213 protein-coding genes, 1 tRNA gene, 2 pseudogenes and 1 riboswitch (1 of these 217 cut by a window edge) are annotated in these 226,227 nt (G+C 70.8%); of the genes and pseudogenes, 138 read left to right on the top strand and 78 right to left on the bottom strand.

The window, feature by feature from the left end:
• Positions 1-4: the start of a hypothetical protein gene (locus ACGFJ7_RS10405; protein ID WP_360245548.1), read on the bottom strand. 389 nt of this gene lie to the left of the window's left edge; the window shows 4 of its 393 coding nt (coding positions 1-4); the start codon lies at positions 2-4; the stop codon falls past the left edge of the window.
• 484 nt (positions 5-488) lie between these two features.
• Here ACGFJ7_RS10405 and secY point away from each other — a divergent pair, with 484 nt between their 5' ends.
• The 12 genes from secY to truA all read left to right on the top strand — a co-directional run bounded on the left by secY (position 489) and on the right by truA (position 8,788).
• The gene (gene secY, locus ACGFJ7_RS10400) at positions 489-1,832 is read left to right on the top strand and encodes a preprotein translocase subunit SecY (RefSeq protein WP_360245545.1); all 1,344 of its coding nucleotides are present in this window, start codon (positions 489-491) and stop codon (positions 1,830-1,832) included.
• 68 nt (positions 1,833-1,900) lie between these two features.
• Positions 1,901-2,554 carry an adenylate kinase gene (locus ACGFJ7_RS10395; RefSeq protein ID WP_360245542.1) on the top strand — a complete coding sequence of 218 codons (654 nt, stop codon included), beginning with the start codon at positions 1,901-1,903 and terminating at the stop codon, positions 2,552-2,554.
• A 1-nt stretch (position 2,555) separates the two neighbouring features.
• Positions 2,556-3,389, top strand: coding sequence for a type I methionyl aminopeptidase (gene map, locus ACGFJ7_RS10390; protein ID WP_360245539.1), 834 nt, complete (start codon positions 2,556-2,558; stop codon positions 3,387-3,389).
• Positions 3,390-3,448: 59 nt separating this feature from the next.
• Positions 3,449-4,006, top strand: coding sequence for a DUF1707 domain-containing protein (locus ACGFJ7_RS10385; RefSeq protein WP_392641996.1), 558 nt, complete (start codon positions 3,449-3,451; stop codon positions 4,004-4,006).
• 189 nt (positions 4,007-4,195) lie between these two features.
• Positions 4,196-4,417, top strand: a complete 222-nt coding sequence (infA, locus tag ACGFJ7_RS10380; protein ID WP_007073013.1) for a translation initiation factor IF-1 — start codon at positions 4,196-4,198, stop codon at positions 4,415-4,417.
• A gap of 49 nt (positions 4,418-4,466) precedes the next feature.
• Positions 4,467-4,583, top strand: a complete 117-nt coding sequence (gene rpmJ, locus ACGFJ7_RS10375) for a 50S ribosomal protein L36 (RefSeq protein ID WP_015619018.1) — start codon at positions 4,467-4,469, stop codon at positions 4,581-4,583.
• Between the two features lie 147 nt (positions 4,584-4,730).
• Entirely contained in the window at positions 4,731-5,111 is a 381-nt protein-coding gene (gene rpsM / locus ACGFJ7_RS10370) for a 30S ribosomal protein S13 (protein WP_097322757.1), read from the top strand.
• Between the two features lie 17 nt (positions 5,112-5,128).
• The gene (rpsK, locus tag ACGFJ7_RS10365; protein ID WP_014440747.1) at positions 5,129-5,536 is read left to right on the top strand and encodes a 30S ribosomal protein S11; all 408 of its coding nucleotides are present in this window, start codon (positions 5,129-5,131) and stop codon (positions 5,534-5,536) included.
• A gap of 17 nt (positions 5,537-5,553) precedes the next feature.
• Positions 5,554-6,180 (top strand): 30S ribosomal protein S4, encoded by a 627-nt coding sequence (gene rpsD / locus ACGFJ7_RS10360; RefSeq protein WP_097322756.1) that lies wholly within the window; start codon positions 5,554-5,556, stop codon positions 6,178-6,180.
• A gap of 87 nt (positions 6,181-6,267) precedes the next feature.
• On the top strand, positions 6,268-7,290 hold the full coding sequence (locus tag ACGFJ7_RS10355; protein WP_097322755.1) for a DNA-directed RNA polymerase subunit alpha: 1,023 nt from the start codon (positions 6,268-6,270) through the stop codon (positions 7,288-7,290).
• 36 nt (positions 7,291-7,326) lie between these two features.
• A complete protein-coding gene (rplQ, locus tag ACGFJ7_RS10350) occupies positions 7,327-7,911 on the top strand; it encodes a 50S ribosomal protein L17 (RefSeq protein ID WP_360245530.1) in 585 nt (194 codons plus the stop codon).
• A 67-nt stretch (positions 7,912-7,978) separates the two neighbouring features.
• Positions 7,979-8,788, top strand: a complete 810-nt coding sequence (truA, locus tag ACGFJ7_RS10345; RefSeq protein WP_360245527.1) for a tRNA pseudouridine(38-40) synthase TruA — start codon at positions 7,979-7,981, stop codon at positions 8,786-8,788.
• On the opposite strand, the gene ACGFJ7_RS10340 is transcribed toward truA, so the two are convergent.
• Complete coding sequence (locus ACGFJ7_RS10340) at positions 8,766-9,554, bottom strand: hypothetical protein (RefSeq protein ID WP_392641920.1); 789 nt, start codon at positions 9,552-9,554, stop codon at positions 8,766-8,768. The two genes, truA and ACGFJ7_RS10340, sit on opposite strands and share 23 nt — an antisense overlap.
• A 95-nt stretch (positions 9,555-9,649) precedes the next feature.
• On the opposite strand from ACGFJ7_RS10340, the gene ACGFJ7_RS10335 reads away from it, so the two are divergent.
• On the top strand, positions 9,650-10,258 hold the full coding sequence (locus ACGFJ7_RS10335; protein WP_392641918.1) for a class I SAM-dependent methyltransferase: 609 nt from the start codon (positions 9,650-9,652) through the stop codon (positions 10,256-10,258).
• A 23-nt stretch (positions 10,259-10,281) separates the two neighbouring features.
• On the top strand, positions 10,282-11,937 hold the full coding sequence (locus ACGFJ7_RS10330; RefSeq protein WP_392641916.1) for an ABC-F family ATP-binding cassette domain-containing protein: 1,656 nt from the start codon (positions 10,282-10,284) through the stop codon (positions 11,935-11,937).
• Here ACGFJ7_RS10330 and thiC read toward each other — a convergent pair.
• From thiC to ACGFJ7_RS10295, 7 genes are all read right to left on the bottom strand, one after another.
• Positions 11,934-13,457: a phosphomethylpyrimidine synthase ThiC gene (gene thiC / locus ACGFJ7_RS10325; protein ID WP_360245515.1), complete on the bottom strand. Its 1,524-nt coding sequence runs from the start codon at positions 13,455-13,457 to the stop codon at positions 11,934-11,936. The two genes, ACGFJ7_RS10330 and thiC, sit on opposite strands and share 4 nt — an antisense overlap.
• Positions 13,458-13,533: 76 nt before the next feature.
• Positions 13,534-14,292, bottom strand: coding sequence for a bifunctional hydroxymethylpyrimidine kinase/phosphomethylpyrimidine kinase (gene thiD / locus ACGFJ7_RS10320; protein WP_392641914.1), 759 nt, complete (start codon positions 14,290-14,292; stop codon positions 13,534-13,536).
• Positions 14,289-14,873, bottom strand: a complete 585-nt coding sequence (locus ACGFJ7_RS10315) for a thiamine phosphate synthase (RefSeq protein ID WP_392641912.1) — start codon at positions 14,871-14,873, stop codon at positions 14,289-14,291. Before ACGFJ7_RS10315 ends, thiD begins: the two co-directional genes overlap by 4 nt.
• Positions 14,867-15,613 (bottom strand): thiazole synthase, encoded by a 747-nt coding sequence (locus ACGFJ7_RS10310; protein WP_392641910.1) that lies wholly within the window; start codon positions 15,611-15,613, stop codon positions 14,867-14,869. Before ACGFJ7_RS10310 ends, ACGFJ7_RS10315 begins: the two co-directional genes overlap by 7 nt.
• Positions 15,610-15,810 carry a sulfur carrier protein ThiS gene (gene thiS / locus ACGFJ7_RS10305; protein WP_360245503.1) on the bottom strand — a complete coding sequence of 67 codons (201 nt, stop codon included), beginning with the start codon at positions 15,808-15,810 and terminating at the stop codon, positions 15,610-15,612. The genes ACGFJ7_RS10310 and thiS overlap by 4 nt, the downstream gene beginning before the upstream one ends.
• Complete coding sequence (gene thiO, locus ACGFJ7_RS10300) at positions 15,810-16,805, bottom strand: glycine oxidase ThiO (protein WP_392641908.1); 996 nt, start codon at positions 16,803-16,805, stop codon at positions 15,810-15,812. Before thiO ends, thiS begins: the two co-directional genes overlap by 1 nt.
• Positions 16,802-17,389, bottom strand: a complete 588-nt coding sequence (locus tag ACGFJ7_RS10295; RefSeq protein ID WP_360245497.1) for a thiamine phosphate synthase — start codon at positions 17,387-17,389, stop codon at positions 16,802-16,804. Before ACGFJ7_RS10295 ends, thiO begins: the two co-directional genes overlap by 4 nt.
• A riboswitch (TPP riboswitch) is annotated at positions 17,383-17,494 on the bottom strand. It overlaps the preceding gene by 7 nt.
• Before the next feature lie 350 nt (positions 17,495-17,844).
• Here ACGFJ7_RS10295 and ACGFJ7_RS10290 point away from each other — a divergent pair.
• Positions 17,845-17,982, top strand: coding sequence for a transposase (locus ACGFJ7_RS10290; protein WP_360245494.1), 138 nt, complete (start codon positions 17,845-17,847; stop codon positions 17,980-17,982).
• A 108-nt stretch (positions 17,983-18,090) separates the two neighbouring features.
• Here ACGFJ7_RS10290 and ACGFJ7_RS10285 read toward each other — a convergent pair whose 3' ends face one another.
• The 4 genes from ACGFJ7_RS10285 to ACGFJ7_RS10270 form a co-directional block, all read right to left on the bottom strand.
• The gene (locus ACGFJ7_RS10285; RefSeq protein WP_392641905.1) at positions 18,091-18,516 is read right to left on the bottom strand and encodes a ribonuclease domain-containing protein; all 426 of its coding nucleotides are present in this window, start codon (positions 18,514-18,516) and stop codon (positions 18,091-18,093) included.
• A gap of 74 nt (positions 18,517-18,590) precedes the next feature.
• Positions 18,591-19,841, bottom strand: coding sequence for a hypothetical protein (locus ACGFJ7_RS10280; RefSeq protein WP_360245488.1), 1,251 nt, complete (start codon positions 19,839-19,841; stop codon positions 18,591-18,593).
• Positions 19,842-19,963: 122 nt separating this feature from the next.
• Positions 19,964-20,713, bottom strand: coding sequence for an ABC transporter ATP-binding protein (locus ACGFJ7_RS10275; RefSeq protein ID WP_360245485.1), 750 nt, complete (start codon positions 20,711-20,713; stop codon positions 19,964-19,966).
• On the bottom strand, positions 20,710-21,831 hold the full coding sequence (locus ACGFJ7_RS10270) for an ABC transporter substrate-binding protein (protein WP_360245482.1): 1,122 nt from the start codon (positions 21,829-21,831) through the stop codon (positions 20,710-20,712). The genes ACGFJ7_RS10275 and ACGFJ7_RS10270 overlap by 4 nt, the downstream gene beginning before the upstream one ends.
• A 409-nt stretch (positions 21,832-22,240) precedes the next feature.
• Here ACGFJ7_RS10270 and ACGFJ7_RS10265 point away from each other — a divergent pair, with 409 nt between their 5' ends.
• From ACGFJ7_RS10265 to ACGFJ7_RS10250, 4 genes are read left to right on the top strand one after another with little or no spacing between them, the layout of a single operon-like run.
• Complete coding sequence (locus ACGFJ7_RS10265) at positions 22,241-25,183, top strand: nitrate- and nitrite sensing domain-containing protein (RefSeq protein WP_360245479.1); 2,943 nt, start codon at positions 22,241-22,243, stop codon at positions 25,181-25,183.
• The gene (locus tag ACGFJ7_RS10260) at positions 25,180-25,587 is read left to right on the top strand and encodes a roadblock/LC7 domain-containing protein (protein ID WP_097322740.1); all 408 of its coding nucleotides are present in this window, start codon (positions 25,180-25,182) and stop codon (positions 25,585-25,587) included. Before ACGFJ7_RS10265 ends, ACGFJ7_RS10260 begins: the two co-directional genes overlap by 4 nt.
• A gap of 32 nt (positions 25,588-25,619) precedes the next feature.
• Positions 25,620-25,982, top strand: a complete 363-nt coding sequence (locus ACGFJ7_RS10255; RefSeq protein ID WP_097322739.1) for a DUF742 domain-containing protein — start codon at positions 25,620-25,622, stop codon at positions 25,980-25,982.
• A complete protein-coding gene (locus ACGFJ7_RS10250) occupies positions 25,963-26,583 on the top strand; it encodes an ATP/GTP-binding protein (protein WP_097322738.1) in 621 nt (206 codons plus the stop codon). The genes ACGFJ7_RS10255 and ACGFJ7_RS10250 overlap by 20 nt, the downstream gene beginning before the upstream one ends.
• Before the next feature lie 138 nt (positions 26,584-26,721).
• Here ACGFJ7_RS10250 and ACGFJ7_RS10245 read toward each other — a convergent pair whose 3' ends face one another.
• The gene (locus ACGFJ7_RS10245; protein WP_360245474.1) at positions 26,722-27,825 is read right to left on the bottom strand and encodes a uroporphyrinogen-III synthase; all 1,104 of its coding nucleotides are present in this window, start codon (positions 27,823-27,825) and stop codon (positions 26,722-26,724) included.
• Between the two features lie 637 nt (positions 27,826-28,462).
• Here ACGFJ7_RS10245 and rplM point away from each other — a divergent pair.
• The 3 genes from rplM to glmM all read left to right on the top strand — a co-directional run bounded on the left by rplM (position 28,463) and on the right by glmM (position 30,913).
• Positions 28,463-28,906 (top strand): 50S ribosomal protein L13, encoded by a 444-nt coding sequence (rplM, locus tag ACGFJ7_RS10240; protein ID WP_360245471.1) that lies wholly within the window; start codon positions 28,463-28,465, stop codon positions 28,904-28,906.
• 20 nt (positions 28,907-28,926) lie between these two features.
• Positions 28,927-29,424: a 30S ribosomal protein S9 gene (gene rpsI, locus ACGFJ7_RS10235; RefSeq protein ID WP_360245468.1), complete on the top strand. Its 498-nt coding sequence runs from the start codon at positions 28,927-28,929 to the stop codon at positions 29,422-29,424.
• Between the two features lie 139 nt (positions 29,425-29,563).
• Positions 29,564-30,913: a phosphoglucosamine mutase gene (glmM, locus tag ACGFJ7_RS10230; protein ID WP_360245465.1), complete on the top strand. Its 1,350-nt coding sequence runs from the start codon at positions 29,564-29,566 to the stop codon at positions 30,911-30,913.
• A gap of 4 nt (positions 30,914-30,917) precedes the next feature.
• Here glmM and ACGFJ7_RS10225 read toward each other — a convergent pair whose 3' ends face one another.
• Both ACGFJ7_RS10225 and ACGFJ7_RS10220 read right to left on the bottom strand, forming a co-directional pair.
• Positions 30,918-32,093, bottom strand: coding sequence for a pyridoxal phosphate-dependent aminotransferase (locus ACGFJ7_RS10225; RefSeq protein ID WP_392641900.1), 1,176 nt, complete (start codon positions 32,091-32,093; stop codon positions 30,918-30,920).
• A gap of 5 nt (positions 32,094-32,098) precedes the next feature.
• Positions 32,099-32,542 (bottom strand): MmpS family transport accessory protein, encoded by a 444-nt coding sequence (locus ACGFJ7_RS10220; protein ID WP_392641898.1) that lies wholly within the window; start codon positions 32,540-32,542, stop codon positions 32,099-32,101.
• 681 nt (positions 32,543-33,223) lie between these two features.
• Here ACGFJ7_RS10220 and glmS point away from each other — a divergent pair.
• Complete coding sequence (gene glmS, locus ACGFJ7_RS10215) at positions 33,224-35,107, top strand: glutamine--fructose-6-phosphate transaminase (isomerizing) (RefSeq protein ID WP_360245456.1); 1,884 nt, start codon at positions 33,224-33,226, stop codon at positions 35,105-35,107.
• A gap of 62 nt (positions 35,108-35,169) precedes the next feature.
• Here glmS and ACGFJ7_RS10210 read toward each other — a convergent pair whose 3' ends face one another.
• Together ACGFJ7_RS10210 and ACGFJ7_RS10205 are read right to left on the bottom strand one after the other, a co-directional pair.
• Positions 35,170-36,633, bottom strand: a complete 1,464-nt coding sequence (locus ACGFJ7_RS10210; protein WP_392641896.1) for an alpha/beta hydrolase — start codon at positions 36,631-36,633, stop codon at positions 35,170-35,172.
• A complete protein-coding gene (locus tag ACGFJ7_RS10205; RefSeq protein WP_392641894.1) occupies positions 36,630-36,917 on the bottom strand; it encodes a hypothetical protein in 288 nt (95 codons plus the stop codon). Before ACGFJ7_RS10205 ends, ACGFJ7_RS10210 begins: the two co-directional genes overlap by 4 nt.
• Positions 36,918-37,077: 160 nt before the next feature.
• Here ACGFJ7_RS10205 and ACGFJ7_RS10200 point away from each other — a divergent pair, with 160 nt between their 5' ends.
• The 12 genes from ACGFJ7_RS10200 (at position 37,078) to ACGFJ7_RS10145 (ending at position 48,558) form a co-directional block, all read left to right on the top strand.
• A complete protein-coding gene (locus ACGFJ7_RS10200) occupies positions 37,078-37,446 on the top strand; it encodes a holo-ACP synthase (RefSeq protein ID WP_360245447.1) in 369 nt (122 codons plus the stop codon).
• Between the two features lie 72 nt (positions 37,447-37,518).
• Positions 37,519-38,979, top strand: coding sequence for an NAD(P)H-hydrate dehydratase (locus tag ACGFJ7_RS10195; RefSeq protein WP_392641892.1), 1,461 nt, complete (start codon positions 37,519-37,521; stop codon positions 38,977-38,979).
• Positions 38,980-39,015: 36 nt separating this feature from the next.
• A complete protein-coding gene (gene alr, locus ACGFJ7_RS10190) occupies positions 39,016-40,134 on the top strand; it encodes an alanine racemase (protein ID WP_392641890.1) in 1,119 nt (372 codons plus the stop codon).
• A complete protein-coding gene (locus tag ACGFJ7_RS10185) occupies positions 40,131-41,213 on the top strand; it encodes an alpha/beta fold hydrolase (RefSeq protein WP_392641888.1) in 1,083 nt (360 codons plus the stop codon). Before alr ends, ACGFJ7_RS10185 begins: the two co-directional genes overlap by 4 nt.
• Complete coding sequence (gene tsaE / locus ACGFJ7_RS10180) at positions 41,213-41,668, top strand: tRNA (adenosine(37)-N6)-threonylcarbamoyltransferase complex ATPase subunit type 1 TsaE (protein WP_392641994.1); 456 nt, start codon at positions 41,213-41,215, stop codon at positions 41,666-41,668. The genes ACGFJ7_RS10185 and tsaE overlap by 1 nt, the downstream gene beginning before the upstream one ends.
• A 14-nt stretch (positions 41,669-41,682) precedes the next feature.
• Positions 41,683-42,375 carry a uracil-DNA glycosylase gene (gene ung, locus ACGFJ7_RS10175; RefSeq protein ID WP_360245435.1) on the top strand — a complete coding sequence of 231 codons (693 nt, stop codon included), beginning with the start codon at positions 41,683-41,685 and terminating at the stop codon, positions 42,373-42,375.
• A 30-nt stretch (positions 42,376-42,405) separates the two neighbouring features.
• Complete coding sequence (gene tsaB, locus ACGFJ7_RS10170; protein ID WP_360245432.1) at positions 42,406-43,263, top strand: tRNA (adenosine(37)-N6)-threonylcarbamoyltransferase complex dimerization subunit type 1 TsaB; 858 nt, start codon at positions 42,406-42,408, stop codon at positions 43,261-43,263.
• Positions 43,263-43,700 carry a ribosomal protein S18-alanine N-acetyltransferase gene (gene rimI / locus ACGFJ7_RS10165; protein WP_360245429.1) on the top strand — a complete coding sequence of 146 codons (438 nt, stop codon included), beginning with the start codon at positions 43,263-43,265 and terminating at the stop codon, positions 43,698-43,700. Before tsaB ends, rimI begins: the two co-directional genes overlap by 1 nt.
• Positions 43,693-44,742 carry a tRNA (adenosine(37)-N6)-threonylcarbamoyltransferase complex transferase subunit TsaD gene (gene tsaD / locus ACGFJ7_RS10160; protein WP_360245426.1) on the top strand — a complete coding sequence of 350 codons (1,050 nt, stop codon included), beginning with the start codon at positions 43,693-43,695 and terminating at the stop codon, positions 44,740-44,742. The genes rimI and tsaD overlap by 8 nt, the downstream gene beginning before the upstream one ends.
• A gap of 9 nt (positions 44,743-44,751) precedes the next feature.
• Positions 44,752-45,006 (top strand): hypothetical protein, encoded by a 255-nt coding sequence (locus ACGFJ7_RS10155; RefSeq protein WP_360245423.1) that lies wholly within the window; start codon positions 44,752-44,754, stop codon positions 45,004-45,006.
• Between the two features lie 52 nt (positions 45,007-45,058).
• A complete protein-coding gene (locus ACGFJ7_RS10150) occupies positions 45,059-46,750 on the top strand; it encodes an ABC transporter transmembrane domain-containing protein (RefSeq protein WP_392641884.1) in 1,692 nt (563 codons plus the stop codon).
• Complete coding sequence (locus ACGFJ7_RS10145) at positions 46,747-48,558, top strand: ABC transporter ATP-binding protein (protein WP_360245417.1); 1,812 nt, start codon at positions 46,747-46,749, stop codon at positions 48,556-48,558. The genes ACGFJ7_RS10150 and ACGFJ7_RS10145 overlap by 4 nt, the downstream gene beginning before the upstream one ends.
• Before the next feature lie 10 nt (positions 48,559-48,568).
• Here ACGFJ7_RS10145 and groL read toward each other — a convergent pair whose 3' ends face one another.
• Positions 48,569-50,218, bottom strand: a complete 1,650-nt coding sequence (gene groL, locus ACGFJ7_RS10140) for a chaperonin GroEL (RefSeq protein WP_360245414.1) — start codon at positions 50,216-50,218, stop codon at positions 48,569-48,571.
• 72 nt (positions 50,219-50,290) lie between these two features.
• Entirely contained in the window at positions 50,291-50,605 is a 315-nt protein-coding gene (gene groES, locus ACGFJ7_RS10135) for a co-chaperone GroES (RefSeq protein WP_082771855.1), read from the bottom strand.
• Positions 50,606-50,832: 227 nt separating this feature from the next.
• Between groES and ACGFJ7_RS10130 the strand changes: the two genes are divergently transcribed.
• The 9 genes from ACGFJ7_RS10130 to ACGFJ7_RS10090 all read left to right on the top strand — a co-directional run bounded on the left by ACGFJ7_RS10130 (position 50,833) and on the right by ACGFJ7_RS10090 (position 61,263).
• Positions 50,833-52,002, top strand: a complete 1,170-nt coding sequence (locus ACGFJ7_RS10130; RefSeq protein WP_392641881.1) for a methyltransferase domain-containing protein — start codon at positions 50,833-50,835, stop codon at positions 52,000-52,002.
• Between the two features lie 73 nt (positions 52,003-52,075).
• Positions 52,076-52,561 (top strand): Cys-tRNA(Pro) deacylase, encoded by a 486-nt coding sequence (gene ybaK / locus ACGFJ7_RS10125; protein ID WP_392641879.1) that lies wholly within the window; start codon positions 52,076-52,078, stop codon positions 52,559-52,561.
• A gap of 368 nt (positions 52,562-52,929) precedes the next feature.
• Positions 52,930-54,030 (top strand): substrate-binding domain-containing protein, encoded by a 1,101-nt coding sequence (locus ACGFJ7_RS10120; protein WP_360245403.1) that lies wholly within the window; start codon positions 52,930-52,932, stop codon positions 54,028-54,030.
• Between the two features lie 161 nt (positions 54,031-54,191).
• Complete coding sequence (locus ACGFJ7_RS10115) at positions 54,192-55,007, top strand: ATP-binding cassette domain-containing protein (protein WP_360245400.1); 816 nt, start codon at positions 54,192-54,194, stop codon at positions 55,005-55,007.
• Positions 55,004-56,260 (top strand): ABC transporter permease, encoded by a 1,257-nt coding sequence (locus ACGFJ7_RS10110; RefSeq protein WP_360245397.1) that lies wholly within the window; start codon positions 55,004-55,006, stop codon positions 56,258-56,260. Before ACGFJ7_RS10115 ends, ACGFJ7_RS10110 begins: the two co-directional genes overlap by 4 nt.
• A gap of 34 nt (positions 56,261-56,294) precedes the next feature.
• Positions 56,295-57,470, top strand: a complete 1,176-nt coding sequence (locus tag ACGFJ7_RS10105; protein ID WP_360245394.1) for an ROK family transcriptional regulator — start codon at positions 56,295-56,297, stop codon at positions 57,468-57,470.
• A gap of 45 nt (positions 57,471-57,515) precedes the next feature.
• Positions 57,516-57,659 carry a hypothetical protein gene (locus ACGFJ7_RS10100; protein WP_360245391.1) on the top strand — a complete coding sequence of 48 codons (144 nt, stop codon included), beginning with the start codon at positions 57,516-57,518 and terminating at the stop codon, positions 57,657-57,659.
• Positions 57,660-57,669: 10 nt separating this feature from the next.
• Positions 57,670-59,358: a M16 family metallopeptidase gene (locus tag ACGFJ7_RS10095; RefSeq protein ID WP_392641876.1), complete on the top strand. Its 1,689-nt coding sequence runs from the start codon at positions 57,670-57,672 to the stop codon at positions 59,356-59,358.
• 297 nt (positions 59,359-59,655) lie between these two features.
• On the top strand, positions 59,656-61,263 hold the full coding sequence (locus tag ACGFJ7_RS10090; RefSeq protein WP_392641992.1) for a molybdopterin-dependent oxidoreductase: 1,608 nt from the start codon (positions 59,656-59,658) through the stop codon (positions 61,261-61,263).
• Positions 61,264-61,443: 180 nt separating this feature from the next.
• Here the strand turns inward: ACGFJ7_RS10090 and ACGFJ7_RS10085 are convergent, their stop codons facing one another.
• The gene (locus tag ACGFJ7_RS10085) at positions 61,444-61,833 is read right to left on the bottom strand and encodes a WhiB family transcriptional regulator (RefSeq protein ID WP_097322711.1); all 390 of its coding nucleotides are present in this window, start codon (positions 61,831-61,833) and stop codon (positions 61,444-61,446) included.
• Positions 61,834-62,064: 231 nt separating this feature from the next.
• Between ACGFJ7_RS10085 and ACGFJ7_RS10080 the strand changes: the two genes are divergently transcribed.
• Entirely contained in the window at positions 62,065-62,913 is an 849-nt protein-coding gene (locus ACGFJ7_RS10080) for a response regulator transcription factor (protein WP_360245385.1), read from the top strand.
• 220 nt (positions 62,914-63,133) lie between these two features.
• Here the strand turns inward: ACGFJ7_RS10080 and ACGFJ7_RS10075 are convergent, their stop codons facing one another.
• On the bottom strand, positions 63,134-63,541 hold the full coding sequence (locus ACGFJ7_RS10075) for a DUF5319 domain-containing protein (RefSeq protein WP_360246528.1): 408 nt from the start codon (positions 63,539-63,541) through the stop codon (positions 63,134-63,136).
• A gap of 122 nt (positions 63,542-63,663) precedes the next feature.
• Between ACGFJ7_RS10075 and guaB the strand changes: the two genes are divergently transcribed.
• Genes guaB through ACGFJ7_RS10060 form a run of 3 tightly spaced genes read left to right on the top strand, consistent with a single transcriptional unit; the run spans position 63,664 to position 67,703 of the window.
• Positions 63,664-65,151: an IMP dehydrogenase gene (guaB, locus tag ACGFJ7_RS10070; protein ID WP_360245382.1), complete on the top strand. Its 1,488-nt coding sequence runs from the start codon at positions 63,664-63,666 to the stop codon at positions 65,149-65,151.
• An 8-nt stretch (positions 65,152-65,159) separates the two neighbouring features.
• Complete coding sequence (locus tag ACGFJ7_RS10065) at positions 65,160-66,278, top strand: GuaB3 family IMP dehydrogenase-related protein (protein WP_360245379.1); 1,119 nt, start codon at positions 65,160-65,162, stop codon at positions 66,276-66,278.
• Between the two features lie 9 nt (positions 66,279-66,287).
• Positions 66,288-67,703: a M1 family metallopeptidase gene (locus ACGFJ7_RS10060; RefSeq protein ID WP_392641873.1), complete on the top strand. Its 1,416-nt coding sequence runs from the start codon at positions 66,288-66,290 to the stop codon at positions 67,701-67,703.
• Positions 67,704-67,706: 3 nt separating this feature from the next.
• On the opposite strand, the gene ACGFJ7_RS10055 is transcribed toward ACGFJ7_RS10060, so the two are convergent.
• Positions 67,707-68,774, bottom strand: coding sequence for an LCP family protein (locus ACGFJ7_RS10055; protein ID WP_360245374.1), 1,068 nt, complete (start codon positions 68,772-68,774; stop codon positions 67,707-67,709).
• Between the two features lie 129 nt (positions 68,775-68,903).
• Here ACGFJ7_RS10055 and ACGFJ7_RS10050 point away from each other — a divergent pair, with 129 nt between their 5' ends.
• The 3 genes from ACGFJ7_RS10050 to guaA all read left to right on the top strand — a co-directional run bounded on the left by ACGFJ7_RS10050 (position 68,904) and on the right by guaA (position 73,276).
• Positions 68,904-70,691 carry a S8 family serine peptidase gene (locus tag ACGFJ7_RS10050; RefSeq protein WP_360245371.1) on the top strand — a complete coding sequence of 596 codons (1,788 nt, stop codon included), beginning with the start codon at positions 68,904-68,906 and terminating at the stop codon, positions 70,689-70,691.
• Positions 70,692-70,795: 104 nt separating this feature from the next.
• The gene (locus ACGFJ7_RS10045; protein WP_392641871.1) at positions 70,796-71,719 is read left to right on the top strand and encodes a S8 family serine peptidase; all 924 of its coding nucleotides are present in this window, start codon (positions 70,796-70,798) and stop codon (positions 71,717-71,719) included.
• 9 nt (positions 71,720-71,728) lie between these two features.
• Positions 71,729-73,276: a glutamine-hydrolyzing GMP synthase gene (guaA, locus tag ACGFJ7_RS10040; protein WP_360245365.1), complete on the top strand. Its 1,548-nt coding sequence runs from the start codon at positions 71,729-71,731 to the stop codon at positions 73,274-73,276.
• Positions 73,277-73,280: 4 nt separating this feature from the next.
• On the opposite strand, the gene ACGFJ7_RS10035 is transcribed toward guaA, so the two are convergent.
• Positions 73,281-73,481 carry a PspC domain-containing protein gene (locus ACGFJ7_RS10035; protein ID WP_392641869.1) on the bottom strand — a complete coding sequence of 67 codons (201 nt, stop codon included), beginning with the start codon at positions 73,479-73,481 and terminating at the stop codon, positions 73,281-73,283.
• Between the two features lie 204 nt (positions 73,482-73,685).
• On the opposite strand from ACGFJ7_RS10035, the gene ACGFJ7_RS10030 reads away from it, so the two are divergent.
• From ACGFJ7_RS10030 to ACGFJ7_RS10020, 3 genes are all read left to right on the top strand, one after another.
• Entirely contained in the window at positions 73,686-74,636 is a 951-nt protein-coding gene (locus tag ACGFJ7_RS10030; protein WP_360245362.1) for an NUDIX domain-containing protein, read from the top strand.
• Positions 74,637-74,640: 4 nt separating this feature from the next.
• Entirely contained in the window at positions 74,641-75,717 is a 1,077-nt protein-coding gene (locus tag ACGFJ7_RS10025) for an NUDIX hydrolase (RefSeq protein WP_360245359.1), read from the top strand.
• 302 nt (positions 75,718-76,019) lie between these two features.
• A complete protein-coding gene (locus ACGFJ7_RS10020) occupies positions 76,020-76,898 on the top strand; it encodes a CDP-alcohol phosphatidyltransferase family protein (protein ID WP_360246526.1) in 879 nt (292 codons plus the stop codon).
• A gap of 33 nt (positions 76,899-76,931) precedes the next feature.
• On the opposite strand, the gene ACGFJ7_RS10015 is transcribed toward ACGFJ7_RS10020, so the two are convergent.
• The 3 genes from ACGFJ7_RS10015 to ACGFJ7_RS10005 are packed head-to-tail and all read right to left on the bottom strand — an operon-like array spanning position 76,932 to position 79,960.
• A complete protein-coding gene (locus ACGFJ7_RS10015; RefSeq protein WP_392641866.1) occupies positions 76,932-78,173 on the bottom strand; it encodes a phosphatidylserine decarboxylase in 1,242 nt (413 codons plus the stop codon).
• A gap of 18 nt (positions 78,174-78,191) precedes the next feature.
• Positions 78,192-78,554 (bottom strand): hypothetical protein, encoded by a 363-nt coding sequence (locus ACGFJ7_RS10010; protein WP_392641864.1) that lies wholly within the window; start codon positions 78,552-78,554, stop codon positions 78,192-78,194.
• Entirely contained in the window at positions 78,551-79,960 is a 1,410-nt protein-coding gene (locus ACGFJ7_RS10005; protein WP_392641862.1) for a PspC domain-containing protein, read from the bottom strand. The genes ACGFJ7_RS10010 and ACGFJ7_RS10005 overlap by 4 nt, the downstream gene beginning before the upstream one ends.
• A 125-nt stretch (positions 79,961-80,085) precedes the next feature.
• Here ACGFJ7_RS10005 and ACGFJ7_RS10000 point away from each other — a divergent pair, with 125 nt between their 5' ends.
• The 7 genes from ACGFJ7_RS10000 (at position 80,086) to ACGFJ7_RS09970 (ending at position 87,843) form a co-directional block, all read left to right on the top strand.
• Entirely contained in the window at positions 80,086-81,372 is a 1,287-nt protein-coding gene (locus tag ACGFJ7_RS10000; protein WP_392641990.1) for a PspC domain-containing protein, read from the top strand.
• Positions 81,369-82,025, top strand: coding sequence for a response regulator transcription factor (locus ACGFJ7_RS09995; protein WP_360245347.1), 657 nt, complete (start codon positions 81,369-81,371; stop codon positions 82,023-82,025). The genes ACGFJ7_RS10000 and ACGFJ7_RS09995 overlap by 4 nt, the downstream gene beginning before the upstream one ends.
• Before the next feature lie 226 nt (positions 82,026-82,251).
• Entirely contained in the window at positions 82,252-83,889 is a 1,638-nt protein-coding gene (locus tag ACGFJ7_RS09990) for an ABC transporter substrate-binding protein (protein ID WP_392641860.1), read from the top strand.
• Positions 83,890-83,984: 95 nt separating this feature from the next.
• Entirely contained in the window at positions 83,985-84,914 is a 930-nt protein-coding gene (locus ACGFJ7_RS09985; RefSeq protein WP_360245341.1) for an ABC transporter permease, read from the top strand.
• Positions 84,907-85,839 (top strand): ABC transporter permease, encoded by a 933-nt coding sequence (locus ACGFJ7_RS09980; protein WP_392641857.1) that lies wholly within the window; start codon positions 84,907-84,909, stop codon positions 85,837-85,839. The genes ACGFJ7_RS09985 and ACGFJ7_RS09980 overlap by 8 nt, the downstream gene beginning before the upstream one ends.
• 5 nt (positions 85,840-85,844) lie before the next feature.
• The gene (locus tag ACGFJ7_RS09975; protein WP_360245335.1) at positions 85,845-86,843 is read left to right on the top strand and encodes an ABC transporter ATP-binding protein; all 999 of its coding nucleotides are present in this window, start codon (positions 85,845-85,847) and stop codon (positions 86,841-86,843) included.
• On the top strand, positions 86,836-87,843 hold the full coding sequence (locus ACGFJ7_RS09970; RefSeq protein WP_360245332.1) for a dipeptide ABC transporter ATP-binding protein: 1,008 nt from the start codon (positions 86,836-86,838) through the stop codon (positions 87,841-87,843). Before ACGFJ7_RS09975 ends, ACGFJ7_RS09970 begins: the two co-directional genes overlap by 8 nt.
• A gap of 42 nt (positions 87,844-87,885) precedes the next feature.
• Here the strand turns inward: ACGFJ7_RS09970 and ACGFJ7_RS09965 are convergent, their stop codons facing one another.
• A complete protein-coding gene (locus ACGFJ7_RS09965) occupies positions 87,886-88,215 on the bottom strand; it encodes a chorismate mutase (RefSeq protein WP_360245329.1) in 330 nt (109 codons plus the stop codon).
• A gap of 256 nt (positions 88,216-88,471) precedes the next feature.
• On the opposite strand from ACGFJ7_RS09965, the gene ACGFJ7_RS09960 reads away from it, so the two are divergent.
• The gene (locus ACGFJ7_RS09960; RefSeq protein WP_392641855.1) at positions 88,472-89,989 is read left to right on the top strand and encodes a methyl-accepting chemotaxis protein; all 1,518 of its coding nucleotides are present in this window, start codon (positions 88,472-88,474) and stop codon (positions 89,987-89,989) included.
• Between the two features lie 133 nt (positions 89,990-90,122).
• Here the strand turns inward: ACGFJ7_RS09960 and ACGFJ7_RS09955 are convergent, their stop codons facing one another.
• Complete coding sequence (locus ACGFJ7_RS09955; RefSeq protein ID WP_392641853.1) at positions 90,123-91,946, bottom strand: bifunctional metallophosphatase/5'-nucleotidase; 1,824 nt, start codon at positions 91,944-91,946, stop codon at positions 90,123-90,125.
• A 200-nt stretch (positions 91,947-92,146) separates the two neighbouring features.
• On the opposite strand from ACGFJ7_RS09955, the gene pcrA reads away from it, so the two are divergent.
• Positions 92,147-94,537: a DNA helicase PcrA gene (gene pcrA / locus ACGFJ7_RS09950; RefSeq protein ID WP_392641988.1), complete on the top strand. Its 2,391-nt coding sequence runs from the start codon at positions 92,147-92,149 to the stop codon at positions 94,535-94,537.
• Here pcrA and ACGFJ7_RS09945 read toward each other — a convergent pair.
• Positions 94,534-95,328: a M23 family metallopeptidase gene (locus ACGFJ7_RS09945; protein WP_360245320.1), complete on the bottom strand. Its 795-nt coding sequence runs from the start codon at positions 95,326-95,328 to the stop codon at positions 94,534-94,536. The genes pcrA and ACGFJ7_RS09945 overlap by 4 nt on opposite strands.
• A 132-nt stretch (positions 95,329-95,460) precedes the next feature.
• Positions 95,461-96,198, bottom strand: coding sequence for a M23 family metallopeptidase (locus ACGFJ7_RS09940; RefSeq protein ID WP_360245317.1), 738 nt, complete (start codon positions 96,196-96,198; stop codon positions 95,461-95,463).
• A 390-nt stretch (positions 96,199-96,588) separates the two neighbouring features.
• Here ACGFJ7_RS09940 and ACGFJ7_RS09935 point away from each other — a divergent pair, with 390 nt between their 5' ends.
• From ACGFJ7_RS09935 to ACGFJ7_RS09920, 4 genes are all read left to right on the top strand, one after another.
• Complete coding sequence (locus ACGFJ7_RS09935) at positions 96,589-96,993, top strand: cobalamin B12-binding domain-containing protein (RefSeq protein WP_360245314.1); 405 nt, start codon at positions 96,589-96,591, stop codon at positions 96,991-96,993.
• Positions 96,994-97,426: 433 nt separating this feature from the next.
• Entirely contained in the window at positions 97,427-98,605 is a 1,179-nt protein-coding gene (gene sucC, locus ACGFJ7_RS09930; RefSeq protein WP_392641850.1) for an ADP-forming succinate--CoA ligase subunit beta, read from the top strand.
• A 4-nt stretch (positions 98,606-98,609) separates the two neighbouring features.
• Positions 98,610-99,491, top strand: a complete 882-nt coding sequence (gene sucD / locus ACGFJ7_RS09925) for a succinate--CoA ligase subunit alpha (RefSeq protein ID WP_360245308.1) — start codon at positions 98,610-98,612, stop codon at positions 99,489-99,491.
• 98 nt (positions 99,492-99,589) lie between these two features.
• Positions 99,590-101,050 (top strand): DUF6350 family protein, encoded by a 1,461-nt coding sequence (locus ACGFJ7_RS09920; protein ID WP_392641848.1) that lies wholly within the window; start codon positions 99,590-99,592, stop codon positions 101,048-101,050.
• Positions 101,051-101,090: 40 nt separating this feature from the next.
• Here the strand turns inward: ACGFJ7_RS09920 and ACGFJ7_RS09915 are convergent, their stop codons facing one another.
• Positions 101,091-101,435 (bottom strand): DUF4190 domain-containing protein, encoded by a 345-nt coding sequence (locus tag ACGFJ7_RS09915; RefSeq protein WP_360245302.1) that lies wholly within the window; start codon positions 101,433-101,435, stop codon positions 101,091-101,093.
• 145 nt (positions 101,436-101,580) lie between these two features.
• Between ACGFJ7_RS09915 and purN the strand changes: the two genes are divergently transcribed.
• From purN to mdh, 4 genes are all read left to right on the top strand, one after another.
• Positions 101,581-102,198 (top strand): phosphoribosylglycinamide formyltransferase, encoded by a 618-nt coding sequence (purN, locus tag ACGFJ7_RS09910; RefSeq protein WP_360245299.1) that lies wholly within the window; start codon positions 101,581-101,583, stop codon positions 102,196-102,198.
• Positions 102,195-103,763, top strand: coding sequence for a bifunctional phosphoribosylaminoimidazolecarboxamide formyltransferase/IMP cyclohydrolase (gene purH / locus ACGFJ7_RS09905; protein ID WP_360245296.1), 1,569 nt, complete (start codon positions 102,195-102,197; stop codon positions 103,761-103,763). The genes purN and purH overlap by 4 nt, the downstream gene beginning before the upstream one ends.
• 6 nt (positions 103,764-103,769) lie before the next feature.
• Positions 103,770-104,366: a pentapeptide repeat-containing protein gene (locus ACGFJ7_RS09900; RefSeq protein ID WP_360245293.1), complete on the top strand. Its 597-nt coding sequence runs from the start codon at positions 103,770-103,772 to the stop codon at positions 104,364-104,366.
• 104 nt (positions 104,367-104,470) lie between these two features.
• Complete coding sequence (gene mdh / locus ACGFJ7_RS09895) at positions 104,471-105,421, top strand: malate dehydrogenase (RefSeq protein ID WP_360245290.1); 951 nt, start codon at positions 104,471-104,473, stop codon at positions 105,419-105,421.
• Positions 105,422-105,510: 89 nt separating this feature from the next.
• On the opposite strand, the gene ACGFJ7_RS09890 is transcribed toward mdh, so the two are convergent.
• Positions 105,511-106,305, bottom strand: a complete 795-nt coding sequence (locus ACGFJ7_RS09890; protein ID WP_392641845.1) for an MBL fold metallo-hydrolase — start codon at positions 106,303-106,305, stop codon at positions 105,511-105,513.
• Between the two features lie 80 nt (positions 106,306-106,385).
• On the bottom strand, positions 106,386-106,637 hold the full coding sequence (locus tag ACGFJ7_RS09885) for an alkaline phosphatase D family protein (protein ID WP_360246518.1): 252 nt from the start codon (positions 106,635-106,637) through the stop codon (positions 106,386-106,388).
• 324 nt (positions 106,638-106,961) lie between these two features.
• Between ACGFJ7_RS09885 and ACGFJ7_RS09880 the strand changes: the two genes are divergently transcribed.
• Complete coding sequence (locus ACGFJ7_RS09880) at positions 106,962-108,176, top strand: NADP-dependent isocitrate dehydrogenase (RefSeq protein ID WP_360245284.1); 1,215 nt, start codon at positions 106,962-106,964, stop codon at positions 108,174-108,176.
• A gap of 330 nt (positions 108,177-108,506) precedes the next feature.
• On the opposite strand, the gene galT is transcribed toward ACGFJ7_RS09880, so the two are convergent.
• From galT to ACGFJ7_RS09860, 4 genes are all read right to left on the bottom strand, one after another.
• Positions 108,507-109,598: a galactose-1-phosphate uridylyltransferase gene (gene galT / locus ACGFJ7_RS09875; protein ID WP_360245281.1), complete on the bottom strand. Its 1,092-nt coding sequence runs from the start codon at positions 109,596-109,598 to the stop codon at positions 108,507-108,509.
• The gene (locus ACGFJ7_RS09870; protein WP_360245278.1) at positions 109,595-110,371 is read right to left on the bottom strand and encodes a DeoR/GlpR family DNA-binding transcription regulator; all 777 of its coding nucleotides are present in this window, start codon (positions 110,369-110,371) and stop codon (positions 109,595-109,597) included. The genes galT and ACGFJ7_RS09870 overlap by 4 nt, the downstream gene beginning before the upstream one ends.
• Before the next feature lie 77 nt (positions 110,372-110,448).
• Positions 110,449-111,363: a glycosyltransferase family 2 protein gene (locus ACGFJ7_RS09865; protein ID WP_360245275.1), complete on the bottom strand. Its 915-nt coding sequence runs from the start codon at positions 111,361-111,363 to the stop codon at positions 110,449-110,451.
• A complete protein-coding gene (locus tag ACGFJ7_RS09860; protein ID WP_360245272.1) occupies positions 111,360-112,292 on the bottom strand; it encodes a sulfotransferase in 933 nt (310 codons plus the stop codon). Before ACGFJ7_RS09860 ends, ACGFJ7_RS09865 begins: the two co-directional genes overlap by 4 nt.
• A 62-nt stretch (positions 112,293-112,354) precedes the next feature.
• Here ACGFJ7_RS09860 and ACGFJ7_RS09855 point away from each other — a divergent pair, with 62 nt between their 5' ends.
• Positions 112,355-113,149: a WecB/TagA/CpsF family glycosyltransferase gene (locus tag ACGFJ7_RS09855; protein ID WP_392641841.1), complete on the top strand. Its 795-nt coding sequence runs from the start codon at positions 112,355-112,357 to the stop codon at positions 113,147-113,149.
• A gap of 66 nt (positions 113,150-113,215) precedes the next feature.
• On the opposite strand, the gene ACGFJ7_RS09850 is transcribed toward ACGFJ7_RS09855, so the two are convergent.
• Positions 113,216-113,374, bottom strand: coding sequence for a hypothetical protein (locus tag ACGFJ7_RS09850; RefSeq protein ID WP_392641840.1), 159 nt, complete (start codon positions 113,372-113,374; stop codon positions 113,216-113,218).
• An 824-nt stretch (positions 113,375-114,198) separates the two neighbouring features.
• On the opposite strand from ACGFJ7_RS09850, the gene ACGFJ7_RS09845 reads away from it, so the two are divergent.
• Together ACGFJ7_RS09845 and ACGFJ7_RS09840 are read left to right on the top strand one after the other, a co-directional pair.
• The gene (locus ACGFJ7_RS09845) at positions 114,199-114,390 is read left to right on the top strand and encodes a hypothetical protein (RefSeq protein ID WP_392641838.1); all 192 of its coding nucleotides are present in this window, start codon (positions 114,199-114,201) and stop codon (positions 114,388-114,390) included.
• A 488-nt stretch (positions 114,391-114,878) separates the two neighbouring features.
• The gene (locus ACGFJ7_RS09840; protein ID WP_392641837.1) at positions 114,879-115,253 is read left to right on the top strand and encodes a glyoxalase; all 375 of its coding nucleotides are present in this window, start codon (positions 114,879-114,881) and stop codon (positions 115,251-115,253) included.
• Here the strand turns inward: ACGFJ7_RS09840 and ACGFJ7_RS09835 are convergent.
• The 8 genes from ACGFJ7_RS09835 to cysC form a co-directional block, all read right to left on the bottom strand.
• Complete coding sequence (locus ACGFJ7_RS09835) at positions 115,243-116,151, bottom strand: glycosyl hydrolase (RefSeq protein WP_360245260.1); 909 nt, start codon at positions 116,149-116,151, stop codon at positions 115,243-115,245. The genes ACGFJ7_RS09840 and ACGFJ7_RS09835 overlap by 11 nt on opposite strands.
• Before the next feature lie 82 nt (positions 116,152-116,233).
• Entirely contained in the window at positions 116,234-116,968 is a 735-nt protein-coding gene (locus tag ACGFJ7_RS09830; RefSeq protein ID WP_360245257.1) for a methyltransferase domain-containing protein, read from the bottom strand.
• Positions 116,965-118,500 carry an MATE family efflux transporter gene (locus ACGFJ7_RS09825; RefSeq protein WP_392641834.1) on the bottom strand — a complete coding sequence of 512 codons (1,536 nt, stop codon included), beginning with the start codon at positions 118,498-118,500 and terminating at the stop codon, positions 116,965-116,967. The genes ACGFJ7_RS09830 and ACGFJ7_RS09825 overlap by 4 nt, the downstream gene beginning before the upstream one ends.
• Positions 118,497-119,375, bottom strand: coding sequence for a sulfotransferase (locus tag ACGFJ7_RS09820; protein ID WP_360245251.1), 879 nt, complete (start codon positions 119,373-119,375; stop codon positions 118,497-118,499). Before ACGFJ7_RS09820 ends, ACGFJ7_RS09825 begins: the two co-directional genes overlap by 4 nt.
• Positions 119,376-119,377: 2 nt before the next feature.
• Positions 119,378-120,607, bottom strand: coding sequence for a hypothetical protein (locus ACGFJ7_RS09815; RefSeq protein WP_360245248.1), 1,230 nt, complete (start codon positions 120,605-120,607; stop codon positions 119,378-119,380).
• Positions 120,604-121,971 carry a hypothetical protein gene (locus ACGFJ7_RS09810; protein WP_392641832.1) on the bottom strand — a complete coding sequence of 456 codons (1,368 nt, stop codon included), beginning with the start codon at positions 121,969-121,971 and terminating at the stop codon, positions 120,604-120,606. Before ACGFJ7_RS09810 ends, ACGFJ7_RS09815 begins: the two co-directional genes overlap by 4 nt.
• Positions 121,968-123,713: a Wzz/FepE/Etk N-terminal domain-containing protein gene (locus tag ACGFJ7_RS09805; protein ID WP_360245242.1), complete on the bottom strand. Its 1,746-nt coding sequence runs from the start codon at positions 123,711-123,713 to the stop codon at positions 121,968-121,970. Before ACGFJ7_RS09805 ends, ACGFJ7_RS09810 begins: the two co-directional genes overlap by 4 nt.
• Before the next feature lie 94 nt (positions 123,714-123,807).
• A complete protein-coding gene (cysC, locus tag ACGFJ7_RS09800; RefSeq protein ID WP_392641830.1) occupies positions 123,808-125,313 on the bottom strand; it encodes an adenylyl-sulfate kinase in 1,506 nt (501 codons plus the stop codon).
• A gap of 146 nt (positions 125,314-125,459) precedes the next feature.
• Here cysC and ACGFJ7_RS09795 point away from each other — a divergent pair, with 146 nt between their 5' ends.
• Genes ACGFJ7_RS09795 through ACGFJ7_RS09785 form a run of 3 tightly spaced genes read left to right on the top strand, consistent with a single transcriptional unit; the run spans position 125,460 to position 128,136 of the window.
• Positions 125,460-126,779, top strand: coding sequence for a glycosyl hydrolase (locus tag ACGFJ7_RS09795; protein WP_392641828.1), 1,320 nt, complete (start codon positions 125,460-125,462; stop codon positions 126,777-126,779).
• Positions 126,780-126,788: 9 nt separating this feature from the next.
• On the top strand, positions 126,789-127,616 hold the full coding sequence (locus tag ACGFJ7_RS09790; RefSeq protein ID WP_392641826.1) for a hypothetical protein: 828 nt from the start codon (positions 126,789-126,791) through the stop codon (positions 127,614-127,616).
• A 13-nt stretch (positions 127,617-127,629) separates the two neighbouring features.
• On the top strand, positions 127,630-128,136 hold the full coding sequence (locus ACGFJ7_RS09785) for a hypothetical protein (protein ID WP_360245230.1): 507 nt from the start codon (positions 127,630-127,632) through the stop codon (positions 128,134-128,136).
• Positions 128,137-128,212: 76 nt separating this feature from the next.
• On the opposite strand, the gene ACGFJ7_RS09780 is transcribed toward ACGFJ7_RS09785, so the two are convergent.
• The gene (locus ACGFJ7_RS09780) at positions 128,213-128,386 is read right to left on the bottom strand and encodes a hypothetical protein (RefSeq protein WP_392641824.1); all 174 of its coding nucleotides are present in this window, start codon (positions 128,384-128,386) and stop codon (positions 128,213-128,215) included.
• A 330-nt stretch (positions 128,387-128,716) separates the two neighbouring features.
• On the opposite strand from ACGFJ7_RS09780, the gene ACGFJ7_RS09775 reads away from it, so the two are divergent.
• From ACGFJ7_RS09775 to ACGFJ7_RS09765, 3 genes are read left to right on the top strand one after another with little or no spacing between them, the layout of a single operon-like run.
• Entirely contained in the window at positions 128,717-128,923 is a 207-nt protein-coding gene (locus tag ACGFJ7_RS09775) for a hypothetical protein (protein ID WP_392641822.1), read from the top strand.
• On the top strand, positions 128,920-130,137 hold the full coding sequence (locus ACGFJ7_RS09770) for an MFS transporter (protein ID WP_360245221.1): 1,218 nt from the start codon (positions 128,920-128,922) through the stop codon (positions 130,135-130,137). Before ACGFJ7_RS09775 ends, ACGFJ7_RS09770 begins: the two co-directional genes overlap by 4 nt.
• Before the next feature lie 60 nt (positions 130,138-130,197).
• The gene (locus ACGFJ7_RS09765; RefSeq protein ID WP_392641820.1) at positions 130,198-131,910 is read left to right on the top strand and encodes an MOSC domain-containing protein; all 1,713 of its coding nucleotides are present in this window, start codon (positions 130,198-130,200) and stop codon (positions 131,908-131,910) included.
• Here ACGFJ7_RS09765 and ACGFJ7_RS09760 read toward each other — a convergent pair.
• Complete coding sequence (locus ACGFJ7_RS09760; protein WP_392641818.1) at positions 131,907-132,584, bottom strand: response regulator; 678 nt, start codon at positions 132,582-132,584, stop codon at positions 131,907-131,909. The two genes, ACGFJ7_RS09765 and ACGFJ7_RS09760, sit on opposite strands and share 4 nt — an antisense overlap.
• Positions 132,559-133,716, bottom strand: a complete 1,158-nt coding sequence (locus ACGFJ7_RS09755) for a sensor histidine kinase (RefSeq protein WP_392641816.1) — start codon at positions 133,714-133,716, stop codon at positions 132,559-132,561. The genes ACGFJ7_RS09760 and ACGFJ7_RS09755 overlap by 26 nt, the downstream gene beginning before the upstream one ends.
• A gap of 176 nt (positions 133,717-133,892) precedes the next feature.
• Between ACGFJ7_RS09755 and ACGFJ7_RS09750 the strand changes: the two are divergent.
• Positions 133,893-136,030, top strand: a pseudogene (locus ACGFJ7_RS09750) (MMPL family transporter).
• Here ACGFJ7_RS09750 and ACGFJ7_RS09745 read toward each other — a convergent pair.
• The 5 genes from ACGFJ7_RS09745 to ACGFJ7_RS09725 form a co-directional block, all read right to left on the bottom strand.
• Entirely contained in the window at positions 136,023-136,565 is a 543-nt protein-coding gene (locus tag ACGFJ7_RS09745) for a DUF4352 domain-containing protein (protein WP_392641814.1), read from the bottom strand. The pseudogene ACGFJ7_RS09750 and the gene ACGFJ7_RS09745 overlap by 8 nt on opposite strands.
• Before the next feature lie 70 nt (positions 136,566-136,635).
• The gene (locus tag ACGFJ7_RS09740; protein WP_360245203.1) at positions 136,636-137,346 is read right to left on the bottom strand and encodes an ABC transporter permease; all 711 of its coding nucleotides are present in this window, start codon (positions 137,344-137,346) and stop codon (positions 136,636-136,638) included.
• Positions 137,346-138,257, bottom strand: a complete 912-nt coding sequence (locus tag ACGFJ7_RS09735) for an ABC transporter ATP-binding protein (RefSeq protein WP_360245200.1) — start codon at positions 138,255-138,257, stop codon at positions 137,346-137,348. The genes ACGFJ7_RS09740 and ACGFJ7_RS09735 overlap by 1 nt, the downstream gene beginning before the upstream one ends.
• Positions 138,254-139,120: an ABC transporter permease gene (locus tag ACGFJ7_RS09730; RefSeq protein WP_360245197.1), complete on the bottom strand. Its 867-nt coding sequence runs from the start codon at positions 139,118-139,120 to the stop codon at positions 138,254-138,256. Before ACGFJ7_RS09730 ends, ACGFJ7_RS09735 begins: the two co-directional genes overlap by 4 nt.
• Positions 139,113-140,027, bottom strand: coding sequence for an ABC transporter ATP-binding protein (locus tag ACGFJ7_RS09725; RefSeq protein ID WP_360245194.1), 915 nt, complete (start codon positions 140,025-140,027; stop codon positions 139,113-139,115). Before ACGFJ7_RS09725 ends, ACGFJ7_RS09730 begins: the two co-directional genes overlap by 8 nt.
• 104 nt (positions 140,028-140,131) lie before the next feature.
• Here ACGFJ7_RS09725 and ACGFJ7_RS09720 point away from each other — a divergent pair, with 104 nt between their 5' ends.
• Positions 140,132-140,779: a GNAT family N-acetyltransferase gene (locus ACGFJ7_RS09720; RefSeq protein ID WP_392641811.1), complete on the top strand. Its 648-nt coding sequence runs from the start codon at positions 140,132-140,134 to the stop codon at positions 140,777-140,779.
• Positions 140,780-141,009: 230 nt separating this feature from the next.
• On the opposite strand, the gene ACGFJ7_RS09715 is transcribed toward ACGFJ7_RS09720, so the two are convergent.
• From ACGFJ7_RS09715 to ACGFJ7_RS09690, 6 genes are all read right to left on the bottom strand, one after another.
• A complete protein-coding gene (locus ACGFJ7_RS09715; protein ID WP_392641809.1) occupies positions 141,010-141,372 on the bottom strand; it encodes a hypothetical protein in 363 nt (120 codons plus the stop codon).
• A 21-nt stretch (positions 141,373-141,393) separates the two neighbouring features.
• Positions 141,394-142,131, bottom strand: coding sequence for a GntR family transcriptional regulator (locus ACGFJ7_RS09710; protein WP_360245185.1), 738 nt, complete (start codon positions 142,129-142,131; stop codon positions 141,394-141,396).
• Positions 142,132-142,133: 2 nt separating this feature from the next.
• Positions 142,134-143,312 (bottom strand): MFS transporter, encoded by a 1,179-nt coding sequence (locus ACGFJ7_RS09705; RefSeq protein ID WP_360245182.1) that lies wholly within the window; start codon positions 143,310-143,312, stop codon positions 142,134-142,136.
• Positions 143,313-143,409: 97 nt separating this feature from the next.
• Entirely contained in the window at positions 143,410-144,735 is a 1,326-nt protein-coding gene (locus ACGFJ7_RS09700; protein WP_392641807.1) for a cellulase family glycosylhydrolase, read from the bottom strand.
• A gap of 116 nt (positions 144,736-144,851) precedes the next feature.
• Complete coding sequence (ppc, locus tag ACGFJ7_RS09695) at positions 144,852-147,647, bottom strand: phosphoenolpyruvate carboxylase (RefSeq protein WP_360245176.1); 2,796 nt, start codon at positions 147,645-147,647, stop codon at positions 144,852-144,854.
• A 131-nt stretch (positions 147,648-147,778) separates the two neighbouring features.
• Positions 147,779-149,509, bottom strand: a complete 1,731-nt coding sequence (locus ACGFJ7_RS09690) for an enoyl-CoA hydratase-related protein (RefSeq protein WP_392641804.1) — start codon at positions 149,507-149,509, stop codon at positions 147,779-147,781.
• A 162-nt stretch (positions 149,510-149,671) separates the two neighbouring features.
• Between ACGFJ7_RS09690 and mfd the strand changes: the two genes are divergently transcribed.
• The 7 genes and pseudogenes from mfd (at position 149,672) to ACGFJ7_RS09655 (ending at position 160,445) form a co-directional block, all read left to right on the top strand.
• The gene (gene mfd, locus ACGFJ7_RS09685) at positions 149,672-153,271 is read left to right on the top strand and encodes a transcription-repair coupling factor (protein ID WP_360246516.1); all 3,600 of its coding nucleotides are present in this window, start codon (positions 149,672-149,674) and stop codon (positions 153,269-153,271) included.
• A gap of 81 nt (positions 153,272-153,352) precedes the next feature.
• Positions 153,353-154,051, top strand: coding sequence for a hypothetical protein (locus tag ACGFJ7_RS09680; RefSeq protein WP_360245170.1), 699 nt, complete (start codon positions 153,353-153,355; stop codon positions 154,049-154,051).
• Between the two features lie 972 nt (positions 154,052-155,023).
• Positions 155,024-155,770 (top strand): annotated as a pseudogene (locus tag ACGFJ7_RS09675) (MazG family protein); the annotation flags it as partial.
• Positions 155,771-155,780: 10 nt separating this feature from the next.
• Positions 155,781-157,397 carry a DUF885 domain-containing protein gene (locus ACGFJ7_RS09670; protein ID WP_360245167.1) on the top strand — a complete coding sequence of 539 codons (1,617 nt, stop codon included), beginning with the start codon at positions 155,781-155,783 and terminating at the stop codon, positions 157,395-157,397.
• 143 nt (positions 157,398-157,540) lie between these two features.
• On the top strand, positions 157,541-157,882 hold the full coding sequence (locus ACGFJ7_RS09665; RefSeq protein WP_392641803.1) for a hypothetical protein: 342 nt from the start codon (positions 157,541-157,543) through the stop codon (positions 157,880-157,882).
• Positions 157,883-157,984: 102 nt separating this feature from the next.
• A complete protein-coding gene (locus tag ACGFJ7_RS09660) occupies positions 157,985-159,247 on the top strand; it encodes an RICIN domain-containing protein (RefSeq protein ID WP_392641801.1) in 1,263 nt (420 codons plus the stop codon).
• 70 nt (positions 159,248-159,317) lie between these two features.
• On the top strand, positions 159,318-160,445 hold the full coding sequence (locus ACGFJ7_RS09655; protein ID WP_392641799.1) for a serine hydrolase domain-containing protein: 1,128 nt from the start codon (positions 159,318-159,320) through the stop codon (positions 160,443-160,445).
• A gap of 16 nt (positions 160,446-160,461) precedes the next feature.
• Here ACGFJ7_RS09655 and ACGFJ7_RS09650 read toward each other — a convergent pair whose 3' ends face one another.
• Together ACGFJ7_RS09650 and ACGFJ7_RS09645 are read right to left on the bottom strand one after the other, a co-directional pair.
• On the bottom strand, positions 160,462-161,118 hold the full coding sequence (locus tag ACGFJ7_RS09650) for a hypothetical protein (protein ID WP_360245158.1): 657 nt from the start codon (positions 161,116-161,118) through the stop codon (positions 160,462-160,464).
• Between the two features lie 38 nt (positions 161,119-161,156).
• Entirely contained in the window at positions 161,157-161,777 is a 621-nt protein-coding gene (locus tag ACGFJ7_RS09645) for a PilZ domain-containing protein (protein ID WP_360245155.1), read from the bottom strand.
• 155 nt (positions 161,778-161,932) lie between these two features.
• Here ACGFJ7_RS09645 and eno point away from each other — a divergent pair, with 155 nt between their 5' ends.
• The 27 genes from eno to ACGFJ7_RS09510 all read left to right on the top strand — a co-directional run bounded on the left by eno (position 161,933) and on the right by ACGFJ7_RS09510 (position 185,415).
• On the top strand, positions 161,933-163,216 hold the full coding sequence (gene eno / locus ACGFJ7_RS09640; protein WP_360245152.1) for a phosphopyruvate hydratase: 1,284 nt from the start codon (positions 161,933-161,935) through the stop codon (positions 163,214-163,216).
• A 98-nt stretch (positions 163,217-163,314) separates the two neighbouring features.
• Entirely contained in the window at positions 163,315-163,863 is a 549-nt protein-coding gene (locus ACGFJ7_RS09635; protein ID WP_392641796.1) for a septum formation initiator family protein, read from the top strand.
• Between the two features lies 1 nt (position 163,864).
• Positions 163,865-164,392 carry a DUF501 domain-containing protein gene (locus ACGFJ7_RS09630; RefSeq protein ID WP_392641794.1) on the top strand — a complete coding sequence of 176 codons (528 nt, stop codon included), beginning with the start codon at positions 163,865-163,867 and terminating at the stop codon, positions 164,390-164,392.
• Between the two features lies 1 nt (position 164,393).
• Positions 164,394-164,888, top strand: a complete 495-nt coding sequence (locus ACGFJ7_RS09625; protein WP_360245143.1) for an amino-acid N-acetyltransferase — start codon at positions 164,394-164,396, stop codon at positions 164,886-164,888.
• A complete protein-coding gene (locus ACGFJ7_RS09620; RefSeq protein ID WP_360245140.1) occupies positions 164,885-165,793 on the top strand; it encodes a Ppx/GppA phosphatase family protein in 909 nt (302 codons plus the stop codon). The genes ACGFJ7_RS09625 and ACGFJ7_RS09620 overlap by 4 nt, the downstream gene beginning before the upstream one ends.
• Complete coding sequence (gene nadE, locus ACGFJ7_RS09615) at positions 165,790-166,614, top strand: ammonia-dependent NAD(+) synthetase (protein WP_360245137.1); 825 nt, start codon at positions 165,790-165,792, stop codon at positions 166,612-166,614. The genes ACGFJ7_RS09620 and nadE overlap by 4 nt, the downstream gene beginning before the upstream one ends.
• A gap of 33 nt (positions 166,615-166,647) precedes the next feature.
• Positions 166,648-166,977 (top strand): PadR family transcriptional regulator, encoded by a 330-nt coding sequence (locus ACGFJ7_RS09610; protein ID WP_360245134.1) that lies wholly within the window; start codon positions 166,648-166,650, stop codon positions 166,975-166,977.
• Positions 166,974-168,026: an HAAS signaling domain-containing protein gene (locus tag ACGFJ7_RS09605; RefSeq protein WP_392641791.1), complete on the top strand. Its 1,053-nt coding sequence runs from the start codon at positions 166,974-166,976 to the stop codon at positions 168,024-168,026. Before ACGFJ7_RS09610 ends, ACGFJ7_RS09605 begins: the two co-directional genes overlap by 4 nt.
• Before the next feature lie 99 nt (positions 168,027-168,125).
• Positions 168,126-169,028, top strand: coding sequence for a hypothetical protein (locus tag ACGFJ7_RS09600; protein ID WP_392641789.1), 903 nt, complete (start codon positions 168,126-168,128; stop codon positions 169,026-169,028).
• A 57-nt stretch (positions 169,029-169,085) separates the two neighbouring features.
• Positions 169,086-169,823, top strand: a complete 738-nt coding sequence (locus ACGFJ7_RS09595) for a uracil-DNA glycosylase (RefSeq protein ID WP_392641787.1) — start codon at positions 169,086-169,088, stop codon at positions 169,821-169,823.
• 12 nt (positions 169,824-169,835) lie between these two features.
• A complete protein-coding gene (locus ACGFJ7_RS09590; protein WP_360245122.1) occupies positions 169,836-170,537 on the top strand; it encodes a DUF4129 domain-containing protein in 702 nt (233 codons plus the stop codon).
• Positions 170,534-171,118: a hypothetical protein gene (locus ACGFJ7_RS09585; RefSeq protein WP_360245119.1), complete on the top strand. Its 585-nt coding sequence runs from the start codon at positions 170,534-170,536 to the stop codon at positions 171,116-171,118. The genes ACGFJ7_RS09590 and ACGFJ7_RS09585 overlap by 4 nt, the downstream gene beginning before the upstream one ends.
• 14 nt (positions 171,119-171,132) lie before the next feature.
• On the top strand, positions 171,133-172,131 hold the full coding sequence (locus ACGFJ7_RS09580) for a MoxR family ATPase (RefSeq protein WP_360245116.1): 999 nt from the start codon (positions 171,133-171,135) through the stop codon (positions 172,129-172,131).
• 11 nt (positions 172,132-172,142) lie between these two features.
• A complete protein-coding gene (locus ACGFJ7_RS09575) occupies positions 172,143-173,474 on the top strand; it encodes a DUF58 domain-containing protein (protein ID WP_392641986.1) in 1,332 nt (443 codons plus the stop codon).
• 1 nt (position 173,475) lies between these two features.
• Positions 173,476-174,039 carry a hypothetical protein gene (locus tag ACGFJ7_RS09570; RefSeq protein ID WP_392641784.1) on the top strand — a complete coding sequence of 188 codons (564 nt, stop codon included), beginning with the start codon at positions 173,476-173,478 and terminating at the stop codon, positions 174,037-174,039.
• Between the two features lie 98 nt (positions 174,040-174,137).
• Positions 174,138-175,496: an NAD(P)/FAD-dependent oxidoreductase gene (locus ACGFJ7_RS09565; RefSeq protein ID WP_360245107.1), complete on the top strand. Its 1,359-nt coding sequence runs from the start codon at positions 174,138-174,140 to the stop codon at positions 175,494-175,496.
• A gap of 54 nt (positions 175,497-175,550) precedes the next feature.
• Positions 175,551-175,634 (top strand) — tRNA-Leu (locus tag ACGFJ7_RS09560).
• A 228-nt stretch (positions 175,635-175,862) separates the two neighbouring features.
• Positions 175,863-176,372, top strand: coding sequence for a DUF1778 domain-containing protein (locus ACGFJ7_RS09555; RefSeq protein ID WP_360245104.1), 510 nt, complete (start codon positions 175,863-175,865; stop codon positions 176,370-176,372).
• Positions 176,373-176,421: 49 nt separating this feature from the next.
• Positions 176,422-177,261 carry a DUF4097 domain-containing protein gene (locus ACGFJ7_RS09550; RefSeq protein ID WP_392641782.1) on the top strand — a complete coding sequence of 280 codons (840 nt, stop codon included), beginning with the start codon at positions 176,422-176,424 and terminating at the stop codon, positions 177,259-177,261.
• A 15-nt stretch (positions 177,262-177,276) separates the two neighbouring features.
• Entirely contained in the window at positions 177,277-178,044 is a 768-nt protein-coding gene (locus ACGFJ7_RS09545) for an ABC transporter ATP-binding protein (RefSeq protein WP_392641780.1), read from the top strand.
• Positions 178,041-178,802, top strand: coding sequence for an ABC transporter permease (locus ACGFJ7_RS09540; protein WP_360245095.1), 762 nt, complete (start codon positions 178,041-178,043; stop codon positions 178,800-178,802). Before ACGFJ7_RS09545 ends, ACGFJ7_RS09540 begins: the two co-directional genes overlap by 4 nt.
• A gap of 103 nt (positions 178,803-178,905) precedes the next feature.
• A complete protein-coding gene (locus tag ACGFJ7_RS09535; protein WP_392641778.1) occupies positions 178,906-179,985 on the top strand; it encodes a S1C family serine protease in 1,080 nt (359 codons plus the stop codon).
• A 22-nt stretch (positions 179,986-180,007) separates the two neighbouring features.
• The gene (locus ACGFJ7_RS09530; RefSeq protein WP_360245089.1) at positions 180,008-181,456 is read left to right on the top strand and encodes a basic amino acid/polyamine antiporter; all 1,449 of its coding nucleotides are present in this window, start codon (positions 180,008-180,010) and stop codon (positions 181,454-181,456) included.
• Between the two features lie 17 nt (positions 181,457-181,473).
• Positions 181,474-182,706: an arginine deiminase gene (locus tag ACGFJ7_RS09525; RefSeq protein ID WP_360245086.1), complete on the top strand. Its 1,233-nt coding sequence runs from the start codon at positions 181,474-181,476 to the stop codon at positions 182,704-182,706.
• Between the two features lies 1 nt (position 182,707).
• Positions 182,708-183,568, top strand: a complete 861-nt coding sequence (locus tag ACGFJ7_RS09520; protein ID WP_392641776.1) for a MarC family protein — start codon at positions 182,708-182,710, stop codon at positions 183,566-183,568.
• A gap of 129 nt (positions 183,569-183,697) precedes the next feature.
• A complete protein-coding gene (locus ACGFJ7_RS09515) occupies positions 183,698-184,519 on the top strand; it encodes a Bax inhibitor-1/YccA family protein (RefSeq protein ID WP_360245080.1) in 822 nt (273 codons plus the stop codon).
• Between the two features lie 611 nt (positions 184,520-185,130).
• Complete coding sequence (locus ACGFJ7_RS09510) at positions 185,131-185,415, top strand: hypothetical protein (protein WP_360245077.1); 285 nt, start codon at positions 185,131-185,133, stop codon at positions 185,413-185,415.
• 313 nt (positions 185,416-185,728) lie between these two features.
• Here ACGFJ7_RS09510 and ACGFJ7_RS09505 read toward each other — a convergent pair whose 3' ends face one another.
• From ACGFJ7_RS09505 to ACGFJ7_RS09495, 3 genes are read right to left on the bottom strand one after another with little or no spacing between them, the layout of a single operon-like run.
• The gene (locus tag ACGFJ7_RS09505) at positions 185,729-186,973 is read right to left on the bottom strand and encodes an acetyl-CoA C-acetyltransferase (RefSeq protein WP_360245074.1); all 1,245 of its coding nucleotides are present in this window, start codon (positions 186,971-186,973) and stop codon (positions 185,729-185,731) included.
• A 53-nt stretch (positions 186,974-187,026) separates the two neighbouring features.
• On the bottom strand, positions 187,027-187,818 hold the full coding sequence (locus ACGFJ7_RS09500; RefSeq protein ID WP_360245071.1) for an SGNH/GDSL hydrolase family protein: 792 nt from the start codon (positions 187,816-187,818) through the stop codon (positions 187,027-187,029).
• A gap of 14 nt (positions 187,819-187,832) precedes the next feature.
• Positions 187,833-188,834, bottom strand: a complete 1,002-nt coding sequence (locus ACGFJ7_RS09495) for an SGNH/GDSL hydrolase family protein (protein WP_392641984.1) — start codon at positions 188,832-188,834, stop codon at positions 187,833-187,835.
• Positions 188,835-188,962: 128 nt separating this feature from the next.
• Between ACGFJ7_RS09495 and ACGFJ7_RS09490 the strand changes: the two genes are divergently transcribed.
• On the top strand, positions 188,963-189,307 hold the full coding sequence (locus ACGFJ7_RS09490) for a YkvA family protein (protein ID WP_392641773.1): 345 nt from the start codon (positions 188,963-188,965) through the stop codon (positions 189,305-189,307).
• Positions 189,308-189,310: 3 nt separating this feature from the next.
• Positions 189,311-190,669, top strand: coding sequence for a cystathionine beta-synthase (locus tag ACGFJ7_RS09485; RefSeq protein WP_392641771.1), 1,359 nt, complete (start codon positions 189,311-189,313; stop codon positions 190,667-190,669).
• Between the two features lie 25 nt (positions 190,670-190,694).
• Here the strand turns inward: ACGFJ7_RS09485 and ACGFJ7_RS09480 are convergent, their stop codons facing one another.
• Positions 190,695-191,639, bottom strand: a complete 945-nt coding sequence (locus ACGFJ7_RS09480) for a trypsin-like peptidase domain-containing protein (protein WP_360245065.1) — start codon at positions 191,637-191,639, stop codon at positions 190,695-190,697.
• Positions 191,640-191,808: 169 nt separating this feature from the next.
• Here ACGFJ7_RS09480 and ACGFJ7_RS09475 point away from each other — a divergent pair, with 169 nt between their 5' ends.
• Positions 191,809-192,090 (top strand): hypothetical protein, encoded by a 282-nt coding sequence (locus ACGFJ7_RS09475; protein WP_360245062.1) that lies wholly within the window; start codon positions 191,809-191,811, stop codon positions 192,088-192,090.
• A 264-nt stretch (positions 192,091-192,354) separates the two neighbouring features.
• Here the strand turns inward: ACGFJ7_RS09475 and ACGFJ7_RS09470 are convergent, their stop codons facing one another.
• Positions 192,355-192,681, bottom strand: a complete 327-nt coding sequence (locus tag ACGFJ7_RS09470; RefSeq protein ID WP_392641769.1) for a hypothetical protein — start codon at positions 192,679-192,681, stop codon at positions 192,355-192,357.
• 842 nt (positions 192,682-193,523) lie between these two features.
• Between ACGFJ7_RS09470 and ACGFJ7_RS09465 the strand changes: the two genes are divergently transcribed.
• Together ACGFJ7_RS09465 and ACGFJ7_RS09460 are read left to right on the top strand one after the other, a co-directional pair.
• Positions 193,524-193,997: a hypothetical protein gene (locus ACGFJ7_RS09465; protein WP_360245053.1), complete on the top strand. Its 474-nt coding sequence runs from the start codon at positions 193,524-193,526 to the stop codon at positions 193,995-193,997.
• Between the two features lie 110 nt (positions 193,998-194,107).
• The gene (locus tag ACGFJ7_RS09460; protein WP_360245050.1) at positions 194,108-194,431 is read left to right on the top strand and encodes a hypothetical protein; all 324 of its coding nucleotides are present in this window, start codon (positions 194,108-194,110) and stop codon (positions 194,429-194,431) included.
• On the opposite strand, the gene ACGFJ7_RS09455 is transcribed toward ACGFJ7_RS09460, so the two are convergent.
• Positions 194,428-194,646: a hypothetical protein gene (locus ACGFJ7_RS09455; protein WP_392641767.1), complete on the bottom strand. Its 219-nt coding sequence runs from the start codon at positions 194,644-194,646 to the stop codon at positions 194,428-194,430. The two genes, ACGFJ7_RS09460 and ACGFJ7_RS09455, sit on opposite strands and share 4 nt — an antisense overlap.
• Before the next feature lie 118 nt (positions 194,647-194,764).
• Here ACGFJ7_RS09455 and ACGFJ7_RS09450 point away from each other — a divergent pair, with 118 nt between their 5' ends.
• The 4 genes from ACGFJ7_RS09450 to ACGFJ7_RS09435 all read left to right on the top strand — a co-directional run bounded on the left by ACGFJ7_RS09450 (position 194,765) and on the right by ACGFJ7_RS09435 (position 198,897).
• Complete coding sequence (locus tag ACGFJ7_RS09450; RefSeq protein WP_392641766.1) at positions 194,765-196,192, top strand: CHAD domain-containing protein; 1,428 nt, start codon at positions 194,765-194,767, stop codon at positions 196,190-196,192.
• A 22-nt stretch (positions 196,193-196,214) separates the two neighbouring features.
• Positions 196,215-197,180: a polyphosphate kinase 2 gene (gene ppk2, locus ACGFJ7_RS09445; protein WP_360245041.1), complete on the top strand. Its 966-nt coding sequence runs from the start codon at positions 196,215-196,217 to the stop codon at positions 197,178-197,180.
• A gap of 278 nt (positions 197,181-197,458) precedes the next feature.
• Entirely contained in the window at positions 197,459-198,373 is a 915-nt protein-coding gene (locus ACGFJ7_RS09440; RefSeq protein WP_392641764.1) for a ribonuclease Z, read from the top strand.
• Positions 198,370-198,897, top strand: a complete 528-nt coding sequence (locus tag ACGFJ7_RS09435) for a GNAT family N-acetyltransferase (protein ID WP_392641762.1) — start codon at positions 198,370-198,372, stop codon at positions 198,895-198,897. Before ACGFJ7_RS09440 ends, ACGFJ7_RS09435 begins: the two co-directional genes overlap by 4 nt.
• Before the next feature lie 436 nt (positions 198,898-199,333).
• On the opposite strand, the gene ACGFJ7_RS09430 is transcribed toward ACGFJ7_RS09435, so the two are convergent.
• The 3 genes from ACGFJ7_RS09430 to ACGFJ7_RS09420 all read right to left on the bottom strand — a co-directional run bounded on the left by ACGFJ7_RS09430 (position 199,334) and on the right by ACGFJ7_RS09420 (position 202,677).
• On the bottom strand, positions 199,334-201,460 hold the full coding sequence (locus tag ACGFJ7_RS09430) for a restriction endonuclease (RefSeq protein ID WP_392641760.1): 2,127 nt from the start codon (positions 201,458-201,460) through the stop codon (positions 199,334-199,336).
• A gap of 107 nt (positions 201,461-201,567) precedes the next feature.
• Positions 201,568-202,227 (bottom strand): peptide-methionine (S)-S-oxide reductase MsrA, encoded by a 660-nt coding sequence (gene msrA / locus ACGFJ7_RS09425; protein WP_360245029.1) that lies wholly within the window; start codon positions 202,225-202,227, stop codon positions 201,568-201,570.
• A 36-nt stretch (positions 202,228-202,263) separates the two neighbouring features.
• On the bottom strand, positions 202,264-202,677 hold the full coding sequence (locus ACGFJ7_RS09420; RefSeq protein ID WP_360245026.1) for an HIT family protein: 414 nt from the start codon (positions 202,675-202,677) through the stop codon (positions 202,264-202,266).
• A gap of 24 nt (positions 202,678-202,701) precedes the next feature.
• Here ACGFJ7_RS09420 and ACGFJ7_RS09415 point away from each other — a divergent pair, with 24 nt between their 5' ends.
• From ACGFJ7_RS09415 to ilvA, 3 genes are read left to right on the top strand one after another with little or no spacing between them, the layout of a single operon-like run.
• Positions 202,702-203,853, top strand: a complete 1,152-nt coding sequence (locus ACGFJ7_RS09415) for a cystathionine gamma-synthase (protein WP_360245023.1) — start codon at positions 202,702-202,704, stop codon at positions 203,851-203,853.
• Positions 203,854-203,878: 25 nt separating this feature from the next.
• Entirely contained in the window at positions 203,879-205,237 is a 1,359-nt protein-coding gene (locus tag ACGFJ7_RS09410) for an amidase family protein (protein WP_360245020.1), read from the top strand.
• Between the two features lie 20 nt (positions 205,238-205,257).
• Entirely contained in the window at positions 205,258-206,508 is a 1,251-nt protein-coding gene (ilvA, locus tag ACGFJ7_RS09405; RefSeq protein ID WP_360245017.1) for a threonine ammonia-lyase, read from the top strand.
• Between the two features lie 43 nt (positions 206,509-206,551).
• Here the strand turns inward: ilvA and greA are convergent, their stop codons facing one another.
• Positions 206,552-207,046 (bottom strand): transcription elongation factor GreA, encoded by a 495-nt coding sequence (gene greA / locus ACGFJ7_RS09400; protein WP_360245014.1) that lies wholly within the window; start codon positions 207,044-207,046, stop codon positions 206,552-206,554.
• A 127-nt stretch (positions 207,047-207,173) separates the two neighbouring features.
• On the bottom strand, positions 207,174-207,590 hold the full coding sequence (locus ACGFJ7_RS09395; protein ID WP_360245011.1) for a DUF4307 domain-containing protein: 417 nt from the start codon (positions 207,588-207,590) through the stop codon (positions 207,174-207,176).
• 110 nt (positions 207,591-207,700) lie between these two features.
• Here ACGFJ7_RS09395 and mca point away from each other — a divergent pair, with 110 nt between their 5' ends.
• The 8 genes from mca (at position 207,701) to ACGFJ7_RS09355 (ending at position 216,521) form a co-directional block, all read left to right on the top strand.
• The gene (mca, locus tag ACGFJ7_RS09390; RefSeq protein ID WP_360245008.1) at positions 207,701-208,582 is read left to right on the top strand and encodes a mycothiol conjugate amidase Mca; all 882 of its coding nucleotides are present in this window, start codon (positions 207,701-207,703) and stop codon (positions 208,580-208,582) included.
• Positions 208,583-208,594: 12 nt separating this feature from the next.
• The gene (locus tag ACGFJ7_RS09385; RefSeq protein ID WP_392641755.1) at positions 208,595-208,948 is read left to right on the top strand and encodes a hypothetical protein; all 354 of its coding nucleotides are present in this window, start codon (positions 208,595-208,597) and stop codon (positions 208,946-208,948) included.
• 249 nt (positions 208,949-209,197) lie between these two features.
• Complete coding sequence (locus ACGFJ7_RS09380) at positions 209,198-211,732, top strand: putative bifunctional diguanylate cyclase/phosphodiesterase (protein ID WP_392641753.1); 2,535 nt, start codon at positions 209,198-209,200, stop codon at positions 211,730-211,732.
• A 46-nt stretch (positions 211,733-211,778) separates the two neighbouring features.
• A complete protein-coding gene (locus ACGFJ7_RS09375) occupies positions 211,779-213,773 on the top strand; it encodes a thioredoxin domain-containing protein (protein ID WP_392641751.1) in 1,995 nt (664 codons plus the stop codon).
• Positions 213,774-213,801: 28 nt separating this feature from the next.
• Positions 213,802-214,941, top strand: coding sequence for a 5-(carboxyamino)imidazole ribonucleotide synthase (locus ACGFJ7_RS09370; RefSeq protein ID WP_392641749.1), 1,140 nt, complete (start codon positions 213,802-213,804; stop codon positions 214,939-214,941).
• Positions 214,941-215,438, top strand: a complete 498-nt coding sequence (gene purE / locus ACGFJ7_RS09365; protein ID WP_360244993.1) for a 5-(carboxyamino)imidazole ribonucleotide mutase — start codon at positions 214,941-214,943, stop codon at positions 215,436-215,438. Before ACGFJ7_RS09370 ends, purE begins: the two co-directional genes overlap by 1 nt.
• Positions 215,439-215,481: 43 nt before the next feature.
• Complete coding sequence (locus tag ACGFJ7_RS09360) at positions 215,482-215,910, top strand: glutaredoxin domain-containing protein (RefSeq protein ID WP_360244990.1); 429 nt, start codon at positions 215,482-215,484, stop codon at positions 215,908-215,910.
• A 191-nt stretch (positions 215,911-216,101) separates the two neighbouring features.
• Positions 216,102-216,521: a nitroreductase family deazaflavin-dependent oxidoreductase gene (locus ACGFJ7_RS09355; RefSeq protein WP_392641747.1), complete on the top strand. Its 420-nt coding sequence runs from the start codon at positions 216,102-216,104 to the stop codon at positions 216,519-216,521.
• Between the two features lie 81 nt (positions 216,522-216,602).
• Here ACGFJ7_RS09355 and ACGFJ7_RS09350 read toward each other — a convergent pair whose 3' ends face one another.
• From ACGFJ7_RS09350 to ACGFJ7_RS09340, 3 genes are all read right to left on the bottom strand, one after another.
• Positions 216,603-217,154 carry a thymidine kinase gene (locus ACGFJ7_RS09350; protein ID WP_360244984.1) on the bottom strand — a complete coding sequence of 184 codons (552 nt, stop codon included), beginning with the start codon at positions 217,152-217,154 and terminating at the stop codon, positions 216,603-216,605.
• 607 nt (positions 217,155-217,761) lie between these two features.
• Positions 217,762-223,020 carry an SCO7613 C-terminal domain-containing membrane protein gene (locus ACGFJ7_RS09345; RefSeq protein ID WP_360244981.1) on the bottom strand — a complete coding sequence of 1,753 codons (5,259 nt, stop codon included), beginning with the start codon at positions 223,018-223,020 and terminating at the stop codon, positions 217,762-217,764.
• 120 nt (positions 223,021-223,140) lie between these two features.
• The gene (locus ACGFJ7_RS09340) at positions 223,141-224,511 is read right to left on the bottom strand and encodes a UDP-glucose dehydrogenase family protein (RefSeq protein WP_392641744.1); all 1,371 of its coding nucleotides are present in this window, start codon (positions 224,509-224,511) and stop codon (positions 223,141-223,143) included.
• A 79-nt stretch (positions 224,512-224,590) separates the two neighbouring features.
• On the opposite strand from ACGFJ7_RS09340, the gene ACGFJ7_RS09335 reads away from it, so the two are divergent.
• On the top strand, positions 224,591-225,745 hold the full coding sequence (locus ACGFJ7_RS09335) for an acyl-CoA dehydrogenase family protein (RefSeq protein WP_360244975.1): 1,155 nt from the start codon (positions 224,591-224,593) through the stop codon (positions 225,743-225,745).
• Positions 225,746-225,807: 62 nt separating this feature from the next.
• Here the strand turns inward: ACGFJ7_RS09335 and ACGFJ7_RS09330 are convergent.
• On the bottom strand, positions 225,808-226,227 hold a 420-nt coding region (locus ACGFJ7_RS09330; RefSeq protein ID WP_392641742.1), incomplete at its 5' end, for a tetratricopeptide repeat protein.

Raw genomic sequence — 226,227 nt, 5'->3', positions numbered from 1 at the left:
TCATGGGTTCCTCCCGTGTGGTTGTCGTGGCCTGCGCGGCAGGCCGGTGAACATCCGAGCACGGGTTGTGACATCGGTCAACGCCGATATTTTGTGAAGTTGGCACGTGGGAGCGTGTGCGCCGGCGGTTGGCCGAGGTCACCCGGCGCCGCCCGGGGCCCGAAAAAGCCGGGAAGTCGTCTGCTTTCGGCGGGTTCGTGAATCGCGGGGTCGCGTCGTGACGAGGTACGTGCTAATTCCGGCAGCCCTCGGCGCGGACTGCGCCGTGGCGGTGTACCGGTGACCCGCCGATCAGCGGGTACGATGCAACCGACAAGTCGTTCTGGGGCCCTGGTGCGACAACGGGGTGCCGGGCTCAGTGGTGGTTTCTGCGCGGGTGCTGATACAGTCCTCCGCTGGCGGCCTATCTGGGCTGCTTGATGGGTGATGCCCGACTTGCGGGAGCGCAACACGCTTCCATCACATGGCAACCTACGCAGGAGGATCAGTTGTTGTCCGCCTTCACCAGTGCGTTCCGGACGCCTGATCTGCGCAAAAAGTTGCTCTTCACGGTCGCTATCATCGCGCTCTACCGGTTGGGTGCCACCTTGCCCAGCCCTGGTGTGTCCTACACCAACATCCAGACCTGCATCAAACTGAGCCAGGAGAGCGGCACGTCCGGCGTGCTGAACCTGCTCAACCTGTTCTCCGGCGGCGCGCTACTGCAGTTGTCGGTCTTCGCGCTGGGCATCATGCCCTACATCACCGCCTCCATCATCCTGCAGCTGCTCACCGTGGTGATTCCCCGCCTGGAGCAGCTTCGCAAGGAGGGCCAGTCCGGCCAGGCGAAGATCACGCAGTACACCCGTTACCTGACGCTCGGCCTCGCGGTCCTGCAGTCCTCGGCCTTCGTCGCCCTGGCGCGGACCGGCCAGCTGTTCGGTAACGCCTGTGACCAGAGTGTCCCGTCGCAGCAGATCATCCCGGAGAACACCGGCCTGCCGATGTGGCTCACGCTCTCGGTCCTGGTGCTGACGATGACCGCCGGCACCGGCATGGTCATGTGGCTCGGCGAGCTCATCACCGACCGCGGCGTCGGCAACGGCATGTCCGTCCTGATCTTCACCTCGATCGCCGCCCGCCTCCCCGGCGAGGGCTGGACGATCAAGGAGTCGAGCGGTGTCGCCAAGTTCTTCCTGGTGATCGTGCTGGTTCTGGTCATCATCGCCCTGGTCGTCTTCATCGAGCAGGCCCAGCGCCGCATCCCGGTGCAGTACGCCAAGCGCATGATCGGCCGCCGGATGTACGGCGGCACGTCGACCTACATCCCGCTCAAGGTCAACCAGGCCGGTGTCGTCCCGGTCATCTTCGCGTCGTCGCTGCTGTACCTGCCGCAGCTGTACCTGCAGTTCTTCGACCCGAACAACCTCAAGGGCTACCAGATCTGGATCCAGAAGTGGCTGGCCGACCCGACGAGTGAGCTCTACATCGGCGTCTACTTCCTGCTGATCATCTTCTTCACCTACTTCTACGTCTCGATCACGTTCAACCCGACCGAGGTCGCTGACAACATGAAGAAGTACGGTGGGTTCGTGCCGGGCATCCGCCCGGGGAAGCCGACCGCCGACTACCTGGACTTCATCCTCAGCCGGATCACCCTGCCGGGCGCGCTCTACCTGGGCCTGATCTCGGTTCTGCCGAACTTCTTCTTCATCTGGCTCGACCAGCAGCAGTACCAGAACTTCCCGTTCGGTGGTACGGCCGTGCTGATCATGGTGGGTGTGGGTCTGGAGACGGTGAAGCAGATCGAGAGCCAGCTGATGCAGCGCAACTACGAAGGATTCCTCCGGTAGTGGCGGCGCGGAGCCGGGGGGCTCTGGCGTCGAGGATCTCAACGACTCACCTAAGCGAGGCGATGTAGGTGCGGCTGGTGCTGGTGGGCCCTCCGGGGGCCGGCAAGGGGACCCAGGCTGAGTTCATTGCCGCCCATCTCGCCGTACCGAAGATCTCTACGGGCGACATCTTCCGGGCGAACGTGTCGCAGGGCACGCCGCTCGGTGTCGAGGCGAAGCGGTACATGGACGCGGGACAGCTCGTTCCGGACGAGGTGACCATCAACATGGTCCGGGACAGGCTGGCCGAGCCGGACGCCGGCGACGGCTTCCTGCTCGACGGGTTCCCGCGCACGGTTCCGCAGGCGTCGGCGCTCGACAAGCTCCTGGCAGACCTGGGCACCGCGCTCGACCTCGTGATGGAGCTCGTGGTCGACGACGACGAGGTCATCCGGCGGCTCTCCGGCCGCCGGACCTGCCGCGGCTGCGGCAAGATCTGGCACGTCGAGTTCGACCCGACCACCAAGGAGAACATCTGCGACCGCTGTGGGTCGGAGCTGTTCCAGCGGGACGACGACAAGGCCGAGACGATCGCCAACCGCCTGGTCGAGTACGCGGAGAAGACCGCTCCTCTGGTCGACTTCTACGGCGCTCAGGGCAAGCTGGTGGGCATCGACGCCACCGGGCCGGTCGAGGACGTCACGGTGCGCGCCATCGACGCCCTGCGGTCCTACGGGGGCTGACGTGCGCCGCCCCCAACTCGACATCCAACTGAAGACGCCCGAGCAGATCGAGAAGATGCGCGGCGCCGGCCTCGTCGTCTTCGCCGCGCTCGAGGCCATGCGTGAGGCCGTGGCGCCCGGGGTCTCCACCGGCGACCTCGACGCCATCGCCGAAAAGGTCATCCGCGACTCGGGCGCGATCCCGTCGTTCAAGGGCTACCACGGCTTCCCGGCCTCGATCTGCGCCTCGGTGAACGACCAGGTCGTCCACGGCATCCCGAGCAACGAGCAGATCCTCAAGGAGGGCGACCTCATCTCGCTCGACTGCGGGGCCATCCTCGACGGCTGGCACGGCGACTCGGCCATCACGGTCGGGGTCGGCGAGACCGACCCGGCGCTGCTGCGCATGGCCGAGGTCGCCGAGGACGCCATGTGGGCCGGCATCGCGGCCGCCGCCCGCGGCGCGGCCAACGGCCGGGGCAAGCTCACCGACATCTCCTTCAACGTGGAGAAAGTCGTGCGCAAGGGCGGGCGGTACGGGATCGTGGACGGCTACGGCGGTCACGGCATCGGCACCGAGATGCACCAGGACCCGCACGTGCTCAACCACGGTAAGCCCGGCAAGGGCCCGCGGCTGGTGCCCGGCCTGTGCCTGGCCATCGAGCCGATGATCACGATGGGCTCGCCGCGCACGGCGGAACTCGACGACGGCTGGACCGTGGTGACCCGGGACGGCTCGTACGCCGCCCACGTGGAGCACACCATGGCGCTGCTGGAGGACGGCGTGTGGGTCACCACGGCGCCCGACGGTGGCCGGGCCCGTCTCGGCGATCTGGTGACGTCCCGACAGCCCTGAGGCCGGCCTTCCGGTTCTGGTGCCGGACTGGCACTCTGGGTGGTATGAGCCGTGACCAGATGCGCGCCGCCGACGACGATCGACGGCAGATCGCCGACACGCTCAAGACCGCGCTGGACGAGGGCCGGCTCGACCTCTCCGAGTACGACGAGCGCCTCCAGCAGGCGTACGCCGCGAAGACGTACGCCGAATTGGATCTTCTGATCGCCGATCTTCCGGGCAGCCGGCCGGCCCAGCCGGCGCCGGTGGCGAATCCGGTGAAGGCGGCCGGTCGCGGGGCGACCGCCGAGTGGATCGGCCAGGTGTGGGGCTCGTGGTTGTTCGTCACGCTGCTCACGACCGCCATCTGGTTCATCACCAGCCTCGCCGGTGACGAGTGGCAATACTTCTGGCCGATCTGGGTCGCCGGCCCCTGGGGCGTCCTCCAGCTGTTCGCGACGATCGGCGGCCTGAGCGGCGGCGCCCCGCGCAAGATGGTCGAGGAGCGGGAGCGCAAACGCGAGCGTAAGCAGCGCAAACGTGAGCGCCGGGCGATGCGGGCCGCATTGCCGCCCTCGGCAGGGGAAAAATGGAATATGTCCGATTCCAAGGTTGCCGACACACCCGACCACGGGTAGCGGCGACCTCGGTTTGGTGTCCCTGCTGAGCGGGCGTACACTGGCTAGCTGGCGCGCCTGCGTCCACTCCCGCATGTCCTCAGCGCTTCGAGGACTGCCGGGAGCCGCGGCTGGCATAGGTCACTGTGTGACCTGTGTGAGACGTCAGGTCGCGTTAGCCCCGATTCCCAGTGTCAGGTAGCGGAGGACATGCCCAAGAAAGACGGAGCCATCGAGATCGAGGGCCGCGTGATCGAGCCCCTGCCGAACGCCATGTTCCGCGTTGAGCTCGCAAATGGTCACAAGGTTCTTGCACACATCTCCGGCAAGATGCGGCAGCACTACATCCGTATCCTTCCCGAGGACCGAGTCGTCGTCGAACTGTCGCCGTACGACCTCACCCGTGGGCGAATCGTCTACCGCTACAAGTGACTGGGCGCGGGGACCTCGTATCCCGTCCCGCTGAGAGTTAAGGCAAACCGTGAAGGTCAAGCCGAGCGTCAAGCGGATCTGCAACAACTGCCGGGTCATCCGGCGGCACGGTCGCGTCATGGTCATCTGCAAGACCGACGCGCGCCACAAGCAGCGCCAGGGCTGAGCCCCGGTACTGCCAGATCCGGTACATGCAAGAGCCTTTCCCAGTCACTTCGGTGACTACACCCCCGGCGCGGAGGCCGGGGCCCGTCCGGGCAGACGGGGTGGGAAGGCCCAGACCTCCGAACGATTCTGAGGAGTTCGCCCGCTTATGGCACGACTCGTCGGCGTCGATCTTCCCCGCGAGAAGCGGATGGAGATCGCGCTCACCTACATCTACGGGATCGGTCGCACCCGTGCCGTCGAGGCACTGACCGCCACCGCGATTGACCTGAACAAGCGCGCCAAGGACCTCACGGACGAGGAGCTGGTCCAGCTCCGCGACTACATCGAGGGCAATTTCAAGGTTGAGGGTGACCTGCGCCGCGAGGTCGCCGCGGACATCCGCCGCAAGGTCGAGATCGGCTCTTACGCCGGCATCCGCCACCGCCGGGGCCTGCCCGTGCGCGGTCAGCGGACCCGGACCAACGCTCGTACCCGCAAGGGCCCGAAGCGCACGGTCGCCGGTAAGAAGAAGCCCGGTCGGAAGTAATAGGAGCGCACTGACTTATGCCACCGAAGGCACGCGCTGGGGCCGCTGTAAAGAAGGTCCGGCGCAAGGAACGCAAGAACGTCGCCCACGGGCAGGCGCACATCAAGAGCACCTTCAACAACACCATCGTGTCGATCACCGACCCGACCGGTGCTGTCATCTCCTGGGCCTCGTCCGGCCAGGTGGGCTTCAAGGGCTCCCGCAAGTCGACCCCGTTCGCCGCGCAGCTGGCCGCCGAGGCCGCCGCTCGCCGTGCCATGGAGCACGGCATGCGCAAGGTGGACGTGTTCGTCAAGGGTCCGGGCTCCGGCCGTGAGACCGCCATCCGTTCGCTGCAGGCCGCCGGCCTCGAGGTCGGGCAGATCTCCGACGTCACGCCGCAGCCGCACAACGGTTGCCGTCCGCCGAAGCGCCGCCGGGTCTAAGGGAGAGACAAGAAGCAATGGCTCGTTACACAGGTGCGGACTGCAAGCGCTGCCGCCGCGAGAAGATGAAGCTGTTCCTCAAGGGCAGCAAGTGCGACGGGCCGAAGTGCCCGTTCGAGTCGCGTCCCTTCCCGCCCGGCCAGCACGGCCGTGGCCGGACCAAGGAGACCGAGTACCTGCTGCAGCACCGCGAGAAGCAGAAGGCCCGCCGCGTCTACGGCGTGCTCGAGAAGCAGTTCCGCGGTTACTACGAGGAAGCCGTCAACAAGCAGGGCAAGACCGGTGAGGTCCTCCTGCAGATCCTCGAGTCCCGTCTCGACAACGTCGTCTACCGGGCCGGCCTCGCCCAGTCCCGCGACATGGCCCGGCAGCTGGTCAAGCACGGCCACTTCCTGGTCAACGGCGTGAAGGTCGACATCCCGTCGTACCGCGTCAAGGAGAAGGACATCATCACGACCCGGGAGAAGTCGAAGGAGATGACTCCTTTCGTCGTCGCCCAGGCTCAGGCCGGTTCGCGTCCGGTTCCGGCGTGGCTGGAGCCGATCCCGAGCGAGATGAAGGTCCTCGTGCACTCGCTCCCGGCCCGCGCTGTCATCGACACGCAGGTCCAGGAGCAGCTGATCGTCGAGCTCTACTCCAAGTAGTGCTCTACCGGGGGCGCCACTCGGCGCCCCCGGTGCATCACCGACGGCCATCAAATAGTGGGTGGCCCGACAGAAAGAAGAAGTAGCGTGCTCATCAGCCAGCGGCCGACCCTCTCCGAGGAGTCGATCAGCGAGACCCGCTCCCGGTTCACCATCGAGCCCCTGGAGCCCGGTTTCGGGTACACCCTCGGCAACTCGCTGCGGCGTACTCTGCTGTCCTCCATCCCCGGTGCTGCTGTCACCAGCATCAAGATCGACGGCGTTCTGCACGAGTTCACCACCATCCCCGGTGTCAAGGAGGATGTGGTCGAGCTGGTCATGAACGTCAAGGAGCTCACCGTCAGCTCCGAGCACGACGAGCCGGTCAGCATGTACCTGCGCAAGCAGGGCCCGGGCGACGTCACCGCCGGTGACATCCAGCCCCCGGCCGGCGTGTCCGTGCACAACCCCGACCTGAAGCTGGCCACGCTCAACAGCAAGGGCCGGCTCGACATGGAGCTCACCGTCGAGCGGGGCCGTGGCTACGTCACGGCGGCGCAGAACAAGAGCGCCGGCGCCGAGATCGGCCGTATCCCGGTCGACTCGATCTACTCGCCGGTCATGAAGGTGACCTACCGCGTCGAGGCGACCCGTGTCGAGCAGCGCACCGACTTCGACCGCCTCATCATCGACGTCGAGTCGAAGGCGTCCATCTCGCCCCGCACCGCGCTGGCCTCGGCCGGCTCGACCCTGGTCGAGCTGTTCGGGCTCTGCCGTGAGCTGGACGAGACCGCCGAGGGCATCGACATCGGTCCGTCGCCGCAGGACGCGCAGCTCGCTGCCGACCTGGCCCTGCCGATCGAGGAGCTGGACCTCACCGTCCGGTCGTACAACTGCCTCAAGCGCGAGGGCATCAACTCCGTCGGTGAGCTCATCGGGCGGACGGAGGCCGACCTTCTGGATATAAGGAATTTCGGTCAGAAGAGCATCGACGAGGTCAAGATGAAGCTCGCCGGAATGGGGCTGGGCCTCAAGGACAGCGCGCCGTCCTTCGACCCCGCTCACGTCGTGGACTCGTTCGGCGACGTGGACTACGACACCGACGATTACCGCGAGACCGAGCAGCTCTGAGTTTTTTAAGCTCGGCCATCTAAAGGAGCATTGGAAATGCCCACGCCCACCAAGGGAGCCCGCCTCGGCGGCAGCCCGTCGCACGAGAAGCTCATCCTGGCCAACCTGGCCACCGAGCTTTTCCGGCACGGGAAGATCAAGACCACTGAGGCCAAGGCCCGCCGGCTGCGCCCCCTGGCTGAGCAGCTCATCACCAAGGCCAAGCGCGGCGACCTGCACAACCGTCGCCGGGTGCTGGCCACGGTGAAGGACAAGGACGTCGTGTACGCCCTGTTCGAGCAGATCGCGCCGCGCTACGGCAACCGCCCCGGCGGCTACACCCGGATCACCAAGACCGGCCCGCGCAAGGGTGACGCCGCTCCCATGGCCGTCATCGAGCTGGTCGAGGAGCTCCAGGTCGCGGCGACCACCGCGCCGGCCAAGAAGGCGGCCCGCAAGGCCACCGCGCAGCAGGACAAGGTCGAGGCCCTGGCCCGCGAGGACGAGGCTCCGGCCACCGCGCCGGCCGCCAAGGCCGACACCGACGGTGACCAGGACGCCGAGGCTCCGGTCAACGCGTCCGGTGACAAGGGCGCCGAGGGCCCGGGCGACCAGGCCGAGGGCGACGACACCAAGGCGTGACGTAACGCGAAAGACCCGGTGCTCCCATCTGTGGGAGCACCGGGTCTTTTCTTTGTGTGGGGGAGAGATGGAATCGATCCGGCTGCGGCTGGACGTGTCGTACGACGGGGCCGACTTCTCCGGGTGGGCGGCGCAGCCCGGCCGGCGGACGGTCGCCGGGGTGCTCGTCGAAGCGCTCGGGCGGCTGGTCGACGCCTCTTCGCTGGGGCTGACGGTCGCGGGACGTACCGATGCGGGCGTGCACGCGAGTGGGCAGGTCTGCCATGTGGATCTGCCCGCCGAAGCGTGGGAGCGGCTGGAGGCGTCGCTGCTGCGGCGGCTGGCCGCACTGATGCCGCCGGACGCGCGGGTCCGGGCGGTGCGGCCGGTGCCGCCGACCTTCGACGCGCGCTTCTCGGCCACCTTCCGCCGGTACGAGTACCGGGTCGCCGACACCGTTTGGGGGCCGGAGCCGCTGCGCCGGCACGACACCATCAACTGGGTGCGGCCGCTCGACCTGGACCGGCTGAACGCGGCCTCGCAATGGCTCACCGGCGAACACGACTACGCCGCGTACTGCAAACGCAAGGAGCACGCCACCACGATCCGGGCCATCAACCGGCTCGACTGGCGGCGTGACCCGGACGGCGTCTGCGTGGCCACCGTGCAGGCCGACGCGTTCTGCCAGTCGATGGTCCGCAGCCTGGTCGGCGCGCTGCTGGCGGTCGGTGACGGCCGCCGCGACCCGGGCTGGCCGGCCACCCTGCTGAGCCGCACGGAACGCTCCAGCGAGGTCACGGTGGCCCCCGCCCATGGGCTGACCCTGGTCGAGGTGGGCTATCCGGCCGAGACCGAATACGCCGTACGGGCCGAAGCTACCCGGCGGCTACGGGCCTGAGCAGCGACTCGGCCAGATGGGTGTCGATGATCTCGGCGGTGATCCGGGTCGCCACCTCATCGTCCGGCAAACCGTCGGCCCGGGTGATCACGCAGTAGAGCAGATAGTGACCCCGGGCGTGCCAGCCCACCTGCGGCGGGGTCGTACCGGCCTCGGACGCGGGCAGCGTCGCGAAACCGCCGTCACCGCCCTCGACCAGACCGCGCAGCAGGTCCTCGACCTCGGCCGCGCCGGCCGGATCGGCCAGGTTGAAGGCGCCGGCCGTGACCCGGTAACCCGGGTAGGGCGCGATCAGGCCGGCCCGGACCACCTCGGTACAGCCGTAACGCTCGAGCAAGGCGCCGATCTCACCCGTCGTCGCCTCGGCGCAGTCGGCGCTCATGTGCCGCAGATCGACGGCGTACGGCCCGGCCGCCCCGGCCGGGCGTATCCCGTCGTCGGCCGGGAAGACCTCGCCGAGCGAGAGCGTCCGCGGCTGGGAGACGCCGGCCGGCGCCAGAGTGGTGGCCGGTGCCCGGTCGCGGAACCGGTCGGCGAAGACCAGGAAACCGAACATGCCGAGCAGGGCCACCAGGATCAGCGCGGCCAGGCCGCGGGTGAGCAGTTGGAAAGGGCGCAACGGCTCCACTCGGGCGCGGCGCCGAACCCGGGGCGGGGAAGGGGCCGGACGATGCTGTCCGGCGGGGGCGACGCCGCGGGCGAGCAGAACCAGGCCGCCGTCGGCGGTCGCGCGGTGGGCCGGTCGGGAAGGGGTGCCGTACCGCATGCGGCCACGCTAGGAGCGCATGGTGATCAATGAACGCACAGTTTGTGCGGCACCCCGGAGGTTGGTGCCGCGTTGAAAACCGGCAGACTTGACGGGTGACCGCCGACCATTACTTCAGCGCCGAGCCGACGGGGCCCGAGCAGCGCCGTGAGATCCAGTTCAGCGTCTCGGGCCAGGACTACAAGCTCGCCACCGCGTCCGGCGTGTTCTCGTCGGGACGGCTCGACCCCGGCACGACCGTACTGCTGGAAAAGGGTGACCTGCCGACCGGCGGGACGCTGCTCGACCTCGGGTGCGGCTATGGGCCGATCGCGTGCGTGCTGGCCCGGACGGCGCCCGGCGCGGTCGTGCACGCCGTCGACGTCAACGCGCGGGCCCGGCAGCTGACGATGGAGAACGCGGCCTCGCTCGGGCTGACCATCCACGTCGCCGCGCCGGACGAGGTGCCGGCCGACGTCACGTTCGACGAGATCTGGAGCAACCCGCCCACCCACGTCGGCAAGGCCGAACTGCACGCGATCATGGAGCGCTGGCTGCCCCGGCTCGCTCCCGGCGGCGTGGCCTGGCTGGTCATCAACCGCAACCTCGGCGGTGACTCGCTGCACACCTGGCTGGTCGGGAAGGGCTGGGCGGTGACGCGGGTGGCCAGCAAGAAGGGCTTCCGGGTGCTGCGTGTGACGTCCGCGCCCGAGAAAACCGCCTGACTTCCGGCCAGTCGCCAGGAAGGATGTCGGCCATGGGGTACGTGGATGTCGCCGGCGCCGGATTCGTGCTGCCCGACGGGCGGCGGCTGTTCGCCGATGTGTCGTTCCGGGTCGGCGAAGGGGCCAAGGTTGCCCTGGTCGGGCCGAACGGCGCGGGCAAGACCACGCTGATGCGGCTGGTCGCCGGCGATCTGTCCACCCCGGAGGGCAGCATCGCGCGCTCCGGCGGGCTCGGCGTGATGCGCCAGTTCATCGGCATGATCGGCGACGACCGTACGCTGGCCGACCTGGCCCTGTCGCTGGTGAAACCGGCGCTGTCGCAGGCGGGGGAGCGGCTCGAACGGGCCGCGGCGGCGCTCGACGACTCCGAGCGCAGCCAACTGGCGTACGCCAACGCCCTCGCCCATTGGGGCGAGGTCGGTGGATACGACGCCGAGGTGCTGTTCGACACCGTGGCCGTGGCGATCCTCGGCAAGCCGTGGGAGGACGTGCGGCATCGTCCGGTCCGGACCCTCAGCGGCGGGCAGCAGAAAAGGTTCGCGCTCGACCTGCTGCTACGCGGCGACGACGAGGTGCTGCTGCTCGACGAGCCCGACAACTTCCTCGACGTGCCGGGCAAGCGCTGGCTCGAGTCCCGGCTGCGCGAGTCGTCGAAATCGGTCCTGTACGTCTCGCACGACCGGGAACTGCTGGCGCAGACCGCCGACCGCGTGGTGGCGGTCGAGGGCGGCAGCGCGTGGACCCACCCCGGCGGCTTCGCGTCCTGGCACGAGGCTCGCGTGCATCGCCACTCCAAGCTGGAGGAGAACCGCCGCCGCTGGGAGGAGGAACATCAGAAGCTGCGCGAACTGATGTTCATGTACAAGCAGAAGGCGGCCTACAACTCCGACATGGCGTCGCGCTACCAGTCGGCGCAGACCCGGCTGCGCAAGTTCGAGGAGATCGGCCCGCCGCCGCTGCCGCCGAAAGACCAGTCGCTGCGCATGAACCTGCGCGGCGGCCGTACGGCGAAAAGAGCGGTGATCCTCGAACAGCTGGAACTCGAGGACCTGACGTTCCCGTTCGACCTGGAGATCTGGTACGGCGACCGGGTGGCCGTGCTCGGCGCGAACGGCACCGGCAAGTCCCACTTCCTGCGCCTGCTGGCGGCCGGCGGCAGCGACCCGGAAGCGGAGAACAAGCCGGTCGACGGGGCGCCGCTGGCCCACGTGGCCCACAACGGCGTGGCCCGGCTCGGCGCCCGGGTGCGGCCCGGCCACTTCTCACAGACCCACGACCGGCCCGAACTGCTCGAACGCACCCTGGTCGAGATCCTGTGGCGGGGCGACGACCACCGCTCCGGCATGGACCGGGCCGGCGCGATGAAGGCCCTGAACCGCTACGAGCTGGCCGGACAGGGCGATCAGCGCTTCGGCACCCTGTCCGGCGGTCAGCAGGCCCGCTTCCTGGTGTTGCTGCTGGAACTCTCCGGCGCCACGGTCCTGCTGCTCGACGAGCCGACCGACAACCTCGACCTGGCCTCGGCCGAGGCCCTGGAGGAGGGCTTGCGCCAGTTCGAGGGCACGGTGATCGCGGTGACCCACGACCGCTGGTTCACCCGCTCCTTCGACCGCTTCATCCTCTTCCAGGGCGACGGCGAGGTCGTCGAAACCCCCGAGCCGGTCTGGGACGTCCGCTAGGACTGCGTGGTGAGCGGAACGTAGACCTTTCCGCCGCTTGCGGTGAACTCCTCCGACTTCTGCTGCATGCCCTTGGCCTTCAGTTCGTGGCTGATCTTCATGGAGCAGAACTTGGGGCCGCACATGGAGCAGAAGTGGGCGGTCTTGGCGGCGGGGGCGGGCAGGGTCTCGTCGTGGTAGGCGCGGGCCGTCTCGGGGTCCAGGGCCAGCTCGAACTGGTCCTCCCAGCGGAACTCGAAGCGGGCCTTGGACAGGGCGTCGTCCCAGGCCTGGGCGCCGGGGTGGCCCTTGGCCAGGTCGGCCGCGTGTGCGGCGATCTTGTAGGCGATCATGCCGGCCTTCACGTCGTCCTTGTCGGGCAGGCCCAGGTGCTCCTTGGGGGTGACGTAGCAGAGCATCGCCGTGCCGTACATGCCGATCATCGCGGCGCCGATGGCCGAGGTGATGTGGTCGTAGGCGGGGGCGATGTCGGTGGCGAGCGGGCCCAGCGTGTAGAAGGGTGCGCCGCCGCAGAGCTCGACCTGCAGGTCGACGTTCTCCTTGATTTTGTGCATGGGCACGTGGCCGGGACCCTCGACCATGACCTGGACGTCGTACTCCCAGGCCCGGTGGGTCAGCTCGCCCAGGGTGCGCAGTTCGGCGAACTGGGCCGCGTCGTTGGCGTCGGCGATCGAACCGGGGCGCAGGCCGTCGCCCAGGGAGAACGTGATGTCGTACCGGGCGAAGATCTCGCACAGCTCGTCGTAGTGGGTGTAGAGGAAGTTCTCCTCATGGTGGGCGAGACACCAGGCCGCCATGATGGAGCCGCCGCGGGAGACGATGCCGGTGACCCGGTCGGCGGCCAGCGGCACGTGCGGCAGGAGCACGCCGGCGTGGATCGTCATGTAGTCGACGCCCTGCTCGGCCTGCTCGATGATGGTGTCGCGGAACAGGTCCCAGGTCAGCTTGACCGGGTCGCCCTTGACCTTCTCGAGCGCCTGGTAGATCGGCACGGTCCCGATCGGCACCGGCGAGTTCCGGATGATCGCCTCGCGGGTCTCGTGGATGCGCGGGCCGGTCGACAGGTCCATCACCGTGTCCGCGCCCCAGCGGGTCGCCCAGGTCATCTTCTCGACCTCCTCGGCGACCGACGAGGTCACCGCGGAGGTGCCGATGTTGGCGTTGACCTTCACCAGGAAGCGGGAGCCGATCACCATCGGCTCCGACTCGGGGTGGTTGACGTTCACCGGCAGCACGGCCCGGCCGGCCGCGATCTCGTCGCGGACCAGTTCCACCGGAACGTTCTCACGGATGGCGACGAACTCCATCTCGGGCGTCGTCTCGCCGGCCCGGGCGGCGGCGAGCTGCGTCCGGCCGCCGGCCCACGGTTTCCGCAACGGGGGCAGGCCCACCGCCGGATCGCTGCCCGGGCCGGAGGTGTCGTAGAGCCGTACGGGGTCGTTCCCGTCGCTCAGCACGACCTCCGAGAACGGCACCTTCAGGTCGGGGCGCGATCCCTCGACGTACACCTTGCGCCTCATGCTTTTCCTCCCCAATCGTGACAAAACCGGCGGCGAGTGGCAGCACGGATTCCCGTACCGCAGCCGTCGGAGCCTTTTAGATGAAGTGGTTCAGCGGACCGGGCCCGGCACCCAGCCGCCAGTCGCTCCCGCCGGACAGCGCGGCGGTCACGTAACGCTTGGCCGCGCGGACGGCCACCGGCACGGAGTCCCCGGCCGCGAGACGCACGGCCACGGCCGAGGAGAAGGTGCAGCCCGAGCCGTGGTTGTTCGCGGTCGGCACGGACTCGCCGCGCAACGTCTCGGCGGCGCCGTCGTGCCACAGGACATCGGCGGCGGTCTCACTGCCGGTCACCACCACAGCGCGTGCGCCCCGCTTGGCCAGCAGCTCGGCCGCCGCGACCATCTCCTCGGGCGTCTCGACCGGGCTTCCGGTCAGGGCGCCGGCCTCCTGGCGGTTCGGGGTCAGGACACAGTGGTGCGAGACCAGGGGCGCGACGGCCGCGGTGTCGGCCAGGCGGGCGCCGGAAGTGGCGACCAGCACCGGGTCGACGACGAGGTTGGGCAGGCGGTCGGCGCGGTCGGCGATCAGGGCGGCCACGGCGGGGTCGCCGATCATGCCGACCTTGACGGCGGCGACCGGGAAATCGGCCAGGACGGCGTCGAGCTGCGCGGCGACGATGTCGACGGGGATGGGGTGGATGGCGGTGACGCCGAGCGTGTTCTGGGCGGTCACGGCGGTGATGACCGAGGTGCCGTAGGCGCCCAGGGCGGCGAAGGTCTTGAGGTCGGCTTGAATGCCGGCGCCGCCGCCGGAGTCGGAGCCGGCGATGGTGAGCACGACCGGCGGCGTCATCGCGCGGCCGCCGGGCTCGCCGACAGGGCTTCCGCCAGTTCCCCGGCGGCTCGTTCCGGATCGGGAGCCCGCATGACGGCCCCGAGGACGGCGACCCCGCGTGCCCCGGCCGCGACGCAAGCCGCCGCCCGCGATGGTGTGTCGATCCCGCCCAGCGCCAGCCACGGCACCTTCCCGGCGAGCGCCGCCGCCCCCTCCGGGCTCAGCGCCGGCCCGTACCCCGGCTTGGTTTTCGTCAGGAACACCGGCGACAACGTCACGTAGTCCTCAGTGGACAGGCGCGGTACTCCGTGCGCCGAGCGCCCGACCAGCTCGACACCACTGACCGGCAGCGGGTCCGCCTCGGCCAGGTGCACCGCGTTCCCGCCCAGCGGATCAGGGCCCGCCACGATCAGCCGTCCGGGCGGCAGCAGCGAGCGCAACTGCTCGGCGAGCGCGGCCCGTTCGGCGTACGGCAGATCTCTCTCGCGCAGCACGACCCACTCGGCGCCGCCGCGGATCGCGGCCCGGACCACCGAGACCAGCGGGCCCGTGGCGATCCGCCGATCGGTGAGGACGACGAGCCCGCCCGGCGTCACCATTGGGCCAGCCCCTCATCCGATGTGGACGCCAGAGCGTGGAAGCGCCGTGGGATGCGCCCCGCCGTGTAGGCCAGCCTTCCGGCCAGGACCGCGTGGCGCATGGCCGACGCCATCGCCGCCGGGTCGTCGGCCCGGGTGATGGCGCTGGCGATCAGCACCGCGTCGCAGCCCAGCTCCATCGCCAGGGTCGCGTCCGAGGCCGTGCCGATGCCCGCGTCGAGCACGACCGGGATGTCGACGCTCTGCCGGATCAGCCGGATGTGGTGCGGGTTGGAAATGCCCAGGCCGGAGCCGATCGGCGAACCCGCCGGCATCACCGCCGCGCAGCCCACGTCGGCCAGGCGCCGGGCCAGGATCGGGTCGTCGCTCGTGTACGGCAGCACCGTGAACCCGTCGCCGACCAGCGTCTCGGCCGCGCGCAGCAGCTCCACACCGTCGGGCAGCAGGGTCCGGTCGTCGCCGATCACCTCGAGCTTGATCAGGTCGGTTTCGAAGGCCTCGCGGGCCAGGTGGGCGGTTTTCACCGCGTCGCCCGCCGTGTAGCAGCCGGCCGTGTTCGGCAGCACCCGCACGCCGAGCCGGTCGAGCATCGGCAGCAGGCCCGGCCCGGCCGCGTCGACCCGGCGCAGGGCGACCGTGACCAGGTCGGTTTCGGAGGCGACGATCGCCTGTTCGAGGGCGGCCAGGCTGTTGGCGCCGCCCGTGCCCAGGATGAGCCGCGACTTGTCGAACACCGTCAACCTCCCTGCGCGGCGGTCAGCACCTCGACCGCGTCGCCCTCGGTCAGCGGCACCGCGCCCCACGTGGACCGGGGCACCACCTCGCCGTTCACCGCGACCGCGACGCCGCGCCGGGCCTCGGTGAGCGTTTCGACCAGGGCCAGCACGGACATTTCCGTCTCGGAGTCGAAGCTGCGCCCGTTGACTGTCAACCGCATCAGAACCTCCTCGGGTCGAAGTCGGGGATTTCCTTGCCGTCCAGCACCAGATCGGCCACGAGTTCGGCGGTCACCGGGGCGAGCAGGATCCCGTTGCGGTGATGGCCGGCGGCGACGATGTGCCCGTCCGCGAAGAAGCCGATCAGCGGCGCGTTGTCGGGTGTTCCGGGGCGATGGCCCACGGTCGTCTCGGCCAGTTCCAGCTCGGCCAGGCCCGGTACCAGATCGATCGCGGCCCGCAGCAGGTCGTGGACGCCGCCGGCGGTGACCAGGCTGTCGGTGCGCTCCTCCTGGGTGGCGCCGATGACGATCTCGCCGTCCCGGCGGGGCACGATGTAGACCGGCCGGCCGTCGACCGTCGCGTCGAGCACGTGCCGCAGCAGCCCCGGCTCGCCTCGCAACCGCAGGACCTGGCCTTTGACCGGCCGTACGGGCAGTCCGGTGAGCCGGGCGGTGCCGCAACCGGCCGCCACCACGACCGTCGTCGCGTCCACATCGGACAGCGACTCGATCCGCTTCGGCACGACCCGGTCGCCGAGTTTCGCCCGCAGCGCGGCGACCACGCGCCGCGGGTCGACCTGACGTTCGCGCGGCGAGTGGACGCCGGCGCGTACCCGCGGCGACAGCGCCGGCTCCAGTTCCCGCAGCTTCGAGTGGCGCAGCAGCGGCAACTGCTGCCTGGTCCACTGGCGGGCCGCCTCGGCCACGTCGTCGGCGGTCATGGCCAGGCTCAAGGTACCGGTGTCGTCGTAGCCGACGTCGACGCCGAGCTCGGCCGCGAAACCCGGCCACAGCTCGGCCGACCGCTCCATCAGCCGCACCAGAGCCGGCTCCTCGAACGCCGACTCGCCGCCGGGCGCCAGCATGCCCGCCGCGACATGCCAGGCGCCCTCGTCACCGCCGTCGAAGACGGTGACGTCCAGCCCGCGCTCGACGAGCCGGAAGGCGACCGCCAGGCCGATGATCCCGCCACCCACCACCGCGACGTCGCTCATGCCCGGCCGTCCAGGGCCTGGAGGAACTCGATGGTGGCCCGGGCCGGGTCGGACGCGATCGCCGAGATCGCCGCCACGCCGTACGCGTCAAGCACCGCGACCCGGTCGGCGGTGACCCCGCCGATCGCGATGACCGGCGTGCCCGGCACCGCCGCGACCACGTCTTTCACTCCCGCCGGCCCGATCGGCTCGGGCAGCCCGACCTTGCTGGCGGTCGCGAAGGCGGGGCCCACGCCGAGGTAGGACGCTCCGTCCCGCACGGCGTCGAGGGCGGCTTCAGGGGTACGGCACGTGGCCCCCACGACCGCATCGGGCCCGAGCACCCGGCGCACCGCGGCGACGGGCAGATCTTCGGCCCCGACGTGTACGCCGTCGGCGCCGGCGGCCAGAGCCACACCGACCCGGTCGTCGACCAGGCAGAGCGCGTCACCAGCGCGCCGGCACACGTCGAGGGCGGCGACGGTCAGCTCGTAGGCCGCCCGGTCGGACGATTTGACCCGCACCTGGATCGCGACCGGCCCATGGCCGACCGCCCCGCGCACCACATCGAGCGAGTCGGTGATGACATGCAATCGAGGAAACAACGAACGCTCCTCCCTGCGCCGGCATGACCCGGATCAGGTTCGACGGTCGGGGGCTGCGACGGCCCCCCTCTCAGCCCGGTGCACCGGACTCCCGTGGGGTTGTGTTCGGACCATAACCGGTCCGCGACGAGAAAAGCTAGAGCGAGCGCTGTGCCCGACGTCTCCCGAAATCACCCACCGGTGGCCCAGGGCCTGTCTGGTGGGTCACGCGGGGCTGCGGCGTGGCCCAGGTGGTGGCTGGCGGCGGCCGCAGAACGACCACACACAACACCGGTATGCGACCTTCCCGCAGCCGACGCCAGCCACCACCTAGACCTCGCCTCGCTCAGTCGATGGCCGCGAGGTTGCATGGGCCGCCTGAGCAGGCGCTGAACGACGTCGGTAGGCGCACGCCGAGATGGCGGCTTGCCCTGGACATGATCGACGAGCTACTCGGCTCGGGCTGAAGCCCGAGCGTGCTGGTCGCTGACGCCGGCTACGGCGACGCCGGACAGTTCCGGCAAGCCCTCGCTGAGCGCGGCATCGACTACGCGGTCCAAGTCGCGCGCATCGAACACGACTACCGCGAAGTCAAAACCCATGCGCCGGAATGACTCTCTACGCCGTACTTCGACGCCCGCCTCATCGGCACCTGCCCACCTGCCGCGCCCACTTCCCGCAACGCAATCGCCGCGCGGGAAGAGGACCAGGACAAAGCCCTACTAGAGCTTGTAGAAGGTGACGTAGTGGTCCGGAGTGAACCAGGTCTCCCTTGTGGAGCGGTTGACCACGATGCGGTACGCGTCCCGGGCCGCGCCGCGGGTGCGGGAGTAGACGTCGTATTCGCTGTAGGTGGCGTTCGTGGGGAGCTGCTTCTCGCGGTTCTGGAACGTGCCGCCGGTGTAGTTGTACTGGCCGTACGGCCACGCGTACCAGCCGCTGCTCGTCGGCCAGCCGAGTGTGGACCAGCCCGTGCGGGCGGTGCGGGCGGCCGAGCAGCGGGAGATCGTGCAACTCGAGTGGACGGCGGCCTGGGCCGCGTCGGGGGCCACCACGGCCGGCGCCACCAGGGCGGGGCCGGTGAGGGCGAAGACCAGGGCGAGGCCGGTGAGGAACCGGCGGAGGCGGGGGTGCCGGTCAGTGGTCATGACGACATCGTGCGCGGCCGGGAGGCCACGCGGTACCTCCCGGCCGGATCATTCCATTGATGTTTACCTATGCCTTACCGGCCCAGGCCGCTCACCCAGTCGCTCAGTTCGCCCTCTTTGCCCTGGTGGCGGGGCTGCGGTGGGGTGAAGCCGTCGAACGACGGTGTCGGCAGGACGCCGGTGTCGGACGGGCGCAGCTCATGGTCGGGGCGCTGGGCGGCAGCCGACGCGCGGGCGGCCACTGTGGCCCGGGCCGCGGCGACGTTCGCCCGGCCGGTGATCGCCTGGGCGGCGCCGGCGCCCGGCAGCGGGCCGGTCGGGGCGGCGCCGGGCAGCGCGCCCGTGGGGGCAGCGCCGGGCAGCGAGCCGGTGGGAGCGCCGGCCGAGGGGCCGGCGGCGGCCTGGGCGATCGCCGAGTGGGGCTGGGCGTCGCGCTGGGGCAGCGGCGGGCGGTCGGCAGTCGGCGGGGCCTCTCCGGTGGCGCCGACCGGGCCGCGCCGGAGGACCGCGGCCAGCACCGAGCCGAAGACGCCGGCGCCGGCGGCGGTCATCGCCGCCCAGTAGGGGACTTCCTGGTAGCGGTCGGCGCCCGCACCCGGTCCGGCGATCAGGTAAGCCACCGTCAGCAGGGCGGGGCCGGGCAGACCGGCCAGCGCGACGGCGACCAGCGAATGCCGGCCGCGGCGGGCGATGAGGCCGATCACCAGGCCGCAGATCAGCGCGAGCGCCGGCATCGTGAAGAGCGCGGCCTGGTCGACGACCTTGTCGGGCAGGATGCTCAGGTCGAGCACGCCGAGGCGTACGGAAACCGGGTCTTGACCTGGCCGCAGTGACGGCGCCACCGAGACCAGCGCGATGACCCACGTCGCGACCGTCAGCGTGAGGACGCTCCAGCGAGCGACCGCGCTGCGCAGGACCGCGTACGCCGCGAAGATGCCCACGGCCGCGCCGAGCGCCGCGCACGCGCCCACCACGAAGACCGGGTCGACGCCGGTGACCTGGGCCGCCCGGGCCGGCTGCATGGTGAGCGGCAGGATCGCGGCGGCGCCGAAGCCGGCCACGACCGCGGGGACGAAACGGGAGCCGGCGGGAGCCTGGTGGGGGATCAGGGTACGGGCGGCGACGGCACCGATCGCGGCGGCGGTCATGGCGAACCACGCCACCCAGGCCAGCTGGGCGATCCACTCGTCACGCGCGGTGACCTCGACGACGCGGGTGAAGCGCAGGACGCCCAACCCGTAGGCCAGGCCCAGCTGAGAAGCCCCGCCCAGCGCGGCAACGCCGAACGAGGCACCCAACAACTTCGCCCAGGTGCGGAAAGTCATGCCCGGCACGTTACGGAATCCTCTCCCGTGAACGCCACTGGGACGTCCGATTCTTAAGGCAGTCCAAAATCCCGCTTAGAAATCCCTTGTACGCAGCGTGATCTCGCTGTGCCATGAAGAGATCACGCCATCAAGAGATCATGGAGCTGGGCGCTGCAGCGGGCGACCTCGTCCAGGTTGGCCGTGCGGCCCAGCGTGCGGGGGCGCGGGATGCGCACCTCGAGGATCTCGCGGACCCGGCCCGGCCGCGGGCTCAGCACCACCACGCGGTCGGCCAGCAGCACCGCCTCGTCGATCGAATGGGTGACGAAGACCGTGGTGGGCGCCTGCTCCATGTGGATGCGCTGGAGCTCGACCGACAGCTCCTCCCGGATCAGCGGGTCGAGCGCCGAGAACGGCTCGTCCATCAGCATCACGCGGGGGCGGCCGATCAGCGCGCGGCACAGCGCCACCCGCTGCTGCATGCCGCCCGAGAGCTCGTGCGGCAGCCGCTTCTCGAACCCGGTCAGGCCGGTCAGCGCCAGCAGGTCGTGCGCGCGGGACACGTACTCCGCCTTGCGCCAGCCGAAGATCTGCACCGGCAGCAGCACGTTGTCGAGCACCGACCGCCACGGCAGCAGGGCCGGGCGCTGGAACATCATCGCCACGTCGCGGCGCGGCTTGACCACCCGCTCGCCGGCGACGTCGATGTGGCCGCCGGTCGGCGGGAGCAGGCCGGCGATCATCCGCAGCAGCGTCGACTTGCCGCAGCCGGAACGGCCGACCACGGCCACGAACTCACCGTCGGCCACCTCGAGGCTGACGTCGCGCAGCGCCTCGACCGTGCCGGAGCGGCCGGTGAAGGTGCGTGACAGGTTCTCGACACGGATCATGAGGCGAGCCGCCAGCGGCCGGCCCGGGCCACCAGCACGGTGAGCGCCTGCGGCATCAGGCCGGAGTGGTTGTCCGGCGTGAGGCGCAGCGGGCCGGAGAGGCCGTCGACCTGTGAGGTCTCCAGGATGTCGCGGATGCGCTCGCGGTCGGCGCCGACCCGGGCCACCGCGTCGGCGACCAGGTCGACCGCGTCCGCGGCGAACGCGGCGACGCCCGAGTAGCTGCCGTAGCGCGAGGTGTAGTCGCGGAACCACTGCTTGCGGGAGGATTTCGCCGGCGTGGTGGCGATGACGTCGTCGATCGCCAGGATCTGGGTGAAGACCATCCGGACGTTGTTCGTGGCCGCGGTCGCGGCGGCCGGGATGAACAGGTCACTGGCGGCCGCGGCGTCGAAGTAGACCCGGCCCTTGTATCCGACCTGCTTCATGCCGATCGCGGCGAGCTGGGCCAGATCGGGCGCGGTCAGCACGACGATGGCGCTGGGGTTGCCGTCGGCCAGCGTGCCGATGGCCTGGGTGATGTCGGTGGCGGTCGGCTTGACCGAGCGGGAGAGCTGGGCGGCGATCCCGGTCCCGGGCAGCTTGGCCAGCAGCGCCTTGCGCGCCCCACGCCCGTACAGGTCGTCGGAGTAGAGGATCGAGATGTTCTTGGTCTTCGCCTGGCTCAGCTCGGACACCATCGCCGACGCGCTGTCGGCCGAGTTCGGGCCGATCTTGAAAATGTACCGCCGGCTGGAAACCGGGTTGACTACTTCCTCGGAAGCGCCTAACGAGATGGTCGGCGCCTTCTTGTCGTTGATCGTCTTGGCCGCGCCGACCACGCACTGGTCGCAGGCGCCGGTGATGATGGCGGCGACCGACGGGTCGTCGGCGAACGCGCCGATGTTGCGCAGCGAGGACGTGGGGTCGTTCCGATTGTCCTGTGTGGTCAGCTTCAGCTGCCGGTCGCCGAGCTGGCCCGAGGCGTTCACCTGTTCGATGCGCAGCTGAAGGGCGCGCGCGTAGGCGATGTCGACGGCCGACGAATTGTCGAGGTCGGCGGCGATCGTGATCACCTCGGACGCTGCCGGTTTGCCGTCGTCCGAGGAGCAGCCGGCCGCACCGGTGACAAGGAGCATCGATGCCACGGCGGATGCCGCGGTGATGCGGGAGAGCCGCACTGCGGTGCCTCCTAGAAAGGCGATACGGACAAGATGTCCGTTCGAACGCGCCAAACCTTGCCAACGTGAGGGCCCCTGGTCAAGCAGAGGTCCATCGATGGAGCGAGACGCTTGTCTCACATATTGGTTGGAATCTTGCGGTTTGATCGTGAGCGGGTCATCACGGATTGTCGTGGTCGGCATATTCGTGCACGTCAAAGAGGTGTGAATGTCGATTGTGGAACTGGCAATGCATCCAACAGTCGGACGGGGAGTTCGTTTCGGGTTGTTTCCGGACTTCCCAAACCAATGTCCGTTCTGATGAAATTCCCGGGCCGCAGCGCTCAGGCGGGCACGGAGACACGGGAATGACCACGGAGGAGAAGTCGTGAGCACCGGATCTTCGACCCAGGTGGCACGCCGTGGTGTCTTTCCCCGGCTTCGGGACGCGCGTATCCGTTCGAAGCTGGCTCTGATCCTGCTCGTGCCCCTGGCCGCAGTAATCGTCCTCGCCACCACGCGACTCGTCGACATCGGACAGCGCGCCTCGGCGGCCGGTCAGGTGCAGGAGCTCACCAAGCTCGACACCGACATCTCGGCGCTGACGCAGCTGCTGCACACCGAGCGGATGGCCGCCGCCGCCTACCTGGCCGCACCGGCCGGCGCGAAGCCCGACGCCTACGACGCCGCCGTGCGCAACAGCGACGCGCAGATCGCCGTCTACCGCTCGCACCGGGCCGACGTCGACGACTCGCCCGGCGCCGTGGGTGATCGTCTCGCCCGCATCGACGACCACCTCAACACGATGGACGCCACCCGGACGGCGGTCAGCAAGCGCGAGGGCATCGCCGTCGCCGAGGCCGTCTCCCGCTACGGCGTCGTCATCACCGACCTGGTCGCCTACGGCGAGTCGGTCAGCCAGCTGGCCGGTGACGGCGACATCGCCGACAGCCTGCGGGCGCTCTCCGCGTTCTCCCGCGCCAAGGCGGGCACGGCCGAGCAGGAGGCCGTCTCGTACGCGGCCCGGGTCGCCGACGACCTCAGCGAGGAACAGCGCGTCACCTTCATCGCCACCCAGACCAGCCAGCAGGAGGCGCTGACCACCTTCTCGCTGGTCGCCAGCGGAGAGCAGCGGGCCCTGGCCGACAAGGTGGTCAGCGGCGACGCGGTCAACCTGGTCGACGGCGTCGCCACCCGGCTCGGCCGCGGCGAGGCGGTGCCGGCGGACGACATCACCGAGGCGTTCGGCGCGGTGGTCGACCTGATGCGCTGGGCCGAGCAGCAGCTCGAGTCGAAGATCGTGAAGGCGACCGGCGACGACCGCGACTCCGTCGTCCGGCAGGCCGCCATCGAGTCGGCGCTGGTCGTGCTCGTGCTGATCATCGCCATCGCGCTCGCCGTGATCCTGGCCCGCTCGCTCAACATGTCGCTGCGCCGGCTGCGCGAGGGCGCGCTCGCGGTGGCCAACCGCGACCTGCCCGACGCCGTGGCCAAGCTGCGCGACGCCAAGAACCTCGGCGACGGCGGCGCCGACGACATCGTCCGCCAGGTCCGCGACCCGATCCAGCTGTCCAACCGTGACGAGATCGGCCAGGTCGCCCAGGCGTTCAACGTGGTGCACCGCGAGGCGGTCCGCATCGCGGCCGAGCAGGCGGCCCTGCGCACCAGCGTCTCGACGATGTTCCTCAACCTGGCCCGCCGCTCGCAGTCGCTGGTCGACCGGATGATCGGCGAGCTCGACATGATCGAGCGCACCGAGGAGGACCCGAAGCGGCTGGCCCAGCTCTTCGAGCTCGACCACCTGGCCACCCGGATGCGCCGCAACGACGAGAACCTGCTGGTGCTGGCCGGCGCCGACTCGAGCCCGCCCCGGCGCGAGGACGCGCTGGTGGTCGACGCGCTGCGCGCCGCGCAGTCCGAGGTCGAGCTCTACAACCGCATCGAGTTCGGCACCGTCGACACCGACGTCTCGATCGCCGCGCTCGCCGTCAACGACGTGGTCCGCCTCGTCGCTGAGCTGCTCGACAACGCCACCCGCTTCTCGCCGCCGACCACAGTGGTGGTCGCCGACGGCCGCCGGATCCGCGACTACGTGGTGATCCAGGTGGAGGACCGCGGGCTCGGCATGTCCGAGGAGCAGATGGACCAGCTCAACCGCCGGCTCTCCGAACCGCCCAGTGTGGACGTCGCCGCGTTCCGCCTGATGGGCCTGGCCGTGGTGTCCCGGCTCGCCTCCCGGTACGGCATCAAGGTCGAGCTGCGGGCCAACCTCGAGGGCGGCACGGTCGCCCAGGTCACGCTGCCGAGCAGCATCGTCGTGACGCCGCGCCGCTACGACACGTTCGGTGGCGGCCCTCGCCCGGAGCTGGGCGCGGCCCCGTCCGGCGGCTGGGACGCCCGGGCCTCGCGGGCCGCCACGGCCACGCTGCCGACCATCGAGCCCCCGGCGCCCGCTCCCGAGCCGGTGCAGCAGCTTCCGGCCCACCCGTCGCTGCCGGTCTTCCCGTCGCAGCGGCCGCCGAGCGACCCGGCCGAGGTGCGCCCGACGCCGAACCGGCCGCCGCTGCCGACCCGGGTGTCGAAGACGATCGCGCAGGCGCAGGACGCGCCGACGATGAACGGCTTCACCCCCACCGTGCAGACGCCGATCGTGACGCCCTCGGTCTCCGCTCCGCCGGTCTCGTCCCCGCCGGCCCCGACCGGCGGGTGGGGTGCCGCGCTGGCCGCGATGCCGCCCGTGCCGGCGCAGCCGGTGGCGCCACCGGCCGAGGACCGCACCGAGGCCCCCATCTTCGTGCAGATGCAGCAGAGCTGGTTCCGTAACCACGACGGGGCGAGCCAGGAGCAGTTCGGCATGCCGACGGCGGGCTACGCGCCTCCGCCGAACGCGGTGCCGGCCGTGACTCCCGCGCCCGCCCCCGTCCAGGAGGCCGTGGCTCCCGCGCCGGCCCCCGTCCAGGAGGCCCCCAAGCCCCCACCGGCTCCCGCACGCGAAGAGCCGACGGACACCGGGCACAATGGACCGTCGGTTCCGAGACAGCGTTCCGCTGAGGAGGACCGGTGGAAGACAGCGGCGGACGATGGATGGAAGCGGGCCATGGCGGCGGCTGAGCCGGTCGACGCCGGGACCACGAGATCCGGCCTCCCCAAGCGCGTACCGCAGGCACAGCTCGTGCCGGGCGGCGTGCAGCCGGGACCGAAGGCACAGAACCGCCGCAGCCCCGACGAGGTCCGCGGGTTGCTGTCCGCGTACCACCGGGGAGTGCAACGCGGGCGGACGGACGGCACCGCCGAGTCCGCCGCCTCCCAGGCTAAGGAGACCGAACAGTGACCAGGCCCCCCACCATGCAGGACATGGGCTGGCTGCTCAACAACTTCGCCAACAGCGTGGCCGGCATCGCCCACGTCGTGGCCGTGTCCGCCGACGGGCTGCTGCTGGCGGCCTCACGCGACCTGCCCGCCGACCGGGCCGACCAGCTGGCCGCCATCACCTCCGGCGTGGTCAGCCTGACCGACGGCGCCTCACGCATGTTCAACGCGGGCACCGTCCAGCAGACGATCATCGAGATGGAGAGCGGATACCTCTTCCTCATGTCGATCAGCGACGGCTCCGCGATGGCCGTCCTGGCCGCCCGCAGCTGCGACGTCGGCCAGGTCGGATACGAGATGGCGTTGCTGGTCGAGCGGGTCGGCGCGGCCCTCTCGCCGGTCGCGCGTGAAGCAGTCAGTCATTAGAGGCCGGACCGCCGGAACGGGGTGAGGAGCGGATGGGACAGCCACAGGACCCGAGAGGCAACCTTGTGCGCCCGTACGCGGTCACCCGCGGACGGACGGAACCACGCCGGGACATCCCGATCGAAGCGGTCCTGGTCGCCAGCCAGGCCGGCCTGCAAGAGGCCCGGTTCGCCGGGCATGACAAATACCGCATCGCTGTTCTGTGCGAGGCGAAAGCGCAGTCCCTCGCCGAGCTTTCCGCGCTCTCCCGGTTGCCGCTGGGTGTCGCTCGGGTGCTCGTCGCGGACATGGTGGCCGACGGGCTGCTGTCGTTGCACAGCGCCGCTCCCAAGACTGGGTTCACGGAGCGGATGGACCTGCTGGAAAGGGTGTTAGGTGGACTTCGCAAGCTCTGAGCGGGCGGGGGCGCAGCCCAAGGAGATCACCTCCGCGAAGATCGTCGTCGCCGGGGGATTCGGCGTCGGCAAGACGACGCTGGTCGGTGCGGTCTCCGAGATCGAGCCGCTGACGACCGAGGCCGTGATGACCTCGGCCGGCCAGGGGATCGACGACGCGTCCAAGGTGCCCGGCAAGGGGACCACGACCGTCGCCATGGACTTCGGCCGCATCACCATGGCCGACGACTTGATCCTCTACCTCTTCGGCACGCCCGGGCAGACCCGTTTCTGGTTCATGTGGGACGAGCTGATCCGCGGTGCCGTCGGCGCGGCGGTGCTGGTCGACACCCGGCGGATAGCCGACGCGTTCGCGCCGCTCGACTACTTCGAGAACCGTCACCTGCCGTACCTGGTCGCGCTGAACTGCTTCGACGGCGCTCCGCGCTACGAGCCCGACGAGGTCCGCGAGGCGCTGGCGATTCCGCCGCACGTCCCGCTGATCATGTGCGACGCCCGTCATCGCGAGTCGGTCAAGCAGGTGCTGGTCGGCGTCGTCGAACACGCGATGGCGACGCTGGTGGCCGAGCAGTCGGGCGGCTATCCGGCTCCGGTCGGATAAAGAACACAAAGACGATGTCGTAGGCGGGTGGGGCGTACAGACCGTCGCTCCCGCCGAGGGCCGCGGCGAGCCGAGCTGGGCGCTGGCGCGCCCAGAACGCTCGGCCCACCACGGCGACGTGAGTGAGTGGTCGCGCTGTCAACCGGCCAACCGGTAACCGCGCTTGACCACCGTCTGCACCACCCCGGGAGCGGAGAGGCCGGCCCTCAGCCGGGCCACGGCCATCTCGACGGCGTGCTCGTCGGCGCCCCGGGGGAGGGCGTGCAGCAGGGCCGCGCGGGAGAGGACCCGGCCCGGCGCCGACGCGAGCGCGCGCAGGACGGCCATCGGGCCGGGCGCCAGGGACCGCAGCTCCCCGTCCACGATCGCTGCGTGGCCACGCAAGGTGATGGAGTGGCCGGCCACGTCCAGAGACACGGCCCGCTGGGGCAGCTCGTCGGCGATCGTGCGGACCAGCGCGCTGAGCCGGGCCCGCGCGGGCGTGACGACCGGGATCCCGTGCCGGCGCAGGGGAGCGGCCGTGACCGGACCGGCGCAGGCGACCAGGACGTCGGTGCGCAGCGCTTCGAGCACGGCCTCACTGTGCGGCCCGGCCGCGTGGAGCAGGGCCGCGACGGCCGGCGCGGCGGTGAAGGTCACGGCGTCGACCAGGCGGCCGGTGACCAGGTCGACCAGGCGGTCCAGCGGGGCCGGGTCGGCCGGCGGCGCCCATCGGTAGACCGGCACCTCGATCACCCGGGCCCCGGCCTCGCGCAGCGCCTCGGTGTATTCGGGCTGGCTCTCCCCGTGCAGCTGCATGGCCACGGTCAGGCCGCCCAGGCCCCGGGCCGCGAGGTGGCTGACAACCTCCTCGTAGCTCTCGCCCTCGGGGGACCACTGATCGTGCAGGCCGGCCGCGCGGACCGCGGACCGGGCCTTAGGGCCCCGTGCGATGAGATAGGCCCTCGCCAGCGCCGCGCGCAGCGGGTCGGCCAGGCCCCAGCCCTCGGCCGCCTCCAGCCAGCCGCGCAGGCCGAGGCCGGTGGTGACCAGCACGACATCCGGCGGGTTCTCCAGGCAGGCCCGGGTCGCGGCCTTGAGCTCGGCGTCGTCGGCGATCGGGACGATGCGCAGCGCGGGCGCGAGCACCACCCGGGCGCCGCGGCTCTCCAGCAGGCTCGCGAGCTCGTCGCGGCGACGGTCGGAGGTGACCCCCACCGTGTAGCCGGAGAGTTCGGACCAGCTCGCCACTCGGCCGGTCATGGTGTCCGAAGAAGTCGCGACGCGGCCGGCCGGTCCACCGAAGGGCACGCTCGGAGCCCGCCGTCCTCAGCGTCGACCCGCTCCCATGTCACGCCTGCGTTCTCCGCCGTACCTCCGGCCGGCGCGCGCCGCGACTCCTCCTCGCCGAGCCGGTGAACCGGCTCGGCGGACACCGTCAGGTCCGTCCTCAACCCTGACGGTGGCTCTTCCATAGTGCGCCGGGCCCCGGCGTGCCGGCGATGACCGGCCCGCTTCGTCGAGGTCTCCGCACCGATGGCCATGACGGAAGCGTGCCTTCCGGGAATTTCGCCCTCGGGTCCCGTTTGTTTCGAGCCTGCTAACCGTCGCCGGGTTGTGACCTCGGTGACCTTGGATCCCGGTGTCGGGCGTGTTCGGAAGGGCGGGTATGCTTGACACGCATATGTTTGGAGGTCACGTCGGCCTGGGCTTTGATGCGGGCGACGGCGGGGCCGCCGATCGCTGTGACCCTGCACGTTTTGACCACGCGCCGCGCCACCGGGTATTGTTGCCTGCTGTTGTGCGACAGCTGCGAGCGTGCCCCCCGGGGTAGGCTTGATGTTCGCGTTCGCCGCGACCAGCGCGCGACCCCAGACCGACGACAAGACAAGGTAATTCTGTGCGTACGTACAGCCCGAAGCCGGGTGAGATCGAGCGTCAGTGGCACATTATCGACGCTTCTGACGTCGTCCTGGGCCGCCTGGCCACCCACACCGCGACCCTTCTGCGCGGCAAGCACAAGCCGACCTTCGCGCCGCATGTCGACACCGGCGACTACGTCGTGATCATCAACGCCGGCAAGGTGGCCCTGACCGGCAACAAGCGGCAGACCAAGGTCGCCTACCGCCACTCGGGCTACCCGGGCGGCCTCAAGCAGGTCGGCTACGAGGAGCTGCTCACCAAGCGCCCCGAGAAGGCGGTCGAGCTGGCCGTCAAGGGCATGCTCCCGCACAACAAGCTCGCGCGGCAGATCATCAAGAAGCTGAAGGTCTACCCGGGCGCCGAGCACCCGCACGCCGCTCAGCAGCCCCAGCCGTTCGAAATCAAGCAGATCGCGCAGTGAGCGCGGGAGAAGGCAGCAGCATGTCCGACATCATCGAGCCCGAGGTCGTCGAGACCGTCGAGGAGCCCGCTGAGACGGTCGTCGTGGTCGAGACGCCCGCGCCGGCCCCGGTCCGCGCCCCGCGTCCCGGTGACCGTCCGATCCAGACCGTCGGCCGCCGCAAGGAGGCCATCGTCCGGGTGCGCCTCGTGCCCGGCAGCGGCAAGATCACCTGCAACGGCCGCGACCTCGAGGCCTACTTCCCCAGCAAGGTGCACCAGCAGCTCATCCGTGAGCCGCTCGTCACCGCTGAGAAGGAAGAGCAGTTCGACGTGATCGCCAACCTGCGCGGTGGCGGCATCACCGGCCAGGCCGGCGCGCTGCGCCTCGGCATCGCCCGGGCGCTCATCACGAACGAGCCCGACGACCGTCCGGCTCTCAAGAAGGCCGGCTTCCTCACCCGTGACGCCCGCGTCAAGGAGAGCAAGAAGTACGGTCTCAAGAAGGCCCGTAAGGCTCCGCAGTACTCGAAGCGCTGATTTTGCGCCGAGTCTGACACGGCCGGGTTGCGCCCCTCGCGGGGCCGCGGCCCGGCCGTTTGCGTTCCCTCCCCTCCACCGACGCACGCACCCCGGATGGCCCCTCCTCTCCCTGGGCCGCCGGCGAAAGGAAACCGCCATGGGGCGACTCTTCGGCACCGACGGCGTACGCGGGCTCGCGAATGGCGACCTCACCCCCGAACTGGCCCTGTCCGTCGCGGTCGCGGCCGCCCGCGTGCTGGTCGAGAGCGACGGCAGCCACCCTCCGCTGGCGATCGTCGGCCGTGACCCGCGGGCCAGCGGCGAAATGCTCGAGGCGGCCGTCGTGGCCGGCCTGACCAGCGCCGGCGCCAACGTGGTGCGGGTCGGCGTGCTGCCCACCCCGGCCGTGGCCTACCTGGTGGCCCAGACCGGCGCCGACCTCGGCGTCATGCTCTCGGCCTCGCACAACCCGATGCCCGACAACGGGATCAAGCTCTTCGCCGCGGGTGGCACCAAGCTCCCCGACGAGCTGGAGGAGCGCATCGAGAAGGCCATCGAGGACGGGCACGGGCTGATCGGCCGGCCCACCGGTGCCGGCATCGGCCGGGTCAACGACCTGCTCGACGGGGCCGAGCACTACATCAAGCACCTGGTCGGCTCGACGCCGCACTCGCTGGCCGGCATCAAGGTCGTGGTCGACTGCGCCAACGGCGCGGCCAGCGAGGTCGCCCCGGTGGCCTACGAGGAGGCGGGCGCCGAGGTCATCGCGATCCACGCCGACCCGGACGGCCTCAACATCAACGACGACTGTGGCTCCACTCACCTCGAGAAGGTGCAGGCGGCGGTCCTCGAGCACGGTGCCGACCTGGGTCTCGCGCACGACGGCGACGCCGACCGCTGCCTGGCCGTGACGGCCTCGGGCGAGGTCGTCGACGGCGACCAGATCATGGCGATCCTGGCCCTGGCCATGCGCGACGCGGGCACGCTGACCGACGACACGCTGGTCGCGACCGTGATGAGCAACCTGGGCCTGCGCATCGCCATGAAGCAGAACGGCATCAAGCTTCTCGAGACCAAGGTCGGCGACCGGTACGTGCTGGAGGCGCTGGCCGCGGACGGTCTGGCCCTGGGCGGCGAGCAGAGCGGGCACATCGTGATGCCGGCGTTCGCGACCACCGGCGACGGCGTGCTGACCGGCCTGCACCTGATGGCCCAGCTGGCGGCGAGCGGCAAGTCGCTGGCCGACCTGGCCTCGGTGGTGCACACGCTGCCCCAGGTCCTGATCAACGTGAAGGTCGGCGACCGGGAGGCCGGCGCGGCCGCCCCGACGGTGCAGGCGGCCGTGGCGCTGGCCGAGGACGAGCTGGGCGAGACCGGCCGGGTGCTGCTGCGCCCGTCGGGCACCGAGCCGCTCGTCCGGGTGATGGTCGAGGCCGCCACCGAGGAGCAGGCCCGCGCCGTGGCGTCGCGGATCGCCGACGAGGTGCGGGCGGCCAGCCCGGCCTGAGCCGTTACCTGAGCTTCGCCAGGCGGCGGGCTGCCTCCTCGATGACCTCTTCGCGCTTGCAGAAGGCGAAGCGGATCAGGTGGCGGCCCGCCGCCTTGTCGTCGTAGAAGACCTGAGTGGGCACGGCCACGACACCGCACCGCTCGGGCAGCGCCCGGCAGAACTCGATGCCGTCGGTCCCACCCGATCGGGTGATATCCGCCGTGACGAAGTAAGTACCCTCGGACGGCAGGACGTCGAACCCGGCCTCGGTCAGTCCGGTCACGAGCCGGTCGCGGCGGGCCTGAAGACCGGCCCGGAAACCGGTGAAATAGTCGTCGGGCAGCCCGAGTGCGACGGCGACGGCCGGTTGCAGCGGCCCGGCGTTCACGAAGGTCAGGAACTGCTTGACCCGCATGAGGGCCGAGACCAGCGGGGCCGGCCCGGTGGCCCAGCCGACCTTCCAGCCGGTGCACGAGAAGGTCTTGCCGGCCGAGGAGATCCGCAGGGTCCGCTCGCGCATGCCGGGCAGGCTGGCCAGCGGCACGTGCGGCTCGGCGGCGTCGGTGAAGACCAGGTGTTCGTACACCTCGTCGGTGACGGCGTACGTGCCGTACTCCTGGCAGAGGCCGGCGATCAGCGTGAGCTCGCCGCGGGTGAAGACCTTGCCGGTGGGGTTGTGCGGCGAGTTGAGCAGCACGAGGCGGGTGCGGGGACCGAAGGCGGCCCGCAGCTGCTCCTCGTCGAAGCCGTACCGGCCGTCGGCCCCCGGGCGCAGGGTGACCGGGCGGCGGACGGCGCCGGCCAGGGCGATCGAGGCGGCGTACGAGTCGTAGTAGGGCTCGAAGCAGACAACCTCGTCACCGGGCTCGCAGAGGGCCAGGATCGCGGCCGCGACGGCCTCGGTGGCGCCGGCGGTGACCACGATCTCGGTCTCCGGGTCGCGCGACAGGCCCCAGAATCGCCGCTCGTGGGCGGCGACGGCCTGGCGCAGGGCGGGAATGCCGGGCAGCGGCGGATATTGGTTGGCGCCCTCACGCAGCGCCCGCGCGGCGGCCTCGAGCATCTCGGCCGGGCCGTCGGTGTCCGGGAAGCCCTGCCCGAGATTGATCGCGCCGGTGCGCGCGGCCAGCGCCGACATCTCGGTGAAGATCGTGGTGCCGAACGGGCGCATCCGTTCGACCAGCGGGTCGCTCGTCATCGTCCCTATTCAAACGCGAAGTGGTTACAGGTGGCCGTGCCGAACGTACCGGGCTCGGAGGTACGGTGCGCGACCTCCTGGCCGTCGACAAGCACGCGGCAGCTGATCGTGCCCTCGGTGCCGCTCAGCCGGATCGCGGTGACGGTGAGCACGGTGGGGGTGTCGATCTCCCCGGTGAACGTCCAGGGCAGCTTCACGTTCTCCAGCCGCTGCGGCGACTCACTGAGCGATTCCGCGTAGACCAGCTGCGAGGCGGGGCCGTCACCGGTCACCTCGTACGTCACGCTGACCTTCCCGCCGATCTCCGGCGCCTCGGTAGGCGCCGCCGGCAGCTCGGGAATCTGCGGCACGGCGTCTTTCGCCGTTTGTGTGACGTTGCGCGCGATGAGCACACCGGCGGTCCCGACGCCCCCACAGAGCAACAGCGTGACCGCAATGATCACCGCCACGATGGGCACACTGCTCTTCCGCGGCGGCCGCCCAGCGGGCCCAGGCGGCGGATACCCGCCCGCGCCGCCCCCGCCACCCGGATAGCCCGCGCCTCCCGGGTAGCCTGCGCCGCCTCCGCCGCCCGGATAGCCCGCGCCGCCCGGGTAGCCCGCGCCGTTGGGGTAGCCCCCGCCTCCCCAGCCGCCCGCCTGGTTTCCGGCGCCCGGGCCATATCCGCCGCCGTACGCCCCTTCGCCTCCGCCGTCATAGGGAGTGCCGTAACCAGGCGGTGGATAGCCCGGCGGGACGTTGTCGGAGGCGGTGGCCGGGAACTCCGACGTCGGCGGGTAGTCGGGGTCCGGCGGCTGGGGGAGCGACGCGTATCCCGGACTGAAGGTCGGCGACGGCCGGTAGGGGTCCGGGGAGAGCGGGTCACCCGACGGGGTGGACCAGGGCTGTCCCGACACCGGCGAGGGCGTCGTCCGGTCGGGGTCCCGCTGCGGCTGGTCGGGCTGAGAATTGCTGCTCAACGTCTCTCCCGGGGCGAGCGCTGGTCAGATGTCCGTCAGCCGACGGTACGCCGGTGACGCCAGCCGATCGGCGGCGCCACCCGCCGTTCGGACCGTTTTGCGCATACCGCATGCTCGAAAGGGTGCTTCTCGAGCATGACGGATGAGCGGACGTCGGCTACAGTGCCCGTCATGTGTGGCATCGTGGGGTACGTCGGCGGTCGTCCGGCGCTCAGCATCGTTCTCGACGGCCTGCGCCGGCTGGAGTACCGCGGATATGACTCCGCCGGCGTCGCGGTCATCGACAGCGACACCGTTCTGACCGAGAAGAAGGCCGGCAAGCTCGCCAACCTGGAGAAGGCCCTGGCCGACCGGCCGTCCGACGAGATCGCCACCGGGCGTACGGCGATCGGGCACACCCGCTGGGCGACGCACGGCGGCCCGACCGACCGCAACGCGCACCCGCACCTGTCGGCCGACGGCCGGGTCGCCGTCATCCACAACGGCATCATCGAGAACTTCGGCCGCCTGCGCGCTTCGCTGGAGGCCGAGGGCATCGAGTTCACCAGCGACACCGACACCGAGTGCGCGGCCCACCTGCTCGCCGCCGAGGTGCGCAAGCTGCGCGAGTCCGGCGCCGTGGACGGCCCGCAGCTGCTGGCCGAGGCCATGCGCCGCACGGTCAGCCGCTTGGAGGGCGCGTTCACGCTGCTCGCCGTCGACGTCGAGGTGCCGAACGCGGTAGTCGCCGCCCGCCGCAACTCGCCGCTGGTCGTCGGCCGCGGCAAGGGCGAGAACTTCCTGGCCAGCGACGTGTCGGCCTTCATCGAGCACACCCGCGAGGCGATCGAGCTCGGCCAGGACCAGGTCGTCCTGATCACCCCGGACGCCATCGAGATCACCGGCTTCGACGGCTCGCCCGCCATCGGCCAGGAGTTCCACATCGACTGGGACGCCTCGGCCGCGGAGAAGGGCGGCTACGACTACTTCATGCTCAAGGAGATCGCCGAGCAGCCGCAGGCCATCGCCGACACCCTGCTGGGCCGCCTCTCCGACCGCGGCGAGATCGTGCTCGACGAGGTGCGCCTGACCGACCAGGACCTGCGCGACATCGACAAGGTCTTCATCGTCGCCTGCGGCACGGCCTACCACGCCGGCATGGTCGCCAAGTACGCGATCGAGCACTGGGTGCGCATCCCGTGCGAGGTCGAGCTGGCCAGCGAGTTCCGCTACCGCGACCCGATCCTGGACCGCTCGACCCTGGTGATCGCGATCAGCCAGTCCGGCGAGACCATGGACACCCTGATGGCGCTGCGCCACGCCAAGGAGCAGAAGGCCCGCGTCCTGGCCATCTGCAACACCAACGGCTCGACGATCCCCCGCGAGTCCGACGCCGTGCTCTACACCCACGGCGGCCCGGAGATCGCCGTCGCCTCGACGAAGGCGTTCCTGACCCAGCTCGTCGCCACCTACCTGATCGGCCTGCACCTGGCCCAGATCCGCGGCGTCATGTACGCCGACGAGGTCGCCGCCGTGGTCGAGAGGCTGCGCAGCACCCCCGACGCGCTGCGCGAGCTGCTCAACTCCATGGAGGACGTCCGCGCCCTGGCCCGCGACCTGAAGACCGCCTCGACGGTGCTCTTCATCGGCCGCCACGTCGGCTTCCCGGTGGCCCTGGAGGGCGCCCTGAAGCTCAAGGAGCTCGCCTACATGCACGCCGAGGGCTTCGCCGCCGGCGAGCTCAAGCACGGCCCGATCGCCCTGATCGACCAGGGCACCCCGGTCGTCTGCGTGGTGCCGTCCCCGGCCGGCCGCGGCGTCATGCGCGACAAGGTCGTCTCCAACATCCAGGAGGTACGGGCCCGCGGCGCCCGCACCATCGTGATCGCCGAGGAGGGCGACGACGACGTCCGCGCCTACGCCGACCACCTCATCACGGTCCCGCACACCCCCACGCTGCTCGCCCCGCTGATGACCACGGTCCCGCTGCAGATCCTGGCCTGCGAGATCGCCGCCGCCCGCGGCCACGACGTCGACCAGCCCCGCAACCTGGCCAAGTCCGTCACCGTCGAGTAACCACCGCGGCGGCACGCTCCCGAGGCCGCCCCGGCGCACACAGCGCCTGGGCGGCCTTCGCGTCATCGGGCGGTCCCCAGGGTGATGGCGGCCATCGTGTCCAGGGCGGGGTTTCCGGGGTTCCAGTAGCCGACATGGCCCTTCGGGTCGCTCGCGAAGACCCGGGCACCGAAGCCGGGATCGCTCGGGTTGCGGCCGAACCACAGGTCCTCCTCCGGGCGGCCGAAGGCGAGCCACGGGCCCACGAAGGGGACCGTGGCGGCCACGGCGAGGTCGCGGGCCAGGCCGGCCGGGGCGACCGGGACCCACTGGATCACGTCGTTGCGGGCGGTGGAGGACCAGACCTCGCCGGACCGCAGGCGCAGGTCGCTCGCGGAGTCGACGCCGACGCCGGGCGAGCCCACGAAGACGACGCTGTCGGCGTCGAGCCCCGGTCCGGACGCCGCCCGGCCCACCACGAGCGAGCCGTAGCTGTGGCCGAGCACCGTCTGCCGCGCCGCTGGCCCCTCGTGGCCGGCCCGGAGCCCGTCCTGGAACCGCCGCAGAACAGGCGCGGCCGCCTCGGCCTGGCGTGAGCGGGCGGCCTCGTCGACGAAGTCGGGGGCGTCGTAGTCGAGCCACAGCACGGCGCTCGACGCGACCCGCGGGCCGAGCTCGGCGGCCCGCGTGACGACCCGCTCGGCCCGGGTCAGCTCGCCGCCGAAGGACGCCAGGTCGGCCGTCATCCCCGGCACCTGGGTGAGGACGTTCCCAGCCCGGTCCGGGTCGCCGAGAGCCACCACCGCCCGGCCCTCCCCGGCCAGGTCGAGCCGCAGCAGGTAGGCCCGCGGCCCGTCGCCGTCGGCCAGCCGGTCGCTCAGGGCGGTCAGCCCGTCGCGTACCGACCGCAGCCGGTCCCGATCGTCGCCGCGAGCGTAGGTGATGGCCCGGTCGAGCTCGGCGCGCCGATTGTCGAGCAGCAGACGGTTGGCGATGTCGCGGTCGGCCGCCGGAACGCCGTCGAGCCCGGCCGGCACACCAGGCTCGGTGGCCAGCAACCACTGCCGCTGCGCCGGCGGCAGACCAGCCCACCATTCGTGGACCTCGGCGGGCGACGCCGTACAGTCCGGCCGCGCGCCGTCCGGCGGCTCGGCCGAGGCGTGAAAGGCATCGGTCAGCCGGCTGAAGTCCTCGGACGCCCGCAGGTCAGCGCGTGTGGCGACCGAGATCGCCGCGGCAAGCTGCCCGGTCACAAGACGCCGGGCGCGTTCCAGGGAGGCGGCGAACTCGCTCGCGAACTGGTCGGCCCGCCAGCAGTGGAGGCGGAACAGGACGAGCCGCCGGTGCAGGCCGCCGAGCCGGCTCGTGGCGGCGGTGGCCGCCGCGCCCGTCCAGGAGCGGCCCAGCGCCACCAGACGGGCGGCGAGCTCGGCCGCCAGCCGGCCGGCCAGGTCGGCCCAGCGGCGCCAGGACAGGGCGAGCGCCCGCCACCGGCCCGGATCGGTGACCCGGAGGCGGGCGTGGACCGTACCCGGATCGCTGGTCATCGGCTCAGCCTCAGGCGGGTGACGGCGCGGGCGTCGGCCAGTTCGTAATCGGCCGCGGCTGTCGCGATGTTCCGGGCGGTCTCGGCCACCTCGGCCCCGAGCAGGCTCAGGTGGTGGCGGGCCGTCTCGGCGGCCAGGGTGGCCGCGTCGGCCGCGGCCCACCTCGGGGTGACGTCGGGAGCCGGGGCCCGGGCTGCTCCGGAGGTGATGCGGGACGCTGTGCCGGCCACGGCCGAGGCGTCGTGGCGCAGCTGATCGGTGTCGACTTCGAGATCGGGTTGCATCGGCGGCCTCCAGGCGGTGCGAAGGGATGCGCCGACGTTAGGGGCCGCCAGGCCTCCGTGGGCGGCCCTGTGGATATCCGCCGCGATCACGCAGCGGCGTTGTCCACAGGGCTTGAGAGCGGGCCTGCCTGGTGCTAAGCCCGCCCGTTAGGGTGGGCGAGTGATCGTGTCTGTCGGCATCGACGTGGTTCTGGTGGAGCGCTTCGCGCGCGCCCTCGACCGGACACCGCTGCTGGGGGTTCGGCTCTTCACCGAGGACGAGCGGCTGACCGGCTCGGGGAGCCCTCGCTCGGCCGAGTCGCTCGCGGCCCGCTTCGCGGCCAAGGAGGCGGTGGCCAAGGCCCTGGGTGCTCCGGCCGGGCTGCGGTGGCACGACTGCGAGATCGTCTCCGATCCCGACGGCCGCCCGTGGTTGACGGTTTCCGGTACGGTCGCCGCGGCCGCCACCGAGCGAGGGATCAACCGGTGGCACCTCTCCCTGTCGCACGACGGGGGAATCGCCTCGGCGATGGTGGTCGCCGAGTCCTGACCAGCGCCGACGTAAAAGTGTCGTACCCACGGCATAGAACTCTCGGCACACACCGAGCGGCTGGAGGACGAGATGCGGCAGGCATGGCGGGTCGCCGACGTGCGGGCGGCCGAGAAGGCCCTGATGGCCACGCTGCCCGAGGGCACGCTCATGCGGCGGGCGGCCGCCGGGCTGGCCCGGCGCTGCGCGCTGCTGCTCGAGGAGAGCGGCGGCGTCTACGGCTCCCGGGTGCTGCTGCTGGTCGGCAGCGGCGACAACGGGGGTGACACGCTGTACGCCGGGGCCGCCCTGGCCCGGCGGGGCGCTCAGGTGCGCGCGCTGCTGCTGCGCCCCGAGCGGGTCCATCTGGCCGGCCTGGGCGCGCTGCGGAGTGCCGGCGGCTTCACCGTCCGCGACCTGCCCGACGGCGCCGATCTGGTGCTCGACGGCATCGTCGGGATCGGGGCGAGCGGTGGTCTGCGCCCGCCGGCCACGGTGATCGTCGACGCCCTGGTCGGGCTGCGCGGGCGTACGGGCAAGCGGGCTCCGATCGTCGCCGTCGACGTGCCGAGCGGGGTCGCGGTCGACACCGGTGACGTTCCCGGCGAGGCCGTGACCGCTGATGTCACAGTCACCTTCGGCTGCTACAAACCGGCTCATTTCGTCGGTGCCGCGGCGCCGCGGTGCGGTCAGGTGGAGCTGGTCGACATCGGGCTCGGCCCGGTGCTGCGCGCCGATCCGGCCCTGCGGGTCCCCGACGCGGACGACATCGCGGGTTGGTGGCCTCAGCCGGGGCCGGCCTCCGACAAGTACACCCGTGGAGTGGTGGGGGTGGCGACCGGCTCGGCGACCTATCCGGGCGCCGCGATCCTCTCGACGACCGGCGCGCTGGCCGGCCCGACCGGCATGGTGCGTTATGCGGGCAGCGGTCATCGGGAGGTGGTCCGCGCCCATCCGTCGGTCGTGGCGGTGCCCAAGGTGAACGATGCCGGCCGGGTGCAGGCGTGGGTGTGCGGCTCCGGTCTGGGCACCGACGAGGAAGCGCGCGTCGCGCTGCGCAGCGTGCTCGCCACCTCGGTGCCGGTGGTGCTCGACGCCGACGCGCTGACCCTGCTGGTCGACGGCAAGCACGCCAAGGACCTGCGGCGCAACGCGCCCCTGGTGATCACGCCGCACGACGGGGAGTTCAAGCGGCTGGCCGGGGAGGCGCCCGGCGCCGACCGCGCGGGCAGCGCCCTGCGGCTGGCCTCGTGGATGAACGCGGTGGTGCTGCTCAAGGGTGACCGCACGATCGTGGCCACACCGGCGGGCGAGGTCTGGGTCAACCCGACCGGCTCCTCGGCGCTGGCCACCGCCGGCAGCGGCGACGTGCTGGGCGGGCTGCTCGGCTCGCTGCTGGCCGGCGGACTTCAGCCCGAGCGGGCCGCGGTGGCCGCCGCCTACGCGCACGGGCTGGCCGGCCGCCGGGCCGCCGCCGACGGCCCGGTGACGGCGCCCGACGTGGCCGCCGCCCTCCGGCCAGTCGTCGGCGACCTCCTGAGGGGTAAGCCGTAACGGGAATCGTCATACCGAATAAGTAGGCTGGGAATCATGTGGCAGGCCGAAGTCCGGGTCGATCTGGACGCAATCCGGGACAACGTCGCGTTGCTGCGCGCCCGCACCACCGCCGAGGTCATGGCGGTCGTCAAGGCCGACGGCTACGGGCACGGCATGGTGCCGGCGGCCCGGGCCGCGCTGGCCGGTGGGGCGACCTGGCTGGGCGTCGTGACCCTCGAGGAGGCGCTGGAGCTGCGGCGAGCCGGTATCGACGCGCCCGTGCTGTCCTGGCTGCATGTTCCCGGCCGCCCGCTGCACGAGGCGGTGGCGGCCGACATCGATCTGAGCGCGGCGAGCCTGGACCTGCTCGCCGAGGTGGTCGCGGCCGCTCGCCGGGCGGAGCGGACCGCCCGCGTACATCTGAAGATCGACACGGGTCTGGCCCGCGGTGGCGCGACGCCCGCCGAGTGGCCGGCGTTGCTCGAGGCGGCGGCGAAAGCGCAGGCCGACGGCGACATCGACGTGGTCGGCGTGTGGAGCCACTTCGTCTACGCCGACGCTCCCGGCCACGAGACCATCGACCACCAGCTCGCCGTGTTCGCCGAGGGGCTGGCCACCGCCGAGCGGTTCGGCATCACCCCGCGGTACCGGCACATCGCCAACTCGGCCGCCACCCTCACCCGGCCCGACACCCACTTCGACCTGGTCCGCCCCGGCATCGCGGTCTACGGGCTGTCGCCGATCGCGGGGGAGACCTTCGGGTTGCGTCCCGCCATGACCGCGCGGGCCCGGGTCGCGCTCGTCAAGCGGGTCCCGGCGGGTCAGGGTGTGTCGTACGGGCACACGTATTTCACCGAGCGTGAGACGAGCCTCGCTCTGGTGCCGCTGGGGTACGCCGACGGCGTGCCGCGCCACGCCTCCAACTCGGGGCCGGTGCAGCTCGGCGGCAAGCGGCGGACGATCGCCGGCCGGGTCTGCATGGACCAGATCGTTCTCGACATCGGCGACGACCCCGTCGAGCCGGGCGAGGTGGCCACCCTGTTCGGGCCCGGCGACGACGGCGAGCCGACCGCCGACGACTGGGCCGCGGTGGTCGACACGATCAACTACGAGATCGTGACGCGCTTCGGCAGCGCGCGGGTGCCGCGGGTCTACGACGGGGATCAGGCATGAGCCCGGCGAAGGGATCGCGGCGGGCCAAACAGGTCGGCATCGCGGGCGCCGCGGTCGGTGTCGTCGCGGCCGGGCTGGCCACCGCGTTCGCCGTCGAGCGGGCCCTGGTGCGCCGCTCGGTAAACGCCCCCGGCGATCCCCACATCGACGAGCCCTTCGGCGACCAGCCGTTCGACCGCGAGCTGACGGTGACCGCGGCCGACGGCACCGACCTGCACGTGGAGATCGTCGAGCCGAAAAAGGGAAAGCCGGGAGCCAAGCCCACTGTCGTCTTCGTGCACGGCTTCGCGCTCGACATGGGCACCTTCTATTTCCAGCGCAAGGCGCTGACCGAGCGCGGCGATCAGCGCCTGGTCTTCTACGACCAGCCGGGTCACGGCAAGTCCAGCCGGCTCCAGTCGGGCGACTACGACATCGCCGCGCTGGGCAAGTCGCTGGCCGCGGTGCTCGACGCGACAGTGCCGGACGGGCACATCGTCCTGGTCGGCCACTCGATGGGCGGCATGACCATCATGGCGTTCGCGGAGCAGTATCCGGAGTGGTTCGGCGAACGGGTCACCGGCGTGGTGCTGATGTCCACCTCGGCCGGGCTGATCGACAAAGCCAAGATCGGCATTCCGTCCCTGGTCGCCCGGGCCAGCGCGCCGTTCTTCCCGCTCTGGGGCAAGGCGGCCCATCTCGGCGGCAGCCACATCGACCGGGCCCGGATGGTCTCGTCCGACCTCTCCTGGCTGCTGACCCGCCGGTACGGCTTCGGCGAGCCCAAGCCCAGCCCCTCCCTGGTCACGTTCGTGGAAAGCATGAACTCGAAGACCTCGGTCGAGACGCTGACGAAATATCTCCAGACGCTCTACACCCACAACCGCTTCCCGGCGCTGTCCGCCCTGCGGGGCGTGCCGGTGCTGGTCATCGTCGGCACGAAGGACTACCTGACGCCGGTCACCCACTCCGAGCAGATCTTGAAATACCTGCCCGAGGCGGAGCTGGTCAAGATCGAGAACAGCGGTCACGTGGTGATGCTGGAGAAGGCGGACGAGGTCAACGCCGTACTGCTGCGCTTCCTGGAGAAGGTCTCGTGATCAAGCTGCCGACGGTCGAGGACACGCACGCGTTCGGGCGGCGGCTCGCGGGAATCCTGCGCGCGGGTGACCTGGTGCTGCTCACCGGGCCGCTCGGGGCCGGCAAGACGGCCCTGGTGCAGGGCATCGCGGCCGGCCTCGGCGTGTCCGACGCGATCACCTCGCCGACCTTCGTGATCGCCCGGGTCCATCGCGGGCGTACGCCGTTGGTGCACGCGGACGCGTACCGGCTGGGTGACAGTCCCGATCCCCGGGCCGAGATCGACGACCTCGACCTGGACGCCTCGGCCGACGACGCCGTCACCGTCGTCGAGTGGGGTGCCGGGATGGTCGAGCAACTGAACGACGAATACCTTCGGGTCCGCATCGACCGGCTGGACGACGACACGCGGGTGATCGAGTTGATCCCGCACGGCGGCGACTGGGCCGACCGCGTACAAACCTTGTCCCCCTAAAAGAAGGGAACACCGTGAATCTGGCGGAACTGCTGCCGGCCGACTGGCGAGCCGAGCTTGCCGGCTTTCTCGACGAGAAGGAGACGGCCGCGCTGGGTGAGTTCGTGGCGGCGGAGTACGCGGCGCACACGATCTATCCGCCGATCGAGGACCTGTTCGCGGCGTACCGGCTCTGCCCTCCGGAGCAGACCCGCGTGCTGATCCTGGGCCAGGACCCGTACCACGGCGCCGGCCAGGCGCACGGCCTGAGCTTCAGCGTGCGCGACGGGGTGCGGATCCCGCCGTCGCTGCGCAACGTGTTCAAGGAGCTGGCCGAGGACGTCGGCGTGGCGCCGCCGGCCAGCGGCGACCTGACCGGCTGGGCCCGGCAGGGTGTTCTGCTGCTCAACGCGGTTCTGACCGTCCGGGCGGGTGCCGCGGCGTCGCACGGCGGCAAGGGCTGGGAGGCGTTCACCGACGCGACGATCAAGGCGCTGAACGCGCGCGACGAGCGGGTCGTCTTCCTGCTCTGGGGTGGTTACGCGCGCAAGAAGGCCGCGCTGATCACCAATCCGGTGCACGCGGTGCTCGAGGCGGGCCACCCCAGCCCGCTCAACCCGAAGGGCTTCCGCGGTGCGCGCCCGTTCAGCGCGGCCAACAAGGCGCTGGCCGACGGCGGCCGTCCCCTGATCGACTGGGATCCGCGAGCCGAGCCGGTCGCCGGATAACGGATACCGCGGCGCGTTAGGGTCGGGGACGTGCTCGTACTGGCTCTGGACACCGCGACCCCCGCGTCGACGGCCGCCCTGGTGGAGGTCACCGCCGACCGCCTCACCGGGGTGGCCGAGCGGCGCACCGTCGACCCCCGCGCGCATGGGGAGAAGCTCGCGCCCGAGATCTCCGCCGTGCTCGATGAGGCGGAGATCCGGCCGGGTGATCTCGGCGCGATAGTCGCCGGGCTCGGGCCGGGGCCGTTCACCGGCCTGCGGGTCGGCCTGGCCACCGCCGCCAGCATGGGACAGACCTTGGGCATTCCCACGTACGGGGTGTGTTCGCTCGACGGGATCGGCCGCGCCGCCGGGCCGGGGCGGGTGCTGGTCGCCACCGACGCGCGGCGCCGCGAGGTCTACTTCGCGACCTATGTGGACGGTGTGCGGCTGTTCGGTCCCGAGGTGGCCAAGCCGGCCGACGTGGCCGAGGTGCTGGGTCAGGCGTACCGGAAAAGGACCAGTGAGGCGGCCGAGTCGGCCGCCCTGTCCGAGTCCGAGATCATCGAGTCGGCCACGGCGCTGGCCGGCGTCGAGGCCGCCCGGCTCGCGGCCGTCCTGGCCCGGGCCGAGATCGACGCGGTGGTCGACGACCCCGACGAGGACCGTGGCTACTGGGCCAAGAAGCTGCGGGCGTTCGACCGGGCGGCCGGTGAGGGCGCGCTCAAGTACGGGGATATTTTCGGCGTACCGGTGGAAGAGCATCTCCTCTACCCGCCCGGCGCGGCCCTCGTGGCCCTGGCCGCCGAGCGCATCCGCTCGGCCGCGCCCAGCGAGCAGCTGACGCCGCTCTATCTCCGCCGGCCGGACGCTGTCGAACCGGCCGGGCGCAAGCCGGTGCTCACCTGATGCGCATCGAGCGTTTCCGCTGGTGGCACATCGCCGACGTGCTGCCCATCGAGGCCGATCTGTTCGGCGACGAGAAATGGTCGCCGGCGATGTTCTGGAACGAGCTCGCCCAGCGCAACTTCTATCTGGTGGCGCTGGCCGGTGCGGACGAGGTGGCCGGCTACGCCGGTCTGTCCACCACGCCGGACGAAGCCTGGGTGCAGAACATCGCGGTCAAGCGCGACGGCCAGCGGCGCGGCACCGGCCGGGCCCTGCTCGAGGCGCTGCTGGCCGAGGCCGCCCGGCTCGGCATCAAGCAGACGCTGCTGGAAGTCGCGGTCGACAACGCGCCCGCCCAGCGGCTCTACGCCACGTACGACTTCGAGCCCGTCGGCATCCGGCGCGGCTACTACCAACCCAGCAACACGGACGCACTGGTGATGATGCGCAATGCCTGACGAACCCCTGGTCCTCGGGATCGAAACCTCCTGCGACGAGACCGGGATCGGCATCGTCCGCGGGCACACCCTGCTCGCCGACGCCCTGGCGTCCAGTGTGGACCAGCACGCCCGGTTCGGCGGTGTCGTGCCCGAGGTGGCCAGCCGCGCCCACCTCGAGGCCCTCGTGCCGACCATGCAGCGCGCGCTGGACGAGGCGAAGGTCACCCTGGCCGACATCGACGCGATCGCGGTGACCAGCGGGCCCGGTCTCGCGGGGGCGCTGCTCGTCGGGGTGGCGGCGGCCAAGGGGTACGCGGTGGCGGCCGACAAGCCGTTGTACGGGGTCAACCATCTCGCCGCGCACGTGGCCGTCGACACCCTGGAGCACGGCCCGTTGCCCGAGCCCGCCATCGCCATGCTGGTTTCCGGCGGGCACTCCTCGCTGCTGCTCGTCGACGACCTCACCAACGGCGTCAAGCCGCTGGGCGCCACCATCGACGACGCGGCGGGCGAGGCCTTCGACAAGGTGGCCCGCCTGCTCGGGCTGGGCTTTCCCGGCGGGCCCGTCATCGACCGTACGGCGAGGGACGGCTCCGCCTCGATCGCGTTCCCGCGCGGGCTGACCGCGGCCAAGGACCTCGCGGCGCACCGTTTCGACTTCTCCTTCTCCGGGCTCAAGACGGCCGTCGCCCGCTGGGTCGAGGCCCGGCAACGCGACGGCGATCCGGTACCGATCGCCGACGTGTCCGCCTCCTTCCAGGAGGCCGTGTGTGACGTCCTGACCGCCAAGGCGATCGACGCCTGCCTGACCCACGGCGTCCGCACGCTGGTGATCGGTGGGGGAGTGGCGGCCAACTCGCGCCTGCGGGTACTGGCCGAGGAGCGGGCCGCCAAGCACGGCATCGAGGTCCGCGTGCCCCGGCCGCAGCTCTGCACGGACAACGGGGCGATGGTGGCGGCCCTCGGCTCGCGGCTGGTCGCCGCCGGTGTGGCGCCCAGCCGTCTCGATCTGCCCGCCGATTCCGCGATGCCATTGACCTCGGTCAGCGTGGCGGGGTAGGAAGCGAACATGATCGCGCGGATGTGGGAGATACGGGCTTCCAAGAGCGGCTTCGACGAGCTGCTGACGTGGGTCTGTGACGTGGCCGTGCCGCGGATCGAGGTGCTTCCGCAGCACGTGTCGAGCGACGTCTACTCGTCCACCGACAACCGGATCGTCGTCATCTCGAAGTGGCGGAACACCCCCGAGAACCTGCCGGCGCCCCCGCCGAATCTCATCGCCCGGGCGCCGCACGTGTGGGATTTCAGCCCGGTCGACCGCTGAGGGGAAAACGCGTCGCGTTTTGTCGTACCCCCGCCGTAACGTCGGGGCCCTGATGCGACGACTACCCGATGCCGATCCCGGCACCCCCGACGGCCGGTCCCCGGTCCGCTATCTGCGATGGCTGATCCGGCGTGACCGGTTCGCCGTCTACACGGCGATCGTCATGGCCGTGCTCTGGATGCTCTGCCAGGCCGCCGTGCCCGCCGTGGTCGGCAAGGCGATCGACGCCGCCACCGACCACGACCGGCACGACCTTCTGATCTGGTCGCTGGCGCTGCTCGGGGCCGGTCTCGGTCAGGCGTTCTTCGGTGTGGTGCGCCATCGGTTCGCGGTCATCAACTTCCTCGGCGCGATGTTCCGGACCGTTCAGGTCACGGTCCGCCAGGCCGGGCGGCTCGGGTCGGCGCTCCCGCGCCGGCTCGACACCGGCGAGGTGGTCGCGATCGGCACCTCCGACATCCGCCAGATCGGCTCCGCCGTCGACATCACCGCCCGGGGCACCGGCTCGCTCATCGCCGTCGTCGCGGTGACGGTCATCCTGCTCACCACGTTGGTGCCGCTCGGCCTCGTGGTGGTGCTGGGCGTGCCGCTGCTGATGGCCATCGTGGGCCTGCTCATCCGCCCGCTGCACCGGCTCCAGCAGGCCTCCCGCGACCAGCAGGGCCTGCTCACCGGCCGCGCCGCCGATCTGGTGGGCGGCCTGCGGGTGCTGCGCGGCATCGGCGGCGAGGCGGTGATGGGCGAGCGCTACCGCGCCGAGTCGCAGCGGCTGCGGGCGGCCGGGGTGCGCACGGCCCGGGTCGAGTCGCTGCTCGAGGCCGCGCAGGTGCTGCTGCCCGGCATCTTCCTGGTGCTGGTCACGTGGCTCGGCGCGCGCTTCGCGCTCACCGGCCACATCACGGTGGGCCAGCTGGTCTCCTTCTACGCGTACGCCGCGTTCCTCGTCACGCCGCTGCGGCAGCTCACCGAGGCGATCGACAAGCTCACCCGCGGCCACGTCTCGGCGCGTCGCGTCGTCTCGATGCTGGCCGCGGAAACCGACCTGCCCGACCCGGCCGGGCCGCTTCCGGCGAGCCTGCTCGCCGGTGACCTGGCCGACCCGGAGTCCGGCGTGACGGTCCGGCCGGGCGAGGTCACCGCGATCGTCGCGGCGGTGCCGGCCGACGCTGCCGCCATCGCCGACCGCCTGGGGCGGTACGCCGAGGGCGCCACCGTCGGCGGGCACGCGCTGTCGTCGTTCGAGCTGGCCGCGGTCCGCGAGCGGATCCTGGTCGGCGACAACGACGCGCGGCTGTTCACCGGTCCGCTACGGTCCGATCTCGACCCGGCCGGCGACGACCGGCTCCCGGCCGCGCTGCACGCGGCGGCCGCCACCGACATCGTCGAGGCGCTGCCCGGCGGGCTCGACAGCGAGGTCGCCGAGCGGGGGCGTTCCTTCTCGGGCGGCCAGCAGCAACGGCTGCGGCTGGTCCGGGCCCTGGTCGCCGACCCCGACACGCTCGTGCTGGTCGAGCCGACCAGCGCGGTCGACGCGCACACCGAGGCGCGGATAGCCGACCGGCTCGCCGTGGCCCGGGCCGGGCGGACGACGGTGATCTGCACGTCCAGCCCGCTGGTGCTCGACCGCACCGACCGGGTGCTCTATGTGGAAGGGGGCCGGGTGGTCGCCACCGGCACCCACCGGGGGCTGTTGGAAAGCGAACCGGGCTACGCCCGGACGGTGCTGCGAGAGGACGCCGCGTGAGCAACCTGTTGCCGGTGGCCGACACGGCCCAGGTGCGGCGCTACGCCCGTGATCTCTTCCGGCGCTACCCGCGTGCCCTGACCATCGCGGTCGGGCTGCACGTGCTGGGTGCGCTGGCCGGGCTGGCCGGTCCGCCCCTGCTCGGCGACCTGGTCGAGGCGATCCGGCAGGGCAAGGGTGTCGGGGTGGTCGACAAACTGGCCGCGTTGATCGCCGGATTCGTCGTGCTGCAAGCGATTCTGGTGCGCTTCGCGCATCTGGCCTCGGCCCGGCTCGGTGAGCGGGTGCTCGCCCGGCTGCGCGAGGAGTTCGTCGACCGGGTGCTCGCCCTGCCGCTCTCCACAGTGGAACGGGCGGGCTCCGGTGACCTGCTGACCCGGACGACGCGTGACGTCGACGCCCTGTCGCGGTGTGTGCGGCTGGCCGTGCCCGAGACGATGATCGCGCTGATCACCGTCGTGCTCGTGGTGGGCGCGCTCATCGTGGTCACGCCCGTGCTGGCGCTCTCGCTGCTGGTCGCGGTGCCGATCCTGGTCGTCGGCACGAGGTGGTACCTGCGGCGCGCGCCGGCCGGCTATCTGCGACAGAACGCGGCCTATTCGACGGTCACCGACGGGCTGGCCGAGACGGTCGAGGGCGCGCGGACGGTCGACGCGCTGCGCCGTCAGCGGCAGCGGATCGAGCGCTCCGACGCCGACCTGGGCCAGAGCTGGGTGGCCGAGCGGTACACGCTGTTCCTGCGGATGGTGTGGTTCCCGGTGGTCGAGGCGGCGTACGTGCTGCCGGTGGTGGCGACGCTGGTCCTGGGCGGCTGGCTCTACCTGCGCGGCTCGATCTCGCTGGGGCAGCTCACGGCCGCGGTCATCTACGCGCAGATGCTGATCGACCCGCTCGACCGGCTGCTGAGCTGGCTCGACGAGTTGCAGATCGGCGGCGCGTCCCTGGCCCGCCTGCTCGGAGTCGAGGACGAGGCGCGGGAGAGCGTCCAGCTGCGGGCGGCGAAGGAGCCGGTGGGGACGCGTATCGAGGTCTCCGGCGTGCGGTTCTCCTATGTGGCCGGTCGCGAAGTGCTGCACGGCATCGATCTCACGCTCGAACCGGGGGAGCGGCTGGCCATCGTCGGGCCTTCCGGCGCCGGCAAGTCGACGCTGGGCCGGTTGCTGGCCGGGGTGCACGCACCGACCGGCGGCACCATCACGGTGGGCGGGGTGCCGCTGGGTGAGCTGCCGCTCGACCGGCTGCGCACCGAGGTGGCGCTGGTCAGCCAGGAACACCACGTGTTCATCGGCACGGTCCGCGACAACGTGGCCATGGTGCGGCCGGGCGCGGCGGACGACGAGGTGCGCGGGGCGCTTCAGGCGGTGCGCGCGCTGGAATGGGCCGAGGCCCTGCCGGACGGGCTCGAGACCGTGGTCGGCTCGGGCGGGCAGGCGCTGACGGCCGCGCAGGCGCAGCAGCTCGCGCTGGCCCGGCTCGTGCTGGCCGATCCGCACACGCTCGTCCTCGACGAGGCGACGTCACTGCTCGACCCGCGGGCGGCCCGCGATCTGGAGCGGTCGCTGGCGGCGGTGCTCCACGGCCGTACGGTCGTGGCCATCGCCCACCGGCTCTTCTCGGCGCACGACGCCGACCGGGTCGCCGTGGTCGAGGACGGCCGCATCACCGAGCTCGGCTCCCACGACGAGCTCGTGGCCGCCGGCGGCCCCTACGCGGCCCTGTGGCGCTCCTGGCACGGCGAGCGCGTCCCCGACCTGCTGGACGACGAGACCGAAAAGGGGCGCGCCCCGCAGGACGCGCCCCTTCGGTGATGCTGTCCGGTCAGAAGCCCGGGCCGTGCTGGTGGCCGTGGCCACCGTGGCTGTGGCCGTGACCGCCGGCGGCGGCGGGCTCCGGCTCGGCCGGCTTGTCCACCACGAGGCTTTCCGTGGTCAGCAGCAGGCCGGCGATCGAGACGGCGTTGGAGACCGCGTTGCGGGTCACCTTCACCGGGTCGAGGATGCCGGCCGCGGCCAGGTCCACGTACTCGTCGGTGGCCGCGTTGAGGCCGTGGCCCCAGCCCAGCTCGGCGACCTTGCCCACCACGACGTAACCGTCGTGGCCGGCGTTCTGCGCGATCCAGCGCAGCGGCTCCACCAGCGCCTTGCGGACGATCGAAACGCCGATCGCCTCCTCGCCGGTCAGGCCGAGGCCACCGTCGAGCTCCTTCGCCACCTGGGCGAGGGCGGCGCCACCGCCGGGCACGGTGCCCTCCTCGACGGCCGCCTTCGTCGCTGCGATGGCGTCCTCGATGCGGTGCTTGCGCTCCTTCATCTCGACCTCGGTCACGGCGCCGACCTTGATCACCGCGATGCCGCCGGAGAGCTTGGCCAGCCGCTCCTGAAGCTTCTCGCGGTCCCAGTCGGAGTCCGACGCCTCGATCTCCTTGCGGATCTGCGAGACCCGGTCGGTGACGTCGGACTTCTTGCCGCCACCGTCGACGATGGTGGTGTTCTCCTTGTCGACGACGATGCGCCGGGCGGTGCCCAGCGACTCGAGGCCGACCTGGTCGAGCTTGTAGCCGAGCTCGGGGGCGATGAGCTCGCCACCGGTGGCGATCGCCAGGTCCTGCAGGATCGCCTTGCGGCGGTCACCGAAACCGGGCGCCTTCACCGCGGCGACCTTGATGGTCTTGCGCAGCGCGTTCACCACCAGGGTGGAGAGCGCCTGACCCTCGACGTCCTCGGCCACGATCAGCAGCGGCTTGCTGTTCTGGAGCACCTTCTCCAGCAGCGGGAGGAGCTCCTCGATGCTGGAGATCTTCTGGGTGGTGAGGAGGATGTACGCGTCCTCCAGCACCGCCTCCTGCGACTCGGCGTCGGTCACGAAGTTCGGCGAGATGAAGCCCTTGTCGAACTGCAGACCCTCGGTGACCTCGAGCTCGGTCGCCATGGCCGAGCCCTCCTCGACGGTGATGACACCGTCGCGGCCGACCCGGTCCATCGCCTCGGCGATCAGCTCGCCGATGGTGGCGTCCTGGGCCGAGATGGTGGCCACGTTCGCGATCGCCTTGTGGTCGGCGACCTCGACGGCCTTGCCGAGCAGCGCCTCCGAGACGACCTCGGCGGCCTTGTCCATGCCCCGCTTGAGCGAGATGGGGCTGGCACCCGCGGTGACGTTGCGCAGGCCCTCGCGCACCAGCGCCTGGGCGAGCACCGTCGCCGTGGTGGTCCCGTCGCCGGCGACGTCGTTGGTCTTCGTCGCCACCTCCTTGACCAGCTGGGCACCGAGGTTCTGGTACGGGTCGGTGAGCTCGATCTCCTTGGCGATGGTGACACCGTCGTTGGTGATCGTGGGAGCGCCGAACTTCTTGTCGAGGACGACGTTGCGGCCGCGCGGGCCGAGGGTGACCTTGACCGTGTCGGCGAGCGAGTTGACCCCGTGCTCGAGCAGGTGACGGGCGTCGTCCGAGAAGCTGAGAATCTTCGCCATGTTTAAGGTCCCTTCACGCACCACCGCCCTGACCCGTGATCACGGGCCAGGGCGGTCAGCACTGTCAGTAGGTCACTTCTCGATGACCGCGAGGACGTCGCGGGCGGAGAGCACCAGGTACTCCTCGCCGGCGTACTTGACCTCGGTGCCGCCGTACTTCGAGTAGAGGACCGTCTCGCCGACCTTGACGTCAACCGGGATGCGGTTGCCCTTGTCGTCGATGCGGCCGGGGCCCACAGCGAGGACGGTGCCCTCCTGCGGCTTCTCCTTGGCGGTGTCGGGGATCACGATGCCCGACGCCGTGGTCGTCTCAGCCTCGTTCGCCTGGACCACGATGCGGTCCTCGAGCGGCTTGATCGCAACCTTGGTCGCGGTAGTCACGGGCATACCCTCCTGGGTACAGGTTTCGCCGGCCACGGTGATGGCCGGTCTGATGCCTCATGCCACCGGGCGGGGCCGTCGTCGCGGGTGCCGGTCCGCCTGGTGCCTCACCGCGCGCCCGGATGGCCGCGCGGTTGGCACCCTCAGGATGAGAGTGCTAATCGGAGGTTAGGCCGGAACTAGCACTCCGTCAACCAGAGTGCCAATGAAGTCGCACGGGGGAGAATGCCTGCGTGACTGCGGAATCGACGGCCCTGCTGCGTACCCCCGAAGGGGTGAAGGCGCTGGACAGCGCGATGGAGGTCGCCGGAAGTGATCCGCTCGCGGCCGCTTCGGCACTGCGGTCCCGCGGCGTCCCGCCGGACCTGGCCTCGGCCGCGCTGACCCAGGTCGAGCTGCGCCGTCGCGCGGTGGGGAAGTTCGGCGCCGACGCGGCGTCGATGTTCTTCACCCGGGCCGGCCTGGAACAGGCGACGCGGGCCGTCGTCGCCGAGAGGCGGGCGAGGCGCCTCGCGGCGGCCGGGGTCCGGACCTTGGCCGATCTGGGCTGCGGGCTGGGCTCGGACGCGCTGGCGGCGGCGAGGTTCGGGATTTCGGTGTACGCCGTGGAAGCCGATCCGGAGACAGCGGCGATGGCCGCCGCCAACGCGGAGGCGCTGGGCCTGGACGTACGGGTGGAATGCGCCGACGCGACGTCGGTGCCGGTCGAGCGGTACGACGCGGTCTTCGCCGACCCGGCCCGCCGGAAGGCCGGCCGCGGCCGGGTGTTCGATCCCCGGTCGTACTCACCGCCCTGGGATTTCATCGCCTCTCTGCCCGAGCGCGTGCCGCGCACCGTCCTGAAGCTGGCGCCCGGCATCGACCACGACCTCTTGCCGCCCGGCGCCGAGGGCGAGTGGACCAGCGTCGACGGCGATCTGGTCGAGGCCGCCTTCTGGTGCGGCCCGCTGGCCGAGGTCCCGCGCCGAGCGGTGTTGCTGCGCGAGCGGGCGTCCGAACTGACGGGTACCGGAGCTGAGAAGGCTCCGGTGGGCCCGGTCGGTGCCTTCCTGTACGACCCGGACCCCGCTGTCGTCCGGTCGCACCTCGTGGCCGAGCTCGCCGACGGGCTCGGCGCCCGGCTGGGGGACCCGGAGATCGCGTATCTCTACACCGATGGCCCGGTGGAGACCCCCTTCGCCCGGCGGCTCGAGATCACCGATGTGCTGCCGTTCTCGCTCAAGCGGCTGCGGGCGCTGCTGCGCGAGCGCGGCGTCGGGCGGCTGGAGATCCGCAAGCGCGGCTCGGCCCTGGAGCCCGAGCAGCTGCGCCGAGACCTGCGGCTGGCCGGGCCGAACGGCGCGTCGCTGGTGCTGACCCGCGTCGCGGGGGCGCCGACTGCCCTCCTGTGCCGGGCGATCTGACCCCTACGGGCACGAAATCTCATGTGATCAACGAGTCACGCAGGGAGATTCGTCACGGTAGTACGGTTCCGGCATGGCGAAGAAGGCCGCTGCCGGAACCCCGGCCACCGCGTTGCTGACCTCTCGGAAGGTCGAGCACACGCTGCATCCGTACGACGTGTCCCCGGACGCGCCGAACTATGGCGCGCTCGTCGCGGAAGCGCTCGGTGTCGAGCCGCGGAAGGTCTTCAAAACTCTGGTCGCGGACGTCGACGGGGCGCTGGTCGTGGGGGTCGTGCCGGTCACCGGGGACCTCGACCTCAAGGCGCTGGCGCACGCCGCCGGCGGCAAGCGGGCCACCCTCGCCGACCGGGCCGCGGCCGAGCGCAGCAGCGGCTACGTGCGCGGCGGCATCAGCCCGCTCGGGCAGCGCAAGAAGCTGCCGACGGTGGTGGACGACTCGGCGCTCGCGCTTGATCTGATGTTCATCTCGGCGGGCCGGCGCGGGCTTCAGGTGAGCCTGGCGCCGGGGGATCTCATTCGCCTCAGCGACGCGGTAACCGCTCAGATCCGGACATAATGTCCGGCGAGCGCGCGCCGTTACGACAACGTTACGCGCCGGGTGGATCTTTCTCCTGAGAACGGTCCAGATCGGGCGCCGGGCTGACTTAGCGTCACGGAGTGAGCGTCGTTAGCGATCTTGCTCAGCTGGTCTCTTGGCCCTCACCAGGGCCGAAGTCCCTGTATCACCGCCGTGTTGCCGGATTGTTATCCCCGGTTACGAGATCGGCTGGCGTCACCGCTTGTGCTACCGGTCGCAACGGGAATACGTTGCCGGACACAACAAACTAGATCCTGATCACACGGCGTCTCGGGGAGCGACACTCCCGACAACGCAGAACATCGAATCCGATCGAAGGCCCGGATTTACCCGAAAGGACACAAGGAATGCGTAAGGGACTGTTCGCCCTTGCCGCGGTTGGCCTGCTGGCCACCGGCAGCGTCGCCGCCTGTGGCGACGACAAAGGCAGCGACTCCGGTAGCGGCAACTCGAGCTCGGCCGGCAAGGTCGGCGTGATCCTGCCCGACACCAAGAGCTCGCAGCGGTGGGGCACCGACGACCCGAAGTTCCTCAAGGCGGCGTTCGAGGCGGCCGGGGTACAGGTCGACATCCAGAACGCGCAGGGTGACAAGACCGCGTTCCAGACCATCGCCGACGGCATGATCTCCAGCGGCGTCAAGGTTCTGATGATCGTCAACCTCGACTCCGGCACCGGTAAGGCCGTCCTCGAGAAGGCCAAGAAGGCCGGCATCGCGACGATCGACTACGACCGTCTCACGCTGAGCGGCGGCGCGGACTACTACGTGTCGTTCGACAACGTGAAGGTCGGCGAGCTCCAGGGCCAGGGCCTGGTCGACTGCCTGACCGAGAAGAAGGCCGTCAAGCCGGTCGTCGCCGAGCTCAACGGCTCCCCGACCGACAACAACGCGACCCTCTTCGCGCAGGGCTACAACTCGGTCCTCGACCCGAAGTACGCGGACGGCACCTTCACCAAGGGCCCGAACCAGGACGTTCCGGACTGGGACAACGCGCAGGCCGGCACCATCTTCGAGCAGATGCTGACCTCGAACAAGAACATCAAGGGCGTTCTGGCGGCGAACGACGGTCTCGGTAACGCGGCCATCTCGGTGCTGAAGAAGAACAAGCTCAACGGTCAGGTCCCGGTCACCGGCCAGGACGCGACCGTTCAGGGTCTGCAGAACATCCTCGCCGGCGACCAGTGCATGACGGTCTACAAGGCGATCAAGAAGGAGGCCGACGCGGCCGCCGAGCTGGCGATCGCGCTCTCCAAGGGCCAGAAGCCGACCTCGGCCACCGGCACCACCAAGGACCCGGAGTCGGGCGCCTCGGTTCCGTCCGTGCTGCTGACCCCGCAGTCGATCACCAAGGCGAACGTCAAGGACGTCATCACCGACGGCTTCGTCACCAAGGACGCGGTCTGCACCGCCGACTTCGCGAAGGCCTGCACTGAAGCGGGTATCAGCTGACCCCAGCTGATATCGGGCTAGTCCCGAAATCCTGACGACGGCGCCGCTTGCTTCCGATAGAGGAAGCGGGCGGCGCCAGAGTCAGGTGCCCCCCACCCTGCCGCCCCGGGCGACCCCCGCCGTGGGCGGCAAAACCGGTCACTCAGCGAAGGAGAAACACCGTGGCCGCGACACCCCTCCTGGAGCTCAGCGGGATCAATAAAGGCTTTGGTCCCGTTCAGGTCCTGCACGACGTCGGCTTGAGCGTCTACCCCGGCGAGGTCACCGCTCTCGTCGGCGACAACGGCGCCGGCAAGTCGACGCTGGTCAAGTGCATCAGTGGCATCTACCAGATCGACTCCGGCACGGTGACCTTCGAAGGTAACCCGGTCTCGATCAGTGGCCCGAGCGACGCCTCGGGTCTCGGGATCGAAGTCGTCTACCAGGACCTCGCGCTCTGCGACAACCTGGACGTGGTCCAGAACATGTTCCTGGGCCGGGAGAAGAAGCGGGGCATCGTCCTCGACGAGCCCACCATGGAGCAGATGGCCGGCGACGCGCTCGCCAGTCTGTCGGTGCGCACCCTGAAGTCGCTGCGGCAGCTGGTCGCCAGCCTCTCCGGTGGGCAGCGGCAGACCGTGGCGATCGCCAAGGCCGTGCTCTGGAACTCCAAGGTCGTCATCCTGGACGAGCCGACCGCCGCCCTCGGCGTGGCGCAGACCGCCCAGGTGCTCGAGCTGGTGCGCCGCCTGGCCGACAACGGCCTCGGCGTCGTGCTGATCTCGCACAACATGAACGACGTGTTCGCGGTCTCGGACCGGATCGCGGCGCTCTACCTCGGCCGCATGGCGGCCCAGGTCAAGACGACCGATGTGACCCACTCGCAGGTCGTCGAGCTGATCACTGCCGGCCGCAGTGGCAACATCGGCCTGCCTCCCGAGAAGCCCGCGGACTTCAACGGCGACGCCGTCGACATCACGCCGGGAGGCGACAAGTGAGCACCACCACGACCACTACGGCCGGCGGCGTCAAGGTCGTCAAGCCGACCGTCAACAGCTACATCCGCGACTACTGGGGCCGGATCCGCGGCGGTGACCTGGGCACCCTGCCGGCCATCCTCGGCCTGGTCGTCCTGAGCCTGATCTTCGGTGTCTCGACCGACACCTTCTTCAGCGAGCTCAACTTCGCGAACCTGTTCAACCAGAGCGCCCAGGTCGTCTTCATCGCCATGGGCCTGGTCTTCGTCCTGCTGCTGGGCGAGATCGACCTGTCCGCCGGTTTCACCAGCGGTCTCTGTGGCGCCGTCGCGGCCGTCCTGCTGACCAACCACGGCTGGGACTGGTACACCGCGATCCCGGCCGCGCTGGTCACCGGTCTCGTGATCGGTTTCGTGCTCGGCTTCCTGGTCGCGAAGATCGGCATCCCGTCGTTCGTCGTCACCCTGGCCGCCTTCCTCGGCTTCCAGGGCCTGCTGCTCGTGCTGCTCGGTGGCGGCACGAACGTCTCGACGCGCAACGAGTTCTTCAACTCGCTCAACAACGACAACCTGTCGGTTGCCTGGAGCTGGATCCTCTGCCTCGTCGCGGTCATCGGCTACGCCGCGGTCCAGCTGCTCAACCTGCGCAGCCGGGCCAAGCGCGGCCTGGTCACCGACCCGATCGGCGTCGTCGCGGCCCGCATCGGCGGCCTCGCGGTCCTGCTGATCGCGGCCACCGCGATCCTCAGCCAGGAGCGCGCGATCAACCCGGCGATCAACTCGCTCAAGGGCGTGCCGATCGTCGTCCCGATCATGGGTGTCTTCCTGGTCCTGTGGACGTTCGTCCTGGGCCGTACGGCCTACGGCCGGCACGTCTACGCGGTCGGCGGCAACACCGAGGCGGCCCGCCGGGCCGGCATCAAGGTCGACCGGATCCGCATCTCGGTCTTCGTGATCGGCTCGTTCATGGCCGCGATCGGCGGCATCATGGCCGTCAGCCGGGCCAGCTCGGTCGACCCGAACACCGGTGGCAGCAACATCCTGCTCTACTCGGTGGGCGCGGCCGTCATCGGCGGTACCAGCCTCTTCGGCGGTAAGGGCAAGATCATCAACGCCGTCATCGGTGGCGCGGTGATCGCCGTGATCGACAACGGCATGGGCCTGCTGGGCTTCAGCGCCGGCACCAAGTACATCGTGACCGGCCTGATCCTGCTCGTCGCCGCCAGCGTCGACGCCCTCGCCCGGCGCAGAGCGGCCGCTACCGGCAACCGATGAGCCGGACCATCCTGGGTACGGGGACGGCGCGCTGATGCGGGCCGGCCCCAGCCAGGAGGAGGTGCGGCGGCACAACCTCGGGACCCTGTTGCGTTACGTGCACGTGCACGGCGCCACGTCCCGGGCGGAGCTGACGAGCCTGCTCGGTCTCAACCGCAGCACCATCGGGGCCCTGACCGCCGAGCTGACCACCGCAGGGCTGGTCAGCGAGGCGGCACCACGTGAGACCGGCCGGGCCGGGCGACCGTCGCTGGTCGTCCGGCCCGAGTCGTCGAAGGTCTACGCGTACGCCCTCAGCATCGAGGTGGACCGCCTGCGCGCGGCCCGGGTCGGCCTCGGCGGCCGCATCCTGGACCGCCGCGAGGCGCATCGGCCGCGCGGCATGCAGGTGCTCGACGCGGTGCAGCCGCTGGCCGGCTTCGTCCACGACATGCGCGAGGACGTCCCCGACGACGCGCGCTACGTGGGCACCGGGGTCGCGGTGGCCGGCATGGTCCGCCGCGCCGACGGCGTGGTGCGGCTGGCCCCGACGATCGGCTGGGTCGAGGAGCCGGTCGGTGAGGCGCTCGGCGCCGAGCTCGGCGACGCCGGCAAGCTCACCGTCGGCAACCACGCGGACGTCTCGGCCCTGGTCGAGCACAGCCGCGGCGCCGCCGTCGGCTGCGACAACGTCATCTACCTCTACGGCGACGTCGGTGTCGGCGCCGGCATCATCGCCGACGGTCACCGGGTCGCCGGTCACGGCGGCTACGGCGGCGAGGTCGGCCACATGGTGGTCAACCCGTACGGCCGCGAGTGCAGTTGCGGCTCGCGCGGCTGCTGGGAGACCGAGATCGGCGAGTACGCGCTGCTCAAGCACGCGGGACGCGGCGATCGGAGCGGTCGCGAGGCCGTGCTGGGCGTGGTCGACGCGGCCATGCGCGGCGACAGCCAGGCCCAGTTCGCCGTCCGGCAGGTCGGCGACTGGATCGGCTTCGGCGTCGGCAACCTGGTCAACATCTTCAACCCGGAAGCCGTGATCTTCGGCGGCACGCTGCGCGACGTCTACCTGGTCGCCGCCGCGCAGATCCGCAGCCGGCTCACCTCGATCGCGCTGCCCGCCTGCCGGGAGCACATCCGCCTGCGTACCCCCGAACTGGGCGACGACGCGGCCCTCATCGGCGCCGCCGAGCTCGCTTTCGAACATCTCCTCAGGGACCCGGTCGGCTGAGACCGGGGCCCCTGAGGCCCTTCAAGATCGTCTAAGCTGCGCGCCATGCCCGCAGAGGTGCTGTTCGATCCGGCCGCCGCCTACCCCGAGGCCGGGATCGCGCGGACGGCGATGGCCGCGCGCGACTGGGAAAAGCCCGCTCCACGGTCGACGAGCTGCCGGCCGCCGGCACGGCCTTCGCGGCGTTGAAGGGCTCCCGATGATCAAAGAGCTCGACGTCGACGGCGTACCCACCCTTCTCGCCCCCACCACCGGCCCGTCCCACGCCGGCCTCGCCTTCCGCGTCGGCTTCGCCGACGAGCCGCTGCACCGGCGCGGCATCACCCACCTGGTCGAACACCTGGCCCTGTACTCGACGGGAGTCGCCGACTACCACTACAACGGCGCCACCGGGGTCGAGTACACGTACTTCCACATGCAGGGCTCGGACGACGACTTGGCCGGCTTCCTCACCGGTGTCTGCTCCTCGCTGCGCGACCTGCCGATGGGCCGCCTGGCCGTGGAGAAAGACCTGCTCCAGGCCGAGGCGAACGGCCGTAATCAGGGGGCGGCCGACAGCATGCCGCTCTGGCGGCACGGCGCCCGCGACTACGGGATGCCGAGCTACCCCGAATGGGGCCTGCCCGGCATCACCGAGGACGACCTGCGGGCCTGGGTGAGCCGCTACTTCACCCGGGAGAACGCCGTGCTGTGGGTGGCCGGCGACGGCGTACCGGAAGGACTGAAGCTGGACCTTCCCAGCGGTACGCGTCAGCCGGCGCCCGCGCCGTCCATGGCGCTGCCGGTCACGCCGGCCTACTTCACGGCTCACTCCGGGGTGCTGGTCTGGGACGCCGAGGTGGCCCGGGCCGCGCGGAGTTCGGTCTTCGCCGGAGTCCTGGAGCGCGAGATGCGGCGCGAGCTGCGCCAGGAGGCCGGGTTGTCGTACACGGCCCAGGCGAGCTACGAGCCCCTCGGCGCCGACCGGGCGCTGGTGACGGCGGTGGCGGACTCGCTGCCGGACAAACAGGACGCGGTCCTGGGCGGTTTCGTCGACGTGCTGGCCGCCTTGCGCGCGGGCCGGATCGACGAGGCGGACGTGGCGGCGGTGGTGAAGCAGCGGGCCGAGGCGCTGCACCACGCCGAGGAGCAGGGCGCCCGGCTCCCCGGCCAGGCGCTGAACCTGCTCGCCGGGCGGCCGGTGCAGAGCGCGGACGAGGCGATCGCGGAGACGCGCGCGGTCGGGCCGGCCGAGGTGGCCGAGGTGGCCGGCGCGGCCTGCGCCAACGGTCTGCTGATGGCCCCGCGCACGCGAGCCGACTGGGCGGGCTTCACGGCCGCGCCCAGCCACTCGGAGTCGGCGGTGCCGGGCACGGAGTACGCGTCGTGGGAAGCGCCGGACGAAACCCTGATCATCGGGCCGGAGGGCGTCAGCATCGTGCGTGCGGGCGAGGCGGCGACGGTACGGTTCGACGCCTGCGCCATCGTCCGGGCCTGGCCGGACGGAGCGCGGTACTTCGTCGGGCACGACGGCATCGTGGTGGGAATCGAGCCGACGCTGTGGTCGGGGGTGGCGGCGGCGCTGCCCTGGCTCGACGCCCACTCGCCGGCTGCGGTCCGGGTCGACCAGCCACCGCGCGACCCGGCCCAGATCCCCCAGCCGGAGCACCGCGCGGCGGCGACCGCGAACCGGCGCGAGGGCCCGGCGATCTCCCCGCTCGGCACGCGGATCATCGGCATCGTGGCGCTGGTGCTGGCCGCCCCGATCATCGCCGTCGTCAACGGCGACGGCCCCCGCGACGCCTTCGGCATAGCGGCGACGATCGGCATCCTGGCCGTCGTGGTCGCCGCCGGCCTCGCGGGCGGCCTCGGCGTCCGCCGCTTGCTGGCCCGCCTGCGCCGCCGCTGATCCTGAGTGGGCTGATTCCTGAGGTGCCGCTGGTCCGGTGCGGAGGCCGTCGCCGCTGTCGCTGAGCTTGTCGCTGTGGGCGCGGTTCGCCGCTGCCGGCTGCTGGCTGTCGGTGTGCCGGTGGCGGCGTGAGGTTGGGATGGTCACTTCGTCCTGAGGCCGGTGGGAGAGCAGGATGGGGGTGTGAATCTTTCGGTGCGCTGTGGGCTGTCCGGGGTGGCGGCGGCCGCGGTGGCGGTGGGTGCCGCCGAGGTGGTCGCGGTTCTGACCGGGCCGCTGTCGGCTCCGCTGCTCGCGGTGGGTGGCGTGGTGGTCGACAACGTTCCGGGGCCGGTCAAGGACTTCGGGGTCCGGGTGTTCGGCGTGCACGACAAGACGGCGCTGATCGTGGGGACGGCCGTTCTGCTGGCGATTTACGCGTACGGGGCCGGGTTGCTGGCGGCCCGTCGCTGGTGGGCCGGGGTGGCGGGGGTCGGGCTGTTCGCGGCGATCGGGGTGGCGGCCGCCATGACGCGTCATGACGCGGGGGTGTTCGCCTGGCTGCCCACGGTGGCGGGGGCGGCGCTCGCCGTGTGGGTGCTGCGCAAGCTGCTTCAGCTGGCCGGAGCCCCGTCGGTCGCCACCGTCGGCAGCGCGTGGACGCCCGCCGCGACGCCGGCCGGACCGCGCGCGGCGAATGTCCGGGCGGGCGTCGCCGGCGTGAGCGCGGCGGGCGATGAAGGTTTGAGCGTCAGCGGGCAGGACAGCCCGCAGCGGGCGGACGGCCCGGACCACGACGGACCCGGGTCTGAGTGGCCGGGGGCCGGCCAGGACTCGTACGGGAAAGGGTCCGAAAGGCTCACCGAGAGTGAGCGTCGGCGGTTTTTCAAGACTCTGGGGCTGGCGGCCGGATCGGCGGTCGTGGCTGGGGTGGTGGGGCGGCTGCTGACCGGGCGGCAGGCGGTTCAGCGGGCGCGCAGCGAAGTGGTGTTGCCGCCGCCGCGGCAGGCGCCGCCCACTGTGCCGGCGGGTGTTCAAGTGCCGGGGGCGACGCCCTATGTGTCGAAGAATGCGAACTTCTATCGGATCGATACGGCGCTGTATCCGCCGCAGGTCGATCCGGCGACGTGGGAGTTGCGGATTCACGGGATGGTGCGGAATCCGATCACGCTGACCTGGGAGCAGCTGCTTCAGCGGCCGATGATCGAGCGCTATGTGACGCTCGCGTGCGTGTCGAACGAGGTCGGCGGGGATCTGATCGGTAACGCGTTGTGGCTGGGTACGCCGATCAAGGAGCTGCTGGACGAGGCGGATCCGCTGCCGGGGGCCGATCAGGTCGTTCAGCGGTCGGTGGACGGGTGGACCTGCGGTACGCCGACGGCCGTGCTCCGGGACGGGCGGGACGCGCTGCTGACGATCGGGATGAACGGGGAGCCGCTGCCGGTCGACCATGGGTTCCCGGTGCGGATGGTGGTGCCGGGTCTGTACGGGTATGTCAGCGCCTGTAAGTGGATCACCGAGATCGAGCTGAGCCGGTTCGAGGACTTCGACGCCTACTGGGTGCCGCGCGGGTGGTCGGCTCAGGGGCCGATCAAGACGGAGTCGCGGATCGACACGCCGCGGGACGGGGCCAAGCGCGACGCCGGGCCGGTGGTGATCGGCGGGGTGGCGTGGGCGCAGCACACCGGGATCGCGAAGGTGGAGGTTCAGGTCGACGACGAGCCATGGGCGGAGGCGACTCTCGCGGCGACCGTCTCGGTGGACACGTGGCGGCAGTGGAGCTACACGTGGCAGGCGACCGCGGGGGAGCACCGGCTGCGCGTGCGGGCCACCGACCGGAACGGGCAGACCCAGACGAGCACCCCGGCGCCGCCGGCGCCCGACGGGGCCACGGGCTGGCACGCCGTCAAGGTGACTATCGCCTGACCAGAACGCGCGCGTGCCACTTCGTTGAAGGCCGCACTACCGGTCCGTCTCGAAAGCGCAAGTCGCTCATACGGTGGCTTGCATGTCCACCGATGCGGTTGTTGAAGAACCGTCTGACAACCCGACCCGGCCCCCGGAGGGGGACCGGATCGTCATGATCATGCCGGGCGTGGGCCGGCGTCAGGCCGCCGGCGCCTGCCGCTGCGCCGGCACCGCCGACTTGTGGGGCCGGCCGAGGCGGGCCTCGAGACGAGCAAGGTCGACACGTCCGTGATGACGGTCGGCGAGGTCCTCCCAGCCGACAGCGAGCAGCCGCAGCCGCTCCGCTTCGCTGAAGCCTCCCCAGACCCCGTACGGCTCACGGACCGCGAGGGCGTGGGCGGCGCACTCGGCCCGAACCGGGCACGCGCCGCACATGGCCTTGGCTTTGGCCTCCCGGCGGTTGCGGGACGAACCGCGCTCACCGTCGGGGTGGAAGAACTGCGCACTGTCCCGGCCACGGCACAGTCCCAGTCTCTGCCAATCCCAGAGATCGGCGATGGGCCCGGGCAGTCTGCGAACGTTCGACATGAAAAACCCTCCTCCCGCGTGGCCACGCGGAGTGTGGTCATGAGGGCCCTTGCTCAGGCCTGCCGCCGTGGTACCCCGGTGATCCCTGAATCACACGCACCACGTCGATGTCTTCTGAAGCCGCATGACATCGGTCGAGCAACTGATACCGATCTTTCCCATTTTTTCCATCTAAAGCGCGTAATGCTGCGGCCCTCGCGTGATCTCCTCTGAGAGAGAAGGAGGATCACTGTGCGTACCGTCCTCGTGTGCGTCCGTACCCCGCTGGCGGCCCAGACCGTCGCGTCCACCGCGGCCCGGCTCGGCATGACCGGCGTCGTCCGGACCGCGGTCAGCGAGACCGAGGCCATGATCCGCCTGGCTGAACGGCCGGCTGAAGTGGTCCTGGCTGACACCGCCGTGACTCGTCCCGACAGCGTCGGCTTCACCCGGCGCGTCCTCGCCCGTGCCCCGCAGGCACAGGTCGTCCTCTTCGGTGCCGAGGACCCGCGCGTCGCCGCGGCGGCCGTGGCCGCCGGCGCCCGCGGAGTCATCCGTGGCGTGGAGCACGACCTGGTCAGTGTGGTCGCCAAGGCGCTGCTGCTGCTCCTGCTCCCGGTACGCCCGCAGGGCATGCCGATGAACGGGGCCAACGCCCAGCCGGCCACCGTGGCCGGGGGCGCCCGCAACAGCAATTCGACGGCGGCCCGGGCCGCCTATCAGAACGGTCTCAGCGTGGGTTCGCCCAACGCGGCGGCCGTGCCGGCCATGCTGCCCAACTCGCCGATGGTGCCGGCGCAGCGTGGTGATGCCCCGATCGATCCCGCCACCGGCCGGCCGATGGTGGCCTGGCCGGGCAACGAGACCCAGGTCGGCGTGGCCGATCCGGCGCCGGCCGGACGGCGGCTCACGCTCACCGAGCGCGAGTTGCAGGTCCTGCGGGGGATGGCCGACGGCAAGAGCAACGCCGAGATCGGCCGGGAGCTCTTCGTCTCGGAAGACACCGTCAAGACCCACGCGCGGCGGCTCTTCCGCAAGCTGGGGGCCCGAGACAGAGCCCATGCGGTGGCCGCCGGCTTCCGAGCCGGGCTGGTCGCTTAGCTAACTGCTCACCACGCAATCGCCGCCGGCGAGGAGGCGTGTGATTTTTCGACGCCCGCGGGGTTTGCGGGTGGCGGAAATTGTCCGCCTCCTCACCGGTTACAAGGCGATTGCCCGCGGAGCGAAGCGGAGCCAGCCAGCTCAGTGTTTGCGGGTGGCGGAAATTGCCCGCCTCCTCACCGGTTACAAGGCGATTGCCCGCGGAGCGCAGCGGAGCCAGCTAGCGCTGCGATTCCCCCTCGTCTGTTCCTTCGGTCAGGGTGTCGTGTACGCCGTCGGCGTAACCGCGGGCGTACTCCCATGTGACGTAGTGATCGGGGTCCGGGTCGTAGGCCGGCTCGTGCACGCGCGGGCGCCCGTTGGTCAGCAGATGGCGCAGGTTGCCGCGCAGCAGATCCCAGTCGAAGTAGTGCGGCTCGTGGCAGTCCTCACACTCGATGACGAGGCCGCGGATGCCGGTCGGGCTCAACAGCGCCTGGTAGATCTCCAGGTCGGAGAGATCCTCGAGGACGTCCTGACGTTCGGCCTCGGACAGCGGCTCGGGCTCGGCGTCCTCGCTGAGGTCGTCGAGCTCGGCGGCCGGGTCGGTGGGGTCGCCGTTGAACGGGTCGATCGGCTCTTCTTGCACCCCCATACCGTACTCACCTCCGGTAGATGTGTGCTGGCCCGCACGGCCGGTCCGTCCGCCCGGGTGTCCCGAGGTGGATAGGTACGATGAACCATCCGTCCTCTTGCAGTTAGGGATGCTCCGTGGAGACAGATTCCGCTCGTACGGTTCCGCTAGGTCTGACTTTCGACGACGTGCTGCTCCAGCCCGGCGAGTCGGACATCGTGCCCAGCCGGGTCAACACCAGGACTCGCCTGACCCGGAACATCGAGTTGACCATCCCGCTGCTGTCGGCCGCGATGGACACGGTCACCGAGGCGCGCATGGCCATCGCGATGGCCCGTCAGGGCGGCATCGGCGTGCTGCACCGCAACCTCTCGCCCGAGGACCAGGCGGCCCAGGTCGACCTGGTGAAGCGCTCCGAGTCCGGCATGATCACCAACCCGGTCACCTGCAGCCCGGACGACACGCTGCGCGAGGTCGACCAGCTGTGCGGGCGCTACCGCATCTCCGGTGTGCCGGTGACCGACGCCGACGGCGTGCTGGTCGGCATCGTGACCAACCGCGACATGCGCTTCGTCACCGACGAGAACGCCAAGGTCCGCGACGTCATGACCAAGATGCCGCTGATCACCGCGCCGGTCGGGGTGAGCAAGGACGAGGCCCTGGGCCTGCTGCAGAAGCACAAGATCGAGAAGCTTCCGCTGGTCGACGAGAGCGGCCGCCTGCGCGGGCTGATCACGGTGAAGGACTTCACCAAGAGCGAGCAGTTCCCCGACGCGACCAAGGACGCTCAGGGCCGGCTGCGGGTCGCCGCGGCGGTCGGCGTCGGCGACGAGTCGTACAAGCGGGCGCGCGGCCTGATCGACGCCGGTGTCGACGTCATCATCGTGGACACCTCGCACGGTCACCAGCGCCAGGTGCTCGACATGATCGCCCGCCTCAAGCGGGACACCGCGACCGACATCATCGGCGGCAACGTGGCTACCTTCGCCGGCGCCAAGGCCATGGCCGAGGCCGGCGCCGACGCGGTCAAGGTGGGCGTGGGCCCGGGCGCGATCTGCACGACGCGCATCGTGGCGGGCGTCGGCGTCCCGCAGATCACCGCCATCATGGAGGCGGCGCGGGCCTGCGGCCCGGCCGGCGTCCCGGTGATCGCCGACGGCGGCATCCAGTACAGCGGCGACATCGCCAAGGCGCTCGTGGCCGGGGCCGAGACGGTCATGCTGGGCGGCCTGCTGGCCGGCTCCGAGGAGAGCCCCGGCGACCTGATCTTCGTGAACGGCAAGCAGTACAAGTCGTACCGGGGAATGGGCTCGCTCGGCGCCATGCAGTCGCGGGGGCAGGCCAAGTCGTACTCCAAGGACCGCTACTTCCAGCACGATGTGCCGGAGGAGAAGCTGGTTCCCGAGGGCGTCGAGGGCCAGGTGCCGTATCGTGGGCCGCTGTCGCGGGTGGTCAGCCAGCTCGTCGGCGGGGTTCGCCTGGCCATGGGCTACGCGGGCGCCGAGACGATCCCTGACCTGCAGGAGCGCGGCCAGCTCATCCGGATCACCGCGGCCGGCCTCAAGGAGAGCCACCCGCACGACATCCAGATGACGGTAGAGGCCCCTAATTACCACTCCCGTTAGGAACTGAGATGCGCGACGTAGTGGAGATCGGTCTCGGCAAGACCGCCCAGCGGGGGTACCACCTGGACGACATCGCCATCGTCCCGAGCCGGCGCACGCGCGACGTGGACGACGTGTCCACCGAGTGGCGCCTCGACGCGTACCCCTTCAAGATCCCCTGCGTCGCGCATCCGTCCGACGCCACCATGAGCCCGGAGTCCGCGGTCGCCCTGGGCCGCCTCGGCGGCCTGGGCGTGCTCAACGCCGAGGGCCTGTGGACCAGGTACGAGGACCCGACCAAGATCCTCGAGGAGCTGGCGTCGCTCGACGAGGACGCCGACGCCACCAAGCGCCTCCAGGAGGTCTACTCCGAGCCGATCAAGCCGGAGCTGATCGCCGAGCGGGTGCGGACCATGCGCGAGGGCGGTGTCACCGTCGCCGTGCGGGTCTCGCCGCAGCACACGCTGGCCCTGGCCCCGGTGGTCCTCGACGCCGGCGTCGACCTGCTCGTCATCCAGGGCACCCTGGTCAGCGCCGAGCACGTGTCCACCACGGACGAGCCGCTGAACCTCAAGGAGTTCATCGCCGACCTCGACCTGCCGGTCATCGTCGGCGGCTGCACGGACTACAAGACCGCCCTGCACCTGATGCGCACCGGCGCCGCCGGCGTGATCGTCGGGGTGGGCGCCGACGAGTGGTCCACCACCGACACCGTCCTGGGCATCCGGGTGCCGATGGCCTCCGCGATCGCCGACGCCGCGGCCGCCCGCCGCGACTACCTGGACGAGACCGGTGGCCGTTACGTTCACCTGATCGCGGACGGTGGCATCTCCACTTCGGGTGATATCGCTAAGGCGATCGGGTGCGGCGCGGACGCCGTGATGCTCGGTGAACCGCTCTCGCTGGCCGAGGGAGCGCCCGCCGGAGGGGCCTGGTGGCACTCCTCGGCGAGCCACCCGCAGCTGCCCCGGGGTGGCTTCTGCATCGCCGGTGAGCCCGACGGCACCCTCGATGAGCTGCTGTTCGGCCCGGCCGACCGGCCCGACGGCCAGCTCAACCTGTTCGGCGGACTCCGGCGCGCGATGGCCAAGTGTGGCTACAGCGACGTCAAGGAGTTCCAGAAAGTCGCGCTGGTCCTCGACCGCTAACCTCGCGCCATGAGGCGTGCAGCGATGGTGCTCGCGGTCACTCTGGTGGCCGCGAGCGGGTGCTCGGGAGACGACGGCGGCAAGCCCGCGCCGGCGGTCAGTTCGTCGTTCAGCGCCGGCTCCGACGGGGCCGGCGACCCGTACTTCCCCAAGTACGGCAACGGCGGGTACGACGTCGCCGCGTACGACCTGAAGGTGAAGTTCGACCCGAAGACGGATCAGCTCACCGGCACGGCCACGATCACCGCGACCGCCACGCAGGATCTGTCGTCGTTCAACCTCGACCTGTCCAAGCTGGCGGTCAGCGCCGTGACGGTCGACGGCGCCAAGGCCACCTCGGCGGCCTCCGGGGCCGAGCTGACGATCACCCCGTCCGGCGGCATCGGCCGGGGGCGTGAGTTCACCACGGTCGTCGAGTACGGCGGTAAGCCGTCCCGCCTGGCGAACTCCACACTGGGCGACGGCGGCTGGCTCGAGACGGCGACCGGGGCGATCGCGCTGGGCCAGCCCGAGTCGGCCAGTACGTGGTATCCGGTGAACGACCACCCGTCCGACAAGGCGATCTGGCGGCTGGAGATGACAGTGCCGTCCGGGCTCGAGGCGATCAGCAACGGCGTCCAGGGTCCCACCCGGGACGCCGGCGGCTGGACGACGTGGACCTGGACCGAGAGTTCGCCGATGGCCAGCTACCTGTCCTACGTGGTGATCGGGCAGTACCGGATCACCACCGGCACCCACGGCGGCAAGCCGATGATCACCGCCGTCGCCGACTCGCTGCCGGCCGGCGGCCCGGCCGCGGCGTCGATCGCCAGGACCGGCGAGATCACCGACTTCCTGGCCACCAAGTTCGGGCCGTACCCGTTCGACGCCAACGGCGGCGTGGTCGTCGACGAGCAGCGGATCGGCTACGCGCTGGAGACGCAGAGCCGGCCGGTGTACGGGCCGTCGTTCTTCGCCGGCGGCGAGAACGAGACCGTGGTCGCCCACGAGCTGGCTCACCAGTGGTTCGGCGACAGCGTGGCGCTTCAGCGGTGGCAGGACATCTGGCTCAACGAGGGCTTCGCGACGTACGCCGAATGGCTGTGGGACGAGCACGAGAAGGTGCAGACCGTCGAGCAGGCCTTCGACGACACGTACGAGAACTACGGCTGGCTCCAGACGCCGGAGACGACCGGCGACCCGGGCGCCGGGCGGATCTTCGGCGACGCCGTCTACCAGCGCGGCGGCATGACCGTCTACGCGCTGCGCAAGACCATCGGCGACGCGGCCTTCGACAAGCTGCTCAAGCAGTGGACGGCTCAGCACCGCGACGGCAACGCCACCACCGACGAGCTGATCGCCCTGGCCGAGCAGGTCTCCGGCAAGCAGCTCGACGCCTTCTTCCAGAAGTGGCTCTTCGAGAAGGCCAAGCCGCCGAAGCCGTAGCTCCTATTTGTCGACGAGCTTGGGGTGGCTCGCCAGGTAGGCGGCGGCCTTGCCCTGGGCGACGGCGGTGACGAAGCCCTTGCCCTCGGCGGTCAGCCGCTCGCCGAGGTAGCCGCTGCCACCGCCGACCCCTTCGCCGGGCAGCGTGACCCGGGTGATGTCCTTCGCGGTCAAATTCCGCAGTGCGTACGCGTACTCGACCGGCCGCCGCCCGCCCAGGTAGACCAGCGTGTCGCCGAGCGCGGAGACCAGAGACTCGAGCGCGGCCGGATCGTCGGCCAGGTCGCGGCTCAGCGCCTTGTCGAACAGCGCCGAGACCAGCTGGCGCTGGTGGCGCTGCCGGTCGTAGTCGCCGTTGGGCAGGCCGTAGCGCTGGCGCGCGTAGTCGATCGCCTGCCAGCCGTTCAGGTGCCGCCGGCCGGCCTGGTAGACGGCCTGCGGTCCGATGTAGTCACCGCCGGAGAGCGGCCGCAGCGTGCCGTCCGGTTTGCGGTGCCGCGACTTGACCGTCTGGTCGATCACCAGGTCGACCCCGCCGAGCTGGGCGGTGAGCCGTTCCAGGCCGCCGAAGTTGAGGACCGCGCCGGCCTGGAACTTCTTGATGCCGGTGTACTGGCTGATCGTCCGCGAGAGCAGTTCGTAGCCCTTCTTGACGTCCCGCTTGTCGCCGGCGCCCCGGCTCATCGCCTCGGTGAGCTTGTGGTTGCCGCCGCTGTAGCTGACCCGCAGGTCGCGCGGCAGCGAGTAGAGGTAGGCCTTCCGCAGCCCGGGCTCGACGTGCAGCAGCATGACGGCGTCCGCGTGCGGCTGCCAGTCGGGGATGCTGACCCGGGTGTCCACACCGATCAGCAGCAGGTCGAGCGGGCCGGTGATGTCGGCCCCGGGCGAGGGCGGCGCCGTGGTGGGCGCGGCGCTGGGCGGCGCGGCCGTAGGATCCACCGAAGTCGACGGAGCGGGAGCGGCTTCGGGCTTGTCCGAGCCGGACCGGACCGCCCAGGCGATGCCCGCGCCGACGAGCAGCACCAGGACGACCGCCGCGCCGATCCATAGACCAAGCCTGCTGTTCCGCATGGCGGAACAGTAATTCAGGATGATCACCAGCTCAATGGTGGCCCTTTCCCGCACTGTGAAACCGGTCATTGTGTTTCACCCGATCGGCCGTACGCTGGCCGCCGCCATAAACGGGGGAGGCAGGCTTCGATGAAGCTCACCAAACGACGGATCACCGTCGGCGCGATCTCCACGACCGTCGTCCTGGCGATGACGAGCGTGACCACCTGGGCCATGGCCGACACCAAGGCGGCGGCCCCGCAGTCAAGCTCGCCGGTACGCCTGGTCGTCGGTTACAAGGACGGCGCCAACCGCGCCGCGGCCACCAATACTCTTTCCGCCGCGGGCGCGCACAAGCTCAACGCCTCCGCCGGCGGCCTCGGTCTGGACCAGATCGGCGCGTCGACCGTGCAGGTGCCGGCCGCGCGCAGCGCCGCGACGATCGCCGCCCTGCGCAGCGACCCGAACGTGGCCTACGTCGAGGTCGACCGGCAGCGCACGGCGTCGCTGGTCCCCAACGACGAGACCTACCGCGAGGGCGAGCAGCCCGAGATCGACGAGGTCCGCGCGCCGCTGGCCTGGGACACGACGACCGGCGGGGCCTCACCCGTCAAGATCGCGGTCATCGACACCGGCGTGAACGCGGTCGGCGACCTGGCCGGCGCCGTGCTGCCCGGCTACGACTTCGTCAACAAGGACGCGTCCCCGGCCGACGACAACAACCACGGCACCGAGGTCGCCTCGCTGATCGCGGGTCGCGGCAACAACACCAAGGGCATGGCCGGCATCTGCTGGACCTGCAAGATCATTCCGGTCAAGGTGCTCGACCGCCGCGGCAGCGGCTGGGACAGCGACGTGGCGGCCGGCATCACCTGGGCCGTCCGGAACGGCGCCAAAATCATCAACCTGTCGCTCGGCGGCCCCGGCTCCTCCAAGGTGCTGGCCGACGCGGTGGCCTACGCCAACACGAACGCCGTCCTGGTCGTGGCCGCCGCCGGCAACCAGGAGGACAACGAGCCGCTGACCACCCGCTCGTACCCGGCGGCCTACTACGACGTGGTCTCCGTCGCCGCCACCGCCCGCCGGTCGAACGCGCTGGCCTGGTACTCGTACCGCAACAAGGCGGGTGACAACTGGGTCGACCTCGCGGCGCCCGGCACCGTGACGGCCATGGACCGGTACGGCAACTACAACAACACGGTCGAGGGCACGTCGTTCGCGTCGCCGATCGTGGCCGGCATCGCCGGTCTGATCAAGGCGAAAAACCCGACCTTCACCGGCTGGTCGCTGATGAACGCGCTGTACAACTCGGCCGCCCAGCACAAGATCAGCGGTACCGGCGTGCTCTTCGGCAAGATCGACGCCAAGGACGCGCTGACCTACAACACCGACAAGGTGGCGCCGCGGCTGAAGACCATCAGCCCGCCGCAGAACGCGCTGGTCCGCGGCACGGCCACCATCACGCCGGCCGGCATCTCGGACAACAAGTCGGGCATCCGGATGGTCCAGCTCTTCGTGAACGGCGTGAACAAGGGCTACGCGGCCAAGGCGCCGTGGGGCGTCGCGTTCAAGACGAACGCCTACAACGGCGCGACCCGGGTCAACTTCCGCATCTTCGACAAGGCCGGCAACGTCACCACGACGCCCGTCCGCACGGTGATCGTGGACAACATCGCCCCGGCCGTGAAGATCACCTCGGCCCCGAAGAGCGGTTCGAAGATCAAGGGCACCGTGACCATCAAGTTCACCCGGTCGGACGCGCGGGGCATCAAGACGGTCCAGCTGCTGATCAACGGCAAGGTGTCGCAGGTGCGCTCGACGACCACCCCGTTCACCTTCAAGGCGAGCGCGGTGCCGAAGAAGACCACGGTGCAGCTGCGGGCGTACGACAAGGCCGGCAACGCGGGCCTCTCGGCCAAGTACACGTACAAGAAGTGAACAACCTGACCGCACCCGGGCGAGACCCGGACGGTCAGTGAGCGAACCGAAGTGAAGGGAGCCGGCCACTCTGGCCGGCTCCTTTTCGCTTTGGGGGTTCTCGCGTGCTCGGTCGGGTCGGAAAGCTGTTCGTGGGTCTGCTGGCCGGTGCCGCGATGTTCGTGGCGCCCACCGGGGACGCCGCGACGGCCTCGGCCGACGGCTGGTCGAAGCCGAACGACCCGGGCTTCTCGACCCAGTGGGGCCTCAAGCAGACGCGCGTCGACCAGGTGTGGAACACCGTCCGCGGCACCACGCGGGTGGTCGTGGCCGTGCTCGACACCGGCGTGAACCCGCTGCCCGACCTGCGCACCCGCATGCTGCCCGGCTACGACTTCGTCAACGGCGACAGCAACCCGGCCGACGACAACGGCCACGGCACGATGGCCGCCGGCGTGGTCGCGGCCGGCGGCGCCAACCGCACCGGCATCGCCGGCATCTGCTGGAACTGCCGCATCCTGCCGGTCAAGGTGCTCAACGCCAAGGGCAGCGGCAGCTACACCGCCATCGCCCAGGGCATCCGGTTCGCGGCCGACCGCGGCGCGACCGTCATCAGCCTGTCGCTGGGCGGCAACACCGACAGCGACCTCCTGCGCGACGCCCTGACCTACGCCGAGGCCAAGGGCGCCCTGATCGTCGCCGCGGCCGGCAACAAGGGCGTCTCCGCCCCGCACTACCCCGCGGCCATTCCGTCGGTCCTGGCGGTCGGCGGCGTCACCGCGACCGGCACTCGCTACAGCTGGTCCAACTACGGCTCGTGGGTCGACGTGACCGCGCCCGGCTGCAACCCGGCCCAGGGCCCGTCCGGCGCGATCGGCCAGTACTGCGGCACCTCGTCGGCGGCTCCGTTCATCGCCGGCGTCGCGGGCCTGCTCGCCTCGTCGCCGTCGCAGCCGACCGCCGCCCAGATCCGCTCGGCCATCGTCGCCTCCAGGACCATGCCGTCGGGCCGGGTCGACGCTCTGAAGGCCCTCCAGGCCCTCCGGTAAACTTCCCCGGTGAGCACTCCCCGACCCGTTCTCGTCGTCGATTTCGGCGCCCAGTACGCCCAGCTGATCGCCCGCCGCGTCCGCGAGGCGCGGGTCTACTCGGAGATCGTCCCGCATTCGATGCCGGTCGCCGAGATGCTGGCCAAGAACCCGGCCGCGATCATCCTGTCCGGCGGCCCGTCCAGCGTCTACGAGCCGGGCGCGCCCGTGCTCGACCCGAGCCTGTTCGACAACGACGTGCCCGTCTTCGGCATCTGCTACGGCTTCCAGGCCATGGCCCAGGCGCTGGGCGGCACGGTCGCGCACACCGGTTCCCGGGAGTACGGGCGGACCCTGCTCAGCGCGCAGGGCGGCACCCTGCTGCGCGAGCTCCCCGACGACCTGCCGGTCTGGATGAGCCACGGCGACAGCGTGGCGGTGGCGCCGCAGGGGTTCGCGGTGACCGCGTCGACGCCGGGCGCCCCGGTGGCCGCGTTCGAAGACCTCACGGCCAAGCGGGCCGGTGTGCAGTTCCACCCCGAGGTGGCGCACACCGAGCAGGGGCAGGAGATGCTCAAGCGCTTCCTGTACGACATCGCGGGCCTCGAGCCGACCTGGACGTCGACGAACATCATCGATGAGCAGGTGGCCGCCATCCGCGAGCAGGTCGGCGACAAGCAGGTGATCTGCGGCCTGTCCGGCGGTGTCGACTCGGCGGTCGCCGCCGCGCTCGTGCACAAGGCCATCGGCGACCAGCTGACCTGCATCTTCGTCGACCACGGCCTGCTGCGGGCGGGCGAGGCGGAGCAGGTCGAGAAGGACTACGTGGCCGCGACCGGCATCCGGCTCAAGGTGGTCGACGCCGCCGACACGTTCCTGGGCCACCTGGCCGGGGTCACCGACCCCGAGCAGAAGCGCAAGATCATCGGCCGCGAGTTCATCCGCACGTTCGAGGCGGCGGCCCGCGAGCTCGACGCCGAGCGGCACATCGAGTTCCTCGTGCAGGGCACGCTCTACCCCGACGTGGTGGAGTCCGGCGGCGGCACCGGCACGGCCAACATCAAGTCCCACCACAACGTGGGCGGCCTGCCCGACGACCTCCAGTTCGCGCTCATCGAGCCGCTCCGCACGCTGTTCAAGGACGAGGTTCGGGCCTTGGGTACGGAGCTGGGCCTGCCCGACGAGATGGTGCAGCGCCACCCGTTCCCCGGGCCCGGTCTGGCCATCCGCATCATCGGCGCGGTCGACCGGGAGCGGCTCGACCTGCTGCGCGCGGCCGACCTGATCGCCCGCGAGGAGCTGACCGCGGCCGGCCTCGACCGCGACGTCTGGCAGTTCCCGGTGGTGCTGCTGGCCGACGTGCGCAGCGTCGGCGTGCAGGGCGACGGCCGCACGTACGGTCACCCGGTCGTGCTGCGCCCGGTCTCCAGCGAGGACGCCATGACGGCCGACTGGTCGCGGCTGCCCTACGACGTGATCGCCAAGATCTCGACCCGGATCACCAACGAGGTGCGCGAGGTCAACCGGGTCGTGCTCGACGTGACGAGCAAGCCGCCGGGCACCATCGAGTGGGAGTGACCGCTCACCACTCCTCCGGCATCAGGAACCACATCACGGGGTAGGCGAGCAGGGCCGCGCCCCAGGTGGCGGCGGCCAGCACGACGAAGGCGACCCGGACCAGCACCGGGTCGATGCCGAAGTAGCGGCCGATGCCGCTGCAGACGCCGGCCCCGACACGGTCGTCCTTGGGGCGGCGCAGGAGTTTGTAGGGTGCCTCGTTCATGCCCCAATGGTGGGACTGAACGGGGCCCTACGACCTCAGGTGAGGCCCGGATACGTACCCTGAAATGATGGTTACGGGCCGTGGTCGATCTAGTGCACGTTGTCCCTGGCAACGCTCTGATCAGGGATTACGCAGCGCGAGCACCCTGTCAGGAATCCGACAGATGTTTTCTGCAGTTAACATATTTCGGGCAGAATGCCGCCCGTGACCCCCGCACTCGAACCGCTCCGCCGGATCGCCGCCTACGCCGTCGCCCGCGACGACGAGGGCCGCGTGCTGCTGGTCCGGGCCTCCACCAGCTCCGGCACGCCGGGCGTCTGGTCCCTGCCCGGTGGCGCCGTCGACCACGGCGAAGACCCCAACCACACCGTCGTCCGCGAGACGGCCGCCGAGACCGGCCTGTCCGTGGCCGTCACCGGCCTGCAGGACGTCCTGGCCGACATGCGCTCCCTGCCGCACCGAGGCGTCACCATCCACACCGACCGCCTCATCTACGAGGTGTCGATCCGGGGTGGCACGCTGGTGGACCGCATCGGCCACCCCACCGACCTCGCCCGCTGGCACACGCTGGAGGAGGCCGAACACCTCAAACTCCGGCAGTTCACCGCCGACGCCCTCGGCCTGGGCGGCGCCTCGGCCGACCTGCGGCCCGAGCCGGCGCCGACCTTCCCGTCGTTCTACGCCTACCCCGGCCCGGACGGGCTGCACCGGGCGCAGCGCTTCGCGGCGTACGCGATCGCCACCGACCCGCGGGACGCCAGCCTGCTGCTGACCCGCATCGCCCCCGGCTATCCGGGGGAGGGGCGCTGGCACCTGCCCGGCGGCGGCACCGACTACGGCGAGCAGCCCGGCACGGCGCTGATCCGCGAACTCGTCGAGGAGACCGGCCAGGAGGGCCGGCTGGTCGAACTGCTCGGCGTGGCCAGTCACCGTGACGCGGCGTCACTGGGCCCCGAGGGCTACCCGATCGACTGGCACGGCGTACGGGCCTTCTACCGGGTGATCGTCGACCGGCCGACCGAGGTCATTGTCAAAGACGTGGGCGGCTCCACCTCCGAGGCGCGCTGGATGCCGGTCAAGGAGGTCGCCGACCTGGCCGAGGACGAGCTGACCGAAGTGACGGCCGAGGCGCTGCGGAAGGCGCGGCTAATCTGATCTGGTGAAGATCAGACGGGTCGGGGCCTACGGAATCTGTCGCGACTCCTCCGGGCGGGTGCTGCTCGCCCGGAACTCGCCCCGCAGCGAGTTCCCCGGCCTGTGGACCCTGCCCGGCGGAGGCGTCGAGCAGGGCGAACACCCGAACGACGCGGTGGTCCGCGAGTTCGCCGAGGAAACCGGTCTTGAGGTACGCCTCGACGGCCTCCACACGGTCACCGCCGACGTCTTCCCCCTGTCGAACGGCGCCCTCGAACACACCGACCGAATCATCTACGACGTCACAGCCGTCAGCGGCACCCTACGCAACGAAGCCGAAGGCACCACCGAACTCGTCGAGTGGGTAGCCGACCCGGCCACCCTCCCGCTGATGCCTTTCACCGCCGCCGCACTGAACCTCACGCCCGACGCCCCCACCCCCTCGCCCGGCGCCGGTTCCGATCCGCATTCCTCGACCGGCATCTCCTCCCGACCTCACTTTCCGTCCGACATTTCCGAAAAGTCGGGCGAAGGGGATGGCGATTCGGTGAACGCCAGTTCGAGGCGACCAGAGGCAGGGCCGCGCGGTGAGGGCGGAAAGGCGACACGGCCGGAGGCGGGGTCGAGCGGGGTGGGTGTTGAAGCCGCGCCCCTGGGGCCGGTACAGCGATTTGGGGCCTATGCGGCGGCGTCGGATGTGGCGGGGCGGATTCTGCTTACGCGGATCGCGCCGGGGTATCCAGGAGCTGGGCGCTGGCATGTGCCCGGTGGTGGGACCGACCACGGGGAGACGCCGGAGGCGGCGCTCGCCCGGGAGGTGTTCGAGGAGACCGGGCAACACGGTCGGGTGACCGGTCTGGTGGAGATCTCGCATCGTTACGACCCGGCGGCCGTGGGGCCGGAGGGGGTGCCGGTCGACTGGCACGTCATCCGGGTTCTGTTCCGGGTGGAGGTCGACACGCCGACCGAACCGGTGGTCAAGGAGGTGGACGGCTCGACCGCCGAGGCGCGCTGGTTCACGCTGGCCGAGGCCGGGCGGCTCGCCCTCACCGAGCCGGCAGCCGTCGCCGTAGCCCGAATCGGGGCGGAACGGGCGAGTTAGAATCGTTATCCGGGAGGGGCGCTCTCGTGGCCCGTCCCGTACCCACCCGGCCAAGGAAAGACCCGGAGGAGCACCTGCCAACGACTGTCGATCGACTTCTCGCCAAGGTCGTCCGGCTGTGCGATGGTGTACACCGCGAATTTCCCCGGTCCGCGTGTGCGGCGGGCTACCGGGAACCAACCCACCGCAAACGTGCAGGTGGGCCACCTATCCCATGGAGGAAGCACGTGCCGAGATCCCCTTGGCGCCGGCGTCGATCGACGGATAGCCCCCGTCCCGCCGGTCGTCGTTGGGCAGGCCGTCTGCGCCGCGGAGGAACCATCGCGCGGCAGGCCCTGTTGGTGCGGGTCGGCCGCCGGAACGCTGAGTCCGGCCGGGCCGCCACCGCGACCAGGGCAGAAGTCATCTACACCGGTGCCGAGCACACCCGGGCCCTCGGCCCGGCCGCTCCGCACCTGGCCATCCCGGCGGTCGTCGAGCCGGCCGTCCCGGCCTCCCTGCTGCCCGGTGAGCACACCGCGGCCCGCAAGGTGCGCTTCGCGATCGTGAACGGCTGCACGATCGCCAGCCTCGCCCTCGGCCTCATGGCCATCTTCCTGGCGATGCACGGCGACGTCCGCCTGGCCGCCGCCTGCCTGGTTGCTTGCGTCGCTTTCGACGGCCTCGACGGCGCGCTCGCCCGCAAGCTGGGCGTCTCGAGCCCGTTCGGCGCTCAGATGGACTCGCTGGCCGACATGTGCTCGTTCGGCCTGGCCGCGCCGGTCGTGGTCTACGCCTCGCTGGTCCACTCGGTGCCGACCCCGGCCGCCGCCGTGGCCTGCGTGCTCGTCGCGGCCTGCGCCGCGATCCGCCTGGCCCGCTTCAACGTCTCGCCCAAGGACGGCAAGTTCTTCTGCGGCGTGCCGACCACGATGGTGGCCGCGGTCCTCGCGGTGTCCGTGCTGATCGGCCTGCCGCTGCCCGGTCTGGTGCTGCTCGGCGGGGTGGCGCTGCTGGCCTTCGCGATGGTGTCCAGTTTCCCGTACGCGAAGCTGGCCCGCCTCCTGCGGCTTCCGGCCTGGCTCTGGCTGCTGCCGATCGTCGGCGCCCTGGTCGACGCCCGTCTGACCTTTGTCATGGTCGTGGCGGCGTACCTGATCAGTGGCCCGGTCCTCTGGATGCGCCAAAGAACAACCGCGTGAAAAATGGCCGCCCCGAGGGGCGGCCATTTTTCTTCAGATCCAGCGGGCGATGACCGAGGAACCGCCGATGACCTTGTCGTTCACCGCGACCAGCGGCTCGGCCGCGCCGGCCGGCAGGTAGACGTCGGTGCGCGAGCCGAACCGGATCAGGCCCATCCGCTCACCCTTGGCGACCAGCGTGCCGACCGGCGTGCGCTGCACGATGCGGCGCGCGATCAGGCCGGTCCGCTGGGCCACCACGACCGTGCCGTGCTCGGTGTCGAGCACCGTGTAGGCGGCCACGTTGTGTTCGGCCGCGGCCGTCATCGCGTTCGCGTAGCCGCCCTCCTCGACGAAGTGGTCGGCCACCCGGCCCGCCACCGGCACCCGGTTGACGTGCACGTCGAGGACCGACAGGAAGACCGCGATCCGCAGGAACTCGCCGGCGCCGAAGCGCTCGTCGGTCATCCGCTCGACCGACAGCACCCGGCCGTCGGACGCCGCCACCACGGCCGACGCGTCGTCGGGCACGTCGCGCTCGGGGTCGCGGAAGAACGCCGCCACCGGCGCCGCGGCCAGGGCCGGCAGCAGCCACAGCTTCGACCCGGGCCGGGCCCGGCGGGCCAGCGCGGCCAGCCCGAGCGCGATGCCGGCGGCGGCCACGCCGTTCGAGTCGATGTGCATCGAGCGGGTCACCGGAACGCTGGACGGCCGGTACGCCGGGGCGAGCGTCGCCGCCACCCGCGGGTCGGCCGCGGTGAACCGCAGCTTGTGCACCCGCAGCGGCGGCTGGTTGCGCAGCACCAGGTCGGAGCCGACGCCGAACAGCGCGCCCTGCCGGAACAGCTCGGCCGCCGCGCCGCCGGTGCGGCCCGGCGTGGCCGGGGTCGCCACGGTGAGCACGGCACCCTCGTTCAGATACTTACCGAGGCTGTCGAGGAGGACCCGGACCTCGTCGGCCGTGCCGGTCAGCGGCTCGCCCACGATCACCACGTCGGCCGGCTCGGCCTCGGAGAGGGCGTCGACCACCCGCACCCGGTCGGCGATCCAGCTGCCCAGCCCGGTGATGTGGTCGCGCAGCAGGTCGGCCGTGCTGCGCTCGCCCGCCACCAGGGTGAGCTTGTCGGCCGGCAGCAGGGCCTCGACGGCGGCCGCCACCACCTCGGTGGCGTGGTCGGCGGCGAACACCAGGGCGGTGGTGGGCGCGTTGTGCCGGGCGAACTCGGCGGTCAGGGCCCGGGCGGCGACGGGGCCGACCCCGGCGATCGGAGCGTTGGACACCACGGGGTACGTCATGGCAACGAGCATATGGGGCTACTTCTCGGGTGACGCGGGGTGCTCCTTGGTGAACCGCTCGGACGGCTCCTCGAGGAGTTCCCGGACGATCGACGCGTGCATCTCGGGCGGGAGGTCACCCGGGATCTCGGGGCCGGGGGCCGCGGCCGGGACGGCCGGCGCCATGGCCGGCTCCATCACCGCCTCGGGCGGGCCGCCCCGGGCCGACCGGAGCGCGCCGAGCAGGCCGATCACGCCGAAGACGATCAGGCCGCCGGCCACCAGCCAGCCCACCGCGGGCAGGTGGACGTTGACCACCGCCGAGACCGCCCACCAGGCGACCACCAGCAGGAACAGGACGCCGAAGCTGAGCGAGACGCCGTCGGTGCGGTGCGGTTTCATCGGTACACCTCCAGGTTGCCGGCGTTCAGCCGCAGGTCGAGCTTGAGCGTGCCGCCACCGGCGCCGTCCGGGCCGAGGTCGGTCAGGTCCTCGTGGCCGAGCGATTCGCCCTCGAAGGTCTTGCCGAAGATCTCGGCGCGGCCGTTGGCGACCTCGAGCGTCGCGGTCGTGTCGACGGTCGGCGGCAGGAGCACCCGTACCTGGCCGAACTTCATGTTCACGGCGATCGTCTGCTGCTGGCCGGCGAAGTCGATCTGGCGGAGATCGATCGTGGCGTCGCCGAGGTTGAAGTCGTACCGGTCGGCGACCTGGGTCAGGGTGGTCGGCCGGTAGACGCTGTTGCCCACGTCGTCGCCCCAGCGCTCGGAGCCGGTGGCGGCGAACAGGCCGAGGGTGGCGATCAGGCCGAGCGCGATCAGCCCGCGGGCCCGGCCGAGCCAGGCGCCGACGATCAGGCCGGCCGCGATGGTGGCCAGCGCCGCCGCGAAGTAGGCGGACACGGTGATGCTGGCACCGGCCGTGTCGGCGGCGGCCATCACGCCCATCACGACGATCAGCGCGAAGAAGGTGAGGCGGCCCAGCTTGGAGCGCTCCTTCGGCTTCTTCGGCGGCTTCGCCGCCGGCGGGGCGGGCGGGGCCGGCGGGTACGTCGCCGGCGTGGGCCGGGCGAACGGGCCGTGCGGCGCGAACGGTGGCCGGTAGGCACCGGGCGGCGGCCCGAACGGCGGTGGCGGAGGAGGCGGAGCCGCCGGGGCCGCGGCCGCGTCAAAAGCCGGGGCCGGGGCCGTGGCCGCCTCGAAAGGCGTGGCCGCCCCGAAAGGTGTGGCCGGGGCCGGCTCGAAGGGCGGAGGTGAGGCCGGCTCGGACGGCGCCGGGTGGGGCGCGGTGGCGAACTCGGCCGTCGGGAACGGGTCCTCCGGCGCCGGCGGCGGGGGAGTCGCGTGGGAACCCGACCGCTTGATCAGGATGATCGCGCCGAAGATGACCGCGCAGGCCAGCAGGCTGGCCCGTACCCCGTCCCGCACGATGAAGGCGAACGAGAGAACCGCGGCGCCGCCGAGGAAGACCACCGAGAGCGGGGTCATGCCCGCCCGGCCCTTGCCGAGCAGCGACTCGATGGGCGAGGCGGTGTCCCCCTCAGCCGGGATGATCAGCCAGCCGATGAGGTAGAGCAGCAGGCCGACACCACTGATCACACCGAGCACGGCGAACAGCACCCGCCACAGCACCGGGTCGGTGTTGGTGGCGCGGGCCAGGGCGCCGGAGACGCCGGCCAGGTAGCGGCCCTGGCGCGGGCGGACCAGCTTGTCGCGGGAGAAGGGCGGCCCGCCGGCCCACGGCGGAGCGTTCCGGTCCGCTCCGGGAGGGGCTTGGGTGCCCTGCGGTTCGGCAGCTTCCTCGTTCATGGCATCGATCCTCGCTCCCCGGGCACCCGAGACGCTTCCGGCGGCGACCCTGAGGCCACCCTGAGATCCGGGCCGCGGATACCGGGGGAAGTTCCCCGTGGTCCGCGCGGCCGGAACGTGTGACGATCGGAGGACACAACCGAGGAGGAGCCATCAGCACCGCCACCGCACCGCCCACTCGCCGCCTGTTCCGGCCGCGCGATCACCGCATCATCGCGGGTGTCGCCTCCGGGCTCGCGCAGCACCTCGGCGTGCCCGTGCTGGCCGTGCGTATCTCCCTGGTCGTGCTGCTCGGCTTCAACGGCCTCGGCCTGCTGCTCTACGCGGCCTTCTGGGCCGTGCTGCCGCAGCAGGTCCCGGCCGCCGGCGAGCCGGCCAAGCGCCGCGACCTGGCCATGCTGCTTCCGTTCGGCGCGATCGGCCTCGGTGTGATCGTGCTTCAGGCCCTGGTCTTCGAGGACAACGTCGCCGGCACGGTGGGCTGGCTGATCGCCGTGGTCGCGGTCGGCGCCGGCATCATCTGGCACCAGGCCGACCCCACGCGCCGGCAGTGGGGCGCCAACATGCCGCAGACCCCCTGGCTGGCCGCCGTGGTGGCCGAGAGCGACCGGCGGTTCTTCCTGCTGCGCTTCATCGGCGGCGGCGTGCTGGTCGCGACCGGCGTCATCGGCGTGGTCGCGGTCTACGCGCCGGCCGGCAGCCTCACCTCGGTCATCAACGGCGTGATCTTCGCGCTGGTCGGCCTGCTCGGCGTCGGCGTGGTGGCCGCGCCGCTGCTCTGGCGCATGTTCAACCAGCTCCGGGCCGAGCGCGAGGGGCGCATCCGGGAGCAGGAGCGGGCCGAGGTGGCCGCCATGATCCACGATCAGGTGCTGCACACGCTGGCCTTGATCCAGCGCAACTCGGCCGACATCAAAGAGGTGCAGCGGTTGGCCCGGGGTCAGGAGCGCAGCCTGCGTAACTGGCTCTACAAGCCGACCGCGTCGCCCACCGAGCGGTTCGCGGCGGCGCTCGAGCAGGCCGCGGCCGAGGTCGAGGACACGTACGCGATCAGCGTCGAGACCGTCGTGGTGGGCGACACCGAGTGCGACGAGCGGGTCGCGGCCCTGGTCGCGGCGGCGCGTGAGGCGCTGGTGAACGCGGCCCGCCACGCCGGGGTGCAGACGGTCTCGCTGTACGCCGAGGTCGAGCCGGACGAGCTCAGCGTCTTCGTCCGCGACCGCGGCGCCGGTTTCGACCTGAAGGGTGTGCAGGAGTCGCGGCACGGCGTGCGAGGCTCGATCATCGGACGGATGCAGCGTCACGGCGGCAAGGCGGAGATCCGCAGCGCCGTCGGCGACGGCACAGAGGTCCGGCTGACGCTTCCCGTGTCGCGGGACAGCGTGACGGCCGGTAAGGAGGCAACACGATGACCGAGCCCGAGAGCCGGCGGCTCACCGTCTTCCTGGTGGACGACCACGCGATGTTCCGCGCGGGCGTGCGCGCCGAGCTGGGGGCGCACGTCGACGTCATCGGAGAGGCCAGCACGGTCGCCGAGGCGGTCTCCCGGATCGCGGCCGCCGAGCCCGACGTGGTGCTGCTCGACGTGCACATGCCCGACGGCGGCGGCCGCGCGGTGCTCGACGCGATGCGCCGCACCCATCCGCACGTGCGTTTCCTGGCCCTGTCCGTCTCCGACGCGGCCGAGGACGTGATCGGCCTGATCCGGGCCGGCGCCCGGGGCTACGTGACCAAGACGATCTCGCCGGACGAGCTGGCGGCGGCGATCCGCCGGGTGGCCGACGGCGACGCCGTCTTCAGCCCGCGGCTGGCCGGCTTCGTGCTGGACGCCTTCGCCTCCCGGCCCGACGTGCCGGTCGCCGACCCGGAGCTCGACCAGCTCACCAACCGCGAGCGCGAGGTCCTGCGCCTGCTCGCGCGCGGGTACGCGTACAAGGAGATCGCGAAGGAATTGTTCATCTCGATCAAGACCGTCGAGACGCATGTCTCGAACGTCCTGCGCAAGCTCCAAATGAGCAACCGTTACGAATTGTCACGTTGGGCGGCCGACCGCCGGCTCGTCTGACCGATCTCCACGCGGGCGCTGCGGTGGGTGGTGGCCCGCGTACCGAACGACGTTTTCCCTGGTAAGGCCGGTTGCTCATATCGAAGAACCGGTCGGGGGGCAAGCGTGGCACCGGGCCTGTCTAATATCGGCTTGGTAACGGGGCCTTGGCTGTCGTTGGCTCTGTGTCACAGTTGCGGGCGACTCACACGACCCCCGTGAGCGCCCCGAAGGAGGCACCCACCCCATGCCTGGGAAAATGCCATGGAAGATGGCGGCCGGAGCGGCCGCCATCGTCTTGTTGGCGTCCGGCTGCAGCGGTAGTTCCTCGGACGACGCCGAAGCTCTGCCGAACAGCATCAGCATCGGCATCGTCGAGCCGACGAGCCTGATCCCGTCCAATGTGGTGGAAACGGGGGGCTCGCAGGTCCTGGCGTCGCTGTATTACCCGCTCGTGCGATTCAACGACAAGAGCACGCCGTACGCGGTGGCCGCCCAGTCGATCACGCACGACAAGGCCAACCGCGTCTGGACGATCCGGCTCAAGCCGGGCTTCACCTTCAGCAACGGCGAACCGGTCACGGCGGACAACTACATCAACGCCTGGAACTACGGCGCGTACGGCCCGAACGGGCAGCTCGCCTCGTACTTCTACAGCCGGATCCAGGGCTTCGCCGACCTGCAGTCCGAGGACCCGGACGGCAAGGACGGGCCGGCTCAGGCGCCCGAGCCCAAGGCCCGGACGATGAGCGGCCTCAAGAAGGTGAACAACACGACCTTCACGGTCACGCTCTCCGCGGGCTTCGCCGGCTGGGAGTCGGTGATGGGCTACACCGCGTTCTACCCGCTGCCCAAGGCCGCCTGGGAGAGCGAGGGGGTGCTCAAGAAGGACTTCGCCGAGGCGCCGATCGGCAACGGGCCCTTCAAGATCAAGGGCAAGTGGCAGCACGACCAGCAGATCCAGGTGGAGAAGGTCGCCGACTTCAAGGGCACCATCCCCAAGGTCAACGCCATCAACTGGAAGATCTACCAGGACCTGTCGACGCAGTACAACGACCTCGTCGCGGGCAACCTCGACGTGGAGACCCAGATTCCTGTCGAGAGCCTCTCGCAGGCCTCCAGCGACCTGGGCGACCGGCTGCTGAAAAGCCCGAGCTCGGGCTTCGACTTCGTCGGCTTCCCGCTGTACGACGAGAAGTTCAAGAACCCTCAGGTGCGCCGGGCCATCTCGATGGCGATCAACCGCGAGGAGATGACCGAGCAGATCTTCCTCGGCTCGGAGACCGCGGCCAACGCTTTCGTCTCGCCGGTCCTGCAGGGCGCGCGCCGCAACACCTGCGGCCCGAACTGCGAATACAACCCGATCAAGGCCAGGCAGATGTACACCGCGGCCGGCGGCCCGGCCGAAATCAAGATCACGTACAACGCGGACGGCGGCCACAAGCCCTGGATCGACGCGATGTGCAACCAGATCAAGTCGTCGCTCGGCGTCAACTGTGTCGGCACGACGGTGCCCAAGCTGACCGACCTGCTGGCCAAGGTGCGCGCCCGCGAGGATGTCGGCCTCTACCGGCTTGCCTGGTCGATGGACTACCCGCTGATGGAGAACTACCTCGGCCCGCTGTACACGAGCGACGGGTCCTCCAACTACGGCGCCTACAAGAGCACGGCGTTCGACACCCTGGTCCGTCAGGGCTCCGAGGCGCCGACCGTGGAGCAGGCCACGAAGTACTGGCAGAAGGCGGAAGACATCCTGGCCAAGGACGTGCCGGTGCTGCCGCTCCGGTTCAGCCAGAACGTCTTCGGCCACTCGGACCGGGTCACCGACGTGACCATGGACCTGTTCGCCATGGTGGACATCTACAAGATCGATATCGCCAGCTAGTCTGGCCCGTTCGAACGGTTGTGGCGCCACGGGTCAGGTGACACCGTGGCGCCACCGCTGTGTTCCACCCCTTCGGCCCAAGAGGCTTCACCCACATGTTCCGGTATGTCGTGCGGCGCCTGCTTCAGATGGTGCTCACCTTCTTCGGGGCCACGTTCCTGGTGTACGCGCTGATGTTCGCCAACCAGGACGACCCGTACCAGGCTCTCGTCGGCGAACGGCCGCTCAGTGAGAGCCAGCGGGCGGCCCTGAACGCGCAGTACCACCTCGACGACCCCTTCCTGGCGCAGTACTGGCATTACGTGCGCGGCCTGCTCACCGGCGACCTCGGCACCTCGCTGACCCAGCGCCGCCCGATCAGCGAGATGCTGGCCGACGCCTGGCCCATCACGATCAAGCTGGCGCTGCTGGCGGTCCTCATCTCGGCCGTCATCGCCGTCTCCGCCGGCGTGCTCTCCGGCATCCGGCGCGGCGGCGTCTTCGACAACGTGACGCTGGTGATCACCCTGATCGTGCTGGCGCTGCCGGTCGTGGTGCTGGCGCCGGTGGCCCAGGTGATCTTCAGCGTCCAGCTCGGCTGGTTCCCGGTGACCGTCACCCGCGACGCCGGCCTCTGGGATCTGCTGTTACCGGCGCTGGTGCTGGGCACCCTGGTGATCGCCACCGAGTTGCGAGTCACCCGTTCCTCGGTGGCCGAGAACATGCGCGCCGACTACGTGCGTACGGCCCGGGCCAAGGGCCTGACGAACAAGCGGGTGATCGGGGCGCACGTGCTGCGCAACTCGCTCATCCCGGTGATCACGCTGATCGGTGTGGACATCGGCGCCCTGATGTCGGGCGCCATCGTCACCGAGGGCGTCTTCAACATCCCCGGCGTGGGCCTGAACCTGTTCCGCGGCATCCGGTCCGAGGACGGCCCGCTGGTGGTCGGCTTCGTGAGCGTCCTGGTGATCGTCTTCCTGGTGATCAACCTGATCGTCGACCTGCTGTACGCCGCCCTCGACCCGAGGATCCGCTATGAGTGACCTCACCGCCGTGACCACGGCCGAGGCGCCCGGCCCGGCCCCGACCCGCCCCCGCCGCGGCGGCTCGGCGGGGCGCAGCCTGGCCGGCGACGCCTGGCTCGACCTGCGCTCCAGCACGATCTTCTGGGTGGCCACGGCGCTGGTCGCGGTGATCCTGCTGATGGCGGTCTGGCCGTCGCTGTTCACCTCGGCCGACCCGCGCGACTGCGTGCTCGCCCACAAGAACGCCGGCGCGGCGAACGGGGCGCCCTTCGGATACGACTTCCAGGGCTGCAACGTCTACGCCAAGACCATCTACGGCGCGCGCAACTCGCTGATCGTCGGCCTGTTCGCCACCCTCATCGCCGGCGTGATCGGCCTGCTGTTCGGCCTCGCCGCCGGCTACTACGGCGGGTGGCTCGACGCGGTGCTGTCCCGCTTCATCGACGTCATGCTCGGCGTCCCGTTCCTGCTCGCGGCGATCGTGCTGGCCAAGCGGTTCTCGGCGAACCCGGACGACAACGGCATCCTCGCGGTGACCCTGACCCTCGGGTTGCTCGGCTGGACGACCTCGGCCCGGGTGATGCGCTCGGCCGTCATCTCGGCCAAGGGTCAGGACTACGTGGCGGCCGCCCGCATGCTCGGCGCCGGCCCGGGCCGCCAGATGTTCCGGCACATCCTGCCCAACTCGATCGGCCCGTTCCTGGTGGTGCTGACGATCCTGCTCGGCATCAACATCGCCAGCGAATCGACGTTGTCGTTCCTCGGCGTCGGGCTCAAGGGCGACGCGATCAGCTGGGGCATCGCCATCGCGGAGGCCGGCCCGTACATCCGTACCACCGCCGCCCCTCTGGTCTGGCCTTCGATCTTCCTCGCGGTGACGGTGCTCGCCTTCATCATGCTCGGCGACGCCATCCGCGACGCCTTCGACCCGAAGCTGCGGTGACCGCCATGGATTTCGACCCTCAGGCTCCGTTGTTGCAGGTCAATGACATGCACGTGGAGTTCCGGACCCGCGACGGCATCGCCCGCGCGGTGAACGGCGTCAACCTGATCCTGCGCCCCGGCGAGACGCTGGCCGTGCTCGGCGAGTCGGGCTGCGGCAAGTCGGTCACCGCGCAGGCGATCATGGGCATCCTCGACTCGCCGCCGGCCCACGTGACCAAGGGCGAGGTGCTCTACCGCGGCGTCGACCTGCTGCGCCTGCCGGAGAACGAGCGCCGCCAGATCCGGGCCAACCGGATCGCGATGATCTTTCAAGACGCGCTGAGCGCGCTGAATCCGGTCCACAGTGTCGGAACTCAGATCGGCGAGCTTTTCCGTACGCATCGTGGCCTCTCCCGCCAGCAGGCCAAGCTCCGCGCCGTCGAACTCCTCGACCAGGTGCGCATCCCCGACGCCAAGAACCGAGTCGACGACTACCCGCACCAGTTCTCCGGCGGCATGCGCCAGCGCGTCATGATCGCAATGGCGCTCGCCCTCGACCCCGACGTGCTGATCGCCGACGAGCCGACCACGGCCCTCGACGTGACCGTCCAGGCCCAGATCATGGGTCTGCTGGCCGAGGTCCAACGCGAGCGCAACATGGGGCTGGTGCTGATCACGCACGACATGGGCGTGGTCGCGGACGTGGCCGACACGATCGCCGTGATGTACGCGGGCCGGGTCGTCGAGTACGCGCCGGTGTACGACATCTACGCCCACCCGGCTCACCCGTACACGAAGGCGCTGCTCGAATCGATCCCGCGCCTGGACTTCAAGGGCCGCGGGCTCAACGTGATCCACGGGCTTCCGCCGGCCCTGACCGACGTGCCCCGGGGCTGCCCGTTCCACCCGCGCTGCGCGTACGCCCGGGACGTGTGCCGGCAGGATCCGCCGCCACCCGCGTACCAGATCGCCTCCCGGCGCATCGCCAGCTGCCACTTCATCCGGGAGGTCCTCGGTGTCTGACGTCGTTCTCGAGGCGCGGGGCCTGGTCAAGCACTTCCCGATCACCCAGGGCATCGTGGTCAAGAAGAAGACCGGCGCCGTACGGGCGGTCGACGGTGTCGACCTTCACCTGCGCCGCGGCGAGACCCTGGGCATCGTCGGCGAGTCCGGCTGCGGCAAGTCGACGCTGGCGAAGATGCTGGTCGGCCTGGAGAAACCCACAAGCGGCGAGATCCGGGTACGCGGCGACGACATGATCCGCCTGCGCGGCCCGGCGCTGCGCCAGGCCCGCCGCAACATCCAGATGGTCATGCAGGACCCGTACACGTCCCTGAACCCGCGGATGACCGTCGGCGACATCGTCGGCGAACCGTTCGCGATCCACCCGGACGCGGTGCCCCGGCCGGGCCGCGAACGGGCGGTGCAGGACCTGCTCGACACGGTCGGCCTCAACCCCGACCACATCAACCGCTACCCGCACCAGTTCTCGGGCGGTCAGCGCCAGCGCATCGGCATCGCCCGCGCGCTGGCCCTCCGCCCCGAGATCATCATCTGCGACGAGCCGGTCTCCGCCCTGGACGTGTCGATCCAGGCCCAGGTGATCAACCTGCTGGAGCGTCTCCAGCGCGACTTCGGCCTGTCGTACGTCTTCATCGCCCACGACCTGTCGGTGGTCCGGCACATCTCCGACCGCATCGCCGTGATGTACCTGGGCAAGGTGGTCGAGACGGGCAGCCACGTGGCGATCTACGACCAGCCGACCCACCCGTACACCCAGGCGCTGCTGTCGGCGGTGCCGGTGCCGGACCCCCGCCTGCGCGGTCACCGGCGGCACATCGTCCTGGAGGGCGACGTGCCCTCACCGGCGAACCCGCCGTCGGGCTGCCGCTTCCGCACCCGGTGCTGGAAGGCCCAGCCCGGCTGCGCCGAGCACGAGCCCTTGCTGGAGGTCCGCCAGCGTTCCCCGCACCCGAGCGCCTGCCACTTCGCCGAGACCCTGGACCTGGCCCGCCGCTACTGACCGCCGCGCGTCAGAGAGGCCCGCGCGGGGGATGGCCGCGTGTCAGAGGGGCCCGCGGCCCGCGCGCAGGATCATCAGGGCGACCTGGGCGCCGTCGGCGCCCAGGGCCTCGCGGAAGCGCTCGACGATCTCGCGCTCGCGGGACAGCACGAGGCGGGTGCCGCCGCTGGCCATCCGGGTGCGGCCTACCTCCTGGGAGAGCCGGGCCCGTTCCAGCCACAGGTCGATGATCGCCTGATCGATCTCGTCGATCCGCTCGCGCATCGCGCGGATCTCGTGCGCGGCCAGCGGCTCGGCCGCGCCGGTCTTGAGATCCATGCCGGCCACGTTCGCGCTGTCACCGGTCTTGTTGTCCACCACGTCGGCGGTCATGTCGTGCTCCTCGGGTGCTTGCGCCCCGGTCGACCCGGCCCGGGCAGCATCAAGCCCCGGGCGGTGAGGCCCGGGGCTTGATGGAGGTCTGTCGTTCAGACGCGTCCTACGGCCGCGGGGCTTCCGCTGCCATAGAAAAATCGCGCCTGCTGGATCACGTTGCCGAGTATGCCCCCGCCGACAACCAGTCCGCAAGAAAAGCGCCCGATCCGTGGGACGCCCCTCGCCAGGACAAACGTCCGCCTAACGTGATCATGTGAAGGAGAGCTGGCTGCGGGAGCCGGGCCGGCTGCGCATCCTCGCCCTGCTGGCGACGATGCTCGTGGTTCTGCTGGTACCCGTCTGGGTGATCACCCTCCGCTCGTTCGGCACCGCCGAGCAGCGGTTGCTGACCAAAGAGGCGGAGGAGCTGCGGGTCGCGCTCAGCGACCGGGCCGGAAGCATGGTCGACTTCGGCATCACCAACTCGATGCGGAGCAGCGCGTACACCGACGTGGCCACGGGCAACCAGAGGAGCTTCGCCGCGGACTTCCCGGCCGAGCAGTTGCGGGCCTTCTACGGGCTGTCCGGCATCGTGGGTGTGAGCCGGGACGGGAAGGGGACGGTCGGCGGGTTGCTGGGCCCGGCCGGGTACGAGAGCCTGCCGGACGAGCTGCGTGACACGACGGTCCTGAACCGGATGGCCGACACCACGGCGACTCCCGGATCGGCGAGCTGCGGGGTCACCTCGGTCACCGGCACGCCCACCATCTTCTGCAGCCTGGCCGTCTACAAGCGCGACGGCGGTGGCGCGGCGTCCGGCTCGCTGATCATGCTGCGGGCGCTCGACGCCTGCGGCCTCAGCTTCGTCGGCCGCAACACCGACGACGAAATTCAGCTGCGCGGCGCTCCCCGCGCCGACAGCGTGCGCCACGAGGACATGTCGAGTCTGATCGGCACGCTGGAGGTGCACACGGCGGTGGTCGGCACCGAGGTGGCCGTGCAGTCGACGGTCACTGGTGTGGACGGTGTCCCGGTGACGTTCGAGAACCTGGAGGAGCGGCCGGTGCACGCCGCCGCGGTCCGCTCGCTGACCGCGATCGCGATCGCCGTCGTGCTCATGATGGTCGTCCTGAAGGCGGCGATCGGCCGGGTGGTGCGCGGCAGCGTCCGCGATCAGGTCCGGCCGCTGCGCGAGGCCGCCGACCGGATCATGGAGTCCCGCGACCTGAGCGGACGGCTTCCCGACTCGCCGCACCCGGACCTGCGGGCGCTGAGTGCGGCGGCCAACGGCATGCTGGCCGCCTTCGAGGCGCAGGAGGCTGAGCTCGCGGTGGAGCGCGAGCGCGCCGAGACGCGGCGGCAGGAGGAGCAGTCGGCCGAGGAGCGGGCGCGTGACGAGACGCTGCGCCGGGTCGAGGCCGAGTCGGAGCAGATCATCGGTGGTATCGCCTACCAGCTCGGCGACGCGATCCACGAGGTCGACACGGTCCGCGAGTCGGTGCAGAACATCAACGCCGGCGCGGCCACCGCCCACGAGGCGACCGAGCAGATGGCCGAGCACGCGGCGCACACCGACCGGGCGGCCGAGGCGCTCGGCGTCAGCCTGCCGGCCGCCGCCGAGATGGTCGCCGTGATCGCGCAGATCGCCGGCCAGACCCGCATGCTCACCCTGAACGCCACGATCGAGGCCGCCCGCGCGAGCCAGGCGGGCGAGGGCTTCGCGGTGGTGGCCGACGAGGTCCGCAAGCTGGCCGACGACACGTCGACCAGCAGCACAGCATCAGCGGCCTGATCTCCCAGGGCCAGGCCGCCATCGCCCAGATCGACCAGCTGGCCCCCGAACACTCCGGCCCGGCCCAGCTCGCGGCCACCGCCGACGGCGGCGGTGGCCGCGAGCTCTTCTGATCCCGTGCGCGTGGCCCGGGTCAGGCCGTGGTGCTGATGCGGTTGGCCGGGCCGGGGGAGACCGGGGCCGCTCCCAGGTGGGCGACCAGGGCGTCGATGTCGAAGCCCGGTGCGGTCGTGCGGCCGGTGCCGGCGGTCAGGGCGCCGAAGCCGTCACCGCCGTTGGCCAGGAAGTCGTTCGTGGTGACCTGGTAGGAGGCGGCGGGGTCGATCGGCGTGCCGTTGAGGGCCAGGTTCGAGATCTTCGACCCGGGGGCGGCCGACGCGCTCCACGTGTACGTGAAGCCGGCCGACACCTGGAGGATCTTGTTCGTCGTCTGCCCTTGGAAGCCGGCGAACTGCTGCTCCAGCACCGTCTTGATCTGGGCGCCGGTGAAGGTCTGCGTCACCACCAGGTTGTTGAACGGCTGGACGGTGAACGCTTCGCCGTACGTCACCTGGCCGTTGGCCTCACCGCCGGACGACGCCTCGGCGTCGAAGTCGGCCCGGATGCCGCCCGGGTTCATCAGCGCGATCTGCGCCCCGGCCGCCTTCGTGTATGCCAGCTGGGCGTCGGCGATCACGTCGCCGAGCGGGCTCTCGCCGGCCGGCGTCGCGGCGCGGGTGATGTCGCCGGTGATCGAGCCGACGACCCGGTTGGCGATCGGCGCCACCGCCGTGCGGTACTTGTCGGCGATCTTCTTGGCGCCCGGGTCGACCGTGTCGGGGTTCTTCAGGTAGACGCCGTTCGCGTCCTTCTTCCAGCCGCCCTGCCCGTCGGCCACGCCGTTCTCGACGATCACGTTCTTCGCGGTGATCTCGGCGAACCGGCCGCTGCGCCGGTCGAGCGTGTAGTCGATGTCGGTGATCAGCTGGCCGTTGGTGCCGGCGCTGGTCACCACCGACGTGCCCTTCTTGTTGGGCAGCGTGCACGAGTAGAAACGGTGGGTGTGCCCGGAGACGACCAGGCCGAATTCGGGGTTGAGCCCGGTCACGATCGGCACGATCGGCCCGGAGAAGCCGTTGCAGTCGGAGACGCCCGGCGTCGGGGTGGCCGTGGCCTGCGACCCGCCCTCGTGCACCAGCAGCACCTGCGCCTTCACGCCGAACAGCTTGAGCACGTTGCCCCACTTGTTGGCGGTCTGGATCTCGTCGGCGAAGTGCACGTTCTTGATGCCGGCCGGGTTGACGATGCCGGCCGTGCCCTCCAGGGTCAGGCCGACGAAGCCGACCGGCACGCCGCCGACCAGCTTGATGTCGATCGGCGGGAGGATCGGCAGGCCGGTCTTGTTGTCGATCGTGTTGGCCGCGAGGTAAGTGAATTTCGCGCCGCCGAAGCCGTCGCCGTCCTGGCAGCCGTCGACCGGGTGGCAGCCACCGCGCTGGAGGCGGATCAGCTCGTCGACGCCCTCGTCGAACTCGTGGTTGCCGACCGAGCTGACCTGGAGGCCGACCTGGTTCATCAGCTCGATCGTCGGTTCGTCGTGGAAGGCGGCGCTGACCAGCGGGGACGCGCCGATCAGGTCGCCGGCGCCGACGGTCAGCGTCTGGCGGCCCTCGGTCTTGGCCTCGGCGCGCAGCTTCTTCAGGTAGGTCGCGAGGTATTCGACGCCGCCGGCCGGCGTGCTCGTGCCGGACGCGTTGACCACGGCGCCGCTCCCGCTCGGCGGGTCGATCGCGCCGTGGAAGTCGTTGTAGCTCAGGAACTGTCCCTTGACGGCCGCGCCCTTGGCTACGCCGGCCGAGACGCTGACCGGGGCGAACTCCGGCGGCGCGGCGGCGCTGGGGGCCGGCCGGGCCAGCGGCAGGGCGGCGACGACGGCGAGCGCCAGGGCCGGGGCGGCGAGATGGCGGAGACGGTCCATAGTGCTCAACTCCGGATCAAGGTGAGGGGCGGCCGACTCCGACAGCCTGGTGCATCGATGGGCGTGCGCGCTACCGCTTCGCCGAAACCTGTGGATAACCCGGCGGCTGTGGACGACCGCGATTCTTGTCGGTGGGTCGGCATAGACTTGCCCCCGCGATGCGACCTTCCTCTGAAACCTCCGACGGTGCCCTGTTCGCGATGCCCGCTGTGCGGGAGCCCGAGGCGCCGAGGCCCCCGCGCCCGAAACCGCGCGGGCTCGACCCCGAGTCGCTGCTGACCGGCCTGAACGGCCCGCAGCGCGACGCCGTGACCCACGCCGGGTCGCCGTTGCTGATCGTGGCCGGCGCCGGGTCGGGCAAGACCCGGGTGCTGACCCATCGCATCGCCTATCTGCTGGCAGCGCGCGACGTGCACCCCGGCGAGATCATCGCGATCACGTTCACCAACAAGGCCGCCGGTGAGATGAAGGAGCGGGTCGCCGCCCTCGTCGGGCCCCGTGCCCGGTTGATGTGGGTCTCGACCTTCCACTCCGCGTGCGTCCGCATCCTGCGCGCCGAGCACGAGCACGCCGGCCTCAAGAGCACCTTCTCCATCTACGACGCCGACGACTCGCGCCGGCTCATGCAGCTCGTGGTGCGCGAGCTCGACCTCGACCCGAAGAGGTACACGGCCCGCGGCCTGGCCGCTCAGGTCTCCAACCTCAAGAACGAGCTGATCGAGCCCGAGGAGTTCAAGGAGAAGGCCAAGGGTCCCAACGAGCGGGCCATCGCCGAGGCGTACGAGCTCTATCAGCGCCGCCTCCGTGAGGCCCACGCGCTCGACTTCGACGACATCATCATGGCCACGGTCCACCTGTTCCAGTCGCACCCGCACGTGGTCGAGACCTACCGCCGCCGCTTCCGCCACGTGCTCGTCGACGAATACCAGGACACCAACCACGCGCAGTACATGCTGGTCAAGGCATTGGTGGGCGAGAAGGACGGCGACGTGCCGCCCGGCGAGTTGTGCGTGGTGGGTGACGCCGACCAGTCGATCTACGCGTTCCGCGGCGCCACCATCCGCAACATCCTCGAGTTCGAGCGTGACTACCCCGACGCCCGCACCATCCTGCTGGAGCAGAACTACCGCTCCACCCAGACGATCCTGTCGGCGGCCAACGCGGTGATCGACCGCAACACGTCGCGCAAGCCCAAGCGGCTCTGGAGCGACCAGGGCGAGGGCGAGCAGATCGTCGGCTACGTGGCCGACACCGAGCACGCCGAGGCCGACTGGGTGGCCCGCGAGATCGACCGCCTCACCGACCGCGGTGACGCCCGCCCCGGCGACGTCGCCGTCTTCTACCGCACCAACGCGCAGTCCCGTGTGTTCGAGGAGGTGTTCATCCGGGTCGGCCTGCCGTACAAGGTGGTCGGCGGAGTGCGCTTCTACGAGCGCAAGGAGGTGCGCGACGCCCTGGGCTACCTGCGCGCGGTGGTCAACGACGACGACACGGTGAGCATCCGCCGCGTCCTCAACACCCCCAAGCGCGGCATCGGCGACCGGGCCGAGGCCTGCGTCGAGGCGCTCTCGGCCCGCGACCGCATCTCGTTCGGCCAGGCGCTGCGCCACGCCAAGAACGCGCCGGGCATCTCGACCCGCGCCGCCAACAGCATCGGTGACTTCGTCCAGCTCCTCGACGACCTGCGCGAGCTGTCCCGCACGGCGCCGCCCGAGGAGGTGCTCGAGTCGGTGTTGCAGCGTTCCGGCCTGCTCTCCGAGCTCGAGGAAAGCCTCGACCCGCAGGACCAGGGCCGGGTGGAGAACCTTCAGGAGCTTGTCAGCGTCGCCCGTGAGTACACCGAGCGCGTCGAGGCTCAGGCCGAGGACGCCGAGGAGGGTGAGGCTCCGGCCGCGACCCTGGCCGGCTTCCTCGAGCAGGTCGCGCTGGTGGCCGACGCCGACCAGATCCCGAGCGACGACCCCGACCACCAGGGCGTGGTCACGCTGATGACGCTGCACACGGCGAAGGGTCTCGAGTTCCCGGTGGTCTTCCTGACCGGTCTCGAGGACGGCGTCTTCCCGCACACGCGCGCGCTCGGCGACAACAACGAGCTCGAGGAGGAGCGGCGCCTGGCCTACGTGGGCATCACGCGCGCCCGCCAGCGGCTCTACCTCTCCCGCGCGGTGACCCGCGGCGCGTGGGGCCAGCCGCAGTACAACCCGCCCTCGCGCTTCACGGCCGAGCTTCCGCCCGAGCTGATCCGCTGGGAGCGCACCGCCGGCAACTACACCTCCTGGTCCGGTACGGGCGGCGGGGTGGGCGGCCGTGCGGGTGGCGACCGGTCCCGTGGTGGTGGCTTCGCCGGGGGCACGCCGAAGGCGCAGCAGCTCGCGAGCCGCCTCGGTATCGACGCCAGCAAGCTTTCGACAGCGAGTGAGCTGCGGCAGGCGCCCAAGGTGTCGGCCGGCGACCGGGTCAACCATCAGCGCTACGGCCTGGGCCGGGTCGTCACCGTCGAGGGGCAGGGTCCCGGCGCCCGGGCCCAGATCGACTTCGGCGATCAGGTGATGTGGCTCGTGCTGCGGCACGCCCCGATCGAGAAGATCTAACAGCCCGGCAGCTGTACGCCGTGCTCGTGCAGCCAGCGGGTGGGCTCGATCGGGTTCTTGTAGCTACCCAGGTGCACCTCGAAGTGCAGGTGCGGGCCGGTGGAGTGGCCGGTGGAGCCCTCGTCGCCGATCCGCTGGCCGGGCGCGACGTGCTCGCCGGCCTGGACCGCGATCACTGACATGTGCCCGTAGTGGGTGAGGTATCCGTTGCCGTGGTCGATGAGCACCGCGTTGCCGTAGCCGGCGGCCGCGCCCGCGCGCACCACCACGCCGGCGCCCGCCGCGAGGATGGGTGAGCCGTGCGGGCCCGCGATGTCGACGCCGGCGTGCAGCCGCCCCCAGCGCTGGCCGAAGCAGGAGGTCACCCGGCCCGCCGGGTTCGGGTTGACCCACGCGGCGGCGCGCTCGGCGGCCGTTTTCGCGGCGGGAGTGGCCGCGGCGACAACCTTGGGCCGCTCCTTCTGACCGGCCGACTGCGCAGCGATGTCGCCCGCGGCGATCGGCTCACCCGGAACATAGTCATCGCCGCTGCCCAGATCGCCGCTGCCCAGATCGCCGCTGCCGAAGTCGGAGGCGGCCGCGATCGGAGCGTCGACCGGTGTGGTCTGCCATGACGAGGCGGCCGCGGCCACGCCGCCGGTGATACCGGTGGCCAGGGCGACGCCCAGGATCACGGTCAGGGCCGCGTTGCGCGTACGGCGGCTGGCGAGGGCGAAGGGCAGCGCGACGTGCCGGCGGACCGACTCCTGGCGGTGACGTCCGCCGGTGCGGGACTCGACTCGATTCGGCACGCGGCAAGACCTCCCCAGTTGGTGACCGACATCTGCCTGTCGGTCCCCCGGGGCGGGCACTGAGCCACCCGGGCCACTGGGAACGGAACGCCTACCGAGCGGCAACCATGCGGCACCGCGAGAAGAAAAGGGTCAGGACGCGGCGGCGAGCCCGGCGTACACCGACTCGACCTGAAGCTTGATGTCGACGCCGCGATCGCGCAGGTACGGGATCGGGTCGGTCGGCGCGCCGTTCACGTGGATCTCGAGGTGCAGGTGCACGCCGTACGAGGCGCCGGTGTTGCCGACCTCGCCGAGCACCTGACCGGCCTTGACCTTGTCACCGGTCTTGACCAGCACGCGGCGCGAGTGCGCGTAGATGACCTCGGTGCCGTCGTCGTTCTTGACGGTGACCGAGTAGCCGTAGCCGCCGTTGTATCCGGCCTGGGTGACCTCGCCGGCGTGCACCGACTTGTACGGCATGCCCTCGGGGGCGGTCAGGTCGATACCGGCGTGCAGCTTGCCCCACCGGACGCCGTAGGGCGAGGTGAAGACGTAGTCGTCGAGGGGGAGCAGCCACACGTCCTCGGTGGCCTGCTCGGCGCTGACCTTCTGCTTGGCGGCCGAGTCGCGGCTGTCGCTGCGCGAGGCGGCGGCCTCGTCGGTGGCGCGGTCGGCGACGGCGTCGGCGACCTGGGCCGTCTGGAGGCTCTTCAGGACCTCGGTGTCGACCTGCTTGGTGTCGGGCATGTTGGCCGCGGCACCCAGGGCCACGACCCCGGCTCCGACGAAGGCCGACGTGACGGCGACGGCGTAGCGGCTGCGGGGAGGGGTGGGTACGCGGCGTCGGCCGCGATAGCGATCGGGCTCAGACGACAAGCGCTGGCGCACGAACAACCCTCCGTCGGTGGCAAAACGTCGGTGTCCCGAGCTCACCTAATTGCCGGTGAACCAGGTCTTCCGTGCTGTCGGATCGGTGTTATCCGGTTGACAGCCGGGAGCCACGGTAGCCAAACGCCAGCCGTGTCACAAGTCGCAGCGCCAATTCGCTGACAGTTCCTGGTCCGCATTGCGCAGCGAATGTCCGAATTCGTGGTCTTTCCCTGGTGAACTGTTCGCACACGCGGTGTGATTGGTTGAGAAGCGCAAAGTAAGGTGACGCAGAATACATTTTCGACTACGCCGGGTGATCACGGTTATGTGACCGCCGCTACCCCGTGGGCCCGGCGCGGGTTACCGTTCGTTCAGGTGACAACGCGGTCAGTGGCTCGGAGGGTCAGGATGCAAGCACGGATCAGGGTCGTCGTCGCGAAGCCCGGGTTGGACGGGCACGACCGCGGCGCCAAAGTGGTGGCTCGCGCGCTGCGCGACGCCGGCATGGAAGTGGTCTACACCGGCCTGCACCAGACGCCGGAGCAGATCGTCGAGACTGCCATTCAGGAGGACGCCGACGCGATCGGTTTGTCCGTTCTGTCCGGCGCGCACATGACATTGTTTCGTCGGGTAATCGAACTGCTGGCGGAGCGTGACGCCGCCGATGTCGTCGTATTCGGCGGAGGCATCATTCCGGCCGACGACATCGCCGAATTGGAAAAGCTCGGAGTCGCGCACATCTTCACTCCGGGAGCCACTACCGCGTCCATCGTCGAATGGGTACGCGCCAATGTCTCAACACCGGTGAGCTGAGCAGGGGAAAATGCGGCGGGGGCAAGTGTAGCGGGGGCAAGGGGAGAGGCCGGACGCACCCCTCACACGTCCGGCCTCTCATGCACGATGCCCCGCCGCCACCCCTCGACCGACAGGGCATCGGCCGCCTTCGCGCCGGTGCGCCGTAGCGCTCCGACACCACACTCAACGACGCCCTGAAGAGCCGGTTACGGGGAACCTCGGGCAACTCCGGCATGTCCTCATAACAGCGGCCACTCCCGCCCCGGGTGTGTGGTCTTGCACACCACGCACCCGCGCCTTCGGAGTACCCGTTCAGGTCGCTAGTCTGCGAATGAAGGCCTTCAGGGCCGGACATTCTTCACGCCGGCGGCTTCCGTTCGCCGCGCGCACACAGGTCGGGACGCAACGGTGCGGCTTGCCGGCGCTTGGCGTCGCGAGCGAAAGGAGACACGTGGACCTGTTCGAGTATCAGGGGCGTGACCTGTTCGAACGGCACGGCTTGCCCGTGCTGGGCGGCGGCGTCGCCGAGACCCCGCAGGAGGCCCGGGCGATCGCCGAGCGGCTCGGTGGCAAGGTCGTCGTCAAGGCGCAGGTCAAGGTCGGCGGCCGCGGCAAGGCGGGCGGCGTCAAGCTGGCCGACGGGCCGGACGAGGCCGAGGCCCGCGCCACCGACATCCTGGGCATGGACATCAAGGGCCACACGGTCGGAAAGGTGATGCTGGCCGAGACGGCCGACATCAAGGAGGAGTACTACTTCTCCTACCTGCTCGACCGCGCGAACCGCACCTTCCTCTGCATCGCCAGCGTCGCCGGCGGCATGGAGATCGAGCAGGTCGCCGAGGAGCAGCCCGACCGGGTGGCCAAGGTCGCCATCGACGCCAGCAAGGGTGTCGACGAGGCCAAGGCCCGCGAGATCGTCACCGCCGCGCAGTTCCCGGCCGAGGTCGCCGACCAGGTCGTCGACATCGCGGTCAAGCTGTGGCAGGCCTTCGTGGCCGAGGACGCCACCCTGGTCGAGGTCAACCCGCTGGCCAAGGTCGGCGACGGCCGGGTGCTCGCGCTCGACGCCAAGGTCACCCTGGACGAGAACGCGGCGTTCCGGCACCCCGACCACGAGGGGCTGGTCGACCAGTCCGCGGTGGACCCGCTGGAGCAGGCGGCCAAGGCCAAGAACCTCAACTACGTCAAGCTGGACGGCGAGGTCGGCATCATCGGTAACGGCGCCGGCCTGGTCATGTCCACCCTCGACGTGGTGGCATACGCGGGTGAGAAGCACGGCAACGTGAAGCCGGCGAACTTCCTCGACATCGGCGGTGGCGCCAGCGCCCAGGTGATGGCGAACGGCCTCGAGATCGTCCTCGGCGACCCGGCCGTGAAGTCCGTCTTCGTCAACGTCTTCGGCGGCATCACCGCCTGCGACGCCGTCGCGAACGGCATCATCCAGGCCCTCGCCCTGCTCGCCGAGCGCGGCGAGACCGTCACCAAGCCGCTCGTGGTGCGCCTCGACGGCAACAACGCCGAGGCCGGCCGGGCCATCCTCGACGGAGCGAACAACCCGCTGGTCGAGCGGGTGGACACGATGGACGGAGCGGCCGAGCGCGCCGCCGAGCTCGCGGCTGCGGGGAAGTGACGTAATGGCGATCTGGCTTACCAAGGACTCGAAGGTCATCGTCCAGGGCATCACCGGCTCGGAGGGCTCCAAGCACACCAAGCGGATGCTCGCTGCCGGCACCCAGGTGGTCGGTGGTGTCAACCCGCGCAAGGCGGGCACCAAGGTGGACTTCGACGGCACCGAGCTGCCGGTCTTCGCGACCGTGGCCGAGGCGATGAAGGAGACCGGCGCCGACGTGTCGGTCATCTTCGTACCGCCGGCGTTCACCAAGTCGGCCGTGATCGAGGCGATCGACGCCGAGATCCCGCTGGCCGTGGTGATCACCGAGGGCGTGCCGGTGCAGGACTCGGCCGCCTTCTGGGCGTACAACATCGACCGCGGCCAGAAGACCCGGATCATCGGGCCGAACTGCCCCGGCATCGCCTCGCCCGGCGCCTCGAACGCCGGCATCATCCCGGCCGACATCACCCCGGGCGGCCGCATCGGGCTGGTCAGCAAGAGCGGCACGCTGACCTACCAGCTCATGTACGAGCTGCGCGACTTCGGCTTCTCGACCGCCGTCGGCATCGGTGGCGACCCGATCATCGGGACCACGCACATCGACGCGCTCAAGGCGTTCCAGGAGGACCCGGAGACCGACGCCATCGTCATGATCGGTGAGATCGGTGGCGACGCCGAGGAGCGGGCCGCCGAGTTCATCAAGGCGAACGTCACCAAGCCGGTCGTCGGCTACATCGCCGGCTTCACCGCGCCGCCCGGCAAGACCATGGGTCACGCCGGCGCGATCATCTCGGGCTCGGCCGGCACGGCCGACGCCAAGAAGGCCGCGCTCGAGGCCGCGGGCGTCAAGGTCGGCAAGACGCCGAGCGAGACCGCGCGCCTCATGCGCGAGGTCATGAGCTGATTTCGTTCGTACGCACGTCGGCGCGCCGTCAATTGATTGACGGCGCGCCGCCGTATCTGCAGCGCCGGGCCGCCCCCGGCGTGGAAAAGTAGTTCACGATGTCGACGCCACCCGACCGACCCGGCAACTCGGACGACCCGAAGGTCGCCGAGACGGTTCAGGCTGAGCCGGTCGGGAAGAACACCGAGCCGATCGAGCGCCGCACCGAGGCGTTCGACCCGGGGCAGCCGGACCGCGACGAGGAAGCCGAGCGGAAGACCGTCCTGGTCGACGACAAGGCGCTCGGCAACCGCGAGACCGTCAAGCTGCCCACCCAGCGCCGCCCGGCCGAGCGGGTCCGCCGGGCCCCGCTGCCGGTGGCCGCCGGCTTCGCCACGATCTGGGCCGCCCTGATCTCGTACCTGCCCGTGGCCGCCGTGATCGGCCTGGCCCGCACCCTGGAGGGCGCCGGCGGCCTGGCCGGCGCCGCGCACGCCGGCCTGGCCGGCTGGATGCTCGGCCACGGCGTGCCGATCGGCACCTCGATCGGTTCCCTCGGCCTGGCCCCGCTGCTGCTCACCGCCCTGATCCTCTGGCGGCTCGAGCGCGCCGGCCTGCACGTCACCCGGGCCGTCGGCGCCCGCCGCTCGGGCTCCACGGGCGACGCTCTCTCGGTCGCGTTCGCGATCGCTCTGACCTATTCGCTGCTCGGCTCGGTGGCCGCGCTCGTGGTCGACGGGCGCGGCACCGAGGTCACGCCCGGCCGGGCCGCGATCAACTTCTTCGTCCTGGGCGGCCTGGCCGCGTTCGCGGGTTCGGTGCGCGGGACCGGGGTGCTGGCCCGGTGGGCGCGTGGCATGCCCGCGGTGCTGCGGCACGGGCTGCGTACGGGCGTACTCGCGGCGCTGTTGATCCTCGCCGCCGGGGCCGCGGTGACCGGGCTCGCCGTCGCGGTCGGCGGCGGGCAGGCGGCCGACATGATCTCCGCCTACGGCACCGGCGTGGCCGGGCAGGCCGGCATCACGCTGGTCAGCCTCGCCTACGGGGTGAACGGCGTGGTCTGGGCGGCCGCGTACCTGCTCGGTCCCGGTTTCGCCCTCGGCACCGGATCGGTGGTGCGGCTGACCGAGGTGACCGTCGGGCCGCTGCCCACCCTGCCGCTGCTGGCCGGCCTGCCGAACGGCCCGATGGGCGCGGTCGGCGCGCTGCTGCTGTCGATCCCGGTGCTGGCCGGCCTGGCCGCCGGCTGGCTGCTCACCTTGCGCGTCTGCCGCGAGGCCGGCCAGGCCGCGCCGCCCGAGCCGCGCCGCCGCCCCGGATCCACCCGCCCGCCGGCGTCGCCGAAGACCCCCGACACCCCGTGGTCGCTGCTCCTGGGCGGTGGCCTGATCGCCGGGCCCGCGGCCGGAATCGTGCTGGGCGTGCTGGCCGACCTCTCCGGCGGCCCGCTGGGCGACGGCCGGATGGCCACCATCGGGCCCGACGCCTGGCAGGTCGGGCTGGTCGCCACCGCCGTGGTCGGTGTCTCGGCGGCGATCGGCGCGGCCGCCGGGCGCCGCTTCAAGAAGTCGCAAGCATGAGAAAGGGGGCGCCCGGTGGGCGCCCCCTTCCGTACGACCGTCAGTTGTTCCTGTTCTGAAGGTCTTCCCAGTTGATGTTCTGACCGGCGGTCAGCGCCCAGATCAGCAGACCGATGCCGAGCACGGCGGCCACGGCGCCGCAGATCAGGCCGGTCAGGGCCTGGCTGCGGTTGGTGGCGCGGCCCGCGTTCGCCTTCTGCAGGCCGAGCCAGCTCACGATGGCGGCGGCGATGCCGAGCGGGATACCGAGATATACGCAGCAGACCAGCGGGATCGCCACGATCCCGAGGATCATGCCGACGAGACCCTGGGTGTTCTGGTTGCCGGCCGGCGGGCCGACCGGGTCACCGGCCGGGGGGCCGTAGTAGGGGGGTGGGGTTGTCACGCGTCCTCCAGTGTCACAGATGGCGCTGGCAAGCGACGAATTCGCATTCCTGAGAATCGGCAGCGTAACCGATGATCAGCGGTTATGTGTGCCGCTGGCACTACCCGTTGTCGGCCGTCGCGAACCGCGGCGATAGGCTCCTCGGGTGACCGACCCCGCGCCCGCCCGCCTGGTCGTCCTCGTCTCCGGTTCGGGCAGCAACCTGCAGGCTCTGCTCGAGGCCACCGCCGATCCCGCCTACGGCGCGCAGGTCGTCGCCGTGGGCGCCGACCGTGACGGCATCGCCGGCCTCGACCACGCGGCCGCCGCGGGCGTGCCGACCTTCGTCGACTCGGTGAAGGCGTACGAGACGCGCGACGACTGGGACGCGGCCCTCACCAGCCACGTCGCCGAGTTCAAGCCCGACCTGGTCGTCTCCGCCGGCTTCCTCAAGCTGGTCGGCCCGGCGTTCCTGGCCGCGTTCGGCGACCGCTACATCAACACGCACAACGCGCTGCTGCCGTCGTTCCCCGGCATCCACGGCCCGCGCGACGCGCTCGCCTACGGCGTCAAGATCGCCGGGGCGACCCTCTTCTTCGTCGACGCCGGTGTCGACACCGGCCCGATCATCGCCCAGGTCGCGGTGCCCGTGCTCGACGGCGACACCGAGGAAACGCTGACCGAGCGCATCAAAGTGGCCGAGCGGGCCCAGCTCGTCGAGTGGGTCGGCCGCCTGGTTCGTGAGGGCTGGACCATCCAGGACAGGAAGGTACGCATTCCATGAGTTCGACTGCCGAGGGGCGCCGCCCGATCCGTCGCGCGCTGCTGAGCGTGTACGACAAGACCGGGCTGGTCGAGCTCGCCCAGGCGCTGCACGCGGCCGGGGTACAGATCGTCTCCACCGGTTCGACCGCCTCGACCGTCGAGGGCGCCGGTGTGCCGGTGACCCGGGTCGAGGAGCTGACCGGTTTCCCCGAGTGCCTGGACGGCCGGGTCAAGACGCTGCACCCGCGCGTACACGCGGGCCTGCTCGCCGACCTGCGCCTGCCCTCGCACGCCGAGCAGCTGTCCGAGTTCGAGATCGAGCCGTTCGACCTGCTCGTCAGCAACCTCTACCCGTTCACCCAGACGGTGGCCTCGGGCGCGAGCGTCGACGAGTGCGTGGAGCAGATCGACATCGGCGGCCCGGCCATGGTCCGTTCCGCCGCCAAGAACCACCCGTCGGTCGCGGTCGTGACCGCCGTCGAGGCGTACCCCCTGATCGTGACGGCCCTGGAAGCCGGCGGTTTCACCCTGCCGCAGCGCAAGGCGCTGGCGGCGCGGGCTTTCGCCGACATCGCGGAGTACGACGTGGCGGTGGCCAACTGGACCGCGACGACCCTGGTCGGCGAGACCGGCTGGCCGGAGTTCACCGGGCTCGCGCTGAAGAAGCAGAACACCCTGCGGTACGGCGAGAACCCGCACCAGCAGGCCGCGCTCTACCTCGACCCGGGCGCCCCGGCGGGCCTGGCCCAGGCCGAGCTCGTGCACGGCGGCGAGCTCTCGTTCAACAACTACGTCGACGCGGACGCCGCCTGGCGCAGCGCCAACGACTTCACCGAGCCCTGCGTGGCGATCATCAAGCACGCCAACCCGTGCGGTATCGCCATCGGCGCCGACGTGGCCGAGGCGCACCGCAAGGCCAACGACTGCGACCCGGTCTCGGCGTTCGGTGGCGTCATCGCGGTCAACCGCGAGGTCACCGAGGCGATGGCCAAGCAGCTCGACGGCATCTTCACCGAGGTGATCGTGGCGCCGTCGTACGAGGCCGGCGCCCTCGAGATCTTCAAGGGCAAGAAGAAGCTGCGCGTGCTGGTCGCCCCGGCCTGGAACCCGGCCGCGGCCGAGGTCAAGCTGATCGGCGGCGGCGCCCTCGTGCAGCAGCCCGACCGCATCGACGCCGACGGCGACGACCCGGCCCACTGGGAGCTCGCGACCGGCGCCGCGCTGTCCGCCGACGATCTGGCCGACCTGGCGTTCGCCTGGCGCGCGATCCGCAGCGTCAAGAGCAACGCGATCCTGCTGGCCAAGGACGGCGCCACCGTCGGCGTCGGCATGGGCCAGGTCAACCGGGTCGACTCGGCCCACCTCGCGGTCAACCGGGCCGGCGCCGACCGGGCCAAGGGCAGCTTCGCCGCCTCCGACGCCTTCTTCCCGTTCCCGGACGGGCTCGAGGTGCTGATCGCGGCCGGCGTCAAGGCGGTCGTCCAGCCGGGCGGCTCGATCCGCGACAACCTCGTCATCGAGGCCGCCGAAAAGGCCGGCATGACGGTCTACCTGACCGGGACGCGGCACTTCTACCACGGCTGAGGCTTCGTGACGGACCTCGTGCAGGACCGGACCTTCTCGGGCGCCGACTGGGCGCTCGAGGAGGTCGTCGGCGTCCGGTACGAGGACTGCGCGTTCCACGACGTCGACTGGTCGGAGGCGCGGCTCACCGGCTGCGTCTTCACCAATTGCCTCTTCGGGAACGTCCGTTTCAACGCGGCGACGCTCGACAGCGTGGCCGTCATGCAGTCGACGGTGCGGCGCTGCTCGTTCTTCGACGCGACCCTGACCGGCTGCAAGCTGACCGGCACCCAGTTCATCGACTGTGGCCTGCGCCCGATCACCGTCGAGGGCGGCGACTGGGGTTTCGTCAACCTGCGCGGCCAGAACCTCACCGGGGCCCGCCTGCCCGGCCTACGGTTACGGGAGGCCGACCTGATGGGTGCCGACCTGACCCGGGCCGACCTGCGCGACTGCGACCTGTCGAACGCCCGGCTCACCGACGCTGTGCTCAAGGGCGCCGACCTGCGCGGCGCCGACCTCGACGGCGTCCAACTGCGCGGAGTCGACCTCACCGGCGCCAAGATCGACATCGCGCAGGCGGTGCAGTTCGCCACCGCGTACGGCGCCGTCGTCGGGGAATAGTGGGGAGTGGCTTACTTCGCGTTAAGCCGACCAGGCCGAAACGTGGCGTTAACCGACTGATACGTTCGCAAAAACTGTCCCCAGGACTGGGAGTGGATAGAGCTATGGGCAAGAAGGTAACCGTCGTCGGTGCCGGCTTCTACGGGTCCACGACTGCACAGCGTCTGGCCGAGTACGACATCTTCGACACCGTGGTGCTCACCGACATCATCGACGGCAAGCCGGCCGGTCTGGCGCTCGACATGAACCAGTCCCGGCCGATCGAGGGCTTCGAGACCAAGGTCGTCGGCGTCACCACCGGCCCCAACGGCGAGGGCTACGAGGCCATCGAGGGCTCGGACGTCGTCGTGGTCACCGCCGGCCTGCCCCGCAAGCCCGGCATGAGCCGCATGGACCTGCTCGAGGTCAACGCCAAGATCGTGCGCCAGGTGGCCGAGAACATCGCCAAGTACGCGCCGAACGCCGTCGTCATCGTGGTCTCGAACCCGGTCGACGAGATGACCGCGCTGGCCCAGCTCGCCACCCAGTTCCCCAAGAACCGGGTCTTCGGCCAGGCCGGCGTGCTCGACACCGCCCGCTTCACCAACTCGATCGCCGAGACCCTCGCGGTGCCGGTCAAGAGCGTCAAGGCGCTCACCCTCGGCTCGCACGGCGACACCATGGTCCCGGTCCCGTCGCGCTGCACCGTCGACGGCAAGCCGCTGTCCGACCTGCTCCCCGCCGACAAGATCGAGGAGCTCGTCGTCCGCACCCGCAACGGCGGCGCCGAGGTGGTCGCCCTGCTCAAGACCGGCTCGGCGTACTACGCCCCGTCGGCCGCCGCCGCCCGCATGGCCAAGGCCGTCGTCGAGGACTCCGGCGAGGTCCTCCCGGTCTGCGCCTGGGTCGACGGCGAGTACGGCATCTCCGGCGTCTACCTGGGCGTCGAAGCCCAGATCGGCGCCGAGGGCATCAAGAAGGTCGTCGAGGAGAAGCTCACCGACTCCGAGATCGCCGGCCTCAAGGAGGCCGCCGAGGCCGTCCGCGCCAAGCAGGCCGACGTCGCGACCCTCTGAGTTTCATCGGGAAAGGCCGGGCCGTTCGGTCCGGCCTTTCCTTGTACGCGCGTCCGGCTGGATCGCCGCCCCCGGTGCGCCCGGTCGTCTCACGCTCCGACGTTTCGGAACGCCTCCCCCAAGTGCGACACGGCCACCGCTGTCACCTCCTTCAACGTGCGCTGACGGGTGGCCCGGGCGAGCTCCGGATCGATGTCGCTGGCGTAGGCCAGCTCCGGGTGCAGCAGCTGGATGGCGTGGACGAGCATGTCGCCCGCGACGAGCAGGCTGTCGGACCCGTCCTCGACCAGGACCGACTGGTGGCCCGGCGTGTGGCCGGGCGTCGCCACCACCTGGATGCCCGGGGCCAGGGCCAGGTCGCCGTCGAGCTCCTGGAGGCGGCCCTGGGCGCGCAGCGGCGCGATCAGCAGGTCGAACTGGCCGGCCCGCTCGCGGTTGGCCTCATAGAGCTCGACGTCCGCCCGCGACACGACCACCCGCGCCGACGGGAAGGGTGAGTCGCGCGGGACGGCCCAGCCCATGTGGTCGTTGTGCAGATGGGTCAGCACGATCGTCTCGACGTCGGCCGGCTCGATGCCCGCCGCGGCCAATTCCTCGGGCAGCCGCCCCGGCACCGGCGCCCAGTCGGACGCGAGCGACCCGGCCGGCCCGATACCCGCGTCGACCAGCGTGACCGGGCCGTCCCCGACCCGCACCGCATAGCTCCGGAAACGCAGCCACCACTCACCCTCGGCCGTCACCGCGGCCGGATCGGCCGCGTCGGCGGCCGCCCACTGCTCGGCCGTGGCGTCCGGAAACGCCTCGGCCCGGGGCATGAAGAAGGGCCCCGCGGCATCCTCCAGGGCGATGACAGTGAGCCGTCCGACGGCGTGGGTGACAGGCATGCCGCGATTCTGCCGGGGACGCCGTCCGCCCCGCGCCCCCGTTTTCCGGATCTGTGGATAACCCCGGCCCCTGTGGATAACTACTGGCCGAGGCTCTGGTCGTCGGTATCGTCGTAGGCCCGCTGGGCGCTCCTCGCGACGGCCGTGAGCACCGCCGACTCGACCACCTCGGCGATGCCCGGGCGGCCCGACTCCGCGCCGGCGACGGCCCACAACACCTGGTTGGCCAGCAGGTTCCAGCGGGCGCCGGAGTGGCGCCGCCCGTTGACCAGCCGGCTCTCCTGCTCGGGGCCGGTCATGGTCAGCGCCGGGTCCTTCGCCGCTTCCGGCAGCGGGTCGCCCGACGCTACGTCGAGCCCGAAGAGGTCCGCCGGGAGGCGGGTGGTGCTGTTGTTGGCGTACGCCTACGTGTGGTTGAGGAGCAGCGGCCCGGCGGCCCGGCAGAGAGGAGCAGTCGATGGCCGATCGGCTGGTCGAGCTTCTTTTGCAGTGACATTTCTCGATGCCATCGGGTTTGCGATACAAGGTGCCGACGAGCGGGCAGACTGGTTGGGGCGATCCGGGTAGATCCCGGTCGGGGGTGACCGGTGATCTTCAACGGCCCTGCCGTACGCTCGTACTGCTAAGCATGTTTTCGGGAGAGGAGCGCCGGCCGAATGGCGAAAATCAAGGTCACAAACCCGGTGGTGGAGCTCGACGGCGACGAGATGACCCGGATCATCTGGAAGCAGATCCGTGAGCAGCTGATCCTGCCCTACCTCGATGTCCCCCTCGAGTACTACGACCTGTCGATCCAGTACCGCGACGAGACCGACGACCAGGTGACCATCGACGCGGCCAACGCCATCAAGCGCCACGGCGTCGGCGTCAAGTGCGCGACGATCACCCCGGACGAGGCCCGCGTCGAGGAGTTCGGCCTGAAGAAGATGTGGCGGTCGCCCAACGGCACCATCCGCAACATCCTCGGCGGCGTCGTCTTCCGTGAGCCGATCATCATGAAGAACGTGCCGCGGCTGGTGCCGGGCTGGACCAAGCCGATCATCATCGGCCGGCACGCCCACGGCGACCAGTACAAGGCCACCGACTTCGTGGTGCCCAGCGCCGGCAAGCTGACCGTGACGTTCACCCCCGAGGACGGCTCGGCGCCGATGGAGTTCCACGTCGCCGACTACCCGGGCGGCGGCGTCGCCATGGCGATGTACAACTACGACGAGTCGATCCGCGACTTCGCGCGCGCCTCGTTCCGGTACGGCCTGGCCCGCAACTACCCGGTCTACCTGTCGACCAAGAACACGATCCTCAAGGCGTACGACGGCCGTTTCAAGGATCTCTTCGCGGAGATCTTCGAGACCGAGTTCGCCGACCAGTTCAAGGCGGCCGGGCTGACCTACGAGCACCGGCTGATCGACGACATGGTCGCGGCCGCGCTCAAGTGGGAGGGCGGCTACGTCTGGGCCTGCAAGAACTACGACGGTGACGTGCAGTCCGACACCGTGGCCCAGGGCTTCGGCTCGCTCGGCCTGATGACCTCCGTGCTGATGACCCCGGACGGCAACACCGTCGAGGCCGAGGCCGCGCACGGCACCGTCACCCGGCACTACCGGCAGTGGCAGAAGGGCGAGAAGACGTCGACGAACCCGATCGCGTCGATCTTCGCCTGGACCGGTGGTCTCAAGCACCGCGGCAAGCTGGACGGCACCCCCGAGGTGACCCAGTTCGCCGAGACGCTGGAGAAGGTCTGCGTCGAGACCGTCGAGGGCGGTCAGATGACCAAGGACCTGGCCCTGCTGATCTCCAAGGACGCGCCGTGGCTCTCGACTGACGAGTTCATGAACGCGCTCGACGAGAACCTGGCCCGCAAGCTCGCCTGATCTCGCAAGCAGAACAGGGCCGCCCGCGCGTGAGCGTGGGCGGCCCTGTGATGTTTAGATCCGTAACCAGTGGGTACGGGCGTCGTTTCTCATGGCAGAACGGATGGGCCGCGCGACGCCGAGGGGTCGCCCACCGATCCGGCTGCCTTGTCCCGGGCGCCGATCGGTTCTCTCGCCGGCGATGCGGCCACGTGGGCGCACCACCACCTTTGCGCCTGCCGTCCCTTCCCAGCGGGGGTCCCAATGTCCCGGGACCCCCGCCCCTCTTCTCCCGCCCCGAAGGCCTCGCCTGGTGAAAAGGCGAGAAGGCGGAAGAGAGGAAGGGAAGACTTACGCGGCCTCGCGCAGCAGCTGCGCGGCCCTCTCGGGAACGATGTCGTTCACGAAGTAGCCCATGGCCGACTCGGAGCCGGCCAGGTACTTCAGCTTGTCGGCGGCGCGCCGGATGCTGAACAGCTGCAAGTGCAGATATCCCAGGTCGCGGCCCTCGCCCACGACCGCCTGGTGCCAGGCCGAGATGTACGGCATCGGCTTGCCGAACAGCCCGTCGAAGCGCTTCAGCATGTCCAGGTAGAGCGGACCGAACGCGTCGCGCTCGGCGTCGGACAGCTCGGGGATGTCGGCCACCTTGCGGTTCGGCGCGATCTGCACCTCGAACGGCCAGCGGGCCGCGGCCGGCACGAAGGCCGTCCAGTGCTCGTTGCCGCCGACGATCCGGGTGCCCTGCTCGCGCTCGGCCGCCAGGACGTCGGTGTACAGGTCGCCGCCGGTCCGCTCCCGGTAGGCAGCGGCGGCCGTCAGCATCAGCTTCGTGCGCGGCGGGACGGTCGGGTACGCGTAGATCTGCCCGTGCGGGTGGTGCAGGGTCACGCCGATCTCGACGCCCCGGTTCTCGAACGGGAAGACCTGGGCCACGCCGGGCAACCGCGAGATTTCGGCCGTACGGTCGGCGAGCACGTCCACGACCGTGCGAACGCGGGCCGGCGTGAGCGCTCCGAAGTAGCTGTTGTGGTCGCTGGTGAAACACACGACCTCACAGCGGCCCACGCCAGGGCGTACGGGAACCATGGGGTTGATCTCTTGAACCTCGTCCGGGGACACCCGGTCGCTGAAGGACGGGAACTGGTTCTCGAAGACCACGACGTCGTAGTCCGGAGCCGGGATCTCGCTCGCGAACGTCGGCTTGGTCGGGCACAGCGGGCACGAGTCGCTCGGCGGCAGGAACGTGCGGGTCTGCCGGTGGGCGGCGATCGCGATCCACTCGTCGACGAGCGGGTCGTAGCGCAACTGCGAGGTGTGCGGCGGGGGCGGAAGGGTGCGGGTGTCCGGGTGCTCGGCCCGGTGCGAACCGTCCTGTTCGTTGAAGTAGATCAGCTCACGGCCGTCGGAGAGACGGATCGCCGTGCGGCTCTTGAAGGTCACTGGCCACTCACCATCACAAGTTCTGGAACTGTTTCGCTCAGCAATGCACGGGCCTGCTCGTCCAGCCCGTCGTCGGTGATCAGCACGTCGGCCCGCTCGAGCGGAACGATCGAGCTGATGCCGACGGTGCCCCACTTCGTGTGGTCGGCCAGCACGACGAGCCGCTCGGCCGCCTCGACGAGGGCCCGGTTGACGTCGGCCTCCATGAGGTTCGGCGTGGTGTATCCGGCGCGCTCGCTCATCCCGTGCACGCCCAGGAAGAGCATGTCGAGGTGCAGGGTGCCGATCGCGGCCACCGCGACCGGGCCGACGAGGGCGTCCGAGGGGGTACGGGTGCCGCCGGTCAGCACGACGGTCTGGTCCGGGCGGCCGGCCCGGTAGAAGACGTCGGCGACCGGGATCGAATTCGTCACCACGGTCAGCGACGGGACGTCGACAAGGCGCTGGGCCAGCTCGGCCGTGGTGGTGCCGGCGGAGAGCGCGATGGCATCGCCGGGGGAGACCATGGCGGCGGCGCGCATGGCCATGGCGGATTTCTCGGCCCGCTGGCGGACGCTCTTGGCGGCGAAGCCGGGCTCGTGCGCGGAGCCGGGACTGACGGTGGTCGCTCCGCCGTGTACCTTCGCGAGCAGGCCACGATCGGCCAGCGACTCCAGGTCACGGCGGATCGTCATGTCGGAGACGCCGTACTCGGCGGCCAGCTCGCTGACCCGTACACCGCCGGCGGCCCGCACCCGGTCGAGGATCGCGGCTTGGCGCTGCTGCGCCAGCATCAGAGGATCCGCACTAATTCGAACACGCCCGAACACTACCTTGTGATCGGGCGTGACCGAAAGAGTGTGTTACCCCTCTAGATGCCTCGGCCGCGCTTATGCAAGGCAGAGAGCACGTTCTCGACCTTGACCGCGCCGGTCATGGCCGCGAGGGCGATCGCGGTGCGCGGCTCTTTCCAATTCGCCCGTACGGCCTCCTTGCTGAACTGCCAGGCCTGGCTCCGGTTGCCGGTCGCGGCCGACCAGCACGCGAGCTGGCCGTAGACGCGGGCCGCGCCCGGACGGCAGCCGCTGATCTCCGGGTGCCGCTGCATCATCCAGCGCAGCGAGCTGATCTTCGTCGCGTACTCGTACGCGTAATGCGAGGTCCGCCCCCACAGCACCCGCACCAGTGGCTCGTCGAGATGCACGATCGGCGACCGGCGGGCCGCCCGCAGCAGCAGGTCCCAGTCCTCGTTCTGGCTGCCCGGCGCGTCCTCGGCGACCAGGCCGATCGCGTCCTCGACCAGCGCCGTACGGCGGATCAGGAACGACGACGAATGCAGCATCGCCATCCGGGAGCGGGCCAGCTCGTCGACCGTGACCCGGCTGCGCCCGGCCAGCCGGGCGGTGGTCTTCCCCTCGTACTCCACCTCGATCGCACACGTCGCGAACTCGGAATCCGGGTCGGCCAGCAGCGCGGCCACCTGACGGCGGAGCTTGTCCGGGCGCCACTGGTCGTCGTCGTCGCAGAAGGCCACGTACTCGGTGTCCAGGGCCAGGATGCCGGTGTTGCGGGCGCCGGCCAGGCCGGACGTACGCCAGTTGGTAAGCACCAGCACCTGTACGCCCTCGGTGGCGGCGAGCAGGTAGTCGGGCTCGGTCTGGTCGTACACCACCAAGATTTTGATCTCGCCCGGATAGCGCTGGTCACGCACCGAGGCGATCGCCTTGCGGACCAGCTCGGGCCGGTTCCGGGTGGGGATGACGACACCGACGGACGGCCAGTTCATCGACTCTCCTCTTTCAGAAGCGGATATCCGTACGCCCGCAGCATCGGCGCACACACCGCTCCGACCAGGCGGCGCTGCTTGGCGGGCAGGGACTTCACCCAGGCGTCGTCGCGGCGCAGCTCCAGGCGCCCGACGGTGAAACGCATCGGGTTGCCGGCCGCGCTGTGCCCGACACCCAGATCGGCGTGGCCCTCGCCGAGGAACGCCAGGTCGGTGGGGAGGAGCCGGAGGCCGGCGAAGTCGCCGATCTTGAGCAGTTCCGACCGCGGGTGCGCGAGGAACTCCTCGTAGCGCAGCCGGTGCACGGCCACGCCGCGCTTGGCCAGCAGGCCGAAGGCGGCGTTGTGGGCGTTCCAGAGCATGGCCGAGCGGCCGGGGGAGTAGCGGGTCATCTCCTCGGCGCCGTCGGTCTCCGGCCGGGAGACCCGCTTGGTCCAGGAGTACGCGACCCCGCGCGCGTCCCGCACGACGTGTACGACGCGCAGGTCGATGTCGCCGGACCAGCGCAGCACGTGGGCGAGCGCCGAATGCTTGGAGGAGTCGACGACGACCTCGGCCCCGGACACCTCGGCGGCGGCCGCGTAGACGCGGGCGTAGAAGTCGGCGTACTCGTGCACCTCGCTGGGCGCCTCGCCGGCGGTGGCGAGGCGGGGGATGTGCCGGGTCCGCTCGACGGCGTCGCGCAGCGCGTGCACCCGGTCGACGTCGACGTGGTGCCAGCCGCCGAAGGCCCGCTCGCCGACCCGCCGCCAGAACGTGCAGGCCGAGAACCGGGCGCCGCAGCCGCACCGCTCGTCGTCGCGGATGTCGCGCTGCCAGAGGTGGACGACCTCGCCGAGCGCGCACACCCCGGGCAGTTGACCGAGCAGACGTTCGACGAGCGTTGTCCCACTTCGCCCTAATCCACCCAGAAATACCACGCGTGCCACTCTTGCCCACCTTCGCTCGTTTCGCTCCTATAACGAGCGAACAAGCGCGAAGGAGGCGTTGCGTGACAATCCAGGCGTTCGACCGCGTCCACCTGGACGGCACGGGCATCGACCGGATCACCGAGGCGGAGGTCGTGGCGGTCGTCCGCGACTCGCTGGCCCGCGGCCGCGGCGGCCGCATCCTCACCCCGAACATCGACATCCTGCGCCGCGCCCAGGCCGACGCCGAATGCCGCCGCCACCTCGACGACGCCGACCTGATCGTCGCCGACGGCATGCCGCTGGTCTGGGCCAGCCGCCTCGGCGGCCGCCCCCTGCCCGAGCGGGTGGCCGGCAGCAGCCTGATCTGGTCCCTGTCGGAGGGCCTGGGCCGCGACGGCCGCTCCATCTTCGTGATCGGCGGAACTCCGGCCCGGGCCAACGAGAAGGACGGCGCCACCCGGGCCGCCGACCGCCTCGCCGGCGAATGCCCCGGCCTGCGCGTGGCCGGCACGCTGTGCCCGCCGTTCGGCTTCGACCGCGACCCCCTGATGTACGAGGACTACTGCACGAAAATCGCCGGCGCCTCCCCGGACCTGGTGTTCGTCGGCCTCGGCTACCCCAAACAGGAACGCATGATCACCCGCCTGCGCTCCCTGCTCCCCCAGGCCTGGTTCATAGGTTGCGGCGCCGCGGTCAACTTCGTCGCCGGCGACATCGAACGGGCCCCCCGCTGGATGCAGCGAACCGGCCTGGAGTGGGCCCACCGCCTCGGCACGGAGCCCCGCCGCTTGGCCAGCCGCTACCTACGCCACGACGCCCCCTATGCGCTGCGCTTACTGGCCCAGGCCCCCGGCCAGCGTGCTCGAGCCCGTTGATCTGCCTTTCCCGGCCCAATTAAGCGGCATACAGTCGCCATTGCCGCCCCCAAAACCGCAGGCGTATTATTCGATGGCCCCTTCTCGCCCGGCGAAAAGCGCAATTTCACCGAAGTAAGCTTTACCAAGAAGCGTGATAGCAGCTTGCTCGAATTGCCCGTCGCGCGCGGTCGCCCCGATTGCCACACAACCGACCGCGCCCCGGCCGCCGAATTCGCCGCGCATAGGCGGGCGGCACCCCATTGCGACGGCGACACCCCGGGGCTTGCGGAGCAGTGTCAACGCCCGCAGTTGGCGGCACGTAGAGCAGTGGCGACCTTCCGGGCTTGGGGCGCAGTCAACGCCACGGTTGGCGGCGCGCAGGGCCGTGGCGACCTCCGGGCTTGGGGCGCAGTGTCAACGCCACGGCGCGCAGGGCAGTGGCGACCTTCCGGGCTTGGGGCACAATGGCGACGCCACAGTTGGCGGCGCGTAGAGCAGTGGCGACCTCTCGGGCTGGGCGCAGCGGCGACGCGCAGGGCGGTGGCGACCTCTCGGGCTGGGCGCAGCGGCGACGCGCAGGGCCGTGGCGACCTCCCGGGCTTGCGGCGCAGTGGCGACGCCACAGTTGACGGTGCGTCGAGCAGTAGCGACCCTGGGACTTTGAGGCACGCGTGGACCAGCGACGACGGCGTGGCCTGGGACGGCTAAGGCGCAGCCCCAATGTGCGGCGACGGCGGATCGCCGGCGATGCCCGAACTCTGCGGCGACGGCGGATCGCCGACGATGCTTGAGCTTTGCGGTGGCTGCGGGAAAGCGACGATGCTCGCAGCCACTGGCGACTGTGGACCTTCAGTGATCATCGGGGCCTCAGGTGGCTGCTGAGCTGTGGATGAGGCTGGCGCCTGAGCTGTAGTGGCGGGGCGGGGCTGCTCTGGCGGCGGGGTCCGCGCCTGCACTTCGGTTCGGCAATGTTCCGAAGTGGACTGGGCGGTGTCCGGTCCTCGAGTGTCGGTCGGGGGGCGGGGTGCTGCGCTTTGCTCGAGTCGTAACCGCATGAGCTTGAGTCCGTGGCGCTGGGTGAGGCCCCATGCGCGGTGACGTTCGTGCTCTCGGCGGAAGGCGTCATTCTCGGGCGACCAATTTCGGGCACGGGTGCGATCGCGCATGCTGTCCATTTGTTTGCGAGTGAAAAGTCCAAGCTGTTGGTATCGCATGCCCAATTATCCCGCCGCCGCGTCGTCGAAGCCATCGATAATTGATGAGGATCATGCCAAATTCGTCGCGGCGATAGGGAATTGTGCGGCAGGAGAACCGCTCGAACGCGATCCGGTCGCAAAGCCGCGCCTCCGCCCGAACCGGCCGTCCGCACAAGCGCAGGTCGGGCAGCCCTGAGGCGAGACCCGGGTTGGCCGTCCGTGGAAGCGCAGGTCGGGCAGCCCTGAGGCGAGACCCGGGCTGGCCGTCCGCGGAAGCGCAGGTCGGCAGGCTTAGGGCTGGCCGTCCGTGGAAGCGCGAGCCGTGCAGGCGTAAGGATGGAGCCCGGGCTGGCCCTTCGTGGAAGCGGAAGCCGGGCAGGCGTGAGGCCGCGACCAGCGCTGGCCCTCCGTGCAAGCGTGAGTCGGGCGGCCGGGGCCGCACCCTCGCCCGGGCTGGGCCGTCCAGGGCAAGCCACCATGGGCAGTGCCCATGTGCACAAGGCGGAACCTTAAGCAAGACGTACGTACGGTTTGCAGGGTAGGCTGCGGGCATGTCCTTCAGTTTTGAGCGGCTGCACCACGTTCAGGTCCTCTGTCCGCCCGGGGGTGAGGATGACGCGCGCGGCTTCTACGGGGGTGTGCTCGGCATGACGGAACTCCCCAAACCGCCAGCCCTCGCGGCGCGGGGTGGGTGCTGGTTCCGCGGTGGGGGCTGGGAGATCCACGTCAGTCCCGTGGCCGACTTCGTGGCCGCTAGGAGGGCTCACCCCGGCGTACTCGTCAATGACCTTGACGGTCTTGCGGAGAGGCTGAAAACCGCCGGTCGCCCGGTGGAGTGGGATGCTCACTTTCCGGGCCACCGGCGGTTCTACTCGCAGGACGATCACGGGAATCGGCTGGAGTTTCTTGAAGCCGTCACGGATTGAAGTACGGGTCTCGCACCAGCTTGTGGAACGCCCTGAACGCCGCCTTGTCGCCCGTGAGCTGGAACTGCTTTGTCGGGCCGTTGCCCTCCGGGTCCGACTCGAAGTAGGCGATGGCCTTGATCTGCGGGTTGGCCTTGAAGGTGCGGCCGGCGTCCTTCAGCCAGTCCGCGCGGCCGGCTGAACCCCACGCCTTCGCCACGCCGAACTCGCCGATCACGATCGGTTTCGGGCGCTGGGCCGCCCACTGCAGGAACGGGGCCATCAGCTGGCCGATGGGCTCGAACTTCTCGCCGGCGTACACGTCGACGCACGTCCAGTCGACCTGGTCGTCGCCCGGATAGAAGTCCGGCGCGTCGCCCCGGATGAAACCCTCGGCCGTCGGGCACCACACCCACGACACGTTCGTCGCCCGCTCCTCGTCGAAGATCTTCCGGACGTACTTCCAGGCCGCGATGTAGTCGGCGCCGGACCACATCGTCGCGCGCAGGTTGGGCCGGTCCATCTCCCAGCGCATCCGCAGCAACACCGGGACCTTCAATTTGCGTACGGCCTTGGCCTGCTTGCGGATCAGCTCGTCGTGTTCGCCGTCCAGGATGGACCGGTTGTCGCCGGTCGCCCAGCTCACCATGAGCGTGGAACCCCGGGCCAGGAACTCCTTGTCGGACGGGGTGCCCACCATCTGCTCGAAGCGGCGGTACGTGTTCACGATGCTCAGCCGCCGCCCCAGGTCGGCCTGGAGGCTGTCCACCGCGGCGAGCCGGCCGACGTGGGTCAGCGCATCCGGCTTGATCCACGCCCCGACCAGGGCGCCCCGCTGCGGCGCGCGTACCGGGCCCGACGCGAAGGGCCCCTGCTGGACGGCGACGGCGGCCGGCGCCGCCGACAAATCGGGTGGCACCGGGGGTGGCTCCGTGTCCTTTTTGTCCCGGCTAAATGAGCAAGCGCTCACAAACAGGACAAAAACTAAGATCAAAATGCCTTTACGCATGGACACGGCGGGCGGTGTAGAGAACGTTCACGGCGTACGAGTCACTGCCGGGCATTCGCCGGGCCGCCGCGTCCACGGCCCGGGCCACCGGATTCCCGTGCAGCGAGGGCGTGATCATCGAGAAGCCCCGCCGCTCGACGATCTCGAATCCGTGCCGCTCGAACAGCGCGGACACCTCCTCGTGCGACAGCTCGGCGAACCACCGCTGCCCCTGATGCCGGCGGGCCCGCAGATGGCGTACCGAGGCCGCGTTCCCGTGGTTCTCCACCACGAGCACCCCCGAGTCCCGCGTCGGCAGCGCCTTCGCCGCGAACGCGAGTGCCCGGTCCCGGATCGCCGAGTCCACGTTGAGCAACAGCCGGAACATCGTCACGATGGCCGGGAAGCCGGCCGGCACCGGGTGCGGCACCGGGCCGTCCGGCGCCACCTGGTGCCAGTTCGCCCGCGAGCCGACCTCGGCCGCCTTCGCCATCATCTCGGCCGACGTGTCGTAGCCGTGCGCCTCGCGGACCAGCCCGTGCAGGATGCGGATGGCCCGCCCGGTGCCGCAGGCGAAGTCGTGCTGCACCGGCGCCAGCGGACCGAACTCGCGCCGCACCAGCGTGCGCAGGTAGTCCTGCTGCCGCTCGTTGATCTGCGACGCGTAGCTGTCCGGTGCGTAGGTGACGTTCTCGTACTTCTCGACCGCGTCGGTGTCCTGGAACACCTTTGTGTAGTCGGTGGTCAACTCGTCCTCCTCGAAGGTTTGAAGGCGTCCAGAGCGAGGTGTGCGCGCAGCAGCCAGGCGCCGCCGCCGTAGGCGGGAACGGCGGCCAGCGCCGCGAGGGTCAGTCCGATGCCGCCGGTTCCGGCGATCGCGGTGACGGCCCAGGGGAGTACGCCGAAGCAGACGACCGCCAGCAGGGCCGCCACCCGCGTGCCGCGCCCGAACGGGTGCAGCCCCACCGACCGGCCCACCTGGGCCAGCGGGAGCAGGTTGTTGGCGACCATCGCGCAGGCCAGCCCGATGGCCGCGCCCAGCGCGCCGTACGCGGGGATCAGCAGCAGGTCCAGCCCGACCGTGACGACCAGCGCGATCAGCACGTTGGCCAGGTTCCACGAGGTGCGCCCGGCCATGGCCAGGACCATGTCGACCATGCCGCAGCCGGTGGCGACCAGCATCGCGCCGGCCAGCACGACCACCACGACCCGTCCCTCGCTCGCGTAGTGCTCGCCGAACAGCCGCAGCCAGAGCGGCGCGAACAGGATGACCAGCAGGATGATCGGCCAGGTGACGAGCACGAGCCAGCCGGTGGCGGTCTGGTAGAGGTGGTTGGCCTGGCGGCGGTCGCCGGTGGCCAGTGCCTCGGCCAGCCGCGGCTGCACCGATTGCGAGATCCCCTGATTGGCGAACTGAATCAAAACGACAAATCGCCCCGCTACGGCGTAGACGGCGGCCGGCGCGAGACCGGCCAGCGCCGCCACCAGCAGCACGTCCACCCGCTGCAGGGCCAGCTGGGCCACGCTGGCCAGCGCGCGCGGCCCGGTGAACCGCCAGAAGTCGCGGCGGACGCCGATCCGCTCGGCCCGGTGCGTGGTCACCCCGGGCGGCTTCTGAGCGCGATACACCTTTCTGAGGCTGTACGCGGCCAGCACCGCGACCGGCAGGTAGGGGGCCGCCCAGGCGAGCGCGAACCCGGGCAACGATCCCGCGGTCCACAGTGCCGCCATCCCGACCAGGGCGACCTGCACGAGGTTGCGCAGCACCCGGTCGAGCAGCACGGTCGGCCGCATGGCCCGGTAGCCGCGGGTCGCCGTGAGCAGCGCGTCGGTCAGCGCCTGCAACGGCAGGAACGCGGCCAGCACCCGCAGCCCCGCGGTGTGGGCGTCGACCACGTGTCCCGCGTCGTGCGCGGTGATCCGCGCGATCGCCGGCGCGGTCAGCCACATCGCCGCCGCGAGCACGACCGAGACCACCACGACCGGCGCCAGCCCGGCCCGCAGGCACGCGCCGAGCAGGTGGGCCCGGCCGGTGGCCCGCAGCCGCGCCGGCCAGTAGACCAGCCCGGTCTGCGTGCCCAGCTTGGCCAGCCCACCGGCCAGCACGAACGCGGCCGTGGCGGCGAAGAACGCCCCGGCCTGCTCGGCGCCGAGCGACCGGGCCACCACCCACGTGACCACCACCCCGGTGCCGCCGGCCAGCGCCGAACCGACCATGTTGGCCAGCCCGCCCCGGGCCGCCGCTTTCGTCGAAGAAGAGCTATCCAGAACAGCTGTCACGTGCGGCGCCAGATCGGCATGCGCCCCAGCCACCGGGCCAGGGCCTCGTCGTGGGGCAGGTAGTAGTCGGTGAGCTCGCGGCGCAGGGCCGGGTCCATGTCGGCCTGGCGGGGGCGGGCGTTGTGCCGCTCGAACGGCGGCCGCTCGAGATAGTTGGGCAGCCCCAGGAAGTCGCAGACCTCGTCGTAGACGTCCTCCGGCTCGGCGAAGAACCGCTCGCTCTCCACCACGTGGATCCGCTCGCGGCCCACGTGCTGCGCCATCACGCTCAGGTAGCGGGCGTACTCGCCGCGGGCCCGGTACGCGTGGTGCTGGTGGCTGAAGCTGTAGTACTCCGGGTCCTCGGCCAGCTTCTCCTCCTGCTTGTGCAGGCGGGCCGGTTCGAGGGCGAGCGCCGCCCCGAAGTCGCGCTCGGGTTCGAAGTCGCGGGCCACCTCGTGGTGGTGCTGCGAGTACGCCCGCTCCACCGGGTCACGGACCAGCACGACCAGCTTGGCGTACGGCAGGTCGCGGGCGATCCGGGCCGCCGCCTGCGGGTGGTACATGTAGTAGGGGCTCGACTCGAATGTCTGCGCCGCCACCCCGTACCTGTCGGAGATCTTGTCGGCGCTGCGGGTCAGCGGGAAATGCGCCTTGTACCAGCCCATTCCGCGGTCGTACGACGTGTCGAAGTAGTGCACGCCCTTGTGCAGTACGGCCTTGAGCACCACCGGATGCTCGGCCAGCGCGCGGTACAGCGACGTCGTGCCGCAGCGCTGCCCGCCGCAGATCAGGAACGACGGCGTCATCCGGCCCGGCGCGGTGAGCCGGCCGTAGGAGCGTGAGCCCAGGTGCACCACGCGCTTCATCGGCGCCGGCATCTTGCGTACGTCCATGGTCACAGCTCCTCGACCCGGCGGATCAGCACCGGGAGCAGCCAGGTGCCGAGCACGCCCAGGCGGGCGCCGGCCTCGGCCTGGCGGTCGGTCAGATATCGGGTGGCCAGGTCGACCAGGTAGAGCAGCGCGGTCACCTCGCGGCCCTCGGGTACCACCCCGAACGGCGCCAGCAGCTCGCCCGCGCGCTTGACGGTCGCCTCGACCGCGTCCCGGGCGTCCTCGGTGGACTGGATGCGCTTCTGCAGCTCGTGGTGCACCGCGTCGAAGCCCAGCGGCACCCCGGTGGCGAACCGTTCCCAGTCCCAGACCAGCAGCGCGTCGGCCAGGTTGGCCATGTTCCAGGGCGCCCAGTCGCCGTGCCAGGCGCCGTAGCGGAAGCCGATCTCGCCGCCGCGGCGCACCAGCAGCTCGGCCGCCGAGGCCAGGGCGACGCCCTCGGGCCGGTCGCTCACCCCGGCCAGCCGTCCCCGCAGCTCGTGCCAGTACGCGCTGCCGGCCAGCGTCCCGGTCGTGTAGCCGCAGCAGCCGGCGATGTCGAGCATCGCCCCGACCAGGCGCCGCTGGTTCAGCGGGGCGCGCGGCAACCACACCGGCAGCGCCGACTGCACCAGCACCTGCAGGCCGCGCCACTCGCCGGCGTGCAGCACCCGCGGCACGGTCAGCTTGGTCAGGCCGCTGTTGCCGAGCGCGGTCAGCGCCGCCGCCTCGGCCTTGACCAGCCGCTGGGTGAGCGGCCCGGTGCCGAGCTTGCCGAAGCCGAACGTGTCACCGTCCGGGCTGAGCAGCTGGAGCACCGGCTTGCGGTTGGCCCGGGCCGGGCCGATGTGGACGCTCACCGCCAGCTCGCGGCCCAGCGCCTCGCTCAGATAACCGTCGATGCATTGCGAGTACGGGCCGGTGACCCGGACCCGGTCGCGCAACAGCACGCCGGAGGCGCCCGTGCGGACCGCGGCGACCACCGCCTCGCGCTTGAGGCGGGCGGCCCGCGACTGCGGCTCGGCGTAACGCCGGACCGCGGCCGCCGCGACCCGGCGCGACATCGAGGGCACCAGCAGGCGGGGCCGCCGCGCGTCCGGAACCACGAGGTACTCGGCGATCGGGGTGCCCGGCGAGCCGTCCGTACGGCACGGCTGCGGGTAGAGAAGGTCGAGCACCTCGGTCAGGTACCGCGTACGCAGCTCCGCGTCGCCCGCGGTCAGCTCGGCCGGCGCCGTCTTGACCGGACTCATGTCGTCGTGTCCCCCTCGGATGAATTGCGCCAGAGCAGCGCGAACGCCAGAACGGTGAAGGCCAGGGGGGTGACGAGCGAGTTGTACCAGAGCATCGCCGAGAACGAGGTGACGATCGCGGCGCTGCCGGCCACCCCGATCGGGCTGCGGTCGCGGCGGAACCGCCACAGCCCGTACGCGAAGAAGCCGAGATAACCCACGGTGCCGACCGCGCCGTGCGCGTAGAGCAGCTGCCACAGCTGCCCGTTGCCGCCGACGGTGAAGTTGCCGCAGCGCTCGCAGCCGGCGCTCTCCCCGACGGTGATCGAGTTGCGGCCGCCCAGGGTGTTGCGGGTGCCGCCGTAGCCGATCACGGGGGAGCCGGTGAAGCCGTCCAGGGCGCGGTCGATGAGGAACGAGCGGACGCCGTTGGACTTGCCGTTGTCCATCCGGGCCCCGACCACGTCGCCGAGGGGGGTGGCGACCAGGGTGACCGAAAGCATGGCGGCGGCCATGACGACCGCGCCGATGATCCAGAGCTTGCCGGCCAGCACGTACCGGGCGGCCACGTAGACGACCAGCACGCCGATGCCGATCCACAGGCCCCGGTTGAGCGAGACGACGGCCGGCACGATCGAGACGACCAGGCAGACGGTCGTCCAGAATTTCGCCCGGTACGACCGGGCGGCCACGATCAGCCAGCCCACCAGCAGGCAGAAGTTGTTGCCCCAGGTGTTCGTGTAACCCCACGGCGCGGCCGGGCGCGGCTGGCCCTCGCCGACGATGTCCATGATCTGTGCCGCGTACGGATGGACCAGCGACTGCACGAAGCCCTTGTTGCGTACGCCCGGGGGCAGCAGCCACTCGACCGGCGAGGTGAACTCGAACGTGCCCGCCACCATGCCGAGCAGCCCGCCCAGCACGGTCACCACGAACAGCCAGCCGAGCAGCTTCACCAGCCGGCGTTTCGGCAGTTCGGCCTCGGTCAGGTTGCCCGCGTAGACCAGCAGCACGGTCAGCGACGCGTACATCAGAGCCTTGTAAGTCACCGCCGGCAGTCGCCCGGTCGCGTGCTCGGCCACCGTGCCGGCCGGGTCGGCGCCAAGCGCGCCGATGCTGACCACCACGGCCGCCAGGAAGATCACCCAGAAGGCGAAGCCGGGCGGCAGCCGCAGCGGGCGGCCGGCGGCGCGGCGCCGGATCAGCAGGAACAGCATCGGCACGGCCATCAGCGCGAAGATCAGCACGCCCAGGCCGAGCGCCCACCAGACCGGGTAGAAGCCCAGGATGCACGCCACCGGCCAGGCCGGCAGATCCCGCCGCTTCGGCGCACCGTGAGCCGCCCCGCCCGCTACACGCGCCGGGGTGGGGGCCGTCTGGGTCACTTCTTGTCGCCGTCCTTGGCGATGTCCTTGACCGCGCCCGACATGTCGATCACCGCGGTGATCTCGTCCGCGTGGTTGGCGTCCCGCTGGCGCAGCGCGGCCTTCTCGGCCGACGAGACCGTGTTGGTCGGGAAGCGCTGGGGCGCGGTCAGCACGGCCGTCTCGTCGGGCCGGGGGCCCTCCGACGAGGCCGGTGCGGGCGTCAGGGTCACCACGGGTGCGGCCGCTTCGGCCGTACGCAGGTTGGTCAGATGCGGCAGCACGACCGCGCCCAGCAGCGGCGTGCCGACCCGCTGCAGCTGCTCGGCCGCGTCGAGCAGGGCGGGGCGGCGGGCCCGGCGCAGCTCGACCGCGAGGATCGCGGCGTCGGCCAGGCTGGCCAGGCTCTGCGCGTCGGCGCTGCTCGCCGTCGACGGCGCCTCGATGACCACGTAGCCGCCCTGTCCGCGCAGCGTCTCCAGGGTGTCGCGCAGCCGCTGCGACTGCATCAGCCCGGCCGCGGTGGCGGCGCCACCGGTGGTGATCACCCGCAGCGACGGGATGCGCGGGCAGCGCTGCAGCACGCGGTTGAGGCCGACCCGGCCGGCCAGCAGGTCGGACAGGCCGGGCACGGCCGAGACGCCGAGCATCCGGGCCAGCGGGGCGGCGTCGACGACGCTGTCCGGCAGGTGCGCGCCGATCAGCACGACGTCGCTGCCGGTGCGGGCCAGGGCGGCGGCCAGGTTCGCGGCGACCAGGGTGCTGGCCGAGCCGCGGCTGGCGCCGGTCACCACGATGGTCCGGGCGTCGGCCGGCAGGGTCGCCAGCACCTCGTTGCGCAGCCGGTTGAAGACCCGGCCACCGGCGCCGTACGGCTGCAGGACGTCGTCGAAGTGCGGCGTGGTCCGCTCGTCGAGCGCGGCCAGCACGTTCATCCGCCCGCGGTCGCGCACGTCGGCCGCCGAGCGCAGCCGACGGTCGTACCGCTCCCGGACGAAGGCGAGAGCCAGGCCGAGCAGCAGGCCCAGCATGCCCCCGGTGGCGATGTTGATCATCGCGTTCGGGCTGACCGGGGTCTCCGGCAGGCGGGCGTCGCTGATGATGCTGCCCGCGCCGACAGTGGTGGTGGTGAGCTCGTTCAGCTTGCCGGTCATGCCGTTGAGCTGGTTCTGCGAGTTCTGCCGCAGGCTCTGCAGGTTGCTCTCGTCCGAGCTGCCCCGGGTGGCCCGGGCCAGCCGCGCGTTGATCCCGGTCAGCGTCGTGGTGAGCTGCTTGATCTTCGCGGTGAGCGTCTTGATCTGCTGGTCCAGGCCGTTCTGCGCGGTCTCCTCGCGGTTGCGCAGATAGGCCTCGGCGAAAGCGTGCGAGCCGGCCTGCGCGCCCTCCGGCGAGTCTGCCTGGAAGGTGACCATCAGGACCGTCGTGTTGGCCGGCACCTCGACCGAGACGTCCTTGGCCAGCTCGATCGGCGACCGGTCACTGCGCAGCAACGCGGCCGCCTTGGTCGCGACCGCGCCCGAGCCGACCAGCTGGGCCTCGGTGTCAAGGTTGACCGAGCCCTTGGTGCGGCCACCCTGCGCGTTGGTGTCCTGGTCGACGGCCTGCACGAGCACCGCCGTGGACGACTGGTAGACCTTGGGCATCGCCGAGGTCAGGCCCGCTCCCGCACCGAGGCCGGCGCCCGTCGCGATCAGTGCGATCCACCAGTGCCGGCGGAAGACACCGAGATAGTGCGAGACATCCGCGGGGCGTGACGCTTCCATCGGTTGGCGGCCCTTTCGGGGGTGGAGTGAGGTTCATTTGGGCGTTTCGCCCCCAAGGGCTCAACGCCTCACTCCCGCCGACGTGATGGGTGCTTTACATTTTCGGCTCCACCCAGCCGCTTTCCACGAGATAGGCGATCACGATCTCGATGGCCTCGGCCACCGACATCGTCGTGGTGTCGATGGTCAGCTCGGCGTCGGCCGGCTCCTCGTACGGGTCGTCGATGCCGGTCATGCCGCGCAGCTGGCCGGCCCGGGCCCGGGCGTACAGGCCCTTGCGGTCGCGCTGCTCGCAGACCTCGAGCGGCGTGTTCACGTGCACCAGCACGAAGCCCGCGCCGGCCTCGACGGCCATCGCCCGCACGGCCGCGCGGGCGTTCTCGTACGGCGCGATCGGGCAGGCCACCGCCATGCCCCGGTGGCGGCCGACCTCGGCCGCGACCCAGCCGATGCGGCGTACGTTGCGGTCGCGGTCGGCCTTGCTGAAGCCCAGCCCGGCCGAGAGCTCGCGGCGCACCACGTCGCCGTCGAGCAGCGTGATCGTCCGGTCGCCGCTCTCCCGCAGCGTGTCAGCCAGACCGCGGGCGATCGTCGACTTGCCGGAGCCGGAGAAGCCGGTGAAGAAGACCACCAGGCCGCGGTGCCGGCGCGGCGGCCGGACCCGGACCAGCTCCTTGGCCACGGCCGGGGGAGTGTGCCACTCGGGCAGCGGGAAGCCGCGGTCGAGCAGGTCGTCGATCTCGGCCGGGGTCATCGCGAGTCGGCGGTTGCGCGGCGGGATGTCGTCGCGCCAGCGCCACTGGCCGTCCCGGTTGTCGTAGGCCAGCTCGCGCGGCACGAGCACGCGCAGGTTGCCGCCGGTGAGCATGTCGCCGGTGGAGAGCACGTGGCTCACGCCGTACGCGCCGGCGACGCGGGCCCGCAGCAGGGCGTCGCGCAGCTCGTCACCGCGCGGCAGCAGCGGCACGGCGACGATCGTGGCCGGGGGCATCCGGTCACGGGCCGCGAAGATCGTGCGGACCAGCGCCTCGGGCGGCAGCCCGTCGGGCCCGGGGCCGATCACCGGGATGAGGATCAGCAGGTGAGCGCCGAGCGTGCGGGCGGCGTGCGAGATCTGCGCGAGCTGCGGGCGATGCAGCGGCCGGTCGGCGATCACGCCGAGCACCCGGCCGGGTGGGAGCAGGGCGCGGACCTCCTCGGGCGTACGCCGCAGGCGCTGGAACGGACCGTGGCCGCCGTCGCCCATCCGGGTCACCCGGCCGCCGACGCCCCACTCGCGCTCCCGCGACGGCCAGGCGTCGCTGACCTCGAGCGCGGCCACCGGGGCGCCCTCGGGGTCGGTGAGGATGACCGTGCGGTGCAGCGGGTCCTCGAGGTCGAGCCGTCCGGCGATCTCCTCGGGAATCTCCAATGTGACCGGAACCGGCCACGGCGTGCCGTCGGCCAGACGGCCCCGGCGGCGCAGCGCGTGCAGATCGGCGCGGCCGAGGAATCCGGTCAGCGGCGCATAGGCGCCGGAGAGCAGAAGTTCGAGGTCCGCCAGCTCGTGCGGGTGCGGCGTGTACGACGGGGCGTCGCGCAGCACGTCTTCGGGCAGCATCGAACCATTCACTTCCGTATCCCCCTGCGGGCCGACTAAGGGGACAGTTTGGCAGCCCGCGTGATCGTGGTCGAGATGGGACTCCCCTCTCCCTTTTCCCGTCGGGTATTAGACAAAACGGACTTAAGCCTCAATACTGGCTGATCGTGAGTCGACGAATTGTTCAGTTCGCCGCGATACCCACGGCATTCGCGCTGTCGGTCGCGGCCACGCTCGCTTGGGCGTGGACCGGCGGCGCCGACCAGATCGGACTCGGGCTCAGCGACCCGACCGTCTCCGTTCCGGCCATGTCGCCGCCCGAAGCCCCGGAAACGGCCGAGCCCGGCGTCGCGCCGCCGGTCTTCCGCGCGCCGTCGTCGGCCGCTCCCTCCACCGCCGCCACCTCGGCCACCAGCGCCGCCGCCGCGGTTCTGGCGCCCGCCCCGGCGCCACGGATCGCCAACATCGCCGCGCCCGGCTTCGCCGCCGCCATCACCCAGCCGCAGCAACAGCAGCAGCAGCGTCGCGGGGGACGCTGCTACACCGGCCACAACCTGGTGCCGACCTGCGGCGTCCTCTGGGGCGTGGCCCCCGGCGCGCACACCGAGAGCCGCGGCGCCTCCGCCCTCTCCCGGTTCGAGCGCAAGACCGGCCGCCACCAGGCGATCTACCACGCCTACCACGGCGGCACGCGGCAGCTGTTCCCGACCGAGCAGGAGATCGCGATCGCGCACCAGCCCGGCCGCCAGCGCATCCTGTTCCTCAACTGGAAGCCCGAGTCAGCGTCCTGGGCCAAGATCGCCAAGGGGGACCGGCGCACCGACGCGTTCCTGGACCGGCTCGCCGTACACATCAAGAAGAATTTTCCCGAGCAGTTCTTCTTCGCCGTGCACCATGAGGGCGAGAACGACGTCCGCGAGAAAGCCGGCTCCGGCTACACCGCCCGCGACTACGCCGCCATGTACCGCCACGTGGTCAAGCGGCTGCGGGCCAAAGGCGCCGACAACATCGTCAGCGTGCTCGTCCACATGGCGTACGTGCCGCACGCCCAGAAGAGCTGGTTCAACCAGATGTACCCGGGCGACGACGTGGTCGACTGGATCGGCTTCGACACCTACGCCTACAGCGACCCCGGATACGGGCACGGCGACTTCGCCGAGATCCTCAACCGCCGGCTCGAAGGCAAGCGCAGCTGGCCCGGCTTCTACAGCTGGGCGGTGACCCGCCACCCCAACAAGCCGCTCATGCTGGCCGAGTGGGGCGTCTGGTCCTCCAAGCGGAACACCCAGTACAAGGCCGACTTCTACCGCCGGATGGGCAACGACATCCGCGAGTTCCCGCGGATCAAGGCCATGGTGCAGTTCGAGACGCCGAGCAACCAGAAGGGCCAGGACTCGTCGGTGGACAGCACGCCGGCCGCCCTCAACGCGTACCGCAAGCTCGGCCGTTTGCCCATCTTTCAGGTTGCCGTCACCCCACGGCGCTAGCCTCCACCCGTGCTCATCGTCCGGCACCGCCGCGCCACCCTCCTGGGAGGCGCGGCGGTTCTCGTGGTCCTGGCCCTCGCCCACCGGGGCGCCCTGCTGCTCGGCGCCGCGGTCGTCCTGGCCCTGCTGGCCTGGTTCGTGGCCGAACGCCCCCGCACACCGTCGATGCCCGGCTTCGCCACACCCCGCGGCCCGGCGCTGATCCTGGCCGGCCTGGCCCACTTCGCGCTCATCGCGACGGTTCTGTCACTCGGCCTGACCGAGCCCGACCGGACCGCGTGGGTGGTCCTGCTGGCCGCCACGCTCACGCCACTACCGTTCTACGGGTACGGCCTGTGGCACGGCACCGGAGTCACTTTCACGTCTTCGGGGGTACGCGCGGACAGGCTGACCGGCACGCTCTTCCACCCGTGGCCGGCACTGGCCGAGACCCAGCCCCGCAACGACCTGGACGGCGAGATCACGGTCGCCCTGGCCGGCGCGCCCGAGGCGACCCTCACCTTCGACAAGACCTCCGGCGCGTTCGTGGCCGCCGCCCTCCGCTTCTACCTGGCCCACCCGGCCGAGCGGGCCGGCATCGGCACCCCGGAGGGCTACCGCCGCCTGACCGCCGGCATAGCGGTGGAGCCGGACCGTCCCTTGCCGCCACCGGTCCCGCGCCCCGCCACCCGTGAGGTCCCGGTGGGCCTCGCGATCATCGCCGCGGCCACCCTGATCGGCCTGTGGACCAACTGGCGCCTGTCCGGCCACGGCCTGATCGCCCTGCTGCCACAGGTGATGGTGTTGCCGGCCCTGTTCGGCCTAGCCTTGATCCTCCGAGCCCGAGCCACCCCCTGAGGACCGATCATCGATGGAAGTCACCGGCACGATGGTCACCGACGTGGCCGTGGGCGCGCTGTGGGCACCCGGCGCCTTCGACCGCATCGTCGACCACGACGAGGACATAGCGGGGCACATAGCCGCCGGCACCCTCGTGCCGGTGGACATCGAAAGCGACGGCCGGTTCGCGTTCGTGGCCCGCATCGGCACGGCCGCGGCCCCGGCCCGCTGGACCGAGCGGGAGCGCGAATACGCGTACGCCACCTCGGCCCCCTACCTGCTGACCACCGCCGGCGGCGCCGTGATCAGCGGCCTGGAACACGTCCGGGCCGACCCCTCCGACGGCGTGCGGTTCCCCCTGCCGGCGGGCCGCTGGACCGTGACGGTCGCCCTGATCGACTGGGAGTCGGAGCCCGGCCAGACAGACGACGACGGCGAGCCGGCGCCGACCGCCCTGCCCGACCTGACCATCCTGCTCAACCCCGAGACCGACCCCACCCCCACATACCGAACCAGTGCCGAAACCTTCGGCCGCTGACCCAGCCGGCGCCCCGCACCGAGGCTGCGGCGCCCGCGCGATCCGCCATCACCGGCCGCCACCATCGCGGCCGCCGTCATGGCGTAAAGGAGTCCTCCCGGCCGGCGGTGATGCGCCGGCGACGACCTGACTCGGCCCGCCACACCGCGGCGAAGTGCGGCAGAAGGCTGACCACCGGAAAGACGGCAACCGCGGCGGTGTTCGGCTCGGCCCACATCGTGATCAGCGTCCAGGGCGGACCGGCCACCATCGGGATCCACCCGGCGTCACAGTCCGGGGATGGGCTTGTACTCCTCGGCACCGGTGAGGGTCATGCGCCAGCGCTGGGATTCGGCGGGCTCGCCTCGGCGGGTAGCTCAGTCGGAGCCGTTGCGGATATAGCCAGGGACTCGGAGACCCGGTTGGAGGCGTGGTCGCCGGAGCCAGGGCTCTGGCGTGGCTCGTTCTGTTCAGCGCGAACCGGCGGTGGCGGCTTTGCGGCCTGGTGAACCGGGTCCCGGGCTCTGCTCGACCACCATGAACGAGGCCTGACCGGCTAAATGCGGGTGCGAGTCTCGCCTTGGCGCGCTGAGATGGTGCTGTGTCCCGGTGGAAGATGGTGGAGACGTGGGACCGTGATCGGGCCGGTCTCACCGACGAGCAGTTGCGGGGGCGGCTGGAGCTGGCCCGGGAGCGTGAGCTGTGGTCCGACCGGTCGCCCGGCCGCAATCCGAAGGCCAGGCGTGACTGGCGGCGCCGGCGGGAGGCCGTCGAGGCTGAGATGCAGTCGCGGGGCCTCACCCGTTGAGGGACTTCCGCATTCTGTGGTTCGGGCAGACCACCAGCCGGTTCGGTAGCGCCGTCACCGCTGTCGCCATGCCGCTGGTCGCGGTGAGTGTGCTCGACGCGTCGACGTTTCAGGTGGCTCTGCTTCAGGCGGCGGTCTGGCTGCCCTGGCTGCTGATCGGGTTGCCGGCCGGTGTGTGGGTGGACCGGCTGCCCCGGCGGGCGGTGCTGATCGCCTGTGACGCGGTTTCCCTGGTGTTGTTCGCCGGCGTGCCGGTGGCGGCCGGGCTCGGCGCCCTGACCATGGGGCATCTGCTCGGTGTGGCCCTGCTGGCCGGGGTGGCGTCGGTCTTCGCCGAGACGGCGGCTCCGGTCTACCTGCCCTCGTTGCTCGGCCCCGAACGGCTGGCCGACGGCAACGCCAAGCTTCAGGGCAGCGAGGCCGCCGCGCAGGTCGCCGGGCCGGGCGTGGGCGGCCTCATCGCGCAGGTCTTCGGGGCCGTGACCGGGCTGCTGGTGGACGCGGTCAGCTTCCTCGTCTCGATCGTCTGCCTGGTCAGCCTGCGGCATCGGGAACCACCGCGCCCGGCGGCTCCCCGGCGGGCGCTGCGGTCCGAGATCGCCGAGGGGCTGCGGTTCCTGGCGCGCGACCCGTACCTGCGGACCATGGCGATGTTCGGGGCGGCGGCGAACCTGGCGCTGATCGGCTACCAGTCGATCCTGGTCGTGTTCCTGGTCCGCGAGATCGGGGCCGAGCCGGGCACGGTCGGCCTCGTGGTGGCCGCGACGGGTTGTGGTGGCGTCCTGGGCGCGCTGGCGGCCGGCGCGATGGCCCGGCGCCTGGGTACGGCGTACGCGATGATGGCCTGTCAGATCGGCGCGGCGCCGTTCGCCCTGCTGATCCCGCTCGCCGGTCCCGGCCCCCGGCTGGCCTTCGTCGTGGTGGGTGGCGTGGTGGTCGGCGCCGGCATCGTGGCCGGGAACATCATCAAGGACAGTTTCCGCCAGCTGTACACGCCGCGCCCGCTCCTCGGCCGGGTCATCACCGCCATGCAACTGGTCAACTACGGCGCCATCCCGCTGGGCGCGCTGCTCGGCGGCTTCCTGGGCACCTCGCTGGGCCTGCGCCCGACGCTCTGGTTGATGACCGCCACCCTGGTGCTCTCCACCGGCATCCTGCTCACCGGCCCGATCCGCGACCGCCGCGACCTGCCCGGCCCGGTGTCAGCGGCCTGAGCGGGCCGAGTGACAGGCGTCACCGGCGTGAACAGGCTCGGAGGGTCGCAAGATGTGGAGATGGCGATGCTGCGATCGGTGAACGTCGGCCTGCCCAAGGATGTCGTGTGGCGGGGGCGGACCGTTCACACGGGGGTCTGGAAGTCGCCTGTCGACGGGGCGGCCATGGTGCGGCGGCTCAACATCGACGGGGATGGGCAGGGGGATCTCGGCGGGCACGGCGGGGAGCAGCGCGCCGTGTTCGTGTACCAGCTCGAGTCGTACGAGTACTGGCGCGATTTCCTGGGTCGTGACGACTTCGAGTTCGGGCAGTTCGGGGAGAACTTCACGGTCGACGGGCTGGCCGACGACGAGGTGCACATCGGTGACCGGTATCGGATCGGGGCGGCGCTGTTCGAGGTCACGCAGCCGCGGGTGACCTGTTACCGGGTCGGGATCCGGATGAACGAGCCGCGGATGCCCGCGCTGCTCGTTCAGCATCGGCGGCCGGGGTTCTACTTCCGGGTGCTCGAGGAGGGCGAGGTCCGGGCCGGCGACGAGATCGTCAAGGTCGCCGACGGGCCGGAAGGGCTCACCGTGTCCGAAGTGGACGGGCTGCTTTATCTGCCGGGGCACGACCGCGCGACGATCGAGCGGGCGCTGCGGATCCCGGCGCTCAGCCCGGGCTGGCAGGGGTCGTTCCGGGCGATGCTCGACCAGCCGGAGTCGGCGGGTGGCAACGCCGGGCTGGCCGGCGCCGCGCCGCCGCCGGCCTGGGCCGGGTTCCGGGCGTTGCGGGTGACCGCCATCGAGCGGGAGAGCAGCACGATCACCTCGGTGCGGCTGGCCGATCCGGACGGCGTTCCGCTGCCGGCCGCGCTCGCCGGGCAGTTCTTGACCGTACGGCTGCGGTCCGGGCTCGTCCGCAGCTACTCGCTCTCCGGGCGGCCGGGCGACGCCGCGTACCGGATCAGTGTCAAACGCGAGCCGCACGGGGTGGGCAGCGAATATCTGCACACCCACCTGCGTGCCGGCGACACCGTCGACGTCGCCGCGCCGCGCGGGAGTTTCGTCCTGGCGCCGGGATCGTCGCCGGTCGTGCTGATCAGCGGTGGGGTCGGCGCCACGCCGGTACTGGCGATGCTGCACGCGCTGGCCGAGCAGCGGTCCACCCGCCGGATCTGGTGGGTGCAGGCCGCGCGCAACGGCGACGAGCGGCCCTTCGCCGCCGAGGCCGCCGCCTTGCTGGCGCAACTACCCCAGGCCCGGTCGTACGTCTGTTACAGCCGCCCCCGGCCGCAGGACACCGACTACGACGTCGTCGGCCACCTGACGCCCGCTCTGCTGCGCACGCTCGATCTGCCGCCCGACGCCGACGTCTACCTCTGCGTCCCGACCGCCATGGAGGAGGCCGTCGCCGCCGCCTTCCCGGCCGGCAAGGTTCACACCGAGGTCTTCGGCGCGCGGGCCGCCTTGACCCCCGGCATCAGGGCCAAGCCGTCCCGGCCGCCTCACGCGCCCGACGGGGAGCCGGGCACCGGGCCGTCGGTGTCCTTCGTCCGCAGCGACCTCACCGTCCCCTGGCCGGGCGACGGGACCAGCCTGCTCGAGCTGGCCGAGGCGTGCGACGTGCCGGTGCGCTGGTCGTGCCGGGTCGGCGTCTGCCACAACTGCGAGTCCGGCCTGCTGTCGGGCGAGGTCACCTACACCACCGACCCGGTCGATCCGCCGGCCGAGGGCAACGTCCTGATCTGCTCGTCGCGACCCCGGGGCGACATAGTCCTGGATCTTTAGGGGAGCGGGTCGCCCGGCCGGACCAGGCCGCTCTGATAGGCCAGCACGACCAGTTGGGCCCGGTCGCGGGCGTTCAGCTTGGCCATGGCCCGGTTGACGTGGGTCTTGGCGGTCAGTGGGGAGACGTAGAGGCGGGCCGCGATGTCGTCGTTCGACAGCCCGTGCGCGACCAGCACCAGGACCTCGCGTTCGCGGTCGGTGAGGACGTCGAGGGCGGCCAGGGCCTGCGCCGGTGGCGGGCGCAGCTGGTCGAGGAAGCGGCCGACCAGGCCCTGGGTGGCCCGCGGGGAGAGCAGGGCCTCACCGCCGGCCACCACGCGGATCGCGGTGACCAGGTCGGCCGGGGCGACGTTCTTGCCGAGGAAGCCGCTGGCGCCGGCCTGGAGGGCGAGCACGACGTTGTCGTCGTTCTCGAACGTGGTGAGCACCAGAACCCGTACGCCTGCCAAATGGTCGTCGGCGCAGATGCGCCGCGTCGCCTCGAGGCCGTCCATGTGCGGCATCCGGATGTCCATCAGCACGACGTCGACGCGGGCTGAGCGGGCCAGCTCGACCGCCTCCTTGCCGTCGGAGGCCTCGCCGGCCACCTCGAGCCCGTCCTCGGCGTCGAGGATCATCTTGAAGCCGGCCCGGATCAGCGCCTGGTCGTCAGCGAGCAGCACGCGAATGGTCAACGGTGTGTCCTTTCAAGGGCAGCACGGCGTGCACCCGGTAGCGCCCGTCGCCGTCCGGCCCGGTGGTCAGGGTGCCGTGCGCGGCCGCGGCCCGTTCCCGCATGCCGATCTGGCCGAAGCCGGAGCCGGAGCGGGTGTTCACCCGGTACGGGACGATCGTGTTGGTGACGTCGAGGGTGATCGCATGGGATTCATACGAAATGTCCAGAAAAGCCGAGCCGTCACCGTACCGATGGGCGTTCGTCAGGGCTTCCTGCACGATCCGGTAGGCGGCGAGGTCCGTCATCGCGGGCAAGGCCCTTGGCTCGCCATTGCGCGAGAGGCGTACGCGGAAACCAGCCGTGCCCAGACCGCTCAGCAGGTCCGGGAGCCGGTCGAGGCCGGAGGTGGGCTCGGTGGTGTCGGCCTCGTCCGGGTCGCGCAGCACGCCGATCACCGACTGGATCTCGCGGAGCACGGTGTCGGCCGCGTCGCGGATGTGCCCGAGCACCGGCCAGACCTGCTCGGGATGCTTCTGCAGCACGTGCCCGGCCGCGCCGGCCTGGACGCTGATCACCGCGATGTGGTGGGCCACCACGTCGTGCAGCTCGCGCGCGATGCGCAGCCGCTCGTCCATCACCCGCCGCCGGGCCTCCTCCTCGCGGGTCTGTTCCGCCTGGCGGGCCCTTTCGGTCACTTCGAGGATGTACGCCCGCCGGGAGCGCACACCGAGGCCGAGCCCGGCGCCGCCGAAGATCCAGGAGAAGGCGGCCAGCGACTGGATGTTCCACCAGCTGTGGGTGTCGGCGATCAGCCCGGTCACGAAGATCGCCGCCGACACCGCGCAGGCGTACTCCCGCGGCCGGAACGGCACCGCGTACATGACCACGCCGGCCGCCAGGAGCAGACCGCCCGAGGGCGCCTTGACGGCGATGGTCACCAGGGTGGCCACGGTGACCACCGCGAGGGTCGGCAGCGGCCATCGGCGGCGGGCGAACACCGCCACGACGGCGATCGTGGTGAGCAGGACGTAGCGCCGCTCGCCCTGCGCCTCCTCCAGCTTGATCGTGGCCCAGCCGAGCAGGACGGCGATGAGCAGATCCCACAGCAGGGTCTGGCGCCGGCGCGCCCACGCCTCGACTTCGGTCATCATCGCCCTCGACGGTAGGCGCCGCCGTCCCGCCCCGGCGTCGTCTCCGCGTAGTAGCCACCGGAGAACCGAAATACCGCGGACGCGGTACCGGCCGACCGCGCTCGGACGACGCTATTCCGCGCGCTTCCCGCGACCTTGGAGAGGTCACTTCTTCTACCTCTCGGAGGACATCTCAGGTGGCGACTCTCCTCTACCGGCTCGGCCGGTTCTCGTTCCGGCGGCGGCGCCGGGTGACCGTCATGTGGCTGCTGCTGTTCGCCCTCCTCGGCGTCGGCGCGGCCACTCTGTCCGGCCCGACGAGCAACGCCTTCTCCATTCCCGGTACGGAGTCGTCCCGCGCCCTGGAGGTGATCAAGGAGAAGATGGGCGGCGGCGGGGACACCGCGTCGGCCCAGGTGGTCTTCACCGTCGGCGGGGCCGGCACGCTGACCGACACCGATCAGCAGGCCGCGCTGAAGCGGGCGGTGACCGCGCTGCGCGGCGCGCCCGAGGTCGCCGCCGTCGGGGAGCCGACGGTCTCGGCCGACAAGCAGACCGCGTACACGACGGTCACGTACAGGGTCGCCCGGGCGACCTGACCGAGCACGACCGGGAGGCCCTGTACGCGGCCGGGGAGACCGCCGAGACGGCCAGCGTCGAGGTCGAGTACGGCGGCACCGCCACCCAGGCCGCCGAGGCCGGCGGCGCCACCGAGGCGATCGGCGTCGTGGTGGCCGCGGTGGTCCTGGTCATCACGTTCGGGGCGCTCGTCGCGGCCGGGCTGCCGCTGCTCACCGCCCTGCTCAGCGTCGGCGTGGGCATGCTCGGCATCCAGATCGCCACCGGCTTCTTCGACCTCAGCGGCTCGACCTCGGCCCTGGCCACGATGCTGGGCCTGGCCGTCGGGATCGACTACGCGCTGTTCGTCGTCTCCCGCTACCGCCACGAGCTGGCCGAGGGCCGTGACAAGGAAGAGGCGGCCGGCCGCGCGATCGGCACCGCCGGTTCGGCTGTCGTCTTCGCCGGCCTCACCGTGATCATCGCGCTGGCCGCGCTGTCGGTGGTCGGCATCGGCTTCCTCACCAGCATGGGCCTGGCCGCCGCGGGCACCGTGGCGGTCGCCGTACTGATCACCCTCACCCTGCTGCCGGCGCTGCTCGGCTTCGCCGGCGACAAGATTCTGGCCCGGAAGCGCCGCCGGGTCAGCACCGGCATGACGTTCGGCGAACGCTGGGCCCGGCTCGTGGTCCGCCGCCGGGTACCGGCCCTGCTGCTGGCGGCCGGCGTGCTGGCTTTGATCGCCGTCCCGGCCACGAGCCTGCGGCTGGCCCTGCCCGACGACAGCACCGCGGCCGTCGACTCGACCCAGCGCAAGGCGTACGACCAGCTCGCCGAGGGGTTCGGGGCCGGCTTCAACGGGCCGCTGATCGTCGTCGTGGAGGCCGCCGCCGGTCAGGCCACGACCGCCGCCCAGCAGGCCACCAAGGTCATCGGCGGCCTGGACGACGTCGTCGCGGTGACCCCGCCGACCGTGAACAAGGCCGGCGACACGGCCCTGCTGACCGTGATCCCGGGCAGCGGGCCGAGCAGCGCGGCGACCCAGGATCTGGTGACCGCGATCCGGGACCACTCGGTGCCGGGGGCGACCTTGGCGGTCACCGGCACCACCGCCGTCAACATCGACGTGTCGGAGAAGCTGAACGACGCGCTCATCCCGTACCTGGCCGTGGTCGTGGGTCTGGCGATCCTGCTCTTGATGTTGGTCTTCCGCAGCATCGCCGTGCCGGTCAAGGCCACGCTGGGCTTCCTGCTGTCGGTGGCGGCCACGTTCGGCGCGGTGGTGGCGGTCTTCCAGTGGGGCTGGCTCTCCGGGCTGCTCGGGCTCGACAGCACCGGGCCGATCGTCAGCATCATGCCGATCTTCCTGATCGGCGTGCTGTTCGGCCTGGCCATGGACTACGAGGTCTTCCTGGTCACCCGGGCCCGCGAGGAGTTCGTGCACGGCGCGTCCCCGGACGAGGCGGTGATCACCGGCGTGAAGCACGGCGCCCGGGTGGTGACGGCGGCCGCCCTCATCATGATCAGCGTCTTCGCCGGCTTCATCCTGGCCGACGACGCGATCATCAAGTCGCTCGGTTTCGCGCTCGCCTTCGGCGTCGCGGTCGATGCCTTCCTGGTGCGGATGACTATCGTGCCCGCCGTGCTCTCGCTGCTCGGCCGGTCGGCCTGGTGGTTGCCGCGCTGGCTCGACCGGGCCCTGCCCGACGTCGACATCGAGGGCGAGAAGCTGGTCACCCGCGAGCAGACCCCGGAACTGGTGGGCGCCGCTAAGTGAGGGCGACCTTGGCGCCGGTGGTGTGGAACGACTCGTGCAGCACCACCGACGCCAAGGTCCCGCCCCTCGGCAGGTCGAAGACCAGCGTCCCCCTCGCCTCCGCGCTGGGGGCGATCGGGTCGACGAAGTTCCGGTCGGGGTTGACGATGACCTCGGCCTGCATGTCGGTGGAGTATTCGGCGCCGGCCGCGTCGTACCCCTTCTGGGCCGTGCCGTCGAAGGTGACCGGCTTGGCGGAGCCGTTGCGGGCGACGATGTCGACCAGGCAGAACGAACCCTTGGGCTCGAGGTCGACCGAACCCTCGCCGAGCGAGCCGACCCGGCAGCGCACGGCCGTCACCCGGAAGATGAACCGGCCGTCGACCACCGCGATGTTGAGCTGGCCGCCCTCGGTGGTGAGGACTTCACCGTCGTCGCGCTCGCGCCACTTGGCGTAGACCAGCAGAGCGGCGGCGGCCAGGACGGCCAGGACGACGAAGCCACCGAGGACGCGCGGCCATCGCGATGGTGCGGATGCTGGCGCGGGAGCGATCACGCAACACATCCAAACGATGACCGTCACCGTCCGCAGTGGCCCGTTCAGCCATACTTCGGCCGGCCTTACCTCAGCTGGTCTCGCCCGCCATGCTGAAGGAACCGAGCCGGTTGATCGCGTACAGCGTGCCGCCGACCAGGAAGATCAGGCTCATCACGACGGCCACCGGCAGCGACACCTTGCCCTCGAGCACATAGCTCGGCGCGATCTTGTCGGCGATGCCGATGACGTACTGCTCGATCGAGAGCACCCGGGTGCCGGTGATGAAACGGCCGAGCAGACCCTCCCAGACCAGGATGTACGCGAGACCGACCAGCACCGGCCGGCGGGTCAGCAGGCTCAGCAGCAGGAAGAGCGCCGAGTACGCGAGCGCGCCCGCCACCGAGCCGATCACCAGGGCGAAACCGAACTTCACCGACTCGACCAGTGCGCCCACCACGAACAGCGGGACCGCGGCCGTCAGCGCCGTCACCCCGGCCGCCACCAGAAGCTTGGCCAGGATGATGTCGCGGCGTGGCAGCGGCTTGGTCAGGATGTGGATGATCGTGCCGTCGTCGACCTCGGAGCCGAGCACCCCGGTACCGACGATCAGGGCCGTCACCGGCAGCACGACGGCCAGGCCGAGCCCGACCACGACCGGCTGACCCCAGTCCGACGGGCTCACGTCGTACGCCTTGCAGATCAGCGCGAGACCGATGAGCAGCAGGGGAAGCGGCAGCAGGAGCAGCGCCCGGCGGCGGCCGAACAGGCCCCGGGCGGTGATGTAGGCGACCGTGGACATCATGCCTCCAGCAGGTAGGAGAAGACGCTCTCCAGCGACTCGTCGGACGGCAGCAGTTTGCGCAGCCGGATGCCCTCGCCGAGGGCGATGCGCGGCAGCGCGCGGGTGAAGCTGCCGTAGTCGGAGGCGCGTACGGTCAAGCCGCCCGCCTCGATCTCCACCCCGCTCACCGATTTCTCCCCGATGAGCGCGACCGCCAGCCGGCGGTCGTCGGAGCTCTGCACGGCGAACACGTGCGGGCGGTTGGTCATCAGCCGGCGGATCCGCCGGTAGTCGCCGGAGGCGGCCAGCCGGCCCGCGACGATCACCTGGACCAGGCCGGAAAGCTGCTCGACCTCCTCCAGGATGTGCGAGCTGAACAGGATCGTGTGGCCCCGGTCGCCCAGCCCGTGCAGCAGCTCCATCATGTGCATGCGCTGCCGCGGGTCCATGCCGTTGAACGGCTCGTCGAGCAGCAGCACCTGCGGCTCGTGCACGAGGGCGGCGGCCACCCGGGTGCGCTGGCGCATGCCCTTGGAGAAGGTGTCGATCCGCCTGTCCTGGGCGCTCGTCATCTCGACCAGCTCCAGCGCGCGGGTGGCGGCGCCGGCCGGGTCGGGCAGCTTCTGCATCTTGGCGCAGGCCACCACGAACTCGCGGGCGGTCAGGAAGCCGTGCACGGCCTCCCGCTCGGCGACCAGGCCGAGCGTGCGGTAGACGCCCGGGTTGCGCCAGGTCGGCGCGCCGTCGATGGTGACGGCGCCCTTCGACGGGGCGAGGAAGCCGGCCATCATGTGCAGCACGGTGGTCTTGCCCGCGCCGTTCGGGCCCAGCAGACCGGTCACGCCGGGCTGGAGGGTCATGCTGATGTCGTTCACCGCGACCACGTTGCCGTACCAGCGGGAGACGTTCTGAAGTTCGACGACGCTCACAGCGCGGCCACCTTCCGGTAGCGGGCCAGCAACAGCAGGAGGGCGGCAGCGAGCAGGCAGAACGCCTCGATGCCGTAGATCGGGCCGAAGCGGCCGACGTCCAATCCGAGGTCCACGCCGTCGCGTAGCCAGATCTGCACGCCGCTGATCAGCGTCATCGGGCTGACCAGGCCGGCCAGCTCCTGTGCGGTCTGCGACGGCAGGATGCTCAGCACGCCGACCACCGGGGTGGTCATCAGGAAGAAGGCGACGATGCCACCGGCGGCGAACGCGCGCTTGCCGGTCAGCGAGGCGATCAGCAGGCTGATCGCGGCGAAGAGCACGGCCCACAGCAGGCTGTACGCCCAACCGGGCAGCAGCGCGCCGTAGAACTCCTCCCAGACCTTGCTGATCCCGCCGTCGATGGTGAAGGCGGCGGTCAGGAACATGATGAACTGGGGCACGCCGAGCAGCAGGAACACCGCGGTGACGAGCGAGGCGACCTTCGCGCCCACGTAGTCGGAGGCTCGCAGCGGCCGGCTGAAGTACAGCGGCAGCACACCGGCCCGCATGTCCCGCGACATCAGCTCCGGCGCGACGATCGCCACGAAGAAGATGATCAGCCAGCTGATCGTGTCGTCGAACTCGTAGTAGTCGAACAGGATGACGTCGAACTGGGCCCGGGCGGCGGCGTTGATCACCGCGACCAGCAGCACGATGCCGACCACCAGCCACGGGAAGATCTTGGCCTTGATGGAGCGGCCCATCCCGAACGCGGCCCGCAGCCCGTGCTGGTACAGCGCGCCGAACACCGCGGCCCGGCCCAGACGCGGGCCCTCGTACCGCTGGTATCCGATGTCGTGAATGACGCCGGCGTCAGACATCGGCCGTCTCCTTCGTGGTGAAGAGCTCGGCCACCCGGTGGCGTCGCTGGTCCAGGCGGTGCAGCGGCAGGTCGAGCTCGGCGACGGCGCGCAGGATCTCGTCGTACGAGCTCTCCGACTCCAGCGGGACGAGCAGCTGCCGCCCCTCGCGGGTCACGGCGAGCCGCAACTGCGTCAGGGCGTCGAACAGTTCATCAGTGCCCTCGGAAACCTCCACCGCGAGCACATCGGAGGCCGCCGTCATCGCCGAGATGCGGTCGGCGCGCAGCAGCCGGCCGCCCTCGATGGCGATGAGCGAGTCGCAGATGCGCTCGACCTCACCGAGCAGGTGGGAGCAGACGACGACGGAGATGCCGAACTCGGTGCCGATCCGGTGCACCAGGGCGAGCATGGCGTCGCGGCCGGCCGGGTCGAGGCCGTTGGTCGGCTCGTCGAGCAGCAGCAGGTCCGGGTCGTGCACGAGCGCCTGGGCCAGCTTGACCCGCTGCTTCATGCCGGTGGAGTAGCCGCCGATCTGCCGGTAACGCTCCTCGTAGAGGCCGACGTGCCGCAGGGTCTCGGAGGCCCGCTCGCGCGCGGCCGTCTTCGGCAGCCCGCTGAGCCGGCCCAGGTGCGTGACGAACTCGGCCGCCGACACGTCCGGCGGCAGGCAGTCGTTCTCCGGCATGTAGCCGACCCGCGCCCGCACCTGATCGGTCTGCACGACCGGATCGAGGTCGAACACCCGCACGCTCCCACTGGTCGGGGCGATCAACCCCAGCATGATCTTGATGAACGTGCTCTTCCCGGCGCCGTTGGCGCCGACCAGCCCGATCACGCCCGCCTCGACGTCGACGGTGAGATCGCCGAGAGCGGTCACCCCGCCCCCGTACGTCTTCGTCAATGACTGTGTCGCGATGATGGTCACGGCCTCAGCCTAGGAAGCCCGCGCACCCGACCGGATCCGGAGGAACCCTGAGAGCGCCTACAGGGTCTCTCAGCCCACTCTCAGGTTCGGGGTACGGTGCGCTGGTGCCGTCCACGTACCCACCACTGAACCTGGCCGTACACACCCCGCGGCTCACCCTGGCCGCCGCCACCGACGACCTCCTAGACCGGTTGGCGCCGATCGTCCGGGCCGGAGTGGTCACCGAGGGCACCCCACTGCCGTTCGACGACCCGATGTCGCTGTACGACGAAAGCCCCGCCCGCGAATGGAACTGGCTCCGCCGCATCTGGTCGGGCCGCTCCCGCGTCAGCGCGGACTACTGGCGTCTCTACTTCGTGATCGTCGCCGACGGTGAACCACTGGGCATGCAGGACCTGGTCGGCCGCGACTTCGCGGCCCTGGGCACGGTGACCACGTTCTCCTGGCTGGCCCCGGCCGCCCGGGGCCGAGGCCTGGGCAAACAGGCCCGCGCGGCGATCCTGCACCTGGCCTTCGACGGTTTCGGCGCCCGCGAGGCGGCCAGCGACGCCTTCACCGACAACCACGCCTCCAACCGGATCTCCGAATCTCTCGGCTACACCCGCAACGGCTCCGACTGGGCCACCCACCGAGGCGAGCCCGCCGAACTGCAGCGCTGGCGCCTGACCCGCGCCGCCTGGCTCACCCACCGCCGCCCCGACATCACCCTCACCGGCGTCGAGGAGTGCAGGCCCGTCCTCGGCCTCCCGTGATCCAGGGTGCGGCCGGTGGCGGTAGCGCCGGCCCGCATGAGCCCCGAAGATCGCCGGCGAAAATTCGGCGCCGCGATGGGGACTGATCGCCGACGCGTTTGTGGCGCTCCCTCCCGAACTGAGCACCGAGCGGCGACCGGCTTCTTCGAGGCGTTGCTGCACAAGGGCGACGCGGGCTGCGATCCGTGCGCGGTGTGGCCGCTGTCCGGGCCGAGAGCCGACACCCGTGGTCAGGTGCGGTCGGCCGTGCAGTGTGCGTCGGGGGCGTTCCAGTGGACCAGCGCGGCGGCCGGCGCCGCGGTGACGAGGATCTGGTGGACGGCCGGGTTGTCGCGGAACTCGTCAGCCAGGCGGTCGCACAGGCGCAGCCGCTCGTCGATGGTCGCGCGGGCGCCCCGGACGACGACCTGGACCACGCCGTCGTTGAAGGCGTGCGAGACCAGGTCGTTCGTGATTCCTTCGCCGGCCAGGATCTCGGTCAGACCGATCGACGGCGACGGCGACGGGGATGGCGCCGGCTCGGGACTGTTTTCCGAGGCGCAGGCGGCCAGGCCGAGGCTCAGGGCGACGGCGAGCAGCGCCGATCGGATCATGAACCGAGTATGGCAAGGCGGTTACTGGCCGGGCTGGCGAACGGAAAGCTGGCCGGCGCCCGCCCGCAGCATGTGTTTCGCGAGGTAGATGGGGCGGCCGTCCATCTTCGCCGTCTGGGTGACGATCAGGACGGGCTCGCCGGGGTCCGCGTCCAGGGGCGCCGCCCGTGACTCACCGAGCAGGCCGGCCGTGAAACGGACGACCCCGGAGCCGAGGCGGTCGAGCAGGGCGGACAGCGCCGTCTCGCCTGGGGAGAGCGAGTCGAGCGGGGCGTCGGCCGGCAGGTGTTCCTGGCTCAGGGCGATCGGCTGGCCGTCCCGCCGTACGACCGTCTCGAAGAACCACGCCGCCGAGTCGGCGGGGATCGACAGCTCCTCGGCTATGTAGGTCGAGGTCGTCTCCTGCAGCTCGGCCTGGGTGCGGCGCAGTTCCAGGACGCTGCCGGGCACACTCAGCAGATCTTCCAGCGGGCGCAGGCGTTCCAGCCCGGCCTCGGGGACGGCGTCGGCCACGAACCGGCCGATGCCGCGGCGGGAGACGATGAAGCCGTCCTCGTCCAGCAGCATCAGGGCTTCGCGGACGACCGTGCGGCTCACGCCGAGCAGGCGGCCGATCTCGGTCTCGGTCGGGATCATCGAGCCGGGGGTGAGCACGCCGGTGCGGATGCCGTCGAGGATGCGGCTGTGCACCTGGACGCGCAGCGGCACGCCGGCGTCGCGGGCGAGCGGCGCCGCCAGGAAGGAGAGGCGGTCGGTCATAGTCACCGTATGGTAGGCAACCGCGTTCCCAGGGCCGCGACCGCCGACGCGCCGAGGACGGCCACGGTGGTGCCGGTGAAACCGCCATGGTCGGTCAGCAGGCCGGCCAGGTACGTGCCGGCGCCGATGCCGACGCTGAAGGCGCTGACGATCCACGCGTTGGCCTCGGTGGCCAGCGCGGCCGGGGCGCTCGCCTCCGTCGCCCGGAAGATCAGGGTGAGGTACGGCGCCAGGCAGATCCCGCTGACGAAGGCGGCGGTCAGCCAGTACGCGGGTGGCGTCTGCACGAACGCGGTCGGCGCGTAGAGGAGAGCGACCAGCAGGAGCGCGGGGCGAACCAGGCGCTCGGGAGCCGTCCGGAAGGGACGGCGGCTGACGTGGACGGCGCCGGCGAACGCGCCGATGCCGTTGACCGCCAGACCCCAGCCGGACAGGGCCGGGTTGCCGGCGCTGGTCGCGTGGGCGGTGGCCGTGATCGCCAGGACGCCGACCGGGAGGCCGGCCGCGACCTGGGTCAGGACCAGGGTTCGGATGGCCGCGTACCGCAGCGGCGAACCGCGCTTGCCGGTGTGCGGCACCGGTGCCGTGCGTTCGAGGAGGCCGTGTCGGCAGAACAGCGCGGTGCCGGCCAGCCCGAGGACGCCCATGACGGCGACCGCGCCGGGCGCGCCCAGCACGGCGATGCTGATCGCGCTGACGAGCGGACCCAGGACGAAGATCAGTTCCTGTACGGCCGCGTCGGCGCTGAACGCCTTGGTGAGCTGCGCGCCGGGGCGCATGACGCGGGGCCACAGGCTGCGCAGGACCGGCTCGAGCGGCGGCGCGGCGAGGCCGGCGATCAGGGTGAACACGACGGCCGCCAGGTGGTGGCCGGGTGCGGTCACCGCGATGCCGAGGAAGGCGAGCCCGGACGCGACGGCCGCGCCGAGCAGGGTCGGCCGCGCGCGCCCGGTGCGGTCGATCGTGCGGCTGATCAGCGGCGCTCCGACCGTACCGGCGAGAATGTAGATCGAGGTCAGGGCGCCGGCGAAGGCGTAGGAGCCGCCGGCGTCGAGCACGACGCGCAGCAGCGCCAGCGAGGACATGGCCTGCGGCAGCCGCCCGATCAGCGAGGACACCAGAAGTGTCGACGAAAGCCGGATCTGGGCGGGGCTCATGGCCTCGCGTTCGATCACCGTCATGCCCGTACCTGCCAAGATCATTAATTGTTATACAAGCTAATGCTACACGCAGGTCAGACAGAAGGGCTCCGGGCGAGAACGCCCGGAGCCCTGAAGGTCAGGAGTTGCGGATGCGGTTGCGCAGGTAGGTTCCCGACTCGGTCAGAACGCCGGTGCCGGCGTAGGTCGGGCCGCCGCAGGTGCCCGGCTTGAAGGCGGCGCTGCTCTCGTCGGCGTCCGAGTACGTCCAGTTGGCGTAGCTGATCTGGAGCCGGTCGAGGAGATCGAGCCAGGTGCCCGTGCTGGCCAGGTCGACCGCGCCGCCGCCGGTGTAGGTGACGGTGCCGAACTCGGTGACGAACAGCGGAAGCGAGGCGGCCGCCCGCTGCACCTCGGCCCGGTAGTTGTCCTTGTGCGAGGCCGCGTAGAAGTGGAACGCGTACATGATGTTCGACGCGTTCACCGGGTTGGCCACGATCTCGCTGGAGGTCGAGCCGTCCGAGACGCCGAGCGACGACCAGCCGCGGGTGCCCACGATGATCACTGCGTCCGGGTCGTTGGCCCGGATGACCGGGATGACCTGTTCGGCGTACGACTTGATCCCGGCCCAGCTGACCCCGTTGGGCTCATTGGTGATCTCGTAGATGACGTTCGGCTTGGCGGCGTTGCGGGCCGACACGTTGGCGAAGAACGTCTTGGCGTTGGCCAGGTTGTAGTTGGGATCGCCCGGCGTCAGCGTGTGGAAGTCGACGATGGCGTAGAGGCCCCGCTCGGCGGCCTCGTCGACCAGGCTGTTGACCCGCGAGGTGAAGCCGGACGGGTTGGTCTCGTAGCCCTGCTCCTGCACGTACATCGAGATCCGCAGCAGGTCGGCCTGCCAGTCGGTGGCCAGCGCGTCCAGCGAGGCGTCGTTGTAGCAGTCGGCGAACCACTGCAGGCCGTGCGTGCTCATGCCCTTGAGCTGGATCGTCTGCCCCGACGAGTTGCACAGGTGCACGCCGCAGACCCGCAGCTGGCCGTTGATCGCCACCGGGGTGGAGCCGGTCGGCGGAGGGGTGGTCGGCGGGGGAGCCGAGCCGTCACACGAGGCCCCGTTGATCGTGCAGGCGGTCGGCCGCCCGGAGCCGTTGGCGATGAAGCCGAAGCTGGCCGAGGCGCCCGGGGCCAGGGTGCCGTTCCAGCTCACGGGCGTGAACACGGTGCCGGACTGGGTGGCGTTCCACGACTGGGCGACGGTCGTGCCGGCGGGGAAGGTCAGCTCGACCCGCCAGGTGGTGATCGTCGACGACGTGTTGTTGGTGACCGCGACCTGTCCCTGGTAGCCGTTGTTCCACGAGCTGACCACGGTGAAGGCGGCGGTCGCGGCGCTGGCCGGCTGGGCCGCGACCAGCACGGTCGCGGCGGCCGCGAGCAGGGCCGCTCCGGCCAGGATGAGTTTTCGCATGGGGATTCGCTTCCAGTGAGGGGGTTGGGAGCGCTCCCACCATGGCATGGAAAGTTACCCATGTAAATATGGCCGGACACCCCCGCGGGGGTGCCCGGCCATCGCCTTTCTGAAGATCAGCCGGTGTTACGCATGCCGGCCGCGATGCCGTTGACCGAGGTCAGCAGCGCGCGCTCCAGGGCCGTCGAGTCGGACGGGGCCCGCCGCGCACCGGGGCCCACCTGAAGCTGACGCTCGGCCTCGTTCAGGTCGCGGTACTGCCGCAGCAGCGCCACCTGGAGGTGGTGGAGCGGCTCCAGGTACGTGTCCCGGACGCCCAGCGTGCGCTTGAGCTCCGGCTGCCCCTCCAGCAGAGCCGACGTGCCGGTGATGGCCAGCACCTCGCGCACCGTCAGCTCGTACTCGGCCTGAATGGTCTCGAAGATCGGGTGCAGGTGATCCGGGACCAGCGTCTCCACGTACCGCTTGGCGATCGACAGGTCGGTCTTGGTCAACATCATCTCGACGTTCGACAGGAACGTCTTGAAGAACTGCCAGTCGCCGTACATCTCGGCCAGAACCTCGGTCTTGCCCGCCTCGCGGGCCGCCTTGAGGCCGGAGCCGACACCGAACCAGCCCGGCACGATCTGCCGCGTCTGGGTCCAGCCGAACACCCACGGGATCGCCCGCAGGCCGCCCAGGCCGGCGTCCGCGTTCGGCCGCTTCGACGGGCGGGAGCCGATGTTCAGCGCGCCCAGCAGCTCCGTCGGCGTGGCCGCCCAGAAGTAGGCCGGCAGGTCCGGGTTCTCGACCAGGCTGCGGTACGTCCGGAAGGCCGCGTCCGAGGCGCAGTCCATGGTCGCGTCCCAGCGGGCCAACCGCTCCTGGTCCACCGACGGCTCGGTGTGCAGCAGCGTCGCCTGCAGGACCGCGGCCACCGTGAGCTCGAGGTTCTCCCGGGCCAGAGCCGGGATCGTGTACTTGTCGGAGATGACCTCGCCCTGCTCGGTCACCTTGATCGCGCCGTCCAGCGTGCCGTACGGCTGGGCCAGGATCGCCTCGTGCGTGGGACCGCCACCACGGCCGACCGTGCCGCCCCGGCCGTGGAACAGCCGCAGGCGCACGCCGTGCCGGGCCGCCACGTCACGCAGCTTGCGCTGCGCCTTGTGGATGCCCCACTGGCTGGTGGTGATGCCACCCTCTTTGTTCGAGTCGGAGTAGCCGAGCATGACTTCCTGCACGTCGCCCCGGGCCCGGACGATCTCGCGGTAGGCCGGCAGCGACAGCATCTCGTCCAGCAGGTCGCCGCCCGCGTCCAGCTCGGCCGGCGTCTCCAGCAGCGGCACGATGTTGACCCGCGCCCGTCCGGTGTGGATGTCGACCAGGCCGGCCTCGCGGGCCAGCACGGCCGCGGCCAGCACGTCGTCGACACCCAGGGTCATCGAGATGATGTACGTCTCGATGACGTCGGCGCCGAAGCGGTCCTGCACCTCGCGGATCGTGTTGAACACGTCGAACGTCTTGCGGGCCGAGTCCGTGAGCGGGGTGTCGGCGCTGGCCAGCGGCCGCCGGCCGCCCAGCTCGGTGGCGAGCAGCTTGGTCCGGTCCGAGCGGTCGAGCGCCGCGTAGTCATCGACCTCGCCGACCTGCGCGTACATCTGCTGCAGCACCTCGTGGTGCTTCTCCGCGTGCTCGCGCACGTCGAGCGTGGCCAGCTGGAGGCCGAAGGCCGACACCGTGCGGATGGTCGTGGCGACCACGCCGACCGCGGTGAGCTGACCCGAGTTGCGGGCCAGCGAGGCCCGCATCAGCTCGAGGTCGCTGATCAGCTCGTCGCTGCCCAGGTAGTCGCGGCCGGGCACGTGGGCGGTGCCGTTGCGCAGGCGCTCGCGGGTGTTGGCCAGCTTCGCCTTGATCGCGCGGACCTTGAGCCGGTACGGCTCCTCGGCGTTCGTCCGGCGGAAGCGGGGCGCCACCTCGGGCAGGTTGTCCAGGTCCTTGGCCAGCGAGGCCGACAGGTCCAGCGACACCCCGCGCAGCCGGCGCGACACCGACAGCACGTCGATGAGCTGGTCCATGGCCGCCTCGGTGGCCTGGATGCCGTGCTCGTGCTGGATCAGCAGGACGTCGCGGGTGACGGCGGGCGTGACGAACGGGTTGCCGTCGCGGTCGCCGCCGATCCACGAGCCGAAGGTGAGCGGCCGGGAGGTCGGCGCGGTCTCGACGCCGAGCTGGCGCAGCGTCTCGGCCAGGTCGGAGAGCACCTGCGGGGCGGCCTCGGCGTACAGGTCGCGCAGGTAGTAGACGGCGTTGCGGGCCTCGTCGGTCGGCTCCGGCCGGTCCAGCCGCAGCTCGTCGGTCTGCCACAGCAGGTCGATGAGCTCGGCGAACTTGCGGGTCGAGGCGGTGGTGTCGGCCTGGCCGTACAGGATCGCGTCCGACGCCTCGGCGTCCAGCGTGTCGGCCAGCTGGCGCAGCTTCGACAGGATCGAGCGCCGGGACGCCTCGGTCGGGTGCGCGGTGAAGACCGGGCGCACCGCGAGCCGGCGGGCGGCCGCGGCCACCTCGTCCGACGGCACGCCCTTCTCGGCGATCAGCTTGGCCGCCTGGTCGAGCCAGCCGCCGTCGCGGGCGCGGCGCCGGCGCAGGTCGCGGGCCCGGTGCACCTGCTCGGTGATGTTGGCCAGGTGGAAGTACGTGGAGAACGCGCGGGCCAGCTTGGTGCCGGTGGTGATGTCCATCGCGGCGAGGCGGTCGGCGGCGGCCTGTGCGTCCTGGCGGACCAGGGCGCGTACCTCCTCGACCAGGTCGAGCAGGGGGCGTCCTTCCTGGCGAGCCAGGGTCTGGCCCAGAAGCGTGCCGATCCTCCGGATGTCCGCGCGTAGGGCCGCGTCAGGACCTTCGGGATCGAGGTGGCCATGCTGGTCTGTCATCGGGGGGCGCTCCTTCGCCTCAAGGTGCTCCAGGACAGCGCTGTCCCGACTTCGCCGATCGTATCGGCGCCACCCCAGCGCCGGGCAAACTGAGGGAAGTCTCACCTCCTCTTGCCGGAATGGAACCGGGATCAGGCCGAGACCGGGATCGCGGGGCGCAGAAGGCGGCGGCGCGGCCGGCCGACCGGCTCGAACTGGAGCCGCGCGGGGGTGTCCGAGGGGCGGGTCTTGTGCACGAAGGCGTGCCGGGCGGCGGCGAAGCCGAACCGGTCGGCGAACATGTCGCGGCTCATCTCGGCCAGCTCACGGGCCTCGTAGACCTCCAGCGGCACGCGCTCGGCGGCCAGGCGGCGCGCCTTCGCCTGGCGGCGACGGCGGCTGGTGCGCGGGTCGCTCTCGCGCTCGGCCAGGGCGGTCAGCCATTCGCCGTACGCGTCGGGGTGCCGGGGGCCGGCCTCGTCGGCCAGCCCGAGGGTGACCGCCCGGGCCGCGCTGACCGGCAGCTTGCCCTCGACGAGCTGCTGGGCCCGGTCGGCCCCGACCCGGCGGGGAAGCGTGAAAGTGTGCAGCTCCGACCCGTACAACCCGATGTCGTAATAGGGGTTGAGGACGATCCCCTCGCGGACCGCCACGATGTCGGCGCCGAGACCGAGCATCACCCCGCCCGCGCCGGCGCTTCCGGCGTACGCCGCGACGACCACCTGCCGCGTGCAGCCGATGATCTCCCGGCACACGTCGTTGATCGCCCGGATGTTGGCCCAGGCCGTGCCGGCCGGGTCGGGCGCGGCCTCGACGACGTTGAGGTGGATGCCGTTGCTGAACGCGTCGGTCCCGCCCCGCAGCACCAGCACGCCGGTGTCCTGCGCGGCCGCGTACCGCAGCCCGGCCAGCAGACGGCGGCAGTGCCCGGGCGCCATCGCGCCGTTGTAGAAGTCGAAGGTGAGCCAGCCGACGCGCGCGGTCCGGCGGTAGCGCACCTGCCGGTACGCGGCCGGGGACTCCGGCTCGGCGCCGACCGGAAGGGGTGAGTGCGGCACCCCGCGCAGGCGGGCACCGAGCAGCGTCGTCGCCGGCAGCTTGATCCGGGCCCGGGGGTGTGCCGGGTCGGCCGCTCGCAGATGGCCGAGCCAGATGCTGCCGTCGCCGGTGCCGACGAGGACGGCGCCCTGCCGGCGGCTCAGGATCTGGCCCGGCTTGTCGGCGCGGCGGCCGAGGCCCGGCGTGGCGTCGTACGCGAAGACCGGCAGGCCACCGACCTCCGTGCGCACCCCGGGCGCGCCGTCGGCGGCCCGGATCGCCCGCAGGATCCGCTCGGTCGGGTCGCTCCAGTCGAAGGCGCGGTCGTCCTGGGTCATCAGAGGCCGGGGACGACCCGTGTCCTGCGGCGCGGGGGTGAAGGAGGGTGCGGCCGCCTTGGCCACGACTTCGAGGACGCACTCCATGGCCGCGTCGGCCACCGGCCCGTTGTAGAGCGACGACTTGCGCGGCGGGGTGGCCGGCATGGGAAAGGTCCGGGTCGCCCAGACCGGCCCGGCGTCCATCTCCTCGACGGCCTGGAGCGCGGTGACGCCCCACGACCGGGCGCCCTCGGCGATGGCCCAGTCCAGCGAGGACGGGCCGCGGTCGCCGACCGGGCCGGGGTGGATGATCACGGTGCGCCAGTGCCGCCAGATCTCGGCCGGCACCCGGTCCTTGAGGAAGGGACAGATGATGAGCTCGGGGGCGGCCCGCCGGACCCCTTCGATCATGTCGGCCGCGCTCGTCGCGAGCTGCACACCGACATCGTGTCCGCCCTCGCGCAGGGCGCACCAGGCACGCTGGGTCAGGCCGTTGAACGCCGTAACGAGCAGGAGGATTCGCACGTTGGCCTCCCTGAGAGTTGTGCTCGCTCAGCCTTCTCCCGGCATAGACAGATTTGTCGGACATATTGTGCGTCCATCGAATGTCGGACCCGCGGACTAGACTTGTCGGCGTACCCCCGCCCCTCCTGGGCGTTGGGGTTATTCGACGTGGGGAACTCCGTCATGCAGCTTTCCGGTTTGATCCCGGCCGCCCTCCGCGACCGTGGCCTCGCGCGCGCCCGTGACCTGGCGCGTAAGGGCTTCGTCGACTCCGATTCGCTCGATCTGACCGCGCCCGCCTCGCTGCGGCCGTTCCTGGTCGCCACGGTGGCCGGCAGCGCCGGCCGCCCGGTCCTGGCCGTCACCGCCACCAGCCGTGAGGCCGACGACCTGGCCGACGCGCTCGGCTGCCTGCTGCCGGCCGACCGGGTCGTGGTCTACCCGTCCTGGGAGACGCTGCCGCACGAGCGGCTCTCCCCGCGCTCCGACACGGTCGGCCGTCGCCTGGCCGTGCTGCGCCGCCTGGCCCACCCGGCGGCCGGCGAGGAGATCCAGGTCGTCGTGGCGCCCGTCCGTTCGGTGCTCCAGCCGCAGCTCAAGGGCCTGGGCGATCTCGAGCCGGTCGAGCTCACCACCGGCGGCGAGGCCGAGCTCGAGGGGGTCGCCCGCCGCCTCACCGACATGGCGTACGCGCGGGTCGACCTGGTCACCAAGCGCGGCGAGTTCGCCGTCCGGGGCGGCATCCTCGACGTCTTCCCGCCCACCGACGAGCACCCGTCCCGGGTCGAGTTCTGGGGCGACGAGGTCGAGGAGATCCGCACCTTCGCCGTCGCCGACCAGCGCACCATCGACCCGGTTCAGCGTTTGTGGGCGCCCCCTTGTCGTGAGCTCTTGCTGACGCCGCCGGTCCGCGCGAAAGCGGCCGCGCTGGCCGCTGAACATCCCGAACTGTCGGAAATCTTGGACAAATTGGCCGAAGGCATCCCGGTCGAAGGAATGGAGTCCCTCGCGCCGGCGCTGCTCGACGGCACCGACAGCATGGAGCTCCTGCTCGACTGCATGCCCGCCGACACGCACGTGCTGCTCTGCGATCCCGAGCGCATCCGCACGCGGGCGCACGACCTCACCCGTACATCAGCGGAATTCCTGGAAGCCTCCTGGGCCGCGGCCGCCGTCGGTGGCCAGGCGCCGATCGATGTCGGCGCCGCGGCTTTCAAAACCCTTGCCGATGTACGGGCCCACGCCGCGACCCTGCGTCAGCCCTGGTGGACGGTGTCGCCGTTCGGCCTGGTCGAGTCCTCCGACGCCTCGGTCGATGACCAACCGTGGCTGGAGACGCCCGCGGTCGAGGTCACGCCCGACGCCGGTGACGCCATCGCGCTGGCCGCGCAGCCCGTGCCGCTCTACCACGGCGACACCGCCAAGCTCGCCGCCGACCTGCACGACTGGTCCGCCGCCGGCTGGGCCATCGCGCTGGTCTTCGAGGGGCACGGCACCGCCCAGCGCGCCACCGAGGTGCTGCGCGACGCCGGCCTGGGCGTCACCCCGGCCGACTCCCTCCAGGAGCCGATCGAGCCCGGACAGCTGATCGTCACCTGCGGCGGGCTCAACCACGGCTTCATCGACGAGACCTCGCAGCTCGCGGTGATCACCGGCAACGACATCACCGGCGGCCGCGGCGCGTCCACGAAGGACATGCGCAAGATGCCCTCGCGGCGGCGCAACACGATCGACCCGCTCGAGCTCAAGCCGGGCGACTTCGTGGTGCACGAGCAGCACGGCATCGGCCGGTACGTGGAGCTGGTGCAGCGCACGGTGAACGGCGCCGACCGCGAGTACATCGTGCTCGAGTACGCCGCGTCCAAGCGGGGCCAGCCCGGCGACCGGCTCTACGTGCCGACCGACCAGCTCGACCAGCTGTCCCGCTACGTCGGCGGCGAGTCGCCGGCGCTGCACAAGATGGGCGGCGCCGACTGGCAGAAGAGCAAGGCCCGCGCCCGCAAGGCGGTCCGCGAGATCGCGGCCCAGCTCATCCAGCTGTACGCGGCGCGGCAGGCCTCCCAGGGCCACTCCTTCGGCCCCGACACGCCCTGGCAGCGCGAGCTGGAGGACGCCTTCCCGTACCAGGAGACCCCCGATCAGCTGGCCGCGATCTCCGAGGTCAAGCACGACATGGAACTGTCAGTTCCGATGGACCGGCTGATCTGCGGCGACGTCGGTTACGGCAAGACCGAGATCGCCGTACGGGCCGCCTTCAAGGCCGTGCAGGACGGCAAGCAGGTGGCCGTGCTCGTGCCGACCACGCTGCTGGCCCAGCAGCACTACAACACGTTCACCGAGCGCATGTCGCAGTTCCCGCTCACCATCAAGCAGCTGTCCCGCTTCCAGACGCCGGCCGAGGCCCGGCTGACCCTCGAACAGGCGGCCAACGGCACCGCCGACATCGTGATCGGCACCCACCGGCTGCTGGCCAACTCGACCAAGTTCAAGAACCTCGGCCTGATCATCGTGGACGAGGAGCAGCGCTTCGGCGTCGAGCACAAGGAACAGCTCAAGGCCCTGCGCGCCTCGGTCGACGTGCTCACCATGTCGGCCACGCCGATCCCGCGCACCCTGGAGATGGCGATCACCGGCATCCGTGAGATGTCGACCATCGCCACCCCGCCCGAGGAGCGCCACCCGGTGCTCACGTTCGTCGGCGCCCACGACGAGAAGCAGGTGGCCGCGGCCGTCCACCGCGAACTGCTCCGCGACGGCCAGGTGTTCTACCTGCACAACCGGGTCGAGTCGATCGACAAGGCGGCCCGCAAGCTGCGCGAGCTGGTCCCCGAGGCCCGGGTCGCGGTGGCCCACGGCCAGATGAGCGAGGAACAGCTCGAGAAGGTCATGGTCGGCTTCTGGGAGAAGGAGTTCGACGTCCTGGTCTGCACCACGATCGTCGAGTCCGGCATCGACATCCCGAACGCCAACACGCTGATCGTCGAGCGGGCCGACCTGCTCGGCCTGGCCCAGCTCCACCAGATCCGGGGCCGGGTCGGCCGGGGCCGGGAGCGAGCGTACGCCTACTTCCTCTACCCGGGCGAGAAACCGCTCACCGAGCAGGCCCACGAGCGCCTGGCCACCATCGCCCAGCACACAGAGCTCGGCGCCGGCATGTACGTGGCCATGAAGGACCTCGAGATCCGCGGCGCCGGCAACCTGCTCGGCGGCGAACAGTCCGGCCACATCGAGGGCGTCGGCTTCGACCTGTACGTGCGGATGGTCGGCGAGGCGGTACAGGCCTTCAAGGGCGAACGCCCCGAGGAGGAGCCCGAGGTCAAGATCGATCTCCCGGTCGACGCGCACCTGCCGGTCGAGTACATCGCGGTCGAGCGCCTGCGCCTCGAGATGTACCGCAAGCTGGCCGAGGCCCGCGACGAGGAGAAGCTGCGCGAGGTCGTGGCCGAGATGACCGACCGCTACGGCGAGCCGCCGGCCCAGGTGGCCAACCTGATCGCGGTGGCCCGCTTCCGTCAGCGGGCCCGGCAGTACGGCCTGACCGACGTCTCGATGCAGGGCAAGCACATCCGCTTCTCCCCGCTGCCCCTGCCCGACTCGAAGCAGATGCGCCTGAAGCGCTACCACCCCGACTCGGTCTACAAGCCGGCCAACGACCAGGTGAGCGTGCCCCGCCCGAGCACCCGCCGTCTGGGCGGCGAGCCGCTGCGCGACCAGGCCCTGCTCGAGTGGTGCGCCCAGCTCCTGACCGACGTCCTGGGAGAGCCCGTGCCGGCAAAGGTGTGATGTATCGGCGGGGCGGGTGACGTGGGTCATACGAGGCGTGAGAGAGTCTTGGCCATGCAGCGTGCCCGCCGACTCGCATCCATGGCCGTCGTCGCGTCCCTGACCGTGGCCGGCCTCTCCGCCTGCCGCAGCGAGCCCTCCGTGGCCGCGTACGTGGGGGACTCCGGCCGCATCACCGAGAAGCGCGTCCAGCAGATCTGGGACGACGCGCAGACCGCGCTGACCGACGCCGGGGCCAAGGGCGCCGTGCCGATCTCGCGCGGCGACATCGTGAAGGCGCTGGTCAGCGTCGACGTGATGAGCCAGGTGGCGAAAAACGAGAACGTCACGCTGCCGACGAACCTGCCGCTGGGCGACTACGCGACCCAGCTGAAACTGCCGGAGCAGGCGGAGTACGTGCGGCTCTACGCCGAGTCGGACGCGCTGATCCGCCTGCTCCGCGAGCGCGCCGGCTCGGCGTCGGCCCGGCCCGGCGACGACGACTTGCGCACCGTGTACGACACGCTGAAGGCGGCCGGCGAGGTCGACCCGGCCATGACGTACGACCAGTTCAAAACCCAGCTGCCGGCCGAAAACCAGCAGCTGGTCTCCACCTCGGCCGCGGTCCGCAACGAGGTGGCCTCGGCCGCCGGCGACCTGAAGATCAAGGTCAACCCCCGCTACCAGCCGCTGCAGATCTCGGTCCTCGACTTCCAGACCCAGAACGGCGAACTCCGCCCGCTGGTCACGGTCCCCCTGGGCGCGGCCGACGCCGGTGCCCCCGTGACCGACCTGCCCTGACCCGCTGGCAGAGTTGGCGGCATGACCGCTCGGATCATCCTGCTCGTCACGTCCCCCCGCCTACCAGCGGGTTTACTGACAGCCGCCGCGTGGGACACCGTCCGCACCCACCCGGTTTTCACGGCCGCGGAGTCCCCCCAGGCCGCGGCCCTACGAGCAAGCGGCGTCCCGGTAACGGTCATCGACCCCAGCCCGGAGACGCTGCTCGCCACCCTGGGCGTCACCGCCTCACCGACCGGCGTCCCCACCTTCCTGGGCGCCCCTATCGCCCTCACCTCGGTGGGCCCCGCCCCGAACCCCACCTCGGCGGGTGCCGCACCAGCCTCCGCCTCAGCGGGTGCCGCACCAGCCTCTGCCTCGGCGGGTGCCGCACCAACCTCCGCCTCGGCGGGTGCCGCACCAACCTCCGCCTCGGCGGGTGCCGCACCAGCCTCCGCCTCGGCGGGTGCCGCGTCATCTTCCGCCTCGACGGGTGCCGCGCCGACCTCCGCCTCGACGGGTGCCGCGCCGGCCCCCGCCTCGGTGGGGATTACGTCTACCCCTGCGTCCGAGGGCGTCGGGTCCGCCCCTGCGCCTGAGGGCGTCGGGGCCACCCCTTCCTCTGCGAGCGTCGCGGCCAACCCTGTGCCTGCGGGGACCGCGTCCACCTCCACTGGCAACGCGCTCAACCTCACCTCCGCGAGCATCACGCCGGATTCTGCCTCCGGGGGTGTGACGCCGAATCCCGCGTTCGCCGAAACCACACTCCCTTCCTCTTCGGACATTTCCGAAATGCCGGTCGCAGAACAGGGTTCGGGGTCTGGCGGCGAGTGGGAGTCGGGGTCTGGCGGCGAGTGGAGGCCGGGGTCTGCTGGCGAGCGGGTGGTCGGACCTGATGGCGAGCGGAGGCCGGGGTCTGCGGGCGAGCGGCTGGTCGGACCTGGCGGCGAGCGGGTGGTGGGGCACGACGGGGAGCCGGGCGGGGTGGACGAGCGAAGCGCTGTCGTCTGGCTCGCGGGGCCGGATGGGGACGAGAGCTTTGCCCGTATGCTTGGGCTTCGTCTCGCTCGTGAGCCCGGGCTGGCCGAGCTTGAGCTCATGTACGGCTCCTGGGATCCGCCCGGCGCCCGGCTTCTCGACGCCGTCGCGGTCATGGATCAGCTTGTCTCGCCCGGTGGTGATCCCTGGAAGCGGCAGCAGAACCACCAGACCCTGGCGCCTTACCTTCTCGAGGAGAGCTACGAGGCCTACGACACCATCGAGGCCGGTGACACCGATGCGCTCCGGGAGGAGCTCGGCGACGTACTCCTGCAAATTCTCCTTCATGCCCGCCTGGCCGAGGAGCATCCCGAGGACGAGCGCTGGAGCATCGACGACGTCGCCGGGGGCTTCGTCGAGAAGATGATCCGCCGTAATCCGCATGTCTTCGCCGGTGAGGCGGTGGACGGCATCGAAGAGATCACCGCCAATTGGGAACGCATCAAGAAAGCCGAGAAATCCCGCCAGTCCGTGCTCGACGGCGTCGCCCTCTCCCAGCCGGCTCTGGCTTTGAGCGCCAAAATCCTTTCCCGTACGCGACGAGCCGGCCTCGATGTGCCGCTGCCCACCGGCGATGATGTCGGCTCGCGCCTGCTCCGCCTGGTCGCCGAGTCGCCCGACGCCGAACACCTTCTGCGCCAGGCCGCCCTCGCCTACGCCGACGCGGTGCGGGCGCGCGAAAACGTCGTACCCCCCGAGTAAGTTTCAGACCATGCCGGAGTTCGTACCGCTAGCCGAGCGCATCGTCGACGCCATCCTCGAGTCCGAGCCCGGGCTCGCCACCGAGACGGGTGACCACCGCTTCGACGACCGCATGCCCGACCTGTCGCCGGGTGCCGTCAGCGCCAAGGTGGCCATGCTGCGCGACGCGGCCGACGCCCTGTCCGGTGTCGACGCCGACGGTCTCGAGCCCGAGGAGCAGGTCGACCACGCGATCCTGTCCGCGATCGTGGAGCGGGGCCTGTTCGAGGCGACCGACGTCCGCGAACACGAGTGGAACCCGCTGCACCACAACCCCGGCCCCCTGCTGCACGCCCTTCTGTCGCGCCAGTTCGCCCCCGCCGAGGAGCGCCTGGCCAGCGTGGCCGGCCGCCTCGCCGCGATCCCCGACGCCCTGGCCACCGCCCGGGCCGTGCTGCGCGACGTCCCGCGGATCCACGCCGAGACCGCTGTCGGCCAGTTCGCCGGCACGGCCGGCCTGATCCGCGACGAGCTGCCCGTCCTGCTCGAGCAGGAGCCCGGCCTGGCCGCGACCGTCGAGCCGGCCGCGGCCACCGCGCTGGCCGCGCTGGCCGAGTTCGACGGCTGGCTCCGCGCCCGCCTCGAGAGCAACGATCCCGGCCGCGATCCCCGCCTGGGCCGCCGCCTCTGGGAGGCCCGCCTCTGGCACACGCTCGACACCGAGTTGCCCGCCGCCGAGGTCCTGTCCCGGGCCCGGGAAAACCTGGCCCGGGTCGGCGAGCAGCTCCGCCGGGCCTCGGCCGAGCTGGTCGGCGGCCCGGCCACCGACGAGACCGTCCGGCGCGCCCTGGACAGCCTCGCCGCCCAGCACCCGGCCGACGACACCATCGTCGGGCTGGCCCGCGTCACGATGGACGAGGCCACCGAGTTCGTCCGCAAACACGACGTCCTCACCCTGCTCGACGACCCCCTGGTCATCGAGGAGATGCCCGAGTTCGCCCGGGGCGTCGCCGTGGCCTACTGCGACCCGCCCGGCCCGCTGGAGACCGCCGAGGTACCCACCTTCTACTGCATCTCGCCGGCCCCCGCCGACTGGCCGGCCGAGCGGGTCGAGTCGTTCTACCGTGAGTACAACGACCACATGATCCGCGACCTCACGGTTCACGAGGCCATGCCCGGCCACTTCCTGCAGCTCGCGCACGCCCGCCGCTTCCGGGCCGCCACCCGCGTCCGCTCGATGGGCTGGTCCGGCCCGTTCGTCGAGGGCTGGGCCGTGTACGCCGAGGAGGTGATGGCCGACCTGGGCTTCGGCGGCCTGCCGGTGCGGCTGCAGCAGCTCAAGATGCAGCTCCGCATGAGCCTGAACGCCATCATCGACCAGCTGGTCCACTGTGAAGAACTCCCCGAGTCCGAGGCCATGGCCCTGATGACCGGCCCGGGCTTCCAGGAGGAGGGCGAGGCCGCCGGCAAGTGGCGCCGCGCGCTGCTCACGTCGACCCAGCTCTCCACCTACTTCGTCGGCTACACCGAGGTCGCCTCCCTGGCCGCCGCCCGTCCTTTCGGCGCCACCCCGAAGGCCTGGCACGACGCCATGCTCGCCCACGGCTCCCCACCCACACGCCACCTGCGCACCCTCCTCGGCGTCTAACCCCGGCCGCCGGCCCCCTACGATCGCTGTCGACAGTGGAGTGTCGTGCGGTGAAACCACTGCCCGCTGCTGGCCGGCTGCACCTCCTGCGACGGGGAGGAGCCGAGCCGTAAGTACGCACGCCGGCGACGAGCGGCCCGGACGTGAAGGACGAGTGCCGGGCCGCGCTGCGGCGGCTGCGAACCGTGGACTCCCGTCAGCGCCGACTACGCCACCATCGACCACGCGACGAGCAGGATCCCCCGGGTCTGGGCACCTTCACCCGGCACGTCACCTTCGTCGAGCGCGCCACTCACGGTACGAGCGCTTCCGGCGAAGTCCGGCTACCTTCCGTTGGGTGCACCGTCGCAGCCGATGGGCGGGGGAATATCACCTCGATCGACGTGGTCATCACGACCAAGGAGCTGACTTCCCGGCAGGCCATCGCCTTCAGTGACCACCGCCGACCGCTTGTGATCGTCGAGCCGGACGGCGTCGACGAATAGAAAATTACATTAACTATTCCTTGAATCAACCTCTGTCGATGCTTCAGGATGGGTGTCAGCGGCCGCGTCCCCGACATCCCCGAGAACCCTGAGGTATCTGACATGAGTCTGCTCAGACGTGTCCTCATCGCTCTGCTCGCGGCCGCTGCCGTGCTTGTCGTGCCCACCGCGGCCCGGGCGGCGGCGCCGTTCAAGGTGCTCGCGTTCTACAACGGAACGTGGGATGCCGCGCACATCGACTTCGACAAGGAAGCGCGGGAATGGTTCCCGCAGGCCGGCGCCCAGAACGGCTTCACCTGGGAGGCCACCACCGACTGGAGCCGGCTCAGCGCGACCGGCCTGGCCGGCTACAAGGTCGTCATGTTCCTGGACGACGCCCCGCCGGCCGACCGGCGGGCCGCCTTCCAGCAGTACATGCAGAACGGCGGCGCCTGGCTCGGCTTCCACGTCAGCGCCTTCACGACCAACGCCGGCGAGTGGTCCTGGTACTACAACACGTTCCTCGGCTCCGGCAACTTCGCCACCAACACCTGGGGGCCCACCGCCGAGACGCTGCGCATCGACGACCGTACGCACCCCACCACCGCGTCCCTGCCCGCCACCATCCCGTCGTCGGTCAGCGAGTGGTATTCGTGGAGCCGCGACCTGCGCCAGAACCCGGACATCGACATCCTGGCCTCGATCGACGCGTCGAGTTTCCCGGTCGGCACCGATCCCAATCAGCAGTGGCGCTCCGGCTACTATCCGTTGATCTGGTCCAACCGGAACTACAAGATGATCTACACGAACTTCGGGCACAACGGCATGAACTACGAGACCAACACCCGTACGTCCTCGACCTTCGCCAGTCCTCAGCAGAACCAGTGGCTCATCAACAGCATCCTGTGGCTGGCCGGCCAGAGCGGCGGCGGCGAGCCTCCGGCCGAGCAGCCCATCGACCCCGCCGCCTGGTATCCGGTCGTCAACAAGAACAGCGGCAAGTGCGTCGACGCCCGCTCCGCCGGCACGGTCAACGGCACGGCGATTCAGCAGTACGCCTGCAACGCCAGCACTGCCCAGCAGTACCAGTTCACCCCGGCCGACAGCGGCTACGTGCGCATAGCCCACCGTGCCGCCGCCGCCCAGGTCCTCGACGTGACCAATGTGTCCACAGCCGACAATGCCAAGATTCAGACTTGGTCGTACGGCGGTGGAGCGAACCAGCAATGGCAGCCCGTCAGCGAGGGCGGCGGCTACTACCACTTCGTCAACCGCAACAGCGGCAAGTGCCTGGACGTCCCCGCCGCCTCCCAGGCCGACAGCGTCCAGCTCGTCCAGTACGCCTGCAACGGCACCGCCGCCCAGAGCTTCCGCCTGACCAGGTAGACGTAGCACCACCAGTCGTCGGGGGGCCTACGGGATAGGGCGGCGTCGATAGCGTTCGTACGGTCGAGTCATGCGTAAACGTCATATGCAGTGGGGTGTCGCCACCGCCCTGGTGGCGACCCTCGTCGCCGGAGCCGCCGCCCCGGCCGCCGCCGCGAGGGGAAACCACCGGCTTCAGTCCGCCGCCGACGATCTGCACCGGATCGGCATCACGGGGGTGCAGGCCCTCAGCCGGGCCGGCGGCGACACCGACCGCGCCCGGGCCGGCGACGCGCCGGCCGACGGCTACTTCCGGATGGGCAGCAACACCAAGACCTTCGTCGCGGTGGTCGTGCTCCAGCTGGCCGCCGAACACCGCCTCGCCCTCGACGACACGGTCGACCGCTGGCTGCCGGGCGTGGTCACCGGCAACGGCAACGACGGCCGCCGCATCACCGTCCGGCAGCTGTTGCAGCACACCAGCGGCCTCTACAACTACACGAACGATCTGGCCGGCCTGGACTCGTACGAGGGCTATCTGGCGCACCGCCTCGACCACTACGGCCAGGCCGATCTGGTCGCCGTCGCGATGAAGCACGAGCCCGTCTTCGCCCCCGGCACGAGCTGGGACTACTCCAACACCAACTACATCCTGGCCGGCATGATCGTGGAGAGGGTCACCGGCCGTACGTGGTCGTCGGAAGTCCACCGGCGCATCGTCGGCCCGCTGAACCTGCGGCACACCTTCTACCCCGGCGACCGGGCCACCCTGCCGTCCCCGCACGCCACGGCCTACCAGCAGTGGACCCCCGGCGGCCCGCGGCACGACACGACAGTGCTGAACCCGACCGTGGCCGCCTCGGCCGGCGGCCTCGTCACCACCCCCGCCGACCTGGCCCGTTTCTGGCAGGCCCTGCAGCAGGGCCGCCTGCTGCCCCCACGCCAGATGGCCGAGATGCACCGTACGGTCCCCGCCGAGACGTGGCAGGACGGCACCCGCTACGGCCTGGGCATCGAGTTCACCCCCAACCGCTGCGGCGGCTACTGGTCCCACGGCGGTGACGTCCCCGGCTCCCACACCGCCAACGCCGTAAGCCGTACCGGCACCCGTGTGGTGGTGCTCTCGCTGACCACCCAGCCCGCTTCCGACGAGACGGCCCAGGCCGTCCAGCAGCGAACCACCCGCCTCATCGACGACGTGCTCTGCGCCCCGAACTGATCACCGCGGCCGGGCGTCAGCGGTCGGCGGTGAGCCTGGCCTTGGGCGGGACGGCGAAGGCGGTGGCGTCGGTGTCGTCGGTCAGGGAGGTCAGGGTGATGTCGGCCTTTTTGCCGGCGATCGTGGCGGCGAAGCTGGCCAGGGCTCCCTCGTTTGTCACGCACAGGTCGAAGGCGCTGGTGGGGGTGCCCGACACCTCCTTGAGGGACAGGCAGGTGGCGTGGCGGCCGGCGATGGTCGTGTCGCGCTGGGTGGAGACGACCTCGGGGTCGAGGGCGGCCGTGGTCAGCATCGACTGGGCGGCCTCGGGGGTCACCAGGGCACCGGTCAGGGTGGCCGCCGCGGCCGGGTCGGGCGCCGACCTCGTACAGGAAACGCCTTGGCATCTGATCGTCGCCGTCGGGGTGACGATGAGGCGGCCGCCCGGATAGACGTAGGAGGAGCGCGAGGGCTCCTGGGTGATCGTCGCCGTGTCGCCGCCGGTCAGGTGGTAGGTCGCCGTGTAGGTCAGGGTGTCGCCGGCCGCGAGCTGGGCCGCCGTTTCCGAGATCAGGTCGTCTCGGGTGGGGCCGGCCGCGCTCGCCTCGTCGAGGCCGGTGCAGGCGGTCGTGCCGAGCAGCAGGGCGCCGGCGGCGAGCAGGCCGGCGACGGTAAGGCGCGGAACATCAGGCACGACTGACACCTTGGCCTACGCGCGCAACCCGCCGCAAATCAGTATTGGGCGCGGGCCCGCAGCTGGGCCTGCAAAATGTATCGACGGACGATTGTGGCCTGATGCTCGCCGATTTCCGGGAAAATCGCCACCAATTCCACCTGAAGCGGCCCCCGGGCCGGCACCTGCTGACGCATGGAGCTGACCTTGGTGGCCTGGGCCGGAATGACGACGATCTCGTCGTCCAGCTGGATGCGGAGCGTCACCTCGTCGCCGGGGCGGACCGTGACGTCGGTGAAGCGGGCCCGTACGGAGTGCTCACTCAGGTCGTGCACCTGGCCCTGCGCCGGCTCCTGGCCCTCCAGCAGCAGCACGATCGGCTCCCCGCCGCCGCCGCGCACGTAGTCGCGGCTCTGCTCGATCGCCGGCTCGCCCGAGAAGCGCAGGTCCACCCGGTTTCCGTCGATCGCCATCACCTGGGCGGACAGCGCGTAGCGACCGCGCGGAGCCGCCGCCCAGCGCAGCGTGACCGTCGAGTGGGCCGGCGGGAGGTCGGCCACCGCCAGGGACAGTGTGATCACCGTCCCCGCCGACTGCACGACGCGGACTTCGGGCATCGTTTCGCCGAAGGAGGTCATCTCCACGTACGACCCGTCGGCGGGAAGCAGGGGTGCGCTCATAGTGCCGGTGTCATCGGCAGGCCGGGCGGCGACCTTAGCCTTTTCACCCACCGCGCGTACGCCCGCCATCCGGGCTCGATACGCTCATTGCCGTGGTCGGCCGCAGGGTCGCGGTCGGTGAACGGCAGCGTTACACAAAGGGAGCGACACGACACATGGCCACCATTGAAGCGATCGTCGCCCGCGAGATCCTGGACTCCCGGGGCAACCCGACCGTCGAGGTCGAGGTCGGGCTCGACGACGGCACGGTCGGCCGCGCCGCGGTCCCCTCGGGCGCCTCCACGGGCGCGTTCGAGGCGATCGAGCTGCGCGACGGCGACAAGGGCCGCTACCTCGGCAAGGGTGTCGAGAAGGCCGTCGCCAACGTCGAAGACAAGATCGCCGACGAGCTCCTCGGCTACGAGGCGAGCGAGCAGCGGCTGATCGACCAGAAGATGCTCGACCTGGACGGCACGGCCGACAAGTCCGAGCTGGGCGCGAACGCGATCCTCGGCGTGTCGCTCGCGGTGGCCAAGGCCGCCGCGCTCTCCGCCGAGCTTCCCCTGTTCCGCTACGTGGGCGGGCCCAACGCGGCCGTCCTGCCGGTGCCGATGATGAACATCCTCAACGGCGGCGCCCACGCCGACTCGAACGTCGACGTGCAGGAGTTCATGATCGCGCCGATCGGGGCGCCGACGTTCCGCGAGGCGCTGCGCACCGGCGCCGAGGTCTACCACGCTCTCAAGTCGGTCCTGAAGAAGAAGGGCCTCTCGACCGGCCTGGGCGACGAGGGCGGCTTCGCGCCGAACCTGCCGTCCAACGCGTCCGCGCTCGACCTGATCGCCGAGGCCGTGCAGGCCGCCGGCTTCTCGCTGGGCACCGACATCGTGCTGGCCATGGACGTCGCGGCGACCGAGTTCTACAAGGACGGGTCGTACGTCTTCGAGGGCAACCCGAAGTCGACCGACGAGATGATCGCCTACTACGCCAAGCTCGCCGCCGACTACCCGATCGTCTCGATCGAGGACCCGCTGTCGGAGGAGGACTGGGCCGGCTGGAGCGCGATGACCTCCGAGCTCGGCAGCAAGATCCAGATCGTCGGCGACGACCTGTTCGTGACCAACCCGACCCGCATCGGCCGGGGCATCGCCGAGGGCGCGGCCAACTCGGTGCTCGTCAAGGTCAACCAGATCGGCTCGCTCACCGAGACGCTCGACGCGGTCGACCTGGCCCACCGGGCCGGCTTCACGACCATGATGAGCCACCGCTCGGGCGAGACCGAGGACACCACGATCGCCGACCTGGCCGTCGCGGTGGGCAGCGGCCAGATCAAGACCGGCGCGCCGGCCCGTTCCGACCGCGTCGCCAAGTACAACCAGCTCCTGCGCATCGAGGAGCAGCTGGAGAGTGCGGCCCGGTACGCCGGTGCGGGCGCGTTCCCGCGTTACCGCACGGCGTGACGAACGCCCGCTAGATCATGGAGTTGTGGCGCCCGCTTTGCGGGGCATAGGTTTCTCCGAGCGGGCGCCACAAACCCACAGCCGAGCGGGGGAGCAGGGTGACGACACAGCGACGAGCACCGAGCGGTCAGGGCCCGGCCCGCCGCCCCGGTTCGGCGCGCGTGCGGACCACCGGCTCCACCCGTATCCAGCGCAACCGGCCGTCGGCCTCCCGGCGCACGGTCACGGTCAGCCGGGGCACCACGAAACGGACGGTGGCGCCGCGCCCGCGCGCGCTCACCGGCCGGGCCACGGTGCTGATCATCGTGCTGATCGCGCTGGCCCTGGCGTACACCTATCCCTTGCGGGTCTACCTCGCGCAACGGTCGCAGATCGAGCAGCTCGAGGCCGATCAGGCCACCCAGCGCGAAAAGATCGCACAGACGTCGCAAGAGCTCCAGAAATGGAACGACCCGGAGTATGTGCGGGCCCAGGCCCGCGAGAAGCTTTTCTATGTACGGCCGGGGGAGACGCCCCTGCTCGTGCTGAACGACCCGGCCGGCGCCGCCGCCGAGGCCGGGCAGAAAGATCCGGCGGCCGCATCCGGCCCCTGGTACGACACCATGTGGAACAGCGTTCGAGCCGCTGACGCGGAGTCTTCTGAATAACATGACTGAGCTTCCCCGCAGCGGAAAACAGAATGAAAAACCGTTGGAAGACGATCTCGATATTGTTGAGGCCCAATTGGGCCGCCGTCCCCGGGGCACCCGTGCCATCGCGCACCGCTGCCCGTGCGGAAATCCCGACGTCGTCGAGACGTCGCCCCGCCTGGAGGACGGCACCCCCTTCCCCACGTTGTACTACCTGACCTGCCCGCACGCCACCGCCGCGTGCAGCCGGCTGGAGTCGGCCGGGGTCATGCGCGACATGCAGGAGCGCCTGTCGACCGACCCCGAGCTCGCCGAGCAGTACCGGAAGGCGGCGGAGGACTACGTGACCCGCCGCAAGGCGATCCAGGACGTGCCCGAGATCGCCCACGTCGCCGCCGGCGGCATGCCCGATCGGGTGAAATGCCTGCATGTGCACCTCGGTCACGCGCTGGCCGTGGGCCGCGGCATCAACCCGTTCGGTGACGAGGTGCGCGACGCGGTGGAGCCGTGGTGGGCCGACGGGCCCTGTGTACGCAAGGATTCCTAGCGTGGAGATCCGGCGCGCGAGGACCAAGGACGTGCGGGCCATCCGCGATCTCGTCGACACCTATACGACCGATCGCCGGCTGCTGAGCAAGGCGACGGTCACCCTGTACGAGTCGGTCCAGGAGTTCTGGGTCGCCGTCGACGACCGTGACCGGGTGTACGGCTGCGGCGCCCTGCACGTGATGTGGGAGGACCTGGCCGAGATCCGCACGGTCGCGGTCGACCCGTCGGCCCGGGGGCAGAAGATCGGCCGCCGGATCGTGGAGCGGCTGCTCGACGTGGCCCGCGAGGTCGGCGTGGCCCGCGTCTTCTGCCTCACGTTCGAGACCAGCTTCTTCGGCTCGTTCGGGTTCACCGAGATCGACGGCGCCCCCGTGCCGCACGCCGTCTATGAGCAACTGCTGCGGTCGTACGACGAGGGTGTGGCCGAATTCCTCGATCTGGAACGGGTCAAGCCGAACACGTTGGGAAACACGAGAATGCTGCTGCACCTATGAGAGTCGCGGCGATCGACTGCGGGACGAACTCGATCCGCCTGCTCATCGCGGACGTGGCCGGCGGTGGCCTGACCGACGTCACGCGCCAGATGGAGATCGTCCGGCTCGGCGAGGGCGTCGACCGGACGGGCCGGCTGTCGGACGCGGCCATCGCCCGTACCCGCAAAGCTCTTGTGGGTTATGCCGCCGAGATCGAGGCGCACGATGTGGCGAAGGTGCGCATGTGCGCGACCTCGGCGTCGCGGGACGCCGACAACGCGCGGGAGTTCCGCGACATGGTCCGCGGCGTGCTCGGCGTCGACCCCGAGGTGATCAGCGGCGACGAGGAGGCGCGGCTGTCGTTCGCCGGCGCCGTGGCCGGGCTGTCGGCCGAGCCGCCCTACCTGATCGTCGACATCGGCGGTGGCTCGACCGAGTTCGTCACGGGCAGTACCGACGTCGACCGGGCCATCTCGATGGACATCGGCTGCGTCCGCATGACGGAGCGTCACCTGCACGGGGATCCGCCGGCCGCCGCCGAGATCGACGCGGCCGAACGGGACATCCGGGCCGCCGTCGACGTCGCACTCGCCGCGGTGCCCGGCCAGGAGGCGAAGACGCTGGTCGGGCTGGCCGGGACGGTCACGACCGTCGTCGCTCTGGCCGAGGGCCTCGGGTCGTACGACCCCTCCCGCATCCACCACGCCCGAGTCACCTACGAGCAGGTAGCGGCGGTCACCTCCGAAATCCTGGCCATGTCCGTGGCCGAACGGCGGTCACTGCCCGTGATGCATCCGGGCCGGGCCGACGTGATCGGTGGCGGTGCGCTGATCCTGCGCATCATCATGGAACGCGCCGGGCAGACCTCGGTGATCGCCTCCGAACACGACATTCTCGACGGGATCGCCTACAAACTGGTGGGATGACCAACCTTCGACAGCAGATCGTCGCCGAACTCGGCGTCAAGCCGTCCATCGACCCGGCGGCCGAGATCCGGCAGCGGATCGATTTCCTCAAGGACTACCTGCGGTCGACCCCGGCCCGGGGTTTCGTGCTCGGCATCAGCGGCGGCCAGGACAGCACCCTGGCCGGCAAGCTGTGCCAGACGGCCGCGGCCGAGTTGCGGGCCGAGGGGCACGACGCGACGTTCGTGGCCGTCCGGCTCCCGTACGGCGTGCAGGCCGACGAGGACGACGCGCAGATCGCGCTGCGCTTCATCGAACCCGACCGGTCGATCGCGGTGAACGTCAAGCCCAGTTCGGACGCGGTGGCGGCCGAGACCGCGGCGGGCCTGGGCGAGCCGGTGCGCGACTTCGTCCGGGGCAACATCAAGGCCCGCGAGCGCATGGTGATCCAGTACTCGGTCGCCGGCCAGCTGAACATGCTGGTCGTCGGCACCGACCACGCGGCCGAGGCGGTCACCGGCTTCTTCACCAAGTACGGCGACGGCGGCGTGGACGTCACGCCGCTGACCGGCCTGACCAAGCGCCAGGGGGCTGCCCTGCTGCGTCATCTGGACGCGCCGGCCTCGTGCTGGCAGAAGGTGCCGACCGCCGATCTCGAGGACGACCGGCCGGCCCTGCCGGACGAGGAGGCGCTCGGTGTCCGCTATGCCGACATCGACGACTACCTCGAGGGCGCTGACGTGTCCGCCGCGGTGGTGGACCGTGTCGAGTCCTTGTTTCTCGCGACCCGCCACAAGCGGGCGGTGCCGGTGACGCCGCTCGATGCGTGGTGGCGTTCTTGACGGTATTTCGCAGTGCGCAGTACTGTGCACCGCGTGGATACCACCCAGCTCCTCAAGGGCGTGCTGGATCTGGCCGTCCTCGCCGCGCTGCGCGACGAGGACGGCTACGGCTACGACATCCTGCGCCGGCTCCGGGCCGCCGGCCTCGACGACGTCGGTGACGCCTCGGTCTACGGCACGCTGCGGCGGCTGTTCGCGGCCGGATTCCTGACCACGTACGTGGTGCCCAGCGACGAGGGCCCCCACCGCAAGTACTACGGGATGAACGCCGCCGGCCGGGCCGAGCTGGAACGGTCGGCCAAGGTATGGAACGGCTTCGCGTCCACCATGGACGATCTTCTTCGCGAGCGGGGAGCGGCGTGAACATCACCGAGCAGGACGAGATTGCCGAGTACGTGGCCGGGGTCCGGCAGGCGCTGGCCGACCTGCCCGACGCGACCCGCGACGAGCTCCTCGAGGACCTTCCGGAACACCTGGCCGAGGTGCGGGCCGAGGGCACGGGCACGCTGACCGAGCGGCTGGGCACCCCGGCGGCGTACGCGGCCGAGCTGCGCGCCACGGCCGGTTTCGTCGGCGGCTTCCCCGACCCGCCGCGCGGCGCCTGGGTGACGGCGGCCGAGATCCGGGCCAAGGTGATGCCGGTCCTCGACCGAGCCGACGTGAAGGTCGGCCCGCTGATCGGCTACCCGAGGGCCAGCGAGTTCCTGACCCTGCTGCGCCCGGCCTGGTGGGTGCTGCGCGGCTACCTGGTGGCGATGGCCCTGGCCATGATCCTCGACAGCAGCGGCGGCAGTCCCGGCCTGCTGCCCCGGGTCGGCGGCAGCAACGTCATCGCGCTGATGCTGCTGGCGGTCGGCGTGGCGGGCTCGATCCTGCTGGGCAAGAGGGGCGTCCAGCTGTCGCAATGGCCGCGGTGGGCACTCTATTCGGGGACGACCGTCCTGGTGATTTTCGGCCTGGCCGGCTTCACCGCGGCCGACAACGGCGTTCGTGGCCCCGGCTTCAGCGACGTGTCCAGCTACCAGGAGAGCAACCCGTACAACACGATCAATGACCTTTTCGTGTACGACGAGAAGGGCACCCTGGTCCCCAACGCGCGCGTCTTCGACCAGAACGGCAACGCGGTCCAGTTCGGCGGCGGCTACTGCACCGACCCGAACACCGGCGAGACCTGGCACACCCGCAACCTGGGCTACCCGTACTGCCCGCAGGACGCGCCCTTCGGCCCGGCCCCGTCCGCCGACCCCCGCCCGAGCTTCCTGGAGAACGGCGAGCCGGCCCCCGCCGATCCCAGCCCCACCGGCCCCAGCGCCACGGACCCCAGCCCCGGCCGGACGCCTGCCGCCGCCCCGGCGCCGTCCGGCGCCTCGGCCTCGCCCACCCCTGCTCCGAGCAGCCGAAGCCCCCGATGAAAGCTGGGTAACGGGGTCGCGTCGGGTCCCGGCCGATCGTTAGGGTCCCTCTGCGATCGGTCGACCCCCTCGACCGGCCCCCGGAAAGGAACCACCCCAGTGAGCAACCCCGTCCCGCCGTTCGGCGGCGACTACCCGCCGCCCGGCCCGGGCCAGCCCGGCTACCCGCCACCCCGGAACCACCCCGGTTACCCGCCGGCCGCCGCGCAGGGCCAGCCCGGCTACCCGCCGGCCGCCGCGCAGGGCCAGCCCGGCTACCCGCCGGCCGCCGCGCAGGGCCAGCCGGGTTACCCGCCGGCCGCCGCGCAGGGCCAGCCGGGTTACCCGCCCGCCGCCGCCCAGGGCCAGCCGAGTTACCCGCCGGCCGGTGCTCAACGCCAGCCCGGGTACCCGCCCGCCGGCGGCCAGCACGGCTACGCCCCCGCAGGGCAGCCCGCCTACGCCCCGGACGGAACCCAGCCCGGCTACCAGCCAGCCGGCTACCAGCCAGCCGGCTACCCGCCGCCCGGTGGCCAGCCCGGCTACCCGCCGGCCGGGGGCCAGCCCGGTTTTCCGCCGCCCAACGCCGGTGGCTACCCGCCGCCGAACGCCGGTGAAGCCCCGCCGCCCCTCACTCCCGTCCCGGTCGAGAAGAAGCGCGGCGCCGGCAAGCTCATCCTCCGGATCGGCCTGGCGCTCGTCGCCGTCGTCGTCTTCGGCATCATCAAGGGCGGCATCGTCTCCGCCCTTTTCGGCGGCGACGACGCCAAGGAAGCCAAGGCCGGCGACTGCGTCTCCGCCGACACCGACATTCCCGAGGACAAGACCGAGCGCACCCGCGCCGACGTGGTCGACTGTGCCTCCTCCGACGCTGCCTACTCGGTGGTGGCCCGCGTCGACGGCGAGAGCGACCCCAAGTCCACCTCCTGCGACAAGTTCTTCAAGGAGGGCGAGCGCTTCCTGGTCCTGGGCAGCCGCGAGGACGGCGGCTACCTGCTCTGCCTGCGTCCCGCCAAGGCCTGACACCGCCGGCGGCCACCCCGGGTGCGGCGGCCGCGCGGCGGATGCTGTGCTGGGTGGGTGAGTAACGCGCGTACTAGGGAAGACGTTGTGCGGTGTGCGGCGGGGGCCGCGTCTCTCGACGTGCTCGATGAGGAGATCTCGGACTGTTTCGCCTGTCCGCGGCTGGTGGCCTGGCGGGAGGAAGTGGCCGCCACCAAGCGTGCGTCCTTCCGGAGCTGGGACTACTGGGGGCGGCCGGTCCCGGGCTTCGGCAACGCCGACGCCGAGATCGCGATTCTCGGGCTGGCGCCGGCCGCGCACGGCGGAAACCGGACGGGGCGGATCTTCACGGGGGACCGGTCGGGGGATGTGCTCTTCGCGGCTCTGCACCGGGCGGGGCTGGCCAATCAGCCGACCAGCGTGTCCATTGACGACGGGCTGGCCCTGCGGCATCTGCGGATCTTCTCCGCGGTGCGTTGTGCACCTCCGGACAACAAACCGCTTCCCGACGAAAGGGACACCTGCGCGCCGTGGGCCGAGCGGGAGTTGAGCCTGATTCGGCCGACCCTGCGGGTCGTGGTGGCGCTCGGTGCTTTCGCCTGGCAGGCGTGGTGGCCTGCGATGAGGGCGGTCTACGGCGTACGGCCGCCGGTGCCCCGGCCGAAGTTCGGGCACGGGGCGCATGTCAGCCTGCCGGGAGTGCCCGACTTGCTGGGGTGCTTCCACGTGTCTCAGCAGAACACGTTCACCGGTAAGCTCACCCCGGCCATGCTGGACGACGTCTTCGCGCGTGCCAAAGAGCTGGCCGGTTTGTGATGGAGACAAGACGTGGATCTCGCTGCGGTGCGTCGCTGGTGGCCTCTGGCCGCCGTCCTCGTGCTGCTCTTCGTGACCTCGCTGGCCGCCACCCGCAGTGAGGCCCAGCTCGACGAGATCGTGCGTGACGAACCGGTCGGTGACCAGCCGATCCTGCCCACCACGGTGCCGTCGGCCCAGGCGACCACGCCGCCCGAGCCGGAGCCGGCGCGCGGGCTGCCCGACTGGGTGGGCACGGTCGCCCTGGTCGTCTTCGGGGTCATCGCCGCCGTCCTCGTCGGACTGGTTGTCTACGCGCTGATCCGCGATCGTCGTACGAAAAAGGGAAAAAACCCGAAAAGCCGCAAGCGCGCGAAGGGCCAGCCGGGTACGGCCGAGGAACTTGTCGCTGCTCTCGACGCCGGCCTGGAGGAGCTGTCCGACACCGACCGCGACCCCCGCCGCGCCGTGATCGCGTGCTGGGTACGCCTGGAGCAGGCCGCCGCGGCCGCCGGCACCCCGCGGCATCCCGGCGACAGCCCCACCGACCTGGTCGGCCGCCTTCTCAACGAGCAGCAGGTCGACGCCGCCGTGCTGGCCGCTCTCCTCGAGGTCTACCGCGAGGCCCGCTACGCCACGCACACCGTCGACGACCGGATGCGCCGGCAGGCCCGCGAGGCCCTGCAACGCCTGCGCGCGGACCTGGGCGCCCCGTCGGAGGTGGCGGCCCGATGATGCCCGACGGCAGCCTGGACGATCTCTTCGGCTACCGCGAGGAGCCGGCGGCGGCCGAGGAGCAGACGCCGGTCGAGAAGCGGCGGTCGCTGCTCTCCTGGATCCTCGTCAACCTCGTCGTCGTCACCCTGCTCACCGTCGTCATCGTGGCCGCGCTCCGGTCGTCCGACGTCGACATCTCCGTCGTCTTCGTGGTGACCGCGCTGGTCGCGCTCCGCCTCGTCGTGCTCGCCGTCCAATGGGTCCAGGCCCCGGCCCTCCCCAAGCGCTCCGGACGCGGCCGCGGGTCCGGCGACCGCGCCGGCCGGGACGCTCTGCGGGCCGCCGTCCGGCGGTGGGAGCAGACCCTGGAAAGGGCGCACGACGACCCGGATCTCTACTCGCGTAACGTTCTGCCGGTGCTGGCCGAGCTCACCGACGAGCGGCTGCGGCTGCGACACGGGATCACCCGTCAATCGGACCCGCGGCGCGCCCGTGAACTGCTCGGCGATCCGCTCTGGGCGGCGCTGCACGACCGCGGCCGCCGCGCGCCCAAGACGCGGGAGCTGGAGAGCTACGTCGACGCCCTGGAAAAACTGTGACGAGAGGTGCCCCGGTGACCGAGACAGGCGTGCAGGCCCTTCCCCCGTACGAGGTGGGCAGACTGGCCAATGCCGTCCTCGACTCGGTCGGCAGCGTCGTGGTCGGCAAGCGTGACTCGCTGGAGCTGGTCCTGGCCGGCATCCTGGCCGGCGGCCACGTCCTGCTGGAGGATCTGCCCGGTCTCGGCAAGACGCTGACCGCCCGCTGTTTCGCCCAGTCGCTGGGTCTCGACTTCCGCCGGCTCCAGTTCACCCCCGACCTGCTGCCGGCCGACGTCACCGGCTCTTTCCTGTACGACCAGCGCAAGGGCGACTTCGCCTTCCGGGCCGGCCCGGTGTTCACCAACATGCTGCTGGCCGACGAGATCAACCGGACGCCGCCCAAGACCCAGGCCGCCCTGCTCGAGGCCATGCAGGAGAAGCAGGTCTCCGTCGAGGGCGTCACCTACCGCCTCGACCCACCGTTCCACGTTCTCGCCACGGCCAACCCGATCGAGTACGAGGGCACCTACCCGCTTCCCGAGGCGCAGCTCGACCGCTTCCTGCTGCGCGTCTCGTTCGGCTACCCCACCGCCGAGGAGGAGTGGGACGTTCTGCAGCGCCGCATGTCCCGCCGGCAGGAGGAGGCCTTCCTGACGCCGGTCGTCGACTCCGCCACCCTGCAGTCGATGCAGGCCGCCTGCGAGTCGATCGCCGTCGAGGACTCGATCGGCCGGTACATCGTGGCGTTGACCGCCGCCACCCGCGAGCACGCCTCCGTTCTGGTCGGCTCCTCGCCGCGTGGCTCGCTGGCCCTGCTGTTGCTGGCCCGCGCCCGGGCCGCCATGGCCGGCCGTGACTTCGTCGTTCCCGAGGACGTCAAGGACGTCGCCGTCCCGGCCCTCGCCCACCGCATCACGCTGCGCCCGGAGATGTGGCTGCGCCGCGTCGACCCGTCGTTCGTGGTCGACGAGGTTCTGCAGGCCACGCCCGCGCCGGCCAGTGGCGCGCTGCCCACATACACCGCCGGCTGATGGGCCCGCGGCTGCGCAGCGCCGTTCCGCCGCCGTCGCCGGCCGACGTGACGGCCGGTCCGGCCTGGGTGCCGACCCGGGCGCTGGGCCGGGCTGTGCTGCTGACCGGCCTGCTGCTGGTGCTCGGCGTCGCGCTCGGCCGCGTCGACCTGGTGCTGCTGGCCGCCCCGTTCGCGATCGGCGTCGCCGTCGGCCTGCGGCGCATGCCGAAATCCTTCCCCGAGCTGACCGTGCAGTCCGATCAGGAGTATCTGGTCGAGGGCGGCCAGGTCGAGGCGTCGGTGACCGTCAGCAACCCGGACGAGATCTCGTACGACCTGGTCGTGGTCCGGGTCCGCACCTCACGCTGGCTGAAGCTGGAGGAGTCGGACCGGCCGTTCGCGATCACCGTGGGCGCCGACGGCTGGGCCGCCGTCGAGTTGAGCGGTGAGGCCCGGCGCTGGGGCCGGCAGGATGTCGGCCCGGCCGCGGCCCGGGTCGCCACCTGCGGCGGCCTGCTCGCCTGCCGCCCGGTGATCACCCAGGGCAGCGACGTGCGGGTCTACCCGGTGACCGAGCCGTTCAACGCCATCGAGGCCATGCCGGCCGCCGCCGGACTCGTCGGCAACCACCGGTCGCGCCGGCCCGGCGAGGGCGGCGAGCTGGCCGGGGTGCGCCCGTTCGCCCCGGGCGACCGGTTGCGCCGCATCGACTGGCGCGTCTCGCTGCGTACGCGGGACCTGCATGTCGCCTCGACCCTCTCCGACCGTGACGCCGAGGTCGTCCTTCTCCTCGACGTGCTGGGCGAGGTGGGCCTCTCCGGTGGCGTCGGTGGCAGCGCCTCGGTGCTGGACACGACCGTCCGCGCCTCGGCCGCGATCGCCGAACACTATCTTCAGCGCGGCGACCGCGTCTCCCTGCTCGAGTACGGTGCCGCCGCCCGCCGGCTGCGCCCGGCCACCGGCCGGCGTCAATATCTGACGGTGCTGGAGTGGCTGCTCGACGTGCGCCCGGACCCGATGGAGGCGCACGAGCACGACTTCGGCGCCCACCACGTCTCCCCGGACGCGCTGGTCATGGTCTTGACCCCGCTGATCGACCCGCGGTCGGCCGACATGCTGGCCGCGCTGGCCCAGTCCGGCCGCTATGTCGTCGCGGTCGACACGCTGCCCGCCGGCGCCGCCCCCGAGGTCCGCGACCAGTGGACCCCGCTGGCCACCCGGCTGTGGCGCGTCGAGCGGGAGAACGTCCTCGGCCGCCTGCGCGAGCACGGCGTGCCGGTCGTCGCCTGGGCCGGCGCCGGCAGCCTCGACCTGGTGCTGCGGGACGTCTCCCGCCTCGCCTCGGCGCCCCGGGGGCACTGACATGTTCACCCTGTTCGCCCGCAAGCTGGCCGGCGCCAAGACCGTGCTGACCCGGGCCACCATCCTGCCGTTCCTGGTGCGGTGCGGCATCGCGCTCTGCGGTCTGGTCGCGATGGCCGTCGCCTGGCCGCAGGCGATGCTCGGCTCGCAGTTCTTCGTGCCGCTGGCTCTGGTCGCGATCTACCCGGCGGTGGCGCCGCGCGGCCGGGGTGCCACCTTCGCCGCGCTGGCCGTCGTGGCCGGCTGGCTGGTCGACACCGTGATGGAGGACGCGGCCGTCTCGCTGTGGCGGGTGCTGACCATCGCCACGGCCCTCTATCTTGGACATTCACTGACGGCTTTGGCGGCCGTTCTGCCGTACGACGCGGTCGTCAATGTCGACGTCGTCGGTGTCTGGTTGGCGCGGGCGCTTACTGTGGTGCTTATCTCGGCCGTACTGACAGTAGCCATTCTGGGACTCACCGCTGATTTGGCGGGAAGCGCGTTTTTGGTGGCTACTCTGGTCGGATTGGTTGGTGCCGCGGGTGCCACGCTCCTCATAGCACGCCTCGTTCGTCGCGTGTAAATGTCCTCGAAATATGTGCGTCACAGCACTTGACATACGGACTTGGGATAGATCACACCGAGAGGCGTTGCGAGCCGCGAAGAGCGACAATATAAGGCGTGAATCCGCAGCGCATTGTCGTCGTAGGGGCAGGTCACGTCGGGCTCTATGCCGCCCTGCGTCTGTCGAAGAAGCTCAGCCGCCGCAAGGCTGAGATCGTCGTCATCGACCCCCAGCCCCACATGACGTATCAGCCGTTCCTGCCCGAGGCAGCGGCCGGCAACATCGAGCCGCGGCACAGTGTTGTGCCGCTCCGCCGCGAGCTCAAGAAGTGCCGCGTCATCGTCGGCGAGGTCACCAAGGTCGAGCACGCGCGCAAGACGGTCACCGTCCAGCCCATCGAGGGCCCGGCCACCGAGATGGAGTACGACCACATCATCGTGGCGCCCGGCTCGGTCTCGCGGACCCTTCCGATCCCCGGCCTCAGCGAGCGCGGTATCGGCTTCAAGACCATCGGCGAAGCCATCTACCTGCGCAACCACGTCATGGACCAGCTCGATGTCGCGGCCGTGACGCCCGATCCCGAGATCCGCAAGGCGGCCCTGAGCTTCGTCTTCGTCGGTGGCGGCTTCGCCGGCGTCGAGGCCATGGCCGAGATGGAGGACGTCGTCCGCGACGCCCTCAAGTACTACCCCGAGCTCGACCAGAAAGAGGTCAAGTTCGTCCTGGTCGAGGCCAGCAACCGGATCCTGCCCGAGGTCGGCGCCAAGATGGGCGCGTACGCGGCCCGTCAGCTGGCCAAGCGCGACATCTCGATCCGCCTCGAGACGTTCCTGAAGTCCTGCGTCGACGGCAACATCGAGCTGTCCGACGGCGACAAGTTCCGCGCCGAGACGGTGGTCTGGACCGCGGGCGTGAAGCCGTCGCCCATGCTCGACGTCACCGACCTGCCGCGCGGTCCCAAGGGCCACGTCAACTGCCTGCCCACGCTTCAGGTGGCCGACGACGAGGGCAACGTCCTCGACGGCGCCTGGTCGGCCGGCGACTGCGCCCAGGTCCCCGACCTGACCAACCCCGGTGGCTGGTGCTCGCCGAGCGCCCAGCACGCGGTCCGCCAGGCCAAGGTGCTCGCCGACAACATCAAGGCGGTCGTCCTGGGCGGCTTGCCCAAGGAGTACCGCCACAAGTACGTCGGCTCCGTCGCCGGCCTCGGCCTCTACAAGGGCGTGGCGCACGTCTACGGCATCAAGGTCCGTGGCCTTCCCGCCTGGTTCATGCACCGCTCGTACCACATGAGCCGGATCCCCTCGTTCAACCGCAAGGTCCGGGTCATCGCCGACTGGACGCTGGCCTTCGTGCTCCGCCGCGAGACCATCGCCCTCGGCCAGCTGCATCACCCGCGCGAGGAGTTCCTCGAGGTCACGCCGCCGGTCCGCAAGCCGGAGGAGCGCGAGACGGTGAGCGCCGGCACCCACTGAGGTAATCTCCGTTTCCGCCACCCGGCCGGCAACCGATACGGTGTCTCCAGTGCCGCCCGGGTGGTGGAATGGCAGACACGGCCGCCTTAAAAGCGGCTGCCTCGCGCAGGCGTGCGGGTTCGAGACCCGCCCCGGGCACACAGTTCGTTGAAAAGACGCCGCAGGCTTCGGTCCGCGGCGTCTTTTTCATAGGTACGTCTTCTCCTCGAGCCCAGAAGCACAACGCTCGCCCCCAGAAGCTCATCGCGGCGTTTCCGCAGCTCAAGGCCATAGCGCGTCTCTCGCGCCACTGCATGGTGCCACGCTGGCACACTGATGGTGCCAAAGCTCTTGTGAGCGGTGCCATGTGTGTGCCACCATGGTGCCATGGACTTGACCTCGTATGTGAACAACCTCGGCCGTGAGTTCGCCACGCTGGCCGAGGCCGGCGGCGAGGAGTCGCGTGCGCTGGTCGAGCGCCTGACCGGCTCCCTCGAGTCGGCGATCCGCATGACCCTGCTCGAGGCGCTGTCCGGCGCCGCCGACGAGATCACCCGTGACCTGGCGCCCGGCTCGGTCGAGCTGCGCCTTCGCGGCCGCGACCCCGAGTTCGTGGTGAGCGCGGCGCCCACCACGGCCGACCACACCGTGGAGAACGCCACCGAGAGCGACCTCCCGTTCGCCGAGGACGGCCCGGCCGCCCGCATCAACGTCCGTATGCCCGAGCCGCTCAAGGCCGCCATCGAGGAGGCCGCGGCCAAGGAGGGCCGCTCGGTCAACGCCTGGCTCGTCCGGGCCGCCGCCGCCGCCCTGCAGCAGCCCGACCGGGCCCAGCGGCCCGAGCCCCGCGACGGCGGCAAGCGAGCCGCGCAGCGTTTCACCGGATGGGTCCGCTAACCCTCTGACCTGCTAGAACGCCTCACTGACTCAGGAAGCGGGGACAACCATGCCTATTTTCGACACTCCCGAATCGATCAGTGTCACTCTCGACTACTACGTCGGCGACGTGCGGATCATCGCGAGCGACCGCGCCGACACCGTCGTCGAGGTCCGCCCGAACGACGAGCACGACGAGTCCGATGTGCAGGCGGCCCAGCAGCTCAAGGTCGACTACAGCAACGGCCAGCTCCGGGTGACCGGCCCCAAGCGCACCTTCGACTTCTCCAAGAAGTCCAAGGCGGTCGCCGTCGACATCGAGGTGCCCAGCGGCTCGCGGCTCGACGCCCACCTCGTGATGGGCGCCTTCCACGTCACCGGCCGGCTCGGCGACACCCGGATCAGGAGTACCGGCGACATGCGGCTCGAGCAGACCGGCTCGCTGCGCCTGCACACCGGATTCGGGAACATCACCGTCGACCGCGTGCTCGGTGACGCCGAGGTCTCCACCGGCTCCGGCGACATCCAGCTGGGCGAGGTCGAGGGCGCCGCCGTGCTCAAGAACGCCAACGGCGACACCGCGATCGACGTCGTCACCGGCGACGTACGGGTCAAGAACGCCAACGGCGACATCGACATCGAGCGGGCCGGCTCCGGCGCCGAGGTGAAGACGGCCAACGGCAAGATCCGGCTCGGTGAGGTGGTCCGCGGCTCGATCACCCTCGGCACCGCCGCCGGCGCCCTCGACATCGGCATCGCCGAGGGAACCGCCGCCTGGCTCGAGGTCACCACCGGCTTCGGCCAGGTCCTCAACTCGATGGAGCAGACCTCAAGTCCGGGCGAGGCCACCGAGACCGTCGAGGTCCGCGGCCGCACCGGCTTCGGCGACATCCTCATCCACCGCTCCTGAAGGGTATTGGCGACCATGGACGGACAGAACCCCGCGATCCGGGTGCACGGACTCCGCAAGTCGTACAAGGACGTCGAGGTGCTCAAGGGCGTCGACCTCGAGGTGGCCCGGGGAAGCATCTTCGCGCTGCTCGGGTCCAACGGCGCCGGCAAGACCACGACCGTACGGATCCTGGCCACGCTCCTGAAAGCGGACGACGGCACCGCCGTCGTCAACGGCTTCGACGTCGCCACCGAGGCACAGCGGGTGCGCGAGTCGATCAGCCTGACCGGGCAGTTCGCCGCGGTCGACGAGATCCTCACCGGCCGCGAGAACATCGTCATGATCGCCCGGCTGCGGCGGGTCGACGACCCGGGCAAGGTCGCCGACGGCCTGCTCGAGCGCTTCGGGCTGACCGAGGCGGGCGGGCGCCGGGTCGGCACCTACTCCGGCGGCATGCGGCGGCGGCTCGACATCGCGATGAGCCTGATCGGCGACCCGCCGATCATCTTCCTGGACGAGCCGACCACCGGCCTCGACCCGGAGGCCCGCATCGAGGTGTGGAAGGTGATCGAGAAACTGGCCGACGGCGGCACGACGGTCCTGCTCACCACCCAATATCTGGACGAGGCGGAGAAGCTGGCCGGCCGGATCGCGATCCTGCACCGGGGCCGCATCATCGTCGACGGCACCCTGGCCGAGCTCCGCAAGCTGCTCCCGCCGACCAAGGTCGAGTACGTGGAGCGCCAGCCCACCCTGGAAGAGATCTTCCTGGCCATCGTCGGAGAGAAGGGTCAGTCGTGACCACGCACGTCCTGAGCGACACCAACGTCATGCTCGGCCGCTCGATGCGGCACATCACCCGCAGCCTCGACACGATCATCACCGTCACGATCATGCCGATCGCGTTCCTGCTGCTGTTCCGCTACGTGTTCGGTGGCGCCATCCAGGCGAACACCGACAACTACACCAACTACCTGATGCCCGGTGTGCTGCTGATCGCCATCGCCAGCGGCATCTCGTACACCGGCTTCCGCCTCTTCAACGACCTTCAGGGCGGCATCTTCGAGCGGTTCAACTCGATGCCGATCGCCCGCTCCTCGGTGTTGTGGGGTCACGTACTCACGTCGCTGGTCTCGAACGCACTTTCCTGTGCCCTGATTGTCCTCATTGGACTGGGTATCGGTTTCCGCTCCTCGGCCGGCGTGCTGGCCTGGCTCGCCGTGATCGGCATCCTGCTGCTGTTCACCCTGGCCCTGACCTGGATCGCGGTGCTGGCCGGCCTGTCCGCCTCCTCACCCGACGGCGCCTCGGCCTTCTCGTACCCGATCGTCTTCCTGCCCTTCGTCTCCTCGGCCTTCGTGCCGACCGACACCATGCCGGCCCCGGTCAAGGCGTTCGCCGAGAACCAGCCGGTCACCTCGATCGTCAACTCGATCCGGGCCCTGCTCGACCAGCAGCCGGTCGGCCACGACATCTGGATCGCCCTGGCCTGGTGCGCCGGCATCACCGTCGTCGCCTACGCGTTCGCCATGCGGGCCTACCAGCGCAAGATCTCCTGACCCGGGCCTCGTCTCACCGGCGGATCATCCCATTCGGGGTGATCCGCCGGTTCATCCGTTCCGGGTGACGCTCCCCGGATCGACGGCTACCTACGTTGGCTGCATGCGACTCACGCCGGGACGTCTGGTCGCCGGGGCAGTGGCCTTGGCGCTGCTGTCGGGGATCACCGGCGGTCTGCTCGGCGCGGCCGCGTCCGGTTCGGACGGCGACGGCCGTCCGGCCGCGGCCGCCGCCGGCGTGACCGGCTGCGACGTGACCCAGGTGGCCGCCACCGTCTTCCCGTCCCTGGTCACGGTCAATGTGCGGCGCGGGGCCACCGGCGGCCTCGGCTCCGGATCGGTGCTCGACCGGGACGGGAACATCCTCACCAACGACCACGTGATCGCCCCGGCCTTCGGAGCCGGTACCACCCCCGCCACCATCACCGTCGACTTCGCCCGCGGCGCCTCCGAAGTTCCGGCGACCGTGGTCGGCCGAGACCCCGCCACCGACCTCGCGGTGCTGCGGGTGGACCCGGCCGCGGCCACCCTCACCCCGATCGCGATCGGCGACTCCTCAGCCGTTGTCGTCGGTCAGCCGGTGGTCGCGGCCGGCTCCCCGCTCGGCCTGAACAGCACCATCACAGCCGGCGTGGTCAGCGCGCTCAACCGCTGGATCGACGTCGGCCAGGGCGCCGAACCGGCCGCCCTGGTCAACGCCGTGCAGACCGACGCCGCGGTCAACCAGGGCAACAGCGGCGGTCCGCTCACCGACTGCGCGGGCCGGCAGGTCGGCGTCAACTCGGCCGGCGCCCAGCCGCCCGAGGGCGGTGGCGGCAGCATCGGCCTCAACTTCGCCATCCCGATCGACTTCGCCGTCTCGGTGGCCGAGCAGCTCATCGCCGGCAAGAAGGCCACCCACCCGGTCATCGGCGTCATGTCGGTGAGCGTGACCGACGAGATCGCCCGGGCCACCGGCCTGCCCCGCGGCGCCCTGGTCGAGCAGGTCGTGCCCGGTTTCGGCGCCGCCCGGGCCGGTCTGCGCACCGGCGACGTGATCACGCAGATCGGCGGCACCGCGGTGAACGGCACCGACCAGATGCTCGTCGCGATCCGCACCCACAAGCCCGGCGACACGGTCGACGTCCGCTTCAGCCGCGGCGGCGCCGCCCAGAACGCCCAGGTACCGGTGACCGAACCCTGATCCGCGGGAGGAAGGCGACGACGTGACCGGAACCGGCACCACCACGACCACCGCGTCCACGGCCCAGAAGCTCACCCTGGCCACGATGACCATGATGGTCATCGGCGGCATGGTCGGCGCCGGTGTCTTCTCGCTGCCCCGGCGCTTCGCCCAGGAGACCGGCGTCTACGGCGCGATCATCGCGTGGGCCATCGCGGGCACCGGCATGCTCATGCTGGCCTTCGTCTTCCAGACCCTCGCCCTGCGCAAACCGGAGCTGGACGCCGGGGTCTACGCGTACGCCAAAGCGGGCTTCGGCGAATACCTGGGCTTCTTCTCCGCCTTCGGCTACTGGGCCAGCGCCTGCGTCGGCAACGTGACGTACTGGGTGCTGATCATGTCGACCGTCGGCACGATCTGGCCGGCCATGGGCGACGGCGACACCCTGCTCGCGGTCACCGTCTCCACGGCCGGGATCTGGCTGTTCTTCTACCTGATCCAGCGCGGGGTCAAGGACGCGGCCGCGCTCAACCGGGTCGTCACGGTGGCCAAGGTCGTACCGATCATCGTCTTCGTCCTCATCGCCCTGTTCCTGCTCGACCCCAAGGTGTTCGCCGACAACCTCAGTGGACCGGCCGACTACGGCTCGCTCTTCGAGCAGGTCAAGGGCACGATGCTGGTCACCGTCTTCGTGTTCCTGGGCGTCGAGGGGGCCAGCGTGTACTCCCGGCACGCGAAGCGCCGGCAGGACGTCGGCCGGGCCACCATCCTCGGCTTCCTCGGCGTGTTCGCCATCTTCGCGTCGGTCACCATCGTGTCGTACGGAATCCTGCCCAGCTCCGAGATCGCCGAACTGCGGCAGCCGTCGATGGGCGGGGTGCTCGAGGCGGCCGTCGGCACCTGGGGCAAGGTCTTCGTCAGCGTCGGCCTGATCATCTCGGTGCTCGGCGCCTACCTGGCCTGGACCCTGATGGCGGCCGAGGTCCTGTTCGTGGCGGCCGCCGACGACGACATGCCGCGTTTCCTGCGGCGCACCAAGCGCGGCGACGTGCCGTTCAACGCGCTGCTGCTGACCTCGATCCTGATCCAGGCCGTCCTGATCGTCACCTACTTCTCCGAGGACGCGTTCAACTTCGCCCTCGACCTCACGAGCGCGCTCACCCTGATCCCGTTCCTGCTCGCCGCCGCGTACGCCCTGAAACTGGCCCTGACCCGCGATACCTATGTGGAGCAGCCGCGCGGACACGGGCGCGAGCTCGTGGTCGGGGTGCTCGCCGTGGCGTACACCCTCTTCCTGCTCTTCGCCGCCGGCCCGAAGTTCGTGCTGGTCTCACTGATCATCTATGCCCCGGCCACCCTGCTGTTCATCAAAGCGCGCCGGGAGCAGGGCCGGCAGCTGTTCTCCGGCCGCGAGCTCGTCATCCTGGCCGTCTCGGTCCTCGGCGCCGTCCTCGGCGTCGTGGCGCTCGCGGCGGGCTGGATCTCCATCTAACTCACCAGGGAGTTGTCATGGAACACGGCGTCCACTCCGAGGTCGGCCGGCTGCGCAAGGTGCTCGTCTGCGCGCCCGGGCTGGCGCATCGCCGGCTCACCCCCGGCAACGCCGACGACCTGCTCTTCGACGACGTCATGTGGGTGGAGAACGCCCAGCGCGACCACGCCGACTTCGTCAACAAGCTGCGCAACCGCGGCGTCGAGGTGGTCGAGCTGCACGACCTGCTGGCCGCGACGATGACGATCCCGGAAGCCCGCACGTGGCTGCTCGACCGCAAGATCATCGCCAACGAGGTGGGTCTCGGGCTGCTCGACGACACCCGCGCCTTCCTGGAGGAACTGAAGCCGCGCGAACTGGCCGAGTTCCTGATCGGCGGGCTCGCCACGTCGGACCTGCCACCGGAATTCCGCAAATCGGCCTACGTGTCGCTGGCCCGCGAGTCGACCGGCGTCCGCGAATACCTCATGCCACCGCTGCCCAACACCCTTTACACCAGAGACACCACTTGCTGGCTGTACGGCGGGTTGACGCTCAATCCGCTCTACTGGCCGGCCCGGCACGACGAGACCCTGCTGATGAAGGCGATCTACGAGTTCCACCCGGACTACGTGGGCTCCAAGGTGTGGTGGGGCGACCCGGAGAAGGACTGGGGCCTGGCCACCTTCGAGGGCGGCGACGTGATGCCGGTCGGCAACGGCGTGGTGCTGGTCGGCATGAGCGAGCGCACGTCACGGCAGGCGATCACCCAGGTGGCACAGTCGCTGTTCGCCAACGGCGCGGCCTCGAAGGTCGTCGTGGCCGGCATGCCGAAGCTGCGCGCCGCGATGCACCTGGACACGGTGTTCACCTTCGCCGACCGCGACGTGGTCACCCTCTACCCGAACATCGTCGACGGCATCCACCCGTTCACGCTGGTGCCCGGCTCCTGGGGCGTCGACGTGATCGACAACGAGGGCCAGCGCTTCGTGGACGTGGTGGCCGAGTCGCTGGGCTTCAAACAGCTGCGCGTGATCGAGACGGGCGGCGACGTGTACGCCTCCGAACGCCAGCAGTGGGACAGCGGCAACAACGCGGTGGCGGTCGAGCCGGGCGTGGTCTTCACCTACGACCGGAACACCCAGACCAACACCCTGCTCCGCCAGGCCGGCGTCGAGGTCATCACGATCGTCGGCGCCGAACTCGGCCGCGGCCGGGGCGGCGGGCACTGCATGACCTGCCCGCTGATCCGCGACGCGGTCGACTTCTGACATGTCCTTCAAGTACGACGCCCTGGTCCTGTTCCTGGCGTTGTTCGCCCTGTACAGCCCGGTGGCGGCGCTGTCGTCGTACCTGCCGATCGTCCGCCCGTTCTCGCACGCCGAGCAGCTGCGGCTCGCCCTGGGCCTGGTCGTCAACGTGGCCGTCTTCGTCCTGCTGGCGATCTGGGTGGGTGAGCCGCTGCTCGAGCTGCTCGGCATCAGCACGGCGGCCCTGACCGCGACCGGCGGCATAGCCCTGATCCTGGCCGCCGTCCCCTTGATGACCGGCAAAGCCACACCACCGACCCCAGCCGCCGCCCCTACCTCCATCGCCGCCACCTCGGTCGCGCCTACCTCCGCGGTGCCCGCGTCCGCCTCGCCTACCTCCGCCGTGCCCGCGTCCGCCTCGCCTACCTCCGCCTCGCCTACCTCCGCCTCGCCTACCTCGGCCGCGTCTACCTCCGCGTCCGCCGCCCCCGCGTCCGCCTCGCCTATCTCTGCCGTGCCCGTGTCCGCCGCGCCCGCCTCGGCCCTTGCTTCCCAGCCGGACAAATCGTTTAAGTCCGTTTTGTTTACGCCGATCACGTTTCCGCTGACCGTCGGTGGGACGACCTTCGCTTTCGGGGTGGCGGCCTCGGCCGACGTCGGCGGCGTCACGGGCCGCCTGTTCCTGTCGGTCGCCGCCCTGGCGTACGCAATAGTCACGGGTCTGACTCTTTATGCCGCCGGCCATGTCGAGCGCAGGATCTCCGGGGCCGCGGCCGGCATCCTCGACCGGATCGCCGGCATCCTGCTGACTGCCATCGCCGTCGTGCTCCTGACGAACGGTTTCACCGAACTCGCCCTGTCCGCCATCGACCGCTTTCAGTAACTTCACAGTTTCACCTTCAGCTGGTTCACAGGCTCGCGCCGCGCCGAGAAGTGACTCTTGCCCGTACCCTGGAAGAGCACGTCAAGGTGCCATTACCTCGTGCCTCAACCTCAAGGGAGGCTGGACACAGTGAAGACTTCAAACCCGGTGCTCTCACGCCTCGGCCAGGCGGCCGAGCGCGAGCGTACGGCCGGGTACGGGGCATACGGCCCCGCCGGCGCCCCGGGTTACGGTCAGCCGTACCCGACGACGCCGGATTACCCCGCCGCTCCGCCCGCCGTGCGCCCCATGACGGTCGACGACGTCGTCGTCAAGACGGTGACGCTGCTCGGCATCACCGGCATCTCCGCCGTCGTAGCGTGGAACGTGGTGCCCGACTCGGCCACCGGGGCCGCCTGGATCGGCGCCGCCATCGTCGGCCTCATCCTGGGCTTCGTCATCTCGTTCTCGCGCATGGCCAACCCGGCGCTCGTGGTGACCTACGCGGTCGTCGAGGGCGTCTTCGTCGGCATGGTCTCGAAGACGTACCAGGAGTTCTTCGGCTACGACGGCATCATCCTGCAGGCGGTGACGGCCACGTTCGGCGTCTTCTTCCTGATGGCGGTGCTGTACAAGACCCGGGTCATCCGGGCGACGCCGAAATTCACCCGCGGCCTCATCGCGGTCATGGGCGGCCTGTTCGCCGTCATCCTGATCAACCTGGTGCTGTCGCTGTTCGGCTTCAACACCGGCCTGCGCGACAACGGCCCGCTCGGCTACATCTTCAGCCTCGTCTGCATCGTGGTGGCCGCGCTCAGCTTCATCCTGAGCTTCAACGAGGTCGAGGAGGGCGTGCGGATGGGGCTTCCGCAGCGCTACTCCTGGGTCGCCGCCTTCGGCATCCTGGTCAGCCTCGTCTGGCTCTACCTCGAGATCCTGCGCCTCCTGAGCTTCCTACAGGGCGACGACTGATCTCCACGCTTGACCGACAGCGCCCGGACCGACTCCCCTCGGCCCGGGCGCTGTTTTTTTGGCCCTCCACCCACTCCGCGCGGTCCATCCCCGTTCCGCGCCGCTTTCGTTCCGCGTCGCTTCCGTGCGGTGCCGCTTCCCGGTTCGCGCCATTCCGCGCCGCTTCGCTTCCTTGGTTCCGCGCCGCTTCGCTTCCTTGGTTCCGCGCCGCTTCGCTTCCTTGGTTCCGCGCCGCTTCGCTTCCTTGGTTCCGCGCCGCTTCCCGTTCGGCGCAGCTCCGCTCTCTTGGTTCCGCCCCGCTTTCTGTTCCGCTCCGCTTTCCGCTCCACGCCGCTCCGCGTTGCTTCCTGTTCTACGCCGCGCCGCTCCGCTTCCGTTCTACGCCGCGCAGCTTTCCGCGCCGCGCTGCTTCGCGTTGTGGGCTCAGCGCGTTTCCGCGTTCCGGGCGTCTCTCCTGTCACGTGTCGCGCCGTGGTCTGGCTTTATCCACAGGCTGAACGTTGTCCACAGGGGGTTGGGCGTGGCCTTCGGTTTTCCGGAACACTGGGGCAGGACGGGGGCCCCCTTGGGAGGGTGGGCTGTGAGTTCGGGGCACGCTTTAGGCTCGTGCGGTGACTGACTTCGCTACGTCGATCGAGCGGCTGCTCAACCAGGTGCGGCACTGGGAGGCGCCGCGGTGGCGGGCCGAAGGGCGCGGGGACCGGGTTTACGCGTTGGTGCAGCGGCTGGCTGATCTGGGGGCCGACGCCGAAGGGCGGCCGCGGCGTACCGTGCCGCGTGAGTCTGACCTGGTTCTGCCCGACCAGTTGCGAGTGGTGGCCGACGATCTGCTCGCTGCCGGCGGGGGCGACGATGCCGCGCTGGCCGAGGTCGACGCCGTACGGCAAAGCCTTTGACGCGCTGAGCCGGTAAACAGCGCCGGGCCGGTAAAGCAGTGCCGGGCCGGTAAAGCAGTGCCGGGCCGGTAAAGCAGTGCCGGGCCGGTAAAGCAGTGCCGGGCCGGTAAAGCAGTGCCGGGCCGGTGAAACAGCCGGGCCGGAACCATCGGGCTGGTAGAACAGCCGGGCCGGTAGAACAGCGCTGAGCCGCCAAAAACAGCGCAAAGACATCGCTGGGTCGTTGGAAGCAGCGCGAAGCCCCAGAAAATAAAGCCGCCGAGCCCGGCCGCTCGTGGCAGGCCGGACCCGGCGGGAATCCGGGGTGGGGCGTCTAGCTCAGGCGCTCCAGGATCAGGGCCATGCCTTGGCCGCCGCCGACGCACATCGTTTCCAGGCCGATGGACTTGTCGTGCCAGGCGAGCGAGTTCAGCAGGGTGCCGGTGATGCGGGCGCCCGTCATGCCGAACGGGTGGCCGACCGCGATCGCGCCGCCGTTCACGTTCAGCTTGTCGATCGGGATGCCCAGGTCCTGGTACGAGGGGATGACCTGGGCCGCGAACGCCTCGTTGATCTCGACCAGGTCGACGTCGTCGATGGTCATTCCGGCTCGCTTGAGGGCCTGCTTCGAGGCCTCGACCGGGCCCAGGCCCATGATCTCGGGGCTGAGCGCGGTGACGCCGGTCGACACGATCCGGGCCAGCGGGGTGATGCCCAGCTCGCGGGCCTTCGTGTCGCTCATGATGACCACCGCGGCCGCGCCGTCGTTCAGCGGGCAGCAGTTGCCGGCCGTCACCCGGCCGTCGGGGCGGAACACCGGCTTCAGCTGGGACACGCCCTCGATGGTGACGCCGGGGCGCGGGCCGTCATCCGTGGAGACGACCGTGCCGTCGGGCAGCGTCACCGGGGTGATCTCCCGCTCCCAGAAGCCGTCGGCGATCGCCTTCTCGGCCAGGTTTTGGCTGCGTACGCCGAATTCGTCCATTTCCTCGCGGCTGATCCCCTTGACCTGGGCGAGGTTCTCGGCGGTCTGCCCCATCGCGATGTAGACGTCCGGCAGCAGGTCGTCCTCGCGCGGGTCGTGCCAGGTCTTGCCGCCTTCGGCGTACGACTTGGTGCGGGCGTGGGCGTCGGCGAACTTCGGGTTCTCCCAGCCGCCGCCGACCTGCGCGCGCAGCTCGGGCGGGAGGCCGTCGGAGTTGCCCCGGGCGAACCGGGAGACGGTCTCGACGCCGGCCGAGAGGAAGATGTCGCCCTCGCCGGCCTTGATGGCGTGGAACGCCATGCGCGTGGTCTGCAGCGACGACGAGCAGTACCGCGTGACGGTGGCGCCGGGCAGGCCGTCGAGGCCGAGCTGGGTGGCGACCACGCGGGCCATGTTGAAGCCCTGCTCGCCGCCGGGGAGCCCGCAGCCGAGGTACAGGTCTTCGATCAGGGTCCGGTCGAGCTGCGGCACCTTGTTCAGGGCGGCGTCGATGATGGTGGTGGCGAGGTCGTCGGGGCGCAGGTCCTTCAGCGAGCCTTTGACGGCGCGGCCGATGGGCGATCGGGCGGTGGCGACGATGACGGCTTCCGGCATGCAGTCAATTTAACTCGCCGGTAACTTTCATCGGAAGTGCAAATTTGTCACACCTACTGCACCGACGACATCGCGGCCTTGACCACCGCCGGGTAGAGCGCGTGGGCCCATACCCGGTAGCCGTCGGCCGAGGGATGGAAGCCGTCGTAGCAGAGCGTCCCGGCGTCGGCGCGGAACACCGCGCCCGTCTCCTCGGCCAGGTCGACCACCGCCCCGCCGGCCGCGGTGACCGCCTTGGCCTGGGCTTTCGCCATGCGGCGGCCCATCAGGCCGGCCATCTGCCGCAGCGGGGGAGCGATCGCCCGCAGCGCGCCCAGGTCGGGGCAGGTGCCGACGACGACCCGGACGCCGGCCTCGCGCAGGCGGCGCACCGCCGTGCCGAGCTGGGCCGCCGACTCCTCGGGGCTGCGCAGGCTGGTCGCGTCGTGCGCGCCGATCAGCACCACGGCCACGTCGGGCCGGTCGCCGAGCAGGGCCCGGGCCACCTGGGTGCCCAGGTCGGAGGAGCGGGAACCGGCCACGCCCACGCTGGAGAGCAGCACGTGGCGCTCACCGGTGTCGGCCGTGCCCTCGGCGAGCAGGCGGGCGAGCTGACCGCCGACCGTCTCGGAGAGCCATTCCACGCCCACCCCGATCGCGGCCGAGTCGCCCAGCAGCACCAGGCGCAGCTGGGGCGCCGACAGGCGGCCCATCGACGTGCGCAGGGCCAGGCCCATGGTCGGTTTCGCGTACCGCCGGGCCTTGGCCGCGAGCACCTCGCCGACCATCAGGGCGGCACCGCCCACGGCGCCGGCGAGCAGACCGGTGGCCGCGGCCCTGCCGATCCGTGCGTTGAGCCCCGCCATCTCTCGCCTCCCTGCTATTGATCCTCTGGGGTCCACCCTACGGCGCTCGGCGCCGAGGTACGGCGGTGACCGAACCAGTGCCGCGTCTCGCCGAACCACGGGTGACGCCGCAGAACGGCCCATCGTCCCTGCGCGCTCACCTCCGTGCCGGCCGCCCGCACCGCCTCGTGCGCGGCCTCCTCCAGGCCGTCGACAGCGGCGGCGGGGCGGGGGGTGTCTTCGCCGAGGGCGGCCATCAGGGTCGGCATCACGACCGCCGCCGCACGGGCGTACCCCTCGACGGACGGGTGGAAACGGTCGGAGCTGAACATCCGTACCGGATCGGCGATGAACATCGGGCCGAGCAGGTTGCCTAGCGAGACCGTACGCCCGCCGGCCTCGACCACGGCGACCGTCTGGGCGGCCGCCAGGTCGCGGCTCCACTTGCGGGCCAGCCAGCGCAGGGGCGGCTTGATCGGCTGGATGGCGCCGATGTCGGGGCAGGTGCCGACCACGACGCGGCAGCCGGTGGCGCGCAGCCGCCGTACGGCGTCGCCCAGATGGCGTACGGCTCCGGCCCGGTCCGAATAGTGCGTGACGTCGTTGGCGCCGATCAGGATCACCGCGACCTCGGGCTCGTGCTCGAGGGCGGCGTCCACCTGGTACGGCAGGCCGGACGACATGGAACCGACCACGGCCAGCCGGTGCAGCCGCACGGGCCGGCGCAGCCGCCGCGACACGCCGGTGGCCAGCAGCGCGCCGGGTGTCTCGCGGGGACGGTGCACGCCGTACCCGGCGGCCGAGGAGTCACCGAGGATGACCATGGTGAGTGGCTTGCCGCCGAATTTCGCGCCGTAGACGCCGTCGCCCCGCGGCGGGGGCGCCTCGGCCATGGGGATGACGCGCCGCGCGTCCGCGGCCTGGCGCAACAGGAGACCGGCCGACACCGCGGTCAGCCCGGCCAGCGCGCCCGTCACGCCGCCGAGGACCCGCCCGGCCAGCTTGATCCGGCGCCAGTCGTCGGCGGTGATCTCGATGGTGCTCACGGGCTCCCTCGCTGTTGGGTCAAAACAACGTCAGTAGGGAATTACGAGGCTAACGCGCGACGGCGAGAGGTAATCATGGCGCGCCCAAGTCATGCTGGAGTAGCGGAGAGGGGAACACCATGGCGAAAACACTGAAACGTGCGGCGGCGTTCAGCGCCCTGACCAAGGCTCTCGTGTCCGGGGCCCGGGGCGGCCCGTCGCTGAGCAAGCGGGTCGCGGCCATCCCGCGGATGCTGAAGGCCACGGCCGGCGGCAAGTACGACGGTGGGATGCGCCTGGCGCTGATGACCGCCGCCACCGTGTACGTCGTCTCGCCGATCGACTTCGTCCCGGAGGCCTTCCTGTTGGTCCTCGGGCTGGCCGACGACGCCGTGATGGTCGCCTGGCTGGCCGGGGCGGTGCTGGCCGAGACCGAGCGCTTCCTGGAGTGGGAGAGGCAGCAGGACCGGATCGTCGTAGTCTAAAGCGTGCGCTACTACGACAACGTCGTCGACATCATCGGGGACACCCCCCTGGTCAAGCTGAACCGGGTCACCGAGGGCATCTCCGCCACGGTGCTGGCCAAGGTCGAGTACTTCAATCCGGGCGGTTCGGTCAAGGACCGGATCGCCCTGCGGATGGTGCTCGACGCCGAGGAGGCCGGCCTGCTCAAACCCGGCGGCACCATCGTCGAGCCGACCAGCGGTAACACCGGGGTCGGCCTCGCCCTCGTCGCGCAGCAGCGCGGCTACAAGTGCGTCTTCGTCTGCCCCGACAAGGTCAGCGAGGACAAGCGGAACGTTCTCAAGGCGTACGGCGCTGAGGTCGTCGTCTGCCCCACGGCAGTGGCCCCCGAGGACCCCCGCTCCTACTACAACGTCTCCGACCGGCTGGCCCGCGAGATCCCGGGCGCCTGGAAGCCGGACCAGTACAGCAACCAGGCCAACCCGCGCTCGCACTACGAGCAGACCGGCCCCGAGCTGTGGAAACAGACCGACGGCCGGATCACCCACTTCGTGGCGGGCGTCGGCACCGGCGGCACGATCACCGGTGTCGGGAAATACCTCAAGGAGCAGGGTTCCGTACGGGTAATCGGGGCCGACCCCGAGGGATCGGTCTACTCCGGTGGCACCGGCCGGCCGTACCTGGTCGAGGGCGTCGGTGAGGACTTCTGGCCGACGACGTACGACCGGTCGCTGGCCGACGACATCATCGAGGTCTCCGACTCGGACTCGTTCGAGATGACCCGTCGCCTGGCCCGCGAGGAGGGGCTGCTGGTCGGCGGCTCCTGCGGCATGGCCGTGGTGGCCGCGCTCGAGGTGGCCCGCAAGGCCGGCCCCGACGACGTCATCGTGGTCCTGCTGCCGGACGGCGGTCGCGGCTACCTGTCGAAGATCTTCAACGACGACTGGATGGCCCGGTACGGCTTCCTGCGTACGGTGGAGGGCCAGCCCACGGTGGCCGACGCGCTTGAGAGCAAGGGCGGCGCCATGCCGCCCCTGATCCACGTGCACCCCACGGAGACGGTCCGCGACGCCATCGACTACATGCGGGAGTACGGCGTCTCGCAGCTGCCCGTGCTCAAGGCCGAGCCCCCGGTGGTCACCGGGGAGGTGGCCGGCTCGATCGCCGAGAAGGCGCTGCTGGACGCCCTGTTCACCGGTCAGGCCCACCTGCACGACACGATCGAGCGGCACATGGGCGACCCGCTGCCGATGATCGGCGGCGGCCAGCCCGTCAGCGAGGCGGTGTCGATGCTGGAGAAGGCGGACGCCGCCATGGTCCTCGTCGACGGCAAGCCGGCCGGCGTGCTGACCCGCCAGGACCTGCTGGCTCACCTGTCCTGATCGTCGCGGTCGTGCCCGCCGGGGCTCACTCCAGCTCGGCGGGCACGGTCACCACGTCGACCAGGGCGTTCTTGCGCAGCAGGGTCATCGGCAGCTCCTGCCCGATGGCCGGGCCCAGCATGAGCCGCTGCAGCTCCTGCACGGTCTGTACGGGCTTGCCGCCGGCCGTGAGCAGGACGTCGCCCAGGTAGATGCCGGCCTTGCCGGCCGGGCTGCCCGGCACGACCTCCACCACGCGCAGGCCGAGCTTCTGGTCGATGCGCGCGGCCAGCTGCGGCGGCAGCGGGGCGGGCACGCCCGCGACTCCCAGCCAGGCGCGCCGCACCCGGCCCGAGGCCACCAGCTCCCCGACGATCGCGCGGGTGGTGGCGTTGATCGGCACGGCCAGGCCGAGGCCGTACCCGGCGACCGCGGTGTTGATCCCGACGACCGTGCCGGTCGAGTCGGCCAGTGCCCCGCCCGAATTGCCCGGGTTGAGGGCGGCGTCGGTCTGGATGACGCTGTCGATGATCCGCAGGCGGTGCCCGTCGCGGGCCGGCAGGGAACGCCCGAGCCCGGAGATCACGCCCGCGGTGACCGATCCGGCCAGGCCCATCGGGTTGCCCACGGCCACGACCAGCTGGCCGATCTTGAGATCGTCCGCGTTGCCGAGCGGCGCCGCGGGCGCGCCCGCGTTCTGCACGCGGACCACGGCCAGGTCGGAGAGCGGATCGGCGCCGACCACGTCGAACCTGGTCTCGGTGCCGTCGGCGAAGGTGGCCGTTCCGCCGTTGGCCCCGGCCACCACATGAGCATTTGTCAGGAGAAAACCGTCGTCGGTGAAGGTGACCGCCGATCCGGCGCCGGCGCCGCGGGCGGTACGGACCGACAGGGCGGCCACGGAGGGCAGAAGCTTGGTGGCGACGCCGGTCACCACACGGCTGTAGGCATCGAGCGCCCCGGATTCGACACCCGTGTGTTCGGTATCCATGACGGTCTCAACATTGTCCGTACGACCGTCGATGCCCGCCGCCCGTCCGCCCATGGCGAACACTTGTCCGTCACGCATAGTCGCCGCAGTCGCACAGAAAGTCCGACCGGGGGATGGCGCTGGGCGGTTGTATGAGTCGTGACGGACGTATGACGAACGGGGGTGAGGAATGGTCATCGCCGACAAGCCGGTCCCGGCCGACATCGTGGACCGCCTGCTGTGGCGCGACGCCCAGAGCATGCTCGGGCAGCACGCCGGTGCCGGCCAGGACGGGAACTGTGTCGGGTGTGGATGGCGCTGGCCGTGCGCCCCGCGGCGGCTCGCCGAGCGGGCCGAGGCGGCCTCCCGGCGGCCCTGGCGGGAAGCCTGGACCGTACGCCACGACCTGAACAGCATCCGGGCGCTGCCGGTCATGAACCATCGGCCACGCAACACCGGCTACTTCAACTGAATCTTCCGACGTCGCCGTCCGCTTGACCTCCCCCGGATTAGCAGCCCGGCGACGTCACCCCGGCGGTGAGTTCGCTGCGCCCCGCCAGCGCCGCGATCTCCCGCATCAGGACCCGCCCTTGAACCGGCCAGGATCGGCACGCCTCCGCCGGTCCAGCGCCTCCGGCCAGGCGCGACCCCCGGTTCGGGCGGGGCGGTTGGCGGGAGTGCGTGACCACAGGTTCCCCCGTTCCACATCGGTCACGCGCTCCCGCCCAACCAACTGTCAGCAACTGATGATCGCGTAGCTCCCTCGCCCCTTCGTCCATTCCCACCCGGCACTGCGCCGGGCGTCGGCACGAAGACAGGGCGACGTCTCCGACGAGATACGCGACCAGTTGTAGACCCGGAATCCGAACGGCCCGACCCCGCAGGTATTGGTGCCGACCACCTTCTGTTTGGTGCTGAAGAACGGGCTGCTGTGCTTGAAGTCCAGACAGCCGCTGACGTCAGAATCGCTGAACGCCGAGGCGGGAGCCGCAAGACCAAGCACGAGCGCACCGCCCGCAACCACGCTCATAGCCGTACGGACGAGTGTGCGCTTAAGGGCCATGACCACTCCTCAAAACGGGGGATATCACCGCGAAATATCGCTGGCCCCACGATAAATAGCCGCCGCCCCGGCCACAGTCCCTCGCCGGCGGTCACCTGTTAAGAGCCCGATTCCAGCGGAACGGCCGCCCCGCTCCGGCCACAGTCCCTCGCCGGCGGTCACCTGTTAAGAGCCCGATTCCAGCGGAACGGCCGCCCCGCTCCGGCCACGCGATCGACTGGCCGGCCTGGTCTGGCGTCCAGCCCCTTCTCCGGCCGGCGCTGCACCACATTTGTCGGCTGATCTCGTCGATGATCGAGGTAGGGCGCGCCTGACGCGCGCTTTGGTCGGCAGTGCGCCAGATCCGGTCCCAGGACCCGTGCATCCGGGCCAGGGTCAGCGAGGCGAGATCCTGGGCAGGTGCCAGTCGCGGCACATCAGGTACGCGATTCTCCGCAGCCTGGGTGTCGCGGCGGCCACGAATGGGACCTGGGACGGCCGGTGCACCTCTCGGTGAACCGCGAGTACCGCGTTCCGGCTCTCGAAGACCGGCTCCCGGACGAGCGGATCGGCGCGCAGAGCCTCCCGGAGTGCGTCGCGCCACTGCCCGGTGCTGCCCTGCCTCAGGGTGATCCCGACGTCGGTGACATCGTGGCCGAGCGCCGGCCAGCAGCCCATGGCGGATGACCCGGTCTCTCGATCGAACAGGTCCTTCAAAAGGCTTCCCTACGTGACGTTGGAGGCGGAGATCGGTCACATGCCACGACCCGAATCCACTCTGACCATCGGGGCCCGATGACCAATACAGCAGAGTCGCACAATAAAAAGGTTTTGGGTTTTACTGATCTTGCTACATTCGGTCGGTGACGAAACGGCTCGCTCTGTGGCTCGCCGCAGGCATGTTGGTGGCGATCAGCCTAAGGGTGAACGGCCGCGACGGCCTCGAAGCGCTGAGCTGGCTGTTTGCCATTGGCGGAACGGTCTATGTCGTCACGACCAATGTGCGCTCGCCAGATGCCGGCCGCGCGACGGAAACGGCCGTCGAGGTTCCGGCAAAAAATGAAGAATCCTCCATTGTGGCTGAGCCCGTCCCTGGCCACCTTGACAGTAAAACGCCAGAGCCAACCCCGAGGGAAGAGGAGCCGGTCGAGCCGAATCTCGGTAATGCCGGGAAAGCCCATGGGTGGTCGCAGCTACGCGCCCTCATCATCATGATCGTCATAGTCGCTGGATTGATCGCCGCCGCGGAATCGGCGGATTGGGGCGGCGGCGGCAGCGGTGGCAGCGGGAGAGACCCGAACTGCGTCCCCGGCTGGGGCAACTACTGCGCTCTATGATCACGCGCCGACCGGCCGGTGGAATTCATGCCTCTGGGTGTAAAAGATCGACATATCCCGACATGATCCGCACACTGGGGGTCCAGGAGCGGTACTGCGGGAGGTGAACCATGCCGTCCTTCTTCAACGACGAGGAGCGCCACGCCTGGGATCTCGGCGAGGCGCTGTCCGAGCAGGCCCGGGCCATGATGCGGGAGGCCGAGGCGGCGCTCGAGACGTGGAAGACCGGCAAGGAGATGAACCGGCTGCGCTGCGCCCGCAAGGGGATCAGCGAGTCGGATGCGGAGATCCGCTGGGCGGCGTCGGCCAACTCGAAGAACGCGCTGACGAACAACAGCTTCCACGTCGGGCTGGCGACGATGTATTACAGCGCGGCCTCCGCCGCCTATTCGCGCGCGCTCTACCTGCGCACCGTGCGCATGGCCGGCGTCTAGGCCTCGTCGTCCTCGACTCTGGTCGCCTCGGGGGACGCGGACGGGGCCGCGGTGGACGAGGACGAGGAGGACGCGGCGGACGAAGCGGAGGACGAGGACGAGGACGAGGACGGGGCAGCCGAAGCCGGGCCGGTGAGCGCGAGGCCGAGAACGGCGCCGGCGCCGATCAGGCCCAGGCCGGCCAGGGACACCGGACGACGGTCTTGCTTCTCCACGAGGTACCTCCCCAAAGAAGTGGCTTACCAAGATGCCCGACCAAGCTGAGATCTCGCTGTGCACAACCTGCCAAACAGTTCCCTGTGTCGTACGGCGAAAGTCGGGCAACATGAATACATGGAGATCGCCAGCGAAACGGAACTCAAATACGACGTGCCCGACGGCTTCGTGTTGCCGGACTTCGCCGGCGAGGCGGGTGTCGCCGGCGCCGGTGGCGCCGAGACCCATGATCTCGATGCCACGTACTTCGACACGGACGAGCTGACCCTCCTGCGGCATCGGCGGACGCTGCGCCGGCGCAGCGGCGGCCACGACGCCGGCTGGCATCTGAAGACGCCCGGTGAGGGCTTCAGCCGTAAGGAACACCGGTTGCCGCTCAACGGCAGCGATCCCGACCTCGTGCCCGGCGAGCTTCAGGCAATGGTCCGGGCCATCATCCGGCGGCAGGACCTCAAGCCGATCGCCCGGCTGCGCACACACCGGGTCGAGACGCCGCTGAAGAAGGCCGACGGCACCACGCTCGCGCTGATCGCGCAGGACCAGGTGATCGCCGAACGCGACGGGCAGGAGCAGCGCTGGCAGGAGGTCGAGGTCGAGCTGGTCGACGGCAGCCCGGCCCTGCTGGCCAAGGTCGGCCGCCTGCTCGAGGAGGCCGGCGCGCGGCCCGCCGCCGGTCCCTCCAAAGTCGCCCGCGCCCTCGGCAACCCGCAGCCTGGCAAAACCCCCAAGACCCCTAAAAACCCGGTTCTCGCGTACGTGCGGGAGCAGCGCGACGCGATCACCGGCTTCGATCCCGGCGTGCGCCAGGGTGAGCCCGACGCCGTACACAAGATGCGCGTCGGCACGCGGCGGCTGCGCAGCACCCTGAAGACCTTCAAGCGCAGCTTCGCCGGCGCCCAGGAGATCGGCGACGAGCTCAAGTGGCTGGCCGACCTGCTCGGCGAGGTGCGCGACGGCCAGGTGCAGGAGCAGAAACTGCTGGCCGGCATCGAGGACAGCCCGCGCTTCGCGCCGGTCGCCGCCCGCATCCGGCAGCATCTCGACGCCCAGGTCGAGCGGGGCCGGGCCGCCCTCGACGAGGCCCTGGAAAGTGAGCGCTACCTGGCCCTGCTCGACCGCATCGACCGGCTCGCCGAGCAGCAGACCACCGAGAAGGATCTGCTCAAGCAGGCCCGCAAGAGTCTGGCCAAGGCCGACGCCCTGCTCGACCGGGCGCTCGCCGACGGCATCGACCACGAATTGCATGACGCGCGGAAGGCGTACAAGAAAGCGCGTTATGCCGTCGAGGTTTTCGCCCCGGCGGCCGGAAAGCCGGGCAAGCAGCTGGTCAGCGCGCTGACCGACCTGCAGGACGTGCTCGGCGCCCACCAGGACTCGGTGGTCGCCCGTGAACTGCTCGAGGAGATCGGCCAGGGCGACGGCGACGCGTTCTGGTTCGGTGTGCTCTACGGGCGGCAGGAGCAGGTCGGCGTCGAAACCCACGCCCAGCTCCCGCCGGTGGTCGAGGACTCGCGGGGGAAGAAGCTTCGGGCCTGGATCGGCTGATGTTCACCTTCACTGGGTATGTATGACGGTCATGCAGGCGGAGGCGGAGTTCGAAGAGATCCAGGAGCAGGTCAGCGAGCCGTACGACGGTTCGATCGCCGAGCTCGACGGCTACCGGGTGGCGGACGACGATGACGACGACCCGGTGCTGCTCAATGCCGACGGCACGCCGGTCGACACCTGGCGCGAGGACTATCCGTACGACGAACGGATGTCCCGCCAGGAGTACGACCACCAGAAGCGCCTGCTCCAGATCGAGCTGCTGAAGCTGCAGAACTGGTGCAAGTCGTCCGGCGAGCGTCTGGTGATCCTCTTCGAGGGGCGGGACGCCGCCGGCAAGGGCGGCACGATCAAGCGCTTCATGGAGCACCTGAACCCGCGCGGCGCCTCGGTGGTCGCTCTCGAGAAGCCGAACGAGCGCGAGAGCAACCAGTGGTACTACCAGCGCTACATCAAGCACCTGCCGTCCGCCGGCGAGATCGTGCTGTTCGACCGGTCCTGGTACAACCGGGCCGGCGTGGAGCGGGTCATGGGCTTCTGCACCCGGGCCGAGTACCTCGAGTTCATGCGGCAGACCCCCGAGCTGGAGCGGATGTTCGTCCGCTCCGGCATCCACCTGGTCAAGTTCTGGTTCTCGGTCACCCAGCGCGAGCAGCGCACACGGTTCGCCATCCGCCAGGTCGATCCGGTACGCCAGTGGAAGCTCTCCCCGAACGACCTGGCCTCCCTGGACAAGTGGGGCGACTACACCGAGGCGAAGGAGGCGATGTTCTTCTACACCGACACCGCCGACGCCCCGTGGACCGTGGTCAAGAGCAACGACAAGAAGCGGGCCCGGCTCGAGGCGATGCGCCACGTGCTCAACCGGTTCGACTACGAGAACAAGGACGCCGAGGTCGTCGGCACCCCCGATCCGCTGATCGTGGGCCCGGCCTCGCTTGCGGTGGAAGGAACCGAAATGTCCCCGCGGGTATTCCCTCGTCTGTAGTGATTCAAAAAGCATTGGCGAAGGGCCCCTCGGCTGGTTAACGTGGCCGTACACGTGAAGGGAGGTGGTCCGAAGTTGTATAGCAACGGGACTCGTGAGGTGGCTGTCCGCTAGCCGCTGTCCTCGACAGCTTCGTTTGTAGTACGTCGAGACCGTGTGGCAGCGGTGCGGCGAATATCAGACAGCCACCCGACCCCTGGGGATCCGGCCTTGTCCGACCGGACCACGTACTTCGTGCGTGGAAGTCCCCAGGGGTCGCTTCATTTCCGGGGATGAACATGCGCGAGTTGGTGATCCTGGGTAGCGCGAGTCAGGTGCCGACCCGCCACCGCAACCACAACGGCTACCTGCTGCGCTGGGACGACGATGTGATCCTCTTCGACCCGGGCGAGGGCACCCAGCGCCAGATGCTGTTCGCCGGCCTCGCGGTGACCCCCATCCGGCGCATCTGCATCACCCATTTCCACGGCGACCACAGCCTCGGCCTGCCCGGCATCCTCCAGCGGATCTCGCTCGACAAGGTGCAACACCCGGTGACGGTCCACTACCCGGGCGCCGGCCAGGAGTTCTACGACCGCCTGCGGCACGCCACCAGCTACTGGGACAACGCGGAGATCGTCGCTTCGCCGATCGAGGGCGCGAGCTTCTCGGCGGAGACCCCGGCGGGGCGCCTCACGGCGCTGCCACTGCGGCATTCACTTCCCACGTACGGGTACCGACTCGACGAACCACCGGCCCGGCGCATGATTCCCGAGCGGCTGGCCGAGCACGGCCTGGCCGGACCGGCGGTGGGCGCGCTGCAACGCGACGGCCGGTTCGGCGACGTGACGCTGGACCAGGTCAGCGTCGAGCGCCCCGGGCAGAGCTTCGCCTTCATCATGGACACCGGGCTCACCGACACCGTCTACCGGCTCGCCGAGGGCGTCGACCTGCTGGTCATCGAGTCCACGTTCCTCACCGAGGACGCCGAGATGGCGGCCATGGTCGGCCACCTGACGGCGGCCCAGGCGGCGTCGGTGGCGCGCGAGTCCGGCGTACGCAAACTGGTCTTGACCCATTTCTCCCAGCGCTACGCCGACCCGCAACGCTTCCTCGACGAGGCCGCGGCCGAGTTCCCGGGCGAGATCGTGATCGCGGAGGACCTGATGCGCGTCCCCGTGCCCGCGCGGCGCCCCGCTACGGTCGAGAAATGAGCCTGTCCCTCCGTACAGCCGAGGAATTTGATTTGCACGCGGTGGGAGCGCTGCACCAGCGGTCGCGGGTCGCCGCCTACGCCCACATCCTGCCCGCGGAGGTCCTGGCCGCGAGGTCGGAGGAGGGCTTCGGCGAGTGGTGGGCCGAACGCTGGAAGTGGGAGCGCGACACCCACGAGATGACGGTGGCCCTCGTCGACGGCGAGATCGCCGGTTTCACGTACGTGGGCCCGAGCGAGACCCCTTCCTCGGCGGAGCTGTACGCGATCCACGTGGCCCCCGACCTGGTCGGTACGGGCGTGGGCCGAGCCTTGATGGTCAACGCCCTCGACCAGCTACACGCGCTGGGCGCCCCACGGGCCGTGCTCTGGGTCTTGGAGGACAACACTGTGGCCCGCCGCTTCTACGAGCGGGGCGGCTGGACCCCCGACGGCGAAACCCGCGTCGAGCCCATCAACGACACCCCGGTCCGCCAGCTGCGCTACGCGTTGACCCTCACCCCCGACTTAGTTAGGTTACCCTAACTAGGGACCTTGAGCCGTCCCGAAGTACTTCGGCGCGCCCAGTCTTGCCGGGCCGGGCGCGCCGAGGATCAAACCGCTGACGGCGGCGTGTGTCCGACGATGCCGCCGATGTCTTCGTCGGCCCGGAGCGGACGTCACCGCGCGGCAACGCGACACTCTTCAAGATGCTCTGTGCGCCGATCCGCTCCTGCGGAATCGCGTCGGCAGAATCTGCCCGTGAGGCGGTCGGAGCGGGCGCTGCGACACCATGGCTGCGGCGTACCGCGTATTTGATGTGCCGCGACTGGCATCTGACTCAGGATCTCTGCGCCACTGAGACGCCTACGTCTCGGTGGTGGAAATGCACAGCATGCGCCCCGGCCCGGGAGAGAGCCGGCTGGCAAGAACTTCGCCCCGGCGCTGACGGACCGATCCGCCACCGCCGGCGCGATCGGCCCTACTGAGCTTCGCTGTATCGGCGGTCGATGGCGTCGGCCAGTGCGCGGAGGCGCCTCGCTCCCGCTGGAGCATCGCCGAGAACGTACGTGGCGAACCTCGGATCGTTGGCCTTGTCCACCAGCCGCAGCGCACTGACTTGCAGGCTTGACATGACGTCGATCGCATTGACGATTTCTTCGACGCTCGGGTGGAGCTCCGTTCTTCGCCCGTCTCGGGAAATGTCCCGGGCGGAGACCGCCTCGCCCTCCTCGTTCTCCTCCTCGGCGAGCTTGGTGAGCAGGAATGACACGATGTCCAACTCGCGACGGCGGTCCGCGATCAAATCGTCGAGATCCGAGAGACCGTTCGGCACTAGGAACAATTGCCCGATTTCGTACGGACGGAGGCCTAAGGAAATCGAAGAATCCGCCAGAGTGCCCAACCGGTCAGCGTCCAACAGCACCCACTTCTTCTGCAACGCCATGTTTTTCACGGTCTCCCCGCTGAAACCGGGGCCGACGATTGCGATGAAGCTTGCATGGTGACGTCCCTTGTGGGTCTCAATCGCCACGTCGCTGACGTCGGTGTGGGTGACTTGGCCGGACGATCGAGCCTTCGCCTCGATGATCGCTGTCGACGTTGAGCCGTCTGCGCTGCGCCACCGGACAAGGATGTCCGTGTCACCGGATTTGCCGATCGTCCGGGCCTCGAAGCCCATGGCGATAAAGGTGTCACAGATGGCTTTCTCGAACGCTCGGCCTGCATTCTCGCCTCCGGCTTGGGGTTCCCTGGAGAGCCGGACCAGATCTGGCCTCACCGTGAGCGGCTCAATGCTTTCCGGCGTCGGTCGAGTTTTCTGGGTCTGAGCTGAACGCTCGTGCGGAGCCGTCGGCACGTCGGCCAAAGGCAACTCAGCCGCTAGCGTGCTGCCCCTGGGCGTAGCCCGGAGACTCCCGTAGCGGGGCTCCTCGATCAGTTTCGTGTTGAGCAGGAAACTGGCGATCCAGCGGCATTTGTCGATATTCAATCCGAATTTGGCTGCTTCGGAGTACATCTCGTTCCGGGTGACGTCGCCTTCAACCGCACGAATCATTTCACCAACGAACCGCATGTTCGCGTGCAGGATGCGTACGAAGTTGAGGTCCTCACCCGACTCGACCCAGGCTCTGGCTGCGGGCGTGGCCTCGAAAATACCCCGGCCGACTTCGACGAGAAGGCCCGAGGCTCGAAGGAACGGCAGCATCGACTCGACGCTGCTGCTTCTTAGGTCGAACGTCTCGCTGATGAAGGAAAAGAGCTCTTTTCGGCCGATCCTTCCCAGGGCTGCGTTCATGATGGTTCGGAGATTTTCGACCTTGTTGGTATTCGCCGGCGGGCTTGGAACCCAGATGTTATAGGTGTTACGCGACTCGTGCGTGCGGGCTGATGTCCGCAATTCCTCGAGAAGGGCTGCGACCTCGGCCGGTGCCTCAGGAATCTCGACCACGCTTACCGGGGCTTCATCGAAGGCATCGGGGCTCACCAGTACGCGATCCGCGAGTAAGGTCCGCCCGGTCGGCGTAATGCCCCACCGTCGGTTGCCAACCGCCTCGATCAGGCCGAGGACCTCCAGCCAGTCCATCCGGATGCGAGTGTTTCCCTTGCTCTTCCAGGACTGCTTGTAAAGCGCTCGGATACGCTCATCGACCTCTTCGACGGTGAGCGGTTCCTGGCCGATCAAAGACAGGACCTCCGCGAACAGCCTGACGCGATCGGCCAGAATCGCAGCCAGCCGCGCGGGCGTCGGATCGGATTGAAGCTGCAATCCGGTCACGGTGAGGTGCAGTTCGCCCGCGGTGTTGGTGACGAGTTGAAGTCCGCGAAGGAAGCCGTAGTAGTCGCGCCATGTCGCGGGCTCCGATTTAGGGGCCGCGCCGCCTTGACGTCGTTCAACGCCCTCGAGATCAAACGACAACTGAGGCTTCGTGTCGAGACCGGCCGCGCGACCCTCGCCAACCTGCTTGACGAGCTCTAGGGCCAGCGGGACCCACACCGCCTTGCCACCAAGCAGGCCCGGGATCGCGCCGGCCTGCCTGAGCCAGAGAGCCCGCTGTTCAGTGAGATCGGGGAGCGGATCGATCGGATCATCTGGCGTCATGAGCGCCATGCTAGAAAGCATCGAAAATCTAATCAATATAGTTAAGTCGATGGTGGTGACCGAAGACGAACTGGGCTCGCCGCCGCCGAGGCGACCGCGAGCCCGGAGCGAGAAGATCAGTTGGTGCGGGCCACGCCGACCGGGCAGGTCATGCCGTTGGGGCCGTGGTTGCAGTAGCCGTATGGGTTCTTCGCGTCGGAGAGGTACTGCTGGTGGTAGTCCTCGGCGTAGAAGTAGCTGCCCAAGGGGCGGATCTCCGTGGTGATCTGGCCGTGGCGGGCGGCGGTCACGATCGGCTGGAAGGCCTCCAGGGAAGCCTTCGCCGTCGCGGCCTGGGCGTCCGTCGTGGTGTAGATCGTGGAGCGGTACTGGGTGCCGACGTCGTTGCCCTGGCGCATGCCCTGGGTGGGGTCGTGGTTCTCCCAGAAGGCCTTCAGCAGGTCCTCGTACTGGATTCTGCTCGGGTCGTAGACGACCTGGACCACCTCGGCGTGGCCGGTGGAGCCGGAGCAGACCTCTTCGTACGTGGGGTTGCTGGTGAAGCCGCCGGCGTAGCCGACCGACGTCGAGTGGACGCCGGGCAGGCGCCAGAAGATGCGCTCGGCGCCCCAGAAACAGCCCATGCCGAAGACGGCTACCTCATAGCCGGCCGGCCAGGGGCCCTTCAGTGGGGTGCCCAGCACGACGTGGGTGTCGGCGACCGGCATTTCGAAAGTGCGGCCGGGCAGGGCCTTGTCGGGGGTCACCAGCTCGGGCTTGCGGAACCGTAGGAACACGGTCACTCCCTTCATCCGCTGGGTGCAACACCGGGGTCAGTCCAGTTGTTTCGCGATCAGGGCGGCGTACGAGGTGGCCTCCTCGTCGCTGTCGTAGCGGTGCCGCGGCCAGAAGAAGCCGCGCAGCCCGTCGCCTTTCGTCCGGGGGACGACGTGGAAGTGCAGGTGCGCCACTGACTGCGACACCACGTTGTTGTTCGCCACAAATGTCCCCTGGGCATCGAGCGCGGGAGGTACCGCCGCCGCGACCCGCTGAACGAGTCCGAAAAATCCGGGCAAAAGGTCGAGGGGGAGCGAAGGAAGCGTGACGACGTGGGTGCGGGGGACGATCAACACGTGGCCCTTGAAGACGGGGCGCGTATCGAGGAAACCAACTCCATCAGGGGAATCCACGACCTTGAAAGCGGGCACCGTCCCCGCCACGATGCCACAGAACACACAGTCGGCCACCAGCTGAGACTAGCCTTGCGCAGCATGACGGCTAACCACTACGGGTTCGACACCCTCGCCATCCACGCCGGCCAGGATCCGGATCCCCGGACCGGCGCGGTGGTGCCTCCGATCTATCAGACGAGCACGTACGCCCAGGACGCCGTCGGCGCGCCGCGGCTCGGCTACGAGTACAGCCGCTCCAGCAACCCGACGCGTGACGCGCTCCAGGAATGCCTCGCCGCGATCGAGGGCGGCCGCCGCGGGCTGGCCTTCGCCAGCGGGCTGTCGGCCGAGGACACGCTGCTCCGCACGGTGTGCCGGCCGGGTGACCATGTGGTGATCCCCGACGACGCGTACGGCGGGACCTTCCGTCTTTTCTCCAAGGTCCTGGAGAACTGGGGTCTCGATTGGACCGCCGTGCCGCTCGAGGACCTCGACGCCGTGCGCGCCGCCTTCCGGCCCGGCCACACCAAGCTGATCTGGGCCGAGACGCCGACCAACCCGCTGCTCAACGTGGCCGACATCGCCGCGCTGGGCGGGCTCGCCCACGAGTACGACGCCCTGCTCGTCGTCGACAACACCTTCGCCTCGCCGTACCTGCAGCAGCCGATCGCGCTCGGCGCCGACGTCGTCGTCCACTCGACCACCAAATATCTGGGCGGCCACTCCGATGTGGTCGGTGGCGCGCTGATCACGGCCACCGACGACCTCGGTGACCAGCTCGCCTTCCACCAGAACGCGATGGGCGGCGTCAACGGCCCCTTCGACGCGTGGCTGACCCTGCGCGGGATCAAGACCTTGGGTGTACGGATGGAGCGGCACTGCGACAACGCGGAACGCATCGTGGGATTCCTGCGGGAGCACCGGGCCGTCGCGAGCGTTCTCTACCCGGGCCTGGAGGATCACCCCGGGCACGAGGTCGCGGCCAAGCAGATGCGGCGCTTCGGCGGCATGGTGTCGTTCCGCGCGGCCGGCGGCCCCGAGCAGGCGATCGCGATCTGCAACCGGACGAAGCTCTTCGTGCTCGCCGAGTCACTGGGCGGGGTCGAGTCGCTGATCGAGCACCCGGGTCAGATGACACACCTGTCGGCTGCGGGCTCCGCGCTTGAAGTCCCCGCCGATCTCGTGCGACTGTCTGTCGGCATCGAGACCGTTGACGATCTGCTCGCCGATCTCGAGCAGGCATTGGGCTGATATACCGCTGATTTATGGAGTAACTATGACGGACGGGACGACCTGGGCCGGCGCCACCGCGAAGCAGATCGCCCGCGCGGTGCGGCGCGGTGACGTGACAGCCACCCAGGTCGTCGCCGACCACCTCGAACAGATCGCCATCACCGACCCGTCGCTCGACGCGTTCCGCGTGGTCCGCGGGGGAGAGGCGATCACCGAGGCCGAGAAGGTCGACGACCAGGAGGACCTGGCCAACCTTCCGCTGGCCGGCGTGCCGGTCGCGGTCAAGGAGAACACCGCGGTGGCCGGGCTTCCGGTCTGGTCGGGCTCGGCGGCGGTGCGCTCGGCTGTCGCCGAGGAGGACCACGAGGTCGTACGGCGGTTGCGCGGCGCCGGAGCGGTGGTGGTGGGCGTGACCCGGATGCCCGAGATGGGCCTCTGGGCGGTCACCGACGACGCCGAGGGCGCCACCCGCAACCCCTGGGACCTGGACCGTACGCCCGGTGGCTCGTCCGGCGGGTCGGCCGCCGCGGTGGCCGCGGGCCTGGTGCCGATCGCGCACGGCAACGACGGGCTCGGCTCGATCCGCATCCCGGCCGCCTGCTGCGGCCTGGTCGGCCTCAAGCCCGGCCGCGGCGTGGTCCCGGCCGAGCTGGGCGTCGACAACTGGTTCGGCCTGGTCGAGAACGGCGTGCTCACCACCACGGTGGGCGACGCCGCGGTGGGCTTCTCGGTGCTGGCCGGCCGCGACCCGGTCCGGCTGGTCGAGCCGTCCCGGCTGCGGATCGGCGTGTCCACCCGCTCGCCGGTGGCCGGCATCCGCCTCGACGAGCCGAACGCGGACGCCGTCACCGCCGCCTCCAAGCTGCTCGTGAAGGCCGGGCACGACACGCTCACGGCCAACCCGAGCTACCCGCAGTCGCTCGGCGTCGGCACGCTGGCCACCTGGTTCGCCTCGGCCTACGTCGAGTCGCGCGACTACGACCTGGCCCGGCTCCAGCCGCGCACCCGGCGCCACATCAAGCTCGGCAAGTGGGCCATGCGCAGCGGCCTGGTGCGCCAGTCGCAGCGCGACGCCTTCCGCGAGCGCTCGATCGGCTTCTTCGCCGACCGGGGAATCGACCTGCTGCTCACCCCGGCCCTGGCCACCGCGCCGCCGCCGGCCGAGGGACACGCGAACGGGTCGTGGCGGGCCAACATGAGCGCGAGCATGCGGTACGCCCCGTACGCCGCGCCCTGGAACGTCGCCGGCCTCCCGGCGATCGTGGTCCCGGTCGGCGTGCGCCCCGACGGCCTGCCCGTCGCCGTGCAGCTGGTCGGCCCGCCCGACTCCGAGACGCTGCTGCTGGCCGTCGCCGGTCAGTTCGAAGTGATGAACCCCTGGCGCCGTCACGCTTTCGGATGATCAGTGGCACGATTCAGTCCATGCCTGGTGCCACCCCGCCGCTCGATCTGCTGACCCTCGCCGACATCCAAGCGGCCCGCAGCCTGCTGAAAGGGGTGGTCAAGACCACCCCGCTGATCGAGTCCCGCCCGCTCACCGAGATCACCGGCACCGACGCCTGGCTCAAGTGTGAGAACCAGCAGCGCGCCGGGTCGTACAAGGTGCGCGGCGCCTACACCCGGATCAGCCGCCTCTCGGACGCCGAGCGGTCCCGGGGCGTCGTCGCGGCCAGCGCCGGCAACCACGCACAGGGTGTCGCGCTCGCGGCCGAACTGCTGGGCGCCCGGGCCACAGTCTTCATGCCGGAGGGGGCGCCGCTGCCCAAGGTCACGGCGACCAAGGGGTACGGCGCGGCGATCGAGTACGCGGGCACGAGCGTCGACGATTCGCTGGTGGCGGCGCAGCTGTTCGCCGAGCGGACCGGCGCCGTGCTGATCCACCCGTTCGACCACCCGGACGTCATAGCCGGTCAGGGCACGGTCGGCCTGGAGATCCTCGACCAGCTGCCGGCGGCCACCACGATCATCACGGCCGTCGGCGGCGGCGGGCTCATCTCGGGCATCGCGGTCGCGGCCAAGGCCCTGCGGCCGGACGTCCGGGTCGTCGGCGTGCAGGCGGCCGGCGCCGCCGCCTATCCGCCCTCGCTCGCCGCGGGCTCGCCGCAGAAGCTGGCCCAGGGCGTCACGATCGCCGACGGCATCTGCGTACTGCGGCCCGGCGACCTGAACTTCGCGCACGTCAGCAAGCTGGTCGACGAGGTTGTCACGGTCAGCGACGAGGACCTGTCGGCGGCGCTGCTGGTGCTGCTGGAGCGGCACAAGATGGTGGTCGAGCCGGCCGGGGGAGCGGCCTTCGCGGCGCTGCTGACCGGCGCCTACGTCCCGCCGGCGGACGGGCCGGTGGTGGCCGTGCTCTCCGGCGGCAACATCGACCCGATGCTGCTCCTGCGGGTGATCGAGCACGGGCTGGCCTCGGCCGGGCGCTTCCTGCGCCTCGCGGTGCGCTGCGACGACCGGCCGGGTGAACTGGCCCGGCTGCTCGGCCGCATCGCCGAGCTGCGGGCGAACGTGGTCGAGGTCGGGCACTCGCGGCAGAGCCCGCGGCTCGGGTTCGGCCAGGTCGAGGTGGCGCTGTCGGTCGAGACCCGCGGGCCGGACCACTCGGACGCCCTGATCAGCACGCTGCGCGACAGCGGTTACCGGGTCTCGCTCCTGGCCGACGCGACCCCGTGAACGGAAACGGGCCCGCCTTTCGGCGGGCCCGAACAAATCTCGGTCAGCCCTCGAACGGGCCGAACTTGACCACCGTGACCTTGATGTCGGCGCCGCTGGGGGCCGTGTAGGTGACGGTCTGGCCCTCGCCGGCGCCGAGGATCGCCTTGCCGAGCGCCGACTCCGGGCTGTACACGGTGAGGTCGGTGGTCGAGGAGATCTCGCGCGAGCCCAGCAGGAAGGTCTCGGTGTCGCTCTGGTCGTCGTCGAAGTAGATCGTGACGACCGAGCCCGGCCCGACGTTGTCGGCCGCCGACGCCTCGCCGACCTCGGCGGTGCGCAGGAACTCCTTCAAGTAGAGGATCCGGCCCTCCTGGCGGCTCTGCTCCTCGCGGGCGGCGTGGTAGCCGCCGTTCTCCCGCAGGTCACCCTCCTCGCGGCGCGCGTTGATCTCGGCCGCGACCTCGGGCCGGGCGGCGATCAGCTCGTCAAGCTCGGACTGCAGCCGGTCGTAAGCGTCCTGAGAAAGCCATGTCTTGGGCGCCTCTGAACTGGACACGGTTGATCTCCTTGCATGGAAGGGCGGGCACTAACAAGATCGCTCCGTACAAAGAACATTGACGGAGCGAATCACCAAGCTTACCAGCGGTACGCACGGGGCCAGAATGGCGCGAGGCGCCCGGGCCTCAGGCGGGGTCACACCCCAGGACGTCGCCGACGGAGCCGCGGGCGGTGGTGGTCACCGTCTCTTTGGCGTCGATGGCCGTCTCGCCGGGCTCGGGTCTCACCACGACCGTACGGCGGCCGACCTCGAATCCGTCGTAGTCGCGGGCCCGCAGCGTGCAGCTCGCCGCTCCGCCGGCCGGGACCCGCACCTTGAACTCGATGACCATCTCTTTGTCGGTCGGCTCCGACCACCCGACGATCTGCGCGTCGTAGTCCGTCTGGCCGAACCGCTGGTAGAGCTTCAGCGAGAGGACCAGCGACGCGGCGAGGACCACCACGAGAACGAGGATGGGCAGCACCAACCGGCGGCGGCCGGACCGGCGCCGTCCGTATCGGCCCGGCGGGAAGACCGGGGCTGTGGTGCGCGTCTCGCTCACCTGACGACCTCTCATGCGTTTGTTGTCGGTGGGATCCGCCAGAATGGCAGTGTCCATCTTCGCAGCCGACACCGGCCCGCGCGACGCGGGTCAGGTCCGAGGAGATTTCAGTGGCTGAGCAGTTGCGTCTCATGGCGGTGCACGCGCACCCCGACGACGAGTCCAGCAAGGGTGCCGCGACCATGGCGAAATACGTCGCCGAGGGTGTCCAGGTGCTGGTCGCGACGTGTACGGGTGGCGAGCGCGGGAGCGTGCTCAACCCGAAGATGGACCGGCCCGAGGTGCTGGCCGACATCACCAACATCCGCCGGGCCGAGATGGATCGCGCCCGCGAGATCCTCGGCGTCGAGCAGGCCTGGCTCGGCTTCGTCGACTCGGGCCTGCCCGAGGGCGACCCGCTGCCGCCGCTGCCCGAGGGCTGCTTCGGCCTGCAAGATCCGGAGACCGCCGCGATCCCGCTGATCAAGCTGATCCGCGAGTTCCGGCCGCACGTCATGACGACGTACGACGAGAACGGCGGCTACCCGCACCCCGACCACATCATGTGCCACAAGATCTCGGTGGTGGCCTTCGAGGCGGCCGGCGACCCGGAGAAGTACCCGGAGCTGGGCGAGCCGTGGCAGCCGCTGAAGCTGTACTACAACTCGGGCTGGACCCGGGCCCGCATGCTCGCGCTGCACGAGGGCATGATCGCGGCGGGGCTCGAGTCGCCGTACACCGAATGGCTCGAGAAGAGCGCCGACCGCGAGGACCGCGGCGACAAGATCACCACTCGGGTCGAGGTCGGCGAGTACTTCGAGATCCGCGACGAGGCGCTGCGGGCCCACGCCACCCAGGTCGACCCGGACGGTTTCTGGTTCAAGATCCCGCTGGAGCTCCAGCAGAAGGTGTGGCCGACCGAGGACTTCGAGTTGGCCCGCTCGCTGGTCGACAGCCCGATTCCCGAGTCCGACCTCTTCGCGGGGGTTCGCGAGCGCGTCGAGACGCACTAGTAGTCTCGTCCCATGGGCACTTTTGCCGTCAACAACTTCGGAGACACCCGCTCGGGCGGCCTGGCCGGCCCGATGGGTCTCTTCATCATCGTGCTGCTGTCCATAGCAACTGTTTTGCTGATCCGCAATATGAACAAGCGCGTGCGTCGGCTTCCCGACAGTTTTCCGGACGTAAGGCAGACACAGCGTGAGGCCGAGATCGCTCGGCTGAATGCGGCTCTCGAGCGTTCCGGCGACGGAACGGTGGCGGATCGTGTCGAAGCCGATCGATCGACGACGGTCGACCCGGGCGCGGACGGCGAGGTCAAAGCCGTTACTACTGAGCGTGACGGTGGATCGGCGGACGGCGATCCGCGCCGCGTTTGACCTAGTGGGAAGTGGTTCGATCTTCAGGGCGACGGGTACGGTCCGTATTGGTCAGACGTATGTGTAATACGGGCCGTTCGTCAAGCCTTGTTGTGTTCATCGGTATTGATTTAGCCTTCCGCCGGGGGCCTAGCCGCCCCTGATCCCTGCGCGGAAGGGGGCGCTGAAAATGACCATTCCCCGCCCGCAGATTTCTCCACTGCAGATGCACGTGCATCCGCCAGTGCTCCTGGTGAAGTGGGTTTCGCCGTGACCGCGCCGCCGGTCGCCCGGCGTTCCTGGATCGACGTCGCCGGGCTTGCCGGGCGTCCCCTCAGCGTGCGCGTTCTGACCGCCACGGTCGCCGCCGCGGCGCTCATCCTGGCCGTCCTCGGCGCGCTGCTGCCGGTCGACCGGCCGGCCGACCGCCCCCTCACCCCGCTGGCCGGCGCGGCGCTGGCCGCCGCCGTGGTCGCCGCGGGCCAGCTCGCCCGGCTGCGATTCCGGCTCGGCCGCGGCGTCGTCTCCGTCTCGTGGGGCGAGGCCGCCTTCATCATCGGCTTCGTCGTGGCCCCGCCCGGGTGGCTGCCCGCCGTGACCCTCGCCGGCGCGGTCGCCGCGTGGGCGCTGCTCGCCTGGTGGGAATCGCTGCGCAACGTGGCCGAGGTGGTTCATCTGGCCGCCTCGCTCAGCCTCGGCGCGGCCGGCGCCGCCGTCGTGGCCGGCGCGATCGCCGGCGGCGCGCCGGTGCTCGGCGCCCGCATGGTGACCGCCCTGGTCGCGGGCGCGCTCACCTACCTGGTCCTGACCTTCGGGCTGGCCACCCTGACGCTCGCCCTGCACCGCGACGCCCCGGCCGCCCAGATCCTGGTCCGCGCCTCGTACGCGAAGGTCCCGATGGTCGTCGGCAACGTGATCGTCGGCCTGGCCGCCGTGGTCGCGCTGGTCGAGAACCCGCTCTGGCTGCTCGCCTTCCCGCCGGCCCTGTGGCTGCTCCAGCGGACCTACCGGTTCCACCTGCGGGCCGAGGAGGAGCGCCGGCTGTGGGAGGCGTTCGCCGCGGCCACGGCCACCCTGCCCGGCGGCACCGAGATCGAGGTGGTCGAGGCCGGCCTGCGCGCCGCGCTCGACGTCTTCGGTGCCCGGCGGGTCGAGATCGAGGTGCGCGGCCGCGACGGCGAGCGCCGCTACGCCCAGGACGGCCCGGGCCAGGACAACGCGGTGGCCGGACTGCCCGGCCCGGCGATCACCCGGTCCATGGCGGTCGACGGCGACCTGGTCGGCGAGCTGACCGTCTGGCTCTCCGAGCCCACCCTGCCCGTCCCGCGCGACGAGTCGGCCATCTCGGCGTTCGGCGACGCGCTGGCCGGCGCCCTGCACGACGCCGCCGCCCGTGAGCGGGTGGCCGAGCTGAGCGGGCAGGTGGCGTACGAGACGCGTCACGACCGGCTGACCGGCCTGCTCGACCGTCCCACCCTGCTGGCCGAGGGCGACCAGCTGCTGCGCTCGTTCGACCGCCGGCGGCACGTGGCCCTGCTGCTGCTCGACATCAACGACTTCCGCGAGGTCAACGGCACCCTCGGCCATCGGCACGGCGACGAGCTGCTGCGCCTGGTGGCCGACCGGCTGACCGAGCTGACCCGCGACGGCGAGATGCTCGCCCGCACCGGCGACGACGAGTTCGCGCTGCTGGTGCCCCGGGTGGTCCCGCTGATCGACTCGTCCGCCCCGGCCGACGTGCCGCTGTCCGACTCGATGCCGCTGGCCCTGCGCCGCGCCCGCGAGCTGGTCGAGGAGCTGGGCCGCCCGATGGAGGTGTCCAGCGTCCGGCTCGCGGTCGAGGTGGCGGCCGGCGTCACGGTCGCCCCGGCCGGCCGGGCCGACGTGGCCGAGCTGGTGCGCCGCGCCTCGCTGGCCCTGCAGGAGGCGAAACGCCAGGAGGTGACGGTCGCCGCCTTCGACGCCGGCCAGGACGCGGTCACCACCGACGGCCTGGCCCTGCTGGCCGAGCTGAAGGAGGCGCTGGCCGCCGACGACCAGATCGTGCTGCACCTGCAGCCCGCCGTCGACCTGATCACCGCCGCTCCCACCGGCGTCGAAGCGCTTGTCCGCTGGCAGCACCCCCGCCGCGGCCGGCTGTCGCCCGACGAGTTCATCGCCAAGGTCGAGCACACCGAGCTGCACACGGCGTTCACCCGCCGGGTCCTCGACCTGGCCCTGGACGCGGCCGGCCGGTGGCACGCGGCCGGCGTCGACGTGCCGGTCTCGGTGAACGTGCCCGCCCGCAGCCTGCTCGACCCGAGCTTTCCGGCCCAGGTCCGCGACGCCCTCCGGCGCCACCACGCCCCCGCCTCCCGCCTGGTCCTCGAGATCACCGAGTCGGTCGCGGTCAGCGAGGAGCGCATCGTCGACGACGTCCTGGCCGAGCTGCGCGGCGCCGGTGTCCAGCTCTCCCTGGACGACTTCGGCACCGGCTACTCGTCGCTGGCGATAGTCACCCGGGCTCCGGTCGACGAAATCAAGATCGACCGCTCCTTCGTCGACGACATGATCGAGTCGCCCGCCGCCGGCGCCGTGGTCCGGGGCGCCGTCGAGCTCGGCGCCCGCCTGGGTGTCCGGGTGGTGGCCGAGGGCGTCGAGACGACCGAGCAGCGGGCCGCCCTGATCGAGCTGGGCTGCCCCACGGCCCAGGGCTACCACTTCTGCCGGCCCATGCCGGCCGACCGCATCGTCCAGTCCCTCACCCAGTTGAGCGAGGCCGCACCGGCCAACATCCGCCCGTTGCGCGCCGACGACGCCTCCTGACCGCGCTCCGGCGGCGAGGCCGAGCGGGGCGTGAGAGGCTGGTGGCATGGCCAACCGCCTCGCCGACGCGACCTCGCCCTATCTGCTCCAGCACAAGGACAATCCGGTTGACTGGTGGCAATGGGGGGACGAGGCGTTCGCCGAGGCCAAGCGCCGCGATGTGCCGGTCCTGATCTCGGTCGGCTACGCGGCCTGCCACTGGTGCCACGTGATGGCCCACGAGTCCTTCGAGGATGAGCAGATCGCCGCTCTGCTCAACGACGGCTTCGTGTCGATCAAGGTGGATCGCGAGGAGCGGCCCGACGTCGACGCCGTCTACATGACCGCCACGCAGGCCATGACCGGGCAGGGCGGCTGGCCCATGACCGTCTTCGCCACCCCCGAGGGGGAACCGTTCTTCTGCGGCACCTACTACCCCAAGAGCAACTTCGGTCGCCTGATCAGCTCGGTCACCAAGGCGTGGCAGGAGCAGCGCGACCAGGTGATCGAGCAGGGCGCCTCGGTGGTCAAGGCGATCGGCGGGGCCCAGCTGGTCGGCGGGCCGGTCGCGCCGATCTCGGCCGAACTGCTCGAGGCGGGCGCGCTGGGGCTGCTCAAGGAACAGGACGAGATCAACGGCGGCTTCGGCGGGGCGCCGAAGTTCCCGCCGCACATGGGGATGCTCTTCCTGCTGCGCCACCACCAGCGGACCGGGTCGGCCGAGGCGCTCGAGGTGGTCCGGCACGCGGCCGAGCGGATGGGGCGCGGCGGCATCTACGACCAGCTCGGCGGCGGGTTCGCGCGGTACGCGGTGGACGCCACCTGGACCGTGCCGCACTTCGAGAAGATGCTGTACGACAACGCGCTCCTGCTGCGGGCGTACACCCAGCTGTGGCGGCTCACCGGTGACGTCTACGCGCGGCGGATCGCCGACGAGACGGCCACCTTCCTGCTGCGCGACCTCGGCACGCCGCGGGGCGGGCTGGCGTCGGCGCTGGACGCGGACACCGACGGGGTCGAGGGGCTGACCTACGCGTGGACGCCGGCCCAGCTCACCGAAGTGCTCGGCGAACAGGACGGCGCGTGGGCGGCCGACCTGTTCAACGTGACCGAGGAGGGCACGTTCGAGCACGGCAGCAGCGTGCTGGTACTGGCCCGCGACATCGACGCGGCCGAGCCTGAGCTTGTCGAGCGCTGGACGGGCGTACGCCGCAAGCTCTATGAGGCCCGGCAGGGCCGTCCTCAGCCCGCCCGTGACGACAAGGTCGTCGGCTCCTGGAACGGGCTCGCGGTGACCGCGCTGGCCGAGCACGCCGTGCTGACCGGCGATCGCGCCTCGCACGACGCGGCCGTGGAGATCGCGACCGTGCTGGCCGAGCGGCACATCGTCGACGGCCGGCTGCGCCGGGTGTCCCGCGACGGCGTGGTGGGCGAGCCGGCCGGGGTGCTCGACGACTACGGCTGCGTGGCCGAGGCGTTCCTGGCCGTGCACCAGCTCACGGCCGAGGGGAAGTGGCTCGACGCGGCCCGGGAACTGCTCGACGTGGCGCTCGCCCGCTTCGCCACCGGCCAGGGCGGTTTCTACGACACCGCCGACGACGCCGAGAAGCTGGTCACCCGGCCGGCCGACCCGACCGACAACGCGACGCCCTCGGGGGTGTCGTCCATCGTCGCCGCGCTGGTGACGTACGCGGCCCTCAGCGGCGAGCCGGAGTACCGGGAGGCCGCGGACGCGGCGCTGGGCACGGTCGGGCCGCTGATCGGCGGGCATCCGCGGTTCGCCGGCTACTCGGCGGCGGTGGCCGAGGCGGCGCTCTCCGGGCCGTACGAGATCGCCATCGCCACCACCGACCCGGTGGGAGACCCGCTGGTCGCGGAGGCGCACCGCAGTGCCCCGGCCGGGGCCGTGGTGGTGGCCGGCGAGCCCGACCGGCCGGGTGTGCCGCTGCTGGCCGACCGCCCGCTCCTGGACGGCGTGCCCACGGCGTACGTCTGCAAGGGTTTCGTCTGTGAGCGGCCCGTCACCAGCCCGGCTGATCTGATTGCCCGCTTGCAGGCGTGAGCTGGGGCGTCGCTACGCTTGGCGTGCGATGGATACCCGAACCGGTCTGCCCGTAGTCGGCATGGTGGGCGGGGGCCAGCTGGCCCGGATGACCCACCAAGCCGCCATCTCCCTCGGCCAGTCACTGCGCGTGCTCAGTGAGTCGCCCGACGACAGTGCGGCGCTGGTCGCCGCCGACGTCCGGATCGGCACACACACCGATCTGGCCGCGTTGCGCGAGTTCGCCAAGGGGTGCGAGGCGCTCACCTTCGATCATGAGCATGTGCCGACGGCGCACATCGAGGCGCTGGAGGCCGAGGGGGTCAAGGTCTTCCCCGGCTCGAAGGCGCTCGTGTTCGCCCAGGACAAGGGCCTGATGCGGGACCGGCTCACCGGCCCGTTCACACCCCGCTGGCGCCGCGTCTCCGACACTTCTGACATCTCCGATTTCGCGGCGGAAGTCGGCTGGCCGATCATCGCCAAGGCGACCCGCGGCGGCTACGACGGCAAGGGCGTCTGGGTGCTCGACTCGCAAGCCGCCGCCGCCGAACTCGTGGCCACCGGCACGCCGCTGATCGTCGAGGAGAAGGTGCGGCTCAAGCGCGAGCTGGCCGCCCTGGTCGCGCGCTCGCCGTTCGGGCAGGTCGCGGCGTACCCGGTGGTGGAGACCGTCCAGAAGGACGGCATCTGCGTCGAGGTGCTGGCCCCCGCCCCCGGGCTCCCCGAGGACCTGGCGGTCAAGGCCCAGCAGCTCGCCATCGACCTGGCCAACGACCTCGGCGTGGTCGGCCTGCTCGCGGTCGAGCTGTTCGAGACCGACGAGGGCATCGTCGTCAACGAGCTGGCCATGCGCCCGCACAACTCCGGTCACTGGACCATCGAGGGCGCCCGCACGTCGCAGTTCGAGCAGCACCTGCGGGCCGTGCTCGACTACCCGATGGGCGAGACGTCGCTGACCGCCCCCGCCGTCGTGATGGCGAACGTCCTCGGCGGCGAGCCGGGCGGCATCTCCATCGACGAACGCCTGCACCATCTGTTCGCCGAGGACCCGGGGGCCCGCGTCCACCTGTACGGCAAACAGGTCCGGCCCGGCCGCAAGATCGGCCACGTCACGGTCCTGGGCGACGACATGACCTCGGTGCGGGCCCGCGCGGCCCGCGCCGCCCGCTGGCTTCAGGAAGGCAAGTAATGGCACCGCAGGTCGGCATCATCATGGGCAGCGACTCCGACTGGCCCACGATGGAGGCGGCGGCCCTGGCCCTGGCCGAGTTCGAGGTGCCGTTCGAGGTCGGCGTCGTCTCGGCGCACCGCACGGTCCGCAAAATGGTCGACTACGCCGAGTCGGCGGCCGACCGCGGCCTGCGCGCCATCATCGCCGGCGCAGGCGGCGCGGCCCACCTGCCCGGCATGGTCGCGGCCCTGACCCCGCTGCCGGTGATCGGCGTGCCGGTCCCGCTCAAACACCTCGACGGCATGGACTCCCTGCTCTCGATCGTCCAGATGCCGGCCGGCGTCCCCGTGGCCACCGTCTCGATCGGCGGCGCCCGCAACGCCGGCCTGCTCGCCATCCGCATCCTCGGCGCCGCCGACCCGGCCCTGCGCACCAAGATGGCCAACTTCCAGGCCGGCCTGGAGAAGCTGGTGGCCGAAAAGGACGCCGCCCTCCGCAGCCGGCTCCTCGGCTGAAGCCCGCCGGGTCGCCCGCCCGGCGCTGAGGTAGCGTCGCGGCATGGTGCGGAGGTGGCTTCCCTCGATCGTGGTCGTCGTGGCGGCCGTCTTCCTCGTCGGCGTGTGGCTCCGCGACGGCCGCGTCCTGACCGCCGTGCTGATGGGCGCCCTGCTGCTGGCCGGCGCCGTCGCGCTGTCGCCGCGCGGCTTCCCGGCCTCGGTCAGCGACGCCGCGGCCCGCGAGGCCAGCGCCCACGACGGACGCCCGATCGTCTATTGGCGTCCGGGATGCCCCTATTGCGCCCGGCTCCGCGTCTCCCTCGGCCGCCGCGCGTCCCAACTGCACTGGGTCGACATCTGGCAGGACCCGGCCGGCGCCGCCTCGGTCCGCGACATCACCGGCGGCGACGAAACGGTCCCGACCGTCGTCACCAGCGGTGACTCATTCGTCAACCCCTCGCCCGGGCTGGTGCGGCGACTCGCCCTCTGAAGAAGAGATACGGAATTGACGGAGAGCACCGCCGAGGGCACCGGGTCCGTCGTGGTCACCCTCCGCGCGCCGCCGCCGGGCTGTCCCGTCACTCGCGCTGAAAACCCCGCTTCACGCGCCGGCGCCGTGCACGGTCCCGAGGCCATCGTGAAGTTCGCCGGGGCGTGCGGCGGCGCGGGTAGGGTCGGCTCATGAGTTCTGCTATCGACCTGCATGGTGATCCGCACGTTGAGCGCTACCTCGCGACCAACGGCGAGGACGGGTTCCACTGGCGGAACGGGACCGAGATCCTGATCCTGTTCACGCGGGGCCGCAAGTCCGGGCACGAGCGTACCCACGCCCTGATCTTCCGCGAGCACGGCGGCGACTACCTGGTGGTCGCCTCAAAGGGCGGCACCGACGCGCCACCGGCCTGGTTCGTCAACCTCCAGGCCGACCCGCACGTCGAGGTCCAGATCAAGGGCGACCGTTTCCCCGCCCGCGCCCGCGTAGCCACCCCGGAGGAGAAGCCGGAGATGTGGGCGAAGATGGCCGAGGTCTGGCCCGACTACAACGAGTACCAGAAGAAGACCGACCGCGAGATCCCCGTGGTCGTCCTCGAACGCGCCTGACTGTTGCCTGCCGGGGCAACCTCTGCCCCGGCCCGCTTCTCGGCGGGTGGCCGACCACAGTGGCCGGCACCGCGTCCTGGGTCAGGGCAGGACCACGCAGCGGCGGCAGCGGGCCTCGTAGGTGTAGGTGCCGTCGTCGGGGAGCGCGGTCGACGGGGCCAGCTCGCGGATCATCGGCTTGCCGTGCTCCAGGACCTGGGTGTGCGTGGCGCCCAGGGAACGGCAGACGTCGCATACGGCACGCCGGTAGATGACCTTCTCGGGGGCCAGTTCGAACAGCGCCCGGACCGGGGCGAACAGCTGCCCGCGGTGGTCAAGGTCGATGCCGGCGACGACGACCTTGATTCCCTGGCGTACGGCGGCGCCCAGCTCCGCGATGTCGTCGACCGTGAACATGTGGATCTCGTCGACGCCGATCACCTCGAAGCCGCCGCCGGCCGCGCCGGCCAGCGAACTCACCTTCACGGTCTGCAGGCTTCCGCCGGAGCGCGACGTCACGGCCGTGTCCCGCCCGTGCCGGGCCGACTGATAGACGCGGTGCGGGATGCCGGCGTGCTGCAACGGCGACAGCAGGCTGATCATCTCGAGCGACTTGCCGCCCTTCATCGGGCCGAGGATCACGGTCAAATCCATGCCGCAGACCGTGCCATGCCCCTCCGCCGCCCGCCATCGGCCCACCGCCCCGGAGACAACTGCCACACCGCTCCCGCCCGGCTGTCACGCCGTCCCGGTGGGTTGTCGCGCTGTTCCCGGTGGGCTGTCGCGCTGTTTCCGGTGGGCTGTCGCGCTGTTTCCGGTCGGCTGTCGCGCTGTTTCCGGTCGGCTGTCGCGCTGTTCCCGGTCGGCTGTCACGCCGTTTTCGGTCGGCTGTCACGCCGTTTCCGGTCGGCTGTCACGCCGTTTCCGGTCGGTCGTCACGCCGTTCCTGGCCGGCTGTCACGTCGCTCGTGGCCAGCTGCCACACCGGCTCCGCGTGGAGGGATCCAGCCGGGGCCTATCGGAGCCAGGCTGATCGAAGGGCCTGTCGGTGCTGGGGCCTGTCGGCAGACGGGCTGATCCGGACCGTCGTGCGAGCGGGTTGTGCGGGTGGTGGTCGAAGTGCGGTGTGGCGGCGAAGCCGCCTTGCTTTGAGCTATGGCGACGGGAACAGCCCGGCAGCGGCACGCCGGGAATGACCACGACGGGCCCGATGCCCTCGGCGGTGCTGGTGGAGAATTCCGTATATCTGCGGTTTTAGGGGTTACCGCATGCGGACCAGGGCGCCTCGTAGGCCTTCGCGGGTGCGGCGGCGGTTTTCGTTTGTGGCGCCGACCCAGAGGAGGATGATGCCGAGTGGCACCAGGACCAGCCAGGGGCCTACCAGCGTGACGGCGAAGTGGATGGCGGCGAAGACGGTGGCCAAGGCGCCGACCACCACGGGAGCCTGCTGGCGGTTGCGGGAGCCGATGATCAGGGTGGCTACGGCGCCCAGCAGCAGCAGGACCTCGCGGAGTTCGCCGCCGTTGCCGGCCAGGACGATGCCCATGGTGGGGACGAACGCGGCCAGCAACGCCACGCCGTAGGCGGCCCAGCTGCTCAGGTCGGGGCGATGGCGCGACTCGATGACGCCGACGATCAGAGCCAGGGCGGCGAAGGGCAGGGTGTACGCCTCGGGGAGTGCGACGTCGGCCAGGGCGATGAACAGCCACCAGCCGACGATCTCGAAGCCCACGGCCAGCCAGAAGAGCAGGCGGCGCTGGTTGGCCGGACGGCCGGCCCGGGAAGCGGCCAGGCCGAGCACGGCGCCCCAGGCGGCGAGCAGGGCGGCCAGGTGGGCGGGGGAGTCGAAGGCCAGGACGCCGGCCAGGATGGCCGAGGCGTAGCCGCTCCACTCGACCGTCTGGGCCTCGAGACGGTACTGCGGGAGGCCCATCCGGGGGACCGTCGCCTCGAGGATGAGCAGGGCCGCGCCGACCGCCAGGACGCCGAAGGCGGCCCACGGGCGCTGGACGCCGGCGGCGATGGCGGCCGTGAGGACGAAGAACTGGCCCATCACGGCGGTGAAGAGCCAGCCCAGGACGCGGGCGTGGCGGCTGCGGCCGCCGAGGGCGGCGACCAGGCCGACGCCGATCGCCGAGCCCAGGGTGAACAGGGTCAGGGGCTGCTGGGCCAGGCTGCCGGCCAGGCCCGCGTTGCCGGCCAGCAGGCCGATCACGAAGACGATCGTGCGGGTGGTGCGCAGCAGCGACGCGCGGGTGGCGATCGGGGGCGGCGTCAGGGCCAGGCCCAGCATCGAGATCGTGAAGACCACCAGGGCGGCCGAGGTCGCCGCCGGGAAGCGCATGTGCAGGGCGATCGGCGTGATCAGCAGGGTGATGGCCAGGCCGGGCAGGATCACCGGTACGGACTCGGAGGCCTTGCCGCCGAAGCCGATGGCGGCCAGGGCGGCGGCGCCGGTGAGCAGCACGATGGCCAGGACGCTGGTGCCGTCGACGTAGCCGGCGGGCGGGGTGGACAGCGCCGGGATGGGGCCGTCCCAGATGTGCTGGGCCTGGGCCAGCGGGTCGATCAGGGCCGCCTTGAGCGCCGGGGCGATCGAGAAAAGGGCCAGGATGGTGGGTACGAGGGCCAGCACCACCGCGCTGGTGGCCGGGTCGACCAGCCAGCGGCCGCTGAGGCCGAGCGGGCGGCGCGGGCCGCGGAAACGGGTGTTCGACCAGTAGTGGTCGCGGGCCAGCGTGATGCCGGGAGCCGGGATGGAGCCGCGCAGCAGTTCGGCCATCACGCCGAGCAGGGCGGCGGCGGCCGCGTAGAGGGCCGTCGAGTACGGGGTGGGAATCGACACGAACGCGGTGACGGTCGCGCCGAGGACCAGGCCGACGGTCGCCCACGGCAGGTACTGCGGGATCTTGCGGCCGGCCAGGGCCAGCAGGGCCAGGCTGAGGCTGGACGCGGCCATGGCGGCGGTCAGCGCGACCTGCGCGTCGTGGCCCTGGTCGGCGGCGAGCGAGGCCAGCACGCCGGGCAGCGCCAGCAGCACGGCGCCGGTGGCGGCGCCGCCGATCTGGGCGCGGTGCCGGGGCATGCCGGTGTCGTCGCGGGCCAGGTCGCTCTCGGTCACCACGAACGGCGCCCAGAAGCGGCCGGGGCCGCCGGGCACGGCGTCGTCCTCGGCCGGGTCGGGGATCTCGGCCACCGCGGTCCGGGCCATCACGGCGGCCAGCAGGCCGACCAGCACGACCACCAGCAGCGCGAGCGCGGTCGACCAGGGCCGGGCCAGTCCGGCGCCGACCGCGTAGAGCAGCACGACGGCGGCGGCGCCGGCGCGGCACAGGGCGGCCCGCGGGTCGGTGGTGGCCACGGCGGCCATCACGTAGCCGATGGCGACCGCGCCGCTGATCAGCAGCGGCGACCACCAGGGCAGGCCCAGCGCGAACGGCGCGCCGATGGTGGCCAGCGCCCCGCAGACGGCGGAGATCAGGTACGAGAACGGGCGGGGCGCGGCGATGGCGGCCGCGAAGGCGACCATGAGCAGGGCGAACGGCGCCTGCCAGGCGCCGGGGCCGGGCGCCGGGTACTTGCTCAGGTCGGCGTCCCACACCTCGCCCAGAACCGTGATGACGCGGCCGGCGCCGGCCAGGGCCTGCCAGCCGGCGATCGCGCCGACCACGACACCGGCCACGGCCAGACCCCGGTTGGGCCCGCGGCTCCAGTCGGCCGGGAGCAGCGCCACGCCGAAGGCGACGATCAGCACGACCACGCCGGCCACGGCCAGCGGCGCGCTCGGGAAGGCCAGCGCGAAGACCCGGGCCAGCGCGCCGCAGATGGCGACGGTGGCGGCCGCGGCGGCGATGTCGGGGCCGTCCAGCACCCGGTCGCTGCGCCGGCCGTTGTCGATCGACTTGGCGAAGAACAGCAGGCCCGCGGCGACCAGCAGCAGCGCGCCGACCCAGACGTCGGGCGCGGTCGCGCCGGGGGCGAGCAGGGCGGCCAGGGCCAGCGAGATCGCTCCGAGGCTGGTGCCGGCCGTGAGCGGGGTGCTGATCTCGCGGCGGGCCACCTGGAAGACGGCGGCGTAGCTGAGCGTGGCGGCGACCGCGAGGAAGCCGACGGCCAGCGCGGGCACGGTGACTTCCGGGGTGGGCGGCGGGCCGTCGCCGCGGTCGGCGACGGCGAGCGCGGCGGTGACCACGGCGCCGGGCAGGGCCAGGGCGGCCGCGCCGGAGGCCCAGTCGCCGACCAGCCAGGCGTACAACCGGATCGGGATCTGCCGGGCGGCCACGGCGATCATCACGCCGGCCCCGGCCAGCGCGGTGAGCACGGCGGCGGTCAGCCACGGGGCGCTGAGGGCGGAACCGGCGCCGAAGAAGCCGACCACGGCGGCCGCGGCGACGTGCACGATCGCGATCCGCCGGGTGGTGGCGGCCAGGCCGGCCGCGCCGATGCCGACGGCGGCCAGGACCAGCGGCCACGGCGCCTCCGACCAGCGCATGCTCAGCGAGGCGGGCACGGCCAGGGCGGTCAGCGCGATACCGGTGACCGCGCCCTCGTGGCGCACGTTGCGGGGCAGGGCGAGCGCGGCGCCGATGGTGACGATCAGGGCGCTGAACGCGAGCAGCCAGCCCTGGCCCTGAGTCGCGTCGGCGAGCTTGGCCGCGTAGCCGGCGGTGTCGGCGTGCCAGACCGGGCGGGCCGCCTGGAGCGGGGCCAGAGCGGCGCGCAGGCAGTCGACGGTGAGGATGACGCCGACGATGCCGAGCGCGACGGCCGAGGCGATCTCGGGACCGCGCCGGACCTCGGCCGGCAGCAGGGAGGCGACGGCGCCGACGACCGCGACGACGGCGGCGGCCACCACGATGGTCCAGCGCGGCGACACCACGTCGGCGATCCGGGCGGCCGAGCCGACCAGGGCCAGGGCGAGCACCCCGCCGGCGATGTTGCGGGCGGTCAGGTTGTCGAGCAGCCAGGCGGCGGCCACCGTGGTCAGCGCGGCCAGCACCACGATCAGGCCGGAACGCATGGCGTCCGGCACGACCTGGGCCTGGAGCAGGGCGACCGACGAGTAGAGCAGGGCGCCCGCGCTGGCCACGCAGAGCAGGGCGAACGTGAGCTCGCGGAGCCAGTCGGCCGAGGGCGGGCTGGCCGGCGGGGCGAGCGGAACCGAACCGGCGGCGGGGGCGCCCGCCGGGCGGGGACCGGGGAAGATGCGGGTGCGCAGCCAGCGGCGCCTGGGCCCGGTCAGCCCGTGGATGATGAGGTCGGGCTCCTCCGGAGCCGACTCGGGCCGGGGCGGGGCGTCGGCCGCGTACGCGTCGGGGTCGGCCGGATCGGGCGCGCCCGGGTGAAGGTCGTCGTCGGCCTGGGCGAGCGTCTCGCGGTCGCCCGCGACCGGGCGCCCGAGAGGCCATCGCGGCAGCAGGCGGCCACGGCGGATCACGGTGGTGAGCAGGAGCAGGTCGAGTACGGCGACGATGGTCAGCGCCATGCCCCAGCCGGCCGGGCTCTGGATCAGCGGCTCGGCCAGCAGCAGGGGCACCGGCTGGACGGCGACGACGGTCGCGTAGCGCGGAGCGGCCAGGCGGGTGACGCCGGCGTAGAGGAAGCTGGCCACGGCGGTGATCGCGAAGGTGATGCCCAGATAGAGCGGGACGGGCACGTCGGCGCCGCCGGCCAGCTCGCTGCCGTGCAGCGCGAACATCGTCATGGGCAGCAGCACGAGGCCGACACCGGCGACGGTCTCGGCGGTCGAGCTCAGGCCGCGCTTGGCGATGCCGGGGGCGGCGACCAGGGCGATCGCGGTGGCCATGGCCAGGATGGTGGCCCGGGCCAGGGGGTTGTTGACGGCGACGCCGGCGAAGACGACGGCGGCCACGCCGATGAGCAGGGCGCCGAGGGCGAGCGTGATGTTCTGCACCGACTGCGAGGACGCCTCGGGCGGGTGGACCTCGCCGCCGGTGAAGCTGGCGACCCGGCGGGGCGGGGGAGCCACCCGCTCGGTGGGCGGCGGGTCGTCGACGAGCGCTGTCACGCCGTCGGTGGCGACGCCGGGTGGGCCGCTGTGCGCGGTGCCCGGGGCGGCCCAGTCCGGCGGCGGGCCGGCCGGGCGGGCCGTACGGCGCGGCGGCGGCTCCGCATCGACGACCGTACGTCCGGGCGGCGGAGGCGGCGGGGCGTTCCGCGCGGAGGCGCCGCCGGGCGGAGGCGGCGGGGCGTCGCGTGGCGGGCTGGTCCCGGGCGGGGGCGGAGGGGCGTCGTAGTCCGTGACGCCGCCCGGCGGGGGTGGCGGGGGAGGCGGGGCGTCCGGCCTGCGTACACGCCGGGGCTTTGCCGCCTTTTTGGCCTTTTTCTGCTGGTTGGCGTGCGACAGGATGTCGCGCTGGAACTGCGCCGCCTGGATCTTGGCGGCGATCTGGGTGCGCTCCTTCGCCGCGGCCATGTCGCGGATCTTCAGATCCGCGATCGAGGCTTCGATGCGGGCCAGCTCTTCGTCGTAGCTGTCGGGCTGTTCAGCCTGCGCCACGGAACCTCCTCGACCTGCCGGCCACCCGTCCACCTAGAGCATGCCCATACGACACCTCATTAGAACAGGCTCACGGGGGCGGAGATCTATAGAAAACGCCGCAGACCTCGTGCCCGGGTCTCAGGCGGGCGGCCGCCCCATCCCCCGATAGGACCACCCCGCCCGCGACCACTGGCGCGGATCCAGGCAATTCCGCCCGTCGATGACCTTGCGGTCGGCGACGAGCTCACCCAGGAGCACCGGGTCGGCGTTGCGAAATTCCGGCCATTCGGTCGCGACGAGGACGAGGGAGACGTCCGTCACGGCGGCCGTCATCGACTCGGCGTAGTTCAAGGCCGGCTGGGCCCGGCGGGCGTTCGCCATGCCCTGCGGGTCGTAGACGCGGACGTGCGCGCCGGCCGCGGCCAGGGCGCCCGCGACGGCGAGACTGGGCGCGTCGCGGACGTCATCGGAGTTCGGCTTGAACGTCGCGCCCAGCACAGCCACCGACGTGCCGGAAAGGTCCGGCCCGGCCGGGCCGACCGGCCGCCCGAGCAGCTCCGCCGCGAGGGTGAGCACCCGGGAGCGCCGGCGGGTGTTGATCAGATCGACCTCGTGCAGGAAGCGCAGCGCCTCGCCCGCGCCCAGCTCCTGCGCGCGGGCCTGGAAGGCGCGGATGTCCTTGGGCAGGCAGCCGCCGCCGAAGCCGAGGCCGGCCTGCAGGAAGCGGTTGCCGATCCGCGGGTCGTAGCCGATGGCCCGGGCGAGCTGGGTGACGTCGGCCCCGGCGACGTCGCAGACCTCGGCCATCGCGTTGATGAAGCTGATCTTGGTGGCGAGGAAGGCGTTGGCGGCCACCTTGACCAGTTCGGCCGTGGCGAAATTGGTCATCACCACCGGAACGTCGCGATCCTCGGTGGCCGCCAGGTCGAAGACGCCCTTGTGGGCGGCGCGCAGGCGGTCCGACGCCCACTGGCTCTTCACCCCGCAGACGATCCGATTCGGTCGCAGGACGTCCTCGACCGCGTACCCCTCCTGCAGGAACTCCGGTGACCAGGCGACCTCGACCCCGAGCCCGGGGTCGGCGTGCTTGGCGACCAGTTCCTCGACCCAGTCCGCGGTGCCGACGGGCACCGTCGACTTGCCCACGATCAGCGCCCGCTTGGTGAGCAGCGGGGCCAGGTTGATCACGGCGCTCTCCACGTAGCTGAGGTCGGCGCCCATGCCGTCCGCCCGCTGCGGGGTGCCGACACAGATGAAGTGAACATCGGCAAAATTCGCGATTTCCCGGTACGTGGTCACGAAGCGCAACCGGCCGGACGCGAGGTTGCGGCGCAGCAGATCGTCCAGCCCCGGCTCGTGGAACGGCACCTGGCCGCTCGCCAGCTTGGATATCTTCGCCTCGTCGACGTCGAACCCGAGGACCTCGTAGCCGAGCTCGGCGAAGCAGATGGCGTACGTGGCGCCGAGGTATCCGGTGCCCAGGAAGGCCAGACGGGGAAGCGTGATCACGTCTGGCATAACGATCCGGACCCTGGCGGGCGTACGCTACCTGCCAGTAACATCGCTGCAAACGAGAAGGGCATGGGCCATGAGCGAGTTCGACGCCTACCGGCTTTCGGAGGACCACGAGACCATCCGGGCCGCCGTGCGCGAGGTCTGCGACGCCCGCGTGGCGCCGAACGCGGCCGAGGCCGACGAGACCAGCGAGTTCCCCAAGGCTTCCTACGACGCGCTGCGCGCCTCCGACTTCCACGCCCCGCACATCCCGGTCGAGTACGGCGGCGCCGGCGCGGACGCCCTGGCCACCGCGATCGTGATCGAGGAGGTGGCCCGCGCCTGCGCGTCCTCGTCGCTGATCCCGGCGGTGAACAAGCTCGGCACGATGCCCCTCATCCTGGCGGCGTCGGAAGAGCTCAAGCAGAAGTACCTGCCCAAGGTGGCGTCGGGCGAGGCGATGTTCTCGTACTGCCTGTCCGAGCCGGAGGCCGGCTCGGACGCGGCGTCGATGACCACGCGCGCGGTCCGCGACGGCGACTTCTGGGTGCTCAACGGGGTCAAGCGCTGGATCACCAACGCGGGCGTGTCGGAGTACTACACGGTCTTCGCGGTCACCGACCCCACGTTGCGGTCGCGCGGCATCTCGGCGTTCGTCGTGGAGAAGTCGGACGAGGGGGTCTCGTTCGGGGCGCCGGAGAAGAAGCTGGGCATCAAGGGTTCCCCGACCCGCGAGGTCTACTTCGACAACGTCCGCATCCCCGCCGACCGCATGATCGGCGCCGAGGGCACCGGCTTCGCCACGGCCATGGCCACCCTCGACCACACGCGGGTGACGATCGCGGCCCAGGCGCTGGGCATCGCGCAGGGCGCCCTCGACTTCGCCAAGGGCTACGTGAAGGAACGCAAGCAGTTCGGCAAGCCGGTGAGCGACTTCCAGGGCGTCCAGTTCATGCTGGCCGACATGGGCATGAAGCTCGAGGCGGCCCGCCAGCTGACGTACGCCGCCGCCGGTAAGAGCGAACGAGGCGACGCCGACCTGACCTACTTCGGCGCGGCCGCGAAGTGCTTCGCCTCCGACGCCGCCATGGAAATCACCACGGACGCGGTCCAGCTCCTGGGCGGCTACGGCTACACCCGCGACTACCCGGTGGAGCGCATGATGCGCGACGCCAAAATCACCCAGATCTACGAGGGCACCAACCAGGTCCAGCGCATCGTCATGGCCCGCCAGCTCCTGAAGGACTGAACCGGGGCGTTTCCAGGGCCTGCGGTCAGGGTTCGCGCCTGGCCGCAGGTCGGATGCCGCACTTAAGACATTTTCCTAGCTTCCGCTTGTCGTTGACGTAGCTTTTCGAGAAGTGCGGTGTCTTTGGCGAGGTCGGGATGGCTGACCTGACGATCAAGGTCGACTACCTGTTCGAGTTCGCTGATGGCCTGGTCGAGCTCACCCTGTGCCAGGTGGACCGTCGCGATGTTGTATCGAGCGGTCGCCTCGCCGACTCGGTCACCAGTCCCGCGCCGGATAGGCAGGGCTTGCCGGTAGAAGGTCAGAGCTTGTCGCCGGTCGCCCAACCCCTCGTACACGGTGCCGATGTTGTTGAGAGTGGTGGCTTCGCCGGCACGGTCACCGACCTCGCGTCGAATGGGTAGGGCCTGTTGGTGGTAGGCCAGAGCCTGCTCGTAGTCGCCTAACACGTCGTGGACTTGGCCAATGTTGTTGAGGGTGGT

Source organism: Actinoplanes sp. NPDC048988 (assembly GCF_043197815.1).
Taxonomy (GTDB): Bacteria; Actinomycetota; Actinomycetes; order Mycobacteriales; family Micromonosporaceae; genus Actinoplanes.
This window is presented reverse-complemented; position numbering and strand designations above follow the sequence as displayed.

Coding starts and splice junctions, on each gene's coding strand:
- ACGFJ7_RS10385 (WP_392641996.1), top strand. CDS start 3,449: ATGCGCGCCGCCGACGACGATCGACGGCAGATCGCCGACACGCTCAAG.
- infA (WP_007073013.1), top strand. CDS start 4,196: ATGCCCAAGAAAGACGGAGCCATCGAGATCGAGGGCCGCGTGATCGAG.
- rpsM (WP_097322757.1), top strand. CDS start 4,731: ATGGCACGACTCGTCGGCGTCGATCTTCCCCGCGAGAAGCGGATGGAG.
- rpsK (WP_014440747.1), top strand. CDS start 5,129: ATGCCACCGAAGGCACGCGCTGGGGCCGCTGTAAAGAAGGTCCGGCGC.
- rpsD (WP_097322756.1), top strand. CDS start 5,554: ATGGCTCGTTACACAGGTGCGGACTGCAAGCGCTGCCGCCGCGAGAAG.
- rplQ (WP_360245530.1), top strand. CDS start 7,327: ATGCCCACGCCCACCAAGGGAGCCCGCCTCGGCGGCAGCCCGTCGCAC.
- truA (WP_360245527.1), top strand. CDS start 7,979: ATGGAATCGATCCGGCTGCGGCTGGACGTGTCGTACGACGGGGCCGAC.
- ACGFJ7_RS10340 (WP_392641920.1), bottom strand. CDS start 9,554: ATGCGGTACGGCACCCCTTCCCGACCGGCCCACCGCGCGACCGCCGAC.
- ACGFJ7_RS10330 (WP_392641916.1), top strand. CDS start 10,282: ATGTCGGCCATGGGGTACGTGGATGTCGCCGGCGCCGGATTCGTGCTG.
- thiC (WP_360245515.1), bottom strand. CDS start 13,457: ATGAGGCGCAAGGTGTACGTCGAGGGATCGCGCCCCGACCTGAAGGTG.
- thiD (WP_392641914.1), bottom strand. CDS start 14,292: ATGACGCCGCCGGTCGTGCTCACCATCGCCGGCTCCGACTCCGGCGGC.
- ACGFJ7_RS10315 (WP_392641912.1), bottom strand. CDS start 14,873: ATGGTGACGCCGGGCGGGCTCGTCGTCCTCACCGATCGGCGGATCGCC.
- thiS (WP_360245503.1), bottom strand. CDS start 15,810: ATGCGGTTGACAGTCAACGGGCGCAGCTTCGACTCCGAGACGGAAATG.
- thiO (WP_392641908.1), bottom strand. CDS start 16,805: ATGAGCGACGTCGCGGTGGTGGGTGGCGGGATCATCGGCCTGGCGGTC.
- ACGFJ7_RS10285 (WP_392641905.1), bottom strand. CDS start 18,516: ATGACCACTGACCGGCACCCCCGCCTCCGCCGGTTCCTCACCGGCCTC.
- ACGFJ7_RS10280 (WP_360245488.1), bottom strand. CDS start 19,841: ATGACTTTCCGCACCTGGGCGAAGTTGTTGGGTGCCTCGTTCGGCGTT.
- ACGFJ7_RS10275 (WP_360245485.1), bottom strand. CDS start 20,713: ATGATCCGTGTCGAGAACCTGTCACGCACCTTCACCGGCCGCTCCGGC.
- ACGFJ7_RS10270 (WP_360245482.1), bottom strand. CDS start 21,831: ATGCTCCTTGTCACCGGTGCGGCCGGCTGCTCCTCGGACGACGGCAAA.
- ACGFJ7_RS10255 (WP_097322739.1), top strand. CDS start 25,620: ATGGGACAGCCACAGGACCCGAGAGGCAACCTTGTGCGCCCGTACGCG.
- ACGFJ7_RS10245 (WP_360245474.1), bottom strand. CDS start 27,825: ATGACCGGCCGAGTGGCGAGCTGGTCCGAACTCTCCGGCTACACGGTG.
- rpsI (WP_360245468.1), top strand. CDS start 28,927: ATGTCCGACATCATCGAGCCCGAGGTCGTCGAGACCGTCGAGGAGCCC.
- glmM (WP_360245465.1), top strand. CDS start 29,564: ATGGGGCGACTCTTCGGCACCGACGGCGTACGCGGGCTCGCGAATGGC.
- ACGFJ7_RS10225 (WP_392641900.1), bottom strand. CDS start 32,093: ATGACGAGCGACCCGCTGGTCGAACGGATGCGCCCGTTCGGCACCACG.
- glmS (WP_360245456.1), top strand. CDS start 33,224: ATGTGTGGCATCGTGGGGTACGTCGGCGGTCGTCCGGCGCTCAGCATC.
- ACGFJ7_RS10210 (WP_392641896.1), bottom strand. CDS start 36,633: ATGACCAGCGATCCGGGTACGGTCCACGCCCGCCTCCGGGTCACCGAT.
- ACGFJ7_RS10205 (WP_392641894.1), bottom strand. CDS start 36,917: ATGCAACCCGATCTCGAAGTCGACACCGATCAGCTGCGCCACGACGCC.
- ACGFJ7_RS10195 (WP_392641892.1), top strand. CDS start 37,519: ATGCGGCAGGCATGGCGGGTCGCCGACGTGCGGGCGGCCGAGAAGGCC.
- alr (WP_392641890.1), top strand. CDS start 39,016: ATGTGGCAGGCCGAAGTCCGGGTCGATCTGGACGCAATCCGGGACAAC.
- ACGFJ7_RS10185 (WP_392641888.1), top strand. CDS start 40,131: ATGAGCCCGGCGAAGGGATCGCGGCGGGCCAAACAGGTCGGCATCGCG.
- rimI (WP_360245429.1), top strand. CDS start 43,263: ATGCGCATCGAGCGTTTCCGCTGGTGGCACATCGCCGACGTGCTGCCC.
- tsaD (WP_360245426.1), top strand. CDS start 43,693: ATGCCTGACGAACCCCTGGTCCTCGGGATCGAAACCTCCTGCGACGAG.
- ACGFJ7_RS10155 (WP_360245423.1), top strand. CDS start 44,752: ATGATCGCGCGGATGTGGGAGATACGGGCTTCCAAGAGCGGCTTCGAC.
- ACGFJ7_RS10150 (WP_392641884.1), top strand. CDS start 45,059: ATGCGACGACTACCCGATGCCGATCCCGGCACCCCCGACGGCCGGTCC.
- groL (WP_360245414.1), bottom strand. CDS start 50,218: ATGGCGAAGATTCTCAGCTTCTCGGACGACGCCCGTCACCTGCTCGAG.
- groES (WP_082771855.1), bottom strand. CDS start 50,605: ATGCCCGTGACTACCGCGACCAAGGTTGCGATCAAGCCGCTCGAGGAC.
- ybaK (WP_392641879.1), top strand. CDS start 52,076: ATGGCGAAGAAGGCCGCTGCCGGAACCCCGGCCACCGCGTTGCTGACC.
- ACGFJ7_RS10120 (WP_360245403.1), top strand. CDS start 52,930: ATGCGTAAGGGACTGTTCGCCCTTGCCGCGGTTGGCCTGCTGGCCACC.
- ACGFJ7_RS10105 (WP_360245394.1), top strand. CDS start 56,295: ATGCGGGCCGGCCCCAGCCAGGAGGAGGTGCGGCGGCACAACCTCGGG.
- ACGFJ7_RS10100 (WP_360245391.1), top strand. CDS start 57,516: ATGCCCGCAGAGGTGCTGTTCGATCCGGCCGCCGCCTACCCCGAGGCC.
- ACGFJ7_RS10095 (WP_392641876.1), top strand. CDS start 57,670: ATGATCAAAGAGCTCGACGTCGACGGCGTACCCACCCTTCTCGCCCCC.
- ACGFJ7_RS10085 (WP_097322711.1), bottom strand. CDS start 61,833: ATGTCGAACGTTCGCAGACTGCCCGGGCCCATCGCCGATCTCTGGGAT.
- ACGFJ7_RS10065 (WP_360245379.1), top strand. CDS start 65,160: ATGCGCGACGTAGTGGAGATCGGTCTCGGCAAGACCGCCCAGCGGGGG.
- ACGFJ7_RS10060 (WP_392641873.1), top strand. CDS start 66,288: ATGAGGCGTGCAGCGATGGTGCTCGCGGTCACTCTGGTGGCCGCGAGC.
- ACGFJ7_RS10055 (WP_360245374.1), bottom strand. CDS start 68,774: ATGCGGAACAGCAGGCTTGGTCTATGGATCGGCGCGGCGGTCGTCCTG.
- ACGFJ7_RS10050 (WP_360245371.1), top strand. CDS start 68,904: ATGAAGCTCACCAAACGACGGATCACCGTCGGCGCGATCTCCACGACC.
- ACGFJ7_RS10035 (WP_392641869.1), bottom strand. CDS start 73,481: ATGAACGAGGCACCCTACAAACTCCTGCGCCGCCCCAAGGACGACCGT.
- ACGFJ7_RS10015 (WP_392641866.1), bottom strand. CDS start 78,173: ATGACGTACCCCGTGGTGTCCAACGCTCCGATCGCCGGGGTCGGCCCC.
- ACGFJ7_RS10010 (WP_392641864.1), bottom strand. CDS start 78,554: ATGAAACCGCACCGCACCGACGGCGTCTCGCTCAGCTTCGGCGTCCTG.
- ACGFJ7_RS10005 (WP_392641862.1), bottom strand. CDS start 79,960: ATGAACGAGGAAGCTGCCGAACCGCAGGGCACCCAAGCCCCTCCCGGA.
- ACGFJ7_RS09995 (WP_360245347.1), top strand. CDS start 81,369: ATGACCGAGCCCGAGAGCCGGCGGCTCACCGTCTTCCTGGTGGACGAC.
- ACGFJ7_RS09990 (WP_392641860.1), top strand. CDS start 82,252: ATGCCTGGGAAAATGCCATGGAAGATGGCGGCCGGAGCGGCCGCCATC.
- ACGFJ7_RS09985 (WP_360245341.1), top strand. CDS start 83,985: ATGTTCCGGTATGTCGTGCGGCGCCTGCTTCAGATGGTGCTCACCTTC.
- ACGFJ7_RS09980 (WP_392641857.1), top strand. CDS start 84,907: ATGAGTGACCTCACCGCCGTGACCACGGCCGAGGCGCCCGGCCCGGCC.
- ACGFJ7_RS09975 (WP_360245335.1), top strand. CDS start 85,845: ATGGATTTCGACCCTCAGGCTCCGTTGTTGCAGGTCAATGACATGCAC.
- ACGFJ7_RS09965 (WP_360245329.1), bottom strand. CDS start 88,215: ATGACCGCCGACGTGGTGGACAACAAGACCGGTGACAGCGCGAACGTG.
- ACGFJ7_RS09955 (WP_392641853.1), bottom strand. CDS start 91,946: ATGGACCGTCTCCGCCATCTCGCCGCCCCGGCCCTGGCGCTCGCCGTC.
- pcrA (WP_392641988.1), top strand. CDS start 92,147: ATGCCCGCTGTGCGGGAGCCCGAGGCGCCGAGGCCCCCGCGCCCGAAA.
- ACGFJ7_RS09935 (WP_360245314.1), top strand. CDS start 96,589: ATGCAAGCACGGATCAGGGTCGTCGTCGCGAAGCCCGGGTTGGACGGG.
- sucD (WP_360245308.1), top strand. CDS start 98,610: ATGGCGATCTGGCTTACCAAGGACTCGAAGGTCATCGTCCAGGGCATC.
- ACGFJ7_RS09920 (WP_392641848.1), top strand. CDS start 99,590: ATGTCGACGCCACCCGACCGACCCGGCAACTCGGACGACCCGAAGGTC.
- purH (WP_360245296.1), top strand. CDS start 102,195: ATGAGTTCGACTGCCGAGGGGCGCCGCCCGATCCGTCGCGCGCTGCTG.
- mdh (WP_360245290.1), top strand. CDS start 104,471: ATGGGCAAGAAGGTAACCGTCGTCGGTGCCGGCTTCTACGGGTCCACG.
- ACGFJ7_RS09890 (WP_392641845.1), bottom strand. CDS start 106,305: ATGCCTGTCACCCACGCCGTCGGACGGCTCACTGTCATCGCCCTGGAG.
- ACGFJ7_RS09880 (WP_360245284.1), top strand. CDS start 106,962: ATGGCGAAAATCAAGGTCACAAACCCGGTGGTGGAGCTCGACGGCGAC.
- ACGFJ7_RS09870 (WP_360245278.1), bottom strand. CDS start 110,371: ATGCTGGCGCAGCAGCGCCAAGCCGCGATCCTCGACCGGGTGCGGGCC.
- ACGFJ7_RS09865 (WP_360245275.1), bottom strand. CDS start 111,363: ATGAACTGGCCGTCCGTCGGTGTCGTCATCCCCACCCGGAACCGGCCC.
- ACGFJ7_RS09850 (WP_392641840.1), bottom strand. CDS start 113,374: ATGCGCGGCGAATTCGGCGGCCGGGGCGCGGTCGGTTGTGTGGCAATC.
- ACGFJ7_RS09840 (WP_392641837.1), top strand. CDS start 114,879: ATGTCCTTCAGTTTTGAGCGGCTGCACCACGTTCAGGTCCTCTGTCCG.
- ACGFJ7_RS09820 (WP_360245251.1), bottom strand. CDS start 119,375: ATGGACGTACGCAAGATGCCGGCGCCGATGAAGCGCGTGGTGCACCTG.
- ACGFJ7_RS09815 (WP_360245248.1), bottom strand. CDS start 120,607: ATGAGTCCGGTCAAGACGGCGCCGGCCGAGCTGACCGCGGGCGACGCG.
- ACGFJ7_RS09805 (WP_360245242.1), bottom strand. CDS start 123,713: ATGGAAGCGTCACGCCCCGCGGATGTCTCGCACTATCTCGGTGTCTTC.
- cysC (WP_392641830.1), bottom strand. CDS start 125,313: ATGCTGCCCGAAGACGTGCTGCGCGACGCCCCGTCGTACACGCCGCAC.
- ACGFJ7_RS09785 (WP_360245230.1), top strand. CDS start 127,630: ATGGAAGTCACCGGCACGATGGTCACCGACGTGGCCGTGGGCGCGCTG.
- ACGFJ7_RS09780 (WP_392641824.1), bottom strand. CDS start 128,386: ATGGTGGCCGGTCCGCCCTGGACGCTGATCACGATGTGGGCCGAGCCG.
- ACGFJ7_RS09765 (WP_392641820.1), top strand. CDS start 130,198: ATGGCGATGCTGCGATCGGTGAACGTCGGCCTGCCCAAGGATGTCGTG.
- ACGFJ7_RS09755 (WP_392641816.1), bottom strand. CDS start 133,716: ATGATGACCGAAGTCGAGGCGTGGGCGCGCCGGCGCCAGACCCTGCTG.
- ACGFJ7_RS09740 (WP_360245203.1), bottom strand. CDS start 137,346: ATGTCCACGGTCGCCTACATCACCGCCCGGGGCCTGTTCGGCCGCCGC.
- ACGFJ7_RS09730 (WP_360245197.1), bottom strand. CDS start 139,120: ATGTCTGACGCCGGCGTCATTCACGACATCGGATACCAGCGGTACGAG.
- ACGFJ7_RS09715 (WP_392641809.1), bottom strand. CDS start 141,372: ATGATCCGATCGGCGCTGCTCGCCGTCGCCCTGAGCCTCGGCCTGGCC.
- ACGFJ7_RS09710 (WP_360245185.1), bottom strand. CDS start 142,131: ATGACCGACCGCCTCTCCTTCCTGGCGGCGCCGCTCGCCCGCGACGCC.
- ACGFJ7_RS09705 (WP_360245182.1), bottom strand. CDS start 143,312: ATGACGGTGATCGAACGCGAGGCCATGAGCCCCGCCCAGATCCGGCTT.
- ACGFJ7_RS09700 (WP_392641807.1), bottom strand. CDS start 144,735: ATGCGAAAACTCATCCTGGCCGGAGCGGCCCTGCTCGCGGCCGCCGCG.
- ppc (WP_360245176.1), bottom strand. CDS start 147,647: ATGACAGACCAGCATGGCCACCTCGATCCCGAAGGTCCTGACGCGGCC.
- mfd (WP_360246516.1), top strand. CDS start 149,672: ATGCAGCTTTCCGGTTTGATCCCGGCCGCCCTCCGCGACCGTGGCCTC.
- ACGFJ7_RS09680 (WP_360245170.1), top strand. CDS start 153,353: ATGGCCGTCGTCGCGTCCCTGACCGTGGCCGGCCTCTCCGCCTGCCGC.
- ACGFJ7_RS09670 (WP_360245167.1), top strand. CDS start 155,781: ATGCCGGAGTTCGTACCGCTAGCCGAGCGCATCGTCGACGCCATCCTC.
- ACGFJ7_RS09660 (WP_392641801.1), top strand. CDS start 157,985: ATGAGTCTGCTCAGACGTGTCCTCATCGCTCTGCTCGCGGCCGCTGCC.
- ACGFJ7_RS09655 (WP_392641799.1), top strand. CDS start 159,318: ATGCGTAAACGTCATATGCAGTGGGGTGTCGCCACCGCCCTGGTGGCG.
- ACGFJ7_RS09645 (WP_360245155.1), bottom strand. CDS start 161,777: ATGAGCGCACCCCTGCTTCCCGCCGACGGGTCGTACGTGGAGATGACC.
- eno (WP_360245152.1), top strand. CDS start 161,933: ATGGCCACCATTGAAGCGATCGTCGCCCGCGAGATCCTGGACTCCCGG.
- ACGFJ7_RS09630 (WP_392641794.1), top strand. CDS start 163,865: ATGACTGAGCTTCCCCGCAGCGGAAAACAGAATGAAAAACCGTTGGAA.
- ACGFJ7_RS09620 (WP_360245140.1), top strand. CDS start 164,885: ATGAGAGTCGCGGCGATCGACTGCGGGACGAACTCGATCCGCCTGCTC.
- nadE (WP_360245137.1), top strand. CDS start 165,790: ATGACCAACCTTCGACAGCAGATCGTCGCCGAACTCGGCGTCAAGCCG.
- ACGFJ7_RS09585 (WP_360245119.1), top strand. CDS start 170,534: ATGATGCCCGACGGCAGCCTGGACGATCTCTTCGGCTACCGCGAGGAG.
- ACGFJ7_RS09570 (WP_392641784.1), top strand. CDS start 173,476: ATGTTCACCCTGTTCGCCCGCAAGCTGGCCGGCGCCAAGACCGTGCTG.
- ACGFJ7_RS09555 (WP_360245104.1), top strand. CDS start 175,863: ATGGACTTGACCTCGTATGTGAACAACCTCGGCCGTGAGTTCGCCACG.
- ACGFJ7_RS09550 (WP_392641782.1), top strand. CDS start 176,422: ATGCCTATTTTCGACACTCCCGAATCGATCAGTGTCACTCTCGACTAC.
- ACGFJ7_RS09545 (WP_392641780.1), top strand. CDS start 177,277: ATGGACGGACAGAACCCCGCGATCCGGGTGCACGGACTCCGCAAGTCG.
- ACGFJ7_RS09535 (WP_392641778.1), top strand. CDS start 178,906: ATGCGACTCACGCCGGGACGTCTGGTCGCCGGGGCAGTGGCCTTGGCG.
- ACGFJ7_RS09525 (WP_360245086.1), top strand. CDS start 181,474: ATGGAACACGGCGTCCACTCCGAGGTCGGCCGGCTGCGCAAGGTGCTC.
- ACGFJ7_RS09520 (WP_392641776.1), top strand. CDS start 182,708: ATGTCCTTCAAGTACGACGCCCTGGTCCTGTTCCTGGCGTTGTTCGCC.
- ACGFJ7_RS09505 (WP_360245074.1), bottom strand. CDS start 186,973: ATGCCGGAAGCCGTCATCGTCGCCACCGCCCGATCGCCCATCGGCCGC.
- ACGFJ7_RS09500 (WP_360245071.1), bottom strand. CDS start 187,818: ATGGCGGGGCTCAACGCACGGATCGGCAGGGCCGCGGCCACCGGTCTG.
- ACGFJ7_RS09490 (WP_392641773.1), top strand. CDS start 188,963: ATGGCGAAAACACTGAAACGTGCGGCGGCGTTCAGCGCCCTGACCAAG.
- ACGFJ7_RS09480 (WP_360245065.1), bottom strand. CDS start 191,639: ATGGATACCGAACACACGGGTGTCGAATCCGGGGCGCTCGATGCCTAC.
- ACGFJ7_RS09475 (WP_360245062.1), top strand. CDS start 191,809: ATGGTCATCGCCGACAAGCCGGTCCCGGCCGACATCGTGGACCGCCTG.
- ACGFJ7_RS09470 (WP_392641769.1), bottom strand. CDS start 192,681: ATGGCCCTTAAGCGCACACTCGTCCGTACGGCTATGAGCGTGGTTGCG.
- ACGFJ7_RS09460 (WP_360245050.1), top strand. CDS start 194,108: ATGCCGTCCTTCTTCAACGACGAGGAGCGCCACGCCTGGGATCTCGGC.
- ACGFJ7_RS09450 (WP_392641766.1), top strand. CDS start 194,765: ATGGAGATCGCCAGCGAAACGGAACTCAAATACGACGTGCCCGACGGC.
- ppk2 (WP_360245041.1), top strand. CDS start 196,215: ATGACGGTCATGCAGGCGGAGGCGGAGTTCGAAGAGATCCAGGAGCAG.
- ACGFJ7_RS09440 (WP_392641764.1), top strand. CDS start 197,459: ATGCGCGAGTTGGTGATCCTGGGTAGCGCGAGTCAGGTGCCGACCCGC.
- ACGFJ7_RS09435 (WP_392641762.1), top strand. CDS start 198,370: ATGAGCCTGTCCCTCCGTACAGCCGAGGAATTTGATTTGCACGCGGTG.
- ACGFJ7_RS09430 (WP_392641760.1), bottom strand. CDS start 201,460: ATGGCGCTCATGACGCCAGATGATCCGATCGATCCGCTCCCCGATCTC.
- ACGFJ7_RS09415 (WP_360245023.1), top strand. CDS start 202,702: ATGACGGCTAACCACTACGGGTTCGACACCCTCGCCATCCACGCCGGC.
- ACGFJ7_RS09410 (WP_360245020.1), top strand. CDS start 203,879: ATGACGGACGGGACGACCTGGGCCGGCGCCACCGCGAAGCAGATCGCC.
- ilvA (WP_360245017.1), top strand. CDS start 205,258: ATGCCTGGTGCCACCCCGCCGCTCGATCTGCTGACCCTCGCCGACATC.
- ACGFJ7_RS09385 (WP_392641755.1), top strand. CDS start 208,595: ATGGGCACTTTTGCCGTCAACAACTTCGGAGACACCCGCTCGGGCGGC.
- ACGFJ7_RS09375 (WP_392641751.1), top strand. CDS start 211,779: ATGGCCAACCGCCTCGCCGACGCGACCTCGCCCTATCTGCTCCAGCAC.
- ACGFJ7_RS09370 (WP_392641749.1), top strand. CDS start 213,802: ATGGATACCCGAACCGGTCTGCCCGTAGTCGGCATGGTGGGCGGGGGC.
- purE (WP_360244993.1), top strand. CDS start 214,941: ATGGCACCGCAGGTCGGCATCATCATGGGCAGCGACTCCGACTGGCCC.
- ACGFJ7_RS09360 (WP_360244990.1), top strand. CDS start 215,482: ATGGTGCGGAGGTGGCTTCCCTCGATCGTGGTCGTCGTGGCGGCCGTC.
- ACGFJ7_RS09355 (WP_392641747.1), top strand. CDS start 216,102: ATGAGTTCTGCTATCGACCTGCATGGTGATCCGCACGTTGAGCGCTAC.
- ACGFJ7_RS09350 (WP_360244984.1), bottom strand. CDS start 217,154: ATGGATTTGACCGTGATCCTCGGCCCGATGAAGGGCGGCAAGTCGCTC.
- ACGFJ7_RS09335 (WP_360244975.1), top strand. CDS start 224,591: ATGAGCGAGTTCGACGCCTACCGGCTTTCGGAGGACCACGAGACCATC.